Annotated in this window: 203 protein-coding genes, 4 pseudogenes and 3 riboswitches (2 of these 210 only partly in view); of the genes and pseudogenes, 171 read left to right on the plus strand and 36 right to left on the minus strand. The window is 39.4% G+C overall.

Annotated elements, in window-relative coordinates:
* The 3 genes from ACIROD_RS16420 to ACIROD_RS16430 form a co-directional block, all read left to right on the plus strand.
* A protein-coding gene (locus ACIROD_RS16420; RefSeq protein ID WP_402942159.1) for an N-acyl-D-amino-acid deacylase family protein crosses the window boundary here: on the plus strand, positions 1 to 1264 show its 3' portion. The gene continues 359 nt to the left of window position 1, outside the view; only the last 1264 of its 1623 coding nucleotides appear in the window; the start codon falls outside the window, past its left edge; it ends in the stop codon at positions 1262 to 1264.
* Positions 1265 to 1316: 52 nt separating this feature from the next.
* A complete protein-coding gene (locus tag ACIROD_RS16425; RefSeq protein ID WP_402942160.1) occupies positions 1317 to 2537 on the plus strand; it encodes an MFS transporter in 1221 nt (406 codons plus the stop codon).
* A 331-nt stretch (positions 2538 to 2868) separates the two neighbouring features.
* Positions 2869 to 3444: a hypothetical protein gene (locus ACIROD_RS16430; RefSeq protein ID WP_402942162.1), complete on the plus strand. Its 576-nt coding sequence runs from the start codon at positions 2869 to 2871 to the stop codon at positions 3442 to 3444.
* 148 nt (positions 3445 to 3592) lie between these two features.
* Here ACIROD_RS16430 and ACIROD_RS16435 read toward each other — a convergent pair whose 3' ends face one another.
* On the minus strand, positions 3593 to 4009 hold the full coding sequence (locus ACIROD_RS16435; protein ID WP_137018010.1) for a PaaI family thioesterase: 417 nt from the start codon (positions 4007 to 4009) through the stop codon (positions 3593 to 3595).
* 644 nt (positions 4010 to 4653) lie between these two features.
* Here ACIROD_RS16435 and ACIROD_RS16440 point away from each other — a divergent pair.
* The 27 genes from ACIROD_RS16440 to ACIROD_RS16570 all read left to right on the plus strand — a co-directional run bounded on the left by ACIROD_RS16440 (position 4654) and on the right by ACIROD_RS16570 (position 32660).
* On the plus strand, positions 4654 to 5508 hold the full coding sequence (locus ACIROD_RS16440) for a MurR/RpiR family transcriptional regulator (RefSeq protein WP_101221684.1): 855 nt from the start codon (positions 4654 to 4656) through the stop codon (positions 5506 to 5508).
* A gap of 34 nt (positions 5509 to 5542) precedes the next feature.
* A complete protein-coding gene (locus ACIROD_RS16445) occupies positions 5543 to 6673 on the plus strand; it encodes an amidohydrolase (RefSeq protein ID WP_402942164.1) in 1131 nt (376 codons plus the stop codon).
* A 27-nt stretch (positions 6674 to 6700) separates the two neighbouring features.
* Positions 6701 to 8185, plus strand: a complete 1485-nt coding sequence (locus tag ACIROD_RS16450; protein WP_402942166.1) for an amino acid permease — start codon at positions 6701 to 6703, stop codon at positions 8183 to 8185.
* Positions 8186 to 8328: 143 nt separating this feature from the next.
* The gene (locus ACIROD_RS16455) at positions 8329 to 9159 is read left to right on the plus strand and encodes a GNAT family N-acetyltransferase (RefSeq protein ID WP_260357294.1); all 831 of its coding nucleotides are present in this window, start codon (positions 8329 to 8331) and stop codon (positions 9157 to 9159) included.
* 96 nt (positions 9160 to 9255) lie between these two features.
* A complete protein-coding gene (menC, locus tag ACIROD_RS16460) occupies positions 9256 to 10371 on the plus strand; it encodes an o-succinylbenzoate synthase (protein WP_101221688.1) in 1116 nt (371 codons plus the stop codon).
* Between the two features lie 326 nt (positions 10372 to 10697).
* Positions 10698 to 11081, plus strand: a complete 384-nt coding sequence (locus ACIROD_RS16465) for a YkvA family protein (protein WP_402942169.1) — start codon at positions 10698 to 10700, stop codon at positions 11079 to 11081.
* A 795-nt stretch (positions 11082 to 11876) separates the two neighbouring features.
* Positions 11877 to 13064 carry a hypothetical protein gene (locus ACIROD_RS16470; RefSeq protein WP_402942171.1) on the plus strand — a complete coding sequence of 396 codons (1188 nt, stop codon included), beginning with the start codon at positions 11877 to 11879 and terminating at the stop codon, positions 13062 to 13064.
* Between the two features lie 17 nt (positions 13065 to 13081).
* Complete coding sequence (locus tag ACIROD_RS16475; protein WP_402942173.1) at positions 13082 to 14308, plus strand: Zn-dependent hydrolase; 1227 nt, start codon at positions 13082 to 13084, stop codon at positions 14306 to 14308.
* A 2-nt stretch (positions 14309 to 14310) separates the two neighbouring features.
* Positions 14311 to 15486, plus strand: a complete 1176-nt coding sequence (locus ACIROD_RS16480) for a M20 family metallopeptidase (RefSeq protein ID WP_101221700.1) — start codon at positions 14311 to 14313, stop codon at positions 15484 to 15486.
* Positions 15487 to 15865: 379 nt separating this feature from the next.
* Positions 15866 to 16351, plus strand: coding sequence for a peptidoglycan-binding domain-containing protein (locus tag ACIROD_RS16485; RefSeq protein WP_230176504.1), 486 nt, complete (start codon positions 15866 to 15868; stop codon positions 16349 to 16351).
* Positions 16352 to 16901: 550 nt separating this feature from the next.
* Positions 16902 to 17729, plus strand: coding sequence for a MerR family transcriptional regulator (locus tag ACIROD_RS16490; RefSeq protein WP_101221730.1), 828 nt, complete (start codon positions 16902 to 16904; stop codon positions 17727 to 17729).
* A gap of 129 nt (positions 17730 to 17858) precedes the next feature.
* Positions 17859 to 19346: a UbiD family decarboxylase gene (locus ACIROD_RS16495; protein ID WP_230176502.1), complete on the plus strand. Its 1488-nt coding sequence runs from the start codon at positions 17859 to 17861 to the stop codon at positions 19344 to 19346.
* Between the two features lie 47 nt (positions 19347 to 19393).
* On the plus strand, positions 19394 to 19969 hold the full coding sequence (locus ACIROD_RS16500; protein ID WP_101221732.1) for a non-oxidative hydroxyarylic acid decarboxylases subunit B: 576 nt from the start codon (positions 19394 to 19396) through the stop codon (positions 19967 to 19969).
* Between the two features lie 35 nt (positions 19970 to 20004).
* The gene (locus tag ACIROD_RS16505) at positions 20005 to 20466 is read left to right on the plus strand and encodes a pyridoxamine 5'-phosphate oxidase family protein (protein WP_230176501.1); all 462 of its coding nucleotides are present in this window, start codon (positions 20005 to 20007) and stop codon (positions 20464 to 20466) included.
* A 276-nt stretch (positions 20467 to 20742) separates the two neighbouring features.
* Entirely contained in the window at positions 20743 to 21576 is an 834-nt protein-coding gene (locus ACIROD_RS16510) for an alpha/beta fold hydrolase (protein ID WP_230176500.1), read from the plus strand.
* A 240-nt stretch (positions 21577 to 21816) separates the two neighbouring features.
* Positions 21817 to 22503, plus strand: a complete 687-nt coding sequence (locus tag ACIROD_RS16515) for a cyclase family protein (RefSeq protein ID WP_157830962.1) — start codon at positions 21817 to 21819, stop codon at positions 22501 to 22503.
* A gap of 14 nt (positions 22504 to 22517) precedes the next feature.
* A complete protein-coding gene (locus ACIROD_RS16520) occupies positions 22518 to 23237 on the plus strand; it encodes a carboxymuconolactone decarboxylase family protein (protein ID WP_048687690.1) in 720 nt (239 codons plus the stop codon).
* 21 nt (positions 23238 to 23258) lie between these two features.
* Complete coding sequence (locus ACIROD_RS16525) at positions 23259 to 23948, plus strand: CoA transferase subunit A (protein ID WP_402942179.1); 690 nt, start codon at positions 23259 to 23261, stop codon at positions 23946 to 23948.
* On the plus strand, positions 23941 to 24573 hold the full coding sequence (locus tag ACIROD_RS16530; protein ID WP_402942181.1) for a 3-oxoacid CoA-transferase subunit B: 633 nt from the start codon (positions 23941 to 23943) through the stop codon (positions 24571 to 24573). Before ACIROD_RS16525 ends, ACIROD_RS16530 begins: the two co-directional genes overlap by 8 nt.
* 20 nt (positions 24574 to 24593) lie before the next feature.
* Entirely contained in the window at positions 24594 to 25709 is a 1116-nt protein-coding gene (locus tag ACIROD_RS16535) for a muconate cycloisomerase family protein (RefSeq protein ID WP_260357306.1), read from the plus strand.
* Positions 25710 to 25784: 75 nt separating this feature from the next.
* Positions 25785 to 26123 (plus strand): DUF3870 domain-containing protein, encoded by a 339-nt coding sequence (locus ACIROD_RS16540; protein WP_048687694.1) that lies wholly within the window; start codon positions 25785 to 25787, stop codon positions 26121 to 26123.
* 4 nt (positions 26124 to 26127) lie between these two features.
* Positions 26128 to 27321: a thiolase family protein gene (locus ACIROD_RS16545; RefSeq protein ID WP_402942183.1), complete on the plus strand. Its 1194-nt coding sequence runs from the start codon at positions 26128 to 26130 to the stop codon at positions 27319 to 27321.
* 27 nt (positions 27322 to 27348) lie between these two features.
* On the plus strand, positions 27349 to 28161 hold the full coding sequence (locus tag ACIROD_RS16550; protein ID WP_402942185.1) for a dioxygenase family protein: 813 nt from the start codon (positions 27349 to 27351) through the stop codon (positions 28159 to 28161).
* 194 nt (positions 28162 to 28355) lie between these two features.
* Entirely contained in the window at positions 28356 to 29723 is a 1368-nt protein-coding gene (locus ACIROD_RS16555; protein ID WP_402942187.1) for an MFS transporter, read from the plus strand.
* Between the two features lie 212 nt (positions 29724 to 29935).
* The gene (locus ACIROD_RS16560; RefSeq protein WP_260357312.1) at positions 29936 to 31282 is read left to right on the plus strand and encodes an MFS transporter; all 1347 of its coding nucleotides are present in this window, start codon (positions 29936 to 29938) and stop codon (positions 31280 to 31282) included.
* 21 nt (positions 31283 to 31303) lie between these two features.
* Positions 31304 to 32110: a sugar phosphate isomerase/epimerase family protein gene (locus ACIROD_RS16565; protein ID WP_157830963.1), complete on the plus strand. Its 807-nt coding sequence runs from the start codon at positions 31304 to 31306 to the stop codon at positions 32108 to 32110.
* Between the two features lie 148 nt (positions 32111 to 32258).
* Positions 32259 to 32660, plus strand: a complete 402-nt coding sequence (locus ACIROD_RS16570; RefSeq protein WP_101221742.1) for a YybH family protein — start codon at positions 32259 to 32261, stop codon at positions 32658 to 32660.
* 227 nt (positions 32661 to 32887) lie between these two features.
* Here the strand turns inward: ACIROD_RS16570 and ACIROD_RS16575 are convergent, their stop codons facing one another.
* Both ACIROD_RS16575 and ACIROD_RS16580 read right to left on the minus strand, forming a co-directional pair.
* Positions 32888 to 34321: an aldehyde dehydrogenase family protein gene (locus ACIROD_RS16575; RefSeq protein ID WP_101221743.1), complete on the minus strand. Its 1434-nt coding sequence runs from the start codon at positions 34319 to 34321 to the stop codon at positions 32888 to 32890.
* 28 nt (positions 34322 to 34349) lie between these two features.
* Complete coding sequence (locus ACIROD_RS16580; RefSeq protein WP_402942191.1) at positions 34350 to 35984, minus strand: acetolactate synthase large subunit; 1635 nt, start codon at positions 35982 to 35984, stop codon at positions 34350 to 34352.
* A gap of 513 nt (positions 35985 to 36497) precedes the next feature.
* Here ACIROD_RS16580 and ACIROD_RS16585 point away from each other — a divergent pair.
* The 23 genes and pseudogenes from ACIROD_RS16585 to ACIROD_RS16695 all read left to right on the plus strand — a co-directional run bounded on the left by ACIROD_RS16585 (position 36498) and on the right by ACIROD_RS16695 (position 58562).
* A complete protein-coding gene (locus ACIROD_RS16585; RefSeq protein ID WP_402942193.1) occupies positions 36498 to 36860 on the plus strand; it encodes a hypothetical protein in 363 nt (120 codons plus the stop codon).
* Between the two features lie 857 nt (positions 36861 to 37717).
* The gene (locus ACIROD_RS16590) at positions 37718 to 38641 is read left to right on the plus strand and encodes an alpha/beta hydrolase (RefSeq protein WP_402942195.1); all 924 of its coding nucleotides are present in this window, start codon (positions 37718 to 37720) and stop codon (positions 38639 to 38641) included.
* Between the two features lie 77 nt (positions 38642 to 38718).
* Positions 38719 to 40488, plus strand: coding sequence for a nitrilase-related carbon-nitrogen hydrolase (locus tag ACIROD_RS16595; protein ID WP_402942196.1), 1770 nt, complete (start codon positions 38719 to 38721; stop codon positions 40486 to 40488).
* A 135-nt stretch (positions 40489 to 40623) separates the two neighbouring features.
* Entirely contained in the window at positions 40624 to 42750 is a 2127-nt protein-coding gene (locus ACIROD_RS16600) for an ATP-binding protein (RefSeq protein WP_402942198.1), read from the plus strand.
* On the plus strand, positions 42743 to 44140 hold the full coding sequence (locus ACIROD_RS16605) for a sigma-54-dependent transcriptional regulator (RefSeq protein ID WP_402942200.1): 1398 nt from the start codon (positions 42743 to 42745) through the stop codon (positions 44138 to 44140). Before ACIROD_RS16600 ends, ACIROD_RS16605 begins: the two co-directional genes overlap by 8 nt.
* Before the next feature lie 192 nt (positions 44141 to 44332).
* Positions 44333 to 45211 (plus strand): DUF6282 family protein, encoded by an 879-nt coding sequence (locus ACIROD_RS16610; RefSeq protein WP_402942202.1) that lies wholly within the window; start codon positions 44333 to 44335, stop codon positions 45209 to 45211.
* A gap of 12 nt (positions 45212 to 45223) precedes the next feature.
* Entirely contained in the window at positions 45224 to 46627 is a 1404-nt protein-coding gene (locus ACIROD_RS16615) for an FAD-binding oxidoreductase (RefSeq protein ID WP_402942204.1), read from the plus strand.
* Positions 46624 to 47982, plus strand: a complete 1359-nt coding sequence (locus ACIROD_RS16620; protein ID WP_402942206.1) for a (Fe-S)-binding protein — start codon at positions 46624 to 46626, stop codon at positions 47980 to 47982. The genes ACIROD_RS16615 and ACIROD_RS16620 overlap by 4 nt, the downstream gene beginning before the upstream one ends.
* 134 nt (positions 47983 to 48116) lie before the next feature.
* Positions 48117 to 48770, plus strand: coding sequence for an ABC transporter permease (locus ACIROD_RS16625; RefSeq protein ID WP_133349104.1), 654 nt, complete (start codon positions 48117 to 48119; stop codon positions 48768 to 48770).
* Between the two features lie 15 nt (positions 48771 to 48785).
* Positions 48786 to 49790 carry an ABC transporter ATP-binding protein gene (locus tag ACIROD_RS16630; protein WP_402942208.1) on the plus strand — a complete coding sequence of 335 codons (1005 nt, stop codon included), beginning with the start codon at positions 48786 to 48788 and terminating at the stop codon, positions 49788 to 49790.
* Between the two features lie 13 nt (positions 49791 to 49803).
* The gene (locus ACIROD_RS16635; protein WP_402942210.1) at positions 49804 to 50544 is read left to right on the plus strand and encodes an ABC transporter permease; all 741 of its coding nucleotides are present in this window, start codon (positions 49804 to 49806) and stop codon (positions 50542 to 50544) included.
* 22 nt (positions 50545 to 50566) lie between these two features.
* Positions 50567 to 51487, plus strand: coding sequence for an ABC transporter substrate-binding protein (locus tag ACIROD_RS16640; RefSeq protein WP_402942212.1), 921 nt, complete (start codon positions 50567 to 50569; stop codon positions 51485 to 51487).
* 1 nt (position 51488) lies between these two features.
* Positions 51489 to 52811 (plus strand): MmgE/PrpD family protein, encoded by a 1323-nt coding sequence (locus ACIROD_RS16645; RefSeq protein ID WP_402942214.1) that lies wholly within the window; start codon positions 51489 to 51491, stop codon positions 52809 to 52811.
* 696 nt (positions 52812 to 53507) lie between these two features.
* Positions 53508 to 53768 carry a metal-sensitive transcriptional regulator gene (locus ACIROD_RS16650; RefSeq protein ID WP_402942216.1) on the plus strand — a complete coding sequence of 87 codons (261 nt, stop codon included), beginning with the start codon at positions 53508 to 53510 and terminating at the stop codon, positions 53766 to 53768.
* Positions 53769 to 53807: 39 nt separating this feature from the next.
* Positions 53808 to 54113, plus strand: a pseudogene (locus tag ACIROD_RS16655) (monooxygenase).
* Positions 54114 to 54223: 110 nt separating this feature from the next.
* Positions 54224 to 54703 (plus strand): DsrE/DsrF/DrsH-like family protein, encoded by a 480-nt coding sequence (locus ACIROD_RS16660; protein ID WP_402942218.1) that lies wholly within the window; start codon positions 54224 to 54226, stop codon positions 54701 to 54703.
* 13 nt (positions 54704 to 54716) lie between these two features.
* Entirely contained in the window at positions 54717 to 55085 is a 369-nt protein-coding gene (locus tag ACIROD_RS16665; RefSeq protein WP_402942220.1) for a rhodanese-like domain-containing protein, read from the plus strand.
* A gap of 18 nt (positions 55086 to 55103) precedes the next feature.
* Positions 55104 to 55400: a rhodanese-like domain-containing protein gene (locus ACIROD_RS16670; RefSeq protein ID WP_402942222.1), complete on the plus strand. Its 297-nt coding sequence runs from the start codon at positions 55104 to 55106 to the stop codon at positions 55398 to 55400.
* Between the two features lie 53 nt (positions 55401 to 55453).
* A complete protein-coding gene (locus ACIROD_RS16675; RefSeq protein ID WP_402942224.1) occupies positions 55454 to 56026 on the plus strand; it encodes a sulfurtransferase TusA family protein in 573 nt (190 codons plus the stop codon).
* Positions 56019 to 56292, plus strand: a pseudogene (locus ACIROD_RS16680) (DsrE/DsrF/DrsH-like family protein). The gene ACIROD_RS16675 and the pseudogene ACIROD_RS16680 overlap by 8 nt, the downstream one beginning before the upstream one ends.
* Before the next feature lie 47 nt (positions 56293 to 56339).
* The gene (locus ACIROD_RS16685) at positions 56340 to 57467 is read left to right on the plus strand and encodes an MBL fold metallo-hydrolase (RefSeq protein ID WP_402942226.1); all 1128 of its coding nucleotides are present in this window, start codon (positions 56340 to 56342) and stop codon (positions 57465 to 57467) included.
* A gap of 37 nt (positions 57468 to 57504) precedes the next feature.
* A complete protein-coding gene (locus tag ACIROD_RS16690; protein WP_101221752.1) occupies positions 57505 to 57732 on the plus strand; it encodes a sulfurtransferase TusA family protein in 228 nt (75 codons plus the stop codon).
* 50 nt (positions 57733 to 57782) lie between these two features.
* On the plus strand, positions 57783 to 58562 hold the full coding sequence (locus ACIROD_RS16695; RefSeq protein ID WP_402942228.1) for a sulfite exporter TauE/SafE family protein: 780 nt from the start codon (positions 57783 to 57785) through the stop codon (positions 58560 to 58562).
* Positions 58563 to 58780: 218 nt separating this feature from the next.
* On the opposite strand, the gene ACIROD_RS16700 is transcribed toward ACIROD_RS16695, so the two are convergent.
* A complete protein-coding gene (locus ACIROD_RS16700) occupies positions 58781 to 59263 on the minus strand; it encodes a DUF456 domain-containing protein (RefSeq protein ID WP_402942230.1) in 483 nt (160 codons plus the stop codon).
* A 364-nt stretch (positions 59264 to 59627) separates the two neighbouring features.
* Here ACIROD_RS16700 and ACIROD_RS16705 point away from each other — a divergent pair, with 364 nt between their 5' ends.
* Positions 59628 to 59948 carry a hypothetical protein gene (locus ACIROD_RS16705; protein ID WP_101221755.1) on the plus strand — a complete coding sequence of 107 codons (321 nt, stop codon included), beginning with the start codon at positions 59628 to 59630 and terminating at the stop codon, positions 59946 to 59948.
* 507 nt (positions 59949 to 60455) lie between these two features.
* On the opposite strand, the gene ACIROD_RS16710 is transcribed toward ACIROD_RS16705, so the two are convergent.
* From ACIROD_RS16710 to ACIROD_RS16720, 3 genes are all read right to left on the minus strand, one after another.
* On the minus strand, positions 60456 to 61778 hold the full coding sequence (locus tag ACIROD_RS16710; RefSeq protein WP_402942232.1) for a CitMHS family transporter: 1323 nt from the start codon (positions 61776 to 61778) through the stop codon (positions 60456 to 60458).
* Positions 61779 to 62168: 390 nt separating this feature from the next.
* Positions 62169 to 63296, minus strand: a complete 1128-nt coding sequence (locus tag ACIROD_RS16715; RefSeq protein WP_402942234.1) for an AbrB family transcriptional regulator — start codon at positions 63294 to 63296, stop codon at positions 62169 to 62171.
* 46 nt (positions 63297 to 63342) lie between these two features.
* A complete protein-coding gene (locus ACIROD_RS16720) occupies positions 63343 to 64203 on the minus strand; it encodes a LysR family transcriptional regulator (protein WP_101221758.1) in 861 nt (286 codons plus the stop codon).
* Between the two features lie 232 nt (positions 64204 to 64435).
* Between ACIROD_RS16720 and tcuA the strand changes: the two genes are divergently transcribed.
* Positions 64436 to 65983 carry an FAD-dependent tricarballylate dehydrogenase TcuA gene (gene tcuA / locus ACIROD_RS16725; protein WP_402942236.1) on the plus strand — a complete coding sequence of 516 codons (1548 nt, stop codon included), beginning with the start codon at positions 64436 to 64438 and terminating at the stop codon, positions 65981 to 65983.
* 598 nt (positions 65984 to 66581) lie between these two features.
* On the opposite strand, the gene ACIROD_RS16730 is transcribed toward tcuA, so the two are convergent.
* Together ACIROD_RS16730 and ACIROD_RS16735 are read right to left on the minus strand one after the other, a co-directional pair.
* The gene (locus ACIROD_RS16730) at positions 66582 to 66728 is read right to left on the minus strand and encodes a hypothetical protein (RefSeq protein ID WP_202190542.1); all 147 of its coding nucleotides are present in this window, start codon (positions 66726 to 66728) and stop codon (positions 66582 to 66584) included.
* 57 nt (positions 66729 to 66785) lie between these two features.
* Complete coding sequence (locus tag ACIROD_RS16735) at positions 66786 to 67913, minus strand: 2-methylaconitate cis-trans isomerase PrpF family protein (RefSeq protein ID WP_402942239.1); 1128 nt, start codon at positions 67911 to 67913, stop codon at positions 66786 to 66788.
* 149 nt (positions 67914 to 68062) lie between these two features.
* On the opposite strand from ACIROD_RS16735, the gene ACIROD_RS16740 reads away from it, so the two are divergent.
* Both ACIROD_RS16740 and ACIROD_RS16745 read left to right on the plus strand, forming a co-directional pair.
* On the plus strand, positions 68063 to 68926 hold the full coding sequence (locus ACIROD_RS16740; protein WP_034313052.1) for a LysR family transcriptional regulator: 864 nt from the start codon (positions 68063 to 68065) through the stop codon (positions 68924 to 68926).
* A 250-nt stretch (positions 68927 to 69176) separates the two neighbouring features.
* Positions 69177 to 70487 carry a CitMHS family transporter gene (locus ACIROD_RS16745; protein WP_101221761.1) on the plus strand — a complete coding sequence of 437 codons (1311 nt, stop codon included), beginning with the start codon at positions 69177 to 69179 and terminating at the stop codon, positions 70485 to 70487.
* Positions 70488 to 70579: 92 nt separating this feature from the next.
* On the opposite strand, the gene yyaC is transcribed toward ACIROD_RS16745, so the two are convergent.
* Positions 70580 to 71113 carry a spore protease YyaC gene (yyaC, locus tag ACIROD_RS16750; RefSeq protein ID WP_230176480.1) on the minus strand — a complete coding sequence of 178 codons (534 nt, stop codon included), beginning with the start codon at positions 71111 to 71113 and terminating at the stop codon, positions 70580 to 70582.
* A gap of 611 nt (positions 71114 to 71724) precedes the next feature.
* On the opposite strand from yyaC, the gene ACIROD_RS16755 reads away from it, so the two are divergent.
* The 5 genes from ACIROD_RS16755 (at position 71725) to ACIROD_RS16775 (ending at position 76175) form a co-directional block, all read left to right on the plus strand.
* Positions 71725 to 73170 carry an alkaline phosphatase PhoX gene (locus ACIROD_RS16755; protein WP_260357336.1) on the plus strand — a complete coding sequence of 482 codons (1446 nt, stop codon included), beginning with the start codon at positions 71725 to 71727 and terminating at the stop codon, positions 73168 to 73170.
* Positions 73171 to 73228: 58 nt separating this feature from the next.
* On the plus strand, positions 73229 to 73456 hold the full coding sequence (gene tatA / locus ACIROD_RS16760; RefSeq protein ID WP_101221764.1) for a twin-arginine translocase TatA/TatE family subunit: 228 nt from the start codon (positions 73229 to 73231) through the stop codon (positions 73454 to 73456).
* 48 nt (positions 73457 to 73504) lie between these two features.
* The gene (locus tag ACIROD_RS16765) at positions 73505 to 74518 is read left to right on the plus strand and encodes a bifunctional metallophosphatase/5'-nucleotidase (RefSeq protein ID WP_402942242.1); all 1014 of its coding nucleotides are present in this window, start codon (positions 73505 to 73507) and stop codon (positions 74516 to 74518) included.
* A 995-nt stretch (positions 74519 to 75513) separates the two neighbouring features.
* Positions 75514 to 75741, plus strand: a complete 228-nt coding sequence (locus tag ACIROD_RS16770; RefSeq protein WP_402942244.1) for a hypothetical protein — start codon at positions 75514 to 75516, stop codon at positions 75739 to 75741.
* 107 nt (positions 75742 to 75848) lie between these two features.
* Positions 75849 to 76175 carry a hypothetical protein gene (locus ACIROD_RS16775; protein ID WP_402942246.1) on the plus strand — a complete coding sequence of 109 codons (327 nt, stop codon included), beginning with the start codon at positions 75849 to 75851 and terminating at the stop codon, positions 76173 to 76175.
* Positions 76176 to 76514: 339 nt separating this feature from the next.
* On the opposite strand, the gene ACIROD_RS16780 is transcribed toward ACIROD_RS16775, so the two are convergent.
* Positions 76515 to 77273 carry a GTP cyclohydrolase II gene (locus ACIROD_RS16780; protein ID WP_402942248.1) on the minus strand — a complete coding sequence of 253 codons (759 nt, stop codon included), beginning with the start codon at positions 77271 to 77273 and terminating at the stop codon, positions 76515 to 76517.
* A 702-nt stretch (positions 77274 to 77975) separates the two neighbouring features.
* Between ACIROD_RS16780 and ACIROD_RS16785 the strand changes: the two genes are divergently transcribed.
* The 26 genes and pseudogenes from ACIROD_RS16785 to ACIROD_RS16910 all read left to right on the plus strand — a co-directional run bounded on the left by ACIROD_RS16785 (position 77976) and on the right by ACIROD_RS16910 (position 108788).
* Positions 77976 to 80045 (plus strand): bifunctional aldolase/short-chain dehydrogenase, encoded by a 2070-nt coding sequence (locus tag ACIROD_RS16785; RefSeq protein WP_402942249.1) that lies wholly within the window; start codon positions 77976 to 77978, stop codon positions 80043 to 80045.
* Positions 80046 to 80227: 182 nt separating this feature from the next.
* Complete coding sequence (gene rhaA / locus ACIROD_RS16790) at positions 80228 to 81481, plus strand: L-rhamnose isomerase (protein WP_101221769.1); 1254 nt, start codon at positions 80228 to 80230, stop codon at positions 81479 to 81481.
* A 1014-nt stretch (positions 81482 to 82495) separates the two neighbouring features.
* The gene (locus ACIROD_RS16795) at positions 82496 to 83533 is read left to right on the plus strand and encodes an autoinducer 2 ABC transporter substrate-binding protein (RefSeq protein ID WP_402942252.1); all 1038 of its coding nucleotides are present in this window, start codon (positions 82496 to 82498) and stop codon (positions 83531 to 83533) included.
* Entirely contained in the window at positions 83523 to 85394 is a 1872-nt protein-coding gene (locus ACIROD_RS16800; RefSeq protein ID WP_402942254.1) for a cache domain-containing sensor histidine kinase, read from the plus strand. The genes ACIROD_RS16795 and ACIROD_RS16800 overlap by 11 nt, the downstream gene beginning before the upstream one ends.
* Complete coding sequence (locus ACIROD_RS16805; RefSeq protein ID WP_402942256.1) at positions 85360 to 86973, plus strand: response regulator; 1614 nt, start codon at positions 85360 to 85362, stop codon at positions 86971 to 86973. Before ACIROD_RS16800 ends, ACIROD_RS16805 begins: the two co-directional genes overlap by 35 nt.
* Positions 86974 to 87165: 192 nt before the next feature.
* The gene (rpe, locus tag ACIROD_RS16810; protein ID WP_048677821.1) at positions 87166 to 87855 is read left to right on the plus strand and encodes a ribulose-phosphate 3-epimerase; all 690 of its coding nucleotides are present in this window, start codon (positions 87166 to 87168) and stop codon (positions 87853 to 87855) included.
* Complete coding sequence (gene rbsK / locus ACIROD_RS16815; RefSeq protein WP_402942258.1) at positions 87852 to 88826, plus strand: ribokinase; 975 nt, start codon at positions 87852 to 87854, stop codon at positions 88824 to 88826. The genes rpe and rbsK overlap by 4 nt, the downstream gene beginning before the upstream one ends.
* 19 nt (positions 88827 to 88845) lie before the next feature.
* Positions 88846 to 90393, plus strand: coding sequence for a sugar ABC transporter ATP-binding protein (locus tag ACIROD_RS16820; protein ID WP_402942260.1), 1548 nt, complete (start codon positions 88846 to 88848; stop codon positions 90391 to 90393).
* Entirely contained in the window at positions 90390 to 91373 is a 984-nt protein-coding gene (locus tag ACIROD_RS16825; RefSeq protein WP_098186552.1) for an ABC transporter permease, read from the plus strand. Before ACIROD_RS16820 ends, ACIROD_RS16825 begins: the two co-directional genes overlap by 4 nt.
* Before the next feature lie 15 nt (positions 91374 to 91388).
* On the plus strand, positions 91389 to 92363 hold the full coding sequence (locus tag ACIROD_RS16830) for an ABC transporter permease (RefSeq protein ID WP_101221776.1): 975 nt from the start codon (positions 91389 to 91391) through the stop codon (positions 92361 to 92363).
* A 68-nt stretch (positions 92364 to 92431) separates the two neighbouring features.
* A complete protein-coding gene (locus ACIROD_RS16835; protein WP_048677830.1) occupies positions 92432 to 93469 on the plus strand; it encodes an autoinducer 2 ABC transporter substrate-binding protein in 1038 nt (345 codons plus the stop codon).
* A 95-nt stretch (positions 93470 to 93564) separates the two neighbouring features.
* On the plus strand, positions 93565 to 95229 hold the full coding sequence (locus ACIROD_RS16840; protein ID WP_402942264.1) for a ribulokinase: 1665 nt from the start codon (positions 93565 to 93567) through the stop codon (positions 95227 to 95229).
* The gene (gene rhaB, locus ACIROD_RS16845; RefSeq protein ID WP_402942265.1) at positions 95229 to 96692 is read left to right on the plus strand and encodes a rhamnulokinase; all 1464 of its coding nucleotides are present in this window, start codon (positions 95229 to 95231) and stop codon (positions 96690 to 96692) included. The genes ACIROD_RS16840 and rhaB overlap by 1 nt, the downstream gene beginning before the upstream one ends.
* Positions 96693 to 96707: 15 nt before the next feature.
* Entirely contained in the window at positions 96708 to 98003 is a 1296-nt protein-coding gene (locus ACIROD_RS16850) for a class II aldolase/adducin family protein (RefSeq protein ID WP_402942267.1), read from the plus strand.
* Positions 98004 to 98122: 119 nt separating this feature from the next.
* Entirely contained in the window at positions 98123 to 98884 is a 762-nt protein-coding gene (locus tag ACIROD_RS16855) for a DeoR/GlpR family DNA-binding transcription regulator (RefSeq protein ID WP_101221779.1), read from the plus strand.
* Positions 98885 to 99286: 402 nt separating this feature from the next.
* On the plus strand, positions 99287 to 100186 hold the full coding sequence (locus ACIROD_RS16860; protein ID WP_402942269.1) for an ABC transporter ATP-binding protein: 900 nt from the start codon (positions 99287 to 99289) through the stop codon (positions 100184 to 100186).
* Positions 100179 to 101429, plus strand: coding sequence for an ABC transporter permease (locus ACIROD_RS16865; protein ID WP_260357420.1), 1251 nt, complete (start codon positions 100179 to 100181; stop codon positions 101427 to 101429). The genes ACIROD_RS16860 and ACIROD_RS16865 overlap by 8 nt, the downstream gene beginning before the upstream one ends.
* A gap of 133 nt (positions 101430 to 101562) precedes the next feature.
* Entirely contained in the window at positions 101563 to 101865 is a 303-nt protein-coding gene (locus tag ACIROD_RS16870) for a hypothetical protein (RefSeq protein WP_402942272.1), read from the plus strand.
* A 277-nt stretch (positions 101866 to 102142) separates the two neighbouring features.
* Positions 102143 to 102301, plus strand: coding sequence for a hypothetical protein (locus ACIROD_RS16875; protein ID WP_260357422.1), 159 nt, complete (start codon positions 102143 to 102145; stop codon positions 102299 to 102301).
* 117 nt (positions 102302 to 102418) lie between these two features.
* Entirely contained in the window at positions 102419 to 102985 is a 567-nt protein-coding gene (locus ACIROD_RS16880) for an ATP-grasp domain-containing protein (RefSeq protein ID WP_402942274.1), read from the plus strand.
* Between the two features lie 147 nt (positions 102986 to 103132).
* Positions 103133 to 103285 carry a YfhD family protein gene (locus ACIROD_RS16885; RefSeq protein WP_098373080.1) on the plus strand — a complete coding sequence of 51 codons (153 nt, stop codon included), beginning with the start codon at positions 103133 to 103135 and terminating at the stop codon, positions 103283 to 103285.
* Positions 103286 to 103949: 664 nt separating this feature from the next.
* A complete protein-coding gene (locus tag ACIROD_RS16890; protein WP_402942276.1) occupies positions 103950 to 104837 on the plus strand; it encodes a S8 family peptidase in 888 nt (295 codons plus the stop codon).
* Positions 104838 to 105109: 272 nt separating this feature from the next.
* A pseudogene (locus ACIROD_RS16895) lies at positions 105110 to 105300 on the plus strand (nucleoside transporter C-terminal domain-containing protein); the annotation flags it as partial.
* A gap of 436 nt (positions 105301 to 105736) precedes the next feature.
* Positions 105737 to 106075 (plus strand): metal-sensitive transcriptional regulator, encoded by a 339-nt coding sequence (locus ACIROD_RS16900; RefSeq protein WP_402942967.1) that lies wholly within the window; start codon positions 105737 to 105739, stop codon positions 106073 to 106075.
* Between the two features lie 16 nt (positions 106076 to 106091).
* On the plus strand, positions 106092 to 106298 hold the full coding sequence (copZ, locus tag ACIROD_RS16905) for a copper chaperone CopZ (protein ID WP_076368959.1): 207 nt from the start codon (positions 106092 to 106094) through the stop codon (positions 106296 to 106298).
* Between the two features lie 102 nt (positions 106299 to 106400).
* Positions 106401 to 108788, plus strand: a complete 2388-nt coding sequence (locus ACIROD_RS16910) for a heavy metal translocating P-type ATPase (RefSeq protein WP_402942969.1) — start codon at positions 106401 to 106403, stop codon at positions 108786 to 108788.
* A 185-nt stretch (positions 108789 to 108973) separates the two neighbouring features.
* Here the strand turns inward: ACIROD_RS16910 and ACIROD_RS16915 are convergent, their stop codons facing one another.
* Positions 108974 to 109477 (minus strand): DinB family protein, encoded by a 504-nt coding sequence (locus ACIROD_RS16915; protein WP_402942278.1) that lies wholly within the window; start codon positions 109475 to 109477, stop codon positions 108974 to 108976.
* A gap of 597 nt (positions 109478 to 110074) precedes the next feature.
* On the opposite strand from ACIROD_RS16915, the gene ACIROD_RS16920 reads away from it, so the two are divergent.
* The 3 genes from ACIROD_RS16920 (at position 110075) to ACIROD_RS16930 (ending at position 114362) form a co-directional block, all read left to right on the plus strand.
* Positions 110075 to 110995 (plus strand): patatin-like phospholipase family protein, encoded by a 921-nt coding sequence (locus ACIROD_RS16920; protein WP_101221785.1) that lies wholly within the window; start codon positions 110075 to 110077, stop codon positions 110993 to 110995.
* A gap of 1069 nt (positions 110996 to 112064) precedes the next feature.
* The gene (locus ACIROD_RS16925) at positions 112065 to 113363 is read left to right on the plus strand and encodes an MFS transporter (RefSeq protein ID WP_402942281.1); all 1299 of its coding nucleotides are present in this window, start codon (positions 112065 to 112067) and stop codon (positions 113361 to 113363) included.
* Between the two features lie 21 nt (positions 113364 to 113384).
* A complete protein-coding gene (locus ACIROD_RS16930) occupies positions 113385 to 114362 on the plus strand; it encodes a 2-hydroxyacid dehydrogenase (protein WP_402942283.1) in 978 nt (325 codons plus the stop codon).
* A gap of 217 nt (positions 114363 to 114579) precedes the next feature.
* Here the strand turns inward: ACIROD_RS16930 and ACIROD_RS16935 are convergent, their stop codons facing one another.
* Positions 114580 to 114747, minus strand: a complete 168-nt coding sequence (locus ACIROD_RS16935) for a Spo0E family sporulation regulatory protein-aspartic acid phosphatase (RefSeq protein ID WP_402942285.1) — start codon at positions 114745 to 114747, stop codon at positions 114580 to 114582.
* Between the two features lie 472 nt (positions 114748 to 115219).
* Here ACIROD_RS16935 and ACIROD_RS16940 point away from each other — a divergent pair, with 472 nt between their 5' ends.
* From ACIROD_RS16940 to ACIROD_RS16995, 12 genes are all read left to right on the plus strand, one after another.
* The gene (locus tag ACIROD_RS16940) at positions 115220 to 116962 is read left to right on the plus strand and encodes an alkaline phosphatase D family protein (protein WP_402942287.1); all 1743 of its coding nucleotides are present in this window, start codon (positions 115220 to 115222) and stop codon (positions 116960 to 116962) included.
* 70 nt (positions 116963 to 117032) lie between these two features.
* Positions 117033 to 117245, plus strand: coding sequence for a twin-arginine translocase TatA/TatE family subunit (locus ACIROD_RS16945; protein WP_096338675.1), 213 nt, complete (start codon positions 117033 to 117035; stop codon positions 117243 to 117245).
* Positions 117246 to 117392: 147 nt separating this feature from the next.
* Complete coding sequence (tatC, locus tag ACIROD_RS16950) at positions 117393 to 118094, plus strand: twin-arginine translocase subunit TatC (RefSeq protein ID WP_402903739.1); 702 nt, start codon at positions 117393 to 117395, stop codon at positions 118092 to 118094.
* 581 nt (positions 118095 to 118675) lie between these two features.
* The gene (locus tag ACIROD_RS16955) at positions 118676 to 119308 is read left to right on the plus strand and encodes a YitT family protein (RefSeq protein ID WP_402942289.1); all 633 of its coding nucleotides are present in this window, start codon (positions 118676 to 118678) and stop codon (positions 119306 to 119308) included.
* A gap of 371 nt (positions 119309 to 119679) precedes the next feature.
* Positions 119680 to 121092, plus strand: a complete 1413-nt coding sequence (locus ACIROD_RS16960; protein ID WP_101221791.1) for an amino acid permease — start codon at positions 119680 to 119682, stop codon at positions 121090 to 121092.
* 168 nt (positions 121093 to 121260) lie between these two features.
* The gene (locus tag ACIROD_RS16965; protein WP_402942291.1) at positions 121261 to 121707 is read left to right on the plus strand and encodes a hypothetical protein; all 447 of its coding nucleotides are present in this window, start codon (positions 121261 to 121263) and stop codon (positions 121705 to 121707) included.
* 71 nt (positions 121708 to 121778) lie between these two features.
* Positions 121779 to 122609 carry a phosphonoacetaldehyde hydrolase gene (gene phnX / locus ACIROD_RS16970; RefSeq protein ID WP_402942293.1) on the plus strand — a complete coding sequence of 277 codons (831 nt, stop codon included), beginning with the start codon at positions 121779 to 121781 and terminating at the stop codon, positions 122607 to 122609.
* Positions 122610 to 122782: 173 nt separating this feature from the next.
* Complete coding sequence (xsc, locus tag ACIROD_RS16975) at positions 122783 to 124546, plus strand: sulfoacetaldehyde acetyltransferase (protein ID WP_101221794.1); 1764 nt, start codon at positions 122783 to 122785, stop codon at positions 124544 to 124546.
* A gap of 149 nt (positions 124547 to 124695) precedes the next feature.
* Positions 124696 to 126048, plus strand: coding sequence for an aminotransferase (locus tag ACIROD_RS16980; RefSeq protein ID WP_402942972.1), 1353 nt, complete (start codon positions 124696 to 124698; stop codon positions 126046 to 126048).
* Positions 126049 to 126198: 150 nt separating this feature from the next.
* Entirely contained in the window at positions 126199 to 126948 is a 750-nt protein-coding gene (locus tag ACIROD_RS16985) for a PIG-L family deacetylase (protein WP_402942296.1), read from the plus strand.
* 45 nt (positions 126949 to 126993) lie between these two features.
* Entirely contained in the window at positions 126994 to 128046 is a 1053-nt protein-coding gene (locus ACIROD_RS16990) for a YeiH family protein (protein ID WP_101221796.1), read from the plus strand.
* A gap of 279 nt (positions 128047 to 128325) precedes the next feature.
* Positions 128326 to 129033: a GntR family transcriptional regulator gene (locus ACIROD_RS16995; RefSeq protein ID WP_101221797.1), complete on the plus strand. Its 708-nt coding sequence runs from the start codon at positions 128326 to 128328 to the stop codon at positions 129031 to 129033.
* 172 nt (positions 129034 to 129205) lie between these two features.
* Here ACIROD_RS16995 and ACIROD_RS17000 read toward each other — a convergent pair whose 3' ends face one another.
* The gene (locus ACIROD_RS17000; RefSeq protein ID WP_402942298.1) at positions 129206 to 129730 is read right to left on the minus strand and encodes a divergent PAP2 family protein; all 525 of its coding nucleotides are present in this window, start codon (positions 129728 to 129730) and stop codon (positions 129206 to 129208) included.
* A gap of 259 nt (positions 129731 to 129989) precedes the next feature.
* Here ACIROD_RS17000 and ACIROD_RS17005 point away from each other — a divergent pair, with 259 nt between their 5' ends.
* Positions 129990 to 130361, plus strand: coding sequence for a hypothetical protein (locus ACIROD_RS17005; RefSeq protein WP_402903039.1), 372 nt, complete (start codon positions 129990 to 129992; stop codon positions 130359 to 130361).
* 29 nt (positions 130362 to 130390) lie between these two features.
* Entirely contained in the window at positions 130391 to 131659 is a 1269-nt protein-coding gene (locus ACIROD_RS17010) for an erythromycin esterase family protein (protein WP_402942300.1), read from the plus strand.
* Between the two features lie 638 nt (positions 131660 to 132297).
* On the opposite strand, the gene ACIROD_RS17015 is transcribed toward ACIROD_RS17010, so the two are convergent.
* Positions 132298 to 132735 (minus strand): GNAT family N-acetyltransferase, encoded by a 438-nt coding sequence (locus tag ACIROD_RS17015; protein WP_260357442.1) that lies wholly within the window; start codon positions 132733 to 132735, stop codon positions 132298 to 132300.
* A 124-nt stretch (positions 132736 to 132859) separates the two neighbouring features.
* Here ACIROD_RS17015 and ACIROD_RS17020 point away from each other — a divergent pair, with 124 nt between their 5' ends.
* Complete coding sequence (locus ACIROD_RS17020) at positions 132860 to 133312, plus strand: MarR family winged helix-turn-helix transcriptional regulator (protein ID WP_063233436.1); 453 nt, start codon at positions 132860 to 132862, stop codon at positions 133310 to 133312.
* Positions 133313 to 133413: 101 nt separating this feature from the next.
* On the opposite strand, the gene ACIROD_RS17025 is transcribed toward ACIROD_RS17020, so the two are convergent.
* Genes ACIROD_RS17025 through ACIROD_RS17035 form a run of 3 tightly spaced genes read right to left on the minus strand, consistent with a single transcriptional unit; the run spans position 133414 to position 137470 of the window.
* Positions 133414 to 135273 (minus strand): ABC transporter ATP-binding protein, encoded by a 1860-nt coding sequence (locus tag ACIROD_RS17025; protein WP_402942303.1) that lies wholly within the window; start codon positions 135271 to 135273, stop codon positions 133414 to 133416.
* Positions 135270 to 136994: an ABC transporter ATP-binding protein gene (locus ACIROD_RS17030; RefSeq protein ID WP_260357446.1), complete on the minus strand. Its 1725-nt coding sequence runs from the start codon at positions 136992 to 136994 to the stop codon at positions 135270 to 135272. The genes ACIROD_RS17025 and ACIROD_RS17030 overlap by 4 nt, the downstream gene beginning before the upstream one ends.
* Positions 136991 to 137470, minus strand: a complete 480-nt coding sequence (locus ACIROD_RS17035; protein WP_101221808.1) for a MarR family winged helix-turn-helix transcriptional regulator — start codon at positions 137468 to 137470, stop codon at positions 136991 to 136993. The genes ACIROD_RS17030 and ACIROD_RS17035 overlap by 4 nt, the downstream gene beginning before the upstream one ends.
* A 473-nt stretch (positions 137471 to 137943) precedes the next feature.
* Here ACIROD_RS17035 and ACIROD_RS17040 point away from each other — a divergent pair, with 473 nt between their 5' ends.
* The 5 genes from ACIROD_RS17040 (at position 137944) to ACIROD_RS17060 (ending at position 143371) form a co-directional block, all read left to right on the plus strand.
* Positions 137944 to 138939, plus strand: a complete 996-nt coding sequence (locus ACIROD_RS17040; RefSeq protein WP_101221809.1) for a thiamine pyrophosphate-dependent dehydrogenase E1 component subunit alpha — start codon at positions 137944 to 137946, stop codon at positions 138937 to 138939.
* 12 nt (positions 138940 to 138951) lie between these two features.
* Entirely contained in the window at positions 138952 to 139935 is a 984-nt protein-coding gene (locus tag ACIROD_RS17045) for an alpha-ketoacid dehydrogenase subunit beta (protein ID WP_402942307.1), read from the plus strand.
* 386 nt (positions 139936 to 140321) lie between these two features.
* Positions 140322 to 141245: a DMT family transporter gene (locus ACIROD_RS17050; RefSeq protein ID WP_402942308.1), complete on the plus strand. Its 924-nt coding sequence runs from the start codon at positions 140322 to 140324 to the stop codon at positions 141243 to 141245.
* A gap of 437 nt (positions 141246 to 141682) precedes the next feature.
* Complete coding sequence (locus ACIROD_RS17055) at positions 141683 to 142660, plus strand: ring-cleaving dioxygenase (RefSeq protein ID WP_252269646.1); 978 nt, start codon at positions 141683 to 141685, stop codon at positions 142658 to 142660.
* A gap of 111 nt (positions 142661 to 142771) precedes the next feature.
* A complete protein-coding gene (locus tag ACIROD_RS17060; RefSeq protein ID WP_230176453.1) occupies positions 142772 to 143371 on the plus strand; it encodes a nitroreductase family protein in 600 nt (199 codons plus the stop codon).
* 99 nt (positions 143372 to 143470) lie between these two features.
* Here ACIROD_RS17060 and ACIROD_RS17065 read toward each other — a convergent pair whose 3' ends face one another.
* Positions 143471 to 144814, minus strand: a complete 1344-nt coding sequence (locus ACIROD_RS17065; protein WP_402942311.1) for an aminotransferase-like domain-containing protein — start codon at positions 144812 to 144814, stop codon at positions 143471 to 143473.
* A 115-nt stretch (positions 144815 to 144929) separates the two neighbouring features.
* Here ACIROD_RS17065 and ACIROD_RS17070 point away from each other — a divergent pair, with 115 nt between their 5' ends.
* Together ACIROD_RS17070 and ACIROD_RS17075 are read left to right on the plus strand one after the other, a co-directional pair.
* Complete coding sequence (locus tag ACIROD_RS17070; protein WP_402942313.1) at positions 144930 to 145886, plus strand: DMT family transporter; 957 nt, start codon at positions 144930 to 144932, stop codon at positions 145884 to 145886.
* The gene (locus ACIROD_RS17075; protein WP_402942315.1) at positions 145887 to 146771 is read left to right on the plus strand and encodes a DMT family transporter; all 885 of its coding nucleotides are present in this window, start codon (positions 145887 to 145889) and stop codon (positions 146769 to 146771) included.
* A 236-nt stretch (positions 146772 to 147007) separates the two neighbouring features.
* Here ACIROD_RS17075 and ACIROD_RS17080 read toward each other — a convergent pair whose 3' ends face one another.
* The 3 genes from ACIROD_RS17080 to ACIROD_RS17090 all read right to left on the minus strand — a co-directional run bounded on the left by ACIROD_RS17080 (position 147008) and on the right by ACIROD_RS17090 (position 149778).
* Positions 147008 to 147577: an MFS transporter gene (locus tag ACIROD_RS17080; RefSeq protein ID WP_101221817.1), complete on the minus strand. Its 570-nt coding sequence runs from the start codon at positions 147575 to 147577 to the stop codon at positions 147008 to 147010.
* Positions 147574 to 149004, minus strand: a complete 1431-nt coding sequence (locus ACIROD_RS17085; protein ID WP_402942318.1) for an FAD-binding protein — start codon at positions 149002 to 149004, stop codon at positions 147574 to 147576. The genes ACIROD_RS17080 and ACIROD_RS17085 overlap by 4 nt, the downstream gene beginning before the upstream one ends.
* 168 nt (positions 149005 to 149172) lie before the next feature.
* Positions 149173 to 149778 (minus strand): TetR/AcrR family transcriptional regulator, encoded by a 606-nt coding sequence (locus tag ACIROD_RS17090; protein WP_402942320.1) that lies wholly within the window; start codon positions 149776 to 149778, stop codon positions 149173 to 149175.
* Between the two features lie 483 nt (positions 149779 to 150261).
* Here ACIROD_RS17090 and ACIROD_RS17095 point away from each other — a divergent pair, with 483 nt between their 5' ends.
* From ACIROD_RS17095 to ACIROD_RS17160, 14 genes are all read left to right on the plus strand, one after another.
* Positions 150262 to 151578 (plus strand): MFS transporter, encoded by a 1317-nt coding sequence (locus tag ACIROD_RS17095; protein ID WP_402942322.1) that lies wholly within the window; start codon positions 150262 to 150264, stop codon positions 151576 to 151578.
* A 318-nt stretch (positions 151579 to 151896) separates the two neighbouring features.
* Positions 151897 to 153366: a helix-turn-helix transcriptional regulator gene (locus ACIROD_RS17100; RefSeq protein WP_230176448.1), complete on the plus strand. Its 1470-nt coding sequence runs from the start codon at positions 151897 to 151899 to the stop codon at positions 153364 to 153366.
* A gap of 195 nt (positions 153367 to 153561) precedes the next feature.
* On the plus strand, positions 153562 to 155238 hold the full coding sequence (gene hutU, locus ACIROD_RS17105) for a urocanate hydratase (RefSeq protein WP_101221822.1): 1677 nt from the start codon (positions 153562 to 153564) through the stop codon (positions 155236 to 155238).
* Complete coding sequence (hutI, locus tag ACIROD_RS17110) at positions 155235 to 156533, plus strand: imidazolonepropionase (protein WP_402942324.1); 1299 nt, start codon at positions 155235 to 155237, stop codon at positions 156531 to 156533. The genes hutU and hutI overlap by 4 nt, the downstream gene beginning before the upstream one ends.
* A 227-nt stretch (positions 156534 to 156760) precedes the next feature.
* Positions 156761 to 156913: a hypothetical protein gene (locus ACIROD_RS17115; protein WP_402942326.1), complete on the plus strand. Its 153-nt coding sequence runs from the start codon at positions 156761 to 156763 to the stop codon at positions 156911 to 156913.
* Between the two features lie 215 nt (positions 156914 to 157128).
* The gene (locus ACIROD_RS17120) at positions 157129 to 158514 is read left to right on the plus strand and encodes an MFS transporter (protein ID WP_402942328.1); all 1386 of its coding nucleotides are present in this window, start codon (positions 157129 to 157131) and stop codon (positions 158512 to 158514) included.
* A gap of 83 nt (positions 158515 to 158597) precedes the next feature.
* Entirely contained in the window at positions 158598 to 160157 is a 1560-nt protein-coding gene (gene hutH / locus ACIROD_RS17125; RefSeq protein ID WP_232782867.1) for a histidine ammonia-lyase, read from the plus strand.
* Positions 160158 to 160251: 94 nt separating this feature from the next.
* A complete protein-coding gene (solA, locus tag ACIROD_RS17130) occupies positions 160252 to 161391 on the plus strand; it encodes an N-methyl-L-tryptophan oxidase (RefSeq protein WP_402942330.1) in 1140 nt (379 codons plus the stop codon).
* 248 nt (positions 161392 to 161639) lie between these two features.
* Entirely contained in the window at positions 161640 to 162398 is a 759-nt protein-coding gene (gene pxpA, locus ACIROD_RS17135; protein WP_402942332.1) for a 5-oxoprolinase subunit PxpA, read from the plus strand.
* A gap of 120 nt (positions 162399 to 162518) precedes the next feature.
* Positions 162519 to 163658, plus strand: a complete 1140-nt coding sequence (locus tag ACIROD_RS17140) for an NRAMP family divalent metal transporter (RefSeq protein ID WP_402942974.1) — start codon at positions 162519 to 162521, stop codon at positions 163656 to 163658.
* A gap of 90 nt (positions 163659 to 163748) precedes the next feature.
* Complete coding sequence (locus tag ACIROD_RS17145; RefSeq protein ID WP_402942334.1) at positions 163749 to 164540, plus strand: putative hydro-lyase; 792 nt, start codon at positions 163749 to 163751, stop codon at positions 164538 to 164540.
* 22 nt (positions 164541 to 164562) lie between these two features.
* A complete protein-coding gene (pxpB, locus tag ACIROD_RS17150; RefSeq protein ID WP_402942336.1) occupies positions 164563 to 165321 on the plus strand; it encodes a 5-oxoprolinase subunit PxpB in 759 nt (252 codons plus the stop codon).
* Positions 165318 to 166313, plus strand: a complete 996-nt coding sequence (locus ACIROD_RS17155; RefSeq protein WP_402942338.1) for a 5-oxoprolinase subunit C family protein — start codon at positions 165318 to 165320, stop codon at positions 166311 to 166313. The genes pxpB and ACIROD_RS17155 overlap by 4 nt, the downstream gene beginning before the upstream one ends.
* Before the next feature lie 166 nt (positions 166314 to 166479).
* Entirely contained in the window at positions 166480 to 167238 is a 759-nt protein-coding gene (locus ACIROD_RS17160) for an IclR family transcriptional regulator (RefSeq protein WP_402942341.1), read from the plus strand.
* 224 nt (positions 167239 to 167462) lie between these two features.
* Here the strand turns inward: ACIROD_RS17160 and ACIROD_RS17165 are convergent, their stop codons facing one another.
* Positions 167463 to 168485, minus strand: coding sequence for an NAD(P)H-dependent amine dehydrogenase family protein (locus ACIROD_RS17165; RefSeq protein WP_402942344.1), 1023 nt, complete (start codon positions 168483 to 168485; stop codon positions 167463 to 167465).
* 661 nt (positions 168486 to 169146) lie between these two features.
* Here ACIROD_RS17165 and ACIROD_RS17170 point away from each other — a divergent pair.
* The 5 genes from ACIROD_RS17170 (at position 169147) to ACIROD_RS17190 (ending at position 174082) form a co-directional block, all read left to right on the plus strand.
* Positions 169147 to 170427 carry an MFS transporter gene (locus tag ACIROD_RS17170; protein ID WP_402942347.1) on the plus strand — a complete coding sequence of 427 codons (1281 nt, stop codon included), beginning with the start codon at positions 169147 to 169149 and terminating at the stop codon, positions 170425 to 170427.
* 329 nt (positions 170428 to 170756) lie between these two features.
* Positions 170757 to 171545, plus strand: coding sequence for an SDR family NAD(P)-dependent oxidoreductase (locus ACIROD_RS17175; protein ID WP_232782869.1), 789 nt, complete (start codon positions 170757 to 170759; stop codon positions 171543 to 171545).
* A gap of 214 nt (positions 171546 to 171759) precedes the next feature.
* Positions 171760 to 172554 carry an alpha/beta fold hydrolase gene (locus ACIROD_RS17180; RefSeq protein WP_402942350.1) on the plus strand — a complete coding sequence of 265 codons (795 nt, stop codon included), beginning with the start codon at positions 171760 to 171762 and terminating at the stop codon, positions 172552 to 172554.
* 69 nt (positions 172555 to 172623) lie between these two features.
* Positions 172624 to 172872 (plus strand): ferredoxin, encoded by a 249-nt coding sequence (locus tag ACIROD_RS17185; RefSeq protein WP_101221842.1) that lies wholly within the window; start codon positions 172624 to 172626, stop codon positions 172870 to 172872.
* A gap of 217 nt (positions 172873 to 173089) precedes the next feature.
* Complete coding sequence (locus ACIROD_RS17190; RefSeq protein ID WP_260357467.1) at positions 173090 to 174082, plus strand: NAD(P)/FAD-dependent oxidoreductase; 993 nt, start codon at positions 173090 to 173092, stop codon at positions 174080 to 174082.
* Positions 174083 to 174419: 337 nt separating this feature from the next.
* Here the strand turns inward: ACIROD_RS17190 and iadA are convergent, their stop codons facing one another.
* The gene (gene iadA, locus ACIROD_RS17195) at positions 174420 to 175592 is read right to left on the minus strand and encodes a beta-aspartyl-peptidase (RefSeq protein ID WP_101221844.1); all 1173 of its coding nucleotides are present in this window, start codon (positions 175590 to 175592) and stop codon (positions 174420 to 174422) included.
* Positions 175593 to 175628: 36 nt separating this feature from the next.
* The gene (locus tag ACIROD_RS17200) at positions 175629 to 177050 is read right to left on the minus strand and encodes a YfcC family protein (protein ID WP_402942354.1); all 1422 of its coding nucleotides are present in this window, start codon (positions 177048 to 177050) and stop codon (positions 175629 to 175631) included.
* A gap of 287 nt (positions 177051 to 177337) precedes the next feature.
* Here ACIROD_RS17200 and ACIROD_RS17205 point away from each other — a divergent pair, with 287 nt between their 5' ends.
* A complete protein-coding gene (locus tag ACIROD_RS17205; protein ID WP_402942357.1) occupies positions 177338 to 179395 on the plus strand; it encodes a sigma-54 interaction domain-containing protein in 2058 nt (685 codons plus the stop codon).
* A 168-nt stretch (positions 179396 to 179563) separates the two neighbouring features.
* On the opposite strand, the gene ACIROD_RS17210 is transcribed toward ACIROD_RS17205, so the two are convergent.
* The gene (locus ACIROD_RS17210) at positions 179564 to 180475 is read right to left on the minus strand and encodes a LysR family transcriptional regulator (protein WP_230176426.1); all 912 of its coding nucleotides are present in this window, start codon (positions 180473 to 180475) and stop codon (positions 179564 to 179566) included.
* Positions 180476 to 180911: 436 nt separating this feature from the next.
* Here ACIROD_RS17210 and ACIROD_RS17215 point away from each other — a divergent pair, with 436 nt between their 5' ends.
* The 4 genes from ACIROD_RS17215 (at position 180912) to ggt (ending at position 186762) form a co-directional block, all read left to right on the plus strand.
* Positions 180912 to 181886, plus strand: coding sequence for a TAXI family TRAP transporter solute-binding subunit (locus ACIROD_RS17215; RefSeq protein ID WP_230176425.1), 975 nt, complete (start codon positions 180912 to 180914; stop codon positions 181884 to 181886).
* An 84-nt stretch (positions 181887 to 181970) separates the two neighbouring features.
* Entirely contained in the window at positions 181971 to 182477 is a 507-nt protein-coding gene (locus ACIROD_RS17220; protein WP_101221849.1) for a DUF1850 domain-containing protein, read from the plus strand.
* Positions 182470 to 184464: a TRAP transporter permease gene (locus ACIROD_RS17225; protein WP_402942363.1), complete on the plus strand. Its 1995-nt coding sequence runs from the start codon at positions 182470 to 182472 to the stop codon at positions 184462 to 184464. The genes ACIROD_RS17220 and ACIROD_RS17225 overlap by 8 nt, the downstream gene beginning before the upstream one ends.
* Positions 184465 to 184686: 222 nt before the next feature.
* Positions 184687 to 186762, plus strand: coding sequence for a gamma-glutamyltransferase (gene ggt / locus ACIROD_RS17230; protein WP_402942366.1), 2076 nt, complete (start codon positions 184687 to 184689; stop codon positions 186760 to 186762).
* Positions 186763 to 186906: 144 nt separating this feature from the next.
* Here the strand turns inward: ggt and ACIROD_RS17235 are convergent, their stop codons facing one another.
* A complete protein-coding gene (locus ACIROD_RS17235; protein ID WP_402942369.1) occupies positions 186907 to 188091 on the minus strand; it encodes an acyl-CoA dehydrogenase family protein in 1185 nt (394 codons plus the stop codon).
* A 376-nt stretch (positions 188092 to 188467) separates the two neighbouring features.
* On the opposite strand from ACIROD_RS17235, the gene ACIROD_RS17240 reads away from it, so the two are divergent.
* From ACIROD_RS17240 to ACIROD_RS26220, 5 genes are all read left to right on the plus strand, one after another.
* The gene (locus ACIROD_RS17240; protein ID WP_101221853.1) at positions 188468 to 189340 is read left to right on the plus strand and encodes a transporter substrate-binding domain-containing protein; all 873 of its coding nucleotides are present in this window, start codon (positions 188468 to 188470) and stop codon (positions 189338 to 189340) included.
* 186 nt (positions 189341 to 189526) lie between these two features.
* Positions 189527 to 190234, plus strand: coding sequence for an amino acid ABC transporter permease (locus tag ACIROD_RS17245; protein ID WP_137018429.1), 708 nt, complete (start codon positions 189527 to 189529; stop codon positions 190232 to 190234).
* Positions 190235 to 190246: 12 nt separating this feature from the next.
* The gene (locus ACIROD_RS17250) at positions 190247 to 190960 is read left to right on the plus strand and encodes an amino acid ABC transporter permease (RefSeq protein ID WP_241588817.1); all 714 of its coding nucleotides are present in this window, start codon (positions 190247 to 190249) and stop codon (positions 190958 to 190960) included.
* A 20-nt stretch (positions 190961 to 190980) separates the two neighbouring features.
* Positions 190981 to 191736, plus strand: a complete 756-nt coding sequence (locus ACIROD_RS17255) for an amino acid ABC transporter ATP-binding protein (protein ID WP_101221855.1) — start codon at positions 190981 to 190983, stop codon at positions 191734 to 191736.
* A 123-nt stretch (positions 191737 to 191859) separates the two neighbouring features.
* On the plus strand, positions 191860 to 192066 hold the full coding sequence (locus ACIROD_RS26220) for an SF0329 family protein (protein WP_483878378.1): 207 nt from the start codon (positions 191860 to 191862) through the stop codon (positions 192064 to 192066).
* Positions 192067 to 192302: 236 nt separating this feature from the next.
* Here ACIROD_RS26220 and ACIROD_RS17260 read toward each other — a convergent pair whose 3' ends face one another.
* A complete protein-coding gene (locus tag ACIROD_RS17260) occupies positions 192303 to 193205 on the minus strand; it encodes a LysR family transcriptional regulator (RefSeq protein WP_402942375.1) in 903 nt (300 codons plus the stop codon).
* A 123-nt stretch (positions 193206 to 193328) separates the two neighbouring features.
* Here ACIROD_RS17260 and hutG point away from each other — a divergent pair, with 123 nt between their 5' ends.
* The 4 genes from hutG to ACIROD_RS17280 all read left to right on the plus strand — a co-directional run bounded on the left by hutG (position 193329) and on the right by ACIROD_RS17280 (position 197339).
* Entirely contained in the window at positions 193329 to 194285 is a 957-nt protein-coding gene (hutG, locus tag ACIROD_RS17265; protein ID WP_101221857.1) for a formimidoylglutamase, read from the plus strand.
* A gap of 282 nt (positions 194286 to 194567) precedes the next feature.
* The gene (locus ACIROD_RS17270; RefSeq protein ID WP_153246094.1) at positions 194568 to 194723 is read left to right on the plus strand and encodes a hypothetical protein; all 156 of its coding nucleotides are present in this window, start codon (positions 194568 to 194570) and stop codon (positions 194721 to 194723) included.
* Between the two features lie 60 nt (positions 194724 to 194783).
* Positions 194784 to 195455 (plus strand): SOS response-associated peptidase, encoded by a 672-nt coding sequence (locus ACIROD_RS17275; protein WP_402942378.1) that lies wholly within the window; start codon positions 194784 to 194786, stop codon positions 195453 to 195455.
* A gap of 278 nt (positions 195456 to 195733) precedes the next feature.
* Positions 195734 to 195841: riboswitch (SAM riboswitch) on the plus strand.
* Between the two features lie 190 nt (positions 195842 to 196031).
* Complete coding sequence (locus ACIROD_RS17280; RefSeq protein WP_402942381.1) at positions 196032 to 197339, plus strand: Na+/H+ antiporter NhaC family protein; 1308 nt, start codon at positions 196032 to 196034, stop codon at positions 197337 to 197339.
* Positions 197340 to 197681: 342 nt separating this feature from the next.
* On the opposite strand, the gene ACIROD_RS17285 is transcribed toward ACIROD_RS17280, so the two are convergent.
* Together ACIROD_RS17285 and ACIROD_RS17290 are read right to left on the minus strand one after the other, a co-directional pair.
* Positions 197682 to 198227 carry a chromate transporter gene (locus ACIROD_RS17285; RefSeq protein ID WP_402942384.1) on the minus strand — a complete coding sequence of 182 codons (546 nt, stop codon included), beginning with the start codon at positions 198225 to 198227 and terminating at the stop codon, positions 197682 to 197684.
* Between the two features lie 48 nt (positions 198228 to 198275).
* Positions 198276 to 198905 (minus strand): chromate transporter, encoded by a 630-nt coding sequence (locus ACIROD_RS17290; RefSeq protein WP_402942387.1) that lies wholly within the window; start codon positions 198903 to 198905, stop codon positions 198276 to 198278.
* Positions 198906 to 199149: 244 nt separating this feature from the next.
* Here ACIROD_RS17290 and ACIROD_RS17295 point away from each other — a divergent pair, with 244 nt between their 5' ends.
* The 8 genes and pseudogenes from ACIROD_RS17295 (at position 199150) to ACIROD_RS17330 (ending at position 209045) form a co-directional block, all read left to right on the plus strand.
* Positions 199150 to 200028, plus strand: a complete 879-nt coding sequence (locus ACIROD_RS17295; RefSeq protein ID WP_101221860.1) for a LysR family transcriptional regulator — start codon at positions 199150 to 199152, stop codon at positions 200026 to 200028.
* 233 nt (positions 200029 to 200261) lie between these two features.
* Positions 200262 to 200562 (plus strand): annotated as a pseudogene (locus ACIROD_RS17300) (transposase); the annotation flags it as partial.
* Between the two features lie 214 nt (positions 200563 to 200776).
* Positions 200777 to 201262 carry a DUF2975 domain-containing protein gene (locus ACIROD_RS17305; protein WP_402942390.1) on the plus strand — a complete coding sequence of 162 codons (486 nt, stop codon included), beginning with the start codon at positions 200777 to 200779 and terminating at the stop codon, positions 201260 to 201262.
* Positions 201263 to 201615: 353 nt separating this feature from the next.
* The gene (locus tag ACIROD_RS17310; protein ID WP_402942393.1) at positions 201616 to 203607 is read left to right on the plus strand and encodes an alkyl/aryl-sulfatase; all 1992 of its coding nucleotides are present in this window, start codon (positions 201616 to 201618) and stop codon (positions 203605 to 203607) included.
* 234 nt (positions 203608 to 203841) lie between these two features.
* Entirely contained in the window at positions 203842 to 205080 is a 1239-nt protein-coding gene (locus ACIROD_RS17315) for an MFS transporter (protein ID WP_402942396.1), read from the plus strand.
* Positions 205081 to 205197: 117 nt separating this feature from the next.
* Entirely contained in the window at positions 205198 to 206103 is a 906-nt protein-coding gene (locus ACIROD_RS17320) for a LysR family transcriptional regulator (RefSeq protein WP_402942399.1), read from the plus strand.
* A gap of 168 nt (positions 206104 to 206271) precedes the next feature.
* Positions 206272 to 207444: an acyl-CoA dehydrogenase family protein gene (locus ACIROD_RS17325; RefSeq protein WP_260357484.1), complete on the plus strand. Its 1173-nt coding sequence runs from the start codon at positions 206272 to 206274 to the stop codon at positions 207442 to 207444.
* A 26-nt stretch (positions 207445 to 207470) separates the two neighbouring features.
* The gene (locus ACIROD_RS17330) at positions 207471 to 209045 is read left to right on the plus strand and encodes a class I adenylate-forming enzyme family protein (protein WP_402942403.1); all 1575 of its coding nucleotides are present in this window, start codon (positions 207471 to 207473) and stop codon (positions 209043 to 209045) included.
* Between the two features lie 296 nt (positions 209046 to 209341).
* Here the strand turns inward: ACIROD_RS17330 and ACIROD_RS17335 are convergent, their stop codons facing one another.
* Positions 209342 to 210127: an IclR family transcriptional regulator domain-containing protein gene (locus ACIROD_RS17335; protein ID WP_098185351.1), complete on the minus strand. Its 786-nt coding sequence runs from the start codon at positions 210125 to 210127 to the stop codon at positions 209342 to 209344.
* Between the two features lie 244 nt (positions 210128 to 210371).
* Between ACIROD_RS17335 and ACIROD_RS17340 the strand changes: the two genes are divergently transcribed.
* The 12 genes from ACIROD_RS17340 (at position 210372) to ACIROD_RS17395 (ending at position 223207) form a co-directional block, all read left to right on the plus strand.
* Positions 210372 to 211028, plus strand: coding sequence for a CoA transferase subunit A (locus ACIROD_RS17340; protein ID WP_402942406.1), 657 nt, complete (start codon positions 210372 to 210374; stop codon positions 211026 to 211028).
* A gap of 6 nt (positions 211029 to 211034) precedes the next feature.
* Positions 211035 to 211700 (plus strand): 3-oxoacid CoA-transferase subunit B, encoded by a 666-nt coding sequence (locus ACIROD_RS17345; protein WP_289349801.1) that lies wholly within the window; start codon positions 211035 to 211037, stop codon positions 211698 to 211700.
* A 23-nt stretch (positions 211701 to 211723) separates the two neighbouring features.
* Complete coding sequence (locus tag ACIROD_RS17350; protein WP_402942409.1) at positions 211724 to 212905, plus strand: thiolase family protein; 1182 nt, start codon at positions 211724 to 211726, stop codon at positions 212903 to 212905.
* Positions 212906 to 212975: 70 nt separating this feature from the next.
* A complete protein-coding gene (locus ACIROD_RS17355; RefSeq protein ID WP_222619746.1) occupies positions 212976 to 214250 on the plus strand; it encodes an Nramp family divalent metal transporter in 1275 nt (424 codons plus the stop codon).
* Positions 214251 to 214896: 646 nt separating this feature from the next.
* Positions 214897 to 215979 (plus strand): LuxE/PaaK family acyltransferase, encoded by a 1083-nt coding sequence (locus ACIROD_RS17360; RefSeq protein WP_402942413.1) that lies wholly within the window; start codon positions 214897 to 214899, stop codon positions 215977 to 215979.
* On the plus strand, positions 215976 to 217427 hold the full coding sequence (locus tag ACIROD_RS17365) for an acyl-CoA reductase (protein WP_402942416.1): 1452 nt from the start codon (positions 215976 to 215978) through the stop codon (positions 217425 to 217427). Before ACIROD_RS17360 ends, ACIROD_RS17365 begins: the two co-directional genes overlap by 4 nt.
* Before the next feature lie 11 nt (positions 217428 to 217438).
* Positions 217439 to 218185, plus strand: coding sequence for an ABC transporter ATP-binding protein (locus ACIROD_RS17370; protein WP_402942418.1), 747 nt, complete (start codon positions 217439 to 217441; stop codon positions 218183 to 218185).
* Positions 218182 to 218940: an ABC transporter permease gene (locus ACIROD_RS17375; RefSeq protein WP_402942421.1), complete on the plus strand. Its 759-nt coding sequence runs from the start codon at positions 218182 to 218184 to the stop codon at positions 218938 to 218940. Before ACIROD_RS17370 ends, ACIROD_RS17375 begins: the two co-directional genes overlap by 4 nt.
* On the plus strand, positions 218937 to 219968 hold the full coding sequence (locus ACIROD_RS17380) for an ABC transporter substrate-binding protein (protein WP_402942424.1): 1032 nt from the start codon (positions 218937 to 218939) through the stop codon (positions 219966 to 219968). Before ACIROD_RS17375 ends, ACIROD_RS17380 begins: the two co-directional genes overlap by 4 nt.
* Entirely contained in the window at positions 219965 to 220729 is a 765-nt protein-coding gene (locus ACIROD_RS17385; protein ID WP_402942426.1) for an SDR family oxidoreductase, read from the plus strand. Before ACIROD_RS17380 ends, ACIROD_RS17385 begins: the two co-directional genes overlap by 4 nt.
* 651 nt (positions 220730 to 221380) lie before the next feature.
* The gene (locus ACIROD_RS17390; protein ID WP_402942429.1) at positions 221381 to 222808 is read left to right on the plus strand and encodes an alanine/glycine:cation symporter family protein; all 1428 of its coding nucleotides are present in this window, start codon (positions 221381 to 221383) and stop codon (positions 222806 to 222808) included.
* 180 nt (positions 222809 to 222988) lie between these two features.
* Positions 222989 to 223207 carry a YozQ family protein gene (locus tag ACIROD_RS17395; protein WP_137018441.1) on the plus strand — a complete coding sequence of 73 codons (219 nt, stop codon included), beginning with the start codon at positions 222989 to 222991 and terminating at the stop codon, positions 223205 to 223207.
* A gap of 100 nt (positions 223208 to 223307) precedes the next feature.
* Here the strand turns inward: ACIROD_RS17395 and ACIROD_RS17400 are convergent, their stop codons facing one another.
* The 5 genes from ACIROD_RS17400 to ACIROD_RS17420 all read right to left on the minus strand — a co-directional run bounded on the left by ACIROD_RS17400 (position 223308) and on the right by ACIROD_RS17420 (position 226184).
* Entirely contained in the window at positions 223308 to 224153 is an 846-nt protein-coding gene (locus ACIROD_RS17400) for an energy-coupling factor ABC transporter ATP-binding protein (RefSeq protein ID WP_402942432.1), read from the minus strand.
* 18 nt (positions 224154 to 224171) lie between these two features.
* The gene (gene cbiQ / locus ACIROD_RS17405; protein WP_260357489.1) at positions 224172 to 224948 is read right to left on the minus strand and encodes a cobalt ECF transporter T component CbiQ; all 777 of its coding nucleotides are present in this window, start codon (positions 224946 to 224948) and stop codon (positions 224172 to 224174) included.
* Positions 224935 to 225246 carry an energy-coupling factor ABC transporter substrate-binding protein gene (locus tag ACIROD_RS17410; RefSeq protein WP_101221871.1) on the minus strand — a complete coding sequence of 104 codons (312 nt, stop codon included), beginning with the start codon at positions 225244 to 225246 and terminating at the stop codon, positions 224935 to 224937. Before ACIROD_RS17410 ends, cbiQ begins: the two co-directional genes overlap by 14 nt.
* A gap of 1 nt (position 225247) precedes the next feature.
* Positions 225248 to 225991, minus strand: a complete 744-nt coding sequence (locus ACIROD_RS17415) for an energy-coupling factor ABC transporter permease (RefSeq protein ID WP_101222238.1) — start codon at positions 225989 to 225991, stop codon at positions 225248 to 225250.
* Positions 225992 to 226025: 34 nt separating this feature from the next.
* Complete coding sequence (locus ACIROD_RS17420; protein WP_157830965.1) at positions 226026 to 226184, minus strand: hypothetical protein; 159 nt, start codon at positions 226182 to 226184, stop codon at positions 226026 to 226028.
* Positions 226168 to 226363: riboswitch (cobalamin riboswitch) on the minus strand. It overlaps the preceding gene by 17 nt.
* Before the next feature lie 201 nt (positions 226364 to 226564).
* Positions 226565 to 226754, plus strand: a riboswitch (cobalamin riboswitch).
* A 152-nt stretch (positions 226755 to 226906) separates the two neighbouring features.
* Here ACIROD_RS17420 and ACIROD_RS17425 point away from each other — a divergent pair.
* The 5 genes in view from ACIROD_RS17425 to ACIROD_RS17445 are tightly spaced (at most 18 nt apart) and all read left to right on the plus strand, a layout consistent with a single transcriptional unit that may run on beyond the window.
* A complete protein-coding gene (locus tag ACIROD_RS17425) occupies positions 226907 to 227275 on the plus strand; it encodes a (2Fe-2S) ferredoxin domain-containing protein (protein ID WP_101221872.1) in 369 nt (122 codons plus the stop codon).
* 14 nt (positions 227276 to 227289) lie between these two features.
* Positions 227290 to 228927 carry a precorrin-3B C(17)-methyltransferase gene (gene cobJ, locus ACIROD_RS17430; RefSeq protein ID WP_101221873.1) on the plus strand — a complete coding sequence of 546 codons (1638 nt, stop codon included), beginning with the start codon at positions 227290 to 227292 and terminating at the stop codon, positions 228925 to 228927.
* 18 nt (positions 228928 to 228945) lie between these two features.
* The gene (locus tag ACIROD_RS17435; protein WP_402942438.1) at positions 228946 to 229896 is read left to right on the plus strand and encodes a sirohydrochlorin chelatase; all 951 of its coding nucleotides are present in this window, start codon (positions 228946 to 228948) and stop codon (positions 229894 to 229896) included.
* Positions 229893 to 230663, plus strand: a complete 771-nt coding sequence (cobK, locus tag ACIROD_RS17440; RefSeq protein ID WP_402942441.1) for a precorrin-6A reductase — start codon at positions 229893 to 229895, stop codon at positions 230661 to 230663. The genes ACIROD_RS17435 and cobK overlap by 4 nt, the downstream gene beginning before the upstream one ends.
* A gap of 12 nt (positions 230664 to 230675) precedes the next feature.
* Positions 230676 to 230686: the 5' end (the start) of a precorrin-8X methylmutase gene (locus ACIROD_RS17445; RefSeq protein ID WP_034312499.1), read on the plus strand. The gene runs 637 nt beyond the window's last position; the window shows 11 of its 648 coding nt (coding positions 1-11); the start codon lies at positions 230676 to 230678; its stop codon lies off the right edge, out of view.

Here is a 230686-nt window from a genome sequence, read left to right on the forward strand (position 1 = left end):
CTGGAATAGCATTGATGAATATTTTTCATTTCTAGAAAAGTCAAAGATGATAGGCAATGCTGCTTACCTAGTACCTCATGGCGCGGTCCGTTCCTTGGTTATGGGATTTGAGGATAGAGCGGCTACTAAACAAGAATTGGAAAAAATGCGTTTGCTGGTCGAGGAAGGAATGCGTTCAGGAGCAGTAGGCTTGTCCTCAGGTTTGGTATATCCGCCAAACGTTTTTTCCAATAAGGAAGAATTAATTGAAATATGTAAGGGTACTGCGAAATATGACGGCTGTTTCGTTGTCCATATTCGCAATGAAAGCATTCACTCGTTAACTGCATTGGATGAAGTCATAGATGTTTCCAGACAATCCGGTGTAAGATTACATATTTCCCATTTTAAGATAATCGGCCAGGGAAATCGGGATAAATTTAAGAAAGCACTTGACAAGATGAATGCCGCTAGACAGGAAGGGATTGAAATTACTTTTGATCAATATCCATATTCAGCCGCTTCAACCGTTTTTCATGCCATACTTCCGCCTTGGATGCATTCAGGGGGAACAGAAGAAATGCTGATTCGATTGGGTGTTCCAGAAGTACGAAAAAGAATCACGGAAGAATTTAAAACAAACACAGAATATGAAAATTGGGTGTTAAATTGTGGTTGGAAAAATATCATTATTACATCCGTTCAAACTACTTCGAATAAACGCTTAGAAGGTAAAGATATGATTGAAATTTCAGAAATTAGGCAGCAGTCCCCTGAAGATGCCGCATTTGATATTCTGATAGAGGAAAAGGGAAATGTAGCCATGGTTATTCATTGGGGTTTTGCAGAAGATGTTCTGCTGGGCATGTGTCACCCACTGCAAATGGTAGGATCTGATGGGATTTTTGGTGGAAAGCCGCATCCTCGGTTATATGGGACATTTCCGAGAGTATTAGGAAAATATGTTAGGGAAGAAGGAGCTTTGACACTTGAACAAGCGATTCGTCGAATGACAGGTGCTCCTGCGCAGCTGATGAGATTAAAGGATAGGGGGTTAATAAAAACGGGTTATCAGGCAGATATTGTTATATTCGATCCTGACAAAATTAAAGATCGAGCTACATTTGAGAATCCGCTATCAGAGCCAGAAGGCATACTTGCAGTTTATATAAACGGAAAATTAACCGTTTACCAGGGGGAATACACAGGAGCACGAGATGGGAAAGTAATCAAAAGTATTCCAAGTTCAAAAATTGATACAGTGGGAACATTCCAGGCTCGATAAATAATTCCAATTAATTTGCCTACGAAAAATGAGTAGAAAAGGGAGGAATAAGATGAAGCGTTCCATTGGAGTGTCCCAAAATAAGCACTTTATATTATTTTTACTGTTTGTTGGTTATCTGGTTGATTATTTGGATCGGATGGTCATGAGTGTGGCTGTTGTATCTATTAAGGAAGAATTTAATTTGGATGCTGCTGCTGTCGGGGCGATTTTAAGTAGCTTCTTCTTATCCTATGCTATCATGCAAATACCAGGAGGATGGCTGACAGACAAACTGGGCTCGAGAAAAGTCTTAATATGGTCCATCATAGTGTGGTCGGTTTTTACCGTATTTACCGGTTTTGCTTGGTCTCTTATTTCGTTACTTATCATACGTTTTCTCTTTGGACTTGGACAAGGAGGGTATCCTTCCGCTTCCCAAAAGGGGATAGCCGATTATTTTCCCCGGGATGAAAGGCCAAAGGCTTCTGCTTACTTGATGTCATCCAATTACTTTGGGATGGCACTTGCCCCACTGGTGGCTGCGCCGATGATTTTATTTATGGGCTGGAGAAACATGTTTTATGTAATCGGATTGCTAGGAATATTGTTAACGATAGCTTTCTGGGTATATTTTAAACCCAAAGAAAGCACTGCACCATTAAAAGACAATAGTGTTCCAATGAAGGAATTACTGATGAATTCCGGCTTGTGGAAAATAACCATCATGTGGTTTGCTGCCGGAATAGTAAATTGGGGGCTTTCTTCCTGGATTCCATCCTATTTGATGGAAGCAAGAGGAATGGATCTGTTGTCCATGGGTTTTTATGCAGCGTTACCGGGTATTTCCACTGGAGTTGCTATGTTGTTCAGCGGATGGCTTCTTGACAGGTTTTTTAATAACTTAGAAAAATATTATGCAGCATTTGGCATGCTCATGTCAGGGATATTCCTGTATATGATGTTTACCTCGACCTCCCTTGTAGCAGCTATGGTATATTTGAACCTTTGTATGGTCTTTAAAAGCTTTGCCTTTACAGTTGCCTTTGCTTTGCCGCATAAAATCATGTCTAAACAGGTTATCGGCTCCGCAATGGGAGTAATTAATATGGGGGCACAGGCAGCAGGATTCATATCACCTCTTGTCATGGGCTTTATAATCACCCTTACAGGATCCTACAATGGGGCCTTTTGGTTTTTAATCGCTTGTTCCGCAATTTCAATAATTGCTGCGCTATCCATTAAAAAGAATAATCATATGGAGCAACCAAAAGATGTTGACTTATTAGCATAGTACATGAAAAGGCGAAGCATACCTGCCAAAAACGATAACAATATGAAAAGGAAAAACCCCGGAGCTGGCCTTGAAAGCCACCCCGGGGTTTTTGAATTTATTTAAGAAGACTCAAAAATAAGCAGGTTTATCTCTTTCCGTCCCTTCATTAAAATATTTGTAGTTTTTTCTAGTATCCTCAGCTACAGTACAAGCCATTTTATAGCAAAGACATATCATATAACGAAGGGGAAATCTTGAAAAACTGAGAACATGCTTTTATTCTTTTATAGTTTTCTCATCCCTGGAGACCTCTCTAGTAACAAATTTTAAAAAAGGAGACGTTTAAGGAATGTTGTGGCCAATTAACAATGGTAAGGAAAAGTTACATCAGCCGAATAAAAGTGCAATGCTGTCCATGCAAGAGATAAAAGCCATTGAGTCCTGGATATCTCAAATAGGGATATTCCAAATATATATAACCGCTGGACAATTAGTATCTACCGCCAGAAAAACGCTCAAGTTCGAGTATAAAATGATCGGGCATGGTTTTAACCGGGTCGTCTATGATTTAAATAATGGCTATATTTTAAAAATTGCATTGTCACAAGTAGGACTAATAAGCAATGCAAATGAAGCCTATATATACAATAACTGTAATGAGGAAGTCAAAAAGTTTTTATGTCCAGTTAAGGAGTATGGGACGGGTTGGATAATCATGAAGAAGGTGGACACGAAAGTGCCGTTTGCAATCAAGGAATATACCAAACTGATCAGTTTGGAATTAAAATTCCTCAGGTACGGTATTATCCCAATAGATTTGCGTTTGGATAATGTCGGATATAACGAGAATGATGAAATGGTCGTCATTGATTACGGTCTATTCACCATGGATCTCCAAAGCCCTGTGCTGCGATGGTTAGTTTGATGATGGAGATATCTTTAAGTAAATATATAATGAAACTCGCTATGAAGTGATTAGGCGAAGCGGTAAATGTTCTTGATTTACCGGATTATTTGGATGAAAGAAGCATGTTACGAAGGGCTTTTTTGTGCAACATGCTTTTTTTTATGGTTTAAAGGATCATAACTGATGACACAACGCTTGCCACTTTTTTATCATTTTGAAATAAATCTGCCAGTACATAAGCTGTTTTTTTTCCGATTCGGTCTACTTTTGCTTCAACTTGTACGTCTCCTAATCTTACTGGTCGATGAAAGGTAGTATGTAAATCAATCGATGCGAAGGATTGTCCGATGCTTAATTTAGATGATATCGCATAAGCCATCATAATATCTGCTGCAGAAGTGACAAATCCACCCATTGCTACACCAATTCCGTTAATAAACTTTTCATCTACTTTCCATACACCTCTCGCAATTCCATCCTGGGCATAATTTGCTTCAATCTGTAACGTTAGATCACAATTCGGAGGCTGTTTCCCTTCCGTTATAACTTGTAAAAGTTCGTGTCCTTTAGATGATTCCCCCATTAAATAGCCCCCCTTGAATAAGTTGAAACTACTGAATATTCTAACATATATCTTAATGTCAATGAAGTTATTGATTTTACAAATAAAGTAATTAGAGACCCGAACCAAGAAATGTAATATGGTGGTGGATTTGATTTCCACTTCAGGTACTCGCTTTCCGCGGGCGGTCTTGGGAGCCTCCTCGGCTTCCGCCTGCGGGTCTCTCCTTGACACGTTTTTTCCCGCAGGAGTCTCGCACCTTCCGATCCAATCACCGGGAACGTTTTTTAAATAAAAACTGCCAGGCTGGTCCATTCCGAACCAAGTTTAAGACTGGATTATCCTTCATGTTTTTGTACTATAATCCATATTAGGTTGAATAAATTTGCGACACTCCTGCCGAAAAACTGGCTAGCCTAGACCCCACAGACGCTTGGGTCGAGGAGGCTTGGCAGACAGTCGGCGGAAAGGGAGCGGATTTCTGAAATCTACGGGAATATTATTTTATAAAAAACTGTAGGGAAGTTCGAAGTTAATAATTATCAAAAAAATCAAAAAACTTCTTCTTTTTCTAATTAAATTGTGATAGTGTATAAAGAAAAGAAGTATTACCTTCATCATTTTATTAATAAGAAGTATTTGATTCACCAGAAAGGAGTGATATTGTGGAAAATCTACCATTTAAATTATTAGTGAAAGAAAGATTTGACCATCTATCGACAGGTCAAAAAAAGGTAGCCGCTTACCTGATTGAAAATTTGGATCAAGCTGCCTTTAAAACGGCTTTTCAAATTGGGCGGGAAGCTGAGGTTAGTGAAACAACGGTCATTCGGTTTTCCTATTCATTGGGATTTGAAGGGTTTAGTAAAATGCAGGATAGAATTCAAAAACAGCTGCTGCACCAAAACCAAACGGATATATCCAATAGTGATTCCATTCTTAGCATTGATGACAAGCAAGATCCATTTACCAAAGTGATAGAAAACGAAGTTCATATTTTAAGACATCTATTAGATCATACGAACGTTCAGGATATATGGAAAGCGGTCGATGTCTTGATCAAGGCTGACCAAATATTAATTGCAGGGCATCGTATTTCCCATGCCGCCGCCTATTGGTTCTCCTATACGTTAAGTTCATTAAGGGAAAATGTAAGTTTATGTTCACCAACAGGCGACTTCTATGAAAAGTTTTGTAACCTCACTAACAAATCTGTGATTGTTGTTTTTTCCCTTCCAAGATATGCGAATGAAACATTAAAAGTTGCGGAGTGTGCAAAAGAACAAGGAGTTTGTTTAATTTCAGTTACAGACCGCCTCCTGTCACCTGTTGGCCGTATCTCTGATATTGCACTGACAACTGAAGAAAACGCAGAAACCGGAACGAATTCAATCGCTTCCGTCATTAGCTTATTGGACTTGGTTATTGCAGGCATACATCAAAAAGACGCAAAACGGATATATACCCATCAGCAAAAATTAGAAAGGCTATATTCAAGTTATGAAGTGTTTAATGAATGAGTTTAAATTCATGTAAAGGGGGAGGTGCATCATTATGATCCCGATTCAATATATTGATCAGCATCAAGAATTATTGTTGAAGTCCTATCATGACCTGCATTCCTTGGCTGAGCCAAGCTGGCAGGAGAAAAGAACGTCTAGCTATATTTTAAAATGTCTTAGGGAAGCGGGAATAACCGTAAAAACATTTCAGAGCCATTATGGAATCATTGCCGAGATTCCAGGCATCTCAAAAAAGATTGTGGCATTAAGGGCTGATATGGATGCGCTTGTTCAGGAAGTAGATGGAGTTGTAAAGGCAAATCATTCATGTGGACATGACGCACATAGCACAATGGTTTTATATACAGCATTGGCCATTGCCTCCTGCGGAATCCGGCCTAAACACACTCTCCGATTTATATTTCAGCCTGCGGAAGAAAAAGGGGAAGGCGCTCTTCAAATGATCAATGATGGCGCGTTGGAGAATGTTACATATTTATTCGGGATTCATGTAAGACCCAGTACGGAAGTTCCTTATATGAAGGCTTCCCCCGTCATTGTCCATGGCTCAGCCGAAACAATAAGGGGAACAATCAAAGGCATTCAGGCCCATGCTTCCCGTGCGCAAGATGGAATAAATGTAATCGAGGCAGCAGCTTTGCTTGTCCAAAAATTACAGCAGCTTAATCTGGAAACCGAAACTCCTTATTCCATCAAAATGACTCAATTTGAAACAAACAACAAAGCATCAAACGTCATCCCGGAAACAGCTTTCTTTGCTATTGATGCCAGAGCGCAGTCTAATGATGTAATGAATGAACTGAATCGCTTAACGAAGGATGCTATTGACCAGACAATGGAACAAACTGAAACATCCATCTCCTGGTCAGCCGAAGAATATGTCCCCGCTGCAACCTTGCATGAAAAAGCGATAAAGCTGGCTGAGGCCGCAATAGAAGATATCCTTGGGGCGGAAAATGTCGTTCCGGTCTGTGTTTCTCAAGGAGGCGAGGATTTTCATTTTTATACAGCCAAAAATCCTGAATTAACAGCAACCATGATAGGGTTAGGCTGCGATCTAACGCCTGGTCTGCACCATCCGGATATGATGTTCAATTTAAAAGCACTTATTTATGGAACGAAAATTTTAATTAACACAGTAATGATGACGGCAGGAGAATAACTTAGAAAATTAATGAAGGGGTGTTTTATGGAAAATACCGCACTAACATCACAAACCGGGGACCAAACATCTGCTGAAGAAAAACAACTGGAGCGAAAACTCAAACCAAGGCATCTTTCAATGATCGCAATCGGCGGAACCATTGGAACAGGGCTATTTTTAGCAAGCGGTTCCATTATTCATACTGCGGGTCCGGGAGGAGCTGTAGCTGCCTATATAATTGCCGGAATCATGGTTTTCTTCCTGATGACAAGCTTAGCCGAAATGGCTGCCCTTATTCCTATTACAGGCTCTTTTAGTACATATACATCAAGGTTTGTTGATCCGGCTTTAGGATTTGCGATCGGGTGGAACTATTGGTATAACAATGCAATCGTAGTCGCATTGGAATTAGCAGCTTCCTCCCTTATTATGAAATATTGGCTGCCTTCTGTTCCGGGCATCATTTGGAGCGCATTATTTCTTGCACTCATATTTGGCCTTAATATTTTATCGGTAAAAGGATATGGAGAATCAGAATTCTGGTTTGCCATTATAAAGGTTTTGACGATTATCATCTTTATCGCAGTAGGGTTATTAATGATTGTAGGAATCATGGGAGGGGATGCTGTAGGTTTTGAAAATATCACCAAAGGGGAGGCACCGTTTAAAGGAGGCTTTTTATCCGTTATAAGTGTCTTTATGGTGGTCGGGTTTGCCTTTCAAGGCACCGAGTTAGTAGGAATTGCAGCCGGCGAGAGTGAAAACCCAAGAAAAAATATACCAAAGGCCATTAAGCAAATCTTCTGGAGACTGCTCTTGTTTTATGTATTGGCAATAATCGTGATTGGATTTTTAATAAGCTATAATGATCCGCGTTTGTTAAGCTCGAATATTGAAGATATTGCGGTAAGTCCCTTTACACTAGTTTTTCAAAACGCAGGGCTAGCCATCGCTGCCTCTGTTATGAATGTTGTCATTCTTACTTCCGTTCTTTCTGCGGGCAATTCGGCCATGTACGGAGCTTCTCGCGTGCTTTGGGTGCTGGCGAAAGAAGGCAAAGCTCCTTCGTTTCTAAAAAAGGTGAATTCAGGCGGCATTCCAGTGAATGCTGTGTACTTTTCTACCATCGTTGGGATGGCAGCTTTCCTGACCTCTTTCTTCGGTGAAGGTACGATTTACAATTGGTTATTGAATGCTGCAGGTTTATCCGGCTTTTTATCCTGGTTAGGAATTTCGATTACACATTATCGATTCCGGAAGGCATATATAGCACAAGGAAGAGATTTAAAAGATTTGCCGTATGTATCAAAATGGTATCCATTTGGTCCGATATTAGCGACATTTTTATGTGTTACGGCTATCCTGGGGCAAAATTACTCTGCATTTTTCGGTCCTGAGATTGACTGGTATGGAATTTTAATTTCTTATATCGGGCTTCCTTTATTTTTCCTGGCTTTTCTAGGTTATAAATTCGTAAAGAGGACAAAAGTGATTCCATTGCAAGAGGCTGATTTCAGTAAAGTGGAATAACAAATAAGAGAGTATTTCGTAAACATAAAGTATTTAAAAGATAGCTCCAGCGCCTTGCAAGATAAGCCGTCAGCTGTGGAACTTACTTGTCCATCTTATGTTGGGCCGATCAAGGCGCTTGTGCTTTTCATAGGAGGTTTACCATGACGAATACACATGAAATTGCAATTCGTTCTCTTCATCGAATTGAAGAGCTAGAGGAAGTAAGAAAGCTAGAATCCGCCATTTGGGGAGAAACCGACTCAATCCCTTCACACCAAACCATAACCGCTGTGAAAAACGGAGGTTTGGTTATAGGAGCTTATTGCGAGGAGAAGCTGATTGGATTTCAATACAGCTTTCCGGGATTCAATGGGCAATCAGCCTATCTTTGTTCACATATTCTAGGAATTGATGAGCAATTTCGCAACAAAGGTATAGGGGAAAAGTTAAAGTCAGCACAACGTGACGAGGCGATAAAGCTCGGCTATTCCCTTATTACCTGGACATACGATCCATTAGAAAGTGTTAATGGATATTTAAATATAGCCAAGCTTGGCGGGGTATGTTCCACATATATACCAAACTGCTATGGTGAAATGGAAGATCTATTAAACAGCGGAATTCCTTCTGACCGCTTTCTTGTCGAATGGCATATTGGTAAAAAGGAGAAAACGGATTCTAACGGACAAGGATTACCGTTGGACTTTGTGATAGAAAACTCGCTTATCCAATGGGATGCCATTGATGAGGGAGTGCCTGTTCCTTCTTTCACTCTTCCGCTGCCTGAACAAGAATGTGATACAGCTTTTGTGGCCATTCCAAAGGACTTCCGAACAATAAGAGCCACAAATATTCAAGCGGCTAATGAATGGCGGATGAAAACGAGGGACATTTTTAGTGATTTATTTCAGCAAGGATGGCAGGTAACAGATTTTATGAAGAATTCCATGACGGAAATTCCCGTTCAGTTTTATGTGCTATCAAGGAAATAAGCAGGTTTATATTTAAATATGAATTAACAATATGCTGCTGTCAGCTATTAAAAAGACTGGGGCGAACAGTTTTATCCCCAAAAGGAGAGTCTACTAGTGAAAATTAAACAAGTTATTTTAAGACATCTGAAGCTTGACTTGCTTCACCCCTTTACAACTAGCTTTGGGACGGAATACAATCGGGATTTTATCCTTGTGGAAGCAAAAAGTGATGATGGCATTTCCGGTTGGGCTGAATCGGTTGCGATGCTCGACCCTTTGTATAATGAAGAGACCTTAAAAACGAACTGGCATATACTCGAAGATTATCTAATTCCAATTATCCTTAAAAATGAAATCAAGCATCCTGATGAAATTTCCGAAAAATATTTCACCCATATTCGCGGCAATTACATGGCAAAAGCCGCTTTAGAGGGTGCTGTTTGGGATCTGTATGCTAAAAAACAGGGTGCTTCTCTTTCAAATGCGTTGGGTGGAACAAAAAAGAAAATTGAAGTGGGGGTAAGCATCGGAATACAGGATTCGATTGATTCGACACTAGATATAATAGAAGCTCGTCTCGGTGAAGGCTATAAACGCTTTAAACTAAAAATCAAACCCGGCTGGGATGTTGAATTAATAGACAAGGTCAGAAAAGTATATCCTGATATCCCGCTCATGGCAGATGCAAATTCAGCTTATACCTTACAAGATATAGACGGGTTATCCGCCTTGGATGATTTTAATTTAATGATGATTGAACAGCCGCTTGCCTATAATGATATCATTGACCATGCAGATTTACAGTCAAGGCTAAAAACACCTATTTGCCTGGATGAAAGCATTCACTCATTAGCGGATGCAAGGAAAGCTATTAAATTGGGCAGCTGTAAAATTATTAATATCAAAATTGGCCGTGTCGGAGGTTTGACTGAATCCAGGAAAATCCATGATTTATGTCTTGAACATGAAATTCCGCTTTGGTGTGGGGGTATGCTGGAATCAGGCATCGGAAGAGCACATAATATTGCAATCACTTCACTGCCTAACTTCACGCTTCCCGGCGATACCGCAGCTTCCTCCCTCTATTGGGCAGAAGATATTACTGACCCTGAAGTAACAGTGGAAAACGGAATAATCAGTGTTCCAGAATTGCCCGGTATTGGCTTTGAACCAAGCATGGAAAAAATCAATAAGTATACTATACAAAGTCAAACCTATCATTTAATTTAGAATGTTGATAGAAAAGGCTAGGGTAGTTACTTCCTGCAACATCTATTTTCCTTACATAAAGGCATGACTCCCGAAAAAGGGAGCATGCCTTTTTTTAACACATAATGATTGGAATTACTTGCAATACTTCGATAAAGGTAAAGACAACGTTTCGATAAACAACTATCCTAGAGGAGTAATGCTGATCTTAAATAGATAATGGTTAATGAAATGGCTATCAATCGTAAGAATTCAAGAGCAAATCGTGATTAGTTTTTTGAGGGAGGTTAGTGTAAATCCTATTTGTTATAATGGAATTAAATTCTTAACTATAATTAGGAGATAAAATGTTTAAGAAAATTAAGACTTGGACGGGAAATTTAAAAAGACAGATTTTTATCCTTTACTTTGCTTGTAAAGATGAACGGGTGCCTTGGCATGCAAAAGTTTTTACGGCTTGTGTTGTAGCTTATGCATTCAGTCCGATAGACCTAATACCTGATTTCATACCTATTCTTGGTTACTTAGACGATGTAATTCTTGTTCCATTAGGAATAATTATTGCATTAAAGATGATACCAAAGTCAGTATTAACCGACTGTGAAAGTAAGGCAGAAGAAATGATGAAAAACGGTAAGCCAAAGAATTGGATAGTCGGATCAATAATAGTATTGATTTGGGGCTTAATTTTAATATGGGCATTTATTAATATTTATCGCTTACTTAATTAACGGTTGCTAGAAAAGAAACATTCCTAGAGTTAGTGTGTTTACGGTTTTTTGAAACAAAGGAAAATCCTCTTAAAAAATTTGTCGGGGTATTTGGCTTGGTCAAAAATAGTATCATATTGGAAATGAAAATTTTAGAGATAGATCTATTAACTGGATTCTTTTTATAATAAGGCTGCCAATTAGCGGCCTTTTATAAAAAGAAAAAGGAGCCTAAAGGAAAATTTCTTATTCTATTAATGTTGATTCAGCCCCTGACATAATAATGCGGTGCGGTATTGAGCGAGTCAGGACTCGTTCTGCATCATAGGCACAGACTAACAACCATCCCATTTCTCTTGCCATGCCATTCCAACTGCTCCGTTTAAAATTTCATCAAGAAGACTCTTTAATGCACCAGCCTGATCACCCCACTGTTGATTCCCCCAAACCTTTACAACATTAATTAACATATCGGATTATTTACAGTGAAAAATAACAGGATATTAATTACTAATTAATCTGAGCTGTCCTTAGACGGCTTTTTCTTTTTGAAATAATAGGTTTAGATTAGTTTGTGTTAGTTGTTTTAATCACTACCGAGATAAAGAGGTATCCAAAGAAAAATTATTTTGATATACCCAACCATATAATTATTTGAGAATATTTGGTGTTTGAAATCAGAAATAAAGCACTTACATTTCCTATTTCTGTGTACATTTACCTGAAAATATCAAATTATCTTTAAATTTAGACTATTCAATGTTATTATTTTATAAGAATATTCAAACTATTAATTTGGAAGGTGAGGGAACTCATATGTCACAGATGTTGGCTTTGGTTATTGTTATTCTGATTTTATTTGTAGGGGACATAGTGGCGGTTCGAACAAAAGCCTGGGTACCTTCCGTTTTCATTTCGGCGATCCTATTTCTATGTGGTTATTGGACATTCTTTCCGCAAGACATCGTTTCATTAGCAGGTGTTCCACCGGTAGTGGCAACAATGATGATGTACTTATTGATCACGAATATGGGGACATTGCTTTCAATAAGGGAATTGGTGAATCAATGGAAGACGATTGTCATCTCCTTATCTGGCATTCTTGGCATTGTTGCACTATTATTCGGAATTGGCATCTTTATTTTTGATCTGCAAACTGTCCTTGTAGCGGTTCCACCTTTAGTGGGAGGTATGGTTTCTTCAATAATCATGTCAGAAGGAGCGGCAGATGCAGGACTTACGAGCTTGTCCGTTTTTGCCATTGTTATTTATGTAATGCAAGGCTTCGCTGGATATCCTTTAACTTCAATTGTCTTGAAGAAAGAAGGGAAGAAGCTTTTGGGGCAATACCGCAATGGAAAGTTAACGGTAAAAAAGGATGAAACTGCATCCGCTGCAGAAGGTATGACGGAACTTAAGCTGTTCAAGAAACTTCCTGAAAAATATAATACGGAATATTTCAAATTTTTAAGACTTGCAGTTGTTGCTTTACTTGCTTACCTAGTTTCGAGTGGATTAGAGCCGATTATATCTATAAATGCATTTGTTCTTTGCTTACTATTCGGGGTTATCGGAAAAAGTGTCGGTTTCTTGGAAAGACAGACACTGCAAAAAGCAAATGGATTTGGATTTGCGATCATGGCCCTTATGCTTTTCGTCTTTGATGGATTGAAAAATGCAACACCAAGTATGATGATGGAGATTCTTTACCCACTTGTTGTTTGCATTATCTTAGCTGTGATAGGTATGTATATATTCTCATTCATAGCAGGGAAATTGTTAAAAGTCAGCAAAGAAATGGCCTTTGCTGTATCTTTAACAGCATTATACGGATTTCCAGCTGATTACATTATCACCAATGAAGTCGTAAATTCATTAACAAAAGATGAAAATGAAAAAGAAGCATTGCTAAGCCATATGCTGCCGCCGATGCTTGTTGGCGGATTTATATCGGTAACAATCGTGTCGGTTATTTTGGCAGGAATATTCGTACAATTCTTGTAAAATAGGAGGGATTCTAAGTGAGTCTTAGCGAACGTATAGAAAAGCAAATAAGTGATTTGGGCGAATTTACATCAACACCCGGAGAAGGGACTACCCGGCTTACGTATAGCAAGGAAGACTTGCTTACACGTAATTATATAAAAAATAAAATGATGGATTACGGCCTGACAGTACAGGAAGATGGATTTGGAAATATTTTTGGAAAGCTTGGGGGTACTTTAAAAGATGCACCAAGCGTTCTGTTAGGTTCACATTTTGATTCCGTACCAAATGGCGGTGCGTATGACGGACCAGCAGGTGTAATTGTCGCACTTGAAGTGGCTGCCCTATTTTCAGAAAATCAATTAACACCTAAATATCCATTGGAAATCGTTGCCCTGATTGAAGAAGAAGGAGCTCGTTTTGGCGGAGGGCTAATGGGGTCGAGAGGAATAGTGGGAACGCTTAGTGAGGAAAGTTTTAAAAATTTAAAGGATAAAGATGGTATCACAACCATTGAAGCGATGTCAAAAGTTGGACTGGATTTCTCTCTTCCGAAAAGAAGAAATCCCAATAGCATTAAAGCATTTCTCGAATTGCATATAGAACAAGGACCAATCCTTGAAGAGAAGAATATCCCCATTGGTGTTGTAGAAGCTATTGTTGGTTTAACTCAATTTGAAGTAACCATTGAAGGAAAGGCAGGACATGCAGGCACAACCCCAATGGATCGCCGTACGGACGCATTGGTTGCTGCCGCTCAAATTATTTCTCAATTACCGAGCTTTGCAATTGAGGAAGGAGAAGGAACGGTTATAACGACAGGACGACTAGATGTTTTACCAAATGGAGCAAACGTCATACCGAATAAAGTGGTATTTTCGGTAGATATTCGATCAAGCAAGGAAGAACATATTAACAATGTCATCAGGCGGATGAAAGAATTAATCGAATCCTATCAGGTACAGGGGATACATACAACGGCGGAACAGCTGTTGTATATGCCGCCAAAGATATTGAGTAATGAGATTAAGGATTTATTAAAAGATAAAAGTTCTGATTTGGAAATTCCATACTGTTCCATTGATAGTGGAGCAGGTCATGATGCGATGGTTTTTTCAGATGTGACTGATGTTGGCATGCTTTTTGTTCCAAGTAAAGCAGGACTAAGTCATTGTCCAGAGGAATGGTCTGATGCACGTCATTTGGCAAATGGAGTGCAAATATTTTACGAAGTGGCTAAATGTTTAACGGAGGTAGAATAAGAATGATTAATCAAACGATAAAAGAAGCGATTCAAAATTATAGTGATGAATTAACAGAAATACGCAGAAAACTTCATAGCGAACCTGAGTTATCATGGGAAGAAGAAAATACAACTGCCTTTGTTTGTGACTACCTTGAAAAATTAGGGATTACTTATCGAAAAGCGGAACCAACAGGTGTCATTGCAGAAATTAAAGGCGGTAAGGCAGGAAAGACGGTAGCATTAAGAGCAGATATGGACGCCCTTTCTGTTGAAGAATTAAATAAAGACTTGCCGTATGCTTCAAAAGAAGAAGGGAAAATGCATGCATGTGGTCATGATGCGCACACTTCAATGCTATTAATTGCAGCTAAGGCACTAAACGTAATAAAAGAAGAATTACCTGGGAATGTGCGATTAATATTTCAACCAGCTGAAGAAGTGGCAACAGGTGCAAGGGAAATGGTTAAACAAGGGGCTGTTGAGGGTGTTGATAATGTTTTTGGCATACATATTTGGTCGCAAATGCCAACAAACACGGTTGCTTGTACTCAAGGACCTTCATTCGCTTCAGCAGATATCTTTACAGTAACGTTTAAAGGAAGAGGGGGACATGGTGCAATGCCACAGGATTGTATCGATGCTACTATTGTTGCCTCTTCATTCGTCATGAACGTACAGTCTGTCGTATCAAGAACGGTCGACCCCCAAAATCCCGCTGTTTTGACAGTTGGAAAAATGGTCGTTGGCACACGATTTAATGTCATTGCAGAAAATGCCGTCATTGAAGGGACTGTCCGTTGCTTTGATCCTAAAACACGTGACCATATTGAAAAGCAGCTCCAGATTTATGCTGAAAATGTTGCGAACATTTACGGTGCGACCGCAAAGGTTGAGTACTACCGCGGAACACAAGCTGTCATCAATGATGAATACAGTGCAAAATTAGTGCAAAAAGTTGCCTCAAATGCGTTTGGCGATGACGCAATATATAATGAAAAGCCAACAATGGGTGGCGAAGACTTTAGCTTCTATTTAGATGAAGTACCTGGAAGCTTCGCTTTAGTTGGATCAGGAAATCCTGAAAAAGATACGGAATGGGCACACCATCACGGAAAATTCAACATCGACGAAGAAGCGCTTGCTACCGGTGCAGAACTTTATGCCCAATATGCATGGGCATATTTGAACGAATAATGGTCTGAATAAAAGAGGGAATCCGGTATTACTAAAGGGTGTTTGAACGTCAGAAGGCCGCCAATTGGCGGCCTTCTGGCGTTAAGGGTTAAATTTCACTTATGCATCATATCAAGTGATCCGTCTAGAGGCAAAGAGAAGGATAATGTGTGATTGGAAATTCCTTAAGTTTTTTCTGTACTAACTAATTTCATTATAAAATCTTACATGCGTAAAAACCGTAGATGTTCCAGTTGCAAATTAATCCCACTTATTCGATATTTCAAGGATACTGTTTGTTTAGCAAGGACAAAACAGGACATCGGTCGGAAGGGGAATATAAAATCTGAAGGGAAATAGTAAGGTAGTTCGGAAGTAAAAAAAAGAGGGAGATGGAGCTATGAAGAAATTACTTACTAGTTTGGTAGTATTGGCAATGGCCCTTGGGGTATCTTTTTCCACAGCTTCAGCATCTGCTGGAGGTTTTCACCACCCCGACAGCTGGGATAAGAATTCTATTTTACGGAAGGACACTCATGGGGTGGAGGTCAGAAATATGCAGTATATCCTGAATGTCATGGGCTTTTATACGGATTCTGCAGTGGTTGACGTTGATGGTATCTTTGGACCAAAAACAGAAGCGGGAGTGAAGAAATACCAAAAAGAAAACAACTTGAAAGTGGATGGTGTGGTTGGCCCCCGGACGTGGGATAGCTTCTCGCAATATATTAAGAAGAATGGCAATGAAACATATGGCGCAGGCGGAAACATGGGACTCAGAATTAAATGGAAGTACGACAATTCCTCCTATACATCGGGATCTAAAGCCTATATTTACGGTAATGGAGATACATTAAGCGATCAATACCGATTGTATGCAAATTAAGATAAAGGAAATTCCTTTCTATGAAAAACGTGTCCACAAATAGGCACGTTTTTATTTTTTCTTTCACAAGTTGAGTGTATTTTTAAACTCCTGTTTCCTTCTTGGGTATTGTGTGGTAGATTTTCGATTCCCTGAATAAATGCTATTCCTTCCAGAGGAATCAGTTTAAGTCCAAAAACATATAAGCTGGTAATGATGTTACTGCTGACTATAGTGAAAAAATCCATTAATCCTTAAGCGACGGAACCCCCTGTCTTAGTATTTTTTATACTCAATTTAAAATTTAATCTTTTGAATTTCACTTTCTCACCTATTGCCTAATTAATGAAGATGCTGATATGATCCATTTTTTCGATAGGCAGGACCTTTAAAATCCATTCATTTTAAATGGAAAAATGGTAAAGTTAGAGGGGATTGAAGATTTCTTTAGAATACTGACCCTCTCCAATCGGCTGTAGCTCCGAATGGAAGGAGGGAAATTAAAAAATTAATATATGATATAAGACTTAGAAGGAAATTCACAAAAAGTATTTGCAGAGGAGTAGCGCATATGGACAATTACTTATCAATCAGTGAAATGGCTTCCATTCACAGTATCTCAAGGCAAACACTCATTTATTACGATAAGATCGGTTTATTTAAACCGGTACATATAGATGAACATGGTTATCGATATTATAGTGCCATTCAGATTCCGTTTCTAAGGGAAATTTGCTTTTTGAAGTCGATTGGCATCAAACTGAATGATATTAAGGACCATATAGGAAATCGGAATTTAACCACTGCCATGTCACTTTTGGAATTTCATCAAGAATTCATTGATAAAGAAATAAATGCCTTGATGAATACCCGTACATTTATTCAACAGAGATTAATGAAATATTCAGAAGCCAAAAATATTAAAAGTGAATTGGATAAACCTATTATAGAAGAATTTCCTGAAAGGCATGTCTTATTTATACCATTTGAAAATGATTTGTGCCGTGAAGAATTACATTTAACGCTTATGAAAGCTTGGAATGTATTAAGTAAACATGAAATGCTTCCGTCTGAGGGTTTTGGCACGGTTATTTTAAAGGATAAACTTGGAATGGATGATGTATTCGAGGGTGCGGGAATATATACTGCATTACCTTTTATAGATCCTGATATGGATAACATGATGACGTTGCCTGCTGGGCAATATGCCTGTGTATATAAATATGGAATGCCATATAATATTGAGTTTTTAAATGAATTGGTTCAATGGATCAGTGAAAATCACTATAGAATTATTGGGGACGTTGTGGACGCTTGCTTATTGGATACGACCTTTTACGAGAATGATAGTAGTGTTGATTTTTGTCAGCTGCAAATCCCTGTAGAGAAAATTACTTGAATTTTCAAATATCCATTGACTGTATAGTAGAAATACACTTTAGAATATCAATTGTAACCGATAACATATAGGTTATTTGAATGTGACTATACATAGGATACTGATCTTAAAGTGACAGGGGGATTTATTATGTCTGAAAAAATGAATAAAGTGACAGATTTACGTTCTGCGCTGGAACTACTGAAGTCGATTCCAGGACAATTGATTGAAACGGATGAACCAGTCAATCCTCATGCTGAATTATCTGGCGTGTATCGTCATGTCGGTGCTGGCGGGACAGTGATGCGTCCAACAAAAATCGGGCCTGCCATGGTTTTCAATCATGTTTTGGGTCATGAAGATTCAAGCGTGGTAATCGGACTTTTAGCCAGCCGGGAAAGAGTCGGCCACATGCTGGATACAAAACCCGAGCGGCTCGGGTTCCTTTTAAATGAAGCTGTAAAAAACCCAATTGATCCAATCACCATTTCGAATGATAAAGCGAAAGCTCAAGAAGTGGTTCACTATGCAGAAGATCCCGGTTTCGATATTAGAAAATTAATACCTGCGCCTACGAATACAGAGGAAGATGCAGGTCCGTATATCACCATAGGAATGTGCTATGCCTCTGATTCAGAAACCGGTGAATCTGATATAACGATACACCGATTATGTTTACAAAGTAAAGATGAGATGTCCATGTATTTTGTTCCTGGCCGTCATTTAGAAGTTTTTCGTGAAAAGGCTGAAAAAGCAGGAAAACCGTTACCAATTTCCATTAGTATCGGTGTTGACCCTGCAATTGAAGTCGCTGCTTGTTTTGAAGCACCTACGACTCCCCTTGGCTTTAATGAGCTGAGTGTTGCAGGGGCGATCAGGAAAGAAGCGGTAGAATTGGTCCAATGCTTGACAATTGATGAAAAAGCTATCGCGAATGCTGAATATGTAATAGAAGGGGAATTGGTTCCCGGAGTGCGCGTTCGGGAAGATCAAAACACCAATACTGGAAAAGCAATGCCGGAATTCCCTGGTTATACAGGTTCAGCTGTTGCGGATCTGCCTCTAATCAAAGTGAAAGCCGTAACGCACCGAGTCAATCCAATCATGCAAACAGTTATTGGTCCAAGTGAGGAGCATGTTAATATGGCTGGCATTCCAACTGAAGCAAGCATTTTGCAAATGGTGGAAAAGTCCATGCCAGGAAAATTATTGAATGTTTATGCCCATACTTCAGGAGGAGGTAAATACATGGCTGTTCTTCAATTCAAGAAAAGTCAGCCAAGTGATGAAGGGCGCCAAAGACAAGCTGCACTATTGGCATTCTCTGCCTTTTCTGAACTTAAGCATGTATTCATCGTGGATGAAGATGTGGATCCCTTCGATAGCAATGATGTTTTATGGGCGTTAAATACTCGTTACCAAGGTGATGTTGATACGGTTTTCATTCCTGGAGTGCGCTGTCACCCGTTAGATCCTACACAAGATCCCGCATACAGCCCTACCATTCAGGAAAAGGGTATTTCCTGTAAAACCATTTTTGACTGCACAGTACCATTTCATTTAAAAGATGAATTTAAAAGGTCCGAATTTAAAGAGGTGGATCCAAGTCGATTCGTTCCTGGATTTTCCAATACGTAAGTTTCCATAAAGCTTCGATTCGATGACTAATGTAAGGAGGGGAATTAATGAAAATCATTGTTGGAATAACAGGAGCGACTGGAGCCATTTTCGGAATTAGGATTCTTCAGATGCTTAAAAGCAGTGAAGTGGAGACCCATTTAATCATGTCCCCGTGGGCACATGCCACCATTCAACATGAAACATCATATTCTGTTAAAGAAGTGGAGGGATTAGCTGATCATTCCTATTCTTACAAAGATCAAGCAGCAAGAATTTCAAGTGGATCGTACCGGGTTGATGGCATGATCGTAGCACCTTGCAGTATGAAAACACTAGCTTCCATTCGCATGGGGCTAGCGGATAATTTATTAACGCGATCTGCTGACGTCATGTTGAAAGAAAGAAAAAAATTATTACTAATGACTAGAGAAACCCCTCTGAATACGATTCATTTGGAGAATATGACGGCGCTTTCCAAAATGGGGACCATTATATTCCCTCCGATGCCAGCCTTTTATAATCATCCTGAGAATGTTAACGATATCATTGATCATCTGGCTTATCGTGCGTTAGATCAATTTGAAATCGATACTCTCGGTGCGAAACGGTGGGACGGAATGAAATATCGCACCAAAATATAACAGATTACTAAGGAATTAAAGAAAAAGGTGAAAAAATGAATGGGATGGAAATGCCAGAAGAGATATTCGACTTGTTAAATGGTAAAGAACTTGTCGACAAGCAGCATGAAGCCATGATGCTGTTAACGATAAGTGAAGAAGGATGGCCGCATACTGCAATGATTAGCGTAGGTGAGATCGTAGCGGTAAGCCGGAAGGAATTAAGGATTGGCCTATGGCCGGATACTTCGACCACAGCCAATGTCATTCGTACCCATAAAGCTACACTGGTTTTGTTTTGGAAAGGTAAAGCACAATATATTCGCCTTTCATTAGAGAGATTAAAAGAGCTGCCATATGTCCAATATAAAAGAGTAAGATTCCACGCCCAAATAGTAGAGGCACGGGAGGATATGGCTAAGTATGCTGAAATACGCTCTGGAATTAAAATCGACTTGAAAAACCCTAAAGAAGTTGTTGAACGTTGGAGTGAGACCATAGGGGATCTCCTTCAATAAAATTCCCAGGTACCGACTTTAAGTTACTGAGTAATTGAAATTATCAAATAATAATTGTAAAAATCCGAACTTCATGTAAAATGGAATCATTACATGTATTTATAACTTGCCTATTCATTAACCATTAAAAAAAGCCCTTTTTTAATGAAAATTAATGAACTGACTGGCTATCTTAATTTCTCGATCAAGTTACCTTGATGGTGAAGTTAAGATAGCCTTTTTTATTAAATATGCTGGCTGGTTTATGTTAATAATCATGAAATGGGGAATGTCACTATGGAAATGTATGTAAAGGAATTGGGGAACAAAAGAATTCAAATTGCAGATTATCCTGGAGAGAAAGGGCCAATCATAGCCATACATGGTTTAACGGGTAATCATAAGCAAATGCATTATTATGCAGAAATGTTAAAAGGCGAGTACAGAGTCATCTCGATTGACTTAAGAGGGAGGGGAAATAGTTCGAGGGCAGATGTACAGTCTTCTCTTTTTAAACATGCAGAAGATGTAATTGAGTTAATTCAAGAATTAAAGGTTGAAAATCCGATTTTGATAGGGTATTCAATGGGAGCCTTCATCTCAAGCGTTGTAGCCAGCAAATTAACCTCGGTACAGGCATTGATATTATTGGATGGTGCGGCCATTTCCTCTCAACAACAAAGGGACATCGTACAACCATCACTAGGCCGATTAAGTAAAGAATATGAATCTCAGGAAAGTTATATTGCTGAAATTAAGGAAATCTATAGCCGTTTGGGTATCAAATGGACGGATCACCTGCAAAGTGTGGCGGAGTATGAGGTTCATGAAGTGGATGGTCACTGGGAGAATAAATCATCAGAAGATAGCATTCTTAGGGATTTTGATAGTTTTTATTCTTTTGTCCCTAAAGAGATTTGTAGACAAATTTCCTGTAAAACGTTATTGGTGTATGCCAGTGGGAAAATAGGGGAATTTCCTCCATTATTTTATGAAGAAGCCTATGCTGATACGAAGAAATATACGCCTGATATCGAAATGATCGTTTCTACATGTAATCACTATACAATGGTGTTTGAAAATAGAGTGGAGATTAACGAAGGAATAAAATCTTTTTTAAAACGAATTTGATTTTTTGCAGTTATTTTTAAAAAAGATATTGAAATTAACAGAAAATAGTGTAATATTAAGAATATATAAAAAACTTAATTATTGCCTATTCATTAGCTATTAAAAAATAACCTTTTTTAATAACAACTAGTGAACAACTGGCTACCTTAAACACCTGCTGTCATTTATTGATAGTAATGTTTAGGGTAGCCATTTTTGTCGTGATAATGTAAACGCTTAATGAATTTGGGGGTTTTATGGTTGAAAATCATTGATTTAACATTGGAACTTTACGATGGTCTAGTTACAAATAATGATTTACCTGCAATAGGCATTAAAGATGAACCTCTTGAACAAAAGGGGAAATCTGATTCACTTCCTAGAGGATACCGTTCCAAGTTGATTTCTTTTTCTGACCATAGTGGGACTCATGTCGATGTGCCTTCACATTACTTTGAAAACGGGGAGTCGGTTGAAAACATCAATCTGAAGAATATGTTTGGTGATGCCCTCATACTGGATGTAAGCATGTTAAAAGCGACACATGAACCGGTTACGAAAGCTTTACTTGAAGAGGCGGAACGCAGGCAGGGGGTGTATGTAGAAAAAAACGATATCGTCCTCATCAGGACATGGGGGAAATCATGGGGGGAAGAAGGCTTTTTTGAAGCGCAGGCCTTAGATGATAGTGTGGCCCAATGGTTTATTGAAAAGCAAATACATATTGTCGGTTTGGATTTGCCCAATGCCGATTTGAACCAGGACTCAGAAAGCGGAATTCATCAAAAATTACTGAACCATGATATATATATCGTTGAAAATCTAGTGAATCTTGAAAAATTACCTAAGCATTCTCGCTTTCTTTTTTTCGGGATCCCTTTAAAACTAAAAAATGCAACAGCCTCACCTATAAGGGCACTATCGATACTTGATTCACAATTAATATAAAGAGGTGCAGACGAATGAGCGAGGGATTATTGTATTTCAAAGAAGTTTATGATGTTGTACCAGGCTGGGTGCAAAAAATGCACGATTATAGCCCCAATGCACTTGATCACTATACCAACTTACGCAGTAACATCATGCAAGAGGGAGCCTTGACGAAGAAGGAGAAAGATATATTACTGGTAGGCATGAATGCTGCGAGGTTGTATGAACGAAGTATGGTGTACCATACAAAAGGGGCAATCGATGGCGGGGCAACATTACCGGAACTGGTAGAATATCTAATAGTTTCATACTTATATAACGGAACAGAAGCATTAAAAACAGGAATGAAGTCTTTGGAGTATGCTCTTACACTTAAAGGCATTCGATATCCCGAAATAAGTGGCCATCAAGGAACAGCAGAAGAAATCCTGCTTTATATGATTGAACTATTAGGGGATGAGGAGACGGGATTCGTCTCGAATGTTTTGAAACTGGTTAAATCGGAAGACCAAAACTCCCTCAAAGATTATATATTAAGTGATTCAGTGGTTTCAAAAAGGCTAAAACATCTCCTGATGACAGGAATATTCATTACAGAATTAAAAGGGGAACAGGTTGGGGAATGGATGGAGGCGGCAAGGTTAAATGGAGCCTCGGAAGAACAATTAGCTGAAGTGGGTCTGATTTGCTTATTGACTGCTGGAATACCTGCTTGGTTTGAGGCAAGTGATTCATTGATTGAAAATAAGTAACGTGAGATTGGTGGGGAAAACATGACGAAAGTACATCAAGATATAGAAGCAGCTTTATCTTGTGTGAAGAACGGTCATACATTAATGGTAGGTGGATTTGGCTTGATCGGTGCCCCTCTTACATTAATAGATGGTTTGGCCAAAAAGGATGTAGCAGGCTTGACGGTAATCAGTAACAATTTAGGCGAGAAAGGAAAAGGTCTGGGAGTTCTCCTAAGCCAGAAGAAAATAAAAAAGGCGATTGGTTCTTATTTTACAAGCAATCGTGAAATTGGGGAGGTTTACCAACGCGGGGAAATTGAATTAGAACTATTACCACAAGGGACATTAGCGGAATCCATTCGTGCTGGCGGTGCTGGCATAGGCGGTTACTATACGAAAACGGGTGTAGGGACCGATTTAGCTAAAGGAAAAGAAGAAAGGGAAATAAATGGGGCTACATATATTTTTGAACCTGCCATAAGAGCAAATGTAGCTTTGATCAGGGCATGGAAGGCAGATACACTTGGTAATCTTGTTTATTATAAAACGGCTCGAAACTTTAATCCGGGAATGGCAACAGCCGCAGATGTCGTAATTGCGGAAGTGGATGAGATAGTTGAACCTGGAGAACTCCCGCCAGAAGAGATTGTAACACCGCATCTATTCGTCGATGGAATTATTAAGGCAAAGAAAATCCTGACGAAGGAAGGTGTCAAAGTTTATGAGTGACAAAGAATTAATGCAAAATATGATAGCAAGACGCGCGGCAAAAGAATTGACGGGTCCTTGTATAGTGAACCTTGGAATCGGGATTCCGACCTTGGTTGCAAAGTACATTGATGATGAAAATGTTTTTTTCCATACGGAAAATGGATTGTTGGGAGTTGCTGATGTAGAGGAAGATGAAATCGATCCCAATTTAGTTAATGCAGGCAAGTTGCCAGTAGGGGAATCGATTGGTGCATCATTCTTTAATAGTGCTGAATCGTTTGCAATGATCCGTGGAGGACACATTGATGTTGCCATCTTAGGTGTTTTGCAGGTAGGTCAAACCGGGGAAATTGCAAATTGGGCGGTACCAGGCAAGAATATCATGGGTGTTGGAGGAGCGATGGACCTGTTGGTTGGCGCCAAAAAAGTGATCGTGACCATGACACATACAAGTAAGGAAGGTAAAAGTAAGGTTTTAAATGAATGCACCTACCCGATTACTTCCACTAGAAGCGTTGACTTGATCATCACCGAGTTGGCAGTCTTTGAAGTAATTGAAAAACAGTTGAAATTGATTGAATTAATGCCAGGTATAACGATCGAAGAAGTAAGAGCAAAAACAGAAGCGAATTTTATCTATTAAATGTTAAAAAGGTGGATTAAATGAAAATACGTTCAGTTGATGTATACATTATTGATTTACCCACAATTCGTCCTCATCAGCTTGCCATGCATACGATCGTGGAACAAACGATCATTCTTGCCCGTGTCATGGATGAAGAGGGTGCGGAAGGTTGGGCGGAAGTGGCGACAATAGGCGGGGCTTCATATGGTGAGGGGACACCTGAGGCGATCAAAGTGAATATTGATACATATATCGCCCCGCTTATCATTGGAAAAAACCCCGTCCATTACGACAAAATCATGCATGAAGTTTCACTAAATGTTAGAGGAAACAATTTTGCGAAGGCTGTCGTTGAATCAGCCATGGTGGATTTAGTAGCCAGAAGGAGAAACATCCCTGCTTATGAATTATTCGGTGGACAAATTCATAAATCATTGCCGGTGGCATGGACTTTGGCAAGTGGGGATACGAGTAAAGATATCGAAGAAGCGAAAGAATCCTTACACCAAAAACGTCATAATATCTTTAAATTGAAAATTGGCAAAGGTAATCCATATAAGAATGTGGAGCATGTATTGAAAATTATTGAAGCCGTGGGAGATCAAGCACGCATTACTGTTGATGTTAATCAAGCATGGGATGAAACAACGGCTATTTATTGCATTGAAGCTTTACAGGAAGGCGGGGTTTCCATGGTCGAACAGCCGCTGCCAGCTTGGGATAATGAAGGGATGTCAAGATTGACCAATCGTTTTAAGGTCCCGATCATGGCCGATGAATCATTGAATTCATTACAAGATTCATTCCAAATAGCTAAACATAGGGCAGGTAATTCCTTCGCCTTGAAAATATGTAAACATGGAGGGATGACCCAAACGAAAAAGGTGGCTGCGATTGCTGAAGGTGTAGGCTTTGGTTTGTATGGAGGAACGATGATTGAATCATCATTAGGAACGGCCATTTGTGCACAACTTTATTCAACCATTCCAAAATTTGAATTCGGTACAGAATTATTTGGACCGTTACTTTTCAAAGAAAATATTACGCTAAACGAAATAAAATATGAGAATTATGAAATAATCATCCCGGATGGTCCAGGATTTGGCATGGAGATGGATATGGAAAAGGTAAAACATTTTTCAAGAGGTCTTTAATTAATATAAACTGGAATGGGGATTATGGAACTCCCACTGGTTTATGCAAGTAATCTTGAGAGGATGTAGTTTTATATGGGACAGCCAACTTTATTAATCACGGCCTATGCGAAGGCACCGCAAAATACGAGCATGTATGAAAATTATAAATACGCTGGGATGGTACTGGAAATTCACAAAGAAAGTCACATAATCATTAATGCAGAATTTACGTTTTTAACAACTTTGGCCCAGGATTTTTTTAAGCGAATGATAGTTGGTTTTGATTTTAGTAAAGATATTGATTCCTTAATAGAGAATATTAAAACGGACTTTTTAGCTCCATCGCAGCAGTCTGTGATTGTTGCCCTGAAAATAGCTCACCAAAGATATAAGGATAGTTTAGAAGAAAGAAATAAAAATAGCAGGAGGTAGAAAATTGAGCAATGTAGTAATAATAGACTCGGTTCGCACCGCTATAGGGAAATTAGGGGGAGCATTGGAGAATGTTCCTGCCGATTTCCTGGCAGCTGCTGTCCTTGATGAAGTTATCAAGAGAGCGGATATTCCTAAAGAGAGTATTGATGAAGTGATTATGGGACAAGCCAAACAAAGTTCAGACGCGTCAAATTTGGCAAGAGTTGCATCACTCCGGGCAGGTTTTCCTGTAGAAGTACCAGGTTATACCGTACACAGACAATGCGGATCCGGCATTCAAGCGATCAATTCTGCCAGTCAACAAATTCAATGCGGATTTGGGGATGTAATCATTGCAGGCGGAGCGGAATCAATGAGCACGGCCCCATACTATATGAGGAATATCCGTTTTGGATTGAAATCAGGGAATGGACAGTTATTGGATCCGAATACGGAAAGCCAGCCAGGTTCACAGCCCGTTGAAGATTACGGGATGTTAACGATGGGAATGACAGCAGAAAATCTGGCTGAAAAATATTCCATTTCAAGGACTGAACAAGATGAATTTGCTTTAAGGAGCCAAGAAAATGCAAAACGGGCAATTTCTACTGAAATATTTACGAAAGAAATCGTTCCGTATCAAATTAAAACGAAAAAAGGGTTAATGGAATTTAATGTGGATGAGCACCCAAGAGAAACCAGTCTGGAAAAGCTGGCTAATTTAAAACCGGTTTTCAAGAAGAATGGAACGGTAACCGCTGGAAATAGTAGTGGTAGAAATGATGGTGCATCCGCTCTGATACTTATGTCGGAAGAAGCAGCAAAAAGGCGTGGTAAAAAGCCGAAAGCAAGAGTGATTGCTCAAGCGGCAGCAGGCATATCACCAAATTTCATGGGGCTTGGGCCTGTCAACTCCACCTTGAAAGCGCTTCAAATATCAGGGTTGAAACTGAATGATATTGATTTAATTGAACTGAACGAAGCCTTTTCTGCACAAGCTTTGGCAGTAATCAAAGAATTGAGGCTTGATATGAATAAGGTGAATCCTAATGGCGGTGCCATTGCCATGGGACATCCAATTGGTGCCACTGGAGCAATTTTAGCAACCAAGTTGATACATGAGTTAGAAAGAACCGGAAAAAGATATGGGCTAATCACATTATGTATAGCAGGTGGATTAGGAATCAGTACCATCATTGAAAATCAACAAATATAAAAACTTAAAAAAATTGGAGGAAGTATTATGAAGAATCAAAAAGTAATCGACGTTTATAATGGATTGGTAGTTAAATTCAAGGAATTAGTTAGCGAATACGAAATTGATCACAATGACTATCAAGCTCTTGTTGATTGGATGGATCAATTAGGCAGGGCAGGGGAAATTCCGTTATTTATGGATGTTTTCTTTGAAACTCATGCACTTCAGGAAATGTATAAAAGTGTAAAAGGAACGGAACCTACTATTCTAGGACCTTATTACATAGAAAATACGCCAGTCGTTCAAAATCCCGGAGTGTTGCCACAACGTGAAAATGAACCAGGTGACGTCCTTTACTTTTCAGGATCTGTTAAAGATGTTAATGGAAATCCGTTGTCAAATACCAAAATAGATATGTGGCAGGCTGATACAAACGGTGAATACTCATACTTCGCTGAAGGTATTCCAGATGATAATTTACGTGGTGCTTTTTATACGGATGCGAATGGTAATTTTGAAATAAAAACAGTTGTACCGGGTAATTATTCAATTCCAACAGATGGACCTTCTGGTCAATTCTTAAAGTGGATTGATCATCATTCATTTCGTCCAGCACATTTGCATCTCTTATTCCAACCGGAAAATGGCGATAGATTAGTAACACAAATATATTTTGAAGGCGATGAATATTTAGAAAATGATGTTGCACAAGGTGTTCGCGGAAGCTTAATTACAAAGTTAGAAAAACATTCCGGTGCAGAAAAAGGATTGAAAAATGATTATTATAAGGCTCATTTAGATTTTGAACTTAGATTACAAGATAAACCTGTTTTCAATAAGGCTGTCGTGAAAAACTAATCATCGATAAGAATATACATGTGAAGATTTTCTAAGAAGGATTTTGTTCCCTTAGGTAATAAGAATACTAAAGATGCTTTGTTAATGGGCAATTCCAATGAAGATTATCTGATTTTTCCGATTATTTTCCGAGTTTCTATTTTAGAACTCGGAAAATACATTCGAAACCGATATTTTATGATGGGAGGCGGAAAATGCGTAGTGTAGTAGCTTCGGATATCATTGCTGTCAGTAAATTTAACCGCTTTCATTTACTTGTTTTTCTTTGGTGTTTTTATGCCATCGCTTTCGACGGGTATGAAATAGCCATGTATGGTGTGGCTTTGCCTTGGATGATGGAAGAGTGGGATTTAACTTCCATTCAGGCAGGGGCAGTCGGCAGTTATTCCTTATTCGGCATGATGATTGGCGCCCTGATTTTAGCACCGATCGCAGATAAATATGGCCGGAAGAATGTTCTCGTCATTTGTATGATTTTGTTCAGCATATTTACCTTGGGGGCAGGGATTGCACCCAACCTCACATGGTTCACAGTAATGCGTTTCATTGCTGCAATTGGAATGGGAGCATTAATGCCGAATGTTATATCGCTAATGACTGAATATTCCCCAAAACAAAATCGGGCCATCATTGTAGCTGCGATGTATTGTGGCTATTCAATCGGTGGAATCATGGCATCATTAGTGGGAATGTATATCATTCCTTATACGGATTGGCGTGTATTATACTTTATTGGAATTTTGCCATTACTTACACTTCCAATATTCATGAAGCAGTTTCCTGAATCCCTTTCCTACTATTTAGCAAAGAAGGAAATTGGGAAGGTTGTTGAAATCCTCAATAAAGTCAAACCAGAAGGGGATTTTAAAGAAACAGACGATTTCAGGCTTAGTGAAGCTGAACAGAGGGGAAAAGGATCTCCAGTAAAAAAACTATTCACGAACAAACGGGCATTCAGTACGGTTTCCATTTGGGTGGCTGTGTTCTGTACATTGATGATGGCCTACGGATTAAATACCTGGCTTCCAAAAATGATGCAGGATTCCGGATTCAGTATCACCTCAAGCCTTTCATTTAACCTGGTTTTGTGCCTTGGTCAAATTGGAGGTTCCTTAGTAGGCGGTTATTATGCTGGAAAAATGGGCCATCGTAAAATTCTTGTTACACTATTCTTATTAGGGGCCGTTACCTTTGTCGCATTGAGCGCTACGACTAATAACATCGCGGTATATTTACTGATTTTTATGGGGGGTGCCTGTACTGTTGGTGCCATGAACTTAGCCAATCCGTATATCACAGAATATTACCCCCGTGAAATCCGTACGACGGGTATGGGCTATTCGCAAGCTATCGGCAGGATTGGCTCAATTCTCGCTCCCACTTTAATTGCCTTTCTTCTGTCAACAGGCATGGATCCGAAGGTGGCTTTTGCTACATTTGCGCTGCCAAGTATCATCGCAGCGGTCGGTTATATTCTGGTCCAAGAAAAACATGGATCTTTTGACAGGGTAGTCAAGGAGGACAATGAAGAGGTAGAATCAGAGAAGACTGTAACTATTTAAAGAAATGATTCACAATTCGGAATACAATCCCCTTAGTTGTTTAACATTGCAGCAAGGGGATCTGCAATTCAATGGTTCTAGGGGCTGCTCTTGAAAATATTAAACTCATGTTGTAAGTAAAGGAAGGAAACATATTGGCATTTATAAAATTTCAATAAAAATTTAGTAGAACGATGTACTAATATTGGGCAATAGGTTAAGGGGGAAAAATATTGAGCTCAGAATTAAAGGCAATAATAGAAGATCGCACATCGGAACCGGTAACTGACAGATCAAAAAAAGGAAAACAGAAAACTGTTCGATGGTTCATCTTATTTCTAATTGCTTTAGTCACGTGTATTAATTACATCGACCGTGCCATCATTTCGCTTGCTGCTCCGAATATTCAAGCCGATTTACATATTGATCCGGCTATGATGGGTATCATATTTTCCGTATTTGGCTGGAGCTATACCTTCTCCATGCTATTTAGCGGCTACTTTCTTGATAGATTCGGTCCTCGAAAGGTATACACGGTTTCCCTCGTTTTATGGTCTGTATTTACATTCATGGTAGGAACCGCGAAAAATATATCGTCACTTATTACATATCGCATAGGACTGGGTGCCTTTGAATCTCCCTCCATACCTACTAATGCCTGGTGTGTATCCGAGTGGTTTCCTAAAAAAGAACGTGCTACTGCTGTAGGGATTTATACGGGTACCCAATATATTGGGTTAGCCTTCCTGACTCCAGTTTTTACTTGGATCATCATAACCTTTGGTTGGAATTACCTTTTTTATATCGCCGGAATCATAGGGATTCTCATTGGATTTGTTTGGTATGGATTCTATCGGAACCCTAGGGAACATATGCGGATTTCTCAGGAAGAGCTAAACTATATCAAAGAAGGCGGAGGGATGATCGGAACTGAAGAGAAGCATCCTTTCTCCTGGAACCGAATAGGCCAACTGCTTAAACACCGTCAAATTTGGGGAATGTTCATCGGGCAATTTTCCATTCAAACTACTTTGTTTTTCTTTATGACTTGGTTTCCATCCTACTTGATCGATGAAAAGGGAATGACGATGTTGAAAACTGGAATTTATGCGAGTATTCCTTACATCGTAGCCATATTAGGAACCCTCATTGGCGGCCGATGTTCCGATTGGATGCTGACACGCGGGGTATCAACAGGAATGGCACGTAAACTTCCCATCATTGTCGGATTGTTACTGTCTTGTTTGATTCTTGGAGGGAATTATACGGATTCACCAAACATAGTCATCACCTTTATGGCGATAGCATTCTTTGGACAGGGGATGGCATCAACAGTTACCGGAGCACTTTTAGCTGATATTGCCCCGAAAGGAATGGTAGGCCTAACGGGTTCCTCACTATATTTTGTAGCAAACATTGGAGGGGCATTATCTCCGTTAATCGTCGGTTTAATCATTAGTGCGACACATTCTTATGCAGCAGCGTTAACCTTTATATCCGTAGTGGCCCTAATTGGCGCTTTTGCTTATATCTTCCTTCTCGGAAAAGTACAGCGTATAGAAATCACAATGAAAAAATAAAAGGAGAAAGGCGGAATTACATTGAAACTGAGTTTATGCACTACAGGATTTAAAGAATGGGACATAGAGGAAATAATAAATTGGCTGCTTCCGTTGCAAGCGGATGTTAAAGGACTTGAATTATGGAATAAACATATAGAACGATTTCAGGAGAAGCATGGACCACTGGACAAGTTAGCCAAATTACTTGAAAATAATGATTTACAAATACCATCCATTAGTGGATATACGACTTTTTCGAAACTCTGGAACCAAAAAGAACATCAAAACGAAATCAATCAAGCAAGAAAATTGTTAGATATGGCCCATCAATTGAACTGCCCATTAATACGGACTTTCGCAGGACATATAGCATCAAGGAATGCCTCACCGGAGCAATGGTCGGAAACCGCTACCGAATTAAATAAATTAGGGCAAATGGCCGATCTCTATGGAGTGGATGTAGCAATAGAAATTCACTATGACTCTTTTGCTGATAACCTCGAAGCTATTCAAAAGCTTTTAGAAGATATTGACCATCCACGGATAAAACTGATTTTCGATGGTGCTAACTTATACGTTGATCAATTGAATCCGAAGGAGGTATTGGAATCCATCTTCCCCCATGTCAGCCATGTACATTTAAAAAATTATCACTACAATCATAAAGAGCGATATAAAAACAAACCAGCCCCCATTTTTAGTGGGGATGTTGACAATATTCGCTTACTCGAAGAATTGAGAAAGCGGAATTATACAGGCTTTGTTTCTCTGGAATATTTCGGTCAGGAAGGAATGCCTAACTTGCTTGCCTCATTAGAACAATGGAAACAGCAACTGACATATTGATTTCTTTACGTTTTTTAGCTGAAAGATATACGATAGGATATCAACTTTTATTTAAAATGCTTCTTGAGCAGGATATTCCATCATGACAGTCGAACATCAATTGGTATAAGAGCGGTCCAATTAAAAGAAGCTGAATAGGATGGTGAATATGCAGAATCATGAGCTGGAACAAATCATAAAAAATGCGGACAGGGCAATAAATAATGAGAATTTCGATCATTTAATGGAGTTCTATTCAGAGGATGCAACTTTAGTTGTCAAACCTGGAACATTTGCAAAAGGGAAAGCGGAAATCCGTCAGGCATTCATTGCTATCGCTGAATACTTTAACCATAGTTTAATCGTCAATCAAGATAAGATGGCAATAATCGAAACGGGTGATACGGCATTGGTTGTGGCAAAAGCCCAGCTAAGTGCCAATCAAAAGGAAGATTCCGAATTCTCTATGGAAAGAACCGCGACATATGTATTTAAAAAAGATTCCACCGGTACATGGCGCTGTATAATCGACAACTCTTATGGTGCTGAAATAATTGAAGAATTGAAGTAATAAGTGAAAGCTGCCGTATTTGGTGGCTTTTTATCTTTTACAACTAGATTACATCTGTATGTAAAAAATCGCCTATGTATAGAAGTGATGATGAAATGAAGAAATGATTGTACCCAATAATAAGAACAACGGCTACAATCAAAACATAAATTTACGACAAAAAAAGAAGACGAAATCTTTAAGATATCGCCGTCTCATATAATAAGGGTTTATAATTTTCCCTATGTTCAATTGTCGCTTATTTTAAAGCTGATAAACTTCTGCTCCATCATTTCTTGCATCGCATATTTGACGCCTTCTCGGCCAACTCCGCTGTCCTTCCAGCCACCATAAGGCATATTATCAATTCGGTAAGTTGGGATATCATTGATTACGACTCCACCTGTTTCCAAGCGTTCCGCCGCATAAAAAGCTCGTTCTATACTCGGAGTCATCACTCCTGAGTTCAATCCGTAACGCGAATCATTTGCATCATTGATGGCATCATCCAGCGTATCGAATGGGAAAATGCAGACAATTGGACCAAATACTTCGAAACGAAATACCTTTGAGTCACGATTTACATTGGTTAAAACGGTAGGCAAAAGTACATTGCCTTCAACTGTACCGCCGCACTCAATTTTTGCTCCTTCCTGTACTGCCTCGTCAATCCAACTTTGTAATCGTTCCAATGATTTTTTTGAAATAACCGCTGTAATATTTGTATTTTCGTCCAGTGGGGAACCGATGACAAGCTGTTTTGTTGTACTTACGAATCGATCTAAAAATTGTTGGTATAGTGATTTGTGAACATAAATTCGTTGAATCGAGATACACACCTGACCATTATTCGTAAATGAACCCATCACACTTCTTTGAATGATTTTATCGATGTCGACTCCTTCATCAATTATGAACGGCGAATTAGATCCGAGTTCAAGGGTAAGCTTACGGAAGCCTGCCTGCTGCTGGATAAGGTGTCCGACCTCTACACTGCCTGTAAAAGTCACCTTTTTTACATGTGGATGGGTCGTCAATGCTTCACTTAAAACATCCCCTTTGCCCGGTATGATGTTCAATACTCCATCTGGCAACCCTGCTTCTTTAAAAATATCGGCAAGAACCAATGAACTCAACGGGGTTTGTTCGGCAGGTTTTAACACAATCGAGTTTCCAGCCGCAATAGCTGGACCAACTTTATGTGCGACCAGATTAAAGGGAAAGTTAAATGGGGTAATCGCAGTAACGACGCCAATCGGGGTGCGAACCGTGAAGCCAAAACGGTTTACCCCGCCAACTGCCGCATCCATCGGGATTTGTTCTCCATAATTGTTCTTGGACGCTTCTGCAGCAAAACGATAGGTCTGAACCGTACGATTCATTTCTTCACGAGCATTTCTAATCGTTTTCGCCGCCTCTAGAGAAATGATTTTCGCAAGCTCTTCACTGCGTTCTTCCATTATTGCTGCAGCTTTAAATAAAATTTCTGCTCGTGCATGAGCCGGGTAGGATCGGTATTTCTGAAAAGCGGCATTTGCCTCAACAATCGCTTCAATGGCATCCGCTGGTTCAGCCTGTCCGATTTGTGCAATTTCTTCATTTGTATGGGGATTGAATAAGGGCTCATACGATTTTGCCTCCCGCCATTTGCCACCGATCCACAATTGCCACTTTTTCTTCATTTGACATTCCTCCAATAATACATGCTCTTTATAATTTACAAATATAATCACCTAGTGTTTTCGATAACTTTACATTTTCCGAATAATCGACATCCACATCAATCAAGACAATTTCCTGACTTGAAATCGCTTCTTCTAATGCATGAAGCAATTCATCGGAGTGGGTTACTTTCACTCCTTTAACCCCAAAACTTTTTGCGAATCCTAAAAAGTCTGGGTCTGTAAATTCAATCGCATTCGTACGATCAAATTTATTCAATTGCTTCCACTCGATAAGGCCAAATTTTGAATCATGGAAAATGACAATAACGAAGGCAAGACCCAGACGTTTGGCAGTTGCCAATTCAACCCCATTCATCAGAAATCCACCATCCCCTGTAACCGCAATGACAGGTTTATCAGGCTTTGCCAATTTGGCCGCAATGGCACCGGGAACCGCAATACCCATTGATGCAAAGCCATTAGAAATGATAGTGTGATTAGGCTTTTCCGGCTGATACATCCTGGCAATCCATAATTTATGGGCGCCCACATCCGAAATGACAATGGCATTCCCTTTTTCTGCCTTTTTTATATCGGCAATAATTCGCTGAGGGATGATAGGGCTTCCTGATACATCATCAGAAGAATGAAATTTCTCAATGATTTGAGACCTTAACTTTTTCACTTCTGGCCAAAGCTCCTTTTTTGCTACACCAGTAGTCAGGGCTTCAAGTGCCTCAGTAACATTTCCGATTAATTCAGCTTGAACGGGGTAATAGGCATCAATCTCAGCCGGTCGGGCATCAATATGAATAATCGGCTTCATTGCCTCAACGTTCCAATATTTTGGCAAATACTCGACAAAATCATAGCCGACAGTGATAATAAGATCGGCCAAATCAAACCCGCATAGAACATAATCCCTTGCTTGCATCCCTACTGTAAAAAGGGTCAATGGATGGTCAGAAGGTAAAACTCCTTTGGCCATGAAAGAATTAACAACGGGAATCTGCTTCTCTTCTGCAAATTTCCGTAAGGACTCATCAGCTTCATCACGGACTACGCCATTACCAGCTAGAATAATAGGTCTTTTAGCGCGATTTATTAATTCGACAGCTTTTTTGATTTCTTCCTCGGCTGGGCGGGATCTAGGCATTGGTGTAACCGGAAGTGGTTCACCTTCTGTATCCATCAGCGCCACATCTTCCGGGAGTTCTATATGAACAGCTCCCGGCTTTTCTATGACTGCAGTCTTAAATGCTTTACGGATAATTTCCGGAATCGTATGCGGCACCTTAATTTGTTGATTCCATTTCGTTACTTCCTCAAAAACTCCAATAATGTCCACATATTGATGTGACTCCTTATGAATTCGATCAAGGCCAGCCTGACCTGTAATCGCTACAACAGGGGAATAATCCAGATAAGCATTTCCTATACCTGTCAATAAATTAGTTGCACCCGGTCCCAATGTGCCCAAGCAGACGCCAGGCTTTCCAGTTAGCCGGCCATAGATGTCTGCCATAAAAGCTGCAGCTTGTTCATGATGAACCAATATAAATTCAATGTCAGAATCTATTAGAGAATCAATAAGATCCGTATTTTCCTCACCAGGTATCCCAAAAATATACTGAACCCCTTCATTCTCTAAACACCTTACAAACAAATCAGATGCCTTCAAATTATTCCCACCTCGACTATTTCAATTTTATCTCCCTATATGTTGGCTTTGCCCACTAGAAATTATGTACTTGCGGGATATTAAAACCATTTCGAACATTTACAACTCTATATACAATTGTCATAACGAGAGGGGAAAATTGGAGTCGTTTCTAATCTATTTAATAAAAATTGACCGAAATCAGAAGCATCACGCAATACTACAGTTGCGCTATTTTTTAGAAAAAGTCGTCCCGAAATTTCGGTGAAGAAGGCCTTTTTGTTTGGAAGTTTCGGTTGTAATCAAAATAGATAGTGGGAGAGCAAATGATTAGCTTTGAGGTTAATCATGAGCTGTTTGAGACGCTTTACATTCAGAGGGTAGAAGAACACCTAAAGTTGCACTGCTTCATTCATTTTCGAATAAAGGATTCTAAGTGATTTTTAATCAAACTTTTTTCAAAGAAACATATTATATGGATTATAGTTTTTTCAAGTCTAAACGGGAAAGGAAGAATGAGCATGAAAAAGTTTAATGAGTGTCGTAGCATTAGTAGCTGCGTTGTTGGTTCCTTCTTCTACATTTGCAAGTGGCTGGGATTACTTAGGAGAAGAAACTCTTTATTCTAATGGTGCTGAAAGTCATGTGTATACCTCTACTGGTGGAGATTATAAGATTTGTCGCGATCCTTACGTGGGTCCAGCAGGAAAGTTAAAAGTTGAATTATGGGAGTACGATCCTGATAGTTATAATGATCATGTAGGAACAAGATATATAGAACGAGGAAAATGTGGGTATTTCTGGGGTATTGGTAATTTTGTTGATGGTGGAAATGAAGCGGAATTTTTTGCGAAATCAAGGACTGACAGTGATTTGCATTTAATCTTTTTTTATTAAATCACTAACTGAATGAAAAAAAAAACAGGTTGTACACTTGATTCCACTGGCTATCTAGAGTTAGCTTTTTGTGTGGATTTGAAAAAAGTTGTACTGTTTATAAAAAAGTCGTATTGTTTTGAAAAGAGTTTAACCGTATATTAATAAGAAAAACCGAAATGATCTAATTTCGGTTTTTCTTAATGAACTAAAGGGGCAGGTTAGTTAAAAAAACGCTATTCTTTTTGTAGAAATATACAGAAAGGATGGCGTTTTTTATGAGTTTTTCTGTCACGAAATGAATCTTTATTTTCAAGAACTTCACGCCTATTTCTCTCTATCTTCTCTACAACAATTAGCTAAAGAAGTTGATTTTGTTCAACAAAGTAAATATCAAACGCAAGAATTCTCTATGGAAAGAACTGCGACATATGTATATAAAAAGGATTCCAAGGGTACATGGCGCTGTATAATCGACAACTCTTGTGGTGCTGAAATAATTAAAGAATTGAAGTAATAAGTGAAGGCTGCCGTATATGGTGGCTTTTTATTTTAAATTGTTATAACTTGCTTAGAAATATGAAAACTAGAATGGATAGTTGATGATGTTTAATTTAATAAGCAATTGAAGCTAATAAGAGTATTTGTATGCATGTTAGATTCAATAGACGGCTCATAACTCTATTTGTCATAAAAATAATTTTCCATGTAAAAAAATTTTAACACATTTTCTGGTTTAATAGATCTTTGCTATGACAATTTTGAGATTTCCCTTTTATTTTCTCCTTTTTTCTTATCCTAATGTTCAAATTCCAATCTGGCACGCTGCTTGCAATTACTAATAACGAAAGCTAATTAAAATTATTGGAGGTAGGGAAATGCTAGAGCGTCAAATTCAATTTTATAGTGAAGGTTACAAATTAGATGGCACAGTGTATCTTCCAGACGATTATAAAAAAGGAGAAAAAAGACCGGCTATTATTCCGAATTCTGGATATCAAGGGTTTAATGAATTTTATCCAAAGTTATTTGCGAAAAATTTAACAGCGGCAGGTTATGTCTGCTTAGGATTTGATTATCGGAGCTTCGCAAAAAGTGAAGGTGAAGAAGGTCGCGTTATTTTGGATGAGCAGGTAGAAGATATTCAAAATGCGATAACATTCCTCTCCCTCCAGGAAGAAGTAGATTCAGATAGAATAGGATTAATAGGATGGGGTATGGGCGGTTCGAATGTGGTCCGTGTGGCCGCAAGAGACAAACGGGTTAAGGCAGTTGCAGCACTAAATGGTTTTTATAATGGCCAAAGATGGTTACGCTCTATTCATTCCTATGTTGAATGGAATGAAATTTTGAAAACGATTGAAAAAGATCGAGAACAACGGGTATTAACTGGGAAGTCCCAACTTGCAAGTACGTTTATTCATTATCCGCTTGATCCGGCCACAGCGGATTATGTTGAAAAGGAACTGGCCGTTCTGTCCCCATTTGGTAAGCAGACAGTATTGCAGTTTACAGACTCAATAATTAGCATGAACGCAGAAGAAGAAGTGAAAAATGTAACGGTCCCGCTTTTTATTGCCCATGGAAAAGAAAACTTATTACATCCACTTGATGAGGCAAATGAACTGTACGAAGCAGCAAATGAACCGAAAAAACTTTATATAATAAATGGTAAGCATAATGATTTCATGTATCATGAGCATGAAGTTTTCCAAGATTTAATTGAAACGCTTAAAGCTTTCTTTGGTGAAATTCTAATAAAAAAGGAAGAAAATATTAAAGTCATCCAAATGCAAGGGTAAAATAGATAATCGCGTGACAGGTGGCAAATTATTTTGTCATCTGTCTTTTCATATTTTGAATCAAAAGGAGCCACTTTATGGATAATAAGCATCCTTTCAAAGCAGCCATTATTGAGTTTAATCCACTATTAAATCAATTGGACAACAATATTGATCATTTGCTTGAGGCGGTAACAGAAGCAGCGAAGAATGGAGCCAAATTGATTGTCACACCGGAAATGGCTACAACAGGCTATCATTACGAGAATCGTCAGTCTATACTTCCATTTGCAGATACGATCCCGGGGAAAACCACTAAACGTTTTGAAGAAGTCGCAAAATTTTACGATACACATATTATCATAGGAATGGCGGAGGTAGATGAAGAAGACGGACTTTGCTATAATTCGGCTGCGCTTGTGGGTCCTATGGGATATATCGGAAAATACAGGAAAGTGCATCAATGGGCAACAGAAGATAGCTGGGCACATTGGGGGGACATGGGCATTCCGGTATACGAAACGTCTATTGGGAGGATTGCAGTCATTATTTGTATGGATTCAAGCTATTTTGAATCGGCCCGGATCGTTGCTGTGAAGGGAGCGGATATTCTTTGCTTTCCGACGAATTCAACAGGTGGATCGCTTTCGATGCTGCAGGCATGGGCTGAAATGAACGGTCTGTACGTCATTGGTGCGAATCGTTCCAATACAGAAACCGATTACCATATGATCGGTGCAAGTGCCATTTGGTCACCTTTAGGTAGGAAACTTGCTGAAACCCCATACGTAGAAAAAAGTCACGCGAGAGGTGAGACAGTTATTTTATATGCGGATATTGACCCTGCTTTATATGAAAATCCCGCAAAAAAAAGAATGGAAAAACGAAAGCCAGACCTATATTCTGATTTAATGTTGCACGTCGGACCTTGGGAGTATAAAAAATCACCATCAAAGCAAATGGATACCGGGACTTATGAAAAAAAGACTTCTACTGCTTTATTGCAGTATGAACCGGTAATAGGAGATAAAAAAGAAAATCTTAAGAAAATAAAAAACCTCCTGGCGGATGCTAGCTTCAAGGCTAAAAAACAAAAAAGCTTGTTATCACTAGTTATTTGCCCGGAACTTTCCTTAACAGGTCCCGTTAATTCACTTAGCCCTGAGGAAATCCGGAAACTTGCTGAACCCATATATGGAGAAACCATAAGAGAAATGAGAATGCTTTCAACTGAATATCAAATTAATATCATTTTTGGTATGATAGAGGAAGAAAAGAATCTCCTTTATAATACAGTGGTTCTTCTGACGCCAGAGGACGATAGGGTTACCAAAGCCCGTAAAGTTCATTTGTCAGAATCGGACGAACGCTGGGCCTCTGCCGGTTGGGAATTGGTTGTAGCAAATGTAACGGATATAGGGCGTGTGGGCCTTATAGTCGGTTGTGATGCTGCATATCCTGAGGTAGCGGGCATTATTGCCGTAAAACGTGCCGATTTTATTACCATCCCCACATGCTGGCATGGTGAATTTGGTGCAACACTGGCGCTTCCTGAAAAAATGATGGAAAATAAGTTTCCGATAAATTCGATGACGACATGGGACGCCACGGCAAGATTTTCGCAAACAAAAACACTCATTGCTAATTTTATAGGTACAGATATCGATTGTAAAGGTGGGAGTGCCCTTTATACACCTGATCCGATTTATGGAAGTGACATGCCCGTAGTTGCCTCTTCTCACAGTGAAGAGGTATTGATAGTGGCTAATTCTAAAATGGAACAAAATTGGTGGTTTGATCAACATAAGTTATTACTATCAAGAAGGCCGATTTTTTATCGGGAACTGGTAAAGAAGTTACAAATGTAAGCGCTTCGAGTCGTTAGTAAACTTTAATAATAGGTAACAATTAAAAGTGAGGTTGTTAAGAAGCACACATAAAAAGTACTTTAATAACAATGTATAAAGTGCTTTTTTCATTTCTCACATATCGAGGTTTTGTAAATGAAAGTATTTCAGTCACGGCTAATGAAGCGTTATGTAACTATTGTTTTAGTTGTCATTTTGTTTGTACTGGCCTCTCTTTATTTGATTGCCGTACATGTAATGAATGGATCTGTACGGTCACAAATGGAGTATCGAGATGAACTTATAGCCAAAACCCTTGGCAACCAAACAGAGAATATCTTCAAAAATTCAATTTCCGATATGCGACAGGTATCGCCCATTGTTACAAATATTGATAACAAAGCAGAGAATGCTTTTCATGTAGAAATAGAGACGATCTTGGCACAGGATCCACTTTATCTGTTCATAGAAGTATATAAAGAGAATCAGTTGAACCAACGTATTCCGAATGTTCCATTTTCTGATTTTATAGAAAATGGTTCTATTTTAAAAAGGCTCACCTGGAGTCAGACAAGCTATATTTCAAATATGATGGAACTGCCTGACGGCCGCAAGACCATTGCGATTGCATATCCATCCATTAATGAAAAGGGAGAATTTAAGGGGAGTGTAGTCGCTTATTTAAATTTAAACGTTTTATCAGAACACCTTCAAAAATTTGCAATCGGGAAAGAGGGAGTGAATGCAATAATTGACCGCAATGGAACAATTATTGCACATACTGACCAAAGTTATATTGGCAAATCCATTCGGAATCATGAGGTTGGGATTCATCTTCAAAAAGAAGATTTTGATGTTTGGAATGGCGAGATTTTTAATAAAGAAATGGCCATTGCGTATCGGCCCATTCTCTTGGGTGATATTAGTTTGATTGTGGGAGAACCGATTAAACAAGCACTAAAGCCTGCAAAAGTGGTCCAAAGTTTACTTTTACAAGGTTTTTCCATCGTTTTCATTATCGCAATAGGACTTGCTATGTTCAGTGCATCAAGAGTGATTCTTCCTGTCACGACTCTCATCAAGCATGTACAAGAATATAAAGTAGGTAAACGGAAAGCATTCGTTAAAGTGAAAACAAATGATGAAATTGAGGAATTATCGATTGTATTATCAGAAATGGCAACGGAATTGAGGGAAAAAGAAAGAAGTATGTTTTATATCCTGGAGTCCATTCCATATTGTGTTATTACTACGGACAAGGATGGTAGGATTATGACCTTCAATAAAGGAGCAGAAGATTTAATGCTTTATAGCCGGGAAGAAGTATTAAATCAGCTTATTTTTAATTTGCCGATAATACATGATATACAAGAGTTCGTTCTTTTAAAAACGTTTAATGCAGGGAAGTCTTTTGAAGAAGTAGAAAGCTATATTATTGATAAAGAAAAGGGGTTTCATGATGTCCGTATTTATGCGTCTCTTCTTAAAGGAGAACAAGATGAGTACATCGGCGCCATTCTTGTCATTCGTGATGTAAGTGAAGTGAAGAAGCTTGAAGAATACTTAAAACAAAGTGAACGGCTAGCATCCCTTGGCGAGCTCACTGCTGGGATTGCCCATGAAATAAAAAATCCTTTAAGTATTATTCAGGTTGCTGCAGAAACAATTCGCCTACAAATAGAAGATGAATTTAAAGAAAAAGAAGTGATTGATGAATTGACAGGAGATATTTTAACAGCCTCGGATCGCATGAACAGACTACTAACTGATTTTCTGAAGCTAACAAAAGATGATGAATATAACAATCATGTACTGACAGATTTGGTTATGATTACTGATGAATTGCTTAATTTATTAAGAAGAAAATTTAATGATGCAAACATTATGGTCACAACCGAATACAATTTTAGTAAAGCTCCCGTTTTGGGGGACCGGCATAAATTGACACAATTGCTTTTAAATATATTTTTGAACAGTATTCAAGCGATAAAAGATGAGGGTAATATTCATGTTGCGCTTAAAGAGAAAGGGGCATATTGGCAGCTTTCCATTTCGGATACCGGAGAAGGCATTAGGAAAGAAAAATTAAACTGGGTCTTCAATCCGTTTTATTCCACGAAACCAGAGGGAACAGGTTTAGGTTTATCTATTGCTCACGAAATTATAGTTCAACATGGTGGGAAGATATGGGCGGAAAGCGTATTCTCTCAAGGTACCACAATACATATTGAAATACTAAAACATGAGGAGAATGAATATGAAGAGCATTCTGTTTGTGGATGATGAAATTAGACTTTTGCGTGTTCTATCATTGTCATTTCGCAAGAAGGGATATGAAGTAATTCTTGCTGCCAATGGACAAGAAGCACGAAGAAGAATGAAAGAAGACGGCCCCAACCTTGTTTTCCTCGATTTAAATCTTCCAGATGCAAATGGTTTGGAACTTTTAGAGGAATTCATGGCACTCTATCCTCAAAAGGTATTTGTCATCATGACGGCTTATGGCGATATAGAAAGCGCTGTATCCGCTATAAGGGCAGGTGCATTTGATTATTTAGAAAAACCAGCAAAACTAGAGGAAATAGAACTTGTTATTAACAGAGCTTATACACTACTTGAAGTGAAACAAGAGAATATCCAACTGAAAAGTCAGTTAAACAAACTTGAATCTATAGAGGGCTTTATTAGTATAAGCAAGCAAATGAAGCAGATTTACGAATTAATTGAACGTGTCTCCGCCACAGATGTAACGGTTCTTCTTCATGGGGAAAGCGGAACAGGAAAAAGTATGATCGCCAAGATGATTCATTCCTTAAGTGATCGCAATAACGGTCAATTCATTGCTGTAAACTGCGCTGCTATCCCTGAAAATTTGCTGGAAAGCGAGATTTTCGGTTATGAAAAGGGTGCATTTACCGGTGCCACAGCAAGTCGTGCAGGGAAATTTGAAGCAGCACAAAATGGTACTATCTTCTTGGATGAAATTGGCGAAGTGCCACTTACGCTTCAAGCTAAGCTTCTTCAAGTCGTGCAGGAGAAATCCTTCATGCGTCTTGGTAGCAATCAATTAAAACAAGTAGACGTTCGAATTATTTCTGCAACAAATCGTAATTTGAAACAAATGGTACAAGAGGGGAATTTCCGTGAAGATTTGTATTATCGCTTGAATATTATAGATATGCATATTCCGGCACTTAGAGAAAGAAAAGAAGATGTTCCCCTTCTGGTTGGGGAATTTTTGGAGAAGCACCGTAAAAAAATGAAGAAAAATTTTCGAGTGTCACCTCAGCTTATGAATATATTGAAAGCATATGAATGGCCAGGAAATGTTCGGGAGCTTCAAAATGCCGTTGAGCGAGCAGCAGTTTTATGTAAGGAGGAAGACTTGTCGTTACAAGATTTCCCTTCTGAAATTAGGGGATCTAGTGAAATGAATGCAGAGTTTCCTTCAATAGTTTCTTTTAATAAAAAGAGAACGCTTCCAGAACAAATGGAAGACATTGAACGGCAATTTATATTGTCTGCGGTTGAAGAGAACGATGGGCAAATTTCCGCAGCAGCCAGAGAGCTGGGAATTTCAAGACAGCGGCTATTTTACAAGATAAATAAGTATCATGAACAAATGAATAAGTCATCTGAAGAAATTAAGCAAAAAAAGGAAGAATTATTTTAATTCTTCTTTTTTTTCGTTTTCATATGTTTTTGGCAATCCTCAAAGTTTGTAAAAGTATTTTTTCAAAGCGAAAAATTTTTTTACAAAATATATCAAAAAGATATGTAGAAATTGAAAAAAAGCCCATATATAGTTGGCATGTTACTTGCATTAATTTATTAAAGAATTAACTTTTAAAAAGGAGTGGCATAGATGGATTTTCATCCGTTATTAGAAGGTGCAATAGAGTTACATTGCCATACGTATCCTAGTATTTTCCCAAGAAAGCAGACTGATTGGGAATTTATAGAAGACTTAAAAAAAGCTAAAATGGCAGGTGCCGTATTAAAAGCACATGAGGCATCAACTGTGGACCGCACGACATTAATCCGTTTAAAAGAGCCAGAACTTCATGTTTACGGTGGACTTGTTTTAAATGAATTTACAGGTGGCTTATCACCCAAAGCGGTTGATGCAGCAATAAGGCAAGGTGCCAAAATAATTTGGATGCCGACTATTTCAGCAAATCAGCATTGTTGTAATTTTGCCAAAAAAAAGACCCGCTTTTTCAATAGTGAACGAAGCCTGCCCATTGAAGAAGGTTTAACTATTTTGGATGAGAATAGACAGATAAAACCAGAAGTCATTGAAATTCTGGAACTTATCAGTGAAGCAAATATCACCCTTGCAACAGGTCATCTATCGGAAGAAGAAGTCTCTGTGTTAATTGACGCAGCCAATGAACATCATATCGACAAGATCTTAATTCAGCATGCAGATCTAGGCATTGCCCCAGTATCAATAGAAAAGCAAAAAGAGTTTGCCAAAAGAGGCGCTATAATTGAGAAATGCTATTTAGCCTGCGGTGAGGATTTTCAAGATTTAACGATAACACAAATGGCTAAGTCAATACGGGAAATTGGTCCAGCGTCATGTGTGCTTGTAACAGATTATGGCCAAGAACACAATATTCCGCCAATAGAAGCATTAAGTCGCTTTGTCAGTGCAATGATCGAAGAAGGTATAACAGAAACCGAGATTGAAAGGATGATCATTCATAATCCAAAGCAGCTTTTAGATATTGAAAAGTGAGGATGACAAGTGATGAAAGAGCAGCTATTAAGGCTTATATATACCATCGTTCCAAAAGAAAGGGTACTGACAGATTTAGCAGAGCTTTATTCTTATAGCTTTGATGCATCATTCGGCGAATACTTGGCTGAAATCGTTATTCAACCCAAAAATAAAGTAGAAGTTGCTGACTTGGTCAAGCTTGCAAACGAATTTAAAATTCCTGTTTATCCTAGAGGAGCGGCTACCTCCTTAAGCGGGGGTTCCCTTGCTGTTGAAGGGGGCATGATTCTAGATATGTCACAATTTGAAAAAAAACTTGTGATTGACCGTGAAAATTTACTGGCAATCTCCTCACCAAGTGTAATTACAAGTGACATACAACAAAAGGCAGAAGAGGTAGGCTTATTTTATCCACCGGACCCAAGCAGTTCCCATGTTTCAACAATTGGAGGGAATTTGTTGGAAAATTCAAGTGGTCCAAAGGGCTTGAAATATGGTACTACGAAGGAATATGTAATTGGTTTAGAAGTTGTTACACCAACTGGAGAAATTATTCGTACAGGAGGTCGAACGGTTAAAAATGTGACTGGCTACGATTTAACAAGACTCATAGTTGGTTCGGAAGGCACACTGGGAATTGTAACAGAAGCCATTTTGCGTCTAATACCAAAGCCGCTTGCAAGAAAAACACTTTTAGCTTCATTTGTAAGAATTGCTGATTCAGGGCATGCCATAACAAAAATATTATCAAATGGAATATTACCAAGTGCGATGGAATTAATGGATAATGCATGTATTCGTGCGGTTGAAAATTACTCACCAGCAGGTTTGCCCATTGAGGCGGAAGCCATCGTCATTATTGAAGTGGACGGCCATCCTGCGGCAATCGATGAAGAAATAAAAAAATGTGAAGAAATCTGTCTTTTACAAGGGGCGACTAGTGTCAAAGTGGCGAAAACAGATGCTGAGCGTGATGAGATTTGGAAAGCTCGTAAAATGGTTTCTCCAGCTATTACACAAATGGGACCAACCAAAATTTCTGAAGATGCGACAGTACCAAGAAGCCAAATCCCCGAGATGATTGAAAAGCTTTATCAAATTCGTGAGAAATATCAGTTGAACCTGGTTGTTTTTGGTCACGCGGGGGACGGTAACCTCCATCCCAATATTATTACCGACAAGAGAAATATCGAAGAAATGAAACGTGTCGAAGATGCAGTCAGTGAAATTTTTGAAGCTGCCATCGAACTTGGCGGTACGCTTTCAGGGGAACATGGGATTGGGATATTAAAATCTCCTTATATGGAATTGGAGCTTGGATCAGATGGACTGCAAATGATGAAAAAAATTAAAGATGCATGGGATCCAAACTCTATATTAAACCCAGGAAAAATATTTCCACAGCCTGGAAAACTAAAGGTGGAATTAACATGAATAAAGCACCTCACGAAAAGGAATTAGCAATTACAGATAAGTTTACTCAAAAATTGCGTGATCTTTCGTATGAAGCAACCAATCAATGTGTGCAATGCGGATATTGTCTTCCTGCTTGTCCAACCTATGAATCTATGGGGAAAGAATCACAATCACCTCGCGGACGAATTAACCTGGTTAAAATGGCTGCAGAGGGAAAAATCGATCTTCAAAAAGATCTAGCTGAGCCAATTGACCTTTGTCTTGGTTGCAGAGCCTGTGAAGTAGCGTGCCCGGTTAATGTACCATACGGACAAATTTATGAGGCAGCTAAAGAAGTCATTACAGAACATCAAAAGCATGAACATCATAAAAAGCAAAAAAATAAACCTAAGATTCAAACAAAAGTGGTCGATTTTACGCTGACCAGTTTATTTCCGCATCGCAATCGTCTTCGTACATTAGGCAATCTAACGTGGCTATATCAAAAAACAAAAATAAATAAAGTGGTGCAAAAAACAAAAATGATTAACAAAGTGTCAGAGCCCATGGGACAGTTTGAAAAGATCCTGCCGGAGCTCGAAGCACCAATCAAACGATATAAATACGGACAAAAATTTCCAGCATTAGGCGAGACAAAAGCAGTAATTGCCTTTTTCCCGGGATGCATCATGGACGCTATCATGTCAAAGATTAATAGGCTAACAATTGAACTGCTTCAAGTAATTGGCTGTGAAGTGATTATTCCGAAAAATCAAAAATGTTGCGGTGCACTTCATTCCCATCAAGGAATGAAAGATGCGGCTGTAAAACTCGCAAAAGCAAATATAGAAGCATTTGAAGCATCCGGTGCCGATTATTATGTCAATAACGCTGGAGGCTGCGGAGCGATGCTTAGTGAGTATAATCACCTTTTTGGCCAAGAACCTGAATGGAAAAAGCGCAGTGAATCATTCGTAGGGAAATCAAAAGATATTACCGAAATTCTGGTGAAATTTGGTCCTCTCCCGTTTAAAAAAGAAAGGGTTGGTATTATTACGTATCAAGATTCTTGCCATTTGAGAAATGTCCAGGGAGTATTTCAAGAACCTAGGAAGCTTCTTAGATCCATACCAGGGGCAAGTTATATGGAGATGGAGGGAAGTGACCGTTGCTGTGCATCTGGCGGTATTTATAATTTAATGAATTTTGATGAATCGATGAAAATATTAGACGAAAAGATGTATATGGCGGGAAAAACAAATGCAAAAACAATAGTTACAACAAATCCGGGGTGCCTGCTCCAAATGAAGTTAGGTGTAGAGAGAAGCGGTACAAGAAATGTGGATGCTAAACACATTGTGGAAATTTTAGCAGAAGCTTGTTTAATTAAGTAGGAAAACATTAATAGAAGTGGCATTAGACCATATTAAGAAGCAATTTATTTTTACAATTAAATAAAAAAGTGACCTGAACTATGCAAGACTATTAAGTCATAATCGAATCATTTAAATTAAAGGAGGGTAAAAAAGTGGATTTATTGGACTTTATCGGGTCGAACTGGGGAGAGCTTTTAGCAATGACATGGGAGCACATCCAATTAGTTGGATTAGCAGTTGGTGTAGCCATATTACTCGGTGTTCCATTTGGAGTTTATATTACACAGCATGAAAAGTTATCAAATCTTGTACTGGCAGTAGCAGGCATTATTATGACGATACCAAGTATTGCACTGTTCGGTATCATGATTCCGATTTTATCTATCATTAATCAAGGGATTGGGTTTTTACCAGCGTTTATCGCATTGGTCTTGTACTCGCAGCTTCCAATCATCCGTAATACATTCATCGCTGTTAAAAATGTAGATCCCAATATGCGCGACGCTGCAATAGGAATGGGAATGACGGCATGGCAACGTCTTTTAAAAGTTGAAATCCCAATTGCCCTTCCAGTAATTATGGCAGGAATTAGAATGGCCGTTGTATTAACGATTGGAATTGGGGCAATTGCTGCCTATATCGGTGCTGGTGGACTTGGGGTATATATCGCAAGAGGAATATCCACAAGTTACACAGAGATGGTTCAAGCTGGAGCCATTGCCGTTTCAATATTAGCGATCGCTGCTGACTATTTACTAGGTCAGGTACAAAAACGGGTTTCGCCCAAAAAAGCTCATATAGGATAAGAAAGGGGATGACTTATGATTACATTTAAAAATGTGTCGAAGGTATACAAAAGCTCTGGAAAATCGGTGAAGGCAGTAGATAATGTAAATATGACAATTGAAAAAGGAGAAATTTGTGTATTTCTTGGTCCCTCAGGTTGTGGGAAAACAACTCTTTTACGAATGGTTAATCGTTTGGTTTCTATCACAGAGGGGACTATTGAAGTCGGAGGAAAAGATATTTACTCATTGGATCCAATCGAATTGAGACGTTCAATCGGTTATGTAATTCAACAAAATGGTTTGTTTCCGAATATGACAATTGAACAAAACATTAATGTTGTACCAAAGATGCTGGATTGGAACGAAGGGGAAATGAAAAAACGATACAAAGAATTAATGGAGATGATGGGGTTAAACCATGAGGAATACCGAAAGCGTTATCCTTGGGAATTATCAGGCGGACAGCAACAGCGTATTGGAGTGGCAAGGGCGCTGGCGGCAGACCCGCCAGTTATGTTGATGGATGAACCATTTGGGGCACTAGATCCGATTATTCGCGATCGGTTGCAAAAGGAATTTTTACGAATTCAAAAAGACGTAAAGAAAACGATCTTATTTATTAGTCACGATATTGATGAGGCTTTGTGTCTTGGGGATAAAATTGCTATATTTAACGATGGCCAAATCATGCAGTATGGAACACCGGATGAGATTTTGTCTAATCCAAAAAATGATTTTGTGAACAACTTTATTGGAAGTGATCGTGAAATTAAACGTTTACAACTATTAACGGTCAGGGATCTATTAAATAAAGCGAAAAAGGTAAATCGAAAAATGAATATGAAAATTGAATCTAGCGAATATGTGGTTAATATTGATGCAGATCTTCGAACAGCACTGTCTCTATTATTATCATCACCAAAAGGGGAAGCTGTGATTTTGGATCATAAAGGACAGCCAAGCGGAGTATTAAGCATTGGTGACTTTGAAGTTTTGACAGGTGTTCACCCTTCGAAGTTAAAGTCAATAATTCAATAAGGTGGGTGTCTTAATGAAGGAAATAAACAAGATAGAAATATTGATTCGCGCTTTGTTAATGTTAATTATTGTTGCACTGCTAGCTTATGCTCTCCAATCAGGTGCATTTCAATATATAAAAGATAACTCTGGTGAACTTCTTCATTTAGCTGGACAGCACATGAAATTGGTGGCGCTTTCATCCGTGGCGGCCATTCTTGTGGCCGTGCCTCTTGGGATTTTTATTACGAGACCTCAGTTTAAAAAATTTGAATTTATTGTAGTTAATTTTGCGAATATCGGACAAACGGTGCCAAGTATAGCCATTTTAGCGCTTGTCATGAGTTATCTAGGTTTAGGCTGGCAAACCGCGGTATTTGCGCTGTGGTTCAGCTCACTTCTTCCAATTTTACGGAATACGATTGCTGGAATTCAATCGGTTCCTCCATCGATCATTGATGCTGGAACAGGAATGGGTATGACGCAAAAACTCATTCTTTTCAAGCTTGAACTCCCGAATGCGTCATATGCAATTCTTGCAGGCATTCGGACCGCAACCGTTATTAATGTGGGATCAGCCGCACTTGCTTTCTTAATTGGAGGAGGTGGGTTAGGTGACCTTATATTCACCGGAATCTCACTTTACGATCCAGGCATTATGCTCGCAGGTGCCATGCCCGTTATCTTTTTGGCCATTGCTATTGATTTCTTATTAGGGAAAATTGAAGTAGCCACTACTCCGAGAGGATTGCAAAGAAAAGCTGATTTTATTTAAGACAATAAAGGGGGAAGTAAAAATGAGAAAATTTAGCATGTTATTTTGTGTCGCACTTCTTGCCTGTATGCTTACAGCATGCAGTTCTTCGGAGTCTAATGCCGGTTCAAATGAAAATAAAGGGAAAATTACAGTGGGAGGAAAGGATTTTACTGAACAGCACATTTTGACACAAATTACTTCTATTTATTTGAAAGAAAAAGGATACAAAGTCGATGAAGCAAGTAGTATGGGCAGTACAGTGGCACGTTCCGCGCTTGAAAATGGTCAGCTCGATGTGTACTGGGAGTATACGGGTACAGCACTTATGGTTTATTTAAAGGAACCTGTTGAAACTGATCCCGAAAAGGCATATGAAAAAGTAAAAGAAATCGACAAAAAGAATAAACTTGAATGGTTAAATAAATCCGAATTTAATAACACATATGCTATTTTAATGCGCGAAGATTATGCTAAAGAGTTAGGAATCAAATCCATATCGGATCTAGCTGATATTGTAAATCAAGATTCTAGTAAATTAAAATTTGGATCGAACTCTGAGTTCTATGCGAGAAAAGATGGAATGAAAGGTTTGGAGAAAAAATATAATTTCTCTTTACCAGCTAAAAATGTTGTCAAAATGGATACAGGACTTCTATATAATTCTTTAAAAGAAGGCCAGGTTGATGTAGCGGTAGGTTTTGCGACAGATGGACGAATTGAAGGTTTTAAACTTGTTGTGTTAGAAGATGATAGTCAGTTTTTTCCGGCATATAATGGAGCACCTGTCATTCGTCAAGAAGTATTAAAGAAAAATCCGGAATTAAGAGATCTTCTTAATGCACTTTCAGATAAGTTAGATTCAGATACAATGAAGAATTTAAATTATCGTGTTGATATTAAGCATGAAGATATTAATGAAGTGGCTAAAACATGGCTGGATGAACAGGGAATGCTAGATTGAGATGAAAGCTAATAATTCGCTCATCACCTATATTGAATCTGAGTCGATTCAGAGTTTAGACAGTGGCACACTAACATCACTCAAAGAAGCTTTAGCAGACATTGTCGCTTGTACCATTGCAGGCCGCAATACGAAAGCGGCAGAGATTGCAAAAGAATTTGCTGTTTCGCAGTGGGGGATGGGAAACAGTTCGCTTTTCCTGTTCCCAGAAAGATTAACGCCTGCCGGAGCAGCTTTTGTTAATGCGACATTGGCAAATGCCCTCGATTTAGATGATGGACATCGCCTCACAAAAGGACATCCCGGGGCAGTTATTTTTCCCGCGGTGATCGCCGTTGCAGAGGATCATAATATAAGTGGAGCAGAATTTTTGACGGCACTTCTTATAGGCTATGAAGTGGGGATCCGTGCAGGTATTGTTGCACACCTGACCCGGCTAGATTATCACTGCACCGGTTCATGGGGAGCTGTTGGAGCTGCCGCAGGTGTTTCGTACATTTTAGGACTTAAGGGAGGAACAATTGAGCACGCACTGGGCAATGCAGAATATTTTGGTGCTTATTCTCCTATGATGCGCTGCATCGAACATCCTTCCATGTTAAAAGACGGGATTAATTGGGGGTGTATGGCCGGGGTCAGTGCTGCCCATTTGGCAAAAGCAGGCTATACAGGGATTCCATCATTATTTACAACAGAAGAAGCTGAGGGGCTTATAGACGATTTAGGAAAAAATTATCGAGTAAATGAACTGTATTATAAGCCGCATGCATGCTGTCGGTGGGCACAGCCAGCTATTGAAGCAATCAGGGAAATCCAAAGCCGGCATATACTAATATCCCAAAATATAAAAAAAATAGTCATTCATACATTTACAGAATCTGCAGCATTATCGAAAGAATATCCAGAAAATACAGAGGAAGCACAGTATAATTTACTTTTTCCTGTTGCAGCATTTCTTTCTTACGGTGAAGTGGGACCAAAACAAGTCCTAGAACATCTGAATGATACAATTATTCTTAGCATGATGGACAAGATTACAGTAGTAGTTGATCAAAAACTTAACGAAGCATTTCCTGAAAAGGCATTAAGTGTGGTTAAAATAGTAATGCAGGATGGTAACACTTATCAATCCGATATTATACAAGCAAGAGGAGACTTTGATTATCCGTTAAACGTTGAAGAAAAAAAAGAGAAGTTTTTCTGGCTGACAACGCCAATTCTAGGAAAAGAATCTGCGAAGAGTTTATTAGAAACCATTCAAAGCCTTGAACATATGAAAAGTATTCGAGATCTTATACCTACCATAGAAGAATTGGGTAAATAAAAAAAGTAGTGCAAACCAAGGGATAGGTTTGCACTACTTTTTTTTTACTATAAGTGGTGGAGTCAGTAGGAACCTTCAAAAAAATAGTCATTATGAAATCAAGTTGATAATAGTAGTTGATGCCATCTTATATCCAATGGCAGGATAGACATTATCGGTTCAAGAGAAATTTACTAGAGGGAGATTAGTTTGGAAATTTCATAAGCTTTCAGAAACATCTATATCAAGACAAGTTTTTCATCCCCCCGGTTAAAACGAGTTTGAAGAATTCTCCTCAAATCTTGATACTAAACAATATAAGTTAGTCTAACTCTAGCTTGACGATATACCCCTATAGGTATAATATAAACTCACAAGTTAAGAACACATAAACTCACGAGTAAAACGCCCAAACTCACGAGTAAAACGTGCAAATTCACGAGAAAAATGCCCAAGTTCATGAAAAAGGCACTCAAATTCAAGAATAAAATGCAAAATTCACGAGTAAAATGCCCAAACTCACGAGTAAAATACGATTTAATTGGCTAGGGGCACGATAAGATTGATTATGCCGACTAAAACGTTTTAATGAAGAAATCTTACTTGAAAACATTCATGTCATTGCTTCTAATAAACTGGAAGTGAACTTGGGGCTGCACTTCTCTTCTTAACGGAAAAGAAGATTAGCTATTGTTGTAAATAGATGGGAGGCGGAGTATGGAGTTTGATAAAAGCAGCATTCATCGCTTGAAGCGGATTGAAGGACAAATCAAGGGTGTTCTTGGAATGATGGAGCAGGGAAAAGATTGCAGGGAAGTCGTCACTCAGTTGTCTGCTGTACGTAATGCCATCGATAGGGCCATGGGTGTTATCGTAAGTGCCAATCTTGAGCAATGCGTTCGGGAAAACGTCGAGAAAGGAGAAGGCACTGATCATTTAGTCAAGGAAGCGGTTAATTTACTAATTAAAAGCAGGTAAAAGAATTTGACCTGAATAGTAGAAAAAGGAGTGTTTTTCATGTCTTATATTTTACAAGTGGATTTTAAAATGGAGAGGCCATTTGGTCACGAAATGGTAAAAGAATTTACTGTTTTAGCAAAAAGCATTAATGATGAAGAAGGATTGATCTGGAAGATTTGGACCGAAGATAGTGAGGCAAAGGAAGCTGGTGGCATTTATCTGTTTGAAACGAAGGAATCCGCATGTAAGTACTTGTAAATGCACACAGCACGGTTAAAAGGGTTTGGTATAGAGAAGGTTAATGGAAAAATATTCGAAGTGAATGAAATTTTGTCTTCTATTAATCATGGACCAATTAAATAAAGACAACCCTATTCCATTCATTTTTTAGTGAAGTGGGTTGACGAACTATATTTTTTAGCATAATATATACCCCGTAGGGTATTCAAGAATAAATCAGGGGGAAAACATAAATGACTGAAAAGAAAAGAACGACGATCATTTTATTTAGTGGTGATTATGATAAGGCAATGGCTGCTTATATCATAGCAAATGGGGCGGCGGCTTACGATCATGAAGTGACTATCTTCCATACATTCTGGGGATTGAATGCTTTAAGGAAGGATGATCCGATTTCATTAAAAAAAGGATTTCTTGAAAAAATGTTTGCAAAAATGATGCCTCGTGGTTCTGATAAAATGGGTCTATCAAACATGAACTTTGCAGGGATGGGACCTAAAATGATCAAACATTTAATGAAAAAGCATAACGCCATGTCACTCCCAAATTTAATTGAGTTGGCCCAAGAACAGGAAATCAAACTTATAGCCTGTACAATGACAATGGATTTATTGGGTTTACAGCAAGAGGAATTATTGGATGGAATTGAGTATGCAGGTGTTGCAGCTTATTTAGCTGAGGCAGAGGATGGAAATGTAAACTTATTTATATAAATGGGGGGTTCAAATGGGAACTATATTTAATCTCATCATATTAGGTTTCATCGTTTGGTTTTTATATCAGCGATTTGTCCCTGCAAAGGGGATAAAAAATATAAATGCGGTTGAGTTAAAAGCTGTGTTGAATAATAAAGGAAATAGGCAATTCATCGATGTTCGTACTCCTAATGAATATAGGGGCAATCACATTAAGGACTTTAAAAATATACCTCTATACGAATTTGGCAAAAGGGCACATGAACTTTCAAAAGATAAAGAAGTAATTGTTATCTGCCAAAGCGGAATGAGGAGCAGTAATGCGAGTAAAGCATTGAAGAAACTCGGGTTTAATGAAGTTACAAACGTAAAAGGCGGTATGAATTCTTGGCGCGAATAAAAGGAGGATCTTAAAAAAATGAAAGAAATTTTACCGAATGAAGTGAACGCATTATTGAAGGGATACTCCCCAGTCCATATTATTGATGTGCGGGAAGTGGATGAAGTAAAGGCAGGGAAAATACCAAAAGCTTTGAATATCCCGTTGGGTCTGGTGGAATTTAGAATGCAGGATCTGGATAAATCAAAAGAATATATCATCGTCTGCCGTTCAGGGGGCAGAAGTTCAAGGGCAGCACAGTTACTTGAGGATCATGGATATAAGGTGTTGAACATGATGGGTGGTATGAATGAATGGGAAGGTCCCACAGAATAATTTCATATCCGAATATACCCCCATCCCTATAAAAGACTCAAGGAGGAACTAAAATGATAAAAGCAAATTCTGTTTTGGATGCTAAAGGTTTAGCCTGTCCAATGCCAATCGTAAAAACGAAAAAAGCCATGAATGTCCTGGAAGCGGGGGAGGTACTCGAAGTTCAAGCTACTGATAAAGGGTCAACCGCCGACATGAAAGCCTGGGCGGAAAGTTCAGGTCACCAATATTTGGGTACGGTTGAAGAAGGAACAACACTAAAACATTATCTTCGGAAAGCAATCGGAGAAGAAACAGCAGTGAAGAAGCATGAAAAAATCATTTCAAATGAAGAACTTCTTCAACTAATTCAGGAAAACCGAAATACGATCATCCTGGATGTACGAGAATCGGCAGAGTATGCTTTTAATCATATACCAGCAGCTAGATCCCTTCCAATGGGTGAATTGGAACAACATATGGGTGAACTTGATAAAGAATCACAGATTTTTGTGGTTTGCCGTACAGGCAGCCGAAGTGATCTTGCTGCACAAAAACTGACGGCGGCCGGTTTTGAACGGGTATTCAATGTTGTACCCGGCATGAGCCAATGGAACGGTCCTTCACAAAAATCCGTGAATGAATAAAAAGTATAAAGGGTTTAACATCATAACGGCAGTAGCAACAGATCAAGAAGTGGCGATTTGCTTTAATTTCGAAGGTATTAGAAAGGCAAATGTTTCTTCCATTTCAGATTTAGTTTCCATTGCACAGGAAATGAACGTATAGTTGTCAAAAGACCAAGGCCGTATTGGGCATGGAAAAAGAAGCTTTCGTTGACCGTATCTAAGTAGGTGGAGCGGTCACATTTTTGGAGTTCGCTAAGAATGCTGTTGTTACATTAACCTTTTAATGAAGGAAAAATTTTTGACATCATTGATACTATGGGGGGTATATAAAATGGCGTTTAAGCAAATGACAGCCGGTGAGGTTTCAAAGAAAGTAATCAATAAAACCGACTTATTTATTTTGGATGTTCGAAATGAAAGTGACTACCATGATTGGAAAATTGAAGGGGAGAATTTTGAATTCCTTAATATCCCTTACTTTGATCTACTGGATGGCGTGGAAGAAATAATCGATCAAATCCCGGCCAATAAAGAAATCCTGGTAGTATGTGCAAAGGAAGGCTCTTCCGTTATGGTAGCTGAAATGTTATCTGAAGCTGGATTGGACGTTTCTTATTTAAAGGGCGGCATGAAAGCATGGAGTGAACACTTGGAACCTGTGAAAATCGGTGAATTGACCAATGGCGGCGGAATTTACCAATTTGTTCGACTAGGTAAAGGCTGTCTATCTTACATGGTCGTTACCAATGGTGAAGCAGCCATTATCGATTCTACTCGAATGATTGATGCCTACCTTGATTTCGCCGATGATATCGGGGTGAAAATTACACATGTTCTGGATACACACTTACATGCCGATCATATTTCAGGTGGAAGACGAATAGCGGAAGTAACAAATGCAACTTACTGGCTGCCGCCAAAAGATGCGGCTGAAGTAACCTTTGAATATCAGCCATTAGAAAGCGGGAAAGTGATAACGATTGGTCATACTTCAATTGATATTCAAGCAATATATTCCCCGGGCCATACCATTGGTTCGACTTCATTTGTGGTCGATCAAAAATACTTGTTAAGCGGGGATATACTATTCATCGATTCGATTGGCAGACCGGACCTAGCTGGATTGGCTGAGGATTGGGTAGGCGACTTGAGAGAAACACTGTATACACGTTATAGAGAATTATCAGACGAGTTAATCGTATTGCCATCACATTTCATGATCGTTGATGAATTGAATGAAGATGGAAGTGTCGCTAAAAAGTTGGGTGCGCTGTTTGCTGAAAATCATGGATTGAACATTGTAGATGAAACGGAATTCAGAGAGCTGGTAACAGGTAATTTACCGCCTCAGCCAAACGCTTATCAAGAAATTCGCGAAACCAATATGGGGAAAATCGAGCCTGATGATGAAAAACAGCGTGAAATGGAAATCGGGCCAAATCGTTGTGCGGTTCGTTAATACCGATAAAAAGCCAAGAAAATAGGAGGAATGAAATATGCATTCAGATAAAGTGTTAAATGCTAAGGGACTAGCTTGTCCAATGCCAATCGTTAAAACGAGAAAAGCGATGAATGATTTGCAAACCGGGCAAGTGCTGGAAATACATGTAACCGATAAAGGAGCTAAAGCAGACTTAGCCGCTTGGTCAAAATCCGGTGGCCATGAACTGGTGGAAACGGCAGAAGAAAATGATATACTGAAATTTTGGATTAGAAAAGGCTGATAAAAGAAGGGAACCATTAGGGTTCCCTTCTTTTAAGGGAGGCACTTACAATGGATATCACCTTTATCATTACCATCTTTTTGATTGGTTTTATAGGTTCATACGTTTCAGGGATGCTCGGTATCGGCGGTTCGATAATAAATTATCCAATGCTGCTGTTTATTCCCCCAATCTTCGGTTTAGCGGCATTTAGTGCCCATGATGTGACAGGTATAAGTGCTGTACAAGTCTTATTCGCTTCCATCGGAGGAATATGGAGCTATCGTAAGAGCGGACATTTAAATAAAACGCTGATTCTCTATATGGGGATCAGTGTGTTGATCGGAAGCGTGGTTGGAAGTTTTGGATCACAATCGATGTCGGAAAACGGAGTGAATATCGTCTATGGCATTTTGGCGTTGATAGCGGCTGTCATGATGTTCATTCCGAAGAAAGGGATAGATGACATTCCTTTGGATCAAGTTACCTTCAACAAATGGCTTGCGGCCATTCTTGCCTTAATCGTAGGTTTAGGTGCCGGGATAGTCGGTGCCGGAGGAGGCTTTCTATTAGTTCCGATCATGCTTATCGTTTTAAGAATACCAACCAGGGTCACGATTGCGTCTTCATTAGCTATCACATTCATTTCATCCATTGGTGCAACAGCAGGGAAAATCTCAACGGGACAAGTAAACTTCTATCCGGCATTGATAATGGTGGGAGCGAGTTTAATAGCATCTCCGCTTGGGGCGATGGCCGGTAAAAATATGAATGTAAAAGTGCTGCAAGTTATACTGGCTTTATTGATTTTAGCGACGGCTGTGAAAACTTGGGTGGGGATAATGTCTTGAGTTTTGACACGGAAGGAAGCAGTTGTGAAAATTATATTAGAATTCTAAAAAGAGTCCCATCGTTAAAGAATTGTTCTCAATAGGCCACAATAATAGTTCCTTTTCCTCCATCACTTTTTTCTTATTATCTGTACCAGATAAGTAAATGGGACTTCTGTTAATAGAAAAAGCTGACTGTTGAAAGTCAGCTTTTTCTTATTGTGGCCGTTGACAAATAATTAAAAAATTACCGCTAAAATAAACCAAACAATCATCAATAATTGAATTAATACTTTGGCTAAGCTGCCGCCTAAAAAACCGATGATAGTTGCAAACCCAACTTTAGTAGCCTTCATTATATCTTTTTGAATGATTAATTCCGAAACGAGGACTGCTAAAAATGGTACGAGAATTATTCCAAAAGGAGGAAAGACAAATGAACCAACAATCGTGGCAATAGCTGCTATTGTCTCGGATGTTTTTGATCCCCCATACTTTTTAACAAAATAACTATTTGCGATAATGTCGGCCGCGATTAATACACCGCTCAACACAACCATACTGATCCAGAACAATAACGATAACTCATCAGAATTAATGAGGAATTGATAAACTGCAAATCCTCCCCAAATAGCAACAACCGAAGGAATAATAGGATAGACAATTCCTACAAAACTTAAAGCAAATAAGACGATCGTTAAACCCCACCATAAAATATCCAATAAAACTCCACCTTTTCATACTTACTTATCATATATCTATTAAATTATATTTCTATTTAGGGACAAAAACCATTTATTCTTTTTTTGTATATTCGATTCCCTCACACTTTAATTAACACTAGATGTATAATGTGTAAAATTAGAGTAAGTGTATGATGAAATAAAAATATTTCCCAAATTGCCAAAAAGAACTTGTTGATGAATCTTTATAATAAACACTTTAACTAGGGGTGTTGCTGCTACCTTTTCCTTATTCAAAAAACTGGGCAGGTTAGTTGAAGATCATTTTCAAGCAAATGACATATATAAGCCATGTCCATATAAAGATGTTGTAATATTAAAGGAAAAGTAGGAGGTTAAGAAGATGAAAACTTTTGATTTAAAATCAGGAACAAAAGTAATAATAGACGAAAGTAGAATAGTAATAGAAAGAACAGGTGGAAAAAGTGCAATGAAGGGTTTGTTTGCAGGGCGAGCAATGGGGCAAATGACCATAAAAACGTCAGCAGTGACTGGGTTAATTCACTTTGCTGACTTTTTAATGATTTGTGCTTCTGGACTCCCGACTCCCAATGATTTTAAATTATCCAGCGTAGCAGAGATAAAACAATACCCTAACTGTATTGTTGCAAAAGAAAGTGAATTAGAAGAGTTATATCAATTTCTCAACGGATTTATTAAGTAATGATTCCATAAAAGCCTTAACCTTTAGAGGTTTCCATATAGGGAACAAAAAAACACAACGAAAGCAGTTGATTTCATCTAAGAAATACAACTGCTTTTAGCTTTTGAAACAGTTATTACGGTATAGTTCAAATACAATTGGTTATGATTTGAGAGCAATTAATAAGATTGAAGCTGTTTTTAGAGCAGCTTTTTACTTTATGCAACTATCAGGGCAGTTTCATAACAAAATAAGAATATATTTTTTGTAATAACCAAAACTTTATCAGACGCAACATTTTTAAGACCAGCTTAATTTCAACTACTTCTTCATTGTCTTTCAAATGGGATATTAGAGTACTAAGTGAAGAATATGTGATAATCTGTTAATTATACGCCGCTTAGTCTTTCTTTCAAGAGTTGTTAGGTCCTCATCATTATGAAATTGATCAAAAGTCCTTAGTAGTTGTTTTTGGAAAGGATCCTGCGGATATTTACTAGCAAACAAGTAAACAAGGACTTTTATAATTTACAAAAAAGAAATAGCGCCGCTAATTATAGCTAATACTGTTAAGATTAACGATGTCAAGATGGCCCATTTGTATGCAAATTTCTGATATTCCCCAAGGTCTTTATCAACCATGCCAACTAATAGAATGGTTGATGCAACAAGTGGACTCATTAAATGAGCGGGTTGTCCCAATATAGAAGCGCGAGCAATTTCTAACGGACTAATACCATAAGCTGAAGCTGCCTCTGCAAGAATAGGGAGAACTCCAAAATAATAGGCATCATTCGATAAAACGAAAGTGAATGGCATACTTGTAATGCCAACAATGACAGGGAAAAACTCTCCTAATGAAGCAGGTATTATCGCAACCAGTCCATTGGCAATAGCATCAACCATTTTTGTACCGGAAAAGATTCCTGCAAATACTCCAGCTGCAAAAACTAGTAGAACAACAATTAGGGCATTTCCAGAATGTGCCAATATACGTCTTTTTTGCATTTCCAGATTAGGGTAGTTAATCATTAAAGCAATAGCGAAACCGACCAAAAATAAAATAGGGGAAGGTACCAATCCCATAATGAGAATGACCATAATGCCTACCACAATTAATAAGTTAATCCACAAAAAACGAGGGCGTTTAATGTCAATATGAGGAAATGCATCAGTGACTTCATTTTCTACAGTAGCAGCTATTTCATTTTTTAACTCTTCTATGTGTATTACACCCAGTCGTTTACGTTCTTTTTTCCCTAAAATAAATGCGACGAAAATAACCCAAATAGCACCACCGATCATGGTAGGAATAAGTGGAACAAAAAATTCGGATGCATCAAGTCCCAATACTGCTATTGCTCTGGTAGCAGGTCCACCCCAGGGGGTCATGCCACTCATAACACTTAAAGCTAGCATGGCTACTGTGGCTAAAACCAATGGATTCATACCGATTCGTTTATAAAGTGGATACATAGCTGAAACAGTAATGATATACGTTGTTGTACCGTCTCCATCTAGGGCCACGAGTAATGCAAGAATTGTGGTACCTATCGAAATTTTGACAGGATCTCCCTTGACAACTTCTAATAACTTTTTGATAAGTGGGTCAAATAATCCCGTGTCTATCATAATACCAAAAAACAATATGGCGAATAATAATAGAGCTGCAGAAGGAGCGACTAGCTTAATGCCTTCCATCATCATAGTGCCAATTTTACTTCCAAAACCACCAACTACTGCAAAAACGATCGGAACTAAAGTTAAAGCAACAATGGGCGATAAACGTTTGGACATAATTAAATAGGTAAAAACGGTAACCATGGAGATGCCTAAAATTGTAAGAAACATTATTAAATCCCCTCCCATATTTTGAATGCGCTTTCAAATGATCTCTGGATGACTAAGAAATAATTTTGTGACTCTTCAGAAAAATTAACTGGTAGATTAATAAGTTTTACACTATGCTTATGCGCTTTTCTTTATTAAAGGTAATACAGAGAGGACAATAAGTTAAATACATATTTTTTTTGTATTGGTATCAAAATAATTTATTCTTTAAAAAAGAATGGGGAGGGGAGCAAATAAAGCCATAGGAAAAGTGATTCAATAACGAAATTTTTTTAATATTTAATGCAACTTTTAGTAACAAAAAAGAAGGTCATCAATTTTGTGTAAGATAACCTTCTTTTCTTTATAAATCAGACTTTTCATTGTCCTTGAGCAAAGCTTCCTCCTTTTTTATTTAACATTTAGTTTTACATTACTGTTCTTGTCTTTTCTTCTTAAACTTATTTTTAATACCAATTTCAGTAATGGAGGCACTGCGGCATAAATAAAAGCCATCCGAAATAGTTGATAGCTGGTAACAGTAGATACATCAGCATTTACTTCTTGTGCAATGATTCCCATTTGATCCATTCCACCAGGGGCTAAACTTAAAAAACCCGTAATAGTCGATAAATCATAATACTGGGTCAGTAGAAAACTAAAAAACATTGTTGCGCTAATCAAAATTAGTCCGTTCATCAAAGCCAATAATAAGGTTTTTCTTTTGTTGTTAAGTTGTTCCGGTTTTAATAGTAAACCGATATAACCGCCAACCATAAATTGAGATATATCAAGAAGTGTAGGAGGAAGTGGTGGTCCCTGCAAACCTAAAAGACCTATTGCAGCAGCAACGATTACTGGTCCTAAAAAGTAAGGAGCTGGTAATTTGAATATTTTACCTATTCTTGCTGCCAGAAAACAAATAAGGGCGAACAGAAAGATAAGAGGAAATAAACCACTCCACTCTGGAATAACGTTATCCGTTATTTTAGAGGAATCATTGGTACTATTCGCTGCAAAAATGGGACTGATAATTAAAAGGGGGACTAAGAAAACAACCATTATCACTCTTGTAACATGGAAAAAGGTTACTGTAGTAATATCAATACCTTTCATATCTTCTGCAAACACAACGATTTGTGACAAACCTCCAGGAATACTACTCGTTAAAGATGTAGGATAGTCAATGCTGGAATATTTTGACATAACAAAAGCAGAACATGCACACACAAGGACAATTAAGGTTGTAAGGATCAACATTGAGGGAAGGTGACTAATCATATCAGACAGTGAGCTCTTGGTAAAGGAGATGCCTATTGAATAACCTACAATAATTAATCCAGTATTTCTCATCGAAACGGGCCAAATTAATTTAACGTTTTTGAAACGTGATGCAATTAATAGGGCTGCCATTGGACCAAGTAGCCATGGGATTGGAAACCTGATAAGAGAGAAAAGGCCGCCTCCAATAAAAGCAGTTAGAAGTGCAGCCGAAAATTGGATTGTCTTGCTTGCATTATTTAAATCCCACTTTTTCATATTAATTCTCTTCCTTTGTATTAGTTTTACTTCGTTTCGTCTTGTTTCATTGTTTAGAATCATTAAGAAAATCAATAAATGCTTTTACTTGTGCCAAATCCATAGTCACATCCCGATAAAATACCCAAGTTTCTCTAAGCAAATAGCTATTATCGCTTAATACAATGGGGAAAGTATACAGTGGTTCATCATTTTTAATACAGATTTCTGGTAAAATGGCATATCCTAAACCATTAAGAACCAGTTCCTTACATGTTTCAATCCGATCTACCTCCATTGAAATCTTAGGTGGTAACGCAAATGTTTCCTGCCACCAGTTTTCAATAGTATTTCTTAACGATTGGTCTGTCTGATAATTAACTCTAGGAAGAAAAGGAAGTTCTTTTAATTCAATTTTTTTACTGGAGGCAATACAAATCTTTTCTTCTTGAAATAACACTTTATTTTCCTGCCATTTGTAAGGACCTCTAACTATCCCGAGATGTGCTTCTTCTTTTTGAAGCATTTGATGAATTTGAGAACTCCATCCAGTTTTCAAACTGATTTCAACCTCTGGATATAGAGTTAGAAATTCTTTTAATAATAATGGTAGTTTATATCGGGCAAACAAGCCAGATACACCCAATCGCAAAGTTCCTTTTACTTTTTTATCCAAATTAGAAATATGCTCTTTTGCAGCTCCTAATTGCTTACGCATATTTTTCGAGTATTGAACGAGGTACTCCCCTTCAACTGTAAACTCGACACCTCTTTTGCCTCTAGAGATTAAATTTGTTTTGAACTCTTTTTCCAGCTGTTTTATACGATAGGATAAAGCTGGCTGGGAAATAAATAGTCGTTGTGCTGCCTTTGTTATATTTCTTTCTTCGTAAAGAGTAATTAATATAAGCCAGTCTTTTTCATCCATAAAATTTTTCTCCTTTAACCATAAAAAATATTTATGGGTAATTATAAAAAATGAAAATTTATTTGATTTCTAAAAGTATAATACAACTAATGAAAAAAGAAATCTATCTTTTTATGTAAATCAATAGACTCACTATAGTTTTGCGTTTCCAGCATTCTTTCATAAATTTTTTCTATGGCAATGAATAAAAAAACAATATTATTTTTATTCATTATTTTCACTTATTATTTACATGAAGAGTTATCACAACTTAACAGGAGGGGTAAAAATGTCAAATACACAAAAGTATGATGTAGTTGTAGTAGGGGCAGGAAACGCAGCTTTATGTGCCGCGATCTCAGCAAAAGAGGGAGGTGCTAGAGTTCTTGTATTAGAACGGGGACCAGTGGAAAAGCGTGGAGGGAACTCTTTCTTCACGGATGGAGCCATTCGTGTTGCATACAATAATTTAGACGCAATCAGAAATATAATACCTGAATTAACAGATGAAGAATCCGAGTTAATTGTAATGCCTGAATACACGGAATCCGATTATTACAATGATCTAATGCGAGTAACAGGTGGACAAAGTAATCCTGAGTTAGCAAAGCAGCTGGTTTCTAGATCATATGAAACAATTGCGTGGATGCGTGATCAGGGAATAAAATTTGAATTGAATTATGAAAATCAATCTTTCGTACAAGCTGGCAAGCGCAATTTCTGGGGAGGACTGCCTATCAAAACGGAGGATAAAGGCGTTGGCTTAATGAGACAGCTCTTTGCACGGACAGAAGAAATTGGCATCGACGTTTGGTACGATTCACGTGCTGTGGAGCTTGTATCAGAGCAAAACACAATAACCGGTGTCGTTGTTGAGAAGGGTCATACAATGGTAACTGTTCAGACATCCGGTGTGATTTTGGCTTGTGGCGGCTTTGAAGCCAATAAGAAAATGAGAAGTGAAAATATTGGTGAAGAATGGGAAGCGGCTATTGTTCGTGGAACCGAGTTCAACACAGGAGACGGCATTTCCATGGCTATGGCAGTGGGGGCTCAAAAATTTGGGCAGTGGTCTGGATGTCATTCTATTGGGACAGATTATAATGCGCCAAAAGTAGGGGATTTCACGAAGCCGGGGGATATTTTTAAAAAGCACTCTTATCCGTACAGCGTCATGCTTAATAATGAAGGGAAACGGTTTGTTGATGAAGGAGCAGATTTACGAAATTACACCTATGCCAAATACGGCCGTGAGGTATTAAAACAGCCTGGACATGTGGCATATCAAATTTATGATGCACAGGTACGCCCGATGCTGCGTAAAGAATATGACCTTGAAGAAGCGACTATTTATAAAGCAAATACGCTTGGAGAGTTGGTTAGTTTACTGCCGGTCAATCAAACACAATTTCTAAAAACGATCGAAGAGTATAACAGTGCGGTACAAGATGGCGAGTATAGACCGGCAGAGAAAGATGGCAAAGGAACGAAAGGAATTACCCCTCCTAAATCCAACTGGGCACTTAGAATTGAGCAAGGTCCATTCTATGCTTTCCCTGTAACGTGCGGTATCACCTTCTCGTTCGGTGGTCTGCATGTAGATACAACGGGTCATGTGTTAGACAAAGAAGAACAACCGATAAAAGGTCTCTTTGCGGCTGGTGAAATGATTGGGGGGATTTTTTATGAAAACTATCCTGGTGGATCCGGGTTAATGTCTGGAGCAGTCTTTGGAAAATTAGCTGGTTCATCAGCAGCACGCTATACTCAAGAAAAGGTTGAAACGATCAATAATCACTGAGTCTTTTCCTTGAATGGTTTATTAGATAAGAATGTGTCTAAAAAATAATAGAGATACGTGAAGTAGAAGAATGAAAAATAGCCAAGGCTTAAAAAGTCCTTGGCTGTTTGGTATTTTAAAACTCATATCATATAGGAATATAAAAGGTCAAACTTAGTAACAGTTTATCTATTGGATTTTTTTCAGATGGAGTGATTGTATAGCTTTAAGCGTCCTGATGGCCAGACAATAAGGCTCTTCAGTACTAGCTTTTCGAGTTCAGCACCAGCTTGAAAGGATCAGGCATTAACGCTTATGAAGTCAGTTCTAACTTATCAAGATTTACCAGTTATATTGCTGTTTATCACTCCGATGCTAAAATTCAGCATGAAAAGGGGAGGGATTTGTGTATTGGTATTTTTCTCTAAACAATAGATAGTAATTAGCTTTTTTTAAATAATATAGTAACCATAAAAATCTGTATCTGTACCCTAATTTGTATAGGTGGTTTAGCTTATCTGGGGAAATTCACTTATATTCTCAATCCTAGTTTATCATTAAATTTGAAGACAGGGTTTAGGTAAAATACATTAGAGTTTGGGCTCTTTTGAAGTCTCACTTATACAAAACAAGGATCATTAAAGTAAACTATTTCGGAAAGAATTTTAGTGCCTTTCATATTTTTGAATATTTCTTTCGCTTCTTTTTCAGTGTCAAATTCAAATATTTTAATATTTTCCTTTAAAAAGATAGTGATGACCCACATTTGCCAAGCCTCCAAGTGATAGAAAATTTTTTGCTGTAATTTGCAGATCAATTCAAATCAAGCTAATTGATAGGAATGCTCGTAATTTTTTTTCGTGTACACGTATCCCTCCAAAATGATTCTTGCTGTGCGTACCACTTTAATAGCACGTATGTGTCCTGCCAAGAAATCAACCTTTGTTTCCATTATCCCCGCAGGATGGGCTAATCGGAAAATTTCGTGTTTAATGTTCACCATCTCAGATAAAACCGTATCCTGTAAGTAAGCCCCTGCTGTTGCACAGATGGCTCCTGTAATGGCAAGCGCTTGATGGGGCTTTTGCATTGACATCATTCGGATCATCAAATCCATCTCTGACGCTTTTCTTTCAGATCCGTTTAGATCGACGTAATCCATAGGAGGAGCAATTATAGTCATTTTAGGTACAGCAGGAGATTTGACAGTAGCTGATTTCTTATCGGAAAATTGACACATTTCAGCTGCAATTGATCGGATTTCTTCCAGTTCATTTAATTTTTCCTGTGAATAATCATTGGGTAATTCGGTTCCGCTTAGACCAATATCCTGTGCCCTTACAAAAACGAGTGGATTGGCAACATCAATAATAGAAACTTGAATTAGCCGATCCTTGGTTTTAATCATGTCAATCGGATTTCCAGTAGGGAAAAGTTTTCCAGTAACTGCTCCTTCTGCACGAGTAAAAGAAAGATAAATAGGTGATCCTTTACCAGGAACCCCAGGTATTGAGCAGCATCCTTCTGATTTCACATGTCCATTTTCAACCTCAACTTCTGCAATAATCAGTTTTTGTGTATTCACGTTAAAAATTTTCACCGTTGTTACAGGTTCTTGTATAGGGACTAATCCTTGCTCAATTGCGTAAGGTCCTACAGCAGATGAAATATTCCCACAATTTCCTTTAAAATCAACCATTTGATTATCGATACTGATTTGCGCAAATGTATATTCCACATCGAATTCCGGTGAATCTGATTTTTTGATGATCGCTGCTTTACTTGTCAATGAATTCGCTCCTCCAAGACCATCGATCTGTCTCCGATCCGGACTGCCCATCACGTCAAGTAAAAAATCTTCCCAGAGTGAGCGATTCGAAGGCATATGTTCAAAGTTAAGGAACACACCTTTACTTGTCCCGCCGCGCATTACAACTACAGGTACTTTCATTGTATAACCACCTTTTCTCAAATCAATATTTATAGCACTACCGGTTCCTTTGAAAATATAGTATGATATGTTTATTCATAAGTAAAATACATATTTTTTTAATAAAAATGATAAAAAATCTTATAATCCAAAAATCGGGGGATGGTTAAGTGGACGAAAAAGATTGGATTGCGATAAGGGTACTATATGAAGAAAAAAACATTAGCCGTGCCGCAGAGCGTTTATATATATCGCAGCCGGCGCTTACGTACCGGCTTAAAAATTTAGAAAAAGAATTTAGCACAAACCTATTTTTCAAAATAAAAGGAGGCATTGAGTTCACTTCAGAAGGGATACATTTAGCGGGCTATGCGGAAGAAATGGTGAAAAAGTTGCAAAAAACGAAGGATTATATGCTGAATATGAAAAATGAAGTTAGAGGAACGTTAAGGCTTGGCGTTTCCAGCAACTTTGCCCAATATAAACTACCAGAAATATTGAAAAAGTTTTCAACACAATATCCTCATGTACAATTTAATGTGAATACAGGCTGGAGTACTGAAATCATGCATCTTCTGGATTCCTCTAGTGTTCAATTAGGCATACTGCGTGGAAATTATGAATGGTATGGAATCAAATCGTTACTGCATAAAGAAAGACTTTGTTTAATTTCTAAGAAAGAGGTAGACTTGGATAATTTGCCAGAACTTCCATTCATAAATTATAAGACCGACAGTTCTTTAAAAAACTTAATAAATGGCTGGTGGCATGATAGATTCCCAGAGCCACCATTTGTAACAATGGAAACGGATCGGCAGGAGACGTGCAAAGAGATGGTCAAAAATGATCTTGGTGTTTCTATTCTGCCGGAAATATGCCTGCAGCCTTCAGATAATTTGCATACATACGGGTTATCCTACAAAAATGGGAAGCCGGTGTTAAGAAATACTTGGTTAATGTATAATCAGGATTCATTAAAACTCTCTACTGTGAAAAACTTTATTGATTTCTTGAATAAAAATTCCAATCTTTAACGAAAAAGCACGATGAAATTATTGACAATTTCATTGTGCTTTTTGGATTTCTTAACTTATTATAAAATGGATTATAAGTTTTTTTTCGGAAAAGTACAAAAAATATGTATTTCACTTATTTAATGATATGAACTATTCTAAAAATAGAAAACAAAGCAACAGGGAAGCAGAAAATAATATGTAATATTTTTTAATTATTCAAGACTCTTTATCCAATTTGTAAGCGGTTTCTTTAATAGGAGGGATTAATATTCTAACTTTACTTGGAATTTCAATGGTCGTTGTCTTTACTTATTTAATCATGTCAAAACGGTTATCACCTGTTAATTCTCTTGTAGTCATTCCAATTATCTTTGCATTAATTGGCGGTTTTGGTCCAGAGCTCGGAGATATGATGCTCGATGGAATAAAGGTTGTCGCACCTTCAGCCGCATTGCTATTGTTCGCTATTTTGTTTTTCGGAGTTCTGATTGACGCTGGATTATTTGATCCACTTATTAAAACTATGTTGAAAATCGTAAAAGGGGATCCGGTTAAAATAGCGATAGGAACAGCGGTAATCGCAATGACCGTTGCCTTGGATGGTGATGGTACCACGACTCATATGATTACGATTTCCGCCATGCTGCCTCTTTACTTACGACTTGGTATGAATCCACTTATTCTTGCCACTATTTCTATGCTGGCTGTCAGTATTATGAGTGGTATGACTCCTTGGGGAGGACCTGCAACTAGAGCAATAGCATCATTAGGTCTGGATGCAAATGAATTCTTTGTCCCGATTATTCCAACACTATTCTCAGGAATAGCAGCTATTCTTTTTACCGCTTATGTACTTGGTAAAAAAGAGCGCAAAAGGCTTGGCGTTGTTTATATCAAATCTGCACCTGAAATGAAAGGGGCTCTTGCTGAAGCAGCTGTAGCTTCCGCCATACAAGACGATTTAAAGCGCCCTAAATTAATATGGGTCAATCTTTTGTTGACGCTCACAGTCATGGTCGTACTTGTAATGGGCTTAGTACCTGTACCGGTGTTGTTTCTAATCGGGTTTGTTCTTGCTTCAATCATTAATTACCCTAATTTAGAACAGCAAAAAGAGCGAATCGGGTCACATGCAGGAAACGCTATCACCGTTGTTACATTAGTATTTGCGGCTGGTATTTTCACAGGGATCTTTTCCGGAACGAAAATGGTAGACGCCATAGCAAATTCATTAGTGGCCATCATTCCGGATTCTTTAGGCTCTTTTTTACCGATGGTCGTTGCGTTCACAAGTATGCCATTTACGTTCGTTTTATCAAATGATGCTTACTACTTTGGTGTTTTACCAATTCTTGCCGAAGCAGGAGAAGCTTATGGTGTGAGTCCTTTAGAAATTGCCAGAGCTTCCGTACTGGGGCAGCCTGTACATTTCTTAAGTCCACTCGTGGCCTCGACTCTTTTACTGGTAGGGATGGTAAAGACAGATATCGGGGAACTACAGCGGTATGCATTTAAATGGGCTCTAATTTGTTCATTAGTCCTTATTATTACTGCTATCTTGACAGGGGCTATTATTTAAGTATAACGTTATCAATTAAATTCTCGAACTTAAAAAATTAGGGCTGTGCCAAAACCAATTATTATTAGTGGTTTTTGGGACAGCCCATTCTTTTAATAAGGTCTAGAAGTCTCGCCGGTCGCTTGAGTAATGATTTTTACGATTTTATTCGCCAAATTCATAACCGTGTAAAGACGAGTATCATTTAAAAATTGCATCGTTGGCAGCGGATCTATATAATTTACCATTCCTATAATGTGATAGTCTCCCACTTCAGGTAATACTTTTTTTAAAGCTTTCCCTGGGACAAGAGGTCCATCCTTCAAGAAAACATAACCGACCTGGTTTTGATCCCCTAAACAAGCATCCACACTAAAAATAAGAGGCCTTTTGAATTGTTTTTTAATTTCTTTCAACGTCTCTTTTAAATTAAATGCATGAACGGGATTTTCCAAGGTACCGTAAACACGATAAGGCACCGTGTGTTCTTTTAGCATCGTCCCGACTAAAGGGCCCAATGAATCCCCAACCGATCGATCTGAACCAATGCACAGAAAGATTACATCTTCATTTTGACATCCTGAAGATTGAATAATCTCTTTGACTTTTAATGCTAAACTGTTTATTTCTTCGCCTTTTGGTTCCACAGAACAAATCTGCTCCCTCCTTTTGTAAATTAGACTCACTTTGATTCCCATTTATTCTATTATACGAATTAAAAAGTTATCATGCATGTAAATATGAGCATATGCTTGAGACTGATGGATATTTTTAAATTATTAGTATTTAACATTTTGAAAAATGGCAGTAATTCAAAACATGCGAGTAAGTGGGAGTAGGTTTACAACTAGAATATTTCTAGATCAATTATATAGCATGTCTTTAACCGATACCCCTTTCAAAAATTTTATTGGATTTGGGTAGAATTAATCGGTTAACTAGTTTGTCATAGTGTATCTCTTATATTTACAAACTATTAATAAGCTTTAATATTCTGCATCATTCTTTTTATGACAAAATCCTTAGTTTTTTCTCCATTTTTGACTAATTCCACCAATTTCCATCCGTTACATGTTATAAATGTCGTTATAACCTCCTTTGTTTTCGAATAAACCATGACTTTTGGTTTATCTTTCATGTGAAGGAATAAAATCACATGGGTTTAACAGAGCATTTAAAATGGTCTGTTAATTTTAAGGGTAGAGTTTGCTATAAGGAATATAGCATCCCTAAAAAAGATTTTTTGGAGGTAATGTTGATGAAATCTAGCAATAGCGGTTTAAACAGACGTAATTTCTTAAAAGTTGGCGGAATGAGTACATTAGCATTAACACTTGGTTCAACAGGGGTATTTTCTCTTGCGGGAGCTACAAAAGGATTTGCTGCGGAATCCAGCAATCCAACAAGTGGATTTGGTGGCTATGGCCCACTAGTAAAAGATCCAAATGGAGTTCTTGATCTGCCAAGGGGATTTCATTACAAAATGCTTTCACGAACTGGTGATATCATGCCTAATGGTGACCTTGTCCCTTCTGCCCACGATGGAATGGCTGCCTATAAAGGAGAGAAGGGTACAACCATTCTTGTAAGAAACCATGAAAATGGGACAAATTCGGATTACCCTGTAAACGGAAAAAAACCTTGGAGTGCTGGTGCTGCCGGCGGCACAACCACATTAATCGTTGGACAAAATAACAAGGTCATTGATCAGTATGTATCAAGTTCAGGTACAATCCGTAACTGTGCTGGTGGTGCTACGACTTGGGGCACTTGGTTAACAATGGAAGAAACTCGTGATATGGGACATGGCTTTGTATTTGAAGTAAATCCGCTTGATCCTGAAAACGAAATGTCAAGAACACCGATCCGTGATATGGGTTATTTCTCCCATGAAGCTGGGCATGTTGACCCTTCAACAGGAATTTGGTATTTAACCGAAGACGCAAGTCCAAGCTTCTTGTACCGTTTTACCCCACATGACCGAAGTCAAAAGCTAGGTTCTCTGCAAAAGGGCGGTCTCCTTGAAGCGGCAGCAATCGAGGAATTGCCGGCTGCAGCAGCAAGTCAATTTAGTACTAGACAAAAATTCGGGATTGTTTGGAAAAAATTAAATCCTGAAATCGCACAGCAAGATGCTAAGGATAAAGGCTGTATTCAGTTTAGCCGCTTAGAAGGGGCTTATTTTTCTGAAGGTACTTTATGGTTTGATGATACAAGTGCAGGTTCAGCACGCCTTGGCCGTGTTTATCGCTACACTCCAGCGACAAACACCTTAGAACTATTCTATGAGTCTACTGATAAAAATGATTTAGAAGCACCGGATAACATTACAATCACCCCTTGGGGAGATCTTTGGATCGCCGAAGATGGTGGCGGTAATGATCGTATTGTCGGATTAACTCCTGAAGGAAATATTTATACTTTCGCTGAAAATATGATGAACGGTTCTGAATTTGCTGGCCCTACATTTTCTCCAGATGGAAATACTTTCTTTGTAAATATGCAAACACCAGGTATCACCTTCGCGATTTGGGGACCATTTGCACGCAGAAATTCTACCCGTAGACGAGCCATGAACCAGGCTCAACCGCCAGCAAGTCTTGCTCCTGTTGTTTCGGATAAACTTACTGCATTCGCAGAAGAACAAGGTATGTCTATATTAGAAGCAGCAGCTTTAGAGCGTCATGGTATGCCAATTTTATAAGTAATGAACGCATTTTTTTGAGTACTATCAAACCATCATGGTATAGGAGGTGAGACGTTTGTTATCTAGTATCGGAATCCCCGGCCTAATTCTCATTCTAGTCATTGCGTTAATCATTTTTGGTCCTTCGAAATTACCGGAAATCGGAAGTGCTTTTGGAAACACTTTAAAAGAATTTAAAAAAGCAACAAATGACTTGATCAGCCATGACAAAGAAGAAAAAACTAACTCTGAAGAGAAAAATAAACTAGTAGGTCTTGAGAAATCCGAAAAGACCGGAAACTAAATAACTTGTTTTACAACTTAATAGAGTAATTTGCTTGGAGGAAATAGTATGAAAAAAATGGGAAAGATATTTTTGACGGGCTGCTTTTCGCTGGCGATGGCTGCCGTTTTTGTCGCAAAGCCCGTTACGGCAGATGCGGAGGAAAAGCTCAAGGAGGGAGAGAAGTTTAAACTCACCATTCTCCAGACGAATGACTTTCATGGTCATCTGGATGACATCGTCTCGCTGGATGATGGAACCCTTCATCACAATTCTATTGCGAAGTATGCCACCATCATTGAAAATGTGCGCAATGAAGAGGAGAATGTGCTTCTCGTCGATGGCGGGGATGTCTTCCTGCGCGGCGAGTTTCAGGCAGGTCAAGGAGAGTTGGAGACGTCCCTTTTGAAAGCTTTGGACTATGATGCGATGGCTCTAGGAAACAACGACTTCCGCGTTTACCCTGTCGGGGAGGGCACACCGGACAGCCGTTATGAACAGTTAAAAGATTACCACCGCAACGTGAATTTCCCCATCCTTACTGGTAATGTAATTGACAGGGAAACAGGAAAGTACATTCAGAATGTGAAACCTTGGAAGATTTTTGCTTTCAATGGCGTTAAAGTCGGCATGATCGGCCTTACATCGATGAAGCCGGAAATTCGCGGTTGGGATGATGTTGCAGACCTCGATTTCATCGAACCGGTTCAAGCCTTGAATGCGTTGCTTCCTGAAGTGAGTGAAAAGTCAGACGTTAACATTGTCCTTTCGCATGCCGGAAATCCTGAAGACCATAAGCTGGCTCAGGTTTCCGGAGTTTCAGCGGTAATCGGGGCAGATACACACAAGGTCATCGAAACTCCCGAATACGAATTCAACGGAGAGGTGATGGTGCCAATTACTCAAGCTGGCGGAGAACAAGAACATTACTTGGGCCGCCTGAATTTGACTTTTGAAGTCGTTGACGCCAAAATGACTTTGGTCGAATCCAATGGATTCCTCTACGACGTCACAAATGTTCCGGCAGATCCGGAGATACAAGCGATTATAGACGATTATCGTGCAGATTTGAAAGCGCAATAATCAAATCTTCATAATGCTATGAGGTAAGGACAAAGCGAGGTTATTCGCTTTGTCCTTTCTATATTAATGATAAAGTAAAGACTGCAAGGGCCTGTCCCAGAAAGTCGGTGAAAACTAACTGACTTGCGGCCTTTTTATTTTTGCTCATTTCCCGCCATTTCAACTGACAGAGTTGAGCTAGTGTAGAGTTTGTCTGTTTAGTTTAGCTTTAATACCACTAATTAATGTGCAAAAAAAAAGTTAGGGAACAAAGCATATGTTATGTCATTGAGATTGCGAAGATTTTCACTTGAATTACCATTAAATGCCTTTTTTTGTTTGCTGAAAATCGTTTGAAAGAGTACTAATGAGTTTTTCATTATATAGCTATAAATTGATTTTAAACAATTCACGATATCCATAAACAACCAGTTATTTTTTTACCGCTAATGGTCATTATAAATAAAGAAGAAGGGGCTTTACTGATTACGTATGATTCACATCATATAGTAAATGAGGTGTTAGTTAAAGACGTTTAACTTAACTACAGGTAGCTTCATTAAAAAATCGATTCGAGCAAGGAGATGGTTCTCTTGCACGTAAAAGCAGAAAACTCATTCAATAATTGTCATTTATGCTTTGAAAGTTGATGAAACTTTTAAGATATAGGGGATGGTTGTTTTGGATGGTAAACTCTAGTCAGATACCAGTTCTTACTCAAATGTAGATGAGGTGTTTATCGCAGAGAATTTATGCTGATTCGAAATGAAGCAAACCCCTTTTTCAGGCAGGGTGCAACGTTCCGTTGCATCCTGTTTTTATGTATTTTCTTGTTATCCTAGCGTGAGCCATTTTATTTATATCCCTTATACTCGTATGTGTTTTCATTTTACGGTAACCTGTGATGTTATACATAAAAGAACTTAATAAGGAAAAGCATACGTGTAACAAGATGATAAAAAAATAATACAATATTATTGAAAAGACATAAATCAAACAAGAAGGATGGGATCCTGATGGTTGATGTTAATATACAAAAAAACAAACGGGAACAATGGAAAAAGCAAGTTATGAATAACCTGAAGAGGGAAGCGGTTAAAAATATCATAGCAGGAATGGGAGACCTAGCAAGATTAGATGCTAAAGTCAATAATACTTACACTGTATACATCAAGGATGGAAGGATGATAAAGCAACCTACAAATGGCAAGTGTGTTGTCATTAATGGAAAAATCCAAGATTAACTGAGAAGGGTTAGGAAAAACATTAAGGGTCCTTTTTGTAATTCAACTCCGGCTGCTTTTCTATTGAATTCACTGCGATTTGCCAGGACTGCCACAATTGTTTTAGGGTGATTCCCATTTCACTTGCGATTTTCGCTCTAGATATACTAAGTACGGTCTGCTTTGCCAAGGCATTAAGAACCACTCTAGCCGTCATTATTGTTTTGATGATTTATTTCCCACGTTATAGCAGTGGCCGAGGTGCAGTATTGGGAATGCTCTTTGCAGTAGTGACGACAACTGTCTGGTATCGATCGGTAATCACGGTTACACCCTTAATAGTTATGCTGATTAACCATATCATCGGGAAGAATGATTGTGTTTTGCAAAACGATACGAGCAGCAAAAGCAATAAGGAAGGGAAGGTCATCAACCTTGTAGCTTTGGGGACATAGGGTATATAACAACGATAATATGATATAGAAAGAGGGGGGATATCCCCTCTTTTTTTTTATCAAAAAATCTGCGATTGTATTGAATGACATTGTGAGAAACTCAGTATTGAATATGTTTTTTGGAATAAATTCCTTTTTCAACAACTAGTTTGGTCGAATCGATATCTTTTTTACCTTTTTATCAAATAATCTTTTAATAACACATTTGATTTCCATGACAAATGATTTTTTAAAGCATATCTACAGGATAATACATTCATGGATTCTAGAGGTCCCACGATTATTCCTAAAATTCAAACCTATTCAGGGGTATAAACAATTTCATATAAAACAAATAAGTCATTCTTTTTTACTATCTTTTAAATGACCGGAACGAACCACTTTAGTTTTTAAATATTTTTCATTAAACTCGGAAATATCACCCCATAACTGAACTCTGCCTGCAACATTGGCACCTGAGTTTTGAAGGGCTTCTAATTTTTTCGGATTGTTGGTGATAAGAGTCACTGGATTAGAGCGCAGTTTTTTTAACACCCGAATGGCGTCATCATAGTTACGTGCATCATCCACAAATCCAAGCTCCAAATTCGCTTCAACCGTATCCAATCCTTTTTCTTGCAGAACATAAGCCATGGCTTTACTAAATAATCCGATGCCTCTTCCTTCGTGATTCGCTAAATAAAATAAAGCTCCGGATCCTTGAGCTGCAATCATTTTCATAGCCTGCTTTAATTGAAAGCCACAATCACAGCGTTTGCTGCCAAATATATCCCCAGTATGACAAATACTATGCATCCGAATAAGGGCTTCAGCTGAATGTTGGAAATCTCCATACAGTAACACACTTGATTGCTGCATTTCCGCTAAGTTGGAAGAGGCTAAAGTTTCAATGATCTTTTCTATATTATAAGTGCCGTCACCACAAAAATGACCCGCCATATTCTCACATCTTAACCAGCAATACCACTGGAATATAATTGTTTCGCCCTCTAAGTTAACGGGTAATTTGATTGGGCCGACTAAATAAATGGATGTTTCATCACTTTTAATAACGTTGATTTTATCTTCTAATATCAAAGCCACTTTTTCATTAATCATATAAACTTCCTCCCGAAACTTCTAATACTACGATAACGTTTACTAGTTCATTTCATATTGTACCCAATCCACTCTTTTGTGAATCTTTGATTTTAAATAGAAAAAAAAGCTCCAAATGTACTAAAACGAAAGACAATAGCAAAAGGTTAACCCCATCTTTGGCGTGAAAGCCCAAGACCATTTCTTATTTGAACAGTAACTCATATAACCTCAATAAAGCCACAGCACCAATTTTTCAAATGGAATTCGATTAAAAACACTGTATCTCTTAATTTCAGTAAAAAGGATTGAGAAGCATTATTGCATCAATGGTATTTGGATTAGAAAGAAGTTTGTCTAGCTGCCTGTTTACCCGTGAAAATTATGGCTTTCCGTAGGAAATGTCCTGCGAAGTCTTTGGGAAGTTTTGCATCTTTCTTTTTCTAAGATGGAAGGGACATGGTGTTTACATTCCTGGTCATTTGTTGTATTTACGTTTATTTTACAGACTTCATCTAAGGAAAATGGTGATTTTTTAGATGATATTTACCTTGCAGAATGATTTGGATTGTTGAAAATGCGGATACATCCATTGTCTTTCACGCTCAACGATTTTCCTTGTTTTCGTAAAATTGGAAACAATTAAAAAAACTTCTTCAAATGAAAACAAAAGTGTTATACAATAAAACAAACACAAATAAAGATAAACGGGGGTAAAACAAAATGGTTAATAATATATGGAATGATAAAGAAGCGTCAAAAGTGACATCTGGAGTAGAAGAACTGGTATATCGGTCTAATTTAATCGGTACAGATCAAGCCGTCTGCAACTGGGGAGGCGGCAATACATCCATGAAAACAATGGAAAAGGATTTTCGTGGCCGGGAAATTGAAGTCATGTGGGTTAAAGGAAGCGGTTCCGACCTTGCAACAATGAAAGCGGGCAATTTCACAGGTTTGAATCTAGCGGATATTCACCCTTTAATCGAGCGTGATGACATGCCTGATGCAGATATGGTTGAATATTTGTCACACTGCATGATCGACAGTAAGCATCCACGTATGTCGATTGAAACTTTACTTCATGCCTTCCTTCCCTTTAAACATGTTGACCACACACATCCAGATGCAATTATTAGTCTTTGTTGTGCAGACAATGGAAAAGAAGTCGCCAATGAAATTTTCGGTGATCGTTTTGTCTGGGTACCATATGAGCGCCCTGGCTTCACTTTGTCTAAAATGATCGCAAAAGGTGTGAAAAATAACCCGCAAGCCGAGCTTGTATTAATGGAAAAACACGGATTGGTTACGTGGGGTGAAACATCGAAAGAAGCCTATGAAAAAACCATTTCGATCATAACGGAAGCAGAAGAGTTTATTAAAAGCCGCCAGCATGAAGAAGATGCATTTGGTGGACAGGCATTTGACTCTTTACCTGAAGCAGAGCGCAAAAAGGTACTTGCTTCGATTATGCCGGTTATCCGCGGTGCTGTGGGCGAGGAGAAAAAAATGCTTTTAACTTTTGAAGATGCAGATGATGTTTTGCAATTTTTGAATAGCAAAAATGCGGCAGCCTTATCACAAGTCGGTGCCGCTTGCCCGGATCACCTTGTACATACAAAAATGAAGCCGCTTTTCATTAACTGGGATCCTCAAAATGAACGGACTGAATCCTTGGTGGAAAAAGTTAAAACGGGTATTCAACAATATAAGGAAGAATATAAGCAATACTTCGAGCGCAATAAAAACGAAGGAGATGTGATGTTTGAGGCTGCACCACGAGTTATTTTGATTCCAGGTGTCGGAATGGTCAACACAGGCAGAAACGTAGCCATGGCAAACGTGAGCGGAGCACTTTACCATCGAGCGATTGCGGTTATGAAAGGGGCAACAGCACTTGGCGAGTTCGTATCTCTCAGTGAAAATGAGTCATATAACGTTGAATACTGGCCACTTGAGCTTTATAAATTGTCTCTTTCGCCGGCAGAAGCGGAGTTCTCACGCAAAGTAGCCTTCATTACAGGCGGTGCGGGCGGTATTGGCAGCGCAACAGCACGGCGTTTAGTTTCTGAAGGTGCCCATGTAGTTCTAGCTGATTTAAATATTGAAGGAGCTGAAAAAGTTGCGGATGAAATCAATAAAGAATACGGGGAAATACGTGCTGCAGCTTTTAAAATGGATGTTACCAGTGAAGAGCAGGTACAGGATGCCTTTGAGAAATCAGCTCTTACATTTGGGGGAATTGATATTATCGTCAACAATGCCGGCCTTGCCACATCCAGCCCGTTTGATGAAACAACCTTAAAAGAATGGAACCTAAACATGAATGTACTGGGGACAGGCTATTTCCTTGTAGCACGTGAAGCTTTTAAGCAAATGAAACAACAGGGAACAGGAGGAAATATGGTATTTGTGGGATCGAAAAACTCTGTTTACGCTGGAAAAAATGCTTCTGCTTACAGTTCAGTCAAAGCACTTGAAACACATCTAGCACGATGCATTGCAGTGGAAGGCGGTGATTTCGGAATCCGTGTTAATTCTGTTTTGCCAGACGCCGTATTACAAGGATCTTCCATTTGGGGATCGGGTTGGCGTCAAGAGCGTGCCGCTGCATACGGAATAGAACCAGACCAGCTTGAAGATCATTACAAAAAACGTACGACATTGCTAGTAAACATATTCCCGGAAGACATTGCTGAGTCCATAGCGTTTTTCGCTTCATCAAAAGCAGACAAAACAACGGGTTGCATGGTCACTGTAGACGGCGGTGTACCTGGAGCTTTTAATCGCTGATAGGTTTTGCCTGTTTTCTTGGATTTTGTTGCTTTAAGTGGAGGGTTTGTCATAGGTGGAATCAATCTATCGAAAAATAATAGATTAAGTATGCACTGCAAATTATGGTAAGTGAAGAATATGTGAAAAGGTAGTAGGAATCATGGAGTAATCAATTCAATCCGTTAAAAGGATGGGACGATATGACAATTAAAGAACAGTACGAAACAGCGAAACAAGCGTATGCGAATTGGGGAATTGATGTTGATGCGGCACTCGAAACACTGAAAAAGGTGCCCATTTCGATTCATTGCTGGCAGGGTGATGATATTGGTGGATTTGAAGTGAACAAAAGTGAATTATCTGGCGGTATTGATATAACGGGAAATTATCCAGGGAAAGCCACTACGCCGGAAGAGCTACGCATGGATCTTGAAAAAGCGCTATCTCTCATTCCGGGGAAACATCGGGTCAATTTGCATGCCATTTATGCGGAAACAAATGGAGAAGCAGTCGAACGCGATCAGCTTGAGCCAAAGCACTTCGAAAACTGGTTGAATTGGGCTAAAGAAAACGGTCTTGGTTTGGATTTTAACCCGACACTATTTTCCCATGAAAAAGCAGCAGACGGCTTGACACTTTCTCATCCAAATGAAGAAATTCGTGAATTCTGGATTGATCATTGCATCGCCAGCCGAAAAATCGGAGAGTACTTTGGCCGTGAACTAGGCAATCCCTGCTTAACAAATATATGGATTCCAGACGGCTACAAAGATATTCCAAGCGACCGTTTGACACCGAGAAAGAGATTAAAAGAATCCCTTGATCGAATTTTTACAGCAGAAGTGGATGAAACATGTAATTGGGATGCTGTGGAAAGTAAAGTATTCGGTATTGGCTCCGAATCATATGTCGTAGGATCGCATGAATTCTACCTTGGCTACGCATTGAAAAATAACAAGATTTGCTTAGTGGATACAGGTCATTATCATCCGACTGAAACTGTATCGAACAAAATTTCTTCGATGCTATTATACAGTGATAAACTAGCACTTCATGTTTCGCGCCCGGTTCGATGGGACAGTGACCACGTCGTAATTTTAGACGATGAGCTTCGTGAAATTGCGCTTGAAATTGTTCGCAATGATGCATTAAACCAGGTGATCATTGGTCTTGATTTCTTTGATGCCAGCATCAACCGTGTTGCTGCCTGGACGATTGGTACGCGTAATATGATTAAGGCCCTCTTATATGCCTTACTTGTACCGAACGATCATTTGAAAGAACTGCAAGAAAAAGGCGATTTTACTGAGCGACTGGCATTAATGGAGGAATTTAAAACCTATCCATTTGGTGCAATTTGGGATTATTATTGTGAAAAAATGAATGTGCCGGTAAAGGAAAGATGGCTGACGCAAGTGAAAGAATATGAACGTGATGTTTTAGCAAAGCGTTAAAATAACAGGTTGTCCTGAATCCGCAAACCGATGTGTGACTAATTCCGCTGAATTAATATGGGGTCTATCGATTCGTCCCGAGTGAATGGTCTGGAATTACCGAAATATAACGAAGAAGTGGAGAAAAAGTAAAAAAGTTTTTGTTTAAATTAGAAAATTAATATAGTTAAAAAGGAAAACTTATTAGAAAGGTAATTCCTTTATAAAATATACCTATAACGATCTATGACACAGGTCTTTCTATGGGTATATTTTTTTTGATTGCACGTTAATAAATAGACATGAAAGCTAGTCAATTTGTGTTAAATCCGGAATGAGAGTCTCGTGCAACAAATTGATTTAACCAGTTGAAAATTAGACTGAGGATTGAGGAGGAATCGTTGAAGTAACTTTTTCTAAAAGGGGAGGATTTGGATTGAAGGTATCAATCTACAGTTTAAGATAATAAAAGCACTATGAAAAAAGGATATAGAAAATGTAATGGCGTAGACTGCTTTGTAATTTTCCAATACAAATGAAACACTATGAGCAAGTGAAACTATATAAAAATATTATTTGAATTTTAAAAATGTTTGTGAAATTTAAATTGACAAACCTTTCAAAAACAGTAAAAATCAATAATAAAAAGAAAAAAATGATGGGGTTCAAATGTACAATAGAGATATTTTTAATACATATAGAAGAGAATGAGAAAGTCGCTCACTCTTGTTGCTAAAATACGATTTTTCCAGTTTCCATCTCGCTTTTTGTGTAAGTTAGTGGTTGAACATAACAGAGAAGGACATGGCTGGACAATATATTATAGGGAAACCTGAAAGTATATAAAGGTTTCCTATTTTAGTAAAGAAATTAAGGTTATACTCCCGGTAAAATCCATCATTTGTGAAACCGTTTTCTTAGAAAGAAGCAGCGGTGAATGTAACCGGATGAGAAAAGCACTTCTTAAGTCATTCCTTATTACAATATCCATGATACGTGCTAATGTTTAGAATTTAAGAAAGAAGGTAGCTAATCATGTTAAGGATGCCCATCTTTTTTATTTTGTTTTTATTTATACTAAGCGGCTGTGATCATTCTGCAGAATACGAGATTATTTACAATGATGAAGAAAGTATCGACGTCAATACAAAACCTGTCGAGAATAAAAAAGATTCGTATACGATAGCTGTTATACCTAAAATTGACGGAATACCTTATTTTAAAGCGGTAGAGGAGGGGGCGTTGGAGGCGGGAAAAGACTTAGGTGTTAAGGTCATATATACAGGCCCACCTACCCCCAGCTCTGAAAAGCAGGAAGAGATTATAACAAAAGTAATTGAAAAAAAAGTGGACGTAATTGCGGTATCTGCAAATGATCCATATAAATTAGGCAGGGTGCTGAAAAAAGCAAAGCGTAAAGGAATCAAGGTGATCACCTGGGATTCTGATACTAATGCATCATACAGAAGCTTTTTTGTGAACATGATAGATCCTGAGATAATTGGCAGGCATGTAATGGATACTCTCGCTATTGAAATGGAAGAAAAAGGGGAGTTTGCGATTATGACGGGATCTCCTACCGCTGCCAATCTTAATACATGGATTGATTGGATTCAAATTCAACAAAAAGAATATTATCCAACTATGAAACTAGTTGAAGTGGAATATACAAACGAAGATATTCATAAAGCGTATAAGGTAACACAAAATTTATTTAAAAAATACCCGGACCTAAAAGGAATTATTGGTATTTCAACGGTTAATCCTCCTGCTGCGGCTCAGGCTGTGAAAGATGCAGGGAAAATCGGCAAGGTTGCCGTAGTCGGTACATCGACTCCTAATTTAATGAATGAGTATTTACAGGAAGGGGCTGCCCAGACCATTACGTTATGGAGTCCACAAAAATTAGGTTACTTGACTGTTAGCCTAGCAAAAAACTTATTGAATGATGAATTTCCGTATGAAGGACAGAACATTAAGAACATAGGTAGGATTAAATTCAACGGTGACATGGTCATTATGGGAGAGCCCATCGATTTTACAAAGGGAAATGTGAACCAGTATGATTTTTAAAGGAAAAAAGCCTATCCAGATAAAAAACCTGCGTTTAACGACAAAACTAGTTACAACCTATACATTATTAACGGTTCTACCTATGGCCTTCCTTGGGTTCATTGCATACTGGCAATACACAAAATCAATAGAAGAAGAAGTAGGCGAATATATTCCCCGTCTTGTTAAACAGGTTAATGGCAACATTGAAAATGACATTCAAAAACTAGAGACCTTACCTGATTTAATTTATAATTCCGGTGATGTTATGGCTATTTTAAGAGACAGCCAATCAAAAAAAAAATCGGTTTTGCTACACGATGAATATATCATGAAGAGTTATTTGACAAGAACCTATTTAAATAACAATTCATCTCATATTTTGGGGGCGTTTCTTGTTTCCAAGAATCGTACATTTGCAAGTACAAATCTGCATTATGACAGTTTTGGTTTTGAAGATGGTTCCTGGCCATATGCAGATGACCTAGGATTGCTAGGCGAGATGCAGTTGCTCCTTCCTAATCAGACTAATTTAACGTTTGAAGGGGATCCCTCCTATTTTATGCTGGTCAAAACAATTACTGATTTCGATAATAGAAAAAATTTAGGAACGCTCTATATAGCAATCGATGTAGCCTTTTTTGAGCAATCACTTCAGGATTTGCAAAAGGAAGAGAATGTTACGATGTGGATCATGAATAAGCAGGGGAAGATAATTTATCATAAGGATCATTCAAAAATTGGTACAGTGGAAAAAGGGATACATGATTACCCATTACTGAATGGTAGTTTTCGTACAGAAATCGATGGAAAACGGAATTTAATCAGTATAAGTGAATCAAATGAGTTGCCATGGGTACTCGTTCATAGCATGCCTATCAAAAACATGACAGAAAAAACGGATGTTATCCGAAATGTGACAATTTTCGTTTTTATCCTTTTTACACTCATTACTACATTGATCTCTATCTTTTTTGCCTGGACCGTTACACGTCCACTAAACGAATTAGGAGATATAATGAAGCGGGTGGAAAAAGGTGATTTATTAGTAGATATACCTATACATTCCGAGGATGAAGTCGGGATGCTCGCGAACAGTTTTCGGTCAATGCTTGCAGAGATAAGAGAGCTGATTCATAAAAACTACCACATTGAACTGCGAAAAAAAACAGCTGAATTATACGCCCTTCAATCTCAAATAAATCCTCACTTTATGTATAATACGCTGGAAACCATAGGCATGGCTGTGGAAGAAGGAGAGAGCGATGAAGTCGTGAAGATGGTGACTCTGCTTGGTAGAATGATGCGCTTTTCAATCAGTAATAAAGAAAGCTTGGTTCCTATAAACAGTGAGGTTCAGCACATTGAAGATTATTTAAGCATCCAACAATTCCGTTTTGAAGATCGTTTGCATTTTATGATAGAAAAAGGAGCAGATGTAGTTAATTATTATATACCCAAGTTTGTTTTACAGCCAATCGTTGAAAATTCCATTAAATATGGATTGGAAAAAAGAAAGGAAATAGACATTCAAATACATATTTCTGAAGAGGAAACTCAGACAGGTGAGGAATATCTTTTGCTGATAGTCAGTGATAACGGACCAGGGATGACAGAAAGCAAATTAATTGAATTAAATGAAAAGTTATGTTTGGATCCAATGATGAAACGGGACTCTGGCTTTGGGATTATCAATGTAAATGCAAGAATTGGCATGATGTTCGGGGAACAATATAATCTTCAAATTAATAGCGAATACGGAAAGGGAACGAGTGTGATTATTAGACTTCCCAAAATAAATGCCCAACAAGTAAGCATGTATGTTCAAGGAGAGGAGAAGAACAGAGATGATACAAAGGGTCAGGACGGTCATTGTAGATGATGAACCAAGGATAAGAAGAGGCATAGAAAGACTAGTACAATCTTGTGGGGAAGAGTGGCATGTTGTAGGTGTTTACTCCGATGGTCAAGAGGCATACGATGCAATTATCAATCAAGTAGAAGAAGTTGATGTATTAATAACAGATGTACAAATGCCTGTCATGGACGGGTTAACGTTAATTCAACATTTGAAAAAAACTAAACCAAGGCTATTTCCATTCATTATAAGCGGGTATGATGATTTTCTCTATGTACAGACTGCCCTAAGGGAAGGAGCTGTCGATTATATATTGAAACCGATTGATCGAGAAAAGTTTAAACTGCAGTTGAAGACTGTGCAGGAAAAAGTAATTGAGGCACGAAAGGAAAGGGAAAAGATAGGAGAAATAGAAGAAAGAGCCATGATATTAACCCATGAAAAGCAGATTCAATTGCTGATGGAAATTACGTGGAAAGATGCAATGGACTTATCATTACTTGAATGGACGCGGCAATTTCCAGAAGGAACCTATTCCCTGATCCATATTGGAATCGATCATACATCTGCCAAAACCCAAAGTTTTTCACCAGAAGATTGGGGTGGATGGAATGATGTAATAAAAAAGCTTATAACAGACTTACTAGATGATCATTCAACGCATTGGATGTGGAAAGATAGTCTACATGCCAGTTGGTTATTGATAAAGGATACTACCCCTACAGCTTTGGAGCAATTGTGTATAACATTAAAAACAAGTGTCCAACGGCAAACCCCTTTTACGGTTTCCATTGCCCTTGGGAATGAATTTAATGACCTTACCCTTTTAGTAAATATTAAAGATGAATTACGATCTACCTTGCAATATCGAATGATACAAGGAGGCAATAAAATTTTCAGAACTGAAATGCTTAAACATGTATCATATAATAAAGTGATTGAAGTGCCGCCATCCATCTATAAATGGGCAGAAGAGACAGTGGAGGCGATGGAGCATGGTGAAGAAGCTGCCATTCGTTCTCTCAGGCAATTTTTTAACGAACTGAAAGATGTCACTTCCCCTTTCGTAATACAAGAATCGGTTCGCTATTTGTCTATTAGAATTATTAATAAATGGATTAAAAGTGATGGTTTTAAAGACCTTCCGCTTTTACTTGAAGAAGCATTTAGCATTGCCGAGGATTCTTCTCATTTTAATCATTTAAAAAAGGAGACGGAGCGCTGGGTCATGAATATGTTAAAAAAGCAAGCAGCATTTCAAAATGACCAAACAGATCCCATACGCCAGGCAAAGGAATGGATTCTAAAACATATAGGCGATAACATCACAATAAAAAAAATCGCCAATCATGTCCATTTAAATTCAACCTATTTTTGTGAGTATTTTAAAAATCAGACAGGTGAAACCGTGCTTGACTATGTAACCAATGAACGGTTAAAAGTGGCGAAGGAATTATTAAGTCATACAGATTTAAAGATTTACGATATCGCTTCAAAAGTAGGCTATCAAGATACCAAATATTTTAGTCGGCTGTTTAAGCAATGGACAGGACAACTTCCGTCTCAATATCGAGATACTCATGAGTTTTTTGTGAAAAAGTAGAAGCTTCCATTCCGGAGCTTTTTTTTTATGTCTACATTGAAAATGTCCCGAAGAAAATCCCCCCTACCCGAATTTTATCACCTACCAGCTTATGCCAATTCCCTTTATAGTGAAAGTATCAGAAAAGAAAGCGCTTCCTTTATGAGGAAAACGCTTTCTTGATAAAAGACGAAATGGAACGGGAGTGTTTATATGACCTTAATTGGACCCTCACTTATGTGTGCAGATATGGGGAATTTACAAGAATCAGTAATGAGATTAGACCGTGCAGGTGTTGATTTCTTTCATCTAGATATAATGGATGGATCGTTTGTTCCTAATTTTACAATGGGCCCGGATCTAATTAAACGCATTAGGCAATTCTCGGATAAACCATTTGATGTTCACTTAATGGTTGAAAGACCGGAAGACCATTTAGATCTTTTCATTCAGTCGGGGGCAGATATGATTTCCATTCATGCAGAGGCAACTGCCCATTTACAGAGATCACTACAAAAGCTGAAGAATGATGGGATTAAGGCAGGGGTAGCCTTAAATCCATCAACCCCCATCACAGAGCTTGAACATGTATTGGATGTAGTCGATTATGTAACGGTGATGACGGTGAATCCTGGTTTTGCCGGGCAGTCCTTTGTACCGCTTATGTATAAGAAAATAAAAAAGATAAAAGAATTAATTCAATCGGAAGGCTATCAAATTGATATTCAGGTAGATGGAAACATTGGGTTCGAAACCATTCCGGGTGTATTGAAAAATGGAGCCGACATGTTGGTTTGCGGGACGTCCTGTTTATTTAAAAACGATGTATTACTGGAAGATGCCGTTGGCCAACTCCGGGCATTCTTAGAGCAAATGAAAATGAAAAACGAGGGTTGTGCATGAAAGGGGTTGTAGTGGTAGGGAGTATTAATATGGATATTGTCGCAGTCACTAATCAATATCCAGCGCATGGGGAAACGATTTTCGGAGAAAATATGAAACTATTAAGTGGTGGAAAAGGCGCAAATCAAGCAACGACGTGCGCTAAACTTGGAAAACCAGTAAAACTGATCGGTGCGGTTGGCGACGACGCATTCGGGCATGAAATAGAACGTTCTCTTCTTCAAAATAACGTGAACATATCCTCCTTGAAACATGTTGCAGAACATCCAACTGGATGCGCAGTCATTACAGTAGATGCTACAGCAGAAAACACCATGCTTGTCATTAAAGGGGCCAATGAACATTTGACAAGAAGTGATATTGACATTTGTTTTTCTACCATCAGTGATGACTATGCTGTTTTACTTGTACAGATGGAAATTCCTAATGAGGCTGTTCTACAAGCCATGAAAAGGGCTAAAGAAAAAAATATGTTTATTATCCTGGACCCTGCTCCGGCAGAAGGGGTAACGACTGAAGCACTGACGTATGCCAATTTGATTACGCCGAATTGGCAGGAAACAAAAGTGTTGACTGGGATCGACGTCAACTCGAAGGAAAGTGCATGCAAAGCGGGTGTTTTCTTTGAGAATCATTTTGGCGTGGAGAATAGCATTATTAAGTTGGGCCATAAAGGAGCATTGGTTTATCAAAACGGTGAAACAAACTTTATCGAGCCCATTGCTGTAAAAGCTGTTGACACAGTGGGGGCAGGAGACTCGTTCGCAGGCGCCCTTGCTTGTGCCATTGCAGATGGGGAGACGATCGAATCAGCAGCCGAGTTTGCTTCAATTGTAGCGGCGATGAAGGTAACGAAAATGGGGGCCCAAGATGGTGTGCCGAGGCTAGCAGAAGTGGAACATTTTTGTGAAACCAATAACATTAATTATTATGGTAAAAAACAAAAGTTGAATCAATTTATGACTGATTAAGGTTGGAAAGGAGAGAAACATGTCTGATTTCTTATTGCAAATGACGAATGTCAGTAAAACCTTCCCAGGTGTAAAAGCACTGGATAGCGTTCAGCTTGAAGTGAAAAAAGGAGAAGTTCATGCGTTAATAGGTGAGAATGGTGCCGGGAAATCAACTCTCATTAAAATATTAGCTGGCATTTATCGACCGGACCTAGGGGCCAAATTTTACTTTGAAGGAAAAGAAGCCGAAATTCAAAAACCGATTGATGCTACGCTAAAAGGCATTTCAATCATTTATCAGGATTTAAGTTTATTTTCAAACCTATCTGTAGCTGAAAATATCTATATTGGCCGGGATAGTGACAAAAAACCATGGAAAAAGATTAGATGGAAGGAGATGGAGGATACAGCAAAACGGGCACTTAAAGAACTAGAATTTGAGATTGATGTTCATACACCCGTTGAAAAATTAAGCATTGCTCAACAGCAGCTGATTGAAATCGCCAGAGCCCTCGCTTTTGATTCCAAGTTGATTGTAATGGACGAACCGACTTCATCCCTATCCGCAGGGGAAGTTGAAAAGCTTTATAAAGTTATACAAAAATTAAAGGATCGCGGAATTTCCATAATCTTTGTCAGCCACAAGTTAAAAGAGTTATTTACTGTTTCCGATCGATTTACAATATTGCGAGATGGGAAATATGTAGGCACTTATGAAACTGAAGAACTTGATGAAGATAAATTAATCACACTAATGGTGGGACGTCAGATTTTATATAACAAGAATATGGTTAAAGGAAAAACAGGAAAAACTCTTTTGGAACTGAATGGTTTATCAAAAGAAGGTAACTTTAAAGATATTTCCTTTGAATTGAAAGCTGGAGAGGTCCTTGGGATTACAGGACTTGTCGGATCAGGAAGAACAGAGCTTGCACAGGCGATATTCGGGGTCAACAGACCCTACGATGGAAGTATGAAAATAAATGGGGTTTCTACTAAAATCAAGTCTTCTGAACATGCTGTAAAGCAAGGGATTGCATATATTCCAGAAAGCAGAAAAACGCAAGGACTCATCCTTCGCCAGTCCATAATCAATAATATTTCATTACCTGTTTTGAAACAATTGAGAAATAAATTCAAATTGATTAAGCGAAAGGAAGAAGTTAAGCTGGCTGATCATTATATGAAAACGCTAGATGTTAGACCCGCTTTGCCTAAAAGGGCAGCTGGTGACCTGTCAGGCGGAAATCAACAGAAAGTCGTGATCGGCAAGTGGCTTTCTACTAAACCACAAATCCTAATTATTGATGAACCGACGAATGGGATTGATATTGGGGCGAAGTCAGAAATTCATAAGTTAATGAGGGAACTGGCAGCTGAAGGAATGGGCATTATTGTGATTTCTTCAGAGCTTCCAGAAGTACTTGCAGTCAGTGATCGGATTTTGGTCATGAGACATGGAAGAATAGCCGGAGAGCTTGGTATAGAAGAAGCGACACAGGAAAATATCATGAATTATGCTCTGCTTGGTTCTCAATCTCCTTCCAAAAAAGGGCTTCCGCTAAAAGAGGAGGTACGTGCATGAACGCCATTTTGAAGTCGAAGGAAATCAGCATCGCAATGATTGTTTTGCTTCTATGTATTACATTGACATTCTTAAGCCCGTATTTTTTAACTGTAGACAATTTGCTGGATGTACTAAAAGGGAATGCTGTACTTGGAATTCTGGCGGTGGGTATGACACTTGTAATCATCACTGGCGGGATTGACGTATCGGTGGCCGCTGTTACAAGCGCTGTCTGTGTCATCGTTGGAAAAGTAATGATGCTCATGCCTGACCATCCCATCTCTATACTATTACTCTTTTTGATTGGGCCATTTCTTGGGGTTTGTTTAGGTGCACTGAATGGACTGCTTGTTGCAAAGGTTCAAATTCCAGCTATTGTCGTGACACTTGGAATGATGAGTATCATTAATGGGCTCGTGTTGTACATTACGAATGGACAGTATTTGAACAGCAGCAGTTTTCCAACCGTATTCATCAAGTTTGCCAGTTTTGAGATGTTTGGTATATCTATCATCATTCTAATTTTTATCGCCGTAGCACTGTTTACTTGGTATATTTTGAAATACACATTAATCGGTCGCGAAGTATTGGCGATTGGCGGTAATAAAGATTCAGCCATTCGGGTTGGGATAAATTTTGACAAAGTTCAAATATTTGTTTTCTCCTATATGGGGTTTCTTGCAGGAATAGCAGCCATTGCTCAAACAGCATATACAAAGGCTGTGGATCCTAATGGAATGCTTGGTCTGGAGCTGATGGTCATAGCAGCCGTTGTTTTGGGCGGTGCGAACATCATGGGGGGGCGCGGTACCATTTTGGGAACGGTTTTGGGCGTTCTTCTGCTAGGCATTGTACAAAATGGACTTATCTTGGCAAAAATTGATACCTTCTGGCAAAAAGTATTCACTGGATTGATTATATTACTGGCTGTGTCATACGACCACATTCAATATAAGCGCTCAAAAGATAAGTTAGCGAAAATTGAAGTGGAAGCGTAAGAAAGAGGTGAAAAAATGAAACGGCTTTCAATATCAAAAGAAAATACTTTAGGTGTAATTACAGCAGGCTTGTTTGTGTTAATGAGTTTTTCAATACCTGGATTCTTTTCTTCAAATAATTTAACCAATATGATGTTCCAGCTCCCGGAGTTTGGTTTAATCGCATTAGCAATGATGGTGGTGATTGTAACTGGAGGGATTGACCTATCGATTACGTATACAGCTGCCTTGTCTGGCGTGACAATCGCACTTATGGCAAGCAGCGGATACCCAATGCTAGGCGCAATCTTAATCGGTGTTTTAGTCGGGCTGAGCTGCGGATTGATTAACGGCGTACTCATCTCAAAAATCGGTGTTTCGCCAATACTGGTAACACTCGGAACGATGGTGCTTTTTGAAGGTTTGATCTTAAGCATTACGAAGGGAAATTCAATTTCAGGATTCAGTGAGGGCTATAGCTTAATTGGAAACGGCTACTATATGGGGATCGTTCCTCTTTCCATCATTATTTTTGTACTATTTGCAATAATAACAGCTATATTGCTGTCAAAAACCAAATGGGGCAGAAGTGTTTATATGGTGGGTAGCAATCCGATCGCCACATTATTTTCAGGTGTAAATAATAGCAAGGTATTAATGAGGGTTTACTTATATGCGGCACTTCTTGCCACAATTGCTTCCATTATTATGACATCCCGTTATAATACTGCAAAAGTGGATCTGGGATCTTCTTATTTATTACAAAGTGTAGCGGCAGCCGTGCTTGGCGGAACTGAAATTCAAGGTGGTTATGGCAAAGTTATCGGCACTGTTTACGCAGTGGTCATTTTCCAAATGTTATCAAGTGGATTGAACTTAATGGGTGTACCACGATCGATCGTAACTGTAATGATGGGGGTTATTTTAATCACGGTATTGGTCATAAACTTCGTGAAAACGAAATTAGATGAAAAAAGTCAAAAGAAGTTACCTTCAAACTCTGTAGCGTAATTTACATGACCATGTAATCTCTGAAAATACTTTAGTGAAAAATCAGAAAAATTGTAAGGGGGATCATTATGAAGAAAATGACGGGGATATTGGCAACAGCTATTTTAGCTGGGGGACTGTTAGCAGGCTGTGTATCACAAGAAGGAGCATCGGGGAACAGTGAAAAAGAAACAAGTGGCGGAGGTGGTAATGAGAAGTTGAAAATTGCCGTAGTTCCAAAATTAATGGGGATACCATATTTCAATGCTTCTGAAAAAGGAGCGATTCAAGCAGGTAAAGATCTTGGTGTGGAAACCATTTACACAGGACCTACGGAACCGGATGCTGCACAGCAAGTAAAAGTCATTGAAGACTTAATTAGTCAAGATGTGGATGTAATCGCAGTAGCACCAAATGACGCTGCATCACTCTCACCAGTCCTTCAAAAGGCGAAGGATGAAGGAATAATTGTAATGGATTGGGATACACCAGCTGATCAATCCCTTGTAGAATTATCCGTCCACCAAATAGACGATGAAGCATACGGTCGCCATATCGCTAAATCACTCGTAAAACAAATGGGTGTTGAAAAAGGGCAAATCGCTATATTAACTGGAGGGCTTTCAGCTGCAAACTTAAACACCTGGATAGATGCAGCAAAAAAAGAACTGGAAGAGAATTATCCAGGTATTGAATTAGTATCGGATAAAATCGCGACAGATGAAAAACAACAGGTGGCATACCAAAAAACACTGGATTTAATAAAATCAAATCCTGAACTAAAGGGAATCATGGCTTTTTCTACTCCGGCACCTCTTGGGGCAGCCCAAGCTGTTCAGGAAAAAGGACTGCAAGATGATATAACAGTCGTTGGAACTGCTCTACCGAAAGACTCTTCACCATATTTAAATGATGGATCTCTAGATGTAGCCATTCTTTGGGAGCCAGACAAACTAGGTTATTTAACAGTTGCCCTCGCCAAACGTCTAGCTGAAGGGGAGAAACCAGAAGATGGTTTGAAAGTTGAAAATGTAGGTGAAATTGACGTGTGGGAGGATGGAAAAACAATCATCATGGGACCACCGACAGATTTTACGAAAGACAATGCAGCTGATTTTAATTTTTAAGGTTAGATAGACCGAAAAGTCCCCTCTCAACTATCTAGAGGGGCCTTTTTATTAAATATCATTGCGTGACTTGCATGTTAGGAGATGATGAAGGGATGAATGAGAGATATACAATCGGAATTGATTTTGGCACTGAATCAGGAAGAGTGCTGCTAGTAGATATAGAGAACGGAAATGAAATGGCTACACATGTTACACCTTATCGTCATGGAGTATTGTCTAATAGGCTTCCAGACGGATGTAAACTTGAAAAAGATTGGGCTCTCCAGCATCCAGGTGATTATTTGGACGTTTTATACACTTCTGTTCCTGAAGTGATTCGGTTAAGCGGAGTAGATGCGAATGATGTGATAGGCATTGGAATCGATTTTACCTCATGTACCATTTTGCCTGTTGATAAGAAAGGAAATCCCCTTTGTTTTGATGAGAAGTGGAAAAGGGACCCTCACAGTTGGGTCAAATTATGGAAGCATCATGCCGCACAAAAAGAAGCGGATGATATTACACGCATTGCACAGGCAACGAATCAACCATTCCTGCAACGATATGGCGGGAAAATTTCTTCTGAATGGATGTTCCCTAAGATTTTACAAGTGTTACGTGAATCACCTGATATCTATGAAGAAACGGATCTATTTATGGAAGCCGGAGATTGGATTACCTTCCGTCTGACGAATGAGCTGGTACGCAGCAGTAATATGAGCGGTTATAAAGCATTTTGGGATAAAAAAGATGGATATCCGGACCCTGCTTTTTTAGCGGCTATTGATGAACGTCTTCTGGATATACTGGATACAAAAATGCGTGGTGAAGTATTACCCATCGCTGGACGGTCGGGTGGTTTAACAGAAGGGATGGCTAAGAAGATGGGGTTGAAATCTGGTACGGCTGTTTCTGTATCCATAATCGATGCCCATGCAGGTGTTCCAGCTGTAGGAGCTGTCCATCCAGGCCAATTTGTGATGACGATGGGAACCTCTACTTGCCACATGTTAATTTCTGAGAAAAAACAAACAGTAGAAGGTATTTGTGGAGTAGTGGAGGATGGAATAATTCCCGGATCATTCAGTTATGAAACGGGACAGGTGGCTGTTGGCGATTCGTTTGCATGGTATATTGAGCAAACTGCTCCTGAGTATGTAAAGAAAGAAGCTGAGCAAGAAGGTGTCAATCTACATAGCTTACTGGAAAAAAAGGCTTCTTGCTTAAGGCCTGGTCAATCTGGGTTAGTGGCGTTAGATTGGTGGAATGGCAACCGAACAGTCCTTGTAGATGCGAACTTGTCAGGTGTGATAGCAGGGATTACTCTTTCCACGAAGCCGGAAGAAATATACCGTGCACTTTTAGAATCAACAGCCTTTGGAACAAGGAAAATCCTTGAAACCTTTGAGAATGAGGGTATAGAGATAAACGATTTGTTTGCCTGTGGCGGATTACCTCAAAAAAATAAACTGTTAATGCAGATATATGCCGATATTTTAAATCGTGAAATTAAAATCGCGGATGGGGAACAAGTTGTTGCATTAGGAGCAGCCATATACGCTGCCACGGCTGCCGGCCGTATAAATGGTGGGTATGATTCCTTAGAGGAGGCATCCTCTAAGATGGCAAAAGTAAAAGAAGATACTTTTATACCGGTTAAAGAAAATGTAAGTATTTATCAACAACTGTATGCTTATTATTTAGAACTGCATGACTTCTTTGGCCGCGATCATATTTCCATAATGCATGGTTTAAAGAAATTGAGGAGTGTGGACTAATGATACATATTGCGGTGGATATTGGTGCTTCAAGTGGCCGGCTGGTCTTAGGGAAAATGGAGAACGGGAAATTAGTAATTGAAGAAATCCATCGATTTGCGAATGGTTTCACCACCCAAAATGAAACCTGTTTTTGGGATATTGATCATTTATTGAATGAAATCTTAAAGGGGTTAGAATCAGCAAAAAAGCTTGGATACGACCACTGTACACTTGGAATTGATACGTGGGGAACGGATTACGTATTGTTGGATGATAATGGACACAGAGTGCAAGAAGTTATCTCTTATCGTGATAAGCGCACCGAAAATACAATCGAAAAGGTCACAAGAACACTACCTAAAGAAATCATTTATCAAAAAACGGGGATTCAATTCTTATCATTTAACACGTTATACCAATTGTACGAAGAAGATATAAAGAACCTGAAAGTCACTGGGAATGTCATGACTGTGCCAGATTATTTAGGTTACTGCCTAACGGGGAAAAAGGTCACAGAAGTTACAAGTGCTTCTTCGATGCAATTATTGAATGTAAACACGAAGAAGTTTGATGAAGAGTTACTAAACCTGATTGCATTGTCAAAAGATCAATTCCCGCCTTTTGCTAATCCGGGAGAACGATTAGGGAAACTGATGAAAGAACGTTTTTCTACTTTCGATCTTCCCAATACAGAAGTGATTATCGTTGCTTCACATGATACTGCATCCGCCATAGTCGGTTCACCTGGTAATGGAGAGAAATGGGCATATATTAGTAGCGGAACGTGGTCGTTGCTTGGGATTGAAAGCGATAAACCGATAGTGAATGAGTTAGCTCTTAAAAACAATTATACAAATGAATGGGGTGCATACGGAACCTACCGCTTTCTGAAAAATATCATTGGTATGTGGGTTATTCAAGAGGTCAGAAGACATTTAAAGGAAGACTATAACTTCGAGCAGTTTGTATATGAGGCAGAGAAAATAAAGGTGTGCAGGCAGTTCATCAACTTTAATGATAAACGATTTTTAAATCCAGAAAATATGATTCAAGAAATTCAGCAGTATTGTCGGGAGACGAATCAGGAGATTCCACATACAGTGGGCGAATTAGCGAACTGTATATTTACAAATATGTCTATTATTTATGCGATGTCCATTCGGCAAATAGAAGAGATAACCGGGAAAAGAATCGAGCAACTTCATATTGTCGGAGGAGGGGCGAAAAATGAATTCGTTAATCAACTTACGGCTGACCTTAGCGGGAAAACCATATACGCTGGACCAACGGAGGCTACGGCGATTGGGAATATACTAGTACAAATGATTTCAGGCAATGAAATAAGCGATTTACAAACGGCACGTCAGTTAATAGAACACTCGTTCCTTATAAAAAAATATGAGCCAAAAGAAAAAATTGAATCATCATCCCTGATTGAAAAATTCAAACAAGCAATTTCCATGAAAGAAGAAAGTAAATAATAGGAGTGATAAAGTATGAATGAAAATCTGCATCCAGCCGAACAAATTGTTATGATCATGGAACGTGTCTATAAATATGGCATGACAACAATTTCAGGAGGAAACCTTTCTATTCTAGATGAAAATGGTGACCTTTGGATTACTCCATCGGGAATTGATAAAGGGGCATTAACCATGGATGATATCATGTGCGTCAAAAAGGACGGTACATTCATAGGGAAACATAAACCATCGGTAGAGCTTCCTTTTCATCAAGGAATTTATGAAGCAAGGCCCGATATAAAAGCTATCGTACATGCACATCCCCCGGCTTTGGTTTCCTTTAGCATGGCTCGTAAAGGACCAAACCCAAAGTTGCTTTTACATGCATATAAGAGTGTAGCAGATTCCCTTCAGGTTGCACCCTATGCGATCCCTGGAAGCGACAAATTAAAGGAAAATATTTCGGCTGAATTTGCAAAAGGAGGGGATGCGGTCATATTGGAGAATCATGGTATTGTGGTAGGGAAACCCACTATATTTGATGCCTTTATGTTGTTTGAAACACTTGAAGATACTGCTTGTATGGAAATAAATGCAAGGAATATAGGGAAACCATTTGAACTGACCAAACAAAATTTACAAGAAATAGATTTATATAAAGCGGATAAATTAACACAGATAGAAATGAAGCACCATTCTGTCGAAGAGGTTTCTTGCCGTCAAGAAATGATCAGGTTATTGGAACGGTTATATGATCGTCAGCTTTTTACAAGTATCTCAGGCAGCTTTTCAACCCGCCTTAAAGATGGCTCTATTTTAATCACGCCTTCTCAACAGGACCGTAAATATATTAAGGAAGATGAATTGGTTCTGATTCATCAGGAGTATAGTGAAGAAGGAAAGGAACCATGTGAGTTTTTTGAGCTTCATCAAAAAATATATGAGTTAAACCCGGAGCTTACATCCGTAATCATTGCGAACCCAAGATTTTTAATGGCCTATGCTGTGACAGATGTTAAATATAATACACATATAATTCCAGAGGCCTACATTGTTCTTCGGGATATAGATAAAGTGCCTTTTGGAATGGGGGAAAATCATAATAGAATGATTGCAGATAAACTAGCAGAGGATAATCCTGTCCTATTAATTGAAAATGGGTATGCAGTTGTCTCAGGAAAAAGTTTACTGAGTGTATTTGATAGGCTAGAAGTAGCTGAATATAGTGCAAAAGCATTGGTGTACGCTAAAAGTATTGGCGAAGTAATTGATATTAGTGATGAAGATATTGAAGAAATTATTGAAGGTTTTAAGCTAATTGCCAAATAACCATATCAATGAAAAAAGGCAGTTCCTAAGCTCTCTATTTATATAGAGGGCTTTATATATGTTACAATACAAAAACAAACAAAAGTAAACAAAGATTATATAGATAGGAGAAAGTTGGTATGCTTGTAGCTCAAAGACACCAAAAAATTGTCGAACTCGTAAATGAACGTTCGAGTATTCGTGTTACAGAATTAAGTGAAATCTTTTCAGTAACAGAGGAAACAATCCGACGTGATCTCGAAAAGCTTGAGAAAGAAACAAAACTAAAACGCAGCCACGGCGGTGCCGTTAGCCTGCAAGAAGATGATTCGGAAATCCATTTTTCCGAAAGAGTGATAACAAATGTCAACGAAAAAAAAGTGATAGCATATGAAGCGGCAAAGCGGATAGTGGAAGGTGACAGGATTATTTTAGATGCAAGTACAACTGCCTGGTATATGTCAAAAGCCTTACCAAACATACCGCTAACGGTTATTACCAATTCCACCAAAGTGGTGATGGAATTGAGTAAAAAAGAAAAAATAGAGGTTATTTCAACCGGGGGAAGATTGCTGTCAAAGTCTTTATCATTTGTTGGTCCGATAGCAGAGAAATCATTAACGATGTATCATGTCAACAAAACGTTTTTGTCTTGCAAGGGGATTCACTTAGAAGAAGGACTCAGTGATTCTAATGAAGGGCAGGCTTTATTAAAAAAGAAAATGATCGAAAGGTCGGATGCAGTGATCCTGATGGTGGATTCCTCAAAGTTTGGAAAAAAGGCGTTTTCATTAATCGTTCCGCCTAGTGAAGTGGATGAGGTCATTACGGATAGAGAAATAGATGAAGCATCAAGAAAATTGCTTGAAAAAAGAAATGTAAAAGTAACGATTGTAAAATAAAATAGAATCATTAGCGACAGTTGGGAAATGTGTCCTTTAAAGCGAGCAATCTATTATAGAGGTTGGGTATCTTTACGGTACCCAATCTATTTTTATTATTGCCTCGTTTCCAAAAAAAAGGGCTTTCAGTTTAGTAACATGCTTGCGTTAGGGAAAGGCAGGAGACGTAAGGGGTTGTGAATATTACCAATAGGAAGGGAAAGGGGGTTTTGTCTTAAGTTTCGCAGAAAAAATACCATTAGGGTAAAGGGCAAACGAAAGGGCAGACGTGAAACGTTAATTTTTTCTGGAAATTTACATATAATCGAAGGGAAATAGATTTATTCGGTACTTGGTGATAGTTGAAATTGGAAAACATTTCCGTTAACATATAATAAGAATCATATTTTAGGAGGTTGTGCATTGGCTTTGCAAATCAAAGAAGTTACGAAAAAATTCGGGGAATTCACAGCTGTAAACCAGCTTGATTTAACTATTCCCGAGAAGGAAATGTTCGGTTTTTTAGGCGGGAACGGAGCAGGGAAAACGACTACGTTCCGGATGATACTCGGCCTGCTAGACCCCACTGAAGGGGAAGTTGTCTGGGATGGTAAGAAAATCGATTATACGACCAGTTCAATAATTGGCTATCTTCCTGAGGAACGCGGACTATATCCAAAACTGAAGGTGCGCGATCAAATTGTGTATTTGGCTAGATTAAGAGGGATGAACAAACGGGATGCTTTGAAAGAATTGGAGTATTGGCTGGACCGCTTTATGGTACCCGAGTATATCGATAAGCGAGTTGAAGAGCTTTCAAAGGGAAATCAGCAAAAAATCCAGCTGATCGCCTCGATGATCCATAAACCTGAATTACTTATCCTTGACGAACCCTTCAGCGGACTGGATCCAGTGAATGTGGAAATCCTGAAGAAAGCTGTCATTGACTTAAAGGACAGCGGCACGACGATCGTTTTCTCGAGCCATCGCATGGAGCATGTCGAGGAGATGTGCGAGCATCTTTGCATCATGCATAAAGGTTCCCCTGTTGTGGCTGGAAAATTAAAAGAAATCAAGCGTTCTTTTGGTAAAAAGAATGTCTCAATTAAAGCAGATTTTGATCTATCTTTCTTGGATAATTATTCAGGTGTAACAAAAGTCAAAAACACGATGGAAGGGAAAATTCTTCAAGTCTCTGGTGAAGATGTGGCTGAGAGCATGCTACGTGATCTTGTTCCAAGAGGTTTCGTCCGGAAATTCGAATTGGAAGAACCATCGCTGACGGATATTTTCATTGAAAAAGTAGGTGCCGTCTATGAATAAATTTTGGATTGTCCTTTCCCATACATATCTATCAAAATTAAAGACGAAATCCTTTATCATTTCTACAATCATTATGATGGCACTGATTCTCGTTCTTTCGAACCTTTCGAATCTTATTGATAAATTCGACAGTGATGAACAGGAAAAGGTTGCCGTTATCGATCAGACTGAAGGCAGCTTATTTGATCCTTATAAAAAAGCGGTAGCAGGTGTGAACGATGACCTATCGATAATATCCGCCCAGGATGAAAAGCAAGCGGAGGAAATGGTCAGCGCGGAAGAAATCGTTGGATATTTGATAATCGAAAAGGATGAAACCCTCGGCTTCAAGGGAACGTATAAAGCGAATCAAATTTCAGATTCTGCGGTAAGTAATGATTTGCTTTTAGCGCTAACCCAATTGAAGGGTCAAATAACCGCGAAGGAATTGAATTTGACAGAGCAGCAAATCGCTCAATTGAATACGCCGCCAGCATTTGATACGATTGCGCTTCAGAAAAATGCAAAAACGGAAGAGGACCTCAATCAAGCACGAGGTCTCGTGTATGTTCTCCTATTCGTCATTTACTTCGGTGTGTTGATGTATGCAACGATGATTGCAATGGAAGTAGCCACTGAGAAAACATCACGAGTCATGGAAATCCTGATTTCAAGTGTCCCGCCAGTCACACAGATGTTTGCCAAAATAATGGGTGTTGCTTTACTTAGTCTTACTCAAATGATTTTATTTTTTGGGGTGGGCTATTTCTCCATTAAACAAAACTTGACGGGTATGGACGAAGGATTCTTTTCATTTTTCGGTTTCGGCAGTACCGATATCTCAACGATCATTTATGCAATCATCTTCGCTTTGCTTGGGTATTTTCTGTACGCGACTCTTGCGGCATGCCTTGGGTCCGTTGTCAGCAAAATTGAAGATGTCCAGCAAATGATTTCACCGATGACCATGTTAGTTGTCATCGCCTTCATGATTGCGATGTTTGGACTGGGGAATCCGTCAGCCAGTTATATTACGATCACATCATTCATTCCATTTTTCACGCCTATGATCATGTTCTTGCGTGTAGGGATGCTTGAAGTTCCATTCTGGGAAATCGCCATCAGCATTGCAGTCTTGATCTTAACGATTGTTTTACTTGGAATAATCGGAGCAAAAATCTATCGGGGTGGAGTCTTGATGTATGGAAGCTCAAAATCACTGAAAAGCATCAAGAATGCCTTGCAATTATCCAAGAAAAATTAACATGAAACCTGGATCCTTCATTTGGAGGTATTCAGGTTTTTTTAAGATAATAATATAGGAACGAAAAGTAGCATAGATATAAGGGAACATAAATATATTCCATTTATGCAACCGCGATTAGGAGTGAATTATTATGAGCAATATGGTAACGTTGACGATAGCTTCAGAAGCGTTTCTCTTGCTATCCTTCATCATTATTATTTTATCAACCAAGAATCCGAAAAGAAATGTTCTCTGGGTCATCCTGTTCATCATTGGAGCTGCACCGCTTTTATATTTAGCCATAGATCATGTGAAAAACGACTATATGGATGCAAATATCGGATTGGGCCTTGCCTTTATGTTTACCTGGATATATAGCGTAGTAGCCTTTATCATTGCCATCATTCTTTTAGTGAAAAAGAAAAGGGATAATAATATTTCAAAAGAACAGTAATATTCCCATTATCCAATCAAGTTCCGGTTTTAAATTAGCTTTTTTGGATTTGAGGATATATGGGTTCCACATTTACGTTCTTAAGAGTGGAGTCCAAACTTCTCGATCATGGTAATGTCTTAAAAATATGGAGGTACCCCTTAAAGAAGTATCACCAAGCCAATACGAAAAAGGGTTGCCCTAAAAGTCATTTTACTGACTTTTAGGGGCAACCCCTTTTTTTGTTTTTAAATCCTTTTTAAATCAATGAAAATAAATGTAAAGCAGGTGAGGGTTAATGAACACACTATTGTTCGTAACAGATTTATACTATGAAGCAAAAGGAAGAAATTATTATGAGGAGGTTTGTTCCTTACTTCGAAGCTTAGAGAAGATTTTAAGTTGGGCATTTGTCATCCTGAAGACACTGAAACGTTTGAAAAAGATTTTGACTTAATAGTATTTCGAAATGCTGGTCCAGTAGCGAATTTTAAGGATACGTATCAAGCATTCCGCAATAGAGTAGTTTCTGGATATTCTGAAAACATACAATTCATTTAACGGAAAGGCTGATATGAACGGGAAGGAATACTTAATTGAACTAACGAATGCTCAATTTCCTGTTATTCCAACTATAGAAACTCTTGATTCTTTAGATAAACTCCCTAATGTAGAGACGTATATTGTAAAGCCGAAAGATGGTGCAGATTCAATCGGTTTGGAATTTGTAACGAAAGATGAATTGATAGATAAATTTGATCCAGAATCAAAAAACACATTAGTACAACCATTTATCAACTTTGAGTATGAGGTTTCATTTTATTTTATCGATAAAGAATTTCAGTATGCTCTTTATGCACCAGATAAAGAGCAAAGATGGGAATTAAAAGAATATTCACCTACTGAAGAAGAATTAACTTTTGCTAACAAATTTATTGAATGGAATAATCTTGATTGGGGGATTCAACGAGTTGATGCTTGTCGGAATGAACAAGGTGAACTTTTATTAGTTGAATTAGAAGATTTAAATCCCTATCTTTCCTTGTTAGAATTATCTGATGAAACACTGAAGAACTTTGTAGAGGCAATGAAAAAGTCATTACTGAAAACTCTTCAGCTTAAATTTGAATTTTTCTTATAGAACTATCAGGTGCGTAGTAGTAAAAGAAGGAGCAGTCCCAAAAAAATTTTATAAGGAAAAAAGTCGTTCATGAACAAATCTAAAGATATATAAATGTGATTCTTAGCCATACTAATAAAGATTAAAATATAGTTAGGAGGCAATATTATGGGAAGATCAAACAATCAAAAATCATCTAGCAGAAAAAAATCATTAGCTCAAACTCCCAATAACTTAAAAATCGAACCGGATCGTGTGAATGAAGAGTTTTCACGTGAGCTAGGTGAAAGTGCGAAAATAAGAGCTACAAGACCTAAATGATACTACAAAAAAAGTGAAAGATACGGATTGATTACATTCTTTTTTAAAATTTTAGTAAAACAAATCGCGCTGTTTTTTAATAATTTCTATATAACCAACCTTGCGTTTGTTGAAGAAGATGTTTCACAAGGACCCTATTAATATGGTCCTTTTTTCTTTGTGAAAAATCAACAGCATTTAACCAGTGCCTTTAAATAAAAAAATGTGGCTATATTGGTTATTATAATGGAAGTGCAAAAGCTGCCGAGGAGGTAGCTTTTTTTCCTTTCCAATAAGGTCGTTTATGTAATTACTATTTTTGCTAAGGTTCTGATGATTATAGATTTCCATTTCTTCTTTTTACTAAGGATTTGTAAACGGTTATATATCTACTCCATCTCAATTTTCTTTAGTAAACTAAAATATCAAATTAGACTAAGGTTTATAGCAAAAGCTTGTCTCCATTCATAGGATAAAGAAAGGCTGTAATCAATGTTATTGGATTCAGCGTTCCTAAACGGGTTTTAAGTGTGGATTCCCCTCAATGGTTATTACAAAAGGAGGTGTTTCTTCCCGTCTTAGGGTAATATGAAGGGAGAGGCTAGAATTGCCAAATGTTCAATTAGTACCCTTCCAAGTAGAAGGAGTAACAGAAAATACCTTGGAAGTTCCACGAGGTATTAGAATGATTCGTGCACGCTCTATTTGGAGAGAAGGGTTTAAGGGTGAGAACATAGTAGTAGCCGTAATCGATACAGGATGCCAGTCAGATCACCCTGATTTGATTGATCAAATTATTGGTGGATATAATTTCACGGACGATTATTATGGTGATCCTGTCAAATTTGCCGATAATAACGGACACGGGACTCATGTTTGCGGAACCATTGCAGCAGCAGAAAATGGTTTTGGAGTTGTAGGTGCAGCACCTAAAGCGAAGTTGCTGGTACTTAAGGTTTTAAATGGATCAGGAGAAGGAACAACAGAAAACATTACGTCAGCAATTAATTACGCTGTCAATTGGACAGGTCCTAATGGCGAAAAAGTACGGGTTATCTCGATGTCATTAGGGGGACCGGATAATGATCCGGCCTTACATTCGTCGATTATAAACGCCGTTCAATCTAATATAATGGTCGTGTGTGCCGCGGGAAATGCAGGCGATGGTAAGGCCGAAACAAACGAGTACAGTTATCCGGCTGCATATCCGGAAGTTGTGGCAGTAGGCTCAGTTGACCGGCGTGAACGTATTTCCAGATTTAGTAATTCTAATGGTGAAGTGGATTTAGTAGCCCCTGGGGAGAAAGTTGTATCAACCTTTCCTGGTAACCAATTTGCCGTCTTATCAGGTACGTCCATGGCTGCCCCACATGTGTCAGGGGCTGTTGCGCTTTTGATAAATAAATTTGAAACAATACTTGGCCGTAAATTAACAGAGTTAGAAGAATTTAATGAACTCATAAATAATACAGTTTCGCTGGGCAAACCAAAGACTCAAGAAGGGCATGGAATGCTGAAACTAAATCACCAGAAATTAGAAAATATAAAAAAAGTTTTAAGGGAGTTTAGGTAGCCTTAAGATAGAGAACAGAAAAGTATATGATCCTAATTTCATTGCATATTGTGTTGGGAAATCGGATACAAAGTGATACAAACCCTCTGGGAGTTAAAGGTTTTTTTTTGTAAATTTATTGCTTATTAAACTACTATGAAAATAAAACTCTAGGTCTAACAAGCTGAAATTTTTTTAAACCTAAAAAGCTTCTTCAAAGTTTGAACTCTACAGTAGCCGCCTACTTATAACTTTCTATATTTCTCTGGCACTCTGGAATCGAATAAAGGAACGCAGTGGCAGTTACGTATCTCACCTCATTTGCCAATTTCAGTACAGTTGGCATGATTTGATTTATGGTACGTTCAATTCTATCTTCTATGATGAAAAATCGCACATTATCGGAAGGAATGTTTGGAAGCTGTTGCTTAGCGGCATGGCTGTCTCCTTGTTAAGTGCTATGATTGTTGGATTATTTGTTTGATAACCAATAAAAAATATATTACTTTTTTGTGTATTCAACTAAAAGGTGTGGAGTAAGAACATCCTTTATTTGAAAACAAACATATCTATTAATTTCGGTGTGTTAACTATGCAATTTTAAAACAGACAACCAACTAAAAAATTGAAATCCGTTAAACTTTATCGGGATTATGCCAGCGTAGGGTATTAAGATCCAAAAACACTCATTTCTCCGGAGATGAGTGTTTTTATTTGCATCCTTAGTAGACTCATGTAGTTCATCCTTTTTTGTTTAGCTTCGCATGGGGTATTTTGTGTGTAATTTTGTTAAACAGACTAAGGAATAGATATACTTAAAAAGCAAAGAATAAAGAAATATTGACACAATAGCTTTTTTCTTTTCATAGGATAGGAGGGTATGGTATATTAATTTCAAGGAGGGATGGGAAATGGATGAAATGTTGAATGATGAAGATTCTGTGAATGAAGAAGAATGCTGTACGACCTCTTCCCACGGCCGAAGAAGTCATCACTCAGAAGCAGTAAAAAAGAATTTAACGACCCGGTTAAATCGAATTGAAGGTCAAATTCGCGGTATAAAGGGTCTTATTGAAAAAGATACGTATTGTGATGATGTGATTACCCAAATAGCAGCTACACAAAGCGCGATGAATAGTGTAGCCAAGATATTATTGGAAGGCCATCTAAGGAATTGTGTGGTCGAACGCCTGAATGAAGGGGATACAGAAGTTATAGATGAAGTGCTTGTAACGATACAAAAATTAATGAAAAAATAAAGGAGTAGATGTTGAAATGGAAAATGTAACATTGAGTGTAAGTGGAATGTCTTGTGGTCATTGTGTGAATGCAGTTGAAGGGAATGTAGGAAAACTTGCAGGTGTTGAAAGCGTAAAAGTACATTTGGACGCAGGAAAAGTCGATGTAGCTTTTGATAAGGAAAAAGTATCACTTGAGAAAATAAAAGAAACAATCGATGATCAAGGCTACGATGTCGAATAAGTCATGGGAGTGCTGTTAAGCACTTTTTTTTACAAAAAAATATACCCCATAGCGGTATAGGAAGGCGGGGATGATGTGAGCGGCCAAATAAAAGAAACAACAATGCAGATTACAGGAATGACTTGCGCTGCCTGTGCAAACCGGATTGAAAAAGGGTTAAACCGAATGGAAGGCGTTGAGGAAGCCACCGTTAATTTGGCTCTTGAGAAATCGGTCATTAAATATGATACGGAAAAATTAAGCAACAAGGACTTTGAAAAGAAAATTCAAGATCTTGGTTATGATGTAGTAAAAGAGAAAAAGGAATTTACGATTACGGGCATGACCTGTGCTGCCTGTGCTAACCGAATTGAAAAAGGGTTAAATAAGCTGGATGGAGTAAGCATGGCCAATGTGAACCTTGCGCTTGAAAATGCGACAGTCGAATATGATCCTTCCGAAGCCTCCCCAGTTGACATCATTCAACGGGTGGAGAAGTTAGGGTATGGGGCGATCATCAAGGAAGATAACACGGAATCCGTGGATTTCCGTCAAAAAGAAATTCAAAAACAAAAGAATACATTCATTCTTTCGGTCATATTATCATTTCCATTGTTATGGGCGATGGTAAGTCATTTTAGTTTTACTTCGTTTATTTATATGCCTGATTTCCTCATGAATCCTTGGGTGCAAATGGCATTCGCCACCCCTGTGCAATTTCTGATTGGAAAGCAGTTTTATGTTGGGGCTTATAAAGCCTTGAAAAATAAAAGTGCCAATATGGATGTATTAGTCGCAATGGGAACATCCGCTGCCTATTTTTACAGTGTTTATCAGGCGATCATATCGATGGGATCCCATCACAATACGGCACAACTTTATTTCGAAACTAGTTCGATTCTTATCACCCTCATTCTATTAGGGAAGCTTTTTGAAGTAAAAGCAAAAGGACGTTCTTCCGAGGCCATCAAAAAATTAATGGGGCTTCAGGCCAAAACGGCACTGGTGTTAAGGAACGGGGAAGAACGCGAAATACCACTTGAGGAAGTCATCGTGGGAGATACGATATTGGTGAAGCCGGGTGAAAAGATCCCTGTCGATGGAGAAGTAGTCGAAGGGAACTCTGCCGTTGATGAATCCATGTTAACGGGTGAGAGCATTCCGGTGGATAAAACAAACGGGGATACTGTGATCGGTTCAACATTGAATAAGAATGGTTTTCTCAAAATGAAAGCGACAAAGATCGGAAGGGATACAGCTCTTTCTCAAATCATAAAAGTGGTTGAAGATGCTCAAGGGTCCAAAGCCCCGATTCAACGTCTTGCTGACCAAATTTCCGGTGTCTTCGTTCCCATTGTTGTCGGAATCGCCCTTTTAACTTTTCTGGTTTGGATGATATGGGTTAACCCTGGAGAATTCACACCAGCTTTTGAAGCGATGATTGCAGTGCTAGTCATAGCCTGTCCATGTGCTTTAGGTCTGGCCACTCCAACATCCATCATGGCAGGATCAGGTCGGGCCGCTGAATTCGGTATTTTATTTAAAGGCGGGGAACACTTGGAAACCACACACCATATAGATACGGTCATTTTGGATAAAACGGGAACAGTGACAAATGGCACCCCAGTGCTGACCGATGTCCTCATCGAGAACGGTATGGAAGAAGAACAGTTTTTATCTCTAATCGGCGCAGCTGAAAAACAATCTGAACACCCTCTTGCGCAATCAATCGTTCAAGGAATTCAAGCAAGACAGATATCACTTGCTGCGATTGAGGAATTTGAAGCGATTCCTGGATACGGCGTGAGAGCTGTAGTGGATCAAAAAGTGTTATACGTCGGAACGCGTAAATTGATGAAGCAAAATAACGTGGATATTACTAATGCCCTAACAGCGATGGAAGCTTTTGAAGAGCAAGGGAAGACAGCAATGCTCGCTAGCATTGAAGGTGAATATGCAGGCCTCATTGCCGTTGCCGATACGATAAAAGATACCTCGCTAACGGCGATTAAAAGGTTGAAAGCAATGGATATCCAGGTCATCATGATAACCGGGGATAATCAAAGGACAGCAAATGCCATCGGCAAAAAAGTCGCCATAGACCATGTGATTGCAGAAGTCCTTCCTGAAGGAAAAGCTGAAGAAGTGAAAAAATTGCAGGCCGCCGGAAAAAGAGTGACAATGGTCGGAGATGGGATAAATGATGCTCCCGCACTGGCACTAGCCGATATAGGGATGGCTATAGGAACCGGGACGGACGTGGCCATGGAGGCTGCCGATATCACTTTGATCCGGGGGGATTTGAACAGTATTGCAGATGCAATCGTCATGAGCAGGAAAACGATGCGAAATATCAAACAAAACCTATTTTGGGCTTTTGCCTATAATGTAATCGGGATACCAATTGCGGCAATCGGACTGCTTGCACCATGGTTAGCTGGTGCTGCCATGGCTTTCAGTTCTGTATCAGTCGTATTGAATGCACTTCGCCTTCAACGGGTAAAGCTCTAAAAATCATGTAACATATAATGAAGGCTATGGTACTGACTGAATATGAACATATCACGAACGTTTGGATTTTCATATAATAAAAGCCGATGATTCCTTGGCAAGAGGATCATCGGCTTTCATCTGAAATGAGCGGTGCTTTAGTATGTTTACAGAGATCATGTTCCGTCGAGATTGCCATGCCGAGTTTATTTTAAACAGTAATATACATAATCCGTTGGTGCGCCATGCTCGCCTTGTTGATGGAGCATCGCTGACACATTACCGCGATGATAGGTCCCATGATTCACTACATGATGGACGAGGTCTGCAAGTACAAACTCACAAATCCCCATTTTGGGATGTTCAGTTACAATCGTCTGTTCGAGATCAGACTGTGAAACAAGAAAATTTTCATAATCCTTTGCAAGTTCATCATAGCAGGATTCAAGTTCATTTATCGAGACTCCGTCCACTTCTTTCCGCCGCTGTTCAACTTTCTTAAAAGTTTCTTGAATTGTGCTTCCTTTCATTATCTCCAACCAGGTAATATCTGTGGCGTAAAGGTGAACAAGGACTTCCTTTATGGATGGAAAGACACTTTTTATCGTGTCGCCATAGACTCCTTCCGGTAATTGTTTTAAGTTTTGGAACACTTGCTGATTAGCCCAAACGTGGTAATCATACATTTTCCTTGCACGGTTCATTTCCATTTTTTCACTCCTTCAATTGTTACATATCCTTTTCGACATAATTTAAAGAATACCTTTTTCAAAAGTTGCTTCCTAATCTGATAATTTGTCCATGCAAAACTTCGTTTTAGACATACCATGTTAATAGATGCTATCCTACTATTGTTTTTACGTTTATTACCATCAAAGTTGCGTTAAGGGAGTCTAACACCTTTTAATAATATTGCAGTAGAGCCTGTGTAAATGATTAATGGTTTCTCAAGTAGAGAGTCCAAAGACATGTAATAATAAAAGTTGTAAAAAAAAGTAAAAATGATAGATATGCAACCAATTGATCGAGGTTGAACGGTTAATCATGCGAACAACCTGAAAAGCTGGCAAGGTCAAAGAACATGATATTACGGAAGTTGTGTTGGAGATTGAAAAACACAACCATGAGAATCTAGATACTGTTAGCGAATTAATTTATTAGAAAAATAGAACCGTCTTCCATCGATGTCAAGCACTTTTAATCTTTAACTGACGGGGATGATTTTCGGGTTTCAAGAGTGTGAAAATTCGCTTTATTTGAAAGTATTGTTAATAATTATAATAACTCTTATCGAGGGGTGGAAAAAAATGAAAGCAGATGCCGTTTTTGAAGGTGGGGGGGTCAGGGGAATTGCTTTTATTGGAGCGATTCAAGCAATGGAAGAGGAAAAAGTAGAATGGGAAAGACTCGCTGGGACATCAGCAGGAGCAGTAATCGCAGCTCTTTTGGCCAGTGGCTATAAAAGCCATGAAATTAGAGAACGGTATAGTGAAATCAACTACTCAAAGATGCGAGGCAGGACAATTCTAAATCGAATTCCCGTTTTTGGCTCCTTTTTGGAACTTATGGTTCACCTTGGGATTTATAAAAACGACTATTTGGAAACGTGGGTGGATTCTCTTCTTTCAGAAAAAGGGATTAGGACATTCGCGGATCTTCCAGATGGAAAGTTGAAGATAATTGCGTCTGATGTTTCGAATGGTCAGATGCTTATTTTGCCAGATGATTTGGAACGCTATGGGATGTCTCCTGCTGATTTAAAAGTTTCAACTGCCGTAATGATGAGTGCCTCTCTACCATTTTTCTTCCGTCCGGTTATTTGGAAATCAAAAGACCGGAAAAAATCCTACATTTTAGATGGTGGTTTACTTAGTAACTTCCCGATATGGATTTTCGATACAGACAATCCTCGCTTTCCAACATTCGGATTCCATTTTGTGAAAGATGAAGTTAACATAGATCCGGTAATACCAACGCCAATCCACCTTTTCAAAAATATATTTAAAACGATGCTTCAAGCCCATGATTTACGACATATGAACGAAGAAACGATTGAACGCACGATTCAAATTCCTACTGGCGGCATCAACGCAACGGACTTTGAACTGAATGAGGATGAAATCGACTTTCTCTATAAATCAGGCTATACTTCTGCAAAAGAATTTTTGTCTGAGTGGGATTTTGAACAATATAAGCACAAACGGATGCAACGAGTAAAAAATAAGTAGGAGAAACATTACCCTATCGTTTCAAAAGGGTGAAAGAGTGGGACAAGGAGCTGTTACAACGGCTCTTTTTCTTATTGAACTAACGATCAATAGTTTAATATGAGGCATAGTTGTCTTGAGCTTAAAAGCAATAAATGGAAATGCGAAATCATAAAAAATTAACAAGAGATATTATTTTAGAATTTTTTAAATGGATAAACGGAAATAAAAGATTAAAAAAAGAAAACAACGTTGGAAGAAATATATACCATAAATGAATTCCCTTACCAGATTCAGGAGATGGATCAATCGAATAAATCGTTTCCGCAATAAATTATGAAATTCAAAAGATCCTAAAAGGAGAAGAGATAGGAGGAACTTAATGTCACTGTGAGGAACGGATGATAAGCCAGCCTTTCATTCCTCTTTAAAAAATATTGAGAAAAAATATAGTTGTAGTAAATGTGCGAAGGGATGGGATCTCCAAAACAAATGAAAACAGTATTCAGGGTGCTTTTTAGGAAGTAGTGGAAGCTCCGTTAACCATCCCAGCTTCCATTAAGATATTGTAATACCAATAGAAAAGTGGATTCAGCAGCGCCAAGCGAACAATAATGTCCCACTTATCTGGTAAACTACATACTGCTTTATCAGGTACGTCTATGGACGTCCCGAATGTATCAGGAGCGCTTGCTTATATTATAGAAAAGTAATAAAAAACGTCTCTAAGCCTTTCCGGTAGCAAAGCCAGAGATGGAAATGGATCGTGGGCTAAAGTTTGTTATGATTTTACTCTCAAAAAAACAGTCTATCAATTTTTCCCCACTTGGCATAAAACGTTTGCTAGGAATATAATCCTAAAAATAAGAATAAAGATTGACAATCCCACATCCTCATAATACGATACTTTACAGAATAAATAGAATTTTCTTTTTATTTTTTTGTCACAAAACAAAAACCGAGTTTTATATTATAAAACAATAACAATAACCTCCTTGTATATACATATTCTCCAAGCGTAACTCTGTCTTTTTCTAATTTTGGAAGCGCTGCCAATTATGGCGTTTTATATAACAAGGGGGGATAAGGTATGGAAGCAAGAATGGAAACAAAGCAAGAAAAGCCATTAAATATTGGCCGGAAATTTCGCTGGACCGTCGTCATCTGGTTATTGATTGGGGGTATAATCAACTATCTAGATCGGGCCAACCTCTCCATTGCAGCTCCCGAAATGATGAAGGATCTCGGACTGAGCGTGACCGAAATCGGATTATTGGGAACCTTTTTTTCTTGGAGTTATGCATTAATGCAGCTTCCTTCCGGCTGGCTGATTGATCGGTTCGGGACCAAAAAGGTGTATACAATTGCGCTTATTTGGTGGAGTGGTGCGACCATTTTAACCGGAGCCGTTCATAAAATGAGTTCATTTATTGCTGCACGGATTTTACTTGGAGTGGGAGAAGCACCGTGTTTTCCGACAATGGCTAAGATCACTTCGTATTGGTTTCCTAAAAAGGAACGAGGCTTGGCAACTGGAATTTGGGATTCTTCGTCCAAATGGGGACCAGCCATTGCACCGCCAATACTCGTTTTCATCATGGTGACTTTTGGATGGAGAGCGCTGTTTTATATAACGGGTGTGGTCGGCATCATCTTCGCAATCGGTTTTGTTATTTTTTATAAAAATCCTGAAAAAAGCCAAAAACTTTCCAAGGAGGAATTTGATTACATTAAGTCGGAAGGTGGTGGAGTGGAGCAAGGCATTCAATCATCAAAAATAAAATGGGGTTCGTTATTCAAATATCGAAGCGTGTGGGGGATGATTCTGGGCTTCTTCTGTACCATTTGGATCTGGAACATTTTCCTTGTCTTCCTTCCCCTTTATTTGTTTGATGTCCATCATGTTTCAATTAAAGAAATGGGTATATATGCTGGTATTCCTTGGCTTGGCGGAATCTTTGGCAATATTTTCGGAGGATATCTTACTAAAAAATGGGTTGACAAGGGAATTACTACACCTATTAAAGCAAAGCGAGCCTTAATTAGTATATGTGCCATCTCGGCCGCTATTGTTGTATGTGCAGTACCAGTTGCCAAAGGGCTCGCAATTACCTTAACATTACTGACTCTTGCACTTTGTTTTATTTCTGCCATTACTGGAAGCGCGTGGGCACTTGCCGGTGACATTGCTCCTCCTTCCATGGTTGCTTCCGTAGGTGCAATTCAGAATTTTGGCGGTTATTTTGGTGGAGCCTTTTCCCCTGTTGTGGCAGGCATGATAGTGGATGCAACTGGTTCTTACTCTCTTGCCTTTATATCTGGTGGTTTAATCGCCGGATGCGCCGCAATCTGTTATTGGTTTATTGTAAAACATCCTATTCAAGAATAGGATAATTGAGGAGGACATAAATTGAAGCCAAAAGTGTATATAGCAAGACCAGTACCGGCCGAGGTAGAGGCATTTATTTCGAAGTATTGCCAGTATGATAAATGGAACGGCCCTGAACCCATTACCAGAAGTCAACTGTTAAAGCAAATTTCTGATGCGGAGGGACTGCTCATCACCGGAGAAAAAATAGATGATGAATTTCTGGACCATGCACCACGTCTAAAGGCTGTCAGCAATATCTCGGTAGGCTACAACAACTTGGATCTAGAGGCAATGAAAAAGAGAAGCATAATCGGTACAAATACACCTGGTGTTCTCGATGAAACCGTGGCAGATTTAGCTTTAGCCTTAATGCTCTCAGCAGCCCGTCGTATACCGGAAATGGACAAGCTTGTAAAGGATGGAAAGTGGGGAAATAAAGGCGATGTACCCCTCTATGGCGTTGATGTTCATGGGAAAACATTGGGCATCATCGGTATGGGGAGGATTGGGGAGTCAATTGCAAGACGAGGAAAATTCGGTTTTAACATGGAAGTTTTGTATCATAATCGGAGAAGAAAATCCGAAGTGGAGGAAACGCTCAATACAACCTACTCCTCTTTAGAGCACCTTTTAAGAGAATCAGATTTCGTTCTATTAATGGTCCCGTATACTCCGGAGACGAGGCATCTTATGGGACTGGAGCAATTCGCGCTGATGAAAAAATCTGCGATCTTTATCAATACATCCCGCGGTCAGACGGTGGATGAAAAGGCCCTCATTGAAGCACTGCGAAATAAGGAAATCCTTGCAGCCGGTTTGGATGTATTTGAAGAGGAACCCGTATCGCCTGACAACCCGCTTTTAGCCATGCCGAACGTGGTTACCCTGCCGCATATAGGTTCGGCTACTCACCAAACAAGATTTGATATGGCCATGCTTGCGGCGGAGAATCTCGTTGCAGCGGTTACCGGAAGGAAGGTAAGCAATATTGTCCCTGAATTGAAAGGCCTTAAGTAAAATTGACAAACTAAAATATTAGGTTGTCCATGACAATTTAAAAGAATCGTTGATAAAAAAGGCATCCATTTAATTTGGATGCTTTTTAATGGGGAGAAAGAAAACGAGTTGTTTAAGTAATAGAAATATGCTGCATGACCAAAGTGACGATTATCTGCAGTTGTAATGATTCCCTGAAGTATTACTAGAAGTATCAAATCAGGTTTTATTCCTGTTTTTAAACATATTCTAAACCAATCGGTTCTTTTTGAACCCCGAGTAAATTCAACAGTTTATCTAATTCCTGGCTTATATGTAATGTTTGTGGGGCAGTAAATCCATAGATCAATCCAGTGGTTATTAGTTCTTTCCTCAAAATCTCAATTTTTTCATATAATGCTTCCATACTTTCCAATCCAGAATCCCTCAAGTACTTTCATATTTTGTTATGAAACTATTATTACATAAATTAGGATGTTTTTAAACAATAAGTGAGTATTCACTTATAAAATATTATTCAAGCATTCGAACAAGAATTTTAGTTCCCGGAGAATGTATAAGGAATCATAAATGATGATTGGCTTTCTATAAGATTATTAAAATTTTTTAATTGTAAAAACAGCCCATGGAAGTTATTTGTAACGATTAAATAAATGATTCATTAAGAGAACTAGGCTGAAAGACTGTCGTTATATGTAAATCTTTGTAGGGCTATGTAAATGTATGAGTGAATTTAAACTTTCTTTGTTTTCAATAGGTGCCATTAGTCCTGCTTAAAAATTCCTAATTGGAAATTTATTGATTTACACATCTTCATACACCTTTAAAAATGGCCTTCTATACTTGAACCAGATTCAAATAATAGGAGGGAAAGATCAATGAATAATGAAAGAGCAATGGATGATTTAATTAAGAATTGGAGCGAATTAGGTAAGAATATGGACCGCCGAAACTTTATCCAGGGAGCAAGTAAGCTTGCCGGACTTTCATTAGGTCTTGCCCTTGCCCAATCAATGGGCGGAATTGAAGTGAATGCTGCCCCGAAATTCAGTGATTATCCATTTACTCTCGGTGTAGCTTCAGGTGATCCACTCTCGGACAGTGTAGTTTTATGGACAAGGTTGGCACCTGACCCGTTGAATGGCGGAGGAATGCCAAACGAAGCCATTTCCGTTAAATGGGAAGTGGCAAAGGATGAGAATTTCCGAAAGATTGTCCAGCAAGGCAAGGAAATAGCCAGGCCGGAACTTGGCCATTCCGTTCATGTGGAAGTAAGCGGGTTGAAACCTGATAAGGTTTATTTTTACCGTTTTAAAAGCGGAGGGGAAGTAAGTCAGACTGGGAAAACGAAAACTCTTCCCCCAGTAGGTTCAAGTGTTTCGAGCTTGTCATTCGCGTTTGTTTCATGCCAGCAATTTGAGCATGGGTATTATACGGCCTATAAACATTTGGCAAAAGAAGATCTGGATATTGTCTTTCACCTTGGCGATTACATATATGAATATGGACCAAATGAATATGTTTCTTCTTCAGGTAATGTCCGTGTACATAGTGGTCCGGAAATCATCACGCTTGAGGATTATCGAAATAGATACGCACAATACCGCTCTGATACCCATTTAAAGGCGGCACACGCAGCTTTCCCATGGGTAGTGACTTGGGATGACCATGAAGTTGAAAACAATTATGCAAATGTCATCCCGGAAAAAGGACAATCGGTAGAAGCATTCATCAAGAGAAGGGCTGCCGCCTATCAGGCTTATTATGAGCATATGCCCCTTCGTAAATCATCTTTGCCTAAGGGAGCGGATATGCGGTTATACCGAAATTTCACATATGGCGACCTGGCTTCTTTCTTTGTATTGGATTCGCGCCAATACAGGGATGATCAGGCAAACGGTGATGGAAGTTCACCGCAAACGTCTGAGTCTCTTGATCCGAAACGGACATTGCTAGGTCCAGAGCAGGAACAGTGGTTAACTGACAATCTATCAAAATCAAAAACGAAGTGGAACGTTCTGCCTCAGCAGATTTTCTTTGCACAAAGGAATTATGGAACACCAGCAGCTCCCAAATTCAGCATGGATTCCTGGGATGGTTACCCGGCTGCACGCGATCGTTTAATTGAAGTAATCAAAAGAAACAATCTGGAAAATCTAGTCGTGTTGACTGGTGATGTACACGCAAGCTGGGCAGCCAATTTAAAGGCGGATTTCGATGATCCAAATTCAAAGATTTTCGGTGTGGAGTTTGTCGGCACATCCATCACATCTGGTGGAAATGGAGCGGATAAGCGTGCGGATACGGATAAAATACTAAGTCAGAATCCACATATAAAGTTCTTTAATGATTACCGGGGATATGTCCGATGCAAAGTAACACCAGAACAATGGAAGGCTGACTATCGTGTAGTCCCATTCGTGACAGAACCAGGTGCGGATATATCGACAAGAGCATCCTTTGTTTTTGATAAGGATCAATCAGGGTTGCGAAAGGTTGCATCAGCAGCGGTTATGGAAGGTGTACAAAAAACGAACGAAGTCGAGGAAGATCGGACACGTGCCCATAATCGCGCACATGAAAAACAAAGAATGAAAAGTCAGGGGAAAGTGACCAATTGATAGGGAACCATTATGAAGCTTGACAAGGATATAGCGAAGAAAAATGAGAAGATCAGAGGAGTGAATAAGAATGCTTTCAAATATAGGAATACCTGGTTTGGTGATTGTACTCGTGATTGCACTGATTATTTTTGGACCGTCCAAACTGCCGGAAATAGGCCGTGCATTTGGCCGGACATTGTCCGAATTCAAAAGTGCAACAAAAGGATTAGTGAATGATACAGAAAAAGAGGATGAAAACGAGAATAAAGCTGCGTTAAGAGCTGTTAAAAAAGAGGGATGAAGTAAATGAGATATAGCGGGCGGAAAGACTCGCCTGCTTCTTTTCATGAAAAGAGTTCGAGGGGAAGTGCCTTTTGCTATAGTGCAAGAAAATGTCTTAGAAGGAGGAGTGAAAGTGGAGAGTAAGGATTTACACGTTATTGAGCATATGGAGGAACTCCGAAGCAGAATCATTAAAACACTGATAGGTTTTGTGGCTTTTTTCATAGTGAGTTTCATATTCGTACAGGATATTTATGAACTGCTCATTAAGGATTTGGAAGGAAAGCTTGCCGTGCTCGGTCCGAGTGAGATCCTATGGGTTTATATGATAATCGCTGGGGTTTGCGCAATAGCTGCAACGATTCCGCTGGCAGCCTATCAGTTATGGCGCTTTGTGGCTCCAGCTTTGAAACCGGAAGAAAGAAGAGTTACATTTCGTTTCATACCTGGGCTGTTCATTTTATTCATCACAGGTATCTCATTTGGATATTTTGTATTGTTTCCAATAGTGTTGGGTTTCCTCACTTCCCTATCGGCCGGGCAGTTCGAGATGATGTTCACTGCGGAAAAGTACTTTCGGTTCATGATTAATTTGATCTTACCTTTCGGAATTTTATTCGAGATGCCGCTTGTGGTCATGTTCCTGACCAGATTAGGGATCATCAATCCAGCCGTGTTGAAAAAGTCTCGTAAGATTTCTTATTTCGTCCTGGTCATAATCTCGATCCTGATTACGCCTCCAGATATAATTTCGGACATTTTGGTTATCGTCCCTTTGCTTGTGCTTTATGAAGTGAGTGTACAGCTGTCCAATATGGTTTATCGAAAAAGGCTTATGAAAGATGAGTCAGCATTACCTGTAACATGAAAATGATAATCACGACCTATTGAATAAATCATTTCTTAGGAAATAGTTAGTGGAACACTAAAAAGTTGAGGGGCATATCCCTCAACTTTTTTATTGCGGAATAATATTTGTTGGAAATAATCGGGAAATTTTCTTTTCATTTGCCTCCTTACATTAATGCTTTTCCTATCTATTTTGTTAGGATTTTGTTGGTGTCATCTTCGAACTATGTCCATTGAAGCGAGCATTATAAGATGACTTCTCGATGTACTACCTGTGGAAATTTAGTTCATTCATTCAGATAACTTTGTACAGAACCTCTACAATGTCTAAATGGTGTTGTGGTGAACAAGGAAATCTTCAACTTTTAAGGGGGATGTTTTATTTTATTTATTAGAAGGAGAGAGGATTCTGGTTAGCGAATTCTTCTAATCACTTGAACAAAAATATGCACCCTACGTAAAATCATTCAAAAAATATCGAAAGGGATAAGGGTCGAACAAATTGGTGTAAGAGATGAATGTGTATCTTATGGTTCAAGTATAAATATATATTTAGGGGGGAAAGCATTATCAAAAAACAAATGGGATGGTGAGAAGTTTATGAAGGATTTGATGAAAATCATCGCAGGAAACATTTCCATGACCTTTGCCTATGCTTATTTAATCGTTCCAAATGAAATTATCAATGGTGGGGTAACTAGTTCGGCATTATTATTGAATGCATTATCGGGTTATAACATTGCCATGCTAGCCAATTTCGTTACAGGGCTACTGTTAATCATTTGTTTAGTTTTTCTAGGGAAAGAGTACTTTTTTAAGTCGATCGTAAGTTCCCTTAGCTATATGGTTTTTTTTAATTTTTTTTATTCATTGAAGATTAATTTCGATATGAATATCGCTTTAGTGATTATCATTTCGTCGATTTTGATAGCGATAGGATATTATTTATGTATAACAGCAAATGCCTCCACTGTTGGTTTTGACGTGATAGCCTTAATTTTGCATCATAAAAATGAAAAAATTGATATTGCAGTGACAATCAGGATCATTAATCTTATAGTACTCATACTGGGCCTTCTTGTTTACGGCTTTACTTCGATTGTTAAGGGAATAGCGTTTACATTGTTTTTTTCATTTCTTCTAAAGAAAATGCTGGATAGAAAGCAGAAGGCCGTAAAGTCAGCAGTGGAAAGTGTGTGGGATGAAACCTCCAAGGTTAAAGAATTAAAATGAAAAAATTGCCGACTAACTGGAGACCGTTTGTTGTATTTAATAATTTTCATTTTGTTATCTAAATATTCTGATTTTTAAATTGACTTTAAAAAAATGAGAGTGTATTATACACATAGAAAGTGGTACTAACATCATGACGTAGTGATGTTATATCTGCTTCGAATTTCAAAATAGCACTAAGGAAGGAGGAACAGTGATATAGAATCTTAATTTCATAGTCATCTCCTGTGTTGTTTTTAAAATGCCATGTTTCCAAGTTCCCACTATCTTTGTGAAATTGTAAAGAACAGGCGATAGAAAAGCCCTGTTTTTACATTCAAGTAGCGATTATGTTAGTTGATTCCCCAAAATATTGAAAGTTGGGTGAGGGTATGAAACATCAACAGGAAGAACTGAAACCAGGTCTGAAACAAAGACATTTAACGATGATATCTTTGAGTGGAGTCATAGGCGCTGGTTTATTCGTAGGAAGCGGTATCATAATTGGTCAAACGGGCCCCGGGGCGATATTATCATATGTTTTGGCGGGCTTGATCGTTGTTTTAGTCATGAGGATGCTTGGGGAAATGGCCACAGTTAATCCCAATACTGGATCTTTTGCCGTTTATGCAAGAGAGGGGATAGGTGAATGGGCCGGTTTTACAACAGGTTGGTTATATTGGTTCTTTTGGGTTATCGTAATTGCTTTGGAAGCAACTGCTGGAGCAGCAATCATACACAGCTGGCTTCCTTCCGTCCCCGTCTGGGTCATAAGTCTATCATTGATCATCCTATTGAAAATGACGAATATTTTTTCCGTAAAATCGTTTGGTGAATTCGAATACTGGTTTTCAATCATTAAAATAATCAGTATCATACTATTTTTGTGCCTGGGTGTGGCAGTGATATTAGGGTTTATCCCAACGATAAAACCACCTGGCACTTCGAATCTTTTAAATTTTGGCGGTTTTATTCCGAACGGGCTAAGTTCTGTGCTTGTTGGCGTTGCCATTGTTTTTCATGCATTTGTTGGAGTGGAGATTCCAGCGATTGCCGCGGGTGAGACCAGTGATCCGGTAAAATCAGTTAGAAGTGCATTGAATAGTGTCGTTTGGCGAATCCTGATTTTCTATATTGGATCCATCGCGATACTAGTGACGCTATTACCCTGGAATTCGGCTTCTCTGCTGAAAAGTCCATTTGTTGCCGTCCTTGAATTATTGGGTATCCCTTCTGCTGCACTGATCATGAATATAGTGATTCTCATTGCATTGCTATCCTGTTTGAATTCGGGATTATATACGAGTTCACGAATGTTATTTTCACTTGCACAAAAGGGCGACGCTCCAAAGGTATTTTCAAAAGTGAGCAAGAACGGCGTTCCTATATTTGCTGTAGTCGGCTCTACTTTATTTGCCTTTATCAGCACCATTTTCAGTTATGTTTCACCTGATAAAATCTTTTTCTTTTTAGTGAATTCCTCAGGTGGAGTCGGAATTCTTGTTTATCTGGCCATTGCGGTTTCCCATCTCCGATTAAGGAAGAGAATGGAGAAAGAGAATCCCGGAATTTTCAAGATCAAGATGTGGTTATTCCCATATTTGACTTATGCAACCATAATTTCCATGATCTCCGTGTTGATATTAATGGCCTTTATCGATTCGCAGCGCCCACAGTTTATCTTTACCATGCTATTTAGCTTGATCGTTATCTGTTCATTCTTTTTCATTCGAAGAAAAAAAGCGAAGTCCATGGAGAATGAATTGAATATTGTTTCTGGTTCCCCTAATTCTGAAAAGTTATAGCTTTGGCTCTATACATTATAAGGCAATTCTTCTTTTGCTTCTAAGGAACTCCTCAGACAGAATTCTTCAATCACTAATCAGCTAGAATATGATTCCCATAGAAAAAGAGAGTTGTGCCATTAAGTGCTTGGTGCCATCTGTCCTTTAAATCATGAAGGAGGGATTATATTGAATGGTTTCCGTGTAATAACTTATGGGGCTGTCCTTGGAGCCATATTGCTGTCAGGCTGCAACAATTCGGCTGAACCGGACGAGGCTCAACAGGAAAATAGTCCAGTCATGAATGAAAATCCCGATTCAAATACGGGTGAAACCCAGGTTATTAAAAATGGTGTCGGCGATGTGATTCGATCCATAAAAGGATTGGATTCTGAAATAAGTATGGAGGCGGATTCAGAGAAAATTCAAGAATTGGGAAAAGAGATCAGTTCTAATTGGGATTCGATAGAAAAGCAAGTGGAGGATGATTACCCAAATTGGTATGAACGGATTGAGAAAAACCTTTACCCATTAATTGGGGAGTCAGGGAATCCGGATAAGGACCTTGAAAAGATGAAACGACTCTCTGAAGCTACTAAAAAAGATCTTCAGTTATTTTTGGAAGAAGTTAACTGAATTTTTTCTATAGCCGGGTTTAGCATGTTTGGTGATTTTTGAGGAGGTAAGGATAAGGAGGGGAGCATAGATTGGAAATTGCAAAAGAATGCAAAGAGGTTCAGGCAGTCATATTTGATTGGGCAGGAACGACGGTGGATTATGGTTGTTTTGCGCCGGTCCAAGCATTTGTCGAGATATTCAGGATAAGGGGGATAGATATTACCATTAGGGAAGCAAGGGAACCTATGGGTTTATTGAAAATGGATCATATAATGGAACTCCTGAAAATGAAACGAATCTCCAATTTATGGATTGCTAAATTCGGGAAAGAACCGGACGAAAGAGATCTAAAATCATTAAATAAGGACTTTGAGGCTTTGCTTTTTAAGGTTCTCAAGGAGAACGCCAAGCCAATACCAGGCGTAATTGAATTAGTTGGCCGTTTAAGGCAGCAAGGAATAAAAATCGGTTCGACAACAGGGTATACTCGTGAAATGATTGATGTTGTTAAAGAAGAGGCAGAAAAATGGGGCTATCAACCAGATTCCATCGTTGCGTCTACCGAAGTGCCGGCAGGAAGGCCTGCCCCATGGATGTGCTTTAAGACGGCGATGAATCTCCAAGTGTATCCACTCAGCAAAATCGTTAAAGTCGGCGATACGATCAGTGACATCAAAGAAGGCATTTCTGCGGGAATGTGGACTGTTGCCGTATTGAAGGGCAGCAGTGAAATCGGCCTTTCAGAAGCAGAAATCAACGAAATGGACCCATATGATCTGCAAAAACGGATGAAGCATGCAGAAAATCGTTTTTGGAATGCAGGTGCCGATTTCGTAATTGATGAAATAGGTGATTTATTGGAAATCATCGATAGGATCAACTACAGATTGACAGAAAAAAAGGATACATTCATTGGTTAAAAAGAATCTTATATATGAGTTAGTGACTATAATGGTAAGATACTTTAAATAAATTCAAAATATTCAATTTATTTATTGACTGTTTCATCCAATGGTAGTATTATACATCTTATAACTGGTACGGACGTCGCAACGTCATTATCAGAAATAACTATAATTAAGGAGAATGTGCTATGGTCGAAACAAAAATGTTAAGAGGTACGAAAGTTAAAATGACACCAAGTGAAGCCATCGTTGAGACATTAGTGGCCGAGGGAGTTAAACATATCTCGGGAATTCTGGGATCTGCTTTCATGGATATGCTTGATTTATTGCCAACTGCAGGCATTCGTTTCATTGGTGTCCGCCATGAACAAAGTGCAGCACATATGGAAGATGCATATTGTCGTGTCTCCGGGGTTGCAGGAGTTGTCATCGGGCAAAACGGGCCTGGAATGACGAATATGGTCACCTCTGTTGCAGCGGCCAATCAAGCTCATACTCCTATGGTGGTCATATCACCTTCAGCTGGTACACCAACGGTAGGATGGGATGGTTTTCAAGAATGTGATCAGGTTTCCATCTTCAAGGCAATCACGAAAGAAACGGTTAGAGTGACACACCCTGGCCGGGTCGCTGATTGCCTCAGGACAGCATTTCGGATTGCCTATGCCGAGAGGGGGCCGGTTTTATTCGATATTCCCCGTGATTACTTCTATGGTGAAGTGGAAGATCAAATACTTCAACCACATCAATATCGCGTAGATGAACGGGGATGCGGATCATCTGCATCATTGGATAGAGCAGCGGAAATTTTAGCTGAAGCTGAGTATCCTGTCATCATTTCCGGTAGGGGAACAGTTGATTCGGATGGCATTGAAGAAATTAAGAATATTGCAGAATATTTAACAGCTCCAGTAGCTGTCTCCTATATGCATAATGATGCCTTTCCTGCTGATCATCCATTATCAGTCGGCCCAATCGGTTACATGGGTTCAAAGGCTGCCATGAATACACTTAAGAAGGCGGACGTCATATTGGCGGTCGGTACTAGATTATCGGTATTTGGAACGCTACCATGCTATGACATTGATTATTTCCCTAAAGATGCACAAATCATCCAAATAGATATTAACCCGAGGCAAATAGCGAGGACGCACCCTGTGGAAGTTGGGATCATCGGAGATGCCCGTGAAGCTAGCCATGAAATCTTGAAACGGTTGAAGGCTAGTAAACCTAACCTGAAACAAGAAAAAAAGCGGATGGTCGAAGTAACGAATGAAAAACAAAAATGGGAAGAAGAATTGGTGAGACTTGCGATGATCGATGGAACGCCAATCAATCCGCGTCGAGCCCTATTGGAATTGACTAAAGTGTTGCCTGAAAATGCCATCGTTACTACAGATATCGGTAATGTATCGTCAACTGCAAACGCTTACTTAAAGTTCAACCAGAGCCGCAGGCATATCGCAGCGCTTACATTCGGGAACACGGGATTTGCTTACCCATCCGCACTTGGTGCCAAGTTAGCTGAGCCGAATACGCCTGTTTTAGCCATTGTTGGAGATGGAGCGTGGGGCATGAGCTTACATGAAGTGAGTACGGCCGTTGAAGAAAATATACCGGTCATAGCATGTGTCTTCAATAATAATGCATGGTGTGCAGAGAAAAAGAATCAGGTCGATTTTTATAATAACCGTTTTGTAGGGGCGGATATCCAAAATCCTGATTTCGCAGAAGTTGCCCGATCAATGGGTGCTGTTGGTATAAGAGTCGAAAAAGCTGACGAGTTAGGGGCTGTCATTGAAGAAGCAATAAAATCAAATAAACCGACTGTCATTGATATACAAGTAGATGGAACACAATTAGCTCCGCCATTTAGAAAAGATGCATTAAAAATGCCTACTAGATTATTAGAAAAGTATTCTCATTTAGATCATAAAAACTGGGATAAATAATGGTATGAAACTAGAGTGATATGACAGGTGCGATGACTTGAATTTTGGGTCATTGCACCATCACCCATTCGCTCTATAAAGGTCAGTAACAACATGGGAACTCAACTTAATTGCATTCGATGAATAATAAGGGGGTTTCAAAAGTGAAGATGGAAACTGAAACGAAAGACCTTGTTCAAATGGATAAAGACCATTTATGGCATGCGATGCATCGCTATAATGAAAAGGATTCTCCCATGATGGCTACAGAAGGCTCCGGCTCATGGTTCACAGATGCTAAAGGGGATAAATATTTAGATGGGGTTTCCGGTTTGTGGTGCTTGAACCTGGGTCATGGAAGAAAAGAGATTGCCCAGGCAGCGTATGAACAAATGGTTAACTTATCTTACTTCCCTTTAACGTTAAGCCATAAGCCGGCAATCGAATTATCTGCAAAAATAAGTGAGCATTTAAAGGGCTCCTATACAACGTTTTTTACGAACAGCGGCTCTGAGGCGAATGAGACAGCTTTTAAAATAGCCAGGCAATATCATTCCCAAAATGGCAATCAGGGTAAATACAAATTCATCTCTAGGTATAGAGCTTATCATGGCAATACTTTTGGCGCGCTAAGCGCGACCGCACAGGCAAACCGGAGAGTGAAATATGATCCGGCGGTTCCAGGTTTCCTGCATGTGCCACCGCCGTACAATTATCGAAGCCCATTTGGGGAAAACGTTGAAAACTCCGATTTGCTTGCAGCTGAATATATCGATCAGGTCATTAATTTTGAAGGAGCTGAAACGGTAGCGGGTGTTATTCTTGAACCATTCATCTCTGGTGGCGGGGTCCTTATTCCTTCAAAAGAATACTTAACGAGGGTTTCGGAAATCTGTAAGAAGCATGATGTTCTTTTAATTGTGGATGAAGTGGTTTCAGGTTTTGGAAGAACCGGAAAAATGTTTGGGTTCATGCACTCCGATGGCGTTCAACCGGATATTGTAACAATGGCAAAGGGTTTGACCAGCGGTTATCTTCCACTTGGAGCAACGGCAGTGAATTCAAGGATTTATGAGAAATTCAAAGAGAACGGAAATTTAAATCATTTCAGGCATGTGTCAACATATGGAGGTCACCCTGCATCTTGCGCAGTTGCCCTTAAGAACATTGAAATCTTGGAAAATGAAAAAATCGTTCAGCGAGTATCTGAACTTAGTGAGTCGACACTAAGTGAGCTATTTGAATTGACAGCCCTTGATAAAGTAGGGGAAGTTCGGGGAGTAGGGTTTTTATACGGCATTGAATTAGTGGAAGATAAAAAGGCAAAAACACCAGTTTCCGATGAGTTCATGGGTAAAATAATCGGGGCTTGCAAGGAAAAGGGCCTTATCATCGGCCGGAATGGTGATACAGTTCCTGGATATGGTAATGTACTGATCATTGCGCCGCCTTTATCTTCGACCGTTGAAGATTTACGCTTTGTCATAGAAACCGTTAAATCCGTTTTATATGAATTATGCTAACAAAAAAGATGATTAACTTTAGGGTGCTATATTTATAGACGAAAAATGAAGATGGGCATGATATGTCTAGCAGCTTTGACATCCATGTCCATTTTTTCATATTGGGTCTAACAGTGTGGGAAAACTGGAGAATCCGGAGTAGGAGGAAATATGCAATCACAACAAAGATTATTGGTGGTTCTGGCACATCCCGATGATGAGTCATTCCTGTGTGGCGGAACCATTGCTAAAATGTCTGAGCAAGGTGTTCATATAACCTTACTATGTGCGACAAAAGGCGAAATGGGCAGGCGCATGGGAAATCCCATTCTTACAACAAGGGAGGCATTGCCTGGACTAAGGGTAAAGGAGTTAAAAAACGCTTGTGAAGAATTGGGGATCAGCGACCTGCGATTTTTAAACGTGAGGGATAAAACGATAGAATTTGAGAGCTTCGATCTATTGGCGGAGAGAATCGTAAAGGTGATACGTGAAGTTCAGCCAGAGGCACTAGTAACATTCCATGAGAAATATGGGGGGCATCCAGACCATTGTGCGATTGGCCGTGCTGCCGGATTTGCTTATCTAAATTCCGGTGATCCCGATTTTTATCCAGATCCAGTATTTCCAGCTTTTAAGGTTCATAGTCTGTACTTTGTCCTTTGGCATGCTTTTTATGATGAATGGTTTAAGGAATACGGGCTGAGCAGGATTACAGAAGTGGATATAGCAGGGACTTTACAGAAAAAGATCCGTGCCTTAAGGGCCCATCGCTCCCAGACTCTAGCAGTTCCTGAATTATGGGGGAATCAAAATCCAAGCTTGCCTTTTTTAAAGGAATCCGAGTATTTTATCAAAGGGAATTCGCCTACCAATATAGAAGAAATCGATTTTTTTCAATCGATTGAAAGGTTGGGATGATTCGTAATTTGGGCATTAGTTTATCTGGAAAGGGGGAAGGAATGTATGGAATTAGAAAAATATGAGCCACTGGAAGAAATACCTCAGGCACAGCAAAAACCGCTTCAAAATAAGGTGCTTTTGTGGCTGAGCGGTATCGCTTTCACCTTTTTTATTGCCCTCTTAGGCTTGGGGCTGTCCAAGATTTCGGGATTCAATCGAATCGGCCCTCTTGCATGCTCGATCATCATTGCCGTGATTTATCGTCAAATTGCGGGATATCCAGAAAAGTTCCGGACGGGAATTGAATTTTCCGCAAAAAAACTTTTGCGTTTTGCCATCATTTTATACGGGTTGAAATTAAATATCGATGTTATTTTCAATCAAGGACTGCCATTGTTGGTACGTGACATAGGGACAGTAACATTTGCCATAGTCGTGATGGTCCTGATTGCAAAGTGGTTTAAGGCAGATGCTTCCATTTCGCTTCTTCTTGCTGTAGGAACCGGTATATGCGGGGCAGCAGCCATCGCAGCCATATCTCCAATCGTGAAAGCGAAGGAAGAGGATACAGCCATCGGCGTTGGGATAATCGCTTTAATGGGAACACTTTTCTCGATTATATATACCCTTTTACGTCCGATTCTGCCGCTGTCTGCTTTGGATTATGGAATCTGGTCTGGGATCAGCCTTCATGAAATCGCCCATGTTGCATTGGCAGGAGCACCGGCTGGTGAAGATGCGCTAGCGATTGCACTACTCGCAAAATTAGGCCGTGTCTTTTTACTTATCCCATTATGTTTCATTTTTATGTATTGGATGAAAAAACGCACATCCGGGAAGATGGGCCATGATGCTAAAATCGATTTTCCATGGTTCCTCGTTGGTTTTATAATCATGAGTTTAATAGGAAGTTATGTGTTTGGAACTTATATTACGGTGTCTCCTCTTGTAATGGATGGCATTTCCAAAACGACTACATTTATATTGACAATGGCCATGATCGGTCTTGGACTGAATGTAAGCCTGCAGGCACTGCGGACAAAAGCCATGCGTCCTCTTTTAGCCATGACCATTACCTCTTTGCTGCTTTCCATCATCTCGTACTTTATCGTTTAATATATAAGCTTTCCATTGATGTCCCAGTTAGATAAGCCTGAAAATGTGATGAATAATGCATATGGATAGCCCTGAATATATTAATCTATTCAGGTTTTTTTTATTCGTTCGAAGAAAACGTTTTTGGAAATGTAGGAGTGGAAATTTGATAAAATCCTAATTTAAGGAAAAAAATAAGTGTTGACATGTTTGAATATTATAACTATTTGGTTTACAATATAAGAAATATAAGAACTGATACGAACATTACGATGTCTTTTTCTGTTTGGAGGAAATTTTATGGAGTTAGACTTTAAAAATCCAATCCCTTTGCATGCTCAATTGAAAACCATATTGGAAAATCAGATTTTGGAAGGTTATTATAAAGACAAAATCCCTAGTGAAAGGGAACTCATGGATATGTATTCTGTCAGCAGGAGTACTGTACGGGAAGCCGTATCCATCCTGGTTCGTGAGGGAATATTGGAAAAGAGGCATGGAAAGGGAACGTTCGTTTCCCTTAAACCTGTACAAGAATGGCTAAAGATGATAAGTTTCACTGAAACCACTAAAAGCATGGGAATTAAATTACTAGATCATGGCCGTGTAATGACACCTGAAAATATTGCTGATGCAAATGGGTTCGAAGATGAATCTTACCATATTAAAAGGCTGCGGTTACAGGGGGATGTCCCCATAGCCATTGAATTGCATTATTATTCTTTGGACCTAGGAAAAAAATTGACGAAATTCGATTTAAGTACAACCGTATTGTATGATGCACTCGAAGGTGATCTAAACATTGACTTTTGTGAGGCGGAACAAATCATAACCTGCGGCTTTCCAACAAAAGAAGATGCAGAACATTTAGGTATAGCCGAAACGATGTGCTTGTTGATTACAGAACGAATGATTTTTGATTCTGATGGTAATTTAGTAGAGTATTACAAAGGATTATTCCGATCTGATATGTACTCATTCGCAATGAAAATGTCCCGGAAGAATTGATTTTGGGGACATGATAAAACCTAAGCCTTTCTAAGAAGTAGAGAGGCTTAGGTTATTTTAAATCCTACCAGTATATACTATGATACGACTTTTAATGGAGAGTTTGTCTATGTTTATAACATAGGCATGTTTTAATATAATCTATTGTTATGATCAAATTACATACCTTATTTCAAGATCTAGAATATCTATGCTTGGCCAACGTTTTCAGCCGTTTGGTTTTTGAGGGCTTGTCATCCTCCAATTTAGCTGAGATAAGCCCAAGTACCACTCCAAGCAACGCACCTGCCCCCACTTCCACAGGCTGATGTCCGAGCAGTTCATTCAGTTCCTTCTCACGTTCCACAAACTCAAAGCTCGGAAACTCTCCCGAAAATTTCGCCATATTATCTTCAAGATCATTCACAAGCTTAGCAATTTCACCTGTATGGCGCCGAATCCCCTGAGCATCATACATCACAATCACGCCAACCACTGTCGCAAGAGCTGTTTCCGTATGCAGCCATCCTTTATTAGCTGCCACATAGGATGCCAGTGCGGCCACACCGGCAGAGTGCGAACTAGGCATGCCACCTGTTGTGAAAGCCTGCTTCAAGTCCCACTTTCCCGTCAGCTTATAATGCGTTAAAATTTTCAGTCCTTGCGCAATGCCGATCGCCGAAAGCGCCGTTAAAATTCCCCGATTCATCTTTTCCATGAGCAACTCCTCCACTCCAGACCAGTCCAACCCAATCCAGGATTTTATCTTCCCTCTTTTGATACCCCAATAATAATTTTTATATGCAGCAGTTCCATGATTATCGGGATTTAATAACAGCCTGCTTAATTTCCGGCCTATTGGTTCTGGCTTGCTTTTTTCGGAGAAGGTCACCATTTTATAATAATATTTATAGGATGGGTCACTTAAGGAAAATATATAACGGAAGATTATTAACAGGTGTTAAGGTGGCAATGGGATGAACAAGATCAAGGATATGAATCCGGAAGAGTTAAAAAAGATCATGACGGTAACCGAGCGAATGTCTTTCACAAAAAACTTCAGGTCTGCTACTGCTGAAGAATGGTTTGTTTTCATTCCCGGCTTTAATGATCCAGTTACTGGAGGAGCTGCTGGAAAGGCTATAGTTCACTACAATCTATATGGAAACAAAGATATGTTCATTAACACGACGGTCATTCTGGATGACCCTGTTTTATTTGAGGTGGAAAACTTTCAGCTGGTTTACTCTATTTGTGATGAACTTATAAATCGTCTCGTGGGATACGCTGATACTTTACTTTCCGTTCACGCAGGTTCAAATTCTTACAATGCTGAGTATAAACGATAATGTTCGTAAGAGAACAAGGAGGAAAAACAGTGCATCATAATCTGGTTCAGTCAATAATCGAACAATCAGTCATGCTTAAAAGTGAAGCGGATTGGGATAAACTCGTTGAACAAGTCAATAAATCCAAATTTGTTTTGCTGGGTGAGGCATCACATGGAACATCCGAGTTTTACACGGCCCGAGTTGAAATTACAAAAAAACTGATTCAAGAAAAAGGGTTCACCTTTGTAGCCGTTGAAGGCGATTGGCCCGCATGCCAGGCAATCAATAGGTATGTTAAAGGCTATGACCTAGTGACTAAATCGGCAAGGGATGTGCTTAAAGGTTTTAACCGCTGGCCGACCTGGATGTGGGCAAACGAGGAAATGATCGACCTGATTGAATGGATGAAAGAATACAATGAGTCCGGACAAAATCAAACGAAAGTTGGATTTTATGGGATAGATATCTATAGTCTTTGGGAATCCATGGATGAAGTTATCCATTACTTAAAACAAATTGATTCACCTGACCTCGAGGCTGCCAGACAGGCGTTCACATGTTTTGAGCCATTCAATCGGAATAATGAGGAGTACGCAGTTTCCGCAGGCATTTTTTCAGAAGACTGTATAGATGAGGTTGCCAAATTGCTGACGACTATTCAACGAAAAAAAGAAAAATACCCTCATCATGAAGAATTGAATTTGAACCTTCAAGTGAATGCATTGGTAGCGTATAATGCAGAAAATTATTACAGGACGATGGTGGTTCATGATGATAAATCATGGAATATTCGAGATATGCATATGGTGGATGCGCTTAATGAAATTATGGATTTTTACGGTTCTGAAGGCAAGGCGATTGTATGGGAACATAATACCCATGTTGGCGATGCCAGCGCTACAGATATGAGAGATTCCGGGATGATTAACGTCGGCCAGGTCATTCGTGAACAAAACTCAACTGAAGATGTATTTATCACAGGTTTCGGAACCTATAGGGGAACCGTTATTGCAGCAGATGAATGGGGCAAGGATTTTGAAATAAAAACAGTACCACCGGCTATGAATGGAAGTTGGGAGGAGGCTATGCACCTTGCAGGCGCGTATGATAAGTTGCTCATTTTCACCGATGAAAATCGTCAGCTATTCCAAGATAGAATAGGACATCGGGCTATCGGGGTTGTATACCGACCGGAATATGAACAATACGGAAACTATGTACCTTCTGTAATGTCAGATAGATATGATGCTTTTGTTTACATTGATGAAACGCAGGCCCTTCACCCGCTTGTTCATGAAAAAGCACCCGTTATGTAAAAAAGACAAAGCCATATATAACTTTCGTGTTATAAATGGCTTTATCTTTTGTTCGTGCTTATTCTTAACAACGCTGCCTTTTATTTTAAGACTTATGAAAAGCTAATGAAATCGTTGCGTGCAAAGTGATTTAATATTTAAATTAAAAACCATTCTTTTAAGGAAGGTTTTTAACTTGATATCTATTTGCAGAAGGGCATCCTAAACAGACGGTGTAATAAAGAAAGAGGTAAAATGACAAAGACAGTGCGAGATGACTACACCTGAAAAGACTGATACATCAGCTTTTTTTCTTTGTTTAAAAATTAACTAGTACCAATTATGTAGAAAACAATTGACCTAGACCATATTAAATGGAGCAGGTGTGCGAGACTCCTGCGGGAAAAGCGCGTCAAAGAGGAGACCCAGCAGGAGCAAAGGCGCCGAGGAGGCCCCGGTTTTACAAACACATAAAACTGTAGACAAACTTGATTTTCATCGAGTTTGTCTACAGTTTGAGAAGACTAAAAATAGTCTTTTTTTATATTTACAAATGATCAACGTAAGTATATTTTATGGTTAAAGAACATCCAAGTGTAAATAATATGATCCCCATCAAATTAGGTTAATGTTTGTTTTACTCACATTTAGCACACTTTTCATTCATTAATTCTTTTTATCATTAAAAGATGTGGACCGCCATCTTCCATAAAGACATCGGATGAAGTCTGATAGCCGAGTTTTTTATAAAAACCCTCTGCCTGTGTTTGCCCATGTAATTTCACCTGGGATATTTCCTTTTTCTTTGCGATTTCTTCCAACGTTTTAATTATTATTTTTCCAAGACCAAACTTACGGTAAGGCTCTAAGATGCAAATTCTCTCCAATTTTCCTAAACCATCAACAACTCTTAACCTACCAGTTCCGACTGGTTTTTCATTATAATAGACTAATATGTGTTCAGATAAAGCATTAAGTGTATCGTATTCATCAAATTCACTTTCTAAAGCGAAGCCTTGTTCCTGAACAAATACCTCTTTTCTGATTTGAAAGGCTACTTTTAAATCACTTTCTGTAGTTATTCTCTTTGAATCCAATGTTCTTCATCCCTTTTCTAGATTTATTCAGTAAGACAAGTCATAATATATGTATAACTTTTTTATAGTATATACGAAATTAATTTTGTTGTAAATACAACAAAAAAAGTCAGGGGCTTTTTGAATGAAGGAAATACTCCGTGAAATTGGAATGATAGCAAGGGCATTGGACTCTATAAGTAATATCGAATTTAAAGAATTTGACCTAACAAAAGGGCAGTATTTGTATCTTGTTCGAATATGTGAAAATCCAGGAATCATTCAGGAAAAGTTAGCAGAGATGATTAAGGTTGACCGGACGACAGCAGCTCGGGCCATTAAAAAACTTGAAATTCAAGGGTTTATTGAAAAGAAAAATGATGAGGAAAACAAAAAAATTAAAAAGTTATATGCTACCGATAAAGGTGAGAAGGTTTATCCCTTTTTGAAAAAAGAAGGAGAGTACACCGACAAGGTTGCATTATCGGGATTTTCTTTGGAAGAGACGGAAACGATGTTTCATCTTCTTCAAAGGGTCAGAAAAAATATTGAGGTAGATTGGGAATTTGTGAAAAAGGGCAATAAAAGGGGGTATTGATACGGCTTATAAGTTATTACAGATTAATGAATGGAATGGTATTGGATAAGAATTTTATAAAGAGAGGCTCGATTCCGATTGGGAAATGAGCCTCTTTCTAATTATCCAGCTACATTTTCAGTGAACTGACTATTGTATAGTTCTGCATAGAAACCATTCTCCCTTAAAAGGTCTGAATGCGTTCCCTTCTCTATCACTTTCCCTTGATCCATAACAAGAATCAAATCTGCATCCTTAATTGTTGAGAGGCGATGGGCAATGACAAAGCTAGTTCGTCCTTCCATGAGTCGGTTCATGGCCTTTTGGATAAAGACTTCTGTCCGAGTGTCCACACTAGACGTCGCTTCATCCAATATCATGATTGGTGGATCTGCTAGAACCGCTCGGGCGATTGTCAAAAGCTGCTTTTGGCCTTGTGAGATGTTCGAAGCTTCTTCGTTTAAGATTGTCTCATAACCATCTGGCAGTGTCCGAATGAAATGGTCGGCATGTGCCGTTCGAGCAGCTGCAAAAATTTCTTCATCAGTTGCTCCATTTTTGCCATAAGCGATATTTTCTTTAATCGTACCATTAAAGAGCCAGGTATCTTGAAGTACCATTCCAAAATTCTTTCGAAGATCATTCCGTGACATATTCCGTGTATCAAGACCATCAATATTAATTTTTCCGCCATTGAGTTCATAAAATCTCATCAATAGATTTATCATAGTTGTTTTTCCAGCACCAGTCGGTCCAACAATTGCGACCGTCTGTCCAGGCAAGACATCGATGTTCATATCTTCAATTAACATTTCTTCCCCATATCCAAAGTCCACATGTTCGAAAGAGACAGCACCATTTGCCCTTTTAATTTTAGCTGTGGTTTGTTCTTTCATTTCCTCTTCTTCATCTAGTAGTTCAAAAACACGCTCAGCTGCTGCCACCGTCGACTGAATAATGTTAGCGATGTTAGCCGTTTGTGTGATTGGCTGGGTGAACTGCTTTGAATAAGTGATGAATGCTTGAATGTCACCAATTGAAATCGAACGTTGCGTTACTAATATTCCCCCGACAACGCTGATGAGGACATAGCTCAAATTTCCGATAAAGAACATTATGGGCATGATGATACCCGATATAAACTGGGCTTTGCTCCCCGCTTTATACAATTCTTCATTAACCGCAGTAAACTGGGCACTCGCCTTTTTTTCATATCCGAATGCTTTAACGACTTGATGGCCGGTATATATCTCTTCAATGTGACCATTTAATTGTCCGAGTTTACGCTGTTGATCGGCAAAATATTTTTGGGATCTTTTTAAAATAGGCCGGATTGCAAATATTGACAAAGGTAAGCTGACTATCGAGATTAATGTCAATAACGGGCTTATCGAAAGCATCATGATGATAATCCCCAAAATCGTTACGATTGATGTGATGAACTGCGTTAAGCTTTGCTGAAGGGTGCTACCGATTGTATCAATATCATTTGTCATTCGGCTAAGTGTTTCTCCGTTTGGACGTCCTTCAAAATATTTGAGTGGAAGTTTCTCGAGCTTTTCGTTCACATCTTGTCGAAGATCATATACCGTTTCTTGAGCAACACTTGACATAATGTATTGTTGTACATAGTTGAAAAGGCTGCTTAAAGCATAAAGTCCGGCAAGGAGTAGAAGGATCTGGCCAATTTTATCAAAGTTAATAGCTGCTCCTGGTATTCCCTGGAATTTCCCGTAAGCTCCTTCGAATAATTCTGTAATTGCATTTCCCATGATCTTTGGTCCAACAATCATAAAAATCGTACTCATGATTGCAGCGAAAAACACGGAAATCAATTTGTTGCGCCGCGGTTTTAAATAGGTTAATAGACGTTTTAGAGTTCCTTTAAAATCTTTTGCTTTTTGACCCATCATCATCATGTTACCGCCACCAGGACCATGCCCAACCTGACCGCCGCCTTGAGGTTTTTTTTGATTACTCATGCAATTTCCTCCTCTGTGAGCTGTGATAAGGCGATTTCACGGTAAATGTCGTTTGTACTAAGCAAATCTTGGTGTGTTCCCATACCTACAATGCGGCCTTCGTCCAACACGATGATTCGGTCAGCGTCCACGACCGTACTGACACGCTGTGCAACGAGTAGTACCGTCGAATTTTTCGTTTCATCTTTCAGGGCTGCGCGAAGGTTGGCATCCGTCTTGTAGTCAAGTGCAGAAAAACTATCGTCGAATATATATATATCCGGTTTTCGAATTAGTGCCCGTGCAATCGAAAGCCGTTGTTTTTGCCCCCCTGATAGGTTTGAACCGCCTTGATCGATTTCTGCCTCATAGCCGCCTTTCATGTTGCTGATAAAATCTTCCGCTTGCGCGATCCGAGCCGCATGCTCAACTTCATCTTGTGTGGCTGTTTGTTTTCCAAAGCGAATGTTTTCAGCGATAGTACCTGTAAAGAGGAAGGCCTTTTGTGGTACAAAGCCAATTTTTGAACGAACTTCATCTTGTGATGACTTACGAATATCAACACCATTGACGCGAATCGTTCCACTTGAAATATCATAGAAGCGAGGGATCAAATTGACGAGCGTCGTTTTCCCTGAACCTGTTCCACCAATTATTGCGGTGATTTCACCTGGACTTGCAGTAAAACTAATATCCGATAATGCAGGTTCTTCTGCTCCTGGGTAACTGAACGTCACATGTTCAAATTCAAGAGTACCGTGTACACGATCTGCCTTTTCTGTACCCTCATCCAGGAATGATGGTTTCATGTCAAGGACTTCGTTTATCCTTGTTGCCGACACGGCCGCTCGTGGAACCATAACGAACATCATGGATGCCATAACGAGAGCGAACATGATTTGCATAACATATTGGATAAATGCCATTAAGTCCCCGATCTGCATACCACCGTTATCAATACGAACTCCACCAAACCAAATGATACCGACAACCGTCAAGTTCATTACAAGCATCATTACAGGCATCATGAAGGCCATGATTTTATTGACTTTGATTGAGACATCCGTCAATTCCTTATTCGCTTTCTTTAGACGTTCTTTCTCTTGTGTTTCACGATTGAAGGCACGAATGACGCGAATACCAGTTAAATTTTCCCGTAATACAAGGTTCAACCGGTCTAATCGTTTTTGCACCGTTTGAAAGAGAGGGACACCTTTATATAGAATAAGCAAGATCGAGCCAATCAACAAAGGCATTGTGACAACAATGACAAGGGATAATTTTGCATCCATGGATACAGCCATGATCACTCCGCCGATTAACATGATGGGTGCACTGATAACCATACGAAGCATCATGATAACCACTTGCTGGACTTGTGTTATATCATTGGTCGTCCTTGTAATCAATGACGCCGTACCGACTTCATCAAATTCTTGTAACGAAAATTTTTCAACATGATTAAAGACTCTCAGGCGGAGATCGCGTCCCATCCCCATTGCCGCTTTGGACGAATAATAGCTTGCGATTATGGATGCACATGCGCCAAGTGCGGAAACCAAAAGCATCAAACCACCGATTTTCCAAATATAAGGAGTGTCTCCTCGAACGACGCCTTTGTCAATAATATCGGCCATTAGTGTAGGCAGAAAGAGGTCGGACATGGACTGAATAAAAACCAGACCGATAACTGCTGAAATAATCCACTTATAAACGGATAAATTTTTCAGTATTTTTATCATTTTGTACACTCTCCCTGTTCGGTTGCTTGTGCTTCTAAAAAGTTTGTAATTTGAAGATGTGTTTCTAGCAACTCTTCAAACTGTTCTTCAGAAAGCATTTCAATGGCCATTTGAAAGACTTGGTGAATGCTTCCTTCGTGAAAATGAATCGTTTTTAATAAATCTTTTCCCTGATCTGTGATTGACAACTGAATCTCACGCCGATTGCCCTCCACATGCTCTCGATGGAGCATGCCTGCGCGAACGAGACCATCGACCGCTTGGCTCAAGGTGCTTTTTGGAAGAAATGTTTTCTCCCCGACATTTTTTTGAGTGGTCTCTTTGTAAAGGGTAATGGTCATCAAAATGGAATATTGAGGAACTGTTAATCCATTTTCTGCGGCAGTCTTTTGAACGAATCGCATTATATTTTTCTGCACGTTCCAAAATGAACGCAATAGTTGTACGGAACGCATTAATTGTTTTTCATTCTCCATTCAGCTTCACCATTCTTTCTGTTTTGAACTGTTCCATTACGAACATTTAATTTTATGAATCAATTTAATTTACAGCTATATATCGTCTTAGTCAACAAAAAAATAACTTCAACTCCCCAGTGTTTAGTGTTTGGTGCATGTATTGAAATGAGTTTTCAAGTCAGGTAAGGCTTTCGCGTGAAAACAACCCATACAAAGTGAAATTAACTTGAAAATGTGAGATGAAAAGTGTTAGGATAATATTGAGTTAGTACCAGGTAATAATACTAGATGATAACGCAAATGAGAATGTACGGGTGTTAAGTGGAAAGCGCATGTATACATAAAAGAATTTTTCTTCCGTAGATACATAACAGGATTTAAGTTTGCGAGACAAACAAACAGCTAATTAGAAAGATTGGTATTTGTGATACAGGGCCCCATTAAAACAGGGAAATGTATTAATTATTAGGTATTGGGAGGGATGATGAGATATGGATAAAAATCGTCATCTAAAGGCAGGTCTGAGTGATGAGCAGGTGCTTGAGATGTATAGAGTTATGTTGTTGGCAAGACGAATTGATGAACGTATGTGGCTGTTGAACAGATCTGGAAAAATTCCATTTGTCGTTTCTTGTCAAGGGCAAGAAGCAGCTCAAGTGGGGGCTGCATTTGCATTGAATCGTGAAAAGGATTATGTACTTCCTTATTATCGGGATCTCGGAGTGGTGCTCGCGTTTGGGATGACCGCCAGGGATTTAATGTTATCCAGTTTTGCCAAAGCAGAAGATCCTAATTCAGGCGGGCGTCAAATGCCTGGACATTTTGGGCAAAAAAAGAATCGCATCGTGACGGGATCTTCGCCAGTTACCACTCAAGTGCCACATGCAGTGGGGATTGCGCTCGCTGCCAAAATGGAAGGAAAAGATATTGTTTCATTCGTTACATTCGGAGAGGGTTCATCAAACCAAGGTGACTTCCATGAAGGAGCGAATTTTGCAGGTGTACATAAACTTCCGGTTATCTTGATGTGCGAGAATAATCAGTATGCCATTTCCGTCCCTATTGAAAAGCAATTGGCTTGCGGAAAAGTGTCCGACAGGGCCATTGGTTATGGAATGCCAGGGGTGACGGTTGATGGAAATGATCCGATCGAAGTATACCGGGTGGTGAAAGAAGCGGCTGAGAGAGGAAGGCGCGGTGAAGGCCCAAGCTTAATCGAAACGGTTTCATACAGGCTTACACCACACTCAAGCGATGATGATGATAGTCAATACAGGTCGCCTGATGAAGTATCGGAGGCAAAAAAAATAGATTCGATCATTACTTTTGGCGCCTATTTAAAAGCAACAGGAATAATGGATGATCTCATGGAGAAACAAATGAACGAGGAAATAATGAAAGTTGTGAACGAAGCGACGGATTATGCGGAAAATGCTCCATTTGCAAATGAAGACACGCTCTCAAAATATGTTTACGCAGAAAGGTAAGGAGGAAAGAAAATGGCAGTGATATCTTATATAGATGCGGTGATAATGGCGATGCGGGAAGAAATGGAACGTGATTCCCGTGTATTTGTATTGGGTGAGGACGTAGGGATAAAAGGCGGCGTTTTTAAAGCGACTTCAGGGTTATACGAACAATTCGGTGAACAGCGTGTCATTGATACACCGCTTGCTGAATCCGCAATCGCAGGAGTTGGCATCGGCGCGGCCATGTATGGAATGAGGCCGATTGCGGAAATGCAGTTCGCTGATTTTATCATGCCTGCAATCAACCAAATCATTTCAGAAGCTGCAAAAATCCGTTATCGCTCCAATAATGACTGGCATTGCCCCATCGTCATCAGAGCTCCATATGGTGGGGGCGTACATGGGGCGTTATACCATTCACAATCCGTTGAAGCCATTTTTGCCAATCAACCGGGACTTAAAATTGTCATGCCCTCTACACCCTATGACGTGAAAGGTTTATTGAAAGCAGCCATTCGTGATGATGACCCGGTCCTCTTCTTTGAACATAAGCGAGCCTATCGCCTAATTAAAGAAGAAGTGCCGAACGATGATTATGTTTTACCCATTGGTAAAGCGGATATAAAACGTGAAGGCGAGGACGTTACAGTGATTACTTACGGCCTTTGTGTTCATTTTGCGCTTCAGGCAGCTGAAAAGCTGGCCAGTGATGGCATATCTGTTCATATACTTGATTTACGAACCGTTTATCCATTAGATCAAGAAGCCATTATGGAAGCTGCATCTAAAACGGGAAAAGTCCTATTGATTACTGAAGATAATAAGGAAGGGAGCATCATTAGTGAAGTATCGGCGATCATTGCAGAAAACTGCCTTTTCGATCTTGATGCCCCAATCATGAGACTCGCGGGTCCGGATGTTCCAGCAATGCCATATTCACCATCATTAGAGAAATCATTCATGGTGAATCCAGAAAAAGTGGAAAAGGCACTGCGTGACCTTGCTGCCTATTAAATGATCGGCATGGAGGAACGAACCTTGCGCATCCGTTTAAATTGTTGTTTATATTGGGAGTGATCTTAAAATAAACTTAAGTCTAGCAACTATAAAAAAGGTTGCCAGGCTTTTTTTTGCGCTAAATAAATCATTTATAGTGAAAAAAAAACCCGTTGGATTATGATAGAGAGGGCATATAAAACTCAGTGATTTTCAGGGAATTTTCAATTGTAAATATATATTGAATAAATTGCGTGGTATTATATGGTAAAGTGTTCTGGGTAAAGGGGAAATGTCGATAGTCACGTAAAAATTCAATATATTAGCAATAAAGATTGTGAATTTTTAAATGTTGAACGCAATACAGTGATTGGCAAACATTGAAAGTAGCAAGGGGGAACATCATGCTTCGATTATACGGGGCTTTAATCGGCCTTAGTTTGATATGGGGTTTATCATTTGTTTTTATGAAGTGGATGCTCCCGCCAGCGGGAATTTGGGGCATTGTGTTTCTCCGCTGTTTTGCGGGTGCTGTTGTTCTGCTTCCCATTTTATGGTGGAAGCGCAGGGAAATCAACTGGAAATTACCGTGGAAAGCACTGGTCGTCGTCGGAATCTTCAATTGCGGATTAGCATGGGGATTAATACCTTTAAGTGAAACAGAGATTAACAGCAGCACGGCATCGATTCTAAATGCAACCACTCCGATCTGGACGGGGATCATCGGATTTATCATTTTTTCATATGTTCTAACCGCCCGACAATGGATGGGCATTTTAATTGGCTTCTTCGGAATTCTAGTATTGATGGATTTTCAAATCGGTCAGCTTTTCGGAAAGGAATTCATCGGGATTGGGACAATGCTGCTAGCGTCCATCTGTTATGGTTTTGCCGGTCATTTTACGAAAAGATTTCTTTCCAGTACCAGCATATTGGTCATTACGACGTTTACGCTTCTCACGGGTGCCGTTATCGGTTTGATCGGGATGCTAATAACAGAGCCGATAAAGCCAGTGATGTTGATGGAACCGCTGACGATTTTCGCCATAGTCGGTCTTGGGTGCTTTGGCTCTGGGGTCGGCCAGCTGATCTATTTCTACATCAATAAAAATGGCAGCCCTGAGTTAGCCGCATCTGTTACATACCTTATTCCTGCAACCGCTATGGTTTGGGGGTATGTCCTGCTGGGAGAAGCGATTAATCCCAATGTGATTATTGGCCTGCTGATTATTTTCGCAGGAGTTTATCTTTCCTCTAAGAAGTCAAAAGAAAATGATGGCACAAACTCTTCATCCGGAAAACAAGCGGATTTGCATCACGTAAAATAAGTAAGTAACCAAAACGAAATAGCCCTCACCTAAAGATTTTGTTTTATGGTGGGGGCTTTCGTATGGTAACACATTAATATTTTTACTTCATTTTTGCCAAAGAATTGATTGATTTTCTTTGCCGCTATTTATAGCTATAGACATTAACACAAATACTGAATGGTCTTTACTTAAGGAAAATTGACAGTGGTTTTTTTTTGCCTGAAATTATTTTGATTTCAAGATATATTAATTTGAGATAATATTGTTGACAGTGAATGGCATTCATGATAAATTATCTTTAAGTTAAGATATATTAATTCGAGATAAAAAGAAGCATGTAAAACCTTATCAAACGCCTTTAATGAATAGCCACTCTTATTGAAGGAAAAATATAGGGGATTAATGAAAAAGCTGAACATCCAAAAATTGATTCGTTTTAATGGGAGGAATAGTTTATGAATGGATTAAAAGGTATACATCACGTAACGGCCATAACAAGTAGTGCAGAAAAGAATTATGAATTTTTCACAAATATATTAGGCATGCGTTTAGTCAAGAAAACAGTCAACCAAGATGATATCCAAACTTATCACCTGTTTTTTGCCGACGATGTTGGCGGTGCGGGTACTGACATGACATTCTTCGATTTTCCTGGTATTCCTAAAGGAGAGCATGGGACTAATGAGATTTCCAAAACATCCTTCCGTGTACCGACTGATGCGGCATTGGAGTATTGGGTTAAACGCTTTGACCGTTTAGAGGTAAAGAATACAGGAATCCAAGAACAGTTTGGCAAAAAGATCATTTCTTTTGTGGATTTTGATGATCAGCAATATCAATTGATTTCAGATGAAAATAATGAAGGGGTTGCAGCTGGAATCCCTTGGCAAAAAGGGCCGATTCCTCTGGAATACGCTATTACAGGATTAGGACCAATTTTCATTCGGATCGCCAATTTCGATTACTTTAAAGAAATGATGGAAAAAGTCCTATTATTCAAAGAAATAGACAAGGAAGGATCATTTCACCTATTTGAGGTAGGGGAAGGGGGGAATGGTGCTCAAGTTATCGTCGAGCATAATTCGATCCTCCCTCAGGCACGGCAGGGTTTTGGGACTGTTCACCATACAGCATTCCGTGTTGAAGACCGTTCCGTTCTGGAAGAATGGATCAAACGAATGGAAAGCTTCCAATTTCATACGTCCGGTTATGTTGATCGTCACTTCTTTGAGTCGCTTTACGTAAGAGTGGCGCCGCAAATTTTATTCGAGTTTGCCACGGATGGTCCTGGATTTATGGGGGATGAGCCGTATGAAACGCTTGGGGAAAAATTATCTTTACCACCGTTCTTAGAATCAAAGAGGGAGCAAATCGAAAAGTTGGTCCGTCCCATTGATACAGTAAGAAGCACCAAAGAATTCATTAAAGAATAATTGACAATCTTTAGCGAATGATATGTTGGTTTATGCCCATACTAAAACAGGTAGAAAATAAAAAATGGAATAATCATTTGAAATAGAAAAAATGCTCTGGAGGAATGACTTATGACAAAAGATTTTTACACGGCCATTAAAGAGAGACGTTCATTTTATGGAATCAATAAAGAGGTCGGAGTATCCGATGAGAAAATTAAAGAAATAGTAGAATTTGCGGTAAAACATACGCCATCGGCTTTTAATTCCCAATCCTCACGCCTTGTTGTTTTGACAGGATCGGCCCATGATAAATTATGGGATATTACGACGCAGGCATTAAAGAAAGCGGTTGGTGAGGGAGATTTCTCTGGCACTCAACAAAAAATGGATTCATTTAAAGCGGGATATGGGTCAATATTATTCTTTGAAGATGAATCTGTTGTGAAATCACTTCAAGAACAATTTGCAACGTATGCCGATAACTTCCCAATCTGGTCACAACAAACATCAGGCATGCATCAATTAGTTGTTTGGACGGCACTTGAAGCAGAAGGATTGGGAGCAACTTTACAGCATTATAATCCCCTAATTGATGATGAAGTGAAAAAAGAATGGAGTGTTCCAAGCAATTGGAAATTGATTGCGCAAATGCCATTTGGAAATCCAACAGCTCAACCGGGTGATAAAGAATTCAAACCACTTGAGGATCGTATAAAATTTTATAAATAAAGAGGACTGATAAGAGCAACCTTGTAAAGAGCCAATTCTAATTGGCTCTTTTTTGTTTATTGCCCTGTGTGGAAAGTGACTATACCTTATGTAAAAGCTTTATAAGTAATAGTTCTGCTTGTTATTCAATTCTTTAAAAATGATAGCTATTCCTTGGTCCAGTTTTTGTATATTTGTATTGGACACGTTTAATTTTAATATTTTTTCCTGGTGAAAGCCATCTAAATAATTTTGACCCATCGTCTCTACCAGTACTTGTTGATTCTGTAAGTTATTGATGAGGTGAGTACTATTTAAACGCTGAGGCAGTACGATATGAGCGTTCATACATATGGATGGTGGGCGATAAAAGCCTGAAGCAGAGTGCTTTTCCAGAGCATCATATAGCAAGTTTGCTCGCAATAAATAGGAAAGACGCACTTTGTTTCTATGGCGTTTAAACATACCGCTTTTTATGTAGATTTCCAAGGCTGCTTGTGAAATCATGGAACTATCAATATCAGCTGTTCTTTTTAATAGTTGGAAGCTGTCCGTTAATGGTTTAGGCAATACGGCAACACCTATGCGTAATCCTGGAAACATTATTTTAGAGAAGCTTTTTAAATAAATGACCATTTGATGAGTATCCCTGGAAAAAATGGGGTCCACCTTCATATTTTCTTCGAAATCTGCTAAATAATCATCTTCTACAATATAGACACCATGCTTTACTGCAAGTTTTAGTATCTCCTCTCTTTCCTTTCTAGAGTAAGATGTCCCTAACGGATTATGAAAACGAGGCATCGTATAAAAGAATTTAATTTCCTGATCACTAAAAATCCGTTCTAATTCCCCTAAATCAATACCTTCTGCTGTTCGTTGGATTCCTAGCACGGGAATCTTGTACGCTTTCAATTGCTCCACAAATAGATGATAACTAGGCTGTTCAACAAGTATATGGGTACGTTCATTTGGAAAGGGGATGAACGTTAATAAGGAAAGTGCTTGCTGCACGCCAGAAGTAATGAAAATCTGTTCTTCTTTTGCGAAAACCTGATACTGCTCTAATTGTTTTTGTATCACTTTAATTAAAGAGGGCAGTCCTTTAGGAGTGCCATAGATAAACAATTCTTGCTGATAGGTATCGATGGCTTTGTTGATGCAATGTTGAAAGTCATGATACGGAAATTGATGCCAAGCAGGAGCGGAGGTAACAAAGTCGATTTCCATTGTTGGTTCGCTTTTACCATCAAATTCTTTTTGGACGACATAATATCCACTTTTAGGAACCGCGTAGATTAAATGCCTCTTTTCCAATTCTTGCAGTGCTTTCAAGACTGTACTTTTACTACATTGATGTTGATCGCTTAATTGACGAATAGATGGGAGTTTAAAGCCCGCTTTGAGCCGTCCATTCTGGATGAGAGATTCAAATTCATTAAACAAGGCTATGTATTTTAGCATGAATACCTCCTAAAACTGTACCGTTACAGATGCTTCTTATTTGTATTGTATCGTAGTGGAACTTTTAATACGATACTAACAACCGGCCGGGTGTTAAAAGGAGGAGTTACTAAATATGCCAGAAAATAAAAAAGCCTATTTTGCGGCGATACTATATGCCATTATTATTGGATTTTCATTTATCTTTACAAAAATATCATTAATGGAAGCTAGTCCGTTAGATACATTGGCACATCGATTTACGATGGCTTTTTTGATCGCCATAATTTTTAAGCTATATAGGAGGACATCAGTGAAAATAAGTGCAAAGGATACTTTGAAAATTCTTCCGTTGGTGTTCCTTTATCCAATTTTATTCTTTACATTTCAAGTGTTTGGTCTCTTGTATACCTCATCTTCAGAAGCGGGTATTATCCAAGCTACCATACCAATTTTTACGTTATTATCAGCTTCATTATTTTTGAAAGAATACGCTGGTAAAGGTCAGAAATTCTTTCTTTATTTATCTGTGATGGGGGTTATCTTTATCTTTGTCATGAATGACTTGCAACTTGCGGATCACAGTTTGAAAGGAACGATCCTGATCTTATTATCCTCGATTGCTGCCGCTCTCTATAATGTGGTGGCGAGGAAGGTAACAAAGCAATATTCACTATTTACGTTAACTTATGTGATGACGTTCTTTGGTTTTGTGACTTTTAATAGTATGGCCGTCATCAACCATATAATTAACCAATCTATTAGTAGCTTTTTATTACCCTTCACAAGTAATGCATTCCTCATTTCAATCGTATATCTTGGGGTATTATCGTCACTGCTTACTGCTTTTTTATCAAACTTTTCATTATCTATATTACCAGCATCTAAAATGAGCGTTTTTAGTAATTTAGCGACATTGATTACGATAATAGCAGGGGTGATTTTCTTACATGAATCGATTCATTATTATCATGTAATAGGTGCAATGATTATTCTTGCTGGGGTAATCGGCACGAATTATTTTGGTGGAATTCAATCAAAGCATAATAGTAAGACTTTTGCCGATCCATTGCTGAAAAGGGAGGTAAAGTGAATGAATAAATATGTGTTGTTACTCTTGATTAGTGGTATATGGGGATCTCAATTCTTCTTTATTGCATTAGTCATAGATAATGTTGGGGTTATTACATTGTCAGCCATCAAAGCATGTATCGGCGGTATCTGTTTACTCTTCTTTGGTTTTTTTTTATCAAAAGAAGAGCGAAGAGTACCCAGGAGTTATTATAAATGGTATATAATCATTGCTTTTTTCGAGGTTGTACTGCCATTCGTGTTTATTGCACAAGGCCAGAAATCGGTGCCTAGCAGTATCGCAGCGGTGCTGATTGGAATGGTTCCCGTCTTTACCATCCTCTTTTTACTAGCATTTTTCAAAAGAAAAAGCACAATGCCGGAGATTACAAGTATTCTATTCGGATTTGCAGGTATTGTCTTCCTTTCCTGGCCAACACAAGGAATCCAAGACCTTTCTAACAGTATTCAGGGGAACATCCTATTGATATTGGCTGCCATGAGTTTTGGATTATCATTGATTTTCATGGAGAAATTAAACGAGGGATCTTCCGTTATTCATATGAGAAATGTATTACTGATTGCCAGTGCATTGCTCATACCCATGTCCCTTTTGTTTGAGCAATCTTTCAAATTGGATTTAGCACGATCTCAAACTATCTACTTAGCGATTTTAGGCATTTTCCATGCAGGTGTTGTTTATGCATTATTTAATAGGCTGATTCGGCAAGAAGGCGCATTATTTACTTCATATAGTAATTATATAGTGCCTGTCATCGGAATGATTTTAGGCTTTTTCTTTTTACATGAAGCGTTGTCTATTCATCAGTTGATTGGAATGGGAATAGTTATGACGTCATTAGTTTTTTTAGACGGAAAAATAATAACCAAGTTGATAAGAAAGTAGTATTTTATTATATGTACTCTGGTCCGTTATCTTTAATTGTACTAATAAACGCAGTAAGTTTAGAACTCGTATATTTAACGAAACCAAATTGAGAAAAGGGGAGCAGGTTTTTTGTAATATCATTTTTTGTTTTTTGATCCGCAAATGATTTATATAGTGGAAGAAGCATCTGCTGAGGTTCATGCAGATGCTTCTTCCACTAAAAGGGCTAACTGAATTATAGGCGTAATAAATGCTTATATTTTTATTTTTTCTGCATTAGATAGTGAAGTATTTTTCTCCATCTTCATTATAATAAATCCACTCCAGGCAAACATTAAGGAGGCAATGTAAAAGATGCTGCCAATCGTTAAAAAGTCGACTAAATATCCGGTTGCAATCACCGCTGCTGCAGCACCGATGGATGTCCAAACATGGTAGTTTCCAATTTCCTCACCCGCTGTTTTCTTCGTAACATATCTTGCAAGTACGGTTTTTTCAGTGTTTTTTTGCACTGCCCCAAGTACCCCCATAATGATTTGCAGGAGGTAGACATGCCAAATTTCATATGCGAGAGGAAAGGCAAGAAGGATTAATGCCATCCCCCATGAATAGATAAGGAGAAAAGCTTTGTCACCGGCTTTGTCAGTGAATTTTCCGATTAAAGGATAACTAACTGCAGCAGTCAGTGAGAATATTCCATATGCCCACCCGAATTGTGAATAACTTGTACCTACATTTTTGATCAGCAAAATATAAAAAGGGAAAATCATGCTGGCAGCCATTCCAACAGTGCCTTGGTAAAAAACAAACCGTTTATAATTCATGGATGATACTCCTCATAGAAAAGATTCATGAAGCGATTATCAGGATCATACTTCTTCTTTAATCGAAAGAATTCCTCAGTATGCGGATAAGCTTCATATAATTGGGTCTTGGTTGGATACCCATAATAGGGCAAATAGTAGCTTCCGTTATGGTCAAGCGTCACATTAATCATATTACGGATGACCCTTCCCGTATTTTCCTTACTATCGTTATCTGTCCCTTGATTGATGAGCATCACAAGAGCGAACATATCATCCTTGGCATAGGACATGAGTGATTCATCATTATGTTCAACATAACGAATTGTAATATTTAATAAATTAAAATCTTTCTCATCAGATAAGGTATTTCTTAAATCATCGATATAATCTGCAAATTGATCAATCGGAACGAAGTATTCTTGCAGCACTTCAGTTTTGGTGGGGTTGCTGTAATCCATAAAGGCTGAGTCCGACCGCATCACATTATTCCTCGAAACCAAGTTGCCAGCAATATTGGCCGTGTAGGCTTTTTGAGTTTCCCAAAACCTTTTTTTACCCCAGTCATTAAATCGTGATAGGCCAAGAAAGAATTTAGGCACGGCAATGATCGTTTCCCGTTTGAGAGTATTGTAGTCAGATAGCTGTGTTTGGTCATTTGCCTTATAATAGTCCGTTACATACATTTCATCCAAATAGGAGCCAGGAGCAACAGATATTCTCGCGAGATGCATTTTAACATCATCGTTATTGAGAACTTCACTTTTAAAGTACGACGTATATTCATCATAATGAAGTGATTTAGTTTTAATGTTATAAAGTTCGTCATCGGTAAGGTGGAGTGTTACATCGAGTATTACGCCAAACAAACCATACCCGCCAATAACCGAATGGAAGAGCTCCGAATTTTCTTCGCGGCTCACTGTTAGGATTTGTCCTTTTGCGTTAAGCAATCTAAAAGAATCCACGGTTTCTATCAAGGCATGATGACGGATATCGCGGCCATGGACATTAACGCTCAAAGACCCGCCGATGGTAAAAATATTTTGAGATTGACTGACCTTCAGTGCAAGTCCATATGGGTTGATATATTCCTGGAGAGCAGCCCAGGTTGCCCCGCTTTGGACCGTGATGCGTTTTTCTTTTACATCCAAATCAAGTATTTTATCATAGTGCTTCATATCGAGCAGGATCCCATTTGGATATAATGTCTGCCCTCCTTGGCTATGCTGCATTCCGGCAATGGAAATGGGATCATCGTTTTTTTCGGCATCCATAACGACCTTTTTGATTTCTTCTTCACTATCTTCCGCCTTAATCGTTTTCATTTTAACCGGCATCAGCCGGCTGATATCTTTGGCAATAGGGTGGTCAAGCCTGAAATTAAAAGCCTGCAGCGATAATCCAAATAATAGTGCATATAGGATGATAAATAAAAATCGTTTCATGATATCTGGCTTTCGACTCCTTGTTTAATATGTCTGACACTCAATTGAAAATAATGAAAAAGTATGAACTTTATAGATTAATGGAGTTACCCTGACCATTCAGTGAGATTGGGGTTAATATTGAATTAATGTCAGATTTTTTGAAGATGAATCTTTTGATTTAAGGTATTAGATCTTAGTTTTCAGCCCGTTAATGATTGTTTTGGTTAGCGGTATGGATAGTGATTCCAAGCTTTGTTCTGAGTTGTTTAATCCCCAATGATAGATGATTCCCATTAGGCTTTGGGTGATTAGTTGTGAAACTTCGTTAACTGATTGGTCAGTGCCAATGTCGTTTTGTTCTTTCGCCTCTTCAATTAATGAACGAATAATTAGGAAGAGTGAGCGATTTGAATTTGAAAAGTAAGTATGTTCTTTCGAATCTAAAGCGGAACTGTAAATCACTTTCATTAAATCTTTGCCCATTTCTTCTTCCAGAAAACGCATCAATTTGCGTATGAAAATAAATAATTTCTCGGTAGCGTCCATATCGACTGGGAACGAACGGAAGACTTCACGATAGTAATCATCAACTTCTATGAATCTCACTAAAAAAATATCCGATTTCGCTGAAAAGTGTTGGTAAAATGACCCTTTTGATGTGCCGCTTTTTTTCACGATTTCGTCAACGGTGACTTTATCATAACCTTTTTCGCTAAATAGCTTTAAAGATATTTTTAATATTTTTTCACGAGTCTTTTCTCCCCTAAGCTGTTTCTTTCTAGGCTCAATCATAAAAAACCTCCAAATGATAATTGACAGAATATTCCTGAATAGTTTAATATCAGACTACAGTCTAGTTAATTGATTGGTGGTCTATTTAATCTAACGTAGATCATCAATAATCACAACGCTTTCTTAATCACATTTTGCATTTTTTGGAAAGCGCTTACAAAGTTTTGGGATCAAGTATGGAGGAGGTTAGTTCAGTTTAAATTAGGAGGTTTTACAAGTGGAAGAATCAGGTGAAAAGGTTGGTTGGATTTTCTGAAGATTCCTATACTATTGGTTACTATCATGTAGAAAGACTAAGTACTCCTTAGCCATGAGCATATGGATTATATTTATAAAATTTGGATGCAGTATATGTAAATGGAGGGGGTATCAGAATAAACTTAAAGCCTAGGAATGTAACATAGTATTGGGATGCAGGAAAGTGATGTGCGTTAAACGGATTATTTTTTGGGAAATAGTAGCAAGAAAAGGGAGGGAATTATCATGAATCATTCCAGTGGTGAGATAGAGAAAAGAACGATCAGTAAAACGATGAAACGCATTCTTCCATTTATCTTGCTCCTTTATATCATTGCTTACTTGGACAGGGTCAATTTAGGCTATGCTGCTTTACAAATGAACGCAGAATTAGCTTTATCCGCTGAAGTTTTTGGATTGCTTTCCGGCATTTTTTTTATAGGCTATTTCTTCTTTGAAGTTCCTAGCAACATGATCATGCATAAAGTGGGAGCTCGGATATGGATTGCCCGCATCATGATATCGTGGGGACTCGTGGTAATATTAACAGGTTTTGCGCAAACAACGATGCATTTATATATTCTCCGTTTTTTATTAGGTGTTGCCGAAGCTGGTTTTTTTCCGGGTATAATTTTGTATTTAACTTATTGGTTCAGGGCCCGCGAGAGAGGACGGGCAACAGCAGCCCTGCTTTTAGCCTTACCGATTGGCGGATTGATAGGTGCGCCTGTGTCGACGTGGATACTTGACAATATTTCCTGGTTCGGTATGGCCGGCTGGAGGTGGATGTTCATCCTTGAAGGCATTCCGGCCATTATTATCGGTGTTGTTGTTGTTTTCTATTTAACTAATAGACCGACTAACGCTAAATGGTTATCTAAGGAAGAAAGTGATTGGTTAGAAGGGGAATTGAGTGCGGAAAGAAAAGTTAGCTCGAAAGTAAATAAGGTCACAAAGCTTGCTATGCTGAAAGATGCGAAAATTTGGAAGCTGGCCCTATTTTATTTCGCGGGGTACACATCCATCTATGGATTGTCATTCTGGATGCCCACCATCATTAAATCTTTATCGGAAAATGCAACAACCAATTTAGAAATAGGCTGGTTAGCGATGATTCCATCGTTAGTAGGCATACCTGCCATTATGTTTGTGGGCTGGAATTCAGATCGGACCAATGAACATAAATCACACTTGCTCGTTTGCCTCATGATAGCAGTTGTCGGTTTTATCGGGTGCGGCTTTTCAGATAGTGTTTTTATGATGGTGCTTATGTTAACGATTACATCATTCGGTTTATACGGGTTCAGTGGATGTTTCTTCGCCTATATGACATTTTTCTTCTCTGAGTCCACTGCACCAGTTGGAATAGCCATCGTCAATTCATTTGCGGCTTTAGGCGGTTTTGTAGGACCGATGATTCTCGGAACTGTTGCATTTACTCAAGGTATGTTTATTTTATCTGGATTACTTGTAATAGGAGTCATCACCCTATTTTCATTAAAATTGACAGATGCTTCAGCGGAAAACATCGTAAAAGAAGTTGAAGTCAATATTAATCGATAATAAAGGTTCTATATGTATTGAAGATTAAAAGTGACTAAAAAAGAAACATCATTGGAAATCTTAAAAGTTCCTTTGATGTTTCTTTTTATATTTTTCATATGGCTACTTCCCGAGTAGATAAAAATAACGGTTGAGCATATCAAAGATTTAATCTTAATCGCAGGTTCTGTCCAATAGGACTTGTTTGTAGTTTTCGGCGGGATTAGAATGGAGATGGGATACAAGTGCATTCGAAAAGACCAGGCATTCCTTTTCTCTTCAAGTTGTGCTTTATATTTATTTTCATTACACGAATATCAGCAGAAATGAGGTGATGATGTGGAAATTCATTTGGTGGCAAAAGATGAGATTGAGGCTCAAGGAATTCGATGGATAGTCGAGTCCCACCTAACGGGAGTTAGACTGATCTTATGGAAAACGATTGAAGAATTTGAAAAGGGCATCCGCAATCAGCAACCGGAATTCGTTATTTTGGATATGGATATTTGGACGGATGAAAGTGAGGCGATGGGTGTTTCATTAAAGCGAAGGGGAATTCGATGGTTAGGGATTTCATCTGAGCGAATTTTTCAAACGGCTTATCGAGCCTTACGTTTCCGTGCTGAAGATGTATTATTCCGTCCTTTTTCTTCGGCGGATTTGGTAAAACATATCCAACAATTGCGTTTTCAATTGAGAAATGGTCCAAATCTTCTCTCGTCAAACACCATGGATGATGAGAATGCTCTGGATATTGGGTATCCTGATTTCTTCTTGACGGACCGGAGGCATGAAAGTCGAATAACCATGGTCGCTTTTTTGACACCTGATAACAAGACCCTGCCATTAGTTTATGATGAATTGCAACGATATTCTTTTACTGGGAAAAATCAAATCTTCGCTTTATCGGATTTTATTTTATGTGTCCAGGAAACAAAGGAAGTTGAAGTTTATAAGGAAGAGTATCAAGCTTTTCTTGCCCACTGGAAAGAAAGAATGGATGAGCCCCTTGCTATCATTATAAAAGCGGCATCTTCAGATGAGTCTTTAAAAAGGATGTATCAGCAAACACGTGAGTTTACGAGACAAATCTTTTTTGATGGATATGATATCATTTTAGCCGAAAGTCAACAAACTTCACCTCAAGAGATGGATCCATTCCTCACGCCTCTTGAACAAAGACTTTGGATAGAAATGCTCGAACGACGGGATGCAAAAGCCATCAGGAACTGGATTGAACGTGAATTCCTTACCTTTGAACGACCATACCCCGACCCGGAAATCGTTCGTATCCGCCTTACAAGCGTACTCGCGCAGATTCGTAGGCATATGAAATCATACAACTTGCAAAATGCTTCCCTAGAAGCAATTTACTATGATGTATTTCAGCAAATTGTACATAAACCCGTCATTCATCAAATAGTAAAAGAGCTGCATGCGTTCACTACGCATATGCTTATGCAGGATCATGGACAGTTACAGGAAGGGGCACGCACAATTAGTGAAAAGGCAAGAGAGCTGATCGAGTCCAACTATTGGGACGCCCAGTGGAATCTAGCGAGTTGTGCAGAGACTCTGCGTATCAATAAAAGCACACTCAGCCGACGTTTTGCGGCTGAATCAGGCGAGTCTTTTCGAACTACGCTCCATCAAGTTCGAATTAGGGAAGCTAAACGTTTATTAAAGGAAACGGATATATCATTGGAGGAAATCTCACAATTGGCTGGCTATTCACATCAAACTTATTTTAATGCCAAATTCAAATTGCTTGAATCTTGTACACCATCAGCATATCGGTCTGGATTATAAAAAAGGACGATTCAATAAATGAATCGTCCTTTTTTATTTATTTCATAACAATGTAATTATTGAAATTATTCATAAAAAAATAAAGTTAACGACAAATCTTTAAAATAAATTATAAAATAATCATCAAACTATAATAAATTATTCTGAATTTTTCTTATAGAATGAATATATAACAAAAACAAGGGGGAAATGAAAATGAACACGATTACAAACAAGGTTATCCGTTATACAGGAACAGAATTGCATACTAAAGGATGGCAACAAGAAGCAGTGCTTAGAATGCTGATGAATAATTTGGATCCTGAAGTTGCTGAACGTCCAGAAGATTTGGTGGTATACGGAGGGATTGGGAAAGCAGCTCGTAACTGGGAATGCTTTGATGCAATCGTCAAATCACTAAAAGAGCTTGAAGAAGATGAAACTTTACTTGTCCAATCAGGGAAACCGGTGGCAATTTTTAAAACGCATTCTGATGCACCACGTGTCCTGCTTGCAAATTCAAATATCGTCCCTGCATACGCGAACTGGGAAACATTCCATGAACTTGATAAAAAGGGATTGATGATGTATGGGCAAATGACAGCAGGCAGCTGGATATATATCGGATCTCAAGGGATCGTACAAGGTACATACGAGACCTTTGCTGAGCTTGCAAAACAACATTTCAATAACTCGTTAAAAGGCACCATAACTTTAACGGCAGGTTTAGGCGGAATGGGAGGGGCACAGCCGCTAGCAGTTACGATGAACGGTGGTGTCTGTATCGGGATCGATGTAGATGAGACAAGAATTGACAGGAGGATCGAGACTCGTTATACCGATGTGAAAACGGATTCATTGGATGAAGCCATTCGTTTAGCCAATGAAGCTAAACTTGCAGGTAAAGCATTATCGATTGGTTTGATTGGGAATGCTTCAGATATTCTTCCGGAAATGATCGCAAGGAACTTCATTCCTGATGTCTTGACGGATCAGACTTCGGCCCATGATCCGCTAAATGGATATACTCCTTCAGGCCTGTCAATGGTGGAGGCTGCAGAATTACGGAATGCAAATCCAGAAGAGTATATTAAACTCTCTAAAGCTTCAATGGCCAAACATGTAAGAGCGATGCTTGAAATGATGGAAAAAGGAGCTGTGACGTTTGATTATGGCAACAATATCCGTCAAGTTGCGAAAGATGAAGGGGTAGAGAATGCTTTTGACTTCCCGGGCTTCGTTCCAGCTTATATCCGTCCACAATTCTGTGAAGGTAAAGGTCCTTTCCGCTGGGTGGCTTTATCTGGTGATCCAGAAGATATTTATAAAACAGATCAAGCCATTTTACGTGAATTCGCTGATAATGAACATTTATGTAACTGGATTAGAATGGCTCAGGAAAAAATTCAGTTCCAAGGTCTGCCTTCCCGCATCTGCTGGCTTGGTTATGGGGAGCGCGCCCGTTTTGGTAAAATTCTCAATGATATGGTTGCAAGCGGTGAATTGAAGGCCCCGATCGTTATTGGCCGTGACCATTTGGATTCTGGCTCTGTCGCTTCGCCGAATCGTGAAACGGAAGCCATGAAGGATGGTTCCGATGTAGTGGCCGACTGGCCGATCTTAAATGCAATGGTGAATGCAGTGGGCGGTGCAACCTGGGTTTCCGTACATCATGGCGGTGGCGTAGGAATGGGTTACTCCATGCATGCAGGCGTTGTAATTGTGGCAGACGGAACAAAAGAAGCAGCGGCCAGGATTGAGAGAGTTTTGACAACGGACCCTGGGATGGGTGTAGTGCGTCATGTTGACGCAGGGTATGAACTGGCAGAGGAAACAGCCCGTGAAAGAGGTATTAATATCCCGATGCTTGATAAAGGAATTGATAAACAATGACAAAACCAATTTGGATAAAACATGCCGCTCAACTTGCAACGCTTACCTCTGATAAGAAAGGTCCTCGTTCCAAAGAGGCAATGTCAGAGCTTGGGTTGATTGAAGATGGAAGTATATGGATGGAATCTGGTTTGATCCAAGCGATTGGTACGACCAAAGAATTGGAAGAACTCTATGCAGATAGAATGCATAAAGCTGAAGTCTTTGATGCAACTGGACATTTGGTGACACCTGGGTTAGTTGATCCACATACGCATGTTGTATATGGCGGGAGTCGGGAACGTGAATTTGAAATGCGTCTTGAAGGCGCAACATATATGGACATTATGAACGCAGGTGGGGGCATTCATGCTACCACCCGAATGACAAGAGAAGCAAGTGAAGAAGAATTGATGGAGCAAACCATGCGACGACTTGATTCGTTTCTCGCTCATGGCGTGACTACAGTAGAAGGTAAAAGCGGCTATGGAATGAATTTGGAAACCGAATTAAAGCAGTTGCGGGTGATGAAGAAGCTACAGGAAGAGCATCCGATTGATCTAGTCCCTACTTTTATGGGAGCCCATGCGGTTCCAAAGGATTATAAAGGCCGCGAGGATGAATTTGTCGATCATCTGATTAATGATATGCTTCCAATCGTCTCTGAAGAAAAGCTTGCAGAATTCAATGATGTCTTTTGTGAAAAGGGGGTTTTTACCCCTGAACAATCAGAGCGGATTTTAAAGGCGGGGAAAAAGTACGGCTTGATCCCTAAAATTCATGCTGATGAAATTGAGCCTTACGGTGGAGCTGAATTAGCTGCGAAGATCGGAGCCATTTCAGCTGAGCATTTGTTAAAAGCTTCCGATGAGGGGATAACTGCCATGGCGAAGTCAGGCACCATTGCCTGCTTGCTTCCAGCCACTGCCTTGTATTTACGAGAAGAAGCGGCCCCTGGACGACGAATGGTTGATGAAGGTGTGGCTGTTGCCATTTCAACCGATTGCAATCCCGGATCTTCACCGACGACATCCATGCCGCTTGTCATGAATCTGGCATGCATTTCGATGCGGCTTACCCCTGCAGAAGCTCTGACGGCGGCGACATACAATGCTGCTTGTGCAATCAACAGACAAGAAAGGGTCGGATCCCTTGAAGTCGGAAAACAAGCGGATGTCGTTTTATGGAATGTTGAAAACTATCAGGAGTTGCAATATCTATTTGGTGTCAATCACGTTAAGTCTGTATGGAAAAATGGTGTGCAAGTAGTGAATGATAAAGTGAAGACTGATTCCAAAAGCCTGACGGGCCTTTAAAAATCACTATTCTCAATATATGTCTTCCCATTCCATCCACTGAAAAATTCAGGGGATGGAATGGGCTTTTAGAAGTATTCAACAAATGTAATGGTGCTGAATAGTAGGATGATGATCTATCATCCTACCCAATTCCAGCATTAAACACTTTACCACTTTACAGTGAAATTAAATGAAAGTGTTTTAAGGAATTCGTGGAAATGAATCTTCCATGTGGAGGGAATTTTATGTGGATAATCACTATCCATTCGAAAAATGGCATAAAAATGTTTGAGTTTACCAAAGAAAAGGAAGCTAGGGAAAAATTCAAGGTAATGGAAGGCTGTAAAATACTTAGTGAAGTCATTTATTTCAATGATAAACAATTGATCGAATCTTAAACTATATTTTCATATATTAAATAGAAATTAAAAGGTAGAATTTATTTGATATAGTTTATAAAAAGAGTATTATTTCATAATATTCTTCGCTGAATTTTTTTATAGTATTAAGATTAATCGATCCATTCAAAGACAGGGTCACTACTGGAGTTTTACAGGAAGAGTGTTTTTTTTGATTCTATATATCTTATAAACCAAAAATTGGAGGGGATTCTTTGAACGAACAAAAATTCACTATTGACGATGCCCCATTTAATAGGTTTCATTTTCGAATTGCAGGACTTACATTCGGTTCCAGCTTTTGTGATGGCTATTCTTTAGGGATCATTGCGATGGCCCTGACAGTATTCGGGCCTCAAATGAATATGAATTCACTGTGGACAGGGCTGATCGGCAGCTCTGCTTTAATCGGTCTGTTTGCGGGATCTTTAATACTTGGAAGACTTTCTGACCGTGTTGGCAGACAGAAAATCTTTCTCGTAAACTTTTTACTTATCACGGTAGCTACTATTTTACAATTTTTTGTTAGCAGCCCAGAACAGCTTTTTATTTTACGGTTGCTGATTGGATTCGGACTTGGAGGAGATTACGCTGTCGGTACGACTTTGCTTGCCGAGTTTTCACCAAAAAAGTATCGCTCCTCGCTCCTAGCGTCTATAAACGTAGTATGGACGCTAGGATATGTAGCATCAAACTTTGTTGGTCATTACCTGGGACAGGTTGGTTCAGACTCATGGCGTTGGATGCTTGTCAGCGCTGCCATTCCGGCTATTGTGGTTTTAATCTTAAGAATAGGAACGCCTGAATCACCAAGATGGCTTGTAAGCATGGGGCGTGTCGAAGAAGCTCGCCAGATTGTAAAAAAACACCTTGGATCGAACGTTGAAATGGGAGAAACGACGACTGGTATAGAAAATCAAAAGACTCTGGGGTTTCGTGGACTTTTCAGTAAAAGGCTTCGTAAGCGTTTGGCTTTTGGTGGAATATTCAAATTGACTCTTGTTATTCCGTACTTTGCAATTTACACTTTCCTGCCTTCCATACTTAGTACAATGGGTTTTGAACAGAACTTTTTTGCGGATACAATGTTAAATCTATTCTTGCTTGTTGGGGCAATTGTTGGTCTTTGGCTGCTTGCAAAATTTTCTCGCAGAGGATTTACCATCGGGGCTTTCACGATCCTTTCCGTATCATTGTTTTCACTCAGCTTCTTGCACAATGGTTCTCAATTCTTAATGTTGTTAGCCTTCTTGATCTTTACTTTTTTCATGTCAGCGGCATCGAACCTTACATTAGTATACCCGGCAGAGCTTTTTCCAACTGAGATCCGTGGCTCGGGAATAGGTATGGTTACGGCAATTAGTCGGATTGGTTCTGCAATTGGAACATTTCTGCTGCCTGTTTCTTTAAGTTCTTTTGGATTAAGTGCCTCAATGGCAGGAATGGCAGCCATCCTACTGGTCGGCTTGATTGTATCGATCGCCTGGGCACCTGAAACGAAAAATCTCTCATTACATGAAGCAAGTGACCCTTTGCTTGAAGCGGAGAGTTCTCCGAAGGGAACCGCAATTCCCTTTACAGAAAATGAAAAAATAACATAAGATTAGCTTCCAGCAAATAAATGATGAGAAGGACAAAACTTTTTTCTCCTTCTTGATGAGTCATATGAGAGGTGATGTATAAGATGACAACTACCGATTGTTTACATCCTATGGATATTAAAGAGGTTGTACTAGGAGATGATGCCATCTCCATCCAAGAGGTAATTGCGGTTGCAAGATATGGTGCAAAAGTTACTTTCACTGAGGCATATCGTGAAAGGGTGGATAAATCACGAAGCTTAATAGACAAGTTTTTAGATGATAATAGATTGATTTACGGTGTAACGACAGGTTTTGGCAGTAATATGACGGAGGTTATTTCTCCACTTGACGCCGAAACCCTTCAACGGAATATTGTTCGTTCACATGCCGTATCTGTTGGGGAAACTCTTGAAAAAGAAGTCGTAAGAGCCATTCAATTGATGATCCTCGTGAATTTAGGCCAAGGTTATTCAGGGGTCCGTTTACAAGTTTTAAACCTTATCGCTTCAATGTTAAATCACGATATACTTCCCTATGTTCCAGGTGATGGGTCAGTGGGGTATCTTTCACCTGAAGCCCACATGGCCTTAGTGGTGATTGGTGAGGGGAAGGCATGGTATAAAGGTGAGCTCATACCTGGCATGGAAGCTTTAGAGAAAGCTGGATTAGCACCTGTTACATTGGGTGCTAAAGAAGGATTGGCACTTACAAGCGGGACTACTTCCGTTACTGCGATTGCTGTCCTGGCTTTATACAATAGCATGCAAGCCGCGAAAACCGCCGACATTACGGGAGCAATGTCTTTAGAAGTGCTAAAAGGTACAATAAAAGCATTTGATCCCCGTCCCCACGCATTGAAAAAACATGAGGAACAGGCTAAGACAGCCAGGAATGTTACAAGGATTCTTGAAGGCAGCCAAATCATTGAAACTTACAAGGAACATAGATTACAAGATGCACTTAGCTTACGATGCATTCCACAAGTCCATGGAGCCATAAAAAAAGTTTTGAAGGACGCTGCTGTTTCGATCGAGAATGAAATGAACTCTGTAAGTGACAATCCTCTGATTTTTCCGGAAGAGGAAGATGGAATTGCCCTGATGGCGGGGAATTTTGATGGTTCATTTGTTGGGATTTATACGGATGCGATTTCCATCGCGTTAGCAAACCTAGCAAAAATAACAGAACGCAGAATAGATCGGCTTGTAAACCATCACCTTAGTGAATTACCTAATTTCTTAGTGGTTAATCCAGGTTTAAATAGTGGCTACATGATTCCGCAATATACAGCCGCCGGGCTATTGAATGAAATCAGGGTGCTCTCGCATCCAGCCACAATAGATAATATCCCTACCTGCGCAAATCAAGAAGACGTGATAAGTTTTGCCTATTTCGCTGCGAAGAAAGCCTATCGGATTTCGAAGAAACTTGAATATATTTTAGCTATCGAACTGATGACGGCAACCCAAGCAATGGATTTTCATCTGCCCTTGAAACCGTCATCGGTCACGGAGGGGGTATATCATTTAGTTCGGAGCGAAGTCCCGATGGTTGAAGAAGACCGCTTTTTCCATCCTGACATTGAAGCGATATATAGGCAAATTCATGAAGGGGAAATAGTGAAGTTCGTTGAAACGGCAATCGGGGAAATAGAGTTCTAAAACTATGTGGAAGCTGTTTTACTTTATTAAATAAGGTAAAATGGCTTCCCTTTTTTAAAATGAAGGATCATATTTAAAGAAGGAGGGATGAAAGATGCATTATGATGTAATTGTAATTGGAGCTGGATCTATGGGAATGTCTTCAGGTTATTATCTATCAAAAAATGGACAAAAAGTATTAGTATTGGATTCCTTTGCTCCTCCTCATAATAAGGGCAGCCATCACGGGGAAACAAGAATTATTAGACATGCTTATGGTGAAGGCAGGGAGTATATTTCTTTGGCACTTAAATCCCAAGAGCTATGGGGTGAGTTGGAAAGAAATTCGGGGAAACAATTATTTCTTCCAACGGGGGTCCTGAATGCTGGTAGCGAAAATTCCACTTTCATTAAGCAAGTGATAGCGGGTTCAAACGAATATGGGTTACCTATGAAAATCTTGGATTACCATGAAATTCATGATAGATGGCCTGGAATAACACTGCCGGAAGACTACATTGGATGCTATGAAGCGACTTCGGGCGTATTGAAAAGTGAAGAGTGCTTAAGAGCTTATCAACAACTTGCGAAATATCATGGTGCCGACATCAGGGTAAACAGTGAAGTTAAGAAGATAGTTGTTCATGGGGATGGGGTCACGATTAAAACGGATGAACAGACATTCCACTCAGAATCTTTAGTGGTTGCAGTTGGGGCTTGGGCACCGAAAATCTTGGCGATGTTAGATTTGAATCTGCCGCTGGAACCAATCAGAAAAACATTTGCATGGTTTCATGCAAATGAAAGATTATATAATCATAATGAGTTTCCGGCTTTTTCTTTTGATACTTCAGTTGGTACATACTATGGCTTTCCCAGTATAAATGGTTCTGGAATGAAAGTAGGGAGACATGATGGGGGAACCCGTATAAATCCTGATGGCTTTATTGAAGGTTTTGGTGAATTGAATGAAGATGAGGGAGATTTGGTGAAGTTTTTGCGGAAATATATGCCTGCTGATCAAAAATTGAAATATGGGAAAACTTGCATCTACACCATGACCCCTGATGAGCATTTTATAGTGGATAAACATCCTTATTATCCAAACATTGCCATAGCAGCAGGTTTCTCAGGACATGGTTTTAAATTCAGCAGTGTCATGGGGGAAATTTTGAGCGACTTGATTATCTCCGGTACGAGCAAGGAAGATATTTCATTGTTTTCTATTAATCGATTTAAAAATTCATTGTCATAATATACTCCTAAATTTAGTGCTGTAATCATGGCCGTTGCTTCCTTTCAAAGGAAACAACGGCTTTTTATATCCAAATGTTAGGTTATCTAACAAACTATTGTCGAAATAATTAAAATATGCTAGAATAAGAATATTCCGAAATATGAAACTCAAATTCCGAATTTCGGAACTAATGCATTTAAGTGATTGAAAGAGTAACTACATAATTTTTATTTACTGAAATTTCCGTGAGTAAAGGAGAGGGTAGTATGAACACGGTTGATTTGAATTGTGATTTAGGAGAAAGTTTTGGCGCCTACCGGATAGGTAATGATCAAGAGATTTTGGACTATGTAACATCTGTCAATATAGCTTGTGGATTCCACGCTGGTGATCCGACAGTCATGAGAAAAACGGTCCAGCTTGCTTTAGGGAAAGGTGTCAAGATCGGAGCCCACCCAGGTTTACAGGATTTAATAGGATTTGGCAGACGCAATATGAATATTTCACCACAGGAGGCTTATGATATTGTCGTCTATCAAATTGGTGCATTGAATGGCTTTCTGCAATCCGAAGGCGGTAGTATGCAGCATGTGAAACCGCATGGGGCTTTATACAATATGGCCGCAAAGAACAAAGAGTTATCCGTGGCAATTGCCGAAGCGGTATATAAAGTGAATCCTGAGCTTATCTTATTTGGTTTGTCGGGCAGTGAATTGATACGTGCCGGACAGGCTATCGGATTGCAAACAGGGAGTGAAGTATTTGCCGACCGTACCTACCAACATGATGGTTCATTGACTTCCCGATTGGAAAAGGACGCATTGATCGAAAACGATGATGATGCCGTTGCCCAGGTCATTCGCATGGTGAAGGAAGGTAAGGTCCTGTCTCAGCAAGGCTCGGATGTGGCTTTAAAAGCAGATACCATTTGTATTCACGGGGACGGGGCACATGCTTTATCCTTTGCTCGGCATGTTAAGGAATCTTTGAAATTATCTGAAATAACAGTCAAGTCCTTTTCTTGAAGAAAATAAACAATCAGGAGGCAGATTCCATTGGAGCCAATCAAAAATACAACAGCACAGAAAAAGAATCCGACTAAGCCAAAAACGAACCGCACTTTATTGTTAGGTGCGGCATTCCTAATGGCAACATCGGCAATAGGGCCTGGTTTTTTAATGCAAACAACCGTTTATACCCAAAGTCTTGCGGCAAGTTTCGGATTCGTTATTCTTATTTCGGTCATTCTTGATATATTTGCCCAAACAAATGTATGGCGCATTATTGCTGTATCCGAAAAACGCGGTCAGGAAATTGCAAACATGGTCCTTCCTGGGCTGGGTTATGTACTGGCAGCTCTGATCGTTATGGGGGGGCTGGCTTTTAATATTGGAAATATAGCAGGAGCTGGATTAGGTCTTAATGCAATGACGGGAATATCCCCAACAGCCGGTGCGGCAATAAGCGCAGTCATCGCCGTACTGATTTTTGTAGTGAAAGAAGCAGGGAAAGCCATGGACCGTTTTACGCAAATTGCCGGATTTTTCATGATTTGTTTGATGATTTATGTCGCTTGGACAACCTCTCCTCCAGTCGGGGAAGCAGTAGTGAGGACCTTTGCACCTGATAAAATCGATATTATCGCAATCGTTACATTAGTGGGTGGATCTGTAGGCGGCTACATTACTTTTGCGGGAGGCCATCGTCTATTGGATGCAGGCGTGAAGGGCGTTGACTCATTACCTCAGGTCACGAAGAGCTCGGTAATGGGGATATTGATTACGACAGTCATGCGTGTTGCGTTATTTTTAGCAGTACTTGGTGTTGTATCGAAAGGTTTACAAATTAATCCGGATAACCCTGCAGCATCCGTTTTTCAGCTCGCTGCCGGTGATATAGGATATAAAATCTTTGGTGTCGTCATGTGGGCTGCAGCGATCACGTCTGTTGTTGGAGCGGCATATACTTCGGTTTCATTTATCAGAACTTTCAGCGAAAAGATAAATAATAAGGCAAACTGGATAATCATTGGCTTTATAGCCGTATCGACCATTTGCTTTCTATTAATTGGTCAACCGGTTAAAGTACTGCTTGTAGTTGGGGCAATTAATGGACTCATCTTACCAATTGCTCTTGGAACATTGCTAATTGCCGCATATAAGAAAAACATCGTGGGTGATTATAAGCATCCTTTATGGTTAACGATTTCCGGTGTATTCGTGGTTGTCATCATGGCGTTAATGGGCGTATATACATTAATGAAACAACTGCCGGCACTTTTTTAATGATTAATGAATGAAAATCCAATAAATAAAGGTGGAAGTGGCGTGTCAGTTTGTCACTTTCTGCCACTTCGTAATAGGAGATGAATACTAATGATCGACCTTTCTCAAGCTACCCCGGCTGAGTTGCGTTCAATGATTCGAAACAACGAATTGATAAAACCGACAGCTGGCATGGCTAACGGTTATGCACAAGCGAACTTAGCCATCTTAAAAAAAGAGCATGCTTTTGATTTTTTATTATTCTGTCAGCGTAACCCTAAATCCTGTCCATTGCTGGACGTTACGGAAATTGGTTCACCCATTCCCGCATTTGCAGCAAATTCTGGGGATATACGCACCGATATTCCTAAATATAGGGTATATAAATATGGAGAATTAGTGGAAGAAGTAACGGATATCTCAAACTACTGGGAAGACGATATGGTTGGATTTTTAATCGGGTGCAGCTTTACTTTCGAGCACGCCCTTTTGAATAATGATATATCGATTCGTCATATTGAAGAGGGATGTAATGTACCTATGTATAAAACCAATATCCCGTGTATCGAAGCAGGGATTTTTCATGGGAAAATGGTGGCTAGCATGAGGCCGATTCCACAAAAGGATGTGGTGAGGGCAGCTCAAGTGACATCGCGGTTTCCTGCAGTTCATGGGGCTCCAATCCATATTGGTGACCCTGAGGCGATCGGTGTTTCCAGCATTCAGCATCCGGATTTTGGTGATCCAGTAACGATTCGTGAAGGGGAAGTCCCGGTCTTTTGGGCATGTGGTGTAACTCCTCAATCCATTGCTATGGAGACTAAACCGGAGATCATGATCACGCATGCACCTGGACATATGTTCATAACGGACATTCGTGATGAAAAATTAGGAGTTTTATAACGAACAGAAAGAGATGATTCCTATGCCGGAAAAGCTTTTGAAAAAAACTGCATGTACACTTTCTCCATTGGGCGATTCCGCAATCGTGATAACATTCGGGAATGGAATGGAATACAGCGTTCACAAAAAAATAAAATTGTTTAAGGATTTGCTGGAGGATGAACCTTTTGCAGGGTTTATAGAATGTGTACCGGCTTATACTAATTTGACGGTTTTTTATGATCCATTGGTTATTTATAAGGAGCGAAAACAAAGCAATGATACTGAAACCATATCTCCCTATGAAGTGGTCCGTTCCATATTGGAAATGAAATTACAGGATTTAAAAGAAGATAGGAAACTCTCACATCGAACAGTTTCCATTCCTGTGTGCTATGGGAAGGAATATGGACCGGATTTGGAATATGTTGCCCGTTATAATGATTTGACTACTGATGAAGTCATTCATATTCATTCAACTGGGGAGTATTTGGCCTATATGATTGGGTTCGCACCAGGTTTCCCGTTTCTTGGCGGACTGTCAGAGAAGATCGCGACACCTAGGCGTTCCTCTCCCCGTATGACCATTCCGGTAGGGGCAGTAGGAATCGCCGGTATGCAAACGGGTGTATATCCTATATCAACACCTGGTGGATGGCAATTGATCGGACAGACGCCAACCAAAATGTTTTTACCGAATGTAAATCCTCCAAGTCTATTACAAGCAGGAGACATCGTGAAGTTCCATCCGATTTCGGATCAAGAATATAAAGAAATGATCCTTAAGGAGGAGATACAGTGAGCCTGCGCGTAATCAAACCGGGATTATTGACTAGTATACAGGACCTTGGAAGAAAAGGATTCCAGCAACATGGGGTGATTGTAAGCGGGGCGATGGATGCACATTCGTTACGAATTGCCAATATGCTGGTTGGCAATGAAGAAGGAGAAGCGGCCTTGGAAATTACATTAATGGGGCCGACCATTAAATTCGAGAAAAATTGCCTGATTTCGATAACGGGTGGAAACTTATCACCTACAATCGATAATCATGCTGTACCGATGTGGAGGCCCATTCTTGTGAAAAGTGGATCGGTGCTTCGGTTTGAAGGGTGTAAATCAGGTTGCAGGGCTTACTTAACAGTAGCGAGCGGCTTCGCTATTCCCGAAGTTATGGCCAGTAAAAGCACATATCTAAGGGCTGAGATTGGCGGCTATATGGGGAGGGCATTAAAGGCTGATGATGTCTTGGAGTTTAATGAACCTTCGAAAAATCTTGGTGATCGGGCGTTCAAAGGTCCATTTTCCTTCCCAAAGTGGTTTGTCAATGAGAAGGAGTTCATGCCAGGAGGAAAACCTCTAATCCGTTTCATCGATGGAAGCCAATATGAGTATTTCACAGATTCAAGTAAAGATAGTTTTGTAGCGGGTTTATTTAAAGTTTCCAATCAATCCGACCGCATGGGATATAGATTTTCAGGCCCTACACTGAAATTAAAGGATAATGGGGAGTTATTATCTGAAGCGGTCACAAATGGGTCCGTTCAGGTTCCTCCTGATGGAAACCCGATCATTCTCCTTGCGGATAGCCAAACAACCGGGGGATATCCTAAGATAGCTCAGGTGATTACGGCGGATTTACCAAGTATCGCTCAGGTTAAACCAGGGGAATCCATTCAGTTCTCACGGGTGAACTTAAAGGAGGCTGAACGGCAATTCCTTCAAAAAGAATGGCAATTGAAGGAATTGCAAGTTTCGATATCCTTGGCCCTGAACAAATGGCTGGATATATAGTTTCTTCTGCAAAGAACGTAAACAATGAGAAAGTACTCTTAAGAGTGCTTTCTTTTTTTTGTTCACGCTTAAATATATATTTTACTGAAGGCATTACATCCCTTTTTTCATGTTTTATAATAGAATGATAGTTAAGGAAAACATGTATCATGAAAGGAGACAATGTATGCAGGCACATAATAAAACGGTCGTGAAATCCATGCAAATCCTGACCCTTTTCATAAATCATCCAAAACTGACCTTTAATGAAATGATGGAACTTTCCAATTTGCCGAAAACGTCGTTACACCGTATGGTGGGATCATTGGAAGAAATGGGGTTTTTAACAAAGGACGAAGATGGCCACTATTCCCTTGGACTGATATTCCTGCAGTTTGGTCAACTGGTAGGGGAGCGTTTGGATATCAGGTCAATCGCCTATCCGATCATGAAAGACCTTCGGGATGATGTTGAAGAAGCAGTGAATTTAATTGTGAGGGATAAGGATGAAGCGATGTATATTGAAAAGGTGGACACCCTGCATCCTGTTCGACTTTATACATCCATTGGAAGGCGTTCGCCATTGTATGCTGGGGATTCTCGAATCATCTTAGCGTATTTGCCAGAAAAAGAGCGTGAAAATTATTTGGGAAGCATTCAATTAAAACCAATCGCCATTGGAACGATAACGGATAAAACTGAACTCCGTCACGCTTTGGATGAAGCGAGAATGAATGGTTACACGATAACTTCATCAGAACTTGAGGATTATACAAAAGCAGTGAGTGCACCGATACTCAATGGTAAAGGTGAAATAGTAGCTGGTATTAGTGTCGCTGGGATTGAAGCAAGATTTCAGGAAGATCGCTTGGATGAATTGATTGACAAGGTAACGAAAGCTGCCAAAGCCATTTCCGTGAAGCTTGGTTCTCAAACATATAAATGAAAATAGAAAAATCATGTCATTTTCGGAATATATTTTTCTGAAATAAGATAGCTTACATAAGATAGTCGATTCCTACATACTAACATATAGGAAGTAAAGCCACCGCTTATGGTGGTTTTTTGTCATGCTGGCATGCTCAGCTGAACCAAAACGAAAAGGTGAACCATTCGGGGTTCACCTTTTCCAATATCGAAAGACTATATCGCAAGATTGTTGGTTAGCCGTTACATACGCACAAAGTGTGATTGATTTATATTTCTCGGCACCCCGATGTCAGCCATTGTAAGTAAACCTGGTTTACGGAGCGCATCAATTTGCTTAGCGGTATTGATAATCATTGCAGCAGTTGCGGTATCTCCAAAGATGCCGTTTGGAACAATCAACCTTTGGGTTTCGTTCCCCTCAATAACGATTTCATCTTCCTGTTTAATACCTGCAGACATCGTTAAATCCAAGGAAATTTCTTTTCCGTCCACTGTCTTGCCAGTGGAAATTTGATGGAGCCCATTAACATCCCCTGGTTTTAAGGCAGTTAGCGGAACGGTCATATTTTCGCTCGCAATCGTTGGTTCAATGGTATTGGTTACACTTGAAAGTTTCCAATTCAGCCCATAGGCGATCAACCTGACAGACTCCTCAAGACCTACATGCCCAATTTTATTCCGTTGGGCTAAAAATTCAAACTCTTCTCTGGTCATCCCGATTCCGACCTTTTTTTGCAAGGGGAGGCGCCTTTTCGAAACATCTACTTTACGATTGACCTTAATTTGGTTAACCGTGGTCAATACTGTTGTAAATGAAATGGCCATAGTATCCATGATGAAACCTGGATTGATTCCGGTCCCAATGACACTAAGCCCTTTAGCTTTAGCATAATCATCTATTTCCTTTGCAAGTATTGGGTAGCGATGCCATGGGAAGGAAAGTTGTTCACAGGTGGAAACCACAGAAAAGCCGTGATCTAGCAGCTCTTTGATTTGAGGCCATACTTGTTGTGCGTCGGAACCGGTTGCGTGTAGGGCGATAGGGTGGTCAGCTTCTGTATTTACATCCCGTATATGAGAGACTACACACTTGTTCGTTTCCTTTTCATGGATAAGTAATCCAATATCCTTTCCTACCTTATCGGGAGCAATATCGACAACCCCGATAATCGATTGCGGATTCGTTTGATAAGCACTGCGTAGAATTTCAATTCCGATGGGGCCCAGCCCGAATACTGCGAATTCAGAATAGTACATATCCATTCATCTCTCATCCTTTCAAATAACTTATAACAAAATGCTAACATTGTGTGATAAATAATAAAAATAGTTAATTTTTATAAATTTATAATGAATCGTTATAAAAGGAAAAACGATAATGAATGAGGTGAATTAGTGAATCATACTTCAATTTTGGGGTTACATATCGCGGAAATTGTGAAATGGCGGACTAAAGCGGCAGCATAAGTTGGGATGTTGGACAGGTATTTAGAAACCGCCATACTGTTCCCGGTTAAAACATTTTATTTGAACGAACACGAGACTTTAGCAGACTTTTAGTTCGCAGCATCTTTTGGACATTATTTACCTAAGGCTCGAGAACTAGCAGAAACGTAATCCGGTTTTAGATATAAGGTTAAGGTATTGTTTCTGGTTGTTTTAATCGAAGAAACACCTTAATTAGTTTTGAATATAAAACTACTTTTTCTGTTGAAAAAATATTAATCTGAATATTATTGACTATTGCGAAAATTAAATATAACATTATGACATTAAATATGGGTAACATTGTTTTGTATATAAAACAATTGTTGCTGCTATCTTTTGAAAGGGGGAATTGGTGAAGTTGATTGTTTGAAAGACATTTTCTTTATCGAAATCATGAAAGCGCATTCAAAAGATCCAACTAAAAGGGGGAAAAAACATGTTACAAGGTCAAAAAAGATGGTTGTACATTGCGATTCCTATTTTTTTCTTCTGGTTTTTCGGACAGATTGATAAAGTAGGTATCTCTGTTATCCAAACCGATCCGGGATTTTTAAGTGATCTTGGTTTAACTGGCCCGGATAAAAATGCGAAAATTGGCTTGATCTCCTTTATATTCATGATTTCATACTCCTGTTCCAACATTTTTTGGGGAGTTATCATCGACAAGTTAGGGGCACGGAAAACAGCAGTTTTAGGTTTACTGGTATGGACAGCGACAATGGTAATGGGCGGGCTGTCCACTTCATACGAAATGTTTTTAATCAGTAGGGTAATCCTCGGAATTGGGGAGGGTATGATGATCCCGATATCGGGAAAATTCATTTCGAATTGGTTTAATAAACGAGAGCTTGGCAGGGCACAGTCATTCTGGATCACTGGAAACTACCTTGGCCCGGCGGTGGGTACCGTTATGCTCATACTAATTATTTCAACGTTTCATTGGCAGGCAGCGTTCTTTGCTCTCGCCGCATTTAACTTGTTTATAAATATTCCAATGTTCCTGTTTTTGGCACGTAATACGCCAGAAGAGCATCCGCGCATGAGTAAAGAAGAAGTCTCCTATATTCGCCAAAAAGACGAAGCGGATGATGTGCAGTCGAAGCAATTCTTTGCAAAGGATTATCGTTATTGGATTGTCTGGTTTGGCAATTTGATGTCGTCCTTTCTTTTCTTTGGAATCAGTATTTGGCTGCCTACATATCTCGTTGAGGCCAAAGGGTTTGAAAGGGAAGCGATGACTGGGATTACTTCATTATCGTGGCTATTCGCGCTTGGATTTGTCCTGGCTGGCGGATTTCTGGCGGACAAAACGAAGCGTCCGAGTTTACTTGCGACGATTCTTTTCATACTAACGGCTGTATTTTTGACAATCGCCGTCATTGCACCAAATCCTATTTTCGCTGGCGTTTCCATGGGGCTCGCAATGGGAACTCAAGGAGGAATGTTTCACCTGACCAATTTCTTCATCATCAAATTTTCAACACCTGAAACAGCTGGCCGCGCAGCCGGTTTAATGGGATTCACGAATATTATGGGTGGGTTTTCAAGCTACATTATGGGGTGGAGCCGCGATTTGTCCGGCGGTGATTTTGGTCCCTCCATTGCCATGCTGATTGTAGCAGCCATTCTTGGGTTTGTGGCGTACTTATTTATGATTAAACAAGAAGTTGCCGAATATCACCTAAGTAATGCTACAGGAAACAAAATAACACTATAAGCGCTAAAAAGTTAATATGTTTTTTAGTAGGGTTTCTCGGTAAGATGGGCGCTAGAATCTTACTGAGAAACCACAAAAAAAATCATACTTATTGACGAGTACCGCAGTAGTAAGGGTAACCGCAGAATGTATTCCCGAAGATAGTTTCATTTTTTTTCATTGACAATAAAGCGATTACATTTTAGAATTATTTATATAAAAAACATTGTTTCGTGTATAAAACATAAAATTATGAAAAAATGTGCTAGCTTGCAAGACTTAAACTTGAAGGAACCGATATTTGTATAACCGTTCATCACGTTTGAAAGATAATAGAAGGGGTTGAGACAATGGGAATGGCCTTAAAAGATAAAGTCGTATGGATTACAGGGGGAGCTTCTGGAATTGGAGAGGCTGTCACTCGCCGCTTTATACAAGAAGGAGCAAAAGTGAGCATCATCGGCCGCTCTAAAGACACGTTAGCGAAAATGAAGGAAGAATTTGGTGAAAATATCCTTACATATCAGGGAGATATAAGTAAATACGAAGACAATGAGCAAGCGGTCCAAGCTACTGTTGAGCAATTCGGAAAGTTGGATGTTTTCGTGGCGAATGCCGGCGTGTTCGATGGATTTGCCAAATTTGCCGATGTGACTCCTGAGGCGCTTTCCGAAGCATATGATTACCTTCTCGATATTAACGTAAAAGGCTCTTTTTTCGGGGCGAAAGCCGCTCTTGAAGAACTGAAAAAAACAAATGGCAATATTATTTTTACCGTGTCCGGTGCAAGTTTTTATCCAGATGGCGGCGGTGTTTGGTATACAGCGAGCAAACACGCCCAAATTGGATTGATGCGCCAGCTTGCGTTCGAACTATCTCCTTCCATCCGGGTAAATGCGGTAGCCCCAGGGGGGACATTGACAGCACTTACTGTAATCCCGCCGCTGCGTCCATTTGTGAATATCGTCGATAATGATACGAAAGCAAGCAGCATAAAAAAACGGAATATCCTTCAACTTGCCCAGATGCCGGAAGATCACGTTGCGGCGTATGTACTGTTAGCTTCCGACGAATCACGCGCAATCACCGGTGAGGTCATTTCCAGCGATGGCGGATTGTCAGTGCGGGGCCTTGGCTAAGCTGGCACAGTTTTTTAATACTGTTTTAGCTAAATTAGGGAACGGAAGTGGAATTTCCTGCTGAACTTCAGGATAGGAAGCACTTTCATAATTGGAACGAAAGCTAGTTCCATGCGAAATATAAATATAGTAAATCATTCGCTTTTTTTAGAAAGATATTTAAAGTACAGGTGTTTTAAGAATCAGAGATTCACCTTAAAAGGGGATTGATATTATGCCATACGTAAAAGTAGAAGATTTAAGCATTCATTATGAAAAAGAAGGTCATGGAGAACCTTTAGTATTATTACACGGCATGAGTAATAATTCACAGTCATGGAAGGAGCAAATCCAGGAATTAAAGGAGCATTATACAGTAATTGCATGGGATGCACCGGGTTATGGGAAAAGTTCAGATCCAGCAAAAGAATTTAAGTATTTTAAAGAGTTTGCACATATTCTGAACGGCATGCTAGATCAGCTAAAGCTGGAAAAAATCCATCTGCTTGGCCATTCAATGGGAGCGGCAATCGCGATAGAGTTCTGTAGCCTGTACCCTAATAAGGTTAATAAACTTATATTGTCCGATTCGACAAGAGGGGCAGCTGCTCTAACCCCAGAGGAGAACGAGACGAAATTGAAAAATCGATTATTTTCAATTGAAAACCTTTCTACTGAGGAGATCGCGGAAAAGAGGATACAAGCATTGCTATCTCCCCATGCTTCAGAAAAAGTCTATAAGCGAGTAAAAGAGATTATGACACAGATAAGACCGGCAGGATATCGTTCGGTGGCAAATTCACTTTATCATCTAAATCAAATGAGTTTGTTATCTCATATAAATGTCCCTGTTCTTGTAATTTGTGGTGAGTTGGATACTGTAACTCCTATAAAGGAGTCGGAAGCAATTCATGAAGAGTTAATGAACTCCCGGCTCGTGATAATTCCAGAAGGCGGGCATTTATGTTATCAGGAAAATCCTGAAAAGTTTAATTCGAGCATTTTGGCATTTTTGAACGATATTGAGTAGGAAAAGGCTTCTACAAATACTTTAGTAAAAAACCAGGGCCTAGATTAGAGAGAGGAATGGATACAAAAAATGGCTAATTATACAATCGTGGATAAAGATACTTGTATTGCTTGCGGAGCTTGCGGTGCTTCAGCTCCGGATATTTATGATTACGATGAAGAGGGTATTGCGTTTGTTATATTGGATAATAATGTTGGGGCAGCGATTATACCTGAAGAACTTGAGGAAGATATGATAGATGCTTCAGAAGGATGTCCAACAGATTCTATAAAAGTGGCTCAATTATCCTTTGATGGTAACCCTAATAAATTTGAATAATAATTTTAGGTGCGATTGTGACAGATAACAGAATTATAGATTTTTAAACTGTGACATATCCAGATCGTCTTTGAGAGGGTGGATATTCAACAAATTTTATCCATCATTTTTGGAACAAAGAATTAAGTAAGAATTACTTGTAGTCAGTACATGCCTTACTACCAATAAATCATATTCAGTATGAGCAACCATCCTGGAAGCATAAGGAGTGATTACATTGACAGAAGAAAAAACGGTCTATGACATAACAATTATTGGCGGCGGCCCAGTTGGTTTGTTTACGGCGTTTTATGGAGGAATGAGGCAAGCAAAGGTGAAAATCCTTGAAAGCCTTCCTCAATTGGGAGGACAGCTATCAGCTCTTTATCCCGAAAAATTCATTTATGATATAGCTGGATTTCCAAAAGTAAGGGCCCAGGAATTGATAGAGAATTTAAAAGAACAAATGAAAGTATTCGAACCAACAATTTGTCTTGAAGAAGCAGTTGAACAGGTGGAAAAGCTAGCAGACGGAACATTTAAAATCACTACAAACCTCGATACTCATTTCTCCAAATCAGTGATCATTACTGCTGGAAATGGAGCTTTTCAGCCTCGTAAACTGGAATTGGAAGATTCAACACAGTTCGAAAATAAGAATTTGCATTATTTCGTGAATGATATGAACCGCTTTAAAGGTAGAAAAGTGGCGATACTTGGCGGTGGAGATTCTGCTGTTGATTGGGCCCTTATGTTAGAGCCGATTGCTGAAAAGGTAACATTGATACACAGAAGAGATAAATTCCGTGCCCATGAACATAGTGTGGAAAAATTAGTGAATTCCTCTGTTGAGGTCAAAACACCTTATATTCCCTCCGAACTGGTAGGAGCAGAAAGAATTACGCAAATTGTTTTAGAACAAACTAAGACGCAACAAAAAGAAGTGATTGATATAGATGATTTAATTATTAATTACGGATTTGTCTCTTCCCTTGGTGCGATTAAAGAATGGGGACTAAACATCAGCAAAAATGCAATTGTCGTTAATTCCAAACAAGAAACGAATATTCCAGGCATTTATGCAGCAGGGGATATTTGTACGTATGATGGAAAGGTTAAATTAATTGCATCCGGGTTTGGTGAAGGTCCTACGGCAGTCAATAATGCCAAAGCCTATATTGATCCGAAGGCGAAAGTTCAGCCGTTGCATAGTACTTCCTTATTTGGCTGACCTCTATCTAGCTTCAAGGCTCTCTGAAGAAATGAATTAGTATGTACATAGGCGAGGCTCAAAAATAAAAAGTGATTGATAGGTTTCTCGATTGTCTTGATAAATGGAGATGATACTTAAAGTAGATATATATCGAGGATTTACAGGTTTTGTTGCCTAATGAACTAACAGGTTGATAGTTCAAAAAAGGAGACAGGCTATGATGACTGTAAAAAATAAAAGTCGAATTCCTTCAAAATTAGGAATTCGACTTTTTTAAGTATCGCCCCTTTAGCGATTCTTCACAGTATTATTGGGAGACGTGAAAATTTTTCGATAATTGGTATCCTGTCTAAACTCATTCAAATGTCCCTTTTATCAACGGAATACCCTTATCTACCATAACTTGTCCTTTTGCCATTACAGTGACAATTGCCAAAGTATCTTTTTGCAATAGCACAATATCAGCATCATTGCCGGTTTGGATACTGCCCTTGGTTGATAGTTTCAGCACTTGTGCGGGATTCGTGGTGATGACCTTCAGTGCCGTTTCAAGTGGGATTCCTTCTTCTAAAACAGAATCACGCACTTCGTGATATAGCGAAGATACTTTTCCTACTTGAAGGCCTGCATACTCCCCATGGTTGTTGAAAAACGGAAGACTTGCCTGACCGTCTGAAGAGAAGGTGATTTGTTCTACTGGAATCCCTTCTTCAAGCATTATGCGCAAGGCAATGCTGCACTTTACTTCGCCATCATCCAGAAACTGAGGAATGGTGCTTGTTGTAAAGTCTACGAACCCGCCCCGTTTAGCGTAATTGATTCCCGCCTTGAATAATTCTTCATTTCGGTTGATATGTGTCGGATGGAGCTGCCGAATCGGAATATTGGTTTTATCAGCAATTGCATGTAACAACGAGAGCTCACCATCACCGTCTCCTACATGAACTTCTAATATACCTGCTTTTCCTGACAGAATACCCCCGTTACGTGCGGCTGCGACGATTTTGGTCAATTCCTCAAAAGTGGGTTCTGATGATCTATGGTCGGAGATGGCAATTTCCCCGACACCGATGATTTTGTCAATAAAAATAAGATCATCTTCAATTTTTCCTGTCAATGTTTTTACTGGCACTTGGTAGGAGCCTGTATGAATGAAACAGGAAATACCCTCTTCTTCAAGTGCCCGGGCCTTGGCAAGCAGGCTTTCCATTCTACGCGTAGTTCCGTCCGTACCAAGCAATCCGACAAGCGTTGTAATACCCGAAGTCGTAATGTCCGTAAGCATCAGCTCAGGGGTGCGGGTTTTGAATCCGCCCTCACCGCCTCCGCCAATAATATGAACATGTGAATCTATGAAACCTGGAACAATTAAAAGATTGGTCGCATCAATGATATGAATAGGAGCAAAGTTGTCAGGAATCTCGATTCTGTCATCTATGAATGCAATTTTTTCATCTGTAATCAAAACGTCTTTCCGTCCTAAGTAATTGGGTGAGTATATCTCGCCATTTTTGATTAAAGTAAGCAATGCGTTTCTCCTCCTGTAATGAATTCGTGATTTTTATCAAAATGGACCATATCCGATGAAGTGGGCCGTTATGACAGCTATTAATCCAATGAGATATTGAATAAGTACCAGCGGCAGAATCCACTTCGCCCATTTTGTCCAAGGTATGCCTGCGATTGCCAAGCCCGCCATTAATGTGGTAGCGGTTGGGAAAATCATATTTCCGATTCCGTCCGCAAAAGAGAAAGTCAACACTGCAGTTTGGCGTGTAATATCCAATAAGTCTGCGAGCGGAATCATAATTGGCATGGTCAACATTGCATGACCGGTGCCGGATGCTAGAATAAAATGAATAAGAGTTTGGAAGCTGTACATGCCGGCAACACTTAAATAGGCCGGAATATGCTGGATAGCTTCAGATACTTGATGCAGCATAGGGTCGACGATATGCCCATCATTCAATACAACAAGAATGGCGCGTGATACGCCAATAATCAAAGCACCGCCTAGCAAGGCTGCAGATCCATTGGTAAAGGAGTTGACAATTTGATCCGCTGACAATTTTCCGAAGATTCCAATTGCGATTGTTAAAACAATGAATAAGGCTGTAATTTCTGTAATGTACCATTGGAACTTGATGACACCAAATGCCAAGACGATATAGTTAATCAAAAAAGAGATTAAGATGAATTTATGTCTTGCAGTTAATTTCGCTCTTGATTGGAGCAGTTTTTTTGCTTCTTCTTTTGTATATTTTCCGTAGATTCCTATAGAAGGATTTTTCTTGACCTTCATAGCGTAACGATAGATATAAAGAACGGAAACAAGGTAGACGATAATAAATAAGATAAGGCGTAACCCTATTCCTGAGAACATCGGCAATTCAGCAATTCCTTGTGCAAGTCCGACAGTGAAGGGATTCATGATGGCAGTCGTGAACCCTGACAATGCCCCTACAATGACGATGGCAGTACCTGTAATTGTATCGAACCCCAGGGCCAACGCCAGCGGAATGATAAGAGGAAGGTAAGCAAGTGTTTCTTCTGCCATTCCCATTAAGGAGCCGCCTACAGCAAAAAACAGCATCACGACAGGAATTAATAGCTTTTCACGTGTCGCCAACTTCCGAGCCATTGTGGCGATGAGCACATCAACCGTCCCTGTAGCTCTTAAAACACCGAAAAACCCTCCAATAATCAATAAGAAAAAGATAATATTGCCAGCTTCAACCATCCCTGTGTGAATAGCTTTTATCATATCGAACAATTCCACCGGTGCAGATTCTATCCATTTGAAAGAATTGGCGTCAACAGTTGTCCGTCCATCTGCTTCAATCCGTGTATATTCCCCGGCAGGCAAAATGTAAGTAAATAGAGTTGCTATTGCGAGAATGCAGAGCAGCAATACAAAAACATTGATTTTTCTCTCTTTTTCTCCCGCTGTTTCAAGCGAAACAGCCTTCTCTTCTACTTGGCTCATGAATGTCTCTCCTTTGTATTTAAAATAAGTACATGGAACTAATACGCTAACAAAATATTGCCAGCCTATCGACTATCAACTGTTTTTCAAGTATTCTGCTGTTTCCCTCCTTTTCAAATCCATAGGCACGTCAACTCAATCACGACAATTCAATATATAAGCAAATTCTGTGCCAATATGAAGTAATTGATTTTTATGAGAACTTATTGGTTGGATTGAAGTTAAAGGTCATTATTGGTTCTTTTTGGTGATATAATAAAACCAATTAAAGACAGGTAGGTGTTTTTATGTCAAAATTCTCACTTACACTTATAGCGGGAAGCTCAAAAACAAAGGAAGCCTTGCAGGAGCAACTGGAACAACTGATTGGAGACTACGTTCATGTCAACAGCCATGCTACCGATGAGGGAATACCTCATTCTCTGGGAGATGGAATTATCTTGTATTCATCAGATGCAGCTTATGATAAGAAAATGGGAATGTATGGCGTAAATGCCCAGAAAATAATTGTGGGAAAGAGAACTGTTAATCATGAATATATTGACAAGCTATTAAGAATACCAGAGGGTTCGACAGTGCTTTTGGTGAATGATGATGACGATGCAACTATAAACCTTATTGAATCCTTATATCAGCTTGGTGTCGATCATGTTCAATTTATCCCTTTCAGGAAGGGAATTTTATTTTATGAGAATGTCCAAATAGCTGTATCACCAGGAGAAACTCATCTGTGCCCCTCTTACATAAAAGAAGTAATCGATATAGGCGTGCGTCTTTTTGATATAACAACAATTCTGGAAGTTGTAGAATGCTGTGGTTTACACAAGGATATATCCTCTAAGATTTCTGAAAGGTATATTAGTAATATAATTGAATTACAACGTAAGCTGTTACATGCAGAGTGGGATGCCAAGCAAATGAGTGATCATATCCAAAATGTGTTGTGTACTGTCGATGACGGAATATTGGTCGTTAACGAGGAAGGTCTGATAACGGTATTCAATAACCAGCTTGCGGCATTGTTCCATGTTGATGCAAAAGATGTGGTTAATCAGTATCTAGAGCATGTAATGAATCGCCGTGATATTATCGATTTCATCATGGAAGGTAATGATGAAAGCAAGTTCTTCAACATAGACGGCGTGGATGTCGTAATTTTCCGGTTGCAAATGATGCAAGAAAATACAATTGTCGCAACCTTCAAAAGCGTACATCAAGCCTTTGAAATAGAAAAGACTGCACAAAGAGAAATGCGCAATCAAGGATTTTATTCAAAATACTGCTTTGACGATATTATCGGCGAGAATGAAGTAATGAAAGAGCGTAAGCAGATTGCCAAGAAGCTTGCCTTGTCGGAGCATCCGATTTTGATTCAGGGAGAGACAGGTACAGGAAAAGAGCTGTTTGCTCATGCGATTCATGAGCATTCATTGCGAAAGAACGGGCCATTTCTAGCGGTTAACTGTAGCGCTTTAACAGAAACTTTACTTGAAAGTGAATTGTTCGGCTACGAGGAAGGGGCATTTACAGGAGCGCAAAGGGGAGGAAAGAAAGGACTGTTTGAAATGGCGGATAAAGGGACGATCTTTTTGGATGAAATTGGTGACATAAGTCTCACCGTTCAATCCCATCTGCTTCGAGTTCTTCAGGAGGGGGAAATCCGCAGAATTGGCGGCAAGAGAATCATTCCCGTTAATGTCAGGGTGATTACCGCGACGAATAAAAACCTTCATGATAAGATGCGGGACGGTTCATTCCGAACAGACTTGTTTTACCGCCTGAATGTGCTCAATCTTTACATACCGTCACTCAAAGAGAGAAGAGTGGATATTCCACTTTTGATAAAGCACCTCATCACAAAAAGCGGGAAGTGGGTAAAAGTAGAGGAAGACGTACTGGAATATTTCATGCAATATGAATGGCCCGGCAACATACGGGAACTTAAAAGTACAATCGATTACATGTTGACGGTTTGTGAGGGGAATGTCGTGACGAAAAGTGACCTTCCGTTCATGCACGGGAATAAGGAAGACAGTGTGACGGCAGATTATCCCGTCTGTGAAAGTGTGTTGGAAAATCAGGAGCGCGCTTTCATCTTGGAAGTAATTAAGCAATACAACGATAAAGGAAAAGCGGCAAGCAGAGAACTGATTTCTAATCAAAGTAAAGAATCGGACTTTGTCTTGTCCCCTCAGCAGATTCGTCGCCGTTTGGATATTTTAGAAATCGAAGGGTTTGTCGTCAAAGGCAGAGGAAGGGCCGGCACTAAGATTACCGCTGAAGGAATAGAGTATTTATATTTTCTTAAGTCAAAGCATGCTATGCATGGGAGTTTGCTAATTTAGTTATATCGCCAATAGGAAGTTTAAAAGGTGAAATCATTCAATATTAAAAGCCCCATTTCTCAGTTTCATAAAAGAGAAATGGGGCTTTTTTTCACCGATAGTATAATTCATTTCACTATAATTGCCCCTTTTACGAGTCGTTTCGCAGCATTTTTCCAACCAATAATCTCATATATCGTTAAAACCATCATCATTCTCTAACGTTTTCAAAATATGCTTGGTCAGAATGGATGGATCCGTGCTTTTCCAAACTGCCGATATGGAACTGGATAATTCCGAGTTATCGATGTTCAAGGCTTTAACTTGGCTTTTTCCCAACAAACTTACCATATCTTCCGGCATGAGTGCTACGCCGAGGTTATTGGATATTAGATTGGCGATTGTCAGTAATTCAGAGCCTTTACATAATTCTTTAGGTGAAAATCCAGCAGTCAGGCAAGCTTTTTCCAAAAGGAATTGAAGGGAGTGTGCTTGAACGGCATCATAATGGATAAAAGGTTCGTCTTTTGCTTCGTATAAATGTATCGAATCCTTTTGGGCAAGTGGATGATCAATGGAGACGACTAATTGTAAAGGGAACCTCATGAATTCAATCATGCTTAATCCTTCATTGGCGATGATATTACTGTGAATGGGCGTTCTGATGAAACCAATATGGTAATTTTGTTGGTTTACGAGTTTTACAGCCCTTGAGGATGTCGTTTCATGCACGTAAAATTCTGTATCCGGGTATTCCCCCACTATCTTTTTCAGTAACTTCGGGATATATATACTAGCTGCAGAGGGGACGGTAGCAATCTTCAATTTAGGCTTGGGGATAGCTTTATGTTCAACTATGTAATTTACTGTTTTCTCAATATCTTCAAAGGAAGGAGCAAGTTTTTTATAGATGTACTCTCCTTCTTCCGTCAATGTAATTTTTCTTGTGGTTCGATTCAATAGTTTAAAGCCTAATTGTTTTTCGAGGGATAAAATCTGTTGGCTAAGTCCGGGCTGGGATATATGCAGGGTTTTGGAAGCCTCGCTGAAACTAAGATGGTTAGAAACCTCTATGAAATAGCGGAGGGATAGGAAATTCAAACAATCACCCACTTCAGTTGGATTTTAAAATACAAAGCTAAAATGGCTGGAAAAGAAAGGTTGGACAGTCGATTCCCTCTCAAAAAAAGCTGGATATAACGATTAAAGGCTAGGAAGATCCTTTTATAACATCTGCTTATAAGTTTATAACAATAATATATTTCTAAAATGGAAGAGTCAATATTATCCTTAAAGAAAGGAAGAATAGGTAATAAAAGGTAAAATATTACTATTGGATAGCGGATTTTCCTTGTTTTTAATAGGTGTTTTTACACATTTAAGCTTGGTGATTTGATTTCTATAAAACTATTTAATGTATTACTAGTGCTTATGGATGATGTGTCTAATTTTGTTAAAAAAGGGAAAGTGAGGCAGTCGGTAGAATAATAACATTATCATCTTTTGCAGATGATGAAAACACATGAGGGGGAGTTTTATGAAAAAATTTCATAAGTGCTTTTTATTGGTCATGATTTTGACGGTATCCGGTATTATCAGTGCCTGCGGAGACAGCAAAACAGGTGTCTCGGGCAGCGGAAACCAAAATTTGAGTTTGTTGACTGGTGGTACGGGAGGTACATACTATCCGCTCGGAGGACAAATTGGAAAAATCATTTCCGATAAAACAAAAGCGAACATAACACCTCAGACATCTGGCGCCTCCGCCGAAAACATGGAAACGTTAAGGGCTGGAGAGGCTGAAATCGCTTTTTCACAAACGGATATCGCCGCATATGCACTTGAAGGAACAGAAATGTTCGACGGGAAACCCATTGATAATATAATGGCGATCAGCTCTCTATATCCTGAAACTGTTCAAATTGTAACGACTGCAAAAAGCGGAATTAAATCAATCGAGGATTTAAAGGGTAAAAAGGTATCAGTAGGTGCTCCGGGTTCCGGTGCATACATCAATGCCATGCAAATCCTGGAGATTCATGGTTTGTCTGAGAAAGATATTAAAGGACAAAACCTGTCCTTCGATGAGTCGGCCGAAGGAATTCAAGCAGGAAATATTGACGCAGCTTTCATTACTGCCGGAACACCAACAGGTGCAGTTGAGGCGCTGTCCGTACAAAATGATATCATGATCCTGCCTATTGCAGAGGACAAAATTCAAGCATTGGTTAAAAAGTATCCATACTATGCTGAAGATACAATTCCAAGTGGTACGTACAAAATCAAATCCGAGGTAAAAACAGTTGCAGTTAAAGCGATGTTAGTGGTTACAAAGGATCTTGATGAAGATTTAGTTTATGAAATGACTAAAGCTGTTTATGACAACACAGATCAAATCACACATGCAAAAGGCAAGTTCCTTACAGCAGAAACTGCCCTAGAAGGATTAGGGGAAATGGAAGTGCATCCTGGAGCAGCAAAATACTTTAAAGAAAAAGGTGTTTCCAAGTAATGCATTGGGTCGGTAGCTCGCTTTATGTGGCCTATCGGCTTCGTTTTTTTCTAAATGGGATATCTGGTTTTGAAAGGGGTACCTATGAAATTCAAGAGATTCATGGCATTTGGTATACCTCTGCTCATCGCTTTTTTATTCTTTTTTCCTTACAGGCATGTAATTGCCTTTTCCTTTGAGGACCAAGGGGAATTAATCGCATACTTTCCTTTGAAAAAAGAAAAAGAATTCAAGATTGAGTATACACACTCCATCCACCTCACGGATGTTTTGGAATCATATCGTTTATCGGATAAGCAAATCCAACAAATTGAACTTTCTTATCATGATTTTGCAGTCGGTATGCCGTCTAATGCGGAGGGGGAGGAAGTCTTTGAAGAAAAAGACGGTACCTATTTCATAAAAAATATGAAACGCAATTTCACCCATATCGATTTACGGGTAGGACAAGTTAAAGCTAACCATCGTTTAATATATGATGAAAAAACATACACATTGGCAGACTTCATTAAACCAGGGACATGGGTCAGGATTTCATCGGAAAGAATTTCATTGTGGGAACAGTTGAAGGGAGTGAAGATTAGTGGCTGATAATGAAAAAATCAAATATTTAACCGAAGCGGAACAGCAGGAGTTGTTGGAAAAATATGATCCGGAAGCCGGGACTAGGAAATTAACTGGTGTCTTGGGCCACATTGCGTTTTTTGGACTCCTGGCTTTTTCGCTATTCCAATTATATACTGCCATTTTTGGTGTTTTTACAGCACAAATCCAACGGACGATACATTTAGGGTTTGCACTCTCCTTAGTGTTTTTACTATTTCCCGCAAACCGGAAGAAGCGTGAAAAAGGAAAGTTTCAAATTGCCTGGTACGATATCATATTAGCGATTCTTAGTATCGGGGTAGGTGCATATTGGCCCTTATTTTTCGAAGATATCGTCATGAATGTAGGACGTTTGGGCGCATTGGATTTTGCCGTTGGTTTAATGGCCATTCTCCTGGTTTTGGAGGCAACCAGGCGTGCAGTGGGGCTTCCCATTATGGTCATTGCTTTGATATTCATTTTCTATGGAATTTTTGGACAATATATGCCAGGATTCCTCGCGCATCGCGGTTTGACTCTGGAACGGATGGTGCAAACGATGTTCTTCTCGACAGAGGGCATTTTAGGCACTCCGTTAGCGGTGTCATCGACATTCATCTTCCTGTTTTTACTGTTTGGATCCTTTCTAGTCCGAACAGGTGTCGGTCAATACTTCAATGATCTTTCAACCGCCATTGCCGGCAGAAGGATAGGGGGACCTGCAAAGGTTGCGATTTTTTCCAGTGCTCTTCAAGGGACGATTAGCGGAAGTTCCGTAGCTAATGTTGTCACTTCGGGAGCATTCACGATACCGATGATGAAAAATCTTGGATATAAGAAGGAATTCGCTGGGGCAGTGGAGGCAGCCGCTTCGACAGGCGGTCAATTGATGCCTCCGGTAATGGGGGCAGCGGCATTCTTAATGGTTGAGTTCATTGGGAATGGGATAACGTATTGGGATATAGCAAAGGCGGCTGCGATTCCAGCTATCCTTTACTTTTCAGGAATTTGGATCATGACCCATTTTGAAGCGAAACGACTTGGCCTGCGTGGGTTAACGAAAGAAGAGATGCCAAGTAAAAAGGAAGTGTTCGGCAAATTTTATTTACTAATACCGATCCTTGCCATTATTTTATTGCTAATGCTGAATATCACGGTTACACATGCAGCCCTGTATTCCATTGCTATCTCGGTTCTTGTAGGTTTCATAAACAAGGATGTCCGCATGAAATTCATCGATATCATTTATGCATTGGTGGATGGAGCCCGAACGGCACTTGCGGTTGCAGCTGCAACCGCAGCAGCAGGTATTATTGTAGGAATCGTTACGAAAACCGGATTAGGGCTGAAGCTGGCTAATGGTTTGATCGATTTGTCTGGTGGATATTTGATTCCAACACTGATGCTAACTATGGTAGCGGCACTTATATTAGGAATGGGTTCACCTACGACCGCCAATTATGTCATCACATCGACGATTGCAGCACCTGCGATCATTTTGCTTGGTGTTCCTGATTTATCTGCACATTTATTCGTTTTCTATTTTGGCATTATAGCAGATATTACTCCTCCAGTTGCTTTAGCGGCATTTGCAGCGGCAGGGGTGGCAGGCGGTGAACCGATAAAAACGGGAATTGAGTCATCAAAACTTGCTATCGCTGCATTTATCATTCCATATATTTTTGTTCTTTCCCCACAAATGCTGATGATCGATACAACTTGGATGGAGGTTGCCTGGGTTGTACTTACAGCAATGTCAGGCATGATTGCAATTGGGGCGGGTGTTATAGGTTACTGGATGAGGGGGATGCACTGGTTAGAAAGAGTCCTCGCTATAATAGTTGGTTTACTATTAATCTATCCTGAAACGATATCGGACATCATTGGGGTATCCGCTTTTATCGTATTACTGGCTTTACAATACCTTTGGAAAAGTGACAATCACGACAGCACCAAAATCTTGGAAAATAACCGAAGCATAGAGAAAAATTGAGTCTAAGAACATCGATCCTAAAAGTAAATGATAGAGCTGAACCATTCGGGGGGGTGATTTTTTGAAGTGAAACATCATTGAGAACACAACGCCCAATCGGAATGTGCAGACTGCTTTTCTATCGAGAACAACCAGCATATTCCTACTAGGTTCATCAGCTCGTATTTTCAGTTGCATTATGGTAAGACCCTAAATGGTTTTAATTTGAAAGGAGACTAATTCATGAAATTTTTAAAAAGTTTTATTTTAGTTACTTTCAGTTTCTTTTGCATGATCACACCAGCTTTTGCAAGTGTCCCTGGAGTGGATACTTCAATGAAAAAAGGAGCAACAAAAGGAATCGTATCAGTTTCCCACCCTTTAGCGGCTGAAGCGGGCATAAAGATATTAAAACAAGGTGGAAATGCAGTCGATGCAGCAGCAGCCATTCAATTATCGTTAAATGTAGTTGAACCGATGATGTCTGGAATCGGCGGCGGTGGTTTTATCATGATTTATAATAAGAAAGAAAATAAAATTACGATGATCGATAGCCGCGAAATGGCACCGCAAAATGTTTCGCCAGAACTATTTTTAGATGAAAAGGGAAAACCCGTACCTTTCAGTAAACGGCACACAAGCGGTAAAGCTGTTGGTGTTCCTGGAACCCTTAAGGGGATGGAAGCAGCCCTGGAAAAATACGGAACATTGAAATTATCACAAGTTATGGACCCGGCCATTAAACAAGCTGAAAAAGGCGTTAAGGTCAATTGGATAACAGCGCAATATATCGATGAAAATGTAAAAAAATTAGAAAATAACGAAGAAGCTGCAAAAGTATTTGTGCCTAACGGAAAACCATTGGAAGAGGGGGACACCCTTGTTCAGCCTAATCTGGCAAAGACTCTTAAGTTAATAAAAAAACAAGGTTCAAATGTTTTTTATAAAGGTGAAATCGGGGAAGCCCTCACGAAAGAAGTTCAAAAACGTGAAGGGACGATGACAACTGAAGATTTGGAAAACTATGTGGTGAAAGAGAGGGAGCCAATTAAATCGGAATATAGGGGATTTGAAGTGGTCGGGGCGGCTTCGCCAAGTTCAGGCAGCTTGACTGTCCAACAGATTCTTGAGCTTATGGAAGGATACGATGTGCAAAAGATGGGGGCGAACTCTCCTGAGTATCTTCATCATCTAACCGAAGCCATGCATCTGGCTTTTGCCGATCGAGCTGCCTATATGGCAGATGAAGATTTTTATGATGTACCCACTAAAGGACTATTAGATGAAGAATATATAAAAGAAAGAAGAAAACTCATCAATCCAAATAAATCAACAGCCGATGTCAAAGAAGGCGATCCATGGAAGTACGAAGGCCAAGAACCGGTTTCAATGGAGAAGGTAAAAGAAGAGAAAACACCGATCGGACAAACGACTCACTTTTCTGTAATGGATAAGTGGGGAAATATGGTTTCTTATACGACTACGATCGAGCAAGTATTCGGTTCAGGTATCATGGTACCTGATTATGGATTCATGCTTAATAATGAAATGACGGATTTTGATGCCACACCGGGTGGCGTTAACCAGGTGGAACCAGGAAAAAGACCAAGAAGCAGTATGTCACCGACCTTCATATTAAAAGATGGCAACCCTTTCATGGCCATTGGGTCACCAGGTGGAGCAACGATTATAGCATCGGTATCTGAAACTATCATGAATGTGATCGATCATCAAATGACAATTCAAGATGCGATACTTACGCCGCGTGTTTACTCTGCTGGCTATCCTACAGTTAGATGGGAACCGGGAATCGATCAAAATACTAGGTTAGAGTTAATGGCAAAAGGGCATGTTTATGAAGAAAAACCGCAGCATATCGGAAATGTGCAAGCTGTTATTTATGATTATGAAAGGGGAAGAATGTATGGGGGGGCCGACAATACAAGAGAAGGAACTGTTCTCGGTGTGGATGGGGTTTCCTATAAATCGAAACAGCCAAGAGAAATGAAAGAAGAAAAAAAGGGGCCGTTTACCTTAAAAGTGAATGGAGCCGTTTATCCTTACACAGCAAAACAAATGAAACTGATTGATGGAAAACCATATATCCAATCAGACAAATTGCTTCTAGGTTTGGGTGCAATTGAAACAGTGGATTTAGAAATATTTAAACCAGATAAAAAATCCTACTTACCGGTGCTAAAAGTCGCAAAATCATTAGGATATAAAGCAAAATGGAACGAAAAAGACAAAGTTGCACTATTGGAAAAAGATCCGGCGGATATTGAAGATTCAGACGATGATGGTAGTGTCACCAATTAATTTCTTTTCTTGAGGGAGCCCAGCCTGCTCCAAGAATAAAATCGAATTCTGTATGACTCAAAAAATGGAAAACCCCTGGATTCTCTATGAAAAGAGAATTCAGGGGTTTTTTATAGTTCATAGCGTTTCTTTTATCAAATCTGATCATTTCAAAAGTGGATGGCCGCTTAAATTGGATTTTGTCTGTTCAATTGCCAATTTTGCTAAATTCTTTATCGTTACATCGTCCATCGGAGGATTGTGTAAACCAGCTCTTACATCCCTATAGTGCCTTTGTAGAGGATTATTGCGTTGAAGGCTTTTTGCACCGACTATTCGCATGGCTTTATCGACAATTGTAATGGCTGCGTTTGTAACAATATGTTTTGCAGCCCCCAGCTCATTTGTGAAATGAATTCTTCGTGATTCATCATCATAAGCCTCGGCAACGCTATATAAGAAATGCCTGGCTTTCATTAATTCCAAATCAATTTCTCCTAACAGTTGTTGGACATTAGCCAGCTGGCTGATAGGTGCATTTATACTGTTTGGAGTATAGTTATTGGCAAAGTGTATGGCGTAATCCCTTGCAGCTTGCGCAATGCCAAGGTAACAGGCTGGAATATGAAGGATCCATGCATTGAATCTGTTTCCACTTGGCATTTCAGGTAACTCAACAAGTTTTGAATCATCCACTTCAACATCTTTAAGGACCAAATCATGACTTCCTGTCCCCCTCATTGAAATTACGTCCCATGTTTCATCTATGTAGAGCCCATCCAAATCTTTATGCAGGAGAAAAAATCCAACCTTTTGCCTTTCCTCGATCCATGCTGAAACTAGGAAATAAGTTAAAACAGGGGACATGGTTGTATAGGTTTTACGTCCGGAAATAACCCAATAATCTCCCTTTTTGACTGCCTTCGTTCCGGGGCGTCCCCCGCGAGTCGGACTGCCAGTTTGCGCTTCACTAACGGAACGGTTCACTAAAGCGCCATTTAGAACTTCCCCAGCAATAAAATCTAAGTTCGTTTTTGTCCAACTTTCCTGTTCAAAAAGATCTCCTATCACTCCAAGGTTCCAACCAATGGATAGCGCAGTCGCTGAATCAAAACTAGCCAATGTTTCTTGAAGGAGAATCATGTCATAAACTTTTAACCCTCCGCCACCATAGGATTTGGGAAGAGTTGAACTTGTATATCCCATACGAATTAAATCTTGTATATGTTCTTTCGGAAAAAAGGCCAATTCATCAATTTGAGCAGAATTATTTTTGAATTTCGATTCTACTTCATATAATTTTTTCAGCCACGCTTTTTGACTCTCCGTCTTAATGAATAGGTTAATCACACGGTTCCCTCCTTCTATTACCTTCTGTTTTTATTTCAATTCCTATTAATCTTATTGGTTTAAATGATAATTAAGGTGTGTTTAGTTGTCAAGGAAATTAAGGGCTTGCAGATAAATGATGCCTCCGGAAAGACTCTTGTATTTTCATATAACTACAACTCTTTTAATAAAACAGGTGTGTGCAGTTGCTTGAAAATTTTAAATATACACATTGACTTTACAAAAGTATCCATCTATTATGTTTATAACCAAATAACTTACTTAACCTACCTAAATAGTTGGTATTGAGTGGTGAAGGTGATGTATGTATTTCCTTTGAATTTCAGGAAATACAAATGCTAGTAAAAAAACATCGTAAAACGAAAGGGGATTCACTATGAAAAATAAAAAATTTCGCCATGTTTTAACTATCGGTTTAGCGTTTGTAACCATATTAGCGGGGTGCGGATCAGGTACATCAACGAGTAATGAAGCCGATGCAAATTCAGGTAGCACTTCAGGTGTCCGAAAGGTAAAAGTAGCATATGACCAAGCGTCAAAACCTATGTCTTGGCTGGATGAGAAGGGAAATCCAACTGGATATGATGTGGAAGTTATGAAATTGGTTGATGAATTACTACCGGCATACGAATTCGAATATATTGGCACATCAAGCGATGACTTGTTAGTAGGCATTGAACAAGGTAAATATCAAGTGGGGGTTAAAAATGCTTTCTGGACAGAGGAAAGGACTGAGAAGTTCATCTTTCCTAAAGAATTCCTTGGATTAAGCAGTGCGGGCCTTGTTTTAAAGAAAGAAAATTCAAAGATCAAAAATCTCAAGGACTTTGCTTCAGAGGGCTTCTCCTTAGCACCAATCGCAGCAAATAACGCTCAATACACGATCGTTGATGAGTATAATCAGGCCAATCCGGACAATAAGGTGAAATTGAAAGCCGGAGATGCCTTCACTGTAGATGTAATTCAATGGGTAAATGAAGGCCGTGTCGACGGTGGAATAGCGATCGAGGGAGCTTTTAAGAAGCAAGTGGCCGACGATGGCCCCTATCATAATTTAGTGGATGATCTAGTTTACAATGAATTTGCAGTCATTAAAACCTGGCCATTATTCAACAAAAAAGAACAAAAATTCGCAGATGCTTATGATGAAGCGATTAAAAAAATTAAAGACGAAAAGAAGACGAATGAGTTAAGCGAAAAGTTTTATGGCCGGGATTTATTCGAAGTTTTGGGAACTGTAGAGAGATAACGAAGCCCTTAGCAAAACAAGAATTAAAATGTCAACCAATAGGTTATGACTTGTCATTTTCTTAATATGGGTTTTCTTGGATAACTCTGGTATTTTAAGAGATGGCAAGTTTCTAGGTACTGGCCTTCAATAGAATGATTGGATTTGAAAATTCGAATCTTCAATGAAAGCAGATGGAGGTGAAACATGGAAAAATACTTTGATTTAGCTTACATAGTAGAGTCGGTACCAATGTTAGTTCCCTTTCTAAAAGTAACATTAATAGTTACGGGTCTATCGGTCTTGTTCGGGACAATCATAGGTTTCATCTTAGCAGTCATGAAACTTGGAAATAGTAAAATCGCCAGGAAAATTGCCTATGGATATACAACGGTATTGAGATGTACGCCCTCTATAGTTCTGCTTTTTTTGACTTATTATGGTATACCTGCAATTGCAGGGAAATTTGGCATAAATCTTAATGATATTGATAAAGCAGTATTTGTAGTCATAACCTTTTCGCTTCAATTTGCGGCTGCAATGTCAGAAGTGATCAGAACATCGCTTGAATCTATTGATAGAGGGCAATTTGAAGCGGCAGTAAGCGTTGGATTAAGCAATACGCAAGCTTACCGGAGAATTATTTTACCCCAGGCTTTCGTAGTCGCATTACCAAACTTCGGTAACAGCTTACTTGAATTAATGAAAGAAGGGTCCTTAGCATATACAATCGGCTTGATAGATATCATGGGGAAGGCAGAGCTTATAATCGCCGGGAACTATAACACACATGCATTAGAAATTTATCTTGCATTGGCGGTTATTTACTGGACATTGTCGATTGCCATTGAACAACTGTTCTTAAAATTGGAAAAGGCATTCAGTAAAGGAAAACAAGTGATAACAACTGCATAGAGGGGTGACAGAATGTCAGAAGGTCTGGATTATAGGTTTTTAGTGGAAACCTTTTTTGTAGCGTTATCGGGGGTGCCGACCGCATTATTCATTACAATTGTTGCTTTGATTATTGCCTTGCCATTAGGGTTTTTACTTGCTTTATCAAGAATTAATCAAATCCCGGTATTGAATCGCTTAGCACAGATATATGTTTCATTTGTCAGAGGAACGCCCGTCATTATCCAAATTTTCATTATATATAGCAGTGTGCCATTAATGCTGACTTCTATATTTGAAAAGTATGCTGTCGAAATGAATGTATACGATGTAAATCCGATATGGTACGCATTCATTGTTTTCTCGTTGAATACGACAGCTATTCTCACAGAGGTGTTTCGTTCGGCAATTAGCACAGTGAGCAAGGGGCAACTTGAAGCTTCATATGCTGTCGGATTAACAACTGTGCAAGCATTTAGAAGAATTATCATTCCACAGACATTGGTAGTGGCATTACCGAATATATGTACAGCGACAGTCAATCTGATTAAAGCGACATCATTAGGTTATGCTTTGTCATTGCAGGAAATCACTTTAAAAGCCAAGGTAGCTGCCAATGTTGGCTACAATTATGTTGAAGCATATATTGATATCTTTCTTGTTTACCTAATTTTATGTAGTTTGGTGGAATACTTGTTTAAAAGGTATGAAAAACGAGTAAGCAGGTTTAAAGCCGTGAGTATCTGAAATGAGGAGGTGTGGCCGAAATGCTAGAGATTAAAAATATTCATAAATCATTCGGTGAGAATGAGATTTTAAAAGGTGTGGATTTAAATATAGACAAGGGGGATGTGGTGGTAATTCTGGGTCCAAGTGGTTCAGGTAAGACAACTTTACTCCGCTGCATTAACTTTCTTGAAAAAGCAGATCAAGGACATGCCGTTTTTGGTGATATTGATGTAAGTCTTAAAACGGCATCTAAAAAAGTGATTCATGGAATAAGGCAGAAGATAGCCTTTGTTTTTCAAAATTATAATCTTTTCACTAATAAAACGGCATTGGAAAATGTGACGGAAGGACTGGTTATTGGAAGGAAGATTGCGAAAGCAGAAGCATATGAGATTGGTAAAAAAGCATTGGATAAAGTAGGCTTGTCGGAAAAATATGGTGCTTACCCTAGTGAACTCTCAGGCGGGCAGCAGCAAAGGGTGGGCATTGCGAGAGCGGTTGCTTTAAACCCTGACATAATTTTATTTGACGAACCAACTTCGGCATTGGACCCGGAATTGGTCGGTGAAGTACTGACGGTGATGAAGCAAATTGCCAAAGAAGGAACTACGATGTTAGTTGTCACGCATGAAATGTCTTTTGCAAAGGATGTTGCAAACAGAGTGATTTTTATGGATGCAGGTGTCATAGTGGAAGAGGGATCGCCTAAAGAAATTTTTGTGAATCCAAAAGAAGAAAGAACGAAGAGGTTCTTAAAAAGAGTTTTGCCGGAGGATTATATTTTTTATATTTAGGTTATGTTCACTTTCTCTTTTGATATGTGATTGAAACAAACGAATGAGAATAACGTTTGTTAGAGGGATTCAGAATGACGTTAAGTGAATTGATAGTAAAAATTCAAAAATTGAATTAAGCAAATAAATGCGGTCGAAGAATATTTTAATTTACCAATAGAAATTTCCTTAAAATCAGATGATATGATTATAAAGATTCTTTCTCTGATAGATAGAAGAGTTGGGATGCGTAAGTTACAGGGTCTTGAAAAATCTATCCTAAATGAAAAGGAAATTATCCAGTGTTTTTATAACTTGCGATGTGAAGCAGAGGGAATAAGGACTTCATAAAAATCGCTATAATGAATTTTTATTGAACAAGTATTTTACTTGGCGTGGAAGTGTGAGCGTTAGGACGTTATTAATTAGTGAGGAAAAACAATACGGATGGATAGTGAAAACACATGAACCTCCTGCAAATATGAGCGGGAAACCTAGCTCATTGGCAGGAAGTCTAAAGTGTTTTCTTTATATAGTGAATCACAATGAGCCAGGGTGTCTTTTCCATTAAATTAGAGAATCAGCATTTAGGCATCGTTCCTAACATCCCACTTAAAAAAGCTATGTATTTCCTCTACTAACTTACATACTGCAGGAGACAGATATCGATCTTTCAAATAGGCCAGGTAAACAGTCCTTTCCAAAGAATTCGAATCTATTGCACGAATTGCAGTATTGCGTGTTGCAGCGGATTTTATATAGCTTTCCGGTAAAATTGTAACCCCAAGCCCTTCTTCCACCAAACTGCAAGCCGTTTCAAGCCTTTCTATTTCGTATAGGATATTTGGAATTGCATTTTCACCCTTAAATGCTCTTAAGATATCATCTCTTGTTTGAAATCCAGTTGTACTGATGATCAATTCTTTCTTTGCAATGTCTTGGAAAGTGATGGACTCTTTTTCATTTAACTCGTCATCTTTATGGATCAAAAGCATGAATTTTTCATTATAAAGGGGAGTGGACAGAATTTCATCGTTATTGATGGGCTGGTTCGTGATGGTGAAATGAACATTATACCGATTTAACGAATCGAAAACTTTCTCTTCCCCTAATATTTCCCTTACTTTTATATGAATATTAGGATAATTGATTTTAAAATTCCTGATTATCTTCGGAAACCAAAATTTGAATGATTCTATGGAACCTATAGATACTGTTCCGCTTCCAACATCCTTCATTTCCTTAAGTTCCACTTGCAAATTATCGAATCTTCTTAACAGGTCAACAGATCTCGTATAAAAAAGACCCCCTGCTTCCGTAAGCTCAAGACCCCTTGTATTACGTTCCAAAAGCTGTAAACTAACTTCATTTTCTAATTTCATTATGGCATTACTTAGGGAAGGTTGTGATATATGCAGCATTTTTGCCGCTTTTGAGAAATTCTTTTCCTGGACGGTGGTAGTGAAATACCGAAGTTGACGAAGATCCATTTATGCTCCTTTCTATAGCTTTAAACTATAGATATATTGAATTTTTGTATTGGTAATTATATATTATCTCATCTATAATTTTTAAAAAAGATATTTCGGAATTTTTTAAATAAAGGAGAAATTATGTATACTAATCCGACTTCAAAATATTGGAATGGAAGAATTGATTCCCAATCTGACATGGACAGCTTCAGATACCACCAAAGAGTACGGTTGGCTCCGATATCGGAATTAGCCATCTCTTCCAATGCATCAAAGACCTTTGGGTTGATTGGCTTCAAATGTGATGAAGGCGTCAGAAGGAATAAAGGCAGGATTGGTGCTGCAGAGGGTCCTGATCATATTAGGCAATACTTGGCGAAATTACCCTGTCATTTACCGTCCCAAACCGAGCTGGTGGATGCTGGCGATGTAATATGTGAAAGTACGGAAATGGAGGCCGCCCAATTCGAACTGGGATCGGCTGTTGACCGGATATTGGAGACTAAAGCGATTCCTATCATACTTGGGGGAGGGCACGAAACCCTGTATGGCCATTATCTTGGGATTAGGAAATCCATTGGACCAAAAGCTAGATTGGGGATCATTAATATTGACGCGCACTTTGATATGAGGCCCTATGAAAAAGAAAGTTCATCAGGAACGATGTTTAAGCAGATTTTGGACGAAGACCAAAGTTGTGGATATTTATGTGTCGGAATTCAGAAGCAGGGGAATACAAAGGCACTTTTTGAAACCGCTGAGAGGAGTAAGGTAGACTACATATTGGAAGAAGATTTGTCATTGAACGAAATGGATGAAACAAAGCGGCGGATAAATGAATTCGTTAATAAAAATGACTACATTATGCTTACATTATGTACGGACGTCATTGATTCAGCATATGCACCTGGGGTGAGTGCTCCATCGCCGTTTGGACTGAATCCGAAATTGGTACGTGCGATTATTAGGCATATCGTATCGAATGAAAAAATCCTCTCCTTTGACATTTCGGAAGTGAATCCTTCGTTGGACGAAAATAATAAAACCGTAACATTGGCAGCACATTTAATAAATGAAGTTTTGCTGCATTTTAAATAATGAATGGATATGGAAGAGGGCAATTCCAATTTGGTCCTTCCAGCTTTCCTCAATGTTATCTCCATGCTCAATTATAAGTGTTGAAACTAAGTCCTTTGGCAGCACCCAGGCTGTCCGTGAATCATTCATGGACAGTCTTTTTTACGCCTCCTTTACACGCGTTAATGGTCGGGGCCATTGCTTGACTCCTCGTTAGAGGATTAACCATGGCTCTGCCAAAGTTCACTACTGATACTTGTGGGTTTTTGGTTTATAATAACAACCATCTAGGGGGGATTTTTTATGAATGAATATAAAGTGACGGTCAGGAATGGCAGTACCTTGATCTTGTCGGAAATCATTAAAGCTGAAGATGAAAGAGAAGTCCTTGGAACTCTTTTGATTTCCAGCGAATTATTTAATCAACCATTTACCGACATCAGGATTTTAGAACGCTGATTTGTGCCTGTCCGTTCGATTTGTTACACTGTAATAAATTCTAATACGGTAGGCGATAGTATGTGTGGACGTTTTACCCTTTTCACTGACATTGAAGAAATAAAAGATCGGTTTGATATTCAGGGATCGTTTGATGGGGAATACCAATTCAGCTACAATATTGCTCCCTCCCAATCCGTTCTCTCCGTCATTAATGACGGGGCAAGGAATCGACTTGGATATCTTCGGTGGGGACTCATTCCTTTCTGGGCAAAAGACGAAAAAGTGGGCTACAAAATGATCAATGCCAGAGCGGAAACCATTGCTGAGAAAGCAAGCTTCAGGAATGCGTATAAGAAGAAGAGATGCTTGATAATCGCTGACTCTTTTTATGAATGGAAGAAGACACCGGAAAGAAAAATACCGATGCGAATAAAACTGAAGAATCATGCTCCATTTGGAATGGCGGGTATCTGGGAATCCTGGAAATCTCCTGAAGGCATCAGCGTCTATTCATGCTCCGTTATAACAACCGTTCCTAATGAGCTAATGACCAGCATTCATGATCGTATGCCTGTCATCCTTAAACCAGAAGATGAAAAAGAATGGTTGAGTCCAACAAATAATGATCCTGCATATCTGCAGCAGTATTTAAAGTCATTCGATTCGGAACAGATGGAAGCCTTTGAGGTATCGACTGATGTGAATTCGACCAAAAATAATTCATCTAACCTAATACAACAAATTTGCTGAGAGGTCATAAGACCTCTTTTTTATATGAATTCCGTCCCGATAAATGAAAAAAACTGATTAACCGCACATGTCAAGATTTCTTTATAAATAGTAAGGAGTGCATGTAAAATACTTTAAAATTAACCCTTGCGAAAATAGACAAAATGCTGTACTGTTATATTTGCTTTTCAAAACGACTTTCGATGTCACTTTCACAAACTCAGATGGTTTCAGCAAGTTTCCAGTGTGGTACTTTTCTGGAAGGCATCGTAATATTTGATAAATTATATAATGTAATCTTCTTATCAAGAGAGACGGAGGGACTGGCCCGAAGATGTCTCGGCAGCGGACTTAAATGGAGTGCTGTGCCAAATCCAGCAGGCTGATTTTTGCCTGAAAGATAAGGAGGGTGTTTTTTATAAATTAAAAGACCTCTTCTTGTTGTTAAATCGAAGGGGTCTTTTTTATGCCAGTTTTTTTGCTATATCTCCAAGACTAGATAATCAGGTAGGTTCAAATTGGAGTTATTTGCGAAAGCTGTTAATAGAATAAGAGCTGTGACACCTGTCACGGGAAAAATAAAAAGAGGTGTACATCATGAGTGCAAACAATAAAGGGAATCCATGGGCATTGATCCCATTTGTCGTATTTTTAATTTTATTTATAGGGTCCGGAATCATCACCAAAGATTTTTATTCATTTCCGGTGATTGTAGCGATTTCAATTGCTTCGGCAGCTGCATTGGCAATGAATCGGAAAGAGACATTAAATCATAAGGTTGATATCTTCTGTAAAGGTGCCGGGGACGCCAATATTATGTTAATGGTTATCATTTTCCTTTTAGCCGGCGCTTTCGCCGAAGTTGCCAATGGCATGGGAGCAGTTGAATCAACAGTGAATCTTGCCTTAGCTGTTTTTCCGCAAAATCTATTAATGGTAGGGATATTCATTATTGCTTGTTTTATTTCTTTATCCATGGGGACAAGCATGGGAACGATTGTTGCACTAGCACCTATTGGGGTCGGAATTAGTGAGCAAACCGATATTTCGCTTGCCTTTTCAATGGCGGCCGTTATTGGCGGTGCGATGTTTGGGGATAACCTTTCCTTCATATCAGATACGACAATCGCTGCGGTTCGAACACAGGGAACGAAAATGAAGGATAAGTTTAAAGTGAATTTTTTCATCGTTTTACCTGCGGCCATCATCACATGTGCAATCCTTGGAATTTTAACAATGGGTGAACAAGCTGACATCTCCCAACATTCTTATAATTGGGTGAAGATTCTTCCATATCTTTGCGTATTGATCACTGCATTGGCAGGAGTCAATGTGTTCCTGGTCCTTTCCATCGGAATCGTATTTGCCGGAATTATCGGCTTGGCTGATGGAAGTTATAAACCGTTGGGTGTCATTCAAAAAGTTGGAGAAGGAATGGCGGGAATGTATGAAATCTCCTTCCTTGCCATTTTAATTGCAGGTATGGTAGCTGTTATCAAACATAATGGTGGCATCGATTATCTACTCCACCTAGTGACCCGAAATAGCAAATCAAAAAAAGGGGCGGAATTCAGCATTGCAGGGCTTGTTGGTTTGACAAACCTTTCAACGGCAAATAACACGATTTCGATTATCATTGCCGGGCCACTTGCCAAAAATATCGCTGAAAAGTATGGGATTGATCCGCGTAAATCAGCGAGCTTGCTTGACATATTTGCATGTTGTATCCAAGGGTTGATACCATATGGAGCACAACTGCTTGTTGCAGCAGGGGTAGCAAAGATTTCTCCGATAAGCATCTTGCAGTATTCATATTACCCAATACTAATTGGATTTTGTGGCGTCATTGCCATCTTGATTGGTTTTCCACGGTTTCAGCCGGGAAATGATGGATCAAAGAACTAAAAGTTAAAACAAAGTTGATTGGAGCGGGTTTGCGATACTCCTGCGGGAAAAGCGAGTCCAGGGGAGACCCCGCAGGCGCAAAGGCGCCGAGGAGGCTCCCGGACCGCCCGCGGAAAGCGAGTGCCTGGAGGGGAAATCAACGTTCAAATTGTACAAACCCCTAAAATTTCATCGAGTTTGTCTACAGTCTGAACACCCTGAATCATTGGATACAGGGTGTTTTTTGTATGGTAAATACATAAACATTATCAAGTTTTCTCCCATTTATATAGTATCAATCATTCTTCAATTTTTCTGATTAATTCCGGTCCAAATTAATGATGGTTGTGTGTGCGACACCTGTCATGAATAGAGGACAACACCAACTAAACCGGAAAGGATAATTACATAGGCTGGGTGCCAGCGTAATTTCATTAGGGCAAATAACGATAATCCAAAAACGAGTAATAAGCTTATCGCATGCCAAGAAAAGTTCAGCGCTATCATATTATTGGAAAGTGCAAAGCTGATTGCTGCAAAGAGGATTAAACTAGTGACAATGGGTCTTAGTCCATAGAACATGGATTGAATAACTGGGTAATGATTCAATTTGCTGAAGAAGGTGGCTATAACGGTTACGAATATAATAGCAGGAAGCAAGATTCCGAAAGCAGATGATATGGCCCCTGCAAATCCAGCAGTAGAATAGCCAACAAGAATGGCACTATTGGCAGTGACAGGTCCTGGGGACATACCGGAAATCGCGATGATATCAGTAAATTGCTGCGTCGTCATCCATCCATGCTTTGAGACTTCCGATTCTATTACGGGAATCATGGCGTATCCGCCTCCAAACGATACAAAGCCGATAATAAAGAAGGTGCTAAACAACTCCCACAATTCCATCATTCCATCACACACTTTCTTGAAAATTAGTTAGATCCTTTTTTGATATACCTATATGCCAGCACCCATGAAAGGTTCGAAATCATTTTCTTCATTTCCTATATCTTTTCTGTCCAACTTGACATCGTAACCTAATTTTCTCTTAATGGAGATGGTCACAATACCAGCTAAAGCTCCTGCTAATATAACCATCACAGGGTGCAGAAAGAAAAGGACTGGAATTCCTACTATTAAAATGCAGAAAGTTGTTTTGTCTACAACAGCCGTTTTTCCTATCCTGATAGCCGCATAGGCGATGATGGCTACTATGGAAGCTCTGATCGATATGAATGCGGATTCTATCTTCGGGTTATCATGAATGAAAAAATACAAAATGCCGAGGAGCAGAACAATTAAAAAGGTAGGTAATGAAACACCGATCATGGCAGCCATTGCCCCCTTCATTCCGGCAATCCGATGGCCGATAAAGGTGGCGGAGTTAATGGCGACAGCTCCCGGTACGGACTGAGATAACGCAAAAACATCCGTAACTTCTTCGCTTTTCATCCATTTTCTCTTTTCGACCACTTCCTTTTCTATTAAAGGGATCATCGCAAACCCGCCTCCGAATGTGACAGGTGCTATTTTAAAAAAGGTCCAAAATAATTGGAATAGAGTTTTCCATTGTCCTTTCATTGACATCAGTCACTTCCTTTGAATGCATTGTTAAATCTTATTATTAACATATCAAAGAAAAAGGGATGGGTAAATTGCAACAAAATCATCGGGTATAACAAAACGTTATACCCAGAAGATTTATCCGTTTTATAAAGAATGCCGCCAATAATTGAATAGCCTCAGAATGTATCACACTATTTTCATTTCACCATTTACCTAATGATGCTATCATTTTAATAAACTATCTAAAAACATGGAGGTCGTTTTCATGAAATTGGAAAATCTGAAAATGTTTTGTTTAGTGGTGGATGAAGGAAGTTTAAGCCAGGCGGCGAGGTTAAGTTTCCTATCTCAGCCCGCTGTAACACGGCAGATCCATCAACTGGAAAATTATTATAACACTTTGTTATTCGACCGTGAGGAAGGAAGGCTGAGAGTTACAGAAGCAGGAAAGCTGTTATACCCTTTTGCAAAAGCCATAGTAAATGACTTCAACCATTCAAAAGAAGTGATTCAGCAATCGACGGGGAAGTACAATGCAAATCTAATAGTAGGGGCTTCCTTGACTATCGGCGAGTATTTGTTGCCGAGCTTGCTTGGGAGATTTAAAAAACAGCAGCCAGAAATAAAAGTGACATTGACGATAAAAAATACCCCCCGGGTTCTGGAGGATCTTTCAAACGATGTCATTGATTTGGCCTTGGTGGAAGGACTTGTGGAAAACACCGATTTTATTGTAGACAAGTTCGCCGAAGACGAATTGATATTGGTATGTCCATCCGACCACCCATGGAAAGACAGAAAAGAAATTCAGCTAGATGAATTGGGAAATGAAAGGATGATTTGGCGTGAATCCATTTCCGGAACACGGCTTATCGTAGAAAACATGCTAAGGGAGCATGGGGTTTTAGAAAAAATAGAAAGCTACATGGAGATTGGCAGTACACAAGCGATAAAAAGTGCGGTTGAAGCAGGACTTGGAATCAGCATTTTGCCAAGGTTGACAGTGGCCAGGGAATTGGAGCAAGGCTTTTTGCGGGAAGTGGATATTTCCAGAATAGATATGGCAAGAAATTTATGGCTAGTCAGGAAAAACAAGCGATTCAACAAAATAGGGGTGTCTAAATTTGTTGATTTTCTTCGATAAGGAATGAAAAGCTACCTTCGTTTACCATTACAATTTGGCAGCGTTTTCAGTTTTGTGGGAAACGGTGTGGCCCCTGACACCCTGCCTTGCAAAAGTCATAGCAAATTGAATATACGGCATTGCGTATTCATTAAAGCTCTTCCCTATCGGGAGGGGCATTTTGTATTTGGTTCTTCAGCCTTCGGTTAGACAAACAAAGGGATTGTTATTTTTATATAGGCCATGTTAAATAAGTAAAGAAGCTCGCCGAAGCATTAACTGAAAGCGGTAAACAGGAACTTGTATATTTCTTGCAGTCTCGAACGAAACCGATGTCGGCTCCTATTCGTGCAATTGATGAAATCCAGGAACAAAAGCATAAAGCTGGTCTTGTCTGCCCACATTGCGACAGCCATTTTGTTGTGCGATTTGGTAAATTCGTTATCAAAACACGTGCTGGACAGGTGAAACAGCAGCGTTACCGCTGTAAAGCCTGCCATCAAACCTTTAACGACCTCACAAACACGCAATCTTCAACGCACCAGAAGACCACATAAATCTAAACGGGCAGTTTTGTTGAACAAGTTGTAAATTTAACATTTTAAAGTAAGAGCATTTCTTTGTAATGAGAAGTGCTTTTTATTTTTGTCAAAATTAAAAGGATATTTCAATAACAATAATAATATAAATAAAAACAATATAAATTTACTGTAATACGATAAATAATATGCTAAAATCATGTTGTCATTAAATAAGTGAGGTGTTTTAAATGAATGTTAAACGAGGTTCAACCACTTTCTTAAAGGTAATTATTTTTCTGGCTGGAATTGCAGTGCTTGCTTTGTGTATCTGGTTGCCTGAGATAGCCGTTAAAGATGCAAGGGTACATCCAGATACGGCTTACTTCCTAATCCCCTTTTTAGTATGTGCATACGGATTCTGTATTGCGTTTTCTGTTGCGTTGTATCAAGCATATAAACTATTAACCTACATCGAAAAGAACAATGCTTTCTCTGAATTATCCCTTAAATCTTTGAAGATTATAAAGAAATGTGCTTTTACAGTCATTTTCCTCATTTTGTTAGGAATAGTAAGCTTAAGGGTGCTTGCAAAAGTTACAGGTAGTGATGATGCAGCGGGTCCTACATCATTATGTCTAATGGGTATTTTAGCAACAAGTATCATCGCAGCCACTGTGGACGCCCTTCAAAAGCCATTAAAAAATGCCCCAGATATGAAGTCAAAAAATGAATGATTAACGGATATGTAAGAATTTTGATTGTCAGCCAGGTGATTTTTGGAGTACAAAAGCGACGAAGACACTCAATAAAAACAGACACAACTAATTTATTTAACTACGGGGACGATAGCTCAATGAACCGCCTTTTCACCAAGGCGGTTTTCTTATGGTCAAATATCAACATTAGAATTTAACATAGCCTTTATATAAATAAAATTGAAGTTACCATTAGAAATAGGAAATATACTTAAAGTCAAATTAATTATAAAATAAATTCATATTATTCTAAAAATTTCTAAAAAAAGAGAAAGTTTACTGCTGCAACATTCGGAATAGATACATGATAACTACTTAGAAAGGGGTATGAAATGTCCAAAGTATCTTTTATTAAAGGAATTGTAACCGTTCCCATAGTTTTTGTTTTACTGGCAGGGTCTTCTGTTACAAAGGCTGCTACAGATGAGCCGATGCCGGCCACAGATGCAACAATTTCAGCAAATAAGGCTTTTTATGAACAGTTGAATTTTAAAGATAAGGAAGATTTCAAGAATGCACATAAAGGATTCATTGCGCCTTTGAATATGAATCCAATTAAAAATTCAAAAGGTGACGTAGTTTGGGATAGTAATCGATATTCATTCATAAAAGAAGATCAGCCGGCAAGTCTTACTGTAAATCCAAGCTTGTGGCGGCAGGCTCAATTACAAAATATAACAGGCTTATTTAAAGTGGTAGATGGCGTTTATCAAGTTCGGGGCCAGGATTTATCAGTGCTTACCATTGTGGAAGGAAAAACAGGATTAATAGTTTTGGATACACTTTCTACAATTGAAACGGCAAAAGCAGCCATGGAGCTTTATTTTGAACATCGGCCCAAAAATCCAGTAAGTGCAATTGTTATTAGTCACAGTCATGCGGATCACTTTGGTGGTATGAAAGGCATTGCTCAATACGCTGAAAATCCAGCTAAGGTGCCGATTATTGTCCCAGCAGGTTTTAACGATGAAGCGCTAAGTGAAAACATTCTTTTAGGCAATATAATGTCTCGCCGTGCAGGTTATATGTTTGGAAATCTCTTACCCGCAAGTGAAAGGGGATTTGTTACTTCTGGTATTGGCCCAGGATTAAGTAACGGAACTTTTAGCTATTTACCTCCAACAATGGAAGTGAAGGATGATATTCAAACGGTGGAAATAGACGGAATTACATTTAAATTTTTATTGACGCCGGATTCGGAAGCTCCATCTGAAATGCATTATTATATCAATGATTACAAAACTTTAGTGGTAGCGGAAAACACCGGACACACGTTACATAATATTTATACATTAAGGGGAGCTAAAACCAGAGATACCCTAAAATGGGTGAAAGCACTTGATGAAACTGTTGATCTGTTTGGAAACGAAGATATAGATGCTATGGTAACGGCCCATACATGGCCCATATGGGGAAGGGACGATGTTCTGGAGCAGTTGGAAAGTCAGCGTGATTTGTACAAATATATTCATGACCAAACCATACGATTAGCGAATTTAGGACTTACACCTGATGAAATCGCGGAAGAGTTAAAGCTTCCTGAAAAGTTGGATAAAGTCTGGGCCAATCGGGGGTATTACGGAACATTGAAACACAACGTAAAAGCAGTGTACAACTTTTATTTAGGATATTTCAACGGTAATCCATCCGACTTGGATCCATTACCACAAGAGGAATCGGGCGCTAAATATGTACAGTATATGGGTGGGGAAAAGAAGGTCATTAAACAGGCAAAACTTGATTATAAAAGAGGGGAATATCGCTGGGTGGCTCAAGTCTTAAAGCATGTCGTCATGGCCAACCCGAAAAATACAGAAGCAAAAAATTTATTGGCTAAAGCTTATGAGCAATTAGGATACACAGCTGAATCTTCTGTGTGGCGTAATTTCTATCTTACCGGCGCAGACGAGTTAAGGAATGGTGTGGCAGACTCAAAGGGAAGTGGAGGAATGATGAATCTCGATACGCTGCTCAATATGCCAATGGATGATTTCCAGAAATTCTTGTCCATTAAATTAAACGGAATGAAAGCGGAAAATAAAAATATGACTTTCAATTTGACATTTACAGATTCGAAAACCAATTACACGATCGATCTGAATAATTCTGTATTGAACTTCAAAAAAGGGAAAATGGCGTCCAACCCTGATGCAGCATTAACATTAGATAGAATAACCTTCTATCAGATTGCTCTGGGACGTGAAGATTTATCCAAAATGGAAGCAGCCGGTAAAGTTGCCATTTCCGGTGATAAAAAACAGTTTGAAGATTTCCTGACTTTGCTGGATCAATTCCAACCTAAGGTTAATATCGTAATTCCGTGATAATCAAACACTTCATATTCTGAAACAAGGATGGATCGGTTACCCACGAGTCTACTTAGTAGTCTCGTGGGTTTGAATGTATTAATTAATCCTGAAGGCATCCTGTTTCGTTTTTAATTTTTTATAAAACGCTCCTAATAGTTACAGAACAAGTTTTGTAATTCGAAAGGAATTGTAAGCGCTTCCTGTGTGGCTGAGGTTTTGTGAAAATATAAAAAAATGGAGTGATGGGGAATGCAGTTATATGCAAGTAAGAAACGAAAAATAATGATTAGCGGCCTTTTATTTGTTGGAATGATTTTAAGTTTTTTTGATCGCGTTGCCATAAATGTCGGGATTATCCCTATTGCAGATGAGTTTCATCTCAATACGTCCCAGACAGGTATTTTAATTAGTATATTTTTTGTTAGCTACTCACTCATGCAACCGCTTGGTGGATGGATGACCGATAAGTATGGCGCCAGGGTCATGGTTACTGTTTCTTTGTTTAGTTGGTCCTTGTTCACTGTAATGACTGGGTTTGCTTGGTCATTCATGTCTTTATTATTCATCCGTTTTCTGTTCGGGTTAGGTGAAGGGCCTTTCTATCCTGCCAGTATGTCCACTATAAGAGATAACTTCCCGGAAGAAGAACGGGGCAGGGCAAATTCGTTTTTCCTGTCTGCCCAAAATATTGGCGGGATATTAGGTACTGCACTTGCAGCTTCCATGGTGGTGGCATTCGGTTGGCGGGGCATGTTTACCATTTCCGGAATTCTAGGGATATTAGCTTCTTTCGGAATTTGGTTCATTCTAAAGCCTCAAGGAAATCAAGAGGTTAAAAAAGACAAACCGAAACAAAAAAAGGTTACTCTGAAACTGTTATTTAAAATCGAAAATATTTGGAAACTCATAACATTCAAGTTTATATCAAATATTATCAACTATGGTCTGATCACTTGGATGCCTATATATTTGGTTAAAGAAAAAGGGGTGGATTTAATAGCCGCAGGAGGTTTATTGGCAATCCCTTATATTTTTGGTTTCTTGATGTTTAATGTAAGCGGGTGGCTTCTGGATAAGCATATGGCTAACCGGGAGAAGTATCTTGCCGCTGCAGGCGCTTTATTATCGGCAATTTTTCTCTTTCTAATGTCTAACGCCACGTCTATAGCACTTATCATCACTTATCTCACTCTCAACTCCGTAGCACTGTCTTTCTTTGGAACGGTTCTTTATACGATCATCATAAAATACTCACCAAAGGAACTAACGGGCTCTGCCTCCGGACTCGTAACTTTTGCCGGTCAAATTGCAGGGGCGGTTTCTCCTTTAGCCCTCGGTTTGATTATCAGTTTGTTTAATGACTCCTATAATGCCGCTTTCCTGTTTTTGGTGATAATAGCGTTATTGGGAACGATTGTTGCCGTATCTATTAAAAATAATCAGGCAAAACCAGCTAAAGAATACGAAAAAACAACTACAGTTATATAAAACTGGCTTCTGCTTTTGAGGCGACAGTTTGAAGTGTCCTGAATCCACTTCTCTAAAATTGAAAGGGCTTTCTGTTCGAGGTATGATATTAGTAATAGGCTAGAAGGAGAATGAATCATGAATATTGAACAATTGGAATATATCATCAAGGTAGCCGAGGTTAACTCGATTTCCACGGCTTCAGAAAGCCTCCATATCTCCCAATCTGGAATCAGTATGGCCATTACGAGTTTGGAGAAGGAATTAGGTATAAAAATCTTCAAGCGGTCAAGGTTAGGAACCATACCTACAGAAGACGGAAAGGAAATCATCCAGAAAGCTCTTGAAGTATTAAACAAATTGGAAGAAATAAGAGACAGTGCTCAAATACATTCAGATACGATGGAAAAAGAGTTACGCCTATCATCAACACAAGGTTTATTTCTAACGGTTTTGCCTAAATCCTTGGCCTTATTTAAGAAGAAGTATCCCGAGGTGAAAATTGTCATTGAAGAAAAAGGGGGACAAGAGATAACCGAAGAAGTACTGAATGGTAAGATAGACATCGGGCTATTGAATATCCCAAAGGTTAAACCAAAAGAAATTGAGTTGGAATTCCAACCCTTGATGGAAGCTAAAGTGATTGTGATGGTCAGTAAGAACTCCCCTTTAGTGAACCGTAAAAGCATAACCCCAAAAGAGCTAATGGACCAAAATTTGGTCATTTACAATGGACCAAGAATGAAGTTGTTCATTAAAGGTTTTTTTAATCATTACGGTGAGATGAATATATTGTTTTTCACAAATAATACAGAGATCATCAAAAAAACCGTCGCTGAGGGATTGGCGATTGCCTTTTCTTATGATATTGGAGTTAACAGCGACCCCTATTTCCTAAGCGGGGAACTTGTGGCCATTCCTTTGGTGGAGCTGGAAAATAATACAATGGAATTCGGTTACGTTCGCTCTAAGAAGCAGTATTTTTCAAAAGCTGCCAGGGAGTTTATTAAATGTCTCGATTTCTATACTACTCTTAAATATTAGTTTCCTATGATGATAGGGAACTAATATTTTTTTATTTACTTCAATATTTTTTATATTTATATCATATATCCTTATTTTACTTAAATATTATTTACATTTAAAATTAATGTTATAACATTTTAAATATTTAAAAAATTCAACGAAAATAAAAATCGAAAGGGGAAACTTATGGTAACGACCCAGGAAGAGAAATTAGAGGTACTACAAACAAAGTTGCAGGATTTCATCCAAAATGAATTGCTTCCATATGAACAGGAGCATGGATTGAACGCTGAAGAGGATATCCCGATGGAAGCGATACAATGGGCAAGGAAACGTTCCAGGGAATTGGGGTTTTATGGTATTAACCTCCCTGAAACATATGGCGGACAAGATGTTAGTTTAAAAGGCTTATGCATGTTCAAGGAAGAATTGGCCCGTTCCGGAGCGGTTTTATGGGGGCAGGTTATCGGCGAGATTGGCGGGCCGCTAAGAATTGGCCAGATGTTGGAAAGTTTTACACCTGAGCAAATAGAAAAATATGTGATGCCCGTTGTGACGGGAGATGCGAGCTGCTGCTTTGCCCTTACAGAACCAAATGCTGGATCAGATGCCTTCGCTATCGAAACAACAGCCGTTAAAGACGGAAATGATTATATATTAAATGGAAAGAAACATTTTATCAGTGCGGCCCCCTATGCTGATTTCGCCATTGTCATAGCGAAAGAATCCGGGAAAGGAGAAAAAGAAAGAATCACTGCTTTCCTAGTTGATAAAAAAACATCCCAACATCCGGGGTTTGAACTAGGAGACATTCAAGTTCCCCTATCAGGAGAACGCATACATGCTGAATTGAATTTCAATCAATGTCGAGTGCCTGCCGCCAATATAATCGGAGAACCAGGAAAAGGTTTGCTGCTCGGATTGAAAAGAATAAACACAAATCGCGCTTCCCATGCCGCCGGCTTTATCGGAATGGCTCAACACCTTCTCGATTTATCTATTGAACATGCCAAAACGCGAGTCCAACATGGCCGGCCCATCGGTGACTTCCAGGCAATTCAGCATATGCTCGCAGATATGGCGACGGAAATCTACGCAGCAAGGTGCATGGTCTATGATGTGGTTGGAAAAATTGATCAAGGAAAAGAGGATCGAGCCGGCACGTCCATGGCTAAACTGTTTGCTTCAGAAGTAAATTGCCGTGTGGCTGACAAGGCTGTCCAAATCTTTGGCTCCAAAGGCTTGGTAAAAGGGCATCCAGTAGAAAAAATGTACAGGAGTGCACGGATGTACCGTATTCTGAGCGGAACCTCAGAAATTCAAAAAAATACAATTGCCAAAGCATTATTAAAAGGGTAAAACCTTTTTCGGGGGAGGAAATATACATGCTGCATAAGTTGACATTTCAGTCACTGTTGAATAAAGGAATGAAACGATTCGGCGAACTGCCGGCTATTACCTTGTTGCCAGCCGGGGAAACGATAACCTACGACGAGTTATGGAAGAAAACAGAACTTATCACATCTTATCTACTTCGTTTAGGTGCAGGAAGGGGTGTCCGCATAGCGACCATCATTCCAAACAGTTTAGAAAGTGTGATGTTTGGTTTGGCCATCCAGCAATGTGGAGCAACCTTGGTGCCATTAAGTGAAAAACTGGGGAAAAGAGAAATACAATTCATTTTAAAGGAAGCAAAACCAGAAGTGGTCATAATAGCTACACAGACACACTTTGACACCTTCTTTGAGTATTTGGAAGAAATGAAGAAGGAAGATGTCCATGTTATTGGGCTCCCAGGCTTTCATATTAATTATCCGGAGGAGTTTGAACTGTTTAAATGGCCCGGCGAAATAAATAATCTAGACTTGCCATTAGCTGAAGAGGAAGACATTGCCCTTCTGTCATATACAGGCGGGACAACGGGTACACCCAAAGGCGTCATGCATTCCCAGAAAGGACTCGGCGCCGCCATACTTTCTGCAGCTATCGAAGACCCGCTGGATGACCGTGACCGGGTATTGCTAAGTACGCCCATTGTGCATTCAGCCGGTTCATTACTTTGGAGATCCCTTGTTTCGGGCGTCCATGTCTATGTGATGGGTTCATTCGACGCTGCAGCTTTCATACAGGCGATAAAGGAACATGAAATCACGACGACATTCATGGTACCGACCATGTTATACAGGCTCCTTGACCAGACAAAGAAGATGGAATATGATATGAGCTCCATGCGTAATATCTTTTACGGCGCGTCACCAATTTCTCAAAAGCGCCTTAAAGAAGCTTTTGAAGTATTCGGGCCTATCATGCGCCAGCAATACGGCATGACTGAATGCAATATTGTCATTGCCAGACTATCGAAGAGCGCTCATGTATGGGCTTATCATAACAATTCGGAAATTCTGAAAAGCTGTGGGAAACCGTGCATTCTTACCGAAGTTCGACTGATTGATGAAGATGGAAATGATGTAAAACCAACCGAGCTTGGAGAAATTATCGTAAAATCACCAGCCATGATGGTAGGCTATTATCAAAGACCGGATCTTACCCAAGAATACATCCGTGATGGCTGGTTCTACACGGGGGATATTGGTAAATGGGATGAAAGCGGTTACCTTTATATTGTGGATAGGAAGAAAGATATGATCATTACGGGCGGGATGAACGTATATTCTTCAGAAGTTGAGCGAGTGGTGAACCAGCACCCTTCTGTTGCATTAAGTGCTTGCATAGGCGTTCCCCATCCAGATTGGGGAGAAGTAGTGTGTGTCGTGGTATCATTGCGAGAAGGATCGAACTGTACTAGTGAGGAATTAATTGATTTCTGCAAACAAAGAACCTCTAAGTATATGGTTCCTAAAATAGCCTATTTTCTTGATAAGTTCCCATTAACGCCGATTGGAAAAATAGATAAAAAAGAACTAAGAAAGATGTTTTCACAAGGGATTCTAACCATTTAGGAGAGGCAGGAGAAGTGTATCATAACAGACTTAATTTCAACATTGAGACCTACAGAAAACTAGAAAATATAAGATAGACACAAATTATTTTAAGTTGCATCATAATTCATACGTGAATAGGAAATTTAGGTATATATTCCCGAAAGAATATTTTCGCACCAGAACCCTTAATAATAAAAAGACGACTCCAATTTTATGAAAATAAATTGGAGTCGTCTTTTTTACTACTAAATTAAATACCACTAAGAAACGAAAGTTTTCAGTGGCCTCAATTTTTTCAAGTGTGTATTTTGATTTTAACTTTTAGATCCCGTTTGATGATTTAATTTTTTAACTCCTTCTTGAAGGGCTGGCAAGTAGATTTCTAATAATTTCTTTTTATCTGTTCGGATGACCTGGGTAGAAACATTTACTGCGGCTATCGTTGCCCCCTGCCAATTGATAATGGGCATTGAAATGGAGCGGAGTCCTTCCTCTAGCTCTTCATCACCTAACGCATAACCCCGTGACCTGGTCATGGCCAGGTCTTCCTCGAATTTTTCATAAGTGGTGATTGTATTTTGGGTAAAGGCTTCGATATTGGTGATTCCCCAAATTTTTTTCCTTTCGTTTTCGGGTAACCAGGCAACAAGTGCTTTTCCTAATGAGGTTGCATAATAAGGCAACCTTGAACCGACCTTCAAGTTTGCCCCGACGATCCTTTTAGCTGCATTTACTCTGGAAACATAGACAACTTCTGCCCCATCCAGAATGGCCAGATTTGTTGATTCCTTTACAGTGGCAGAGATAGATTCCAAGATTGGTTGAGCAAGATCCGGTAAATTCAATGTTTGTAAATAATGGACCGCTAAATCCAAAACCTTAGGGCTGAGTTGAAATCTATTGTCTTCTATTAACCTTATATAACCAAGGTCGACAAGGGTTAATGCAAAGCGTCTAACTGTCGCTTTATTAATGCCTGTCCGCTCTGCAAGTTCCCGAAGCGAAAGACTAGCAGAACTTGAATCAAAAGCTTTTAACACTTCAAATCCTTTTGCGACTGATTGGACGAAATAAGATGATTGTTCCGTTTCATTATTCATCTCGAACTTCCTCCTAAAAATAATGAAAATTTATAGTGAATTATCAGCCTAATTGTTAGAAAAAATAAACAATTAGGTTGACTTCTTAACAAAAGATAATTATGATTATCCCAAGGTACACTATATGTACAAGGTGTACGTATAGTGTACACTTATAATCGCAATTATACAACTCTTATTTTAAATTTTTTTCATTGAATATGTAAGGGATTACATTACGTGGAAGAGGAGGCTTTAAGCTACATTGAATAAGATCATTACTGCATCAGAAGCTGTTTCGTATATAAAAGATGGAGACACCGTCGCTGTAGGAGGTTTTGGGTTGGTAGGATGCCCTCTTAACTTGGTGGAAGCATTGGCTGAATATCCAGTTTCCGATTTAACGATCATTAGCAATAACCTAGGGGAACCCGGAGGAAAAGGTCTAGGTAAGATTCTACTCCAAAATAAAATAAAAAAAGGGATAGGTTCATATTTTACGAGTAATATGGATGCCGTCCGTTACGTCAAGCAAGGCATCTTGGAAGTGGAGCTGGTTCCGCAGGGGACATTAGGCGAAAGGTTACGAGCAGCAGGTGCCGGTATAGGTGGATTTTATACTCGAACGTCAGCAGGGACACTTATAGGAGAAAATAAAGAGTCACGCGTGATTAATGGAAAAGAATATGTTTTAGAGTTACCGTTATTTGCTGATGTGGCTTTAGTGAAGGCTAAAAAAGCAGATAGGTTGGGTAATTTAATCTATTCAAAAACAGCTCGGAACTTTAACCCTGATATGGCTAGTGCAGCAAAAATAACTATAGTTGAAGTGGAGGAGATTGTTGAAATGGGAAAGATATCTCCCGAGGAAATCATAACGCCTCATTTGTTCGTGGATTTTATAGTGGAAAGGAGAAATTGACCGAAGATGTCGTCACTTACTATTAAAGAAATGATAGCCAAAAGGGTTGCTATGGAAATAAAAGAGGGAACAATCGTCAATTTAGGGATCGGCATTCCGACCATGGTTGCTAACTATATACCCGAAAATAAATCAGTATACCTTCATACCGAAAATGGGCTCCTTGGAGTAGGTCCTTCGCCAGAAAAAGGGAAGGAAGACCCTGAAATCATAAATGCCGGGAAATTACCGGTCACCGCACAAAAAGGTGCTGCTTATTTTTCATCCTCCGAATCATTTGCGATGATTCGCGGCGGACATGTTGATACAGTCGTTTTAGGAGCCCTTCAAGTCAGTGAAACAGGAGATTTAGCAAACTGGGCTGTACCGGGAAAGGATATTTTAGGAGTTGGTGGAGCAATGGATTTAGTCGTGGGTGCAAAGGAAGTCATCATTGCAACTCAGCATTGCACGAGAGAGGGTAATCCGAAAATTGTCAATCACTGCGATATTCCACTAACAGCCCAAGGTGTTGTATCGACATTAATATCTGAATATGCAGTTTTTCGATTTAAAGATAATGAAATGATTTTAGAAGAGTTAGACAAGGGGTGTACGATAGAGAAATTAAAAGAAATCACACCTGCAAATTTTATAATTTCACCAAGTTTGAAAGCGTATTCAGTCGAATGAATTAACAATCCGGAGGTATTATAATGGATCATGAATTTGTAATTGTTAGCGCAAACCGTACAGCCATTGGTAGAGTTGGCGGACGATTAAAAGATATACCGGCTGGAAATCTAGCTGCAACAACCATTAAAGATGCGATTGAGCGTGCTGGGCTAGCACCTGAGCAGATCAATGAAGTAATTTTTGGTGAGGTACGTCAGTCCACTGAATCATCTAATCTAGCACGTGTTGCTGCATTAAGAGCTGGTATTCCCCATGAGGCCTCTGCTTTCACAGTAAACCGACTATGTGCTTCAGGCATTCAGGCTGTTGTATCGGGGGTTCAGCACTTAGTATTTAATCCGGATGATATTGTTGTTGCCGGCGGAGCGGAAAATATGAGTAGAGCCCCCATTTATTTAAGAAATTCACGATATGGAGAAGGAAATCCTTACCTTGTTGATTCTAATCTTGAAAATGGCCAGCAGCCAATCGAAGTTTTTGGAAAAGACTTAGGTATGGGGGTTACAGCTGAAAACGTTGCGGAAAAATATAATATTTCCCGTGAGGATCAGGATGCATTTGCCTTGGAAAGCCAGAATCGGGCAAAATTAGCAATTGAGTCTGAATCCTTCAAATCTCAAATTGTTCCGATTGAAATAAAAACTAGAAAAAACGCATCGATTTTCCAAATAGACGAGCACCCAAGAGACACAACCTTAGAAAAATTAACCCAATTGAAACCAGTCTTTAAAAAGGATGGAACTGTCACAGCGGGTAATGCCTGTGGCCGTAATGATGGAGCGAGTTCCTTAGTTTTAATGACTCGAGAAAAGGCTTCCAACATAGGTGTCAAACCTATTGCCAAAATCGTTAACTGGTCTACAGCCGGTGTCGATCCACGATATATGGGAATCGGTCCAGTTCCCGCAATCGAAAAACTTTTGAAAAAAACTGGTCTGAAGGTTGAGGATATAGGGCTGTTTGAATTGAATGAGGCTTTCGCTTCGCAATCACTTGCCGTCATACGTGAAGCAAAGCTGGATCCGGATAAAATCAATGTAAATGGTGGGGCTATCGCATTAGGTCATCCATTAGGCGCAACTGGAGCGATAATCATAACGAAATTAATTCATGAAATGCAAAAACGACAAGAAAGATACGGGATAGCGACTCTATGTATTGGCGGAGGTCAGGGCATGGCTATTTTATTAGAATTAGCCTAAGACGATTCTAAATGAATGAACTACATTAAATAAATATATTTTGGACATTTACGATCTGAGGAGGCATTACATGGAGACAGAACTTAATAAGCCACAGCTCAAAATTCCACCAGCTACGATGGGGGAAAAATTAAGACAGGTTGGACCAGGTATAGTTGTCGCTGCCACAGGTGTAGGAACTGCTGATTTGATAACATCTATCGTTATTGGAACGTCCTTTGGAATGACCTTTGTATGGGCCATTATTGTCGGTGCAATTTTGAAATACTTTTTAAATGAAGGTGTAGGACGCTGGTATTTGGCAACTGGACAAACCATGATTGATGGCTGGCATTCATTAGGGAAATGGGCAACAGGTTATTTTGGTATCTACTCAGTCATTTGGGGATTTATCTATGGAGCAGCTGCAGCATCGACTTCAGCATTGGCCATGCACGCCATGTTTCCAATCATGCCGCTTTGGGCTTGGGCTATCGTCCATTCGATTCTAGGCTTCGGTCTCGTTTGGACAGGCCGTTATCTGCTGTTTGAACGTGTAATGACAGTTTTAATAGGTGTTATGTTTGTAACGATTATCGGTACAGCGATTCTTTTCCTACCTAGCTTAGGAGATTTCGCAATCGGATTCGTTCCTAGAGTTCCAGAAGGCTCATTCATTTTAATGCTAGGCTTGATTGGTGGAGTTGGTGGAACAATCACTATGGCTTCCTATGGTTATTGGTTAAGTGAAAAAAGCTGGAGTGGAAAAGGTTGGATTTCCATGATGAGAACAGATACCAAGGTTGCCTATACATTAACAGCTATTTTTACATTGGCTGCATTGATAATCGGTGCTCAATTTCTTGCGGGTACAGGTGTCAGCATCCGTGATGATCAAGGGCTTATCCAACTTGCCGAAATGCTTGGGGCGGAGTTTGGCACACCTATGCGTTGGTTATTCTTAATTGCATTTTGGTCTGCAGCTTTCTCTTCCTTACTTGGAGTTTGGAATGGGGTTCCGTATCTTTTTGCTGATTTTGTCAAAACGATACGCAAGAAAAAGGCTCCAGGAAAACAGGCTGTATCAGAAACGGAACCTGCTTATCGTGCCTATCTAACCTGGCTGACATTCCCTCCGATGATTTTGTTTTATTTCGGAAAACCCGTCGAGTTAATCATCATATATGGAGCTTTAGGAGCATTATTTATGCCATTCCTGGCGATCTCCCTGATTTTATTATTAAATTCGAAAAAGGTAGATAAAGAGTTTAGGAACAAAGCGGTTCCTAATTTGGTTTTAACGGCTTGTCTCATCATGTTCGTCTATTTAGGGGTTAACGAACTTATTGAAATTTTTACGAAATAATAGGTAAAGGCTGTGGGGAATCTTCTTCCTGATAGCCTTTATTTTTCCCTTTAGCTGGTCAGTCTCACTTTCATACGAAGGTTTTTTTACCCCCAAATCTCATTTTCGCTGCCCCGTAAAAGCATATGTGCCTTACACCTTCACGGAAAAGCTGATAGTCATCGAAAATAATTATATTAAAGAAGGATTTCTAGCAAACATATTCAATCCAAAAGTAGCTGTGTTTTTAAGTTTTTTACCCTAATTTATATCCAGCAGACAAGCACATAGCTTTTACTTTAGAGTTTGGAATGGTATTTCTTTTATATGCCATTAATTAAAGAATTATATGCCTTCATGTAAAATGAAAAATTGAGAAAATCGATTGAGATGATCTGTGTTCATTCCTTTAATGAAATATGGATCTATGATTTAGTGCATTTAACGGTAGTTTAAAATGGAGTTGCATTTTTTAGGCAGAAGGAATAGACTTGAATAAAATTTAATGTTACGGGAGTCTGTGGAATCAGGCTGAGAGTATGACTAACTGTTGTAGACCGTTTGAACCTGTTGGGTAATGCCAGCGTAGGGATTGTGACTAGAGGACCACTGTGCACTTTGCTTACGCAAAGTGCTTTTTTATTTTCTATGAAAGGATGTATTCGAGATGAATCAACAGCAAGTCATAACCAAAAATATTGTTCGCTATATGCAAAATGCATCGGACGAGGCATTCAATGAACAGGCCTTACAATTATTTTCTTATCAATACGATCATAATCTTCCCTACCGAACCTTTTGTTTTCAAAAAGGAAAGACACCAAGGGTAGTTAAGACATGGAGGGACATTCCGGCCGTTCCGATTAATGCTTTTAAAGAAGTCACGCTAAGCTCCATAGATCCCTCTGAAACAGAAGCGGTTTTCATGACGAGCGGAACTACAAAAGGAATTAAGGGCAAACATTATCATCCCACTTTGGCGGTGTTTGATAAGTCCATGATTTTAAATTTCAGGAAAAGATTTATGAAGGAAACGGAGAAAATACGCATGGGGATTCTTTTTCCAACCGAAATAGAAATGCCTAATTCTTCATTAGCTCGCTACTTGGGTCTTGGAATGCGTGAATTCGGTACGAAGGATAGCTACTATCTATTAAATGAAAGTGGAATTGATATGGACCGCTTGCTGGAGTACCTTGGGCATGCGGAAAAAACCGGGGAGCCTTATGCCCTTTTAGGCGCGAGTTTTAGTTTCGTACATATGATCGAAGAATTAGAACGAATGGGAAAGACCTTTAGTTTACCAAAGGGAAGTAAAATCCTTGATACGGGAGGATATAAAAATCAATCTAAGGAATTGGGCTTGGATGAATTCTATCATATGCTTTCAACTCACTTGGGTGTAGACCGGTCTGAATGCATAAATATGTATGGGATGACGGAGCTAAGCACGCAATTTTATGATGACGGTAACGAGACTGTTCCTCCTGTAAAATCGGGACCGCATTGGATAAGGTCTAGAGTGATCAATCCTTTAAGTGGGGAAGAGGTCCAAAAGGGCGAGCGGGGAGTACTTGTTCATTGTGATTTAGCTAATTTTAATTCGGTCACTACCATCCTAACAGAAGATTTAGGGGTCGAGGTGGATGGTGGTTTTCTTTTATTAGGAAGAGTGCAGGGAACAGAGGCAAAGGGTTGTTCCATAGCGGTGGATGAGTTTTTAAAAGCTGCAAAGGGCGTTTCGGAATGAACGAGATTGCAGGATATATACCGGATATAGGGGATGAAGATTTTACAAAAAGGGTTTTAGTATTTAAGAGAAAGAATGAAGAAGTGGAAGTGGAGATTCCCCTTCTTACGATAGAACAGATGAATAAGGTTATAGAAAAAGTTAAAAGGGCGAGTGTTGAGATATTAAAGGCATTTACGACGGTGGAAATCATGGACATTATTGACAAAGCGATTGATAGATTACTGGATCGTCGTTCACCGTACCGTCAAAAGGCTGAACAGCTCCTGCCGATTATTACAGGGTATGATGAGGAAATAGTTCGTCTTGGTCTTACTATTTATTTGAAAAAATTCCGTAAACATGAACTCCAACGCTTTGTTGTTGAAGATTTAGGAAATCCCCTGATGCTTGATGACTTTCAACCTCGAATCAAAGGCGGGTTCTCTAAGGCAGTAGGGCCAAATCTAATCACCCATATTTGGTCGGGGAATGTCCCAGGTCTTCCTTTGTGGAGCTTCATCTCCGCCTTGCTTACCAAGTCAGGAAACATTGGGAAGGTCTCAAGTGCAGAGCCTTTGTTTGCGGGCTTGTTTGCCCGTTTGTTAGTGGAAATTGAACCTAAATTAGCGGATTGCTTTGCCATTGTTTGGTGGAAAGGGGGCGATGAAGAGCGGGAAACATGCATATTGGAACAAAGTGACGTTGTAGTAGGGTACGGCGGCAACGCTTCGCTTCAGTCTCTTCAAAGCCGAACGCCAATAACCACCAGATTTTTGGCTTATGGCCATAAAATCAGTTTTGGGTTGATCTCTCGCTTTAGCCTGGATTCACAAAAAGCTTTTGAAACTGCACGTCAAGCGGCACTTGATGTCATCCGTTATGATCAGCAAGGCTGCTACTCTCCCCATATTTTTTATGTTCAACATGGCGGCAATGTTTCGCCAAAAGAATTTGCGAGATATCTGGCACATGAACTTGAAAACATGGAAAAAAGATATCCTCGGCGGATTCTTTCAATGGAGGAGTCTGCAGCACTGGCATCGTGGCGTCAAAGAGAAGAGATGAGTGTTTTTTATGATTCCCAAAAAGAGGTATTGGGAAATGTAGCACATGATTGGACCGTCGTATACGAAGAAAAGGGCATTTCCTTCACTCCAAGTAGTTTGAATCGAGTGATAAAAGTGATTGCCTTTGAAAAAATAGGGGACCTGATTCCTTCCATTGAGCCTCACCGTTCTTTCCTCCAAACCGTTGGTATAGCTGCAAACCCAAGAGAACTTTTTCATTGGGCCGAGTTATTGGGGGGAATTGGTGTAACGAGGTTAACGGCTTTGGGCAGTATGACGTCTCCCGAAGCTGGATGGCATCATGATGGCCGCTTTAATTTACTAGATTTGATCAACATGGTAGATATAGAGTCCTCTGCTGTAGTGTACAGTGAAAGATTTGCCCCTTATTTTGATTAGGAGGTAGTGGAATGGGTTTTTTGACAGTTAATGATGTGACATACAGCTATCAGGGCAAAAGGTCAGTTATCAATCGTGTAAGCTGGGAAATAGAAAAAGGGGAGTTTCATTGTTTACTAGGGAAGAGTGGGTGCGGGAAAACGACGTTATTAAAGCTGGCAGCAGGCTTACTGCAGGTGGATGCTGGAATTATTTCCCTGAATGGGAAAATCGTAATCAAGCCGTCCCCTGAAGCCGGATTTGTCTTTCAATCCCCAACCCTATTAGAGTGGAAAACTGTAATGGATAACGTTCTGTTGCCCGTTTCCCTTAGGGGGAAAGTGACGGTAAAGGATATAGAGTATGCGATGAAGTTATTGGACACTGTTGGGTTAGCAGACTATCTTCATAGTTTCCCGGCACAATTATCAGGAGGTCAGCAGAGTCGTGTAGCCATTGCAAGGGCACTTGTTGAACAGCCGTCCATGATGTTCTTAGACGAACCATTTGCTGCATTGGACGCGATTACAAGAGAAGAATTACAGGACGACCTTTTAAAGATATGCAAACAGCAAAATACGACAGTCCTTTTTATAACACATGATATTTCAGAAGCTGTTTATCTCTCAGACAAGATAGCGGTAATGGATCAAGGAAGCATTCTCTATGATACAGCTGTCGATCTTGCAAAGCCGCGAACGGTGGAAATGAGGTACAGCTCGTATTTTAATGAACTTTGCCTCAAGGTCCACCAGGTTATGGGGGGAGCACGGATATGAAACGATTTCCTATATACTCCGTAATCCTTTTAATGCTTTTGCTATTTTTATGGGATCTAGCAGCAAGGTCCATGTCGGAGCTTGTCCTGCCGACACCTATTGTGATTTTCCATACTCTTTTTGAAGGCATAATCGGCGGATACTTTACCCCGCATATTATCCGAACCACATCAGAGGTGTTGCTGGGACTGTTTTTTGGAGGGGTATTCGGATTTGTGGCAGGCATTATTTTGGGCGAGGTGCCTTTTTTACGGAAGCTCTTATTTCCTTACATTATTGCCAGTCAAGCCGTTCCGAAGCTTGCTTTAGCCCCTCTTTTTATCCTTTGGTTTGGATTTGGAATGACCTCTAAAGTGGTGATTACGGCACTGATCTGTTTTTTTCCTATTTTGGAGAATACGGTGATGGCCATAAAGTATACGGGTAAGCAGAAGCTGGAACTGTTCAAAATGCTTGGTGCATCACGCTGGCAAACCTTGATCCATTTAAAGATACCTGCCGGGATGCCTGGGATTATAGCAGGGCTTCGAGTAGCGGTCGTTTTGGCAATTGTAGGTGCGGTTGTTGGAGAGTTTATCGGCGGAAGTGACGGATTAGGAGCGGTGATCATCGCTTCACAGGGAATGATGGATACACCATTGATGTTCGCGACCTTGATATTGTTAACGGCCATGGGAATGGTTCTATATCAGGCAGTGCAACTTATGGAAAAGAAATGGGTCAAACGATTTATAAAGGAGACGGAGAAAAAATGAAATCAAAAATTATGCTAATGGGTTTATTATTTTTGATAGCAATAATTACAAGCGCTTGTGGAGCGAAGGAAGAGGCAACCAAGGAAGCAGGCTCAGAGAAAATACAGCAGGTCAGAGTAGCGAATTGGAGTAAGCCGATAACTGAGCAAACGAATTTATTGGTGGATGAGAAAAAACACTTTTTCAAAGATAAAGGATTGGACGTTTCGGTTATTCCAGGAGAAGGTGGCGGGGATGCCATTAAAAATATTGTTTCTGGACAAGCTGACATTGCGTTTACAGATCCCGGCTCTCTTTTCTTTGCATTAGACAAAGGGGAAAAGCTGAAAGTGATTTATAATATCTATCCACAAAATGTGTTTAACATTGTATCCCTTAAAGACAAAAAAATAAATAAGCCACAGGATCTTAAAGGGAAAACAATTGGTGTATATAGTTTAACAAGCGGGACGCGTCAAAATTTATTGGTACTTCTGCATCAGGCTGGACTTTCGGAAAACGATGTAAAAATCGTGGAGACGGGATTGTTGAATTTTGCTCCTTTGATGCAGGGAAAGGTGGATGCAACAGCTGCAACGGATACTGGATTAGCCGTTGCTAAACAAAAAGGATTGGATGAAGTAAATGTCATGGAAGTAAAAGATTATTTGAATGTGCCTAGCGATGTATTTGTTGTCACAGAAAAGACGTATGATGAAAAGAAAGACGTTCTGAAAGAATTTTTGGAGGCTTATAGTAGCAGTGCACAGTGGATGATCAAAAATCCGGAGGAAGCCGCTAAACTAGCATCTGAATATGCTATTGATGGAAAAGATGAACAACAAAACTTGAAAATTATTAATTTGAGAAATATTTCGAGTGTTTCCTCTGAGGGGACTGATAGTAAGGGGCTAGGGGTACTTGATACATCGGTTTTACAAAAAGGGGCAGATACGTACCAGCAATTAGGACTAATTAAAAATAGCATCGATATGAAAGAGGCAGTGCGTGACGATCTTCTTCCTAACAAAACGGAGGAGAAAAAATGAAAAAATTTCAGGGGAAAGTAGTACTGGTGACGGGAGCTAGCCGAGGAATAGGAGCTAGTATTGCCCGTGCCTTTGCGAGAGAAGGGGCACTGGTTATCATCAACTACCTGAAAAATCACGAGGCCGCTGAACAGGTTGCCGTGGATTGTACTAAACTGGGCGGTGAAGGATGGGCTATACAGGGAGATGTCACATCTGAATCGTCCGTCAAACAGATGATCGAACAAGTTTTGGAAGCGGGGAAAATTGATGTTCTCGTGAATAATGCCTTCAAGTCTTACATTTTTGATGCTGACAATCGAAAAATGTCATGGGAGCTAACATGGGAAGATTATCAGGCGCAAATTGATGGGGCTTTACGCTCGACACATTATATGTGTCAGGCAGTCTTACCCATTATGAAAAAACAGAGCAATGGCAGCATCATCAATATGATCAGCAATTTAGTTCAAAGGCCGATTGTACCTTACCATGAATATACGACAGCAAAAAGTGGACTTATGGGGTACAGCCGTAATTTAGCTACAGAGCTCGGAGCTTTTGGAATCAGGGTCAATTGTGTGGCTCCGGGGCTTGTCTATCCAACGGATACAAGCAAGGATACAAAAGAAGAGTTGAAGGACCTCATCATCTCCCAAACTCCACTCCGCAGAATTGCAGCACCAGAAGATGTAGCAGGACCCGTGTTGTTCCTGGCATCAGATTGGAGTCAGTTTATGACAGGGCAAACTTTATTTGTAGATGGCGGGCTTGTGATGTGACAACACGATAATCATTATATCACTACTTGGTAAGTGAATTTTCATTTCATTTACTTCATTTATTTGACCAAATCTTCAAATATTATGCTGTCGTTGAGCAAGAGGGGGGAGTTTTATCTGTGAGCTTTCCTGATCTGAGCTTATGAAGGAGATACATAATAGCTCCAAGTTAGGCAGATGTATTTAATGTCCTGAGGGAGTTTAAAAACTGATGAGTATAGGGAGGCTGTTTAAGTCTCTCTTTTTGTTTGGATTTTGGGAGCTGAAATGCTCCTTTTTTTATTAGTCTCTGCCTACTGATTTTATGATAGGCACAGCAAAATCTTTTTAGTTTTTCAATTTAAACAGTACCCGCTTAGTATTTTTATAATGATGGTGATAAAAATAGAAAATAACTTCCGTTGGGAATGAATGTTAAATGAAGTGAGGAAGTATGATTATTATCTAAAGGAAATGATACTGAAATACCAATTCATGAATGAAAAAAATGGAGTGTTAGGATATAATATATTATTGTATTGGAGATTCATTGTGGAATTTCCTTTTTTTTATGTGCTTCACTTGTTTATCTCCTTAAAGTATGGGGAAATAAATTATAGTTGTATATGTTTTTATAATAATAATCAGAGTTAAGTAGAGAGGTTTGTTTTAATGGAATTCTTAGAAAAATTTATTAGTGAGGCTAATGGTGTGTTATGGTCTTCCATATTGATCATCATGTTGGTTGGATTGGGTCTCTATTTTAGCATCCGCACGAAGTTTGTCCAATTCAGAATGGTAGGGGAAATGTTCAGGCTTTTGGGAGAAGGGGCCACTGCGGATAAAAAAGGTGTAACATCCTTTCAGGCATTTTGCATAAGCACGGCATCGCGGGTAGGAACGGGTAACCTTGCAGGTGTTGCCATCGCGATCACGACGGGCGGACCTGGAGCCGTTTTCTGGATGTGGTTAATAGCATTGATCGGATCTGCTTCCGCATTCATTGAAAGTACACTTGCTCAAATCTATAAGGTCAAGGATGGGGATGCATTCCGCGGCGGTCCTGCTTATTATATGGAAAAGGCATTGAATGCCCGTTGGATGGGTATCACTTTCGCTGTGTTGATTTCGCTTACATTTGGATTGGCTTTCAACTCGGTACAAGCCAATACGATTACAAGCGCATTCAATGAATCGTTTGGGATTGAAAAGTGGGTTACGGCAATCATCTTGGCTATGGTCACGGCTGTCATCATTTTTGGCGGGATCAAAATGGTTGCAAAGGTCTCTGAAGTCATCGTTCCGATCATGGCAGGAGCCTATGTAATAGTGGCGTTGATTATCATCATCATGAACATTACCGAGTTACCTGGTGTTTTTGCTTTGATCTTTGAAAGTGCATTTGATGGAATAAAAGAAGTGGCTGGCGGAGTACTGGGAGCTGCCATGATGCAGGGAATCAAGCGCGGCCTATTTTCAAATGAAGCCGGGATGGGTAGTGCACCAAATGCTGGTGCCACGGCTGACGTCAGTCATCCCGTCAAGCAAGGTCTCATTCAGTCTCTAGGTGTTTTTGTCGATACGCTCATCATTTGCAGCTCGACAGCCTTCATCATTCTGTTTTCAGGTCTTTATACATCTAAGGAAACGGATGGTATCGTCCTAACCCAAAATGCCCTCGCAACGGCATTGGGATCTTGGGCGGGTATTTTCCTTGCCATTATCGTACTGCTATTCGCCTTTAGTTCGATTGTTGGCAACTATTATTATGGAGAGTCGAACATCGGCTTCATCAATGAAAATAAGGTTTGGCTGAATGTCTATCGTATCGCAGTCGTAGGGATGGTGATATTCGGTTCGCTTGCATCACTGGATTTTGTTTGGGGACTGGCTGACTTGCTGATGGCCCTTATGGCCATTATCAACCTGATCGCCATAGCTTTACTTGGAAAGATTGCTTTTGCTGCACTGGCGGATTATCAAAAGCAAAAGAAAAGTGGGAAAAATCCAGTCTTCCATGTGAACAATATTGAAGGTTTGAAGAATGTGGAATGCTGGGGTGACCCATCCGATAATGTGGATGTGAAGAAGGAGGCATAAGCTCTCAGTAAGCTTACATGTTAAGTCCCTGAAAGGGGATTTTACTTGTAAGCTTTTTCTTTGCCTTTTTCCTCCTTTTTTAACATTATTGAATATTGCTTCGTTTTTTACACAAAATACCTTTGACTTTAATACTGTTGTCAAAATTTTTGGACATTTTAAAAAATAGGAGTGAATAAAATGGATAGCAAGCAATCAAAAAATGAATCTTCAGAAGTTGCCGGAAGAATATATGATGTCAGCGATTATAAACGGGAAGATCCTTTATCCTCTGGACTGGCCAGAACCCACGAACAAGTCTCGGATACTTATGCGGAAGGCGAAATAAAGGCAGTCATTGATGATGTAAACGGAAGAGATATTGAAATTGCAAAAGAAAGATCTAAAGAAGAAAGGTAATAAAATTTGTTTTTTTAGGAACAAGAATTATCGCCTGCTATTTTTTAGATATCGGTTTTATCCCCTAGCTTCTGATGAAGCAAGAGCTAGGGGAAATTAATTAATAAATTCTTTCTGTCTCCAACTTTTGAAGCAATTCTTCCTTCGTTCTTGGGAAAAGGTCCCTTTCTGCAGGGTTCCTTGATTGAAGAAGGGCTTGAAACATTTCAAATACCCACGGTTTCTCCAGATGTGCCTGCAGCAAAACGTCTTCATCATGGAAAACGGAAACAGGGTCCCCTTGGTATATGACCTTACCATCGTTCATGACCACGATTTCATCAGCCCATTGGTAAGCAAAATTAACATCATGAGATGAGAGGATTATCGTTTTGTCAGGGTGGTGGATACTGTCCAGCAGATTCATGATCTGTCTTGAGAAATAAGGATCCAATCCAGCGGTAGGCTCGTCCAGGAGCCAGACATCGGGTTCCATGGCAAGTACCCCTGCAATGGCGACACGTTTTTTTTGCCCAAGGCTCAAAAAATGGGTAGGTCTGTCTTTCAGTTCCGTTACTTCCGTTTGGCCCATTGCCCAATTTACTTTCTCTTGAACCTTAATTCTATCCCATCCTAAATTCATCGGTCCAAACGATATATCCTGTTGTACATTAGTGGAAAAGAGCTGAGAGTCGGGATCTTGAAAAACGATCCCGACTTGCTTTCGTAATGATAATAATGATTTACGGTCATATTTCATTTTTTTGCCCTTAAATCTGATCTTTCCTGCTGTAGGTTGTAAAAGACCATTTAAATGGAGGAATAAAGTCGATTTGCCGGCACCATTATTGCCTAATAATGCAATCTTTTTACCCTGTTGAATCGTTAGCGACAGATCGTTTAAAGCGAACGTTCCATCTGTGAATTGATGGGTGAGGCCTTCTATATGAAAAATATGCTCGTCCATTGTTGGGTTGCCTCCAATTTACAAATATCCATTAATAAAGATTAAGCTTCCTAATATTACTATCGCGATCAGCCAATTGCGTGAGGAATAGGTGTAAGTATCCTCGAGATAGGAAAGGTTCTCCTGATAGCCTCTTGCGTTCATGGCCATCGTCAATTGCCCAGAGCGCTGCAATACTCCTAAAAATAAAGACGAGATTAGTAATCCGAGAGATCGTATGCCTTTCCTTAATGAAACATACCCTAGCCGTGAAGCTTGTGCTTGATGAATGGCCAAAGCTGTATCTAAAAAAATAAAGATGAAGCGATAGGTCAATTCTATTAAATCAATCAATAAGGAAGGCACTTTAAGTTTTCGCAACACGGATAGGATGACGGTAATGGGTGTAGTTAAGGTAAGGAAATATAAACAGCTTATACTGCCGAATACAACAGTGATCAAATTGGACACTGTACCGACGCTGTCATCGCTGATGAATATTTGCCAGTTCCCGACCTTCCAGGACCACCATATATTCGATATCGAAGTAAATTCGCTTGTGAAAGAAAAAAGGATGGTAATTGTTCCAGATAGTATAAAAAATCCTGGCAATAGAAGTAATTTCAGATAATAGGAAAGCGGGATTTTTGCCGCAAAAATGATTAAAGCGCTCATCACCGTAAAAGTGATGAGCGAAACGGTCATATCCCTTACCGTTAACGAAAACAGCAAAAGGGAAAGTGCAAAAACCATCTTTTCCAACGGATGAACATCCTTTAGCCCATTGAAATAGGCATATTTATCAATGAGTAACATGCTTCGATTTTTCTGTCAATTCTTGTTTGGTTTGCTTATTCCTTTGTCTCATCACGCCAATGAAGTATCCGATGAAACCGGCTCCGATTGCAGCTTGAAGCGCAAATAATAAGCTTTCGGTTTCTGCACCTGGCGGCTCCCATATACTGTTGAACCATGGCTTGTATTCCGGATGGATCTTAGTGATGGCTTCCTCAGCTTCCCCGTCGGCACCGCCAAATTCCGTTCCTTGTTGGGTGATTAACGGTATGGTTGCAAGAATGACAACCAGGAAAAGCAGCAGTAGACTTTTTTTCATATTAACGGGCCTCCTTAGAAAAAACTCGCAGCAATTTCAATTCACCTAGATTGTATTTTTTCAAGAAATTCATTACGACGACTGTCAATAACCCCTCACTGATTGCCAAGGGAATTTGGGTCAGGGCAAAAATACCTGCAAATTTACTGAAAGAGGCCATGAATCCTCCTACCTCGGAAGGAAAAGCAAGAGCAAGTTGAACGGAAGTGACCACATAGGTTCCTAAATCTCCAAAAGCAGCTGCCAAGAAAACGGCAAGTGAAAAAGACCACCCCAATTTAGTTGCGCCCTTGAAGACAAAGTAAGCAATGAACGGTCCGCAAACGGCCATGGAAAATGCATTGGCCCCTAATGTCGTCAATCCTCCGTGAGCCAGTAAAACAGCTTGAAATAACAGAACGATGGAGCCAACGACACTCATGGCCAATGGTCCGAATAATATGGAACCCAAACCAACTCCGGTAGGGTGTGAAGAACTTCCCGTAACGGAAGGAATCTTTAGGGCCGATAAAATAAATACAAATGCGCCCGATAGGCCAAGTATCATTTTTGTTTCTGGATTTTCCCTAACTTTGGACCTAATGGACCGGTAACCCAAGATTAAAAATGGAAACGTCACGGCCCACCAGAATATAGCCCATTCAATGGGTAAAAAGCCCTCCATGATATGCATGGCCATTGCCCGGTTCGGGATAAAAAGCAATAAGATGACAAAATAAATAATTTTCCAATTGGTTCTTTTCATTCTTTCTCCTTTCAATACTTTTAAATTTTTCTGATCAATCTTGAGAAGAAAAGCGGCGCCCAACATAAAAAGCACTTCTCTCAAAGGAAAGAAGTGCGTAATGAACAGGAATTTTGCAGCATGAAGCAATCATGGGCCATTCTGCCTGATCCGCACGCCCATCCTCGTAGGCTGAAACAGTTTCACGTTTCATGGCAGGTCTCCTGGCTTTGGTTCATCATCCCATTACATCCTTCCCATCTCATTTGACAGTGGATTAAAGTTAAAGTAATAGGACTTCCCTTTACAGTGGCGGGACCGCTCCGGATTTTCACCGGCTTCCCTTTTAAGTTGAATTCCGAGAAATTCAACACCATAAAACTTATGTAATTATTTTGAAAATTCTCGTATAGTGTACCATAAAGAAATAATTTCAGCTACACTATCTTTTTTTTCGGGACGGATTTTGTTGCAAGGAAAGGATTTTAACGGGTTTTACACTATTAAACTTTTCTAAACAGTCGGAATAAACTATTGAATTTTGATAAAGTTGTTATATGATAGATTAAGTTAGTTAGAAATGTATAATAAAACCAAATATTTCATTTTAAAAGTGCCCTTGTGTGAATAAGCAAGGGATAATAGGGAAATCGGTGAAAATCCGATGCAGCCCCCGCTACTGTAAACGCTGATGAAATTGTCGATAGCCACTGGCATGATGCCGGGAAGGGACAAAGTAAAATGAAGCGTAAGCCAGGAAACCTGCTTTTAAAATTGCATGATACTTTTCGGAGGGAAAGGTAGAAGGACTATGACGATTTTGGAAGGATTTGGCATGTTTGCCTTTGGCTTCTTATTCATATAGTTTTTTTAAAACCTTGACTCTAATGTTAAGGTTTTTTATTTTGCCTTTTCCCTGAACTCAGGAGGAAGAAGATGACTACTTGGAACTTGATGGGTACAAATACGCATCTGTTGATTTGTAATGGGAGCAGCTGCATGAAAAAGGGCGGGGAAGAAGTAACCCAAGCGATTCGCGATGAAATTACTTCAAAGGGACTTGATTTGAAAATCCATACAACCAGGACACGCTGTAACGGAAGATGTAAGGATGCCTGCGTTGTGATTGCCTATCCCCAAGGAAACTGGTATCGAGTGGAAACGCCTGAATTCGGTCGGCAGATCGTCAGTAATATCGATGATGGTGAATTTGTTCCACAGATGATCTATCAATTCAATGATGGGGAAATGACCCCTAATCCAGATTTTCCTGCTCATACGGGTATTTCAAAGAACAAAGCGTAAAAGGAGATGTCTTAATGAGTACAAACGGTAAATTATTCGTCGTGGGCTTTGGGCCCGGGAATTTTGAACACATTACCAAACGTGCCGTCGAAGCCCTTCAAGAAAGTGACTACATCATTGGTTATAAAACTTATGTTGAACTCATTCAGGGACTGCTTACAGATCAAACGATCATTAGTACGGGGATGACTGAAGAAGTATCACGTGCACAGGAAGCAGTGAAACAAGCGGAGCTGGGAAAGAAAGTGGCGGTGATTTCCAGTGGGGATGCCGGAGTTTACGGGATGGCAGGGTTGGTTTATGAAGTATTGATTGAGAAAGGCTGGAAAGAAGAAACTGGAGTGGGCATTGAAGTCATTCCTGGCATTTCTGCAATCAACTCATGTGCGTCTTTACTCGGGGCACCAGTCATGCACGATTCGTGTACGATCAGCCTCAGTGATCATTTAACTCCTTGGGAACTGATCGCTAAAAGGGTTGAAGCAGCTGCAATGGCAGACTTTGTCATTGCACTTTATAATCCGCGCAGCGGCAGGCGGACCCGGCAAATTGTTGAAACACAGAAAATTCTCCTTCGCTACCGCTCGCCGGATACACCTGTCGGGTTGGTGAAAAGTGCTTATCGCGATAGGCAGGATATTGTCATAACCAATTTGCAGGATATGTTGAATCACGATATTGGAATGTTGACCACCGTCATTATCGGTAATTCATCCACCTTTTTATATGATGACAAAATCATCACACCAAGAGGCTATCAGAGAAAATATACTTTGAATTCGGAAAAGCAAACATTGAAGCCGCATCAGCGACTGCAAAAAGAAGCGGAACCGTGGGCATTAGATCAAGAGGCCTTAACCGAGTCCGCTGGAGGAGTTGGATTACTTACAAAAGCACCAGAAAAGAAGCCAGCTTCCTTTGAAATGGCAATGGAGGCCCTGTCAAGAGTCAAGGGTCAAACCGTTAAGCAATCCATTCAGCCGATTGTTCAGCAAAAAATGGAGTCGGTATTCGAACTTGCCGTTAGTCCAGGTGTGGCGAATAAACAATTCACTCCCAAACAAATGATGACACTTGCGGAAGTTGTTGGGGAAAAGGGAACGATGGAATACACGCCAAATCATAAAATCGTCTTAAAGATTCCGACAACGGATCCGGAAGTCATAACGGGGAAATTGCAATCAGCAAACTTTCTTTTGTCGCCGATTGGAGATGTACTGACATTAAAAGCCTGTGATTTCTGTGATGGTGAAAAAGCGGAATCCATTCCTTATGCGGACGAAATACACCGGGTGCTTGGCGGAATGAAAATGCCCAAGGAACTGAACATCGGTTTTAATGGGTGTGGGATGGCTTGTTATAGTGCTGTGATGGATGATATCGGGATTGTCTTCCGAAAAGGGAAGTTCGACTTATTTCTTGGAGCTAAACCGGTTGGAAGAACAGCCCATCCGGGTCAGCCGGTGGCGGAAGGCATTGAACCGGAACAGCTTGTTGAACTGATTACGGACATTGTCGGGGAGTATAAGCAAAATGCCCATCCAAATGAGCGGCTTTTTAAATACTTCAAACGTTCGAAAAAGATACAGAATTTTTCTTATCAGGACATCGCTCCCAAAATAAACATAGAGCCTGCGCCTTGTGAAGACTAATCTAGAGGAGGAAAGTAAATGAAAGCAGTTTTGTTCGTAGGACACGGAAGCCGGTTGGCTTCGGGAAATGAAGAAGTCCGTCATTTTATTAAGAATATGATTCCGGCAATGGACGAGCGTTTCATGGTGGAAACGTGCTTCTTGGAATTTGCGGCACCGAATATATCCGAAGGAATTGATAATTGTGTAAAACGAGGGGCTACTGAAGTTATCGTCATACCGATCATTTTGTTGCATGCAGGACATTCGAAATTACATATCCCAGCTGAAATAGAGGATGGGAAAACCAAGTATCCAGAAGTGAAATTCACATATGGCCAAACGATCGGGGTCCACCATGATGTATTGACGATCCTGACAGACCGTCTTGAGGAAGCGGGATTCGATACGACCTCTGAACATTCTGAGACAGCGATATTGCTAATTGGCCGAGGTGGCAGTGATGCTGATGCAAATAGTGATATATATAAAATTTCACGATTATTATGGGAAAAATTAAGCGTTAAATGGGTCGAAACAGCCTTCATGGGTGTAACGGACCCTCACGTTGATGAAGGCATTGAACGATGCATCCGATTAGGGGCAAAAAAAATAGTGATGCTGCCATATTTCCTCTTCACTGGGGTGTTGATGGAAAGAATGGAGGATATGCTGAAAGGCTATCAAGAGCAATATCATGATCGAGAATTCATTTTGGCAAAGTATTTTGGATATCATCCAACCTTACAGAACATTCTGCAAGAACGAGTAATCGAAGCCAGTGAAGGAAGGTCAAGTGGGGCGCGTGATTTGGAAAACTATCGTAAACATGTCGAGGAACATGGACATGCTCACCATCATCACCATCACGACCACGATCACGACCACGATCACGACCACGACCATGATCATCATCACGACCATGATCATCATCACGACCATGATCATCACCACGATCATGATGGGCAAGCGGTGGGGTCATCAAAATGATTTTGTTCTTGGCGGGTACAAGTGATGCAAGGGAATTAGCGATTGAGATGCAGCAGGTGGGGTTCAAGGTTTTGGCAACTGTTGTAACCGAATCGGCGGCTAAGAGTTTGCAAGATTCAGGGATTTCCACCCGGATTGGCCGATTATCTGCAGAAGATATGACATCTTTAATCTCTGCAAAAGGTTTTCAGGCTGTAGTCGATGCAAGTCACCCATTTGCCGAGGAAGCATCCAAAAACGCCCTTATCGGAGCAAAGGCGGCAAATGTTCCTTATATTCGTTATGAGCGTGAAAGTCAACGGTTTCAGAATGATAAATTGATAGTTGTCCGTGATTATGAGGAAGCTGCCAAGCTTGCCGCTGCAAAACGGGGAGTCATCATGCTTACGACCGGAAGTAAAACACTATCCGTGTTCGCAAAAGAATTGGTAGGGCTCGAGAATACCAGAGTCATAGCAAGAATGCTGCCACGCATGGACAATATGGAAAAATGTGCACAGTTGGGCATCGAACAAAAAAATATCGTTGCGATTCAAGGGCCGTTTTCCAAAGAATTGAATAAAGCTCTATATGAACAATATGGGGTCACATTGATGATAACGAAAGAAAGCGGCAAGGTCGGTGCGGTTGATGAGAAATTGGAAGCCGCGTTGGAATGTGGAATTGAGACAATCATGATATCTCGACCGGATGTTGACTATCAGAATGTTCATTCCAGTTTTGAACATGTCATTGCCGAGTTGAATAATCAGTTAAATGAAAAATAGGAGGAATGCAAGATGGATTTTAA

Source organism: Peribacillus sp. NPDC101481, assembly GCF_044767165.1.
Lineage (GTDB): Bacteria > Bacillota > Bacilli > Bacillales > DSM-1321 > Peribacillus.

Bases quoted from the DNA above. Each gene is read 5' to 3' on its own strand.
- ACIROD_RS16425 (WP_402942160.1), top strand. From the start codon at position 1,317: ATGAAGCGTTCCATTGGAGTGTCCCAAAATAAGCACTTTATATTATTT.
- ACIROD_RS16430 (WP_402942162.1), top strand. From the start codon at position 2,869: ATGTTGTGGCCAATTAACAATGGTAAGGAAAAGTTACATCAGCCGAAT.
- ACIROD_RS16435 (WP_137018010.1), bottom strand. From the start codon at position 4,009: ATGGGGGAATCATCTAAAGGACACGAACTTTTACAAGTTATAACGGAA.
- ACIROD_RS16445 (WP_402942164.1), top strand. From the start codon at position 5,543: ATGATCCCGATTCAATATATTGATCAGCATCAAGAATTATTGTTGAAG.
- ACIROD_RS16450 (WP_402942166.1), top strand. From the start codon at position 6,701: ATGGAAAATACCGCACTAACATCACAAACCGGGGACCAAACATCTGCT.
- ACIROD_RS16455 (WP_260357294.1), top strand. From the start codon at position 8,329: ATGACGAATACACATGAAATTGCAATTCGTTCTCTTCATCGAATTGAA.
- ACIROD_RS16465 (WP_402942169.1), top strand. From the start codon at position 10,698: ATGTTTAAGAAAATTAAGACTTGGACGGGAAATTTAAAAAGACAGATT.
- ACIROD_RS16470 (WP_402942171.1), top strand. From the start codon at position 11,877: ATGTCACAGATGTTGGCTTTGGTTATTGTTATTCTGATTTTATTTGTA.
- ACIROD_RS16480 (WP_101221700.1), top strand. From the start codon at position 14,311: ATGATTAATCAAACGATAAAAGAAGCGATTCAAAATTATAGTGATGAA.
- ACIROD_RS16485 (WP_230176504.1), top strand. From the start codon at position 15,866: ATGAAGAAATTACTTACTAGTTTGGTAGTATTGGCAATGGCCCTTGGG.
- ACIROD_RS16490 (WP_101221730.1), top strand. From the start codon at position 16,902: ATGGACAATTACTTATCAATCAGTGAAATGGCTTCCATTCACAGTATC.
- ACIROD_RS16495 (WP_230176502.1), top strand. From the start codon at position 17,859: ATGTCTGAAAAAATGAATAAAGTGACAGATTTACGTTCTGCGCTGGAA.
- ACIROD_RS16500 (WP_101221732.1), top strand. From the start codon at position 19,394: ATGAAAATCATTGTTGGAATAACAGGAGCGACTGGAGCCATTTTCGGA.
- ACIROD_RS16505 (WP_230176501.1), top strand. From the start codon at position 20,005: ATGAATGGGATGGAAATGCCAGAAGAGATATTCGACTTGTTAAATGGT.
- ACIROD_RS16510 (WP_230176500.1), top strand. From the start codon at position 20,743: ATGGAAATGTATGTAAAGGAATTGGGGAACAAAAGAATTCAAATTGCA.
- ACIROD_RS16520 (WP_048687690.1), top strand. From the start codon at position 22,518: ATGAGCGAGGGATTATTGTATTTCAAAGAAGTTTATGATGTTGTACCA.
- ACIROD_RS16525 (WP_402942179.1), top strand. From the start codon at position 23,259: ATGACGAAAGTACATCAAGATATAGAAGCAGCTTTATCTTGTGTGAAG.
- ACIROD_RS16530 (WP_402942181.1), top strand. From the start codon at position 23,941: ATGAGTGACAAAGAATTAATGCAAAATATGATAGCAAGACGCGCGGCA.
- ACIROD_RS16535 (WP_260357306.1), top strand. From the start codon at position 24,594: ATGAAAATACGTTCAGTTGATGTATACATTATTGATTTACCCACAATT.
- ACIROD_RS16540 (WP_048687694.1), top strand. From the start codon at position 25,785: ATGGGACAGCCAACTTTATTAATCACGGCCTATGCGAAGGCACCGCAA.
- ACIROD_RS16550 (WP_402942185.1), top strand. From the start codon at position 27,349: ATGAAGAATCAAAAAGTAATCGACGTTTATAATGGATTGGTAGTTAAA.
- ACIROD_RS16555 (WP_402942187.1), top strand. From the start codon at position 28,356: ATGCGTAGTGTAGTAGCTTCGGATATCATTGCTGTCAGTAAATTTAAC.
- ACIROD_RS16570 (WP_101221742.1), top strand. From the start codon at position 32,259: ATGCAGAATCATGAGCTGGAACAAATCATAAAAAATGCGGACAGGGCA.
- ACIROD_RS16575 (WP_101221743.1), bottom strand. From the start codon at position 34,321: ATGAAGAAAAAGTGGCAATTGTGGATCGGTGGCAAATGGCGGGAGGCA.
- ACIROD_RS16585 (WP_402942193.1), top strand. From the start codon at position 36,498: ATGAGTGTCGTAGCATTAGTAGCTGCGTTGTTGGTTCCTTCTTCTACA.
- ACIROD_RS16590 (WP_402942195.1), top strand. From the start codon at position 37,718: ATGCTAGAGCGTCAAATTCAATTTTATAGTGAAGGTTACAAATTAGAT.
- ACIROD_RS16595 (WP_402942196.1), top strand. From the start codon at position 38,719: ATGGATAATAAGCATCCTTTCAAAGCAGCCATTATTGAGTTTAATCCA.
- ACIROD_RS16600 (WP_402942198.1), top strand. From the start codon at position 40,624: ATGAAAGTATTTCAGTCACGGCTAATGAAGCGTTATGTAACTATTGTT.
- ACIROD_RS16610 (WP_402942202.1), top strand. From the start codon at position 44,333: ATGGATTTTCATCCGTTATTAGAAGGTGCAATAGAGTTACATTGCCAT.
- ACIROD_RS16615 (WP_402942204.1), top strand. From the start codon at position 45,224: ATGAAAGAGCAGCTATTAAGGCTTATATATACCATCGTTCCAAAAGAA.
- ACIROD_RS16620 (WP_402942206.1), top strand. From the start codon at position 46,624: ATGAATAAAGCACCTCACGAAAAGGAATTAGCAATTACAGATAAGTTT.
- ACIROD_RS16630 (WP_402942208.1), top strand. From the start codon at position 48,786: ATGATTACATTTAAAAATGTGTCGAAGGTATACAAAAGCTCTGGAAAA.
- ACIROD_RS16635 (WP_402942210.1), top strand. From the start codon at position 49,804: ATGAAGGAAATAAACAAGATAGAAATATTGATTCGCGCTTTGTTAATG.
- ACIROD_RS16640 (WP_402942212.1), top strand. From the start codon at position 50,567: ATGAGAAAATTTAGCATGTTATTTTGTGTCGCACTTCTTGCCTGTATG.
- ACIROD_RS16645 (WP_402942214.1), top strand. From the start codon at position 51,489: ATGAAAGCTAATAATTCGCTCATCACCTATATTGAATCTGAGTCGATT.
- ACIROD_RS16650 (WP_402942216.1), top strand. From the start codon at position 53,508: ATGGAGTTTGATAAAAGCAGCATTCATCGCTTGAAGCGGATTGAAGGA.
- ACIROD_RS16660 (WP_402942218.1), top strand. From the start codon at position 54,224: ATGACTGAAAAGAAAAGAACGACGATCATTTTATTTAGTGGTGATTAT.
- ACIROD_RS16665 (WP_402942220.1), top strand. From the start codon at position 54,717: ATGGGAACTATATTTAATCTCATCATATTAGGTTTCATCGTTTGGTTT.
- ACIROD_RS16670 (WP_402942222.1), top strand. From the start codon at position 55,104: ATGAAAGAAATTTTACCGAATGAAGTGAACGCATTATTGAAGGGATAC.
- ACIROD_RS16675 (WP_402942224.1), top strand. From the start codon at position 55,454: ATGATAAAAGCAAATTCTGTTTTGGATGCTAAAGGTTTAGCCTGTCCA.
- ACIROD_RS16685 (WP_402942226.1), top strand. From the start codon at position 56,340: ATGGCGTTTAAGCAAATGACAGCCGGTGAGGTTTCAAAGAAAGTAATC.
- ACIROD_RS16690 (WP_101221752.1), top strand. From the start codon at position 57,505: ATGCATTCAGATAAAGTGTTAAATGCTAAGGGACTAGCTTGTCCAATG.
- ACIROD_RS16695 (WP_402942228.1), top strand. From the start codon at position 57,783: ATGGATATCACCTTTATCATTACCATCTTTTTGATTGGTTTTATAGGT.
- ACIROD_RS16705 (WP_101221755.1), top strand. From the start codon at position 59,628: ATGAAAACTTTTGATTTAAAATCAGGAACAAAAGTAATAATAGACGAA.
- ACIROD_RS16710 (WP_402942232.1), bottom strand. From the start codon at position 61,778: ATGTTTCTTACAATTTTAGGCATCTCCATGGTTACCGTTTTTACCTAT.
- ACIROD_RS16715 (WP_402942234.1), bottom strand. From the start codon at position 63,296: ATGAAAAAGTGGGATTTAAATAATGCAAGCAAGACAATCCAATTTTCG.
- ACIROD_RS16720 (WP_101221758.1), bottom strand. From the start codon at position 64,203: ATGGATGAAAAAGACTGGCTTATATTAATTACTCTTTACGAAGAAAGA.
- tcuA (WP_402942236.1), top strand. From the start codon at position 64,436: ATGAAGAGTTATCACAACTTAACAGGAGGGGTAAAAATGTCAAATACA.
- ACIROD_RS16730 (WP_202190542.1), bottom strand. From the start codon at position 66,728: ATGTGGGTCATCACTATCTTTTTAAAGGAAAATATTAAAATATTTGAA.
- ACIROD_RS16735 (WP_402942239.1), bottom strand. From the start codon at position 67,913: ATGAAAGTACCTGTAGTTGTAATGCGCGGCGGGACAAGTAAAGGTGTG.
- ACIROD_RS16755 (WP_260357336.1), top strand. From the start codon at position 71,725: ATGAAATCTAGCAATAGCGGTTTAAACAGACGTAATTTCTTAAAAGTT.
- ACIROD_RS16765 (WP_402942242.1), top strand. From the start codon at position 73,505: ATGAAAAAAATGGGAAAGATATTTTTGACGGGCTGCTTTTCGCTGGCG.
- ACIROD_RS16770 (WP_402942244.1), top strand. From the start codon at position 75,514: ATGGTTGATGTTAATATACAAAAAAACAAACGGGAACAATGGAAAAAG.
- ACIROD_RS16780 (WP_402942248.1), bottom strand. From the start codon at position 77,273: ATGATTAATGAAAAAGTGGCTTTGATATTAGAAGATAAAATCAACGTT.
- ACIROD_RS16785 (WP_402942249.1), top strand. From the start codon at position 77,976: ATGGTTAATAATATATGGAATGATAAAGAAGCGTCAAAAGTGACATCT.
- rhaA (WP_101221769.1), top strand. From the start codon at position 80,228: ATGACAATTAAAGAACAGTACGAAACAGCGAAACAAGCGTATGCGAAT.
- ACIROD_RS16795 (WP_402942252.1), top strand. From the start codon at position 82,496: ATGTTAAGGATGCCCATCTTTTTTATTTTGTTTTTATTTATACTAAGC.
- ACIROD_RS16800 (WP_402942254.1), top strand. From the start codon at position 83,523: ATGATTTTTAAAGGAAAAAAGCCTATCCAGATAAAAAACCTGCGTTTA.
- ACIROD_RS16805 (WP_402942256.1), top strand. From the start codon at position 85,360: ATGATACAAAGGGTCAGGACGGTCATTGTAGATGATGAACCAAGGATA.
- rpe (WP_048677821.1), top strand. From the start codon at position 87,166: ATGACCTTAATTGGACCCTCACTTATGTGTGCAGATATGGGGAATTTA.
- rbsK (WP_402942258.1), top strand. From the start codon at position 87,852: ATGAAAGGGGTTGTAGTGGTAGGGAGTATTAATATGGATATTGTCGCA.
- ACIROD_RS16820 (WP_402942260.1), top strand. From the start codon at position 88,846: ATGTCTGATTTCTTATTGCAAATGACGAATGTCAGTAAAACCTTCCCA.
- ACIROD_RS16825 (WP_098186552.1), top strand. From the start codon at position 90,390: ATGAACGCCATTTTGAAGTCGAAGGAAATCAGCATCGCAATGATTGTT.
- ACIROD_RS16830 (WP_101221776.1), top strand. From the start codon at position 91,389: ATGAAACGGCTTTCAATATCAAAAGAAAATACTTTAGGTGTAATTACA.
- ACIROD_RS16835 (WP_048677830.1), top strand. From the start codon at position 92,432: ATGAAGAAAATGACGGGGATATTGGCAACAGCTATTTTAGCTGGGGGA.
- ACIROD_RS16840 (WP_402942264.1), top strand. From the start codon at position 93,565: ATGAATGAGAGATATACAATCGGAATTGATTTTGGCACTGAATCAGGA.
- rhaB (WP_402942265.1), top strand. From the start codon at position 95,229: ATGATACATATTGCGGTGGATATTGGTGCTTCAAGTGGCCGGCTGGTC.
- ACIROD_RS16850 (WP_402942267.1), top strand. From the start codon at position 96,708: ATGAATGAAAATCTGCATCCAGCCGAACAAATTGTTATGATCATGGAA.
- ACIROD_RS16855 (WP_101221779.1), top strand. From the start codon at position 98,123: ATGCTTGTAGCTCAAAGACACCAAAAAATTGTCGAACTCGTAAATGAA.
- ACIROD_RS16865 (WP_260357420.1), top strand. From the start codon at position 100,179: ATGAATAAATTTTGGATTGTCCTTTCCCATACATATCTATCAAAATTA.
- ACIROD_RS16870 (WP_402942272.1), top strand. From the start codon at position 101,563: ATGAGCAATATGGTAACGTTGACGATAGCTTCAGAAGCGTTTCTCTTG.
- ACIROD_RS16875 (WP_260357422.1), top strand. From the start codon at position 102,143: ATGAACACACTATTGTTCGTAACAGATTTATACTATGAAGCAAAAGGA.
- ACIROD_RS16880 (WP_402942274.1), top strand. From the start codon at position 102,419: ATGAACGGGAAGGAATACTTAATTGAACTAACGAATGCTCAATTTCCT.
- ACIROD_RS16885 (WP_098373080.1), top strand. From the start codon at position 103,133: ATGGGAAGATCAAACAATCAAAAATCATCTAGCAGAAAAAAATCATTA.
- ACIROD_RS16890 (WP_402942276.1), top strand. From the start codon at position 103,950: ATGATTCGTGCACGCTCTATTTGGAGAGAAGGGTTTAAGGGTGAGAAC.
- ACIROD_RS16900 (WP_402942967.1), top strand. From the start codon at position 105,737: ATGTTGAATGATGAAGATTCTGTGAATGAAGAAGAATGCTGTACGACC.
- copZ (WP_076368959.1), top strand. From the start codon at position 106,092: ATGGAAAATGTAACATTGAGTGTAAGTGGAATGTCTTGTGGTCATTGT.
- ACIROD_RS16910 (WP_402942969.1), top strand. From the start codon at position 106,401: ATGCAGATTACAGGAATGACTTGCGCTGCCTGTGCAAACCGGATTGAA.
- ACIROD_RS16915 (WP_402942278.1), bottom strand. From the start codon at position 109,477: ATGGAAATGAACCGTGCAAGGAAAATGTATGATTACCACGTTTGGGCT.
- ACIROD_RS16920 (WP_101221785.1), top strand. From the start codon at position 110,075: ATGAAAGCAGATGCCGTTTTTGAAGGTGGGGGGGTCAGGGGAATTGCT.
- ACIROD_RS16925 (WP_402942281.1), top strand. From the start codon at position 112,065: ATGGAAGCAAGAATGGAAACAAAGCAAGAAAAGCCATTAAATATTGGC.
- ACIROD_RS16935 (WP_402942285.1), bottom strand. From the start codon at position 114,747: ATGGAAGCATTATATGAAAAAATTGAGATTTTGAGGAAAGAACTAATA.
- ACIROD_RS16940 (WP_402942287.1), top strand. From the start codon at position 115,220: ATGAATAATGAAAGAGCAATGGATGATTTAATTAAGAATTGGAGCGAA.
- ACIROD_RS16945 (WP_096338675.1), top strand. From the start codon at position 117,033: ATGCTTTCAAATATAGGAATACCTGGTTTGGTGATTGTACTCGTGATT.
- tatC (WP_402903739.1), top strand. From the start codon at position 117,393: ATGGAGGAACTCCGAAGCAGAATCATTAAAACACTGATAGGTTTTGTG.
- ACIROD_RS16955 (WP_402942289.1), top strand. From the start codon at position 118,676: ATGAAGGATTTGATGAAAATCATCGCAGGAAACATTTCCATGACCTTT.
- ACIROD_RS16960 (WP_101221791.1), top strand. From the start codon at position 119,680: ATGAAACATCAACAGGAAGAACTGAAACCAGGTCTGAAACAAAGACAT.
- xsc (WP_101221794.1), top strand. From the start codon at position 122,783: ATGGTCGAAACAAAAATGTTAAGAGGTACGAAAGTTAAAATGACACCA.
- ACIROD_RS16980 (WP_402942972.1), top strand. From the start codon at position 124,696: ATGGAAACTGAAACGAAAGACCTTGTTCAAATGGATAAAGACCATTTA.
- ACIROD_RS16985 (WP_402942296.1), top strand. From the start codon at position 126,199: ATGCAATCACAACAAAGATTATTGGTGGTTCTGGCACATCCCGATGAT.
- ACIROD_RS16990 (WP_101221796.1), top strand. From the start codon at position 126,994: ATGGAATTAGAAAAATATGAGCCACTGGAAGAAATACCTCAGGCACAG.
- ACIROD_RS16995 (WP_101221797.1), top strand. From the start codon at position 128,326: ATGGAGTTAGACTTTAAAAATCCAATCCCTTTGCATGCTCAATTGAAA.
- ACIROD_RS17000 (WP_402942298.1), bottom strand. From the start codon at position 129,730: ATGGAAAAGATGAATCGGGGAATTTTAACGGCGCTTTCGGCGATCGGC.
- ACIROD_RS17005 (WP_402903039.1), top strand. From the start codon at position 129,990: ATGAACAAGATCAAGGATATGAATCCGGAAGAGTTAAAAAAGATCATG.
- ACIROD_RS17020 (WP_063233436.1), top strand. From the start codon at position 132,860: ATGAAGGAAATACTCCGTGAAATTGGAATGATAGCAAGGGCATTGGAC.
- ACIROD_RS17025 (WP_402942303.1), bottom strand. From the start codon at position 135,273: ATGAGTAATCAAAAAAAACCTCAAGGCGGCGGTCAGGTTGGGCATGGT.
- ACIROD_RS17030 (WP_260357446.1), bottom strand. From the start codon at position 136,994: ATGATAAAAATACTGAAAAATTTATCCGTTTATAAGTGGATTATTTCA.
- ACIROD_RS17035 (WP_101221808.1), bottom strand. From the start codon at position 137,470: ATGGAGAATGAAAAACAATTAATGCGTTCCGTACAACTATTGCGTTCA.
- ACIROD_RS17040 (WP_101221809.1), top strand. From the start codon at position 137,944: ATGGATAAAAATCGTCATCTAAAGGCAGGTCTGAGTGATGAGCAGGTG.
- ACIROD_RS17045 (WP_402942307.1), top strand. From the start codon at position 138,952: ATGGCAGTGATATCTTATATAGATGCGGTGATAATGGCGATGCGGGAA.
- ACIROD_RS17050 (WP_402942308.1), top strand. From the start codon at position 140,322: ATGCTTCGATTATACGGGGCTTTAATCGGCCTTAGTTTGATATGGGGT.
- ACIROD_RS17055 (WP_252269646.1), top strand. From the start codon at position 141,683: ATGAATGGATTAAAAGGTATACATCACGTAACGGCCATAACAAGTAGT.
- ACIROD_RS17060 (WP_230176453.1), top strand. From the start codon at position 142,772: ATGACAAAAGATTTTTACACGGCCATTAAAGAGAGACGTTCATTTTAT.
- ACIROD_RS17065 (WP_402942311.1), bottom strand. From the start codon at position 144,814: ATGCTAAAATACATAGCCTTGTTTAATGAATTTGAATCTCTCATCCAG.
- ACIROD_RS17070 (WP_402942313.1), top strand. From the start codon at position 144,930: ATGCCAGAAAATAAAAAAGCCTATTTTGCGGCGATACTATATGCCATT.
- ACIROD_RS17075 (WP_402942315.1), top strand. From the start codon at position 145,887: ATGAATAAATATGTGTTGTTACTCTTGATTAGTGGTATATGGGGATCT.
- ACIROD_RS17080 (WP_101221817.1), bottom strand. From the start codon at position 147,577: ATGAATTATAAACGGTTTGTTTTTTACCAAGGCACTGTTGGAATGGCT.
- ACIROD_RS17085 (WP_402942318.1), bottom strand. From the start codon at position 149,004: ATGAAACGATTTTTATTTATCATCCTATATGCACTATTATTTGGATTA.
- ACIROD_RS17090 (WP_402942320.1), bottom strand. From the start codon at position 149,778: ATGATTGAGCCTAGAAAGAAACAGCTTAGGGGAGAAAAGACTCGTGAA.
- ACIROD_RS17095 (WP_402942322.1), top strand. From the start codon at position 150,262: ATGAATCATTCCAGTGGTGAGATAGAGAAAAGAACGATCAGTAAAACG.
- hutU (WP_101221822.1), top strand. From the start codon at position 153,562: ATGAACACGATTACAAACAAGGTTATCCGTTATACAGGAACAGAATTG.
- hutI (WP_402942324.1), top strand. From the start codon at position 155,235: ATGACAAAACCAATTTGGATAAAACATGCCGCTCAACTTGCAACGCTT.
- ACIROD_RS17115 (WP_402942326.1), top strand. From the start codon at position 156,761: ATGTGGATAATCACTATCCATTCGAAAAATGGCATAAAAATGTTTGAG.
- hutH (WP_232782867.1), top strand. From the start codon at position 158,598: ATGACAACTACCGATTGTTTACATCCTATGGATATTAAAGAGGTTGTA.
- solA (WP_402942330.1), top strand. From the start codon at position 160,252: ATGCATTATGATGTAATTGTAATTGGAGCTGGATCTATGGGAATGTCT.
- pxpA (WP_402942332.1), top strand. From the start codon at position 161,640: ATGAACACGGTTGATTTGAATTGTGATTTAGGAGAAAGTTTTGGCGCC.
- ACIROD_RS17140 (WP_402942974.1), top strand. From the start codon at position 162,519: ATGGCAACATCGGCAATAGGGCCTGGTTTTTTAATGCAAACAACCGTT.
- ACIROD_RS17145 (WP_402942334.1), top strand. From the start codon at position 163,749: ATGATCGACCTTTCTCAAGCTACCCCGGCTGAGTTGCGTTCAATGATT.
- pxpB (WP_402942336.1), top strand. From the start codon at position 164,563: ATGCCGGAAAAGCTTTTGAAAAAAACTGCATGTACACTTTCTCCATTG.
- ACIROD_RS17160 (WP_402942341.1), top strand. From the start codon at position 166,480: ATGCAGGCACATAATAAAACGGTCGTGAAATCCATGCAAATCCTGACC.
- ACIROD_RS17165 (WP_402942344.1), bottom strand. From the start codon at position 168,485: ATGGATATGTACTATTCTGAATTCGCAGTATTCGGGCTGGGCCCCATC.
- ACIROD_RS17170 (WP_402942347.1), top strand. From the start codon at position 169,147: ATGTTACAAGGTCAAAAAAGATGGTTGTACATTGCGATTCCTATTTTT.
- ACIROD_RS17175 (WP_232782869.1), top strand. From the start codon at position 170,757: ATGGGAATGGCCTTAAAAGATAAAGTCGTATGGATTACAGGGGGAGCT.
- ACIROD_RS17180 (WP_402942350.1), top strand. From the start codon at position 171,760: ATGCCATACGTAAAAGTAGAAGATTTAAGCATTCATTATGAAAAAGAA.
- ACIROD_RS17185 (WP_101221842.1), top strand. From the start codon at position 172,624: ATGGCTAATTATACAATCGTGGATAAAGATACTTGTATTGCTTGCGGA.
- ACIROD_RS17200 (WP_402942354.1), bottom strand. From the start codon at position 177,050: ATGAGCCAAGTAGAAGAGAAGGCTGTTTCGCTTGAAACAGCGGGAGAA.
- ACIROD_RS17205 (WP_402942357.1), top strand. From the start codon at position 177,338: ATGTCAAAATTCTCACTTACACTTATAGCGGGAAGCTCAAAAACAAAG.
- ACIROD_RS17215 (WP_230176425.1), top strand. From the start codon at position 180,912: ATGAAAAAATTTCATAAGTGCTTTTTATTGGTCATGATTTTGACGGTA.
- ACIROD_RS17220 (WP_101221849.1), top strand. From the start codon at position 181,971: ATGAAATTCAAGAGATTCATGGCATTTGGTATACCTCTGCTCATCGCT.
- ggt (WP_402942366.1), top strand. From the start codon at position 184,687: ATGAAATTTTTAAAAAGTTTTATTTTAGTTACTTTCAGTTTCTTTTGC.
- ACIROD_RS17240 (WP_101221853.1), top strand. From the start codon at position 188,468: ATGAAAAATAAAAAATTTCGCCATGTTTTAACTATCGGTTTAGCGTTT.
- ACIROD_RS17245 (WP_137018429.1), top strand. From the start codon at position 189,527: ATGGAAAAATACTTTGATTTAGCTTACATAGTAGAGTCGGTACCAATG.
- ACIROD_RS17250 (WP_241588817.1), top strand. From the start codon at position 190,247: ATGTCAGAAGGTCTGGATTATAGGTTTTTAGTGGAAACCTTTTTTGTA.
- ACIROD_RS17255 (WP_101221855.1), top strand. From the start codon at position 190,981: ATGCTAGAGATTAAAAATATTCATAAATCATTCGGTGAGAATGAGATT.
- ACIROD_RS17260 (WP_402942375.1), bottom strand. From the start codon at position 193,205: ATGGATCTTCGTCAACTTCGGTATTTCACTACCACCGTCCAGGAAAAG.
- hutG (WP_101221857.1), top strand. From the start codon at position 193,329: ATGTATACTAATCCGACTTCAAAATATTGGAATGGAAGAATTGATTCC.
- ACIROD_RS17270 (WP_153246094.1), top strand. From the start codon at position 194,568: ATGAATGAATATAAAGTGACGGTCAGGAATGGCAGTACCTTGATCTTG.
- ACIROD_RS17275 (WP_402942378.1), top strand. From the start codon at position 194,784: ATGTGTGGACGTTTTACCCTTTTCACTGACATTGAAGAAATAAAAGAT.
- ACIROD_RS17280 (WP_402942381.1), top strand. From the start codon at position 196,032: ATGAGTGCAAACAATAAAGGGAATCCATGGGCATTGATCCCATTTGTC.
- ACIROD_RS17285 (WP_402942384.1), bottom strand. From the start codon at position 198,227: ATGATGGAATTGTGGGAGTTGTTTAGCACCTTCTTTATTATCGGCTTT.
- ACIROD_RS17290 (WP_402942387.1), bottom strand. From the start codon at position 198,905: ATGTCAATGAAAGGACAATGGAAAACTCTATTCCAATTATTTTGGACC.
- ACIROD_RS17295 (WP_101221860.1), top strand. From the start codon at position 199,150: ATGAAATTGGAAAATCTGAAAATGTTTTGTTTAGTGGTGGATGAAGGA.
- ACIROD_RS17305 (WP_402942390.1), top strand. From the start codon at position 200,777: ATGAATGTTAAACGAGGTTCAACCACTTTCTTAAAGGTAATTATTTTT.
- ACIROD_RS17310 (WP_402942393.1), top strand. From the start codon at position 201,616: ATGTCCAAAGTATCTTTTATTAAAGGAATTGTAACCGTTCCCATAGTT.
- ACIROD_RS17315 (WP_402942396.1), top strand. From the start codon at position 203,842: ATGCAGTTATATGCAAGTAAGAAACGAAAAATAATGATTAGCGGCCTT.
- ACIROD_RS17320 (WP_402942399.1), top strand. From the start codon at position 205,198: ATGAATATTGAACAATTGGAATATATCATCAAGGTAGCCGAGGTTAAC.
- ACIROD_RS17325 (WP_260357484.1), top strand. From the start codon at position 206,272: ATGGTAACGACCCAGGAAGAGAAATTAGAGGTACTACAAACAAAGTTG.
- ACIROD_RS17330 (WP_402942403.1), top strand. From the start codon at position 207,471: ATGCTGCATAAGTTGACATTTCAGTCACTGTTGAATAAAGGAATGAAA.
- ACIROD_RS17335 (WP_098185351.1), bottom strand. From the start codon at position 210,127: ATGAATAATGAAACGGAACAATCATCTTATTTCGTCCAATCAGTCGCA.
- ACIROD_RS17345 (WP_289349801.1), top strand. From the start codon at position 211,035: ATGTCGTCACTTACTATTAAAGAAATGATAGCCAAAAGGGTTGCTATG.
- ACIROD_RS17350 (WP_402942409.1), top strand. From the start codon at position 211,724: ATGGATCATGAATTTGTAATTGTTAGCGCAAACCGTACAGCCATTGGT.
- ACIROD_RS17355 (WP_222619746.1), top strand. From the start codon at position 212,976: ATGGAGACAGAACTTAATAAGCCACAGCTCAAAATTCCACCAGCTACG.
- ACIROD_RS17360 (WP_402942413.1), top strand. From the start codon at position 214,897: ATGAATCAACAGCAAGTCATAACCAAAAATATTGTTCGCTATATGCAA.
- ACIROD_RS17365 (WP_402942416.1), top strand. From the start codon at position 215,976: ATGAACGAGATTGCAGGATATATACCGGATATAGGGGATGAAGATTTT.
- ACIROD_RS17370 (WP_402942418.1), top strand. From the start codon at position 217,439: ATGGGTTTTTTGACAGTTAATGATGTGACATACAGCTATCAGGGCAAA.
- ACIROD_RS17375 (WP_402942421.1), top strand. From the start codon at position 218,182: ATGAAACGATTTCCTATATACTCCGTAATCCTTTTAATGCTTTTGCTA.
- ACIROD_RS17380 (WP_402942424.1), top strand. From the start codon at position 218,937: ATGAAATCAAAAATTATGCTAATGGGTTTATTATTTTTGATAGCAATA.
- ACIROD_RS17385 (WP_402942426.1), top strand. From the start codon at position 219,965: ATGAAAAAATTTCAGGGGAAAGTAGTACTGGTGACGGGAGCTAGCCGA.
- ACIROD_RS17390 (WP_402942429.1), top strand. From the start codon at position 221,381: ATGGAATTCTTAGAAAAATTTATTAGTGAGGCTAATGGTGTGTTATGG.
- ACIROD_RS17395 (WP_137018441.1), top strand. From the start codon at position 222,989: ATGGATAGCAAGCAATCAAAAAATGAATCTTCAGAAGTTGCCGGAAGA.
- ACIROD_RS17400 (WP_402942432.1), bottom strand. From the start codon at position 224,153: ATGGACGAGCATATTTTTCATATAGAAGGCCTCACCCATCAATTCACA.
- cbiQ (WP_260357489.1), bottom strand. From the start codon at position 224,948: ATGTTACTCATTGATAAATATGCCTATTTCAATGGGCTAAAGGATGTT.
- ACIROD_RS17410 (WP_101221871.1), bottom strand. From the start codon at position 225,246: ATGAAAAAAAGTCTACTGCTGCTTTTCCTGGTTGTCATTCTTGCAACC.
- ACIROD_RS17415 (WP_101222238.1), bottom strand. From the start codon at position 225,991: ATGAAAAGAACCAATTGGAAAATTATTTATTTTGTCATCTTATTGCTT.
- ACIROD_RS17420 (WP_157830965.1), bottom strand. From the start codon at position 226,184: ATGAAACGTGAAACTGTTTCAGCCTACGAGGATGGGCGTGCGGATCAG.
- ACIROD_RS17425 (WP_101221872.1), top strand. From the start codon at position 226,907: ATGACTACTTGGAACTTGATGGGTACAAATACGCATCTGTTGATTTGT.
- cobJ (WP_101221873.1), top strand. From the start codon at position 227,290: ATGAGTACAAACGGTAAATTATTCGTCGTGGGCTTTGGGCCCGGGAAT.
- ACIROD_RS17435 (WP_402942438.1), top strand. From the start codon at position 228,946: ATGAAAGCAGTTTTGTTCGTAGGACACGGAAGCCGGTTGGCTTCGGGA.
- cobK (WP_402942441.1), top strand. From the start codon at position 229,893: ATGATTTTGTTCTTGGCGGGTACAAGTGATGCAAGGGAATTAGCGATT.